Annotated in this window: 225 protein-coding genes, 5 tRNA genes, 1 other RNA gene and 8 pseudogenes (2 of these 239 running past the window's edge); 103 read left to right on the forward strand and 136 right to left on the reverse strand. The window is 60.1% G+C overall.

Translation table 11 applies throughout. From position 1 onward, the window contains the following. The 4 genes from secD to WDB86_RS03265 all read right to left on the reverse strand — a co-directional run. A protein-coding gene (gene secD, locus WDB86_RS03250; protein ID WP_339107256.1) for a protein translocase subunit SecD crosses the window boundary here: on the reverse strand, positions 1-1,265 show its 5' portion. Its footprint begins 400 nt before the window's first position; the window shows 1,265 of its 1,665 coding nt (coding positions 1-1,265); its start codon is at positions 1,263-1,265; its stop codon lies off the left edge, out of view. 17 nt (positions 1,266-1,282) lie between these two features. Then, a complete protein-coding gene (gene yajC, locus WDB86_RS03255) occupies positions 1,283-1,624 on the reverse strand; it encodes a preprotein translocase subunit YajC (RefSeq protein ID WP_339107255.1) in 342 nt (113 codons plus the stop codon). A 357-nt stretch (positions 1,625-1,981) separates the two neighbouring features. Continuing rightward, complete coding sequence (locus WDB86_RS03260; RefSeq protein ID WP_339107254.1) at positions 1,982-2,503, reverse strand: hypothetical protein; 522 nt, start codon at positions 2,501-2,503, stop codon at positions 1,982-1,984. Positions 2,504-3,035: 532 nt separating this feature from the next. Next, positions 3,036-3,509: a hypothetical protein gene (locus tag WDB86_RS03265; protein WP_406736578.1), complete on the reverse strand. Its 474-nt coding sequence runs from the start codon at positions 3,507-3,509 to the stop codon at positions 3,036-3,038. Between the two features lie 349 nt (positions 3,510-3,858). Between WDB86_RS03265 and mazG the strand changes: the two genes are divergently transcribed. Then, entirely contained in the window at positions 3,859-4,704 is an 846-nt protein-coding gene (gene mazG, locus WDB86_RS03270) for a nucleoside triphosphate pyrophosphohydrolase (protein ID WP_406736579.1), read from the forward strand. 23 nt (positions 4,705-4,727) lie between these two features. Here the strand turns inward: mazG and WDB86_RS03275 are convergent, their stop codons facing one another. Both WDB86_RS03275 and dusA read right to left on the reverse strand, forming a co-directional pair. Then, on the reverse strand, positions 4,728-5,546 hold the full coding sequence (locus tag WDB86_RS03275; RefSeq protein ID WP_406736580.1) for a sulfite exporter TauE/SafE family protein: 819 nt from the start codon (positions 5,544-5,546) through the stop codon (positions 4,728-4,730). 37 nt (positions 5,547-5,583) lie between these two features. After that, entirely contained in the window at positions 5,584-6,585 is a 1,002-nt protein-coding gene (gene dusA, locus WDB86_RS03280; protein ID WP_406736581.1) for a tRNA dihydrouridine(20/20a) synthase DusA, read from the reverse strand. A gap of 147 nt (positions 6,586-6,732) precedes the next feature. Here dusA and WDB86_RS03285 point away from each other — a divergent pair, with 147 nt between their 5' ends. Then, entirely contained in the window at positions 6,733-7,803 is a 1,071-nt protein-coding gene (locus WDB86_RS03285; protein ID WP_406736582.1) for a tyrosine-type recombinase/integrase, read from the forward strand. An 88-nt stretch (positions 7,804-7,891) separates the two neighbouring features. On the opposite strand, the pseudogene WDB86_RS03290 reads toward WDB86_RS03285, so the two are convergent. The 11 genes and pseudogenes from WDB86_RS03290 to aroE all read right to left on the reverse strand — a co-directional run. Further along, a pseudogene (locus WDB86_RS03290) lies at positions 7,892-8,041 on the reverse strand (IS5/IS1182 family transposase); the annotation flags it as partial. A gap of 360 nt (positions 8,042-8,401) precedes the next feature. Continuing rightward, complete coding sequence (locus tag WDB86_RS03295) at positions 8,402-8,983, reverse strand: flavin reductase family protein (RefSeq protein ID WP_406736583.1); 582 nt, start codon at positions 8,981-8,983, stop codon at positions 8,402-8,404. Further along, positions 8,976-10,610, reverse strand: coding sequence for a GMC family oxidoreductase (locus WDB86_RS03300; RefSeq protein WP_406736584.1), 1,635 nt, complete (start codon positions 10,608-10,610; stop codon positions 8,976-8,978). The genes WDB86_RS03295 and WDB86_RS03300 overlap by 8 nt, the downstream gene beginning before the upstream one ends. A 14-nt stretch (positions 10,611-10,624) precedes the next feature. Next, complete coding sequence (locus WDB86_RS03305) at positions 10,625-12,157, reverse strand: c-type cytochrome (protein ID WP_406736585.1); 1,533 nt, start codon at positions 12,155-12,157, stop codon at positions 10,625-10,627. Positions 12,158-12,160: 3 nt separating this feature from the next. Next, positions 12,161-12,727: a sugar dehydrogenase complex small subunit gene (locus WDB86_RS03310; protein ID WP_406736586.1), complete on the reverse strand. Its 567-nt coding sequence runs from the start codon at positions 12,725-12,727 to the stop codon at positions 12,161-12,163. Next, entirely contained in the window at positions 12,724-13,764 is a 1,041-nt protein-coding gene (locus WDB86_RS03315; protein WP_406736587.1) for a zinc-binding dehydrogenase, read from the reverse strand. The genes WDB86_RS03310 and WDB86_RS03315 overlap by 4 nt, the downstream gene beginning before the upstream one ends. Continuing rightward, entirely contained in the window at positions 13,761-15,041 is a 1,281-nt protein-coding gene (locus WDB86_RS03320; protein WP_406736588.1) for a class I SAM-dependent methyltransferase, read from the reverse strand. Before WDB86_RS03320 ends, WDB86_RS03315 begins: the two co-directional genes overlap by 4 nt. Before the next feature lie 93 nt (positions 15,042-15,134). Continuing rightward, entirely contained in the window at positions 15,135-15,980 is an 846-nt protein-coding gene (locus WDB86_RS03325; RefSeq protein WP_406736589.1) for an aldo/keto reductase, read from the reverse strand. Positions 15,981-16,005: 25 nt separating this feature from the next. Then, entirely contained in the window at positions 16,006-17,013 is a 1,008-nt protein-coding gene (locus WDB86_RS03330; RefSeq protein WP_406736590.1) for an LLM class oxidoreductase, read from the reverse strand. A gap of 10 nt (positions 17,014-17,023) precedes the next feature. After that, positions 17,024-18,211: an MFS transporter gene (locus WDB86_RS03335; protein ID WP_406736591.1), complete on the reverse strand. Its 1,188-nt coding sequence runs from the start codon at positions 18,209-18,211 to the stop codon at positions 17,024-17,026. Between the two features lie 207 nt (positions 18,212-18,418). Next, positions 18,419-19,273, reverse strand: a complete 855-nt coding sequence (gene aroE, locus WDB86_RS03340; RefSeq protein WP_406736592.1) for a shikimate dehydrogenase — start codon at positions 19,271-19,273, stop codon at positions 18,419-18,421. A 169-nt stretch (positions 19,274-19,442) separates the two neighbouring features. Between aroE and WDB86_RS03345 the strand changes: the two genes are divergently transcribed. The 3 genes and pseudogenes from WDB86_RS03345 to WDB86_RS03355 all read left to right on the forward strand — a co-directional run. Next, the gene (locus WDB86_RS03345) at positions 19,443-20,318 is read left to right on the forward strand and encodes a LysR family transcriptional regulator (protein ID WP_406736593.1); all 876 of its coding nucleotides are present in this window, start codon (positions 19,443-19,445) and stop codon (positions 20,316-20,318) included. A 159-nt stretch (positions 20,319-20,477) separates the two neighbouring features. After that, positions 20,478-20,586: pseudogene (locus tag WDB86_RS03350) on the forward strand (transposase); the annotation flags it as partial. Beyond that, positions 20,587-20,819 (forward strand): annotated as a pseudogene (locus WDB86_RS03355) (IS3 family transposase); the annotation flags it as partial. It lies immediately after the preceding pseudogene. A 541-nt stretch (positions 20,820-21,360) separates the two neighbouring features. Here the strand turns inward: WDB86_RS03355 and WDB86_RS03360 are convergent. Further along, a complete protein-coding gene (locus tag WDB86_RS03360) occupies positions 21,361-21,765 on the reverse strand; it encodes a helix-turn-helix domain-containing protein (RefSeq protein ID WP_406736594.1) in 405 nt (134 codons plus the stop codon). 307 nt (positions 21,766-22,072) lie between these two features. Between WDB86_RS03360 and WDB86_RS03365 the strand changes: the two genes are divergently transcribed. Together WDB86_RS03365 and WDB86_RS03370 are read left to right on the forward strand one after the other, a co-directional pair. Further along, positions 22,073-22,804, forward strand: a complete 732-nt coding sequence (locus WDB86_RS03365; protein ID WP_406736595.1) for an IclR family transcriptional regulator — start codon at positions 22,073-22,075, stop codon at positions 22,802-22,804. Further along, positions 22,801-23,118, forward strand: a complete 318-nt coding sequence (locus WDB86_RS03370; RefSeq protein ID WP_406737009.1) for a putative quinol monooxygenase — start codon at positions 22,801-22,803, stop codon at positions 23,116-23,118. Before WDB86_RS03365 ends, WDB86_RS03370 begins: the two co-directional genes overlap by 4 nt. 277 nt (positions 23,119-23,395) lie before the next feature. Here the strand turns inward: WDB86_RS03370 and WDB86_RS03375 are convergent, their stop codons facing one another. Further along, positions 23,396-23,713, reverse strand: coding sequence for a hypothetical protein (locus WDB86_RS03375; protein ID WP_406736596.1), 318 nt, complete (start codon positions 23,711-23,713; stop codon positions 23,396-23,398). 109 nt (positions 23,714-23,822) lie between these two features. Here WDB86_RS03375 and WDB86_RS03380 point away from each other — a divergent pair, with 109 nt between their 5' ends. The 3 genes from WDB86_RS03380 to WDB86_RS03390 are packed head-to-tail and all read left to right on the forward strand — an operon-like array spanning position 23,823 to position 26,585. Continuing rightward, positions 23,823-24,323, forward strand: a complete 501-nt coding sequence (locus WDB86_RS03380; protein WP_406736597.1) for a GlcG/HbpS family heme-binding protein — start codon at positions 23,823-23,825, stop codon at positions 24,321-24,323. A gap of 14 nt (positions 24,324-24,337) precedes the next feature. Next, positions 24,338-25,510 carry an MFS transporter gene (locus WDB86_RS03385; protein ID WP_406736598.1) on the forward strand — a complete coding sequence of 391 codons (1,173 nt, stop codon included), beginning with the start codon at positions 24,338-24,340 and terminating at the stop codon, positions 25,508-25,510. A 7-nt stretch (positions 25,511-25,517) separates the two neighbouring features. After that, the gene (locus WDB86_RS03390) at positions 25,518-26,585 is read left to right on the forward strand and encodes a LysR substrate-binding domain-containing protein (protein WP_406736599.1); all 1,068 of its coding nucleotides are present in this window, start codon (positions 25,518-25,520) and stop codon (positions 26,583-26,585) included. On the opposite strand, the pseudogene WDB86_RS03395 reads toward WDB86_RS03390, so the two are convergent. The 3 genes and pseudogenes from WDB86_RS03395 to WDB86_RS03405 form a co-directional block, all read right to left on the reverse strand. Further along, a pseudogene (locus WDB86_RS03395) lies at positions 26,548-26,625 on the reverse strand (DUF2274 domain-containing protein); the annotation flags it as partial. The gene WDB86_RS03390 and the pseudogene WDB86_RS03395 sit on opposite strands and share 38 nt — an antisense overlap. Before the next feature lie 458 nt (positions 26,626-27,083). Beyond that, on the reverse strand, positions 27,084-27,239 hold the full coding sequence (locus WDB86_RS03400; protein WP_406736600.1) for a hypothetical protein: 156 nt from the start codon (positions 27,237-27,239) through the stop codon (positions 27,084-27,086). A 9-nt stretch (positions 27,240-27,248) separates the two neighbouring features. Next, a complete protein-coding gene (locus WDB86_RS03405) occupies positions 27,249-27,377 on the reverse strand; it encodes a hypothetical protein (protein WP_406737010.1) in 129 nt (42 codons plus the stop codon). A 298-nt stretch (positions 27,378-27,675) separates the two neighbouring features. On the opposite strand from WDB86_RS03405, the gene WDB86_RS03410 reads away from it, so the two are divergent. Genes WDB86_RS03410 through WDB86_RS03425 form a run of 4 tightly spaced genes read left to right on the forward strand, consistent with a single transcriptional unit; the run spans position 27,676 to position 29,867 of the window. After that, a complete protein-coding gene (locus tag WDB86_RS03410; RefSeq protein ID WP_406737011.1) occupies positions 27,676-28,083 on the forward strand; it encodes a MerR family transcriptional regulator in 408 nt (135 codons plus the stop codon). Continuing rightward, positions 28,034-28,453 (forward strand): carboxymuconolactone decarboxylase family protein, encoded by a 420-nt coding sequence (locus WDB86_RS03415; protein WP_406736601.1) that lies wholly within the window; start codon positions 28,034-28,036, stop codon positions 28,451-28,453. The genes WDB86_RS03410 and WDB86_RS03415 overlap by 50 nt, the downstream gene beginning before the upstream one ends. Further along, positions 28,450-29,289: an NHL repeat-containing protein gene (locus WDB86_RS03420; RefSeq protein ID WP_406736602.1), complete on the forward strand. Its 840-nt coding sequence runs from the start codon at positions 28,450-28,452 to the stop codon at positions 29,287-29,289. The genes WDB86_RS03415 and WDB86_RS03420 overlap by 4 nt, the downstream gene beginning before the upstream one ends. Before the next feature lie 32 nt (positions 29,290-29,321). Further along, entirely contained in the window at positions 29,322-29,867 is a 546-nt protein-coding gene (locus tag WDB86_RS03425) for a hypothetical protein (RefSeq protein ID WP_406737071.1), read from the forward strand. Here the strand turns inward: WDB86_RS03425 and WDB86_RS03430 are convergent. From WDB86_RS03430 to WDB86_RS03485, 12 genes are all read right to left on the reverse strand, one after another. Beyond that, positions 29,800-30,039 (reverse strand): DUF2274 domain-containing protein, encoded by a 240-nt coding sequence (locus WDB86_RS03430; protein WP_406736603.1) that lies wholly within the window; start codon positions 30,037-30,039, stop codon positions 29,800-29,802. The genes WDB86_RS03425 and WDB86_RS03430 overlap by 68 nt on opposite strands. A gap of 2 nt (positions 30,040-30,041) precedes the next feature. Next, the gene (locus WDB86_RS03435) at positions 30,042-31,163 is read right to left on the reverse strand and encodes a TrbI/VirB10 family protein (protein ID WP_406736604.1); all 1,122 of its coding nucleotides are present in this window, start codon (positions 31,161-31,163) and stop codon (positions 30,042-30,044) included. Beyond that, positions 31,160-32,188 (reverse strand): P-type conjugative transfer protein TrbG, encoded by a 1,029-nt coding sequence (gene trbG, locus WDB86_RS03440; protein ID WP_406736605.1) that lies wholly within the window; start codon positions 32,186-32,188, stop codon positions 31,160-31,162. Before trbG ends, WDB86_RS03435 begins: the two co-directional genes overlap by 4 nt. Continuing rightward, positions 32,185-32,874, reverse strand: coding sequence for a conjugal transfer protein TrbF (gene trbF / locus WDB86_RS03445; protein WP_406736606.1), 690 nt, complete (start codon positions 32,872-32,874; stop codon positions 32,185-32,187). Before trbF ends, trbG begins: the two co-directional genes overlap by 4 nt. Then, positions 32,871-34,220 (reverse strand): P-type conjugative transfer protein TrbL, encoded by a 1,350-nt coding sequence (trbL, locus tag WDB86_RS03450; protein ID WP_406736607.1) that lies wholly within the window; start codon positions 34,218-34,220, stop codon positions 32,871-32,873. Before trbL ends, trbF begins: the two co-directional genes overlap by 4 nt. Positions 34,221-34,223: 3 nt before the next feature. Beyond that, complete coding sequence (gene trbK-alt / locus WDB86_RS03455; protein WP_406736608.1) at positions 34,224-34,511, reverse strand: putative entry exclusion protein TrbK-alt; 288 nt, start codon at positions 34,509-34,511, stop codon at positions 34,224-34,226. An 18-nt stretch (positions 34,512-34,529) separates the two neighbouring features. Next, on the reverse strand, positions 34,530-35,312 hold the full coding sequence (gene trbJ / locus WDB86_RS03460; protein ID WP_406736609.1) for a P-type conjugative transfer protein TrbJ: 783 nt from the start codon (positions 35,310-35,312) through the stop codon (positions 34,530-34,532). Continuing rightward, on the reverse strand, positions 35,309-37,819 hold the full coding sequence (gene trbE / locus WDB86_RS03465; RefSeq protein WP_406736610.1) for a conjugal transfer protein TrbE: 2,511 nt from the start codon (positions 37,817-37,819) through the stop codon (positions 35,309-35,311). The genes trbJ and trbE overlap by 4 nt, the downstream gene beginning before the upstream one ends. A 6-nt stretch (positions 37,820-37,825) precedes the next feature. Further along, positions 37,826-38,107 (reverse strand): VirB3 family type IV secretion system protein, encoded by a 282-nt coding sequence (locus tag WDB86_RS03470; protein ID WP_406736611.1) that lies wholly within the window; start codon positions 38,105-38,107, stop codon positions 37,826-37,828. Continuing rightward, positions 38,107-38,439, reverse strand: a complete 333-nt coding sequence (locus tag WDB86_RS03475; RefSeq protein ID WP_406736612.1) for a TrbC/VirB2 family protein — start codon at positions 38,437-38,439, stop codon at positions 38,107-38,109. Before WDB86_RS03475 ends, WDB86_RS03470 begins: the two co-directional genes overlap by 1 nt. After that, positions 38,436-39,431, reverse strand: a complete 996-nt coding sequence (gene trbB, locus WDB86_RS03480) for a P-type conjugative transfer ATPase TrbB (RefSeq protein WP_406736613.1) — start codon at positions 39,429-39,431, stop codon at positions 38,436-38,438. The genes WDB86_RS03475 and trbB overlap by 4 nt, the downstream gene beginning before the upstream one ends. Before the next feature lie 386 nt (positions 39,432-39,817). Further along, positions 39,818-40,300 carry a MarR family winged helix-turn-helix transcriptional regulator gene (locus tag WDB86_RS03485; protein ID WP_406736614.1) on the reverse strand — a complete coding sequence of 161 codons (483 nt, stop codon included), beginning with the start codon at positions 40,298-40,300 and terminating at the stop codon, positions 39,818-39,820. A gap of 66 nt (positions 40,301-40,366) precedes the next feature. Between WDB86_RS03485 and WDB86_RS03490 the strand changes: the two genes are divergently transcribed. From WDB86_RS03490 to WDB86_RS03500, 3 genes are all read left to right on the forward strand, one after another. Beyond that, positions 40,367-41,899 (forward strand): FAD-dependent oxidoreductase, encoded by a 1,533-nt coding sequence (locus WDB86_RS03490; protein ID WP_406736615.1) that lies wholly within the window; start codon positions 40,367-40,369, stop codon positions 41,897-41,899. 33 nt (positions 41,900-41,932) lie between these two features. Continuing rightward, a complete protein-coding gene (locus WDB86_RS03495) occupies positions 41,933-42,109 on the forward strand; it encodes a hypothetical protein (protein ID WP_406736616.1) in 177 nt (58 codons plus the stop codon). An 84-nt stretch (positions 42,110-42,193) separates the two neighbouring features. Beyond that, positions 42,194-43,168, forward strand: coding sequence for an SDR family NAD(P)-dependent oxidoreductase (locus tag WDB86_RS03500; RefSeq protein WP_406736617.1), 975 nt, complete (start codon positions 42,194-42,196; stop codon positions 43,166-43,168). 389 nt (positions 43,169-43,557) lie between these two features. Here WDB86_RS03500 and WDB86_RS03505 read toward each other — a convergent pair whose 3' ends face one another. Continuing rightward, entirely contained in the window at positions 43,558-44,631 is a 1,074-nt protein-coding gene (locus tag WDB86_RS03505; protein ID WP_406737012.1) for an FAD-dependent oxidoreductase, read from the reverse strand. Positions 44,632-44,727: 96 nt separating this feature from the next. On the opposite strand from WDB86_RS03505, the gene WDB86_RS03510 reads away from it, so the two are divergent. Both WDB86_RS03510 and WDB86_RS03515 read left to right on the forward strand, forming a co-directional pair. Further along, complete coding sequence (locus WDB86_RS03510) at positions 44,728-45,150, forward strand: winged helix-turn-helix transcriptional regulator (RefSeq protein WP_406736618.1); 423 nt, start codon at positions 44,728-44,730, stop codon at positions 45,148-45,150. Positions 45,151-45,555: 405 nt separating this feature from the next. Then, positions 45,556-45,891, forward strand: a pseudogene (locus tag WDB86_RS03515) (IS110 family transposase); the annotation flags it as partial. Between the two features lie 181 nt (positions 45,892-46,072). Here the strand turns inward: WDB86_RS03515 and WDB86_RS03520 are convergent. The 4 genes from WDB86_RS03520 to WDB86_RS03535 all read right to left on the reverse strand — a co-directional run bounded on the left by WDB86_RS03520 (position 46,073) and on the right by WDB86_RS03535 (position 47,623). Beyond that, entirely contained in the window at positions 46,073-46,381 is a 309-nt protein-coding gene (locus tag WDB86_RS03520; protein ID WP_406736619.1) for a transcriptional regulator domain-containing protein, read from the reverse strand. Positions 46,382-46,487: 106 nt separating this feature from the next. Then, positions 46,488-46,757: a DNA -binding domain-containing protein gene (locus WDB86_RS03525; protein ID WP_406736620.1), complete on the reverse strand. Its 270-nt coding sequence runs from the start codon at positions 46,755-46,757 to the stop codon at positions 46,488-46,490. A 99-nt stretch (positions 46,758-46,856) separates the two neighbouring features. Further along, complete coding sequence (locus tag WDB86_RS03530; RefSeq protein ID WP_320177630.1) at positions 46,857-47,105, reverse strand: helix-turn-helix transcriptional regulator; 249 nt, start codon at positions 47,103-47,105, stop codon at positions 46,857-46,859. Positions 47,106-47,299: 194 nt separating this feature from the next. Further along, a complete protein-coding gene (locus WDB86_RS03535) occupies positions 47,300-47,623 on the reverse strand; it encodes a DUF736 domain-containing protein (RefSeq protein ID WP_009573768.1) in 324 nt (107 codons plus the stop codon). A gap of 581 nt (positions 47,624-48,204) precedes the next feature. Between WDB86_RS03535 and WDB86_RS03540 the strand changes: the two genes are divergently transcribed. After that, positions 48,205-48,768, forward strand: a complete 564-nt coding sequence (locus WDB86_RS03540; RefSeq protein WP_406736621.1) for a LysR substrate-binding domain-containing protein — start codon at positions 48,205-48,207, stop codon at positions 48,766-48,768. Positions 48,769-48,877: 109 nt separating this feature from the next. Here the strand turns inward: WDB86_RS03540 and WDB86_RS03545 are convergent, their stop codons facing one another. After that, positions 48,878-49,660 (reverse strand): alpha/beta fold hydrolase, encoded by a 783-nt coding sequence (locus WDB86_RS03545; protein ID WP_406736622.1) that lies wholly within the window; start codon positions 49,658-49,660, stop codon positions 48,878-48,880. Between the two features lie 86 nt (positions 49,661-49,746). Between WDB86_RS03545 and WDB86_RS03550 the strand changes: the two genes are divergently transcribed. Further along, a complete protein-coding gene (locus WDB86_RS03550) occupies positions 49,747-50,121 on the forward strand; it encodes a MerR family transcriptional regulator (protein ID WP_406736623.1) in 375 nt (124 codons plus the stop codon). A 13-nt stretch (positions 50,122-50,134) separates the two neighbouring features. On the opposite strand, the gene WDB86_RS03555 is transcribed toward WDB86_RS03550, so the two are convergent. Continuing rightward, positions 50,135-50,602: a LysR substrate-binding domain-containing protein gene (locus WDB86_RS03555; RefSeq protein ID WP_406736624.1), complete on the reverse strand. Its 468-nt coding sequence runs from the start codon at positions 50,600-50,602 to the stop codon at positions 50,135-50,137. Between WDB86_RS03555 and WDB86_RS03560 the strand changes: the two genes are divergently transcribed. After that, the gene (locus WDB86_RS03560) at positions 50,592-51,185 is read left to right on the forward strand and encodes an IclR family transcriptional regulator (RefSeq protein ID WP_406736625.1); all 594 of its coding nucleotides are present in this window, start codon (positions 50,592-50,594) and stop codon (positions 51,183-51,185) included. The genes WDB86_RS03555 and WDB86_RS03560 overlap by 11 nt on opposite strands. Positions 51,186-51,414: 229 nt before the next feature. Here WDB86_RS03560 and WDB86_RS03565 read toward each other — a convergent pair whose 3' ends face one another. Together WDB86_RS03565 and WDB86_RS03570 are read right to left on the reverse strand one after the other, a co-directional pair. Further along, entirely contained in the window at positions 51,415-51,780 is a 366-nt protein-coding gene (locus WDB86_RS03565; protein ID WP_406736626.1) for a carboxymuconolactone decarboxylase family protein, read from the reverse strand. Then, positions 51,777-52,538 carry an SDR family NAD(P)-dependent oxidoreductase gene (locus WDB86_RS03570; protein WP_406736627.1) on the reverse strand — a complete coding sequence of 254 codons (762 nt, stop codon included), beginning with the start codon at positions 52,536-52,538 and terminating at the stop codon, positions 51,777-51,779. Before WDB86_RS03570 ends, WDB86_RS03565 begins: the two co-directional genes overlap by 4 nt. A gap of 96 nt (positions 52,539-52,634) precedes the next feature. Between WDB86_RS03570 and WDB86_RS03575 the strand changes: the two genes are divergently transcribed. Continuing rightward, complete coding sequence (locus WDB86_RS03575; protein ID WP_406736628.1) at positions 52,635-53,540, forward strand: LysR family transcriptional regulator; 906 nt, start codon at positions 52,635-52,637, stop codon at positions 53,538-53,540. A 242-nt stretch (positions 53,541-53,782) separates the two neighbouring features. Here the strand turns inward: WDB86_RS03575 and WDB86_RS03580 are convergent, their stop codons facing one another. From WDB86_RS03580 to WDB86_RS03595, 4 genes are all read right to left on the reverse strand, one after another. Next, entirely contained in the window at positions 53,783-54,379 is a 597-nt protein-coding gene (locus WDB86_RS03580; protein ID WP_406736629.1) for a LysE family translocator, read from the reverse strand. After that, positions 54,379-54,780 (reverse strand): DUF2000 domain-containing protein, encoded by a 402-nt coding sequence (locus WDB86_RS03585; protein WP_406736630.1) that lies wholly within the window; start codon positions 54,778-54,780, stop codon positions 54,379-54,381. The genes WDB86_RS03580 and WDB86_RS03585 overlap by 1 nt, the downstream gene beginning before the upstream one ends. Positions 54,781-54,847: 67 nt before the next feature. Further along, positions 54,848-55,654: an AraC family ligand binding domain-containing protein gene (locus tag WDB86_RS03590; RefSeq protein ID WP_406736631.1), complete on the reverse strand. Its 807-nt coding sequence runs from the start codon at positions 55,652-55,654 to the stop codon at positions 54,848-54,850. 370 nt (positions 55,655-56,024) lie between these two features. Continuing rightward, complete coding sequence (locus WDB86_RS03595) at positions 56,025-57,092, reverse strand: SDR family oxidoreductase (RefSeq protein WP_406736632.1); 1,068 nt, start codon at positions 57,090-57,092, stop codon at positions 56,025-56,027. Between the two features lie 107 nt (positions 57,093-57,199). Here WDB86_RS03595 and WDB86_RS03600 point away from each other — a divergent pair, with 107 nt between their 5' ends. Next, positions 57,200-58,096, forward strand: coding sequence for a LysR family transcriptional regulator (locus tag WDB86_RS03600; RefSeq protein ID WP_406736633.1), 897 nt, complete (start codon positions 57,200-57,202; stop codon positions 58,094-58,096). Here the strand turns inward: WDB86_RS03600 and WDB86_RS03605 are convergent. Then, positions 58,009-58,635 carry a hypothetical protein gene (locus WDB86_RS03605; RefSeq protein ID WP_406736634.1) on the reverse strand — a complete coding sequence of 209 codons (627 nt, stop codon included), beginning with the start codon at positions 58,633-58,635 and terminating at the stop codon, positions 58,009-58,011. The two genes, WDB86_RS03600 and WDB86_RS03605, sit on opposite strands and share 88 nt — an antisense overlap. 127 nt (positions 58,636-58,762) lie before the next feature. On the opposite strand from WDB86_RS03605, the gene WDB86_RS03610 reads away from it, so the two are divergent. Further along, positions 58,763-60,208 (forward strand): PLP-dependent aminotransferase family protein, encoded by a 1,446-nt coding sequence (locus tag WDB86_RS03610; protein WP_406736635.1) that lies wholly within the window; start codon positions 58,763-58,765, stop codon positions 60,206-60,208. Positions 60,209-60,273: 65 nt separating this feature from the next. On the opposite strand, the gene WDB86_RS03615 is transcribed toward WDB86_RS03610, so the two are convergent. The 6 genes and pseudogenes from WDB86_RS03615 to WDB86_RS03640 all read right to left on the reverse strand — a co-directional run bounded on the left by WDB86_RS03615 (position 60,274) and on the right by WDB86_RS03640 (position 66,847). Further along, positions 60,274-61,200: a DUF2493 domain-containing protein gene (locus WDB86_RS03615; protein ID WP_406736636.1), complete on the reverse strand. Its 927-nt coding sequence runs from the start codon at positions 61,198-61,200 to the stop codon at positions 60,274-60,276. A gap of 306 nt (positions 61,201-61,506) precedes the next feature. Beyond that, positions 61,507-62,553 carry a toprim domain-containing protein gene (locus WDB86_RS03620; protein WP_406736637.1) on the reverse strand — a complete coding sequence of 349 codons (1,047 nt, stop codon included), beginning with the start codon at positions 62,551-62,553 and terminating at the stop codon, positions 61,507-61,509. Next, positions 62,553-62,930 (reverse strand): annotated as a pseudogene (locus tag WDB86_RS03625) (hypothetical protein); the annotation flags it as partial. The pseudogene WDB86_RS03625 and the gene WDB86_RS03620, both read right to left, overlap by 1 nt. A 322-nt stretch (positions 62,931-63,252) precedes the next feature. Continuing rightward, on the reverse strand, positions 63,253-65,367 hold the full coding sequence (locus tag WDB86_RS03630; RefSeq protein WP_406736638.1) for a ParB/RepB/Spo0J family partition protein: 2,115 nt from the start codon (positions 65,365-65,367) through the stop codon (positions 63,253-63,255). 164 nt (positions 65,368-65,531) lie between these two features. Next, complete coding sequence (locus WDB86_RS03635; protein ID WP_406736639.1) at positions 65,532-65,888, reverse strand: DUF2958 domain-containing protein; 357 nt, start codon at positions 65,886-65,888, stop codon at positions 65,532-65,534. After that, a complete protein-coding gene (locus WDB86_RS03640; protein ID WP_406736640.1) occupies positions 65,885-66,847 on the reverse strand; it encodes an ArdC family protein in 963 nt (320 codons plus the stop codon). The genes WDB86_RS03635 and WDB86_RS03640 overlap by 4 nt, the downstream gene beginning before the upstream one ends. 275 nt (positions 66,848-67,122) lie before the next feature. Between WDB86_RS03640 and WDB86_RS03645 the strand changes: the two genes are divergently transcribed. The 11 genes from WDB86_RS03645 to WDB86_RS03695 all read left to right on the forward strand — a co-directional run bounded on the left by WDB86_RS03645 (position 67,123) and on the right by WDB86_RS03695 (position 83,109). Next, positions 67,123-68,517 (forward strand): hypothetical protein, encoded by a 1,395-nt coding sequence (locus WDB86_RS03645; protein ID WP_406736641.1) that lies wholly within the window; start codon positions 67,123-67,125, stop codon positions 68,515-68,517. Between the two features lie 237 nt (positions 68,518-68,754). Continuing rightward, positions 68,755-69,018, forward strand: coding sequence for a pyocin activator PrtN family protein (locus WDB86_RS03650; RefSeq protein WP_020043354.1), 264 nt, complete (start codon positions 68,755-68,757; stop codon positions 69,016-69,018). A 135-nt stretch (positions 69,019-69,153) separates the two neighbouring features. Further along, positions 69,154-69,747, forward strand: coding sequence for a DUF6088 family protein (locus WDB86_RS03655; protein ID WP_406736642.1), 594 nt, complete (start codon positions 69,154-69,156; stop codon positions 69,745-69,747). After that, positions 69,740-70,774, forward strand: coding sequence for a nucleotidyl transferase AbiEii/AbiGii toxin family protein (locus tag WDB86_RS03660; RefSeq protein ID WP_406736643.1), 1,035 nt, complete (start codon positions 69,740-69,742; stop codon positions 70,772-70,774). Before WDB86_RS03655 ends, WDB86_RS03660 begins: the two co-directional genes overlap by 8 nt. 128 nt (positions 70,775-70,902) lie before the next feature. Then, the gene (locus WDB86_RS03665) at positions 70,903-71,568 is read left to right on the forward strand and encodes a hypothetical protein (RefSeq protein WP_406736644.1); all 666 of its coding nucleotides are present in this window, start codon (positions 70,903-70,905) and stop codon (positions 71,566-71,568) included. Between the two features lie 284 nt (positions 71,569-71,852). Next, positions 71,853-73,088: an exonuclease SbcCD subunit D gene (locus WDB86_RS03670; RefSeq protein ID WP_406736645.1), complete on the forward strand. Its 1,236-nt coding sequence runs from the start codon at positions 71,853-71,855 to the stop codon at positions 73,086-73,088. Then, complete coding sequence (locus WDB86_RS03675; RefSeq protein ID WP_406736646.1) at positions 73,088-76,525, forward strand: AAA family ATPase; 3,438 nt, start codon at positions 73,088-73,090, stop codon at positions 76,523-76,525. Before WDB86_RS03670 ends, WDB86_RS03675 begins: the two co-directional genes overlap by 1 nt. A gap of 24 nt (positions 76,526-76,549) precedes the next feature. Continuing rightward, positions 76,550-77,890, forward strand: coding sequence for an anti-phage deoxyguanosine triphosphatase (locus tag WDB86_RS03680; RefSeq protein ID WP_406736647.1), 1,341 nt, complete (start codon positions 76,550-76,552; stop codon positions 77,888-77,890). Between the two features lie 423 nt (positions 77,891-78,313). Continuing rightward, positions 78,314-79,456 carry a hypothetical protein gene (locus WDB86_RS03685; protein WP_406736648.1) on the forward strand — a complete coding sequence of 381 codons (1,143 nt, stop codon included), beginning with the start codon at positions 78,314-78,316 and terminating at the stop codon, positions 79,454-79,456. A 762-nt stretch (positions 79,457-80,218) separates the two neighbouring features. Beyond that, positions 80,219-81,433 (forward strand): DUF4297 family anti-phage-associated protein, encoded by a 1,215-nt coding sequence (locus tag WDB86_RS03690; protein ID WP_406736649.1) that lies wholly within the window; start codon positions 80,219-80,221, stop codon positions 81,431-81,433. An 8-nt stretch (positions 81,434-81,441) separates the two neighbouring features. After that, positions 81,442-83,109, forward strand: a complete 1,668-nt coding sequence (locus WDB86_RS03695; protein ID WP_406736650.1) for an ATP-binding protein — start codon at positions 81,442-81,444, stop codon at positions 83,107-83,109. A 372-nt stretch (positions 83,110-83,481) separates the two neighbouring features. Here the strand turns inward: WDB86_RS03695 and WDB86_RS03700 are convergent, their stop codons facing one another. From WDB86_RS03700 to WDB86_RS03710, 3 genes are read right to left on the reverse strand one after another with little or no spacing between them, the layout of a single operon-like run. Further along, complete coding sequence (locus WDB86_RS03700; RefSeq protein ID WP_406736651.1) at positions 83,482-85,665, reverse strand: DEAD/DEAH box helicase; 2,184 nt, start codon at positions 85,663-85,665, stop codon at positions 83,482-83,484. 5 nt (positions 85,666-85,670) lie between these two features. Beyond that, positions 85,671-86,978: an ATP-binding protein gene (locus WDB86_RS03705; RefSeq protein WP_406736652.1), complete on the reverse strand. Its 1,308-nt coding sequence runs from the start codon at positions 86,976-86,978 to the stop codon at positions 85,671-85,673. Beyond that, positions 86,956-89,616 (reverse strand): TerB N-terminal domain-containing protein, encoded by a 2,661-nt coding sequence (locus WDB86_RS03710; RefSeq protein WP_406736653.1) that lies wholly within the window; start codon positions 89,614-89,616, stop codon positions 86,956-86,958. Before WDB86_RS03710 ends, WDB86_RS03705 begins: the two co-directional genes overlap by 23 nt. Positions 89,617-90,040: 424 nt before the next feature. Here WDB86_RS03710 and WDB86_RS03715 point away from each other — a divergent pair. The 4 genes and pseudogenes from WDB86_RS03715 to WDB86_RS03730 all read left to right on the forward strand — a co-directional run. After that, a pseudogene (locus WDB86_RS03715) lies at positions 90,041-90,198 on the forward strand (IS5/IS1182 family transposase); the annotation flags it as partial. Positions 90,199-90,591: 393 nt separating this feature from the next. Beyond that, positions 90,592-91,671 carry a tyrosine-type recombinase/integrase gene (locus WDB86_RS03720; RefSeq protein ID WP_406736654.1) on the forward strand — a complete coding sequence of 360 codons (1,080 nt, stop codon included), beginning with the start codon at positions 90,592-90,594 and terminating at the stop codon, positions 91,669-91,671. A gap of 333 nt (positions 91,672-92,004) precedes the next feature. Beyond that, complete coding sequence (locus WDB86_RS03725) at positions 92,005-92,700, forward strand: hypothetical protein (protein WP_406736655.1); 696 nt, start codon at positions 92,005-92,007, stop codon at positions 92,698-92,700. A gap of 100 nt (positions 92,701-92,800) precedes the next feature. Next, positions 92,801-93,430 carry a hypothetical protein gene (locus tag WDB86_RS03730; protein ID WP_406736656.1) on the forward strand — a complete coding sequence of 210 codons (630 nt, stop codon included), beginning with the start codon at positions 92,801-92,803 and terminating at the stop codon, positions 93,428-93,430. 7 nt (positions 93,431-93,437) lie between these two features. On the opposite strand, the gene WDB86_RS03735 is transcribed toward WDB86_RS03730, so the two are convergent. Then, positions 93,438-94,721 (reverse strand): hypothetical protein, encoded by a 1,284-nt coding sequence (locus WDB86_RS03735; RefSeq protein ID WP_406736657.1) that lies wholly within the window; start codon positions 94,719-94,721, stop codon positions 93,438-93,440. Between the two features lie 346 nt (positions 94,722-95,067). Between WDB86_RS03735 and WDB86_RS03740 the strand changes: the two genes are divergently transcribed. Further along, positions 95,068-96,453: an IS1182 family transposase gene (locus WDB86_RS03740; protein WP_406736658.1), complete on the forward strand. Its 1,386-nt coding sequence runs from the start codon at positions 95,068-95,070 to the stop codon at positions 96,451-96,453. 315 nt (positions 96,454-96,768) lie between these two features. Here WDB86_RS03740 and WDB86_RS03745 read toward each other — a convergent pair whose 3' ends face one another. Continuing rightward, positions 96,769-97,491 (reverse strand): hypothetical protein, encoded by a 723-nt coding sequence (locus tag WDB86_RS03745; RefSeq protein ID WP_406736659.1) that lies wholly within the window; start codon positions 97,489-97,491, stop codon positions 96,769-96,771. A 266-nt stretch (positions 97,492-97,757) separates the two neighbouring features. On the opposite strand from WDB86_RS03745, the gene WDB86_RS03750 reads away from it, so the two are divergent. Beyond that, entirely contained in the window at positions 97,758-98,666 is a 909-nt protein-coding gene (locus tag WDB86_RS03750) for an adenylate/guanylate cyclase domain-containing protein (protein WP_406736660.1), read from the forward strand. Between the two features lie 29 nt (positions 98,667-98,695). Next, the gene (locus tag WDB86_RS03755) at positions 98,696-99,220 is read left to right on the forward strand and encodes a Pycsar system effector family protein (protein ID WP_406736661.1); all 525 of its coding nucleotides are present in this window, start codon (positions 98,696-98,698) and stop codon (positions 99,218-99,220) included. Between the two features lie 282 nt (positions 99,221-99,502). Here the strand turns inward: WDB86_RS03755 and WDB86_RS03760 are convergent, their stop codons facing one another. The 9 genes from WDB86_RS03760 to WDB86_RS03800 form a co-directional block, all read right to left on the reverse strand. Then, positions 99,503-99,877: a hypothetical protein gene (locus WDB86_RS03760; protein ID WP_406736662.1), complete on the reverse strand. Its 375-nt coding sequence runs from the start codon at positions 99,875-99,877 to the stop codon at positions 99,503-99,505. Further along, the gene (locus WDB86_RS03765) at positions 99,859-100,575 is read right to left on the reverse strand and encodes a lysozyme (RefSeq protein WP_406736663.1); all 717 of its coding nucleotides are present in this window, start codon (positions 100,573-100,575) and stop codon (positions 99,859-99,861) included. Before WDB86_RS03765 ends, WDB86_RS03760 begins: the two co-directional genes overlap by 19 nt. Positions 100,576-100,641: 66 nt before the next feature. Further along, positions 100,642-101,469, reverse strand: coding sequence for a hypothetical protein (locus WDB86_RS03770; protein ID WP_406736664.1), 828 nt, complete (start codon positions 101,467-101,469; stop codon positions 100,642-100,644). 111 nt (positions 101,470-101,580) lie between these two features. Next, the gene (locus WDB86_RS03775) at positions 101,581-102,072 is read right to left on the reverse strand and encodes a hypothetical protein (protein WP_406736665.1); all 492 of its coding nucleotides are present in this window, start codon (positions 102,070-102,072) and stop codon (positions 101,581-101,583) included. After that, entirely contained in the window at positions 102,069-102,365 is a 297-nt protein-coding gene (locus WDB86_RS03780) for a hypothetical protein (protein WP_406736666.1), read from the reverse strand. The genes WDB86_RS03775 and WDB86_RS03780 overlap by 4 nt, the downstream gene beginning before the upstream one ends. Before the next feature lie 44 nt (positions 102,366-102,409). Continuing rightward, complete coding sequence (locus tag WDB86_RS03785) at positions 102,410-102,922, reverse strand: hypothetical protein (RefSeq protein ID WP_406736667.1); 513 nt, start codon at positions 102,920-102,922, stop codon at positions 102,410-102,412. A 4-nt stretch (positions 102,923-102,926) separates the two neighbouring features. Next, a complete protein-coding gene (locus tag WDB86_RS03790; RefSeq protein WP_406736668.1) occupies positions 102,927-106,523 on the reverse strand; it encodes a terminase gpA endonuclease subunit in 3,597 nt (1,198 codons plus the stop codon). A 2-nt stretch (positions 106,524-106,525) separates the two neighbouring features. After that, on the reverse strand, positions 106,526-107,191 hold the full coding sequence (locus WDB86_RS03795; RefSeq protein ID WP_406736669.1) for a DUF1441 family protein: 666 nt from the start codon (positions 107,189-107,191) through the stop codon (positions 106,526-106,528). Positions 107,192-107,380: 189 nt separating this feature from the next. After that, complete coding sequence (locus WDB86_RS03800; protein ID WP_406736670.1) at positions 107,381-108,085, reverse strand: hypothetical protein; 705 nt, start codon at positions 108,083-108,085, stop codon at positions 107,381-107,383. A gap of 107 nt (positions 108,086-108,192) precedes the next feature. Between WDB86_RS03800 and WDB86_RS03805 the strand changes: the two genes are divergently transcribed. Beyond that, a complete protein-coding gene (locus WDB86_RS03805; protein ID WP_406736671.1) occupies positions 108,193-108,441 on the forward strand; it encodes a hypothetical protein in 249 nt (82 codons plus the stop codon). A 117-nt stretch (positions 108,442-108,558) separates the two neighbouring features. Here WDB86_RS03805 and WDB86_RS03810 read toward each other — a convergent pair whose 3' ends face one another. The 4 genes from WDB86_RS03810 to WDB86_RS03825 form a co-directional block, all read right to left on the reverse strand. Next, complete coding sequence (locus WDB86_RS03810) at positions 108,559-109,233, reverse strand: hypothetical protein (protein ID WP_406736672.1); 675 nt, start codon at positions 109,231-109,233, stop codon at positions 108,559-108,561. Further along, on the reverse strand, positions 109,230-109,808 hold the full coding sequence (locus tag WDB86_RS03815; RefSeq protein WP_406736673.1) for a hypothetical protein: 579 nt from the start codon (positions 109,806-109,808) through the stop codon (positions 109,230-109,232). Before WDB86_RS03815 ends, WDB86_RS03810 begins: the two co-directional genes overlap by 4 nt. Before the next feature lie 147 nt (positions 109,809-109,955). Then, complete coding sequence (locus tag WDB86_RS03820; protein WP_406736674.1) at positions 109,956-110,666, reverse strand: hypothetical protein; 711 nt, start codon at positions 110,664-110,666, stop codon at positions 109,956-109,958. Continuing rightward, the gene (locus tag WDB86_RS03825) at positions 110,666-111,124 is read right to left on the reverse strand and encodes a DUF1937 family protein (RefSeq protein WP_406736675.1); all 459 of its coding nucleotides are present in this window, start codon (positions 111,122-111,124) and stop codon (positions 110,666-110,668) included. The genes WDB86_RS03820 and WDB86_RS03825 overlap by 1 nt, the downstream gene beginning before the upstream one ends. Before the next feature lie 320 nt (positions 111,125-111,444). Here WDB86_RS03825 and WDB86_RS03830 point away from each other — a divergent pair, with 320 nt between their 5' ends. Continuing rightward, positions 111,445-111,678, forward strand: a complete 234-nt coding sequence (locus tag WDB86_RS03830; RefSeq protein WP_406736676.1) for a hypothetical protein — start codon at positions 111,445-111,447, stop codon at positions 111,676-111,678. 53 nt (positions 111,679-111,731) lie between these two features. On the opposite strand, the gene WDB86_RS03835 is transcribed toward WDB86_RS03830, so the two are convergent. From WDB86_RS03835 to WDB86_RS03850, 4 genes are read right to left on the reverse strand one after another with little or no spacing between them, the layout of a single operon-like run. Next, positions 111,732-111,965 carry a hypothetical protein gene (locus tag WDB86_RS03835; RefSeq protein ID WP_339112798.1) on the reverse strand — a complete coding sequence of 78 codons (234 nt, stop codon included), beginning with the start codon at positions 111,963-111,965 and terminating at the stop codon, positions 111,732-111,734. Further along, entirely contained in the window at positions 111,965-112,894 is a 930-nt protein-coding gene (locus WDB86_RS03840) for a hypothetical protein (protein WP_406736677.1), read from the reverse strand. Before WDB86_RS03840 ends, WDB86_RS03835 begins: the two co-directional genes overlap by 1 nt. Continuing rightward, positions 112,894-113,088: a hypothetical protein gene (locus tag WDB86_RS03845; protein ID WP_406736678.1), complete on the reverse strand. Its 195-nt coding sequence runs from the start codon at positions 113,086-113,088 to the stop codon at positions 112,894-112,896. Before WDB86_RS03845 ends, WDB86_RS03840 begins: the two co-directional genes overlap by 1 nt. A 5-nt stretch (positions 113,089-113,093) precedes the next feature. Next, positions 113,094-113,447, reverse strand: a complete 354-nt coding sequence (locus WDB86_RS03850) for a hypothetical protein (RefSeq protein ID WP_406736679.1) — start codon at positions 113,445-113,447, stop codon at positions 113,094-113,096. Positions 113,448-113,798: 351 nt separating this feature from the next. On the opposite strand from WDB86_RS03850, the gene WDB86_RS03855 reads away from it, so the two are divergent. The 9 genes from WDB86_RS03855 to WDB86_RS03895 all read left to right on the forward strand — a co-directional run bounded on the left by WDB86_RS03855 (position 113,799) and on the right by WDB86_RS03895 (position 118,025). Next, a complete protein-coding gene (locus WDB86_RS03855; protein ID WP_339112921.1) occupies positions 113,799-114,443 on the forward strand; it encodes a S24 family peptidase in 645 nt (214 codons plus the stop codon). Between the two features lie 387 nt (positions 114,444-114,830). Then, the gene (locus tag WDB86_RS03860) at positions 114,831-115,016 is read left to right on the forward strand and encodes a hypothetical protein (protein ID WP_339112922.1); all 186 of its coding nucleotides are present in this window, start codon (positions 114,831-114,833) and stop codon (positions 115,014-115,016) included. Between the two features lie 180 nt (positions 115,017-115,196). Next, positions 115,197-115,346, forward strand: coding sequence for a hypothetical protein (locus WDB86_RS03865; RefSeq protein WP_406736680.1), 150 nt, complete (start codon positions 115,197-115,199; stop codon positions 115,344-115,346). Positions 115,347-115,535: 189 nt separating this feature from the next. Next, the gene (locus tag WDB86_RS03870; RefSeq protein WP_406737013.1) at positions 115,536-115,811 is read left to right on the forward strand and encodes a DUF2312 domain-containing protein; all 276 of its coding nucleotides are present in this window, start codon (positions 115,536-115,538) and stop codon (positions 115,809-115,811) included. Between the two features lie 132 nt (positions 115,812-115,943). Next, positions 115,944-116,279 carry a hypothetical protein gene (locus WDB86_RS03875; RefSeq protein ID WP_406736681.1) on the forward strand — a complete coding sequence of 112 codons (336 nt, stop codon included), beginning with the start codon at positions 115,944-115,946 and terminating at the stop codon, positions 116,277-116,279. After that, on the forward strand, positions 116,276-116,593 hold the full coding sequence (locus WDB86_RS03880; RefSeq protein ID WP_406736682.1) for a hypothetical protein: 318 nt from the start codon (positions 116,276-116,278) through the stop codon (positions 116,591-116,593). The genes WDB86_RS03875 and WDB86_RS03880 overlap by 4 nt, the downstream gene beginning before the upstream one ends. A 27-nt stretch (positions 116,594-116,620) precedes the next feature. After that, a complete protein-coding gene (locus tag WDB86_RS03885; RefSeq protein ID WP_406736683.1) occupies positions 116,621-116,896 on the forward strand; it encodes a pyocin activator PrtN family protein in 276 nt (91 codons plus the stop codon). A gap of 707 nt (positions 116,897-117,603) precedes the next feature. Beyond that, positions 117,604-117,810, forward strand: a complete 207-nt coding sequence (locus WDB86_RS03890) for a cold-shock protein (RefSeq protein WP_339109504.1) — start codon at positions 117,604-117,606, stop codon at positions 117,808-117,810. Further along, positions 117,807-118,025: a hypothetical protein gene (locus tag WDB86_RS03895; RefSeq protein WP_339107249.1), complete on the forward strand. Its 219-nt coding sequence runs from the start codon at positions 117,807-117,809 to the stop codon at positions 118,023-118,025. The genes WDB86_RS03890 and WDB86_RS03895 overlap by 4 nt, the downstream gene beginning before the upstream one ends. A 268-nt stretch (positions 118,026-118,293) precedes the next feature. On the opposite strand, the gene WDB86_RS03900 is transcribed toward WDB86_RS03895, so the two are convergent. Then, positions 118,294-119,229 (reverse strand): AEC family transporter, encoded by a 936-nt coding sequence (locus WDB86_RS03900; RefSeq protein ID WP_339107248.1) that lies wholly within the window; start codon positions 119,227-119,229, stop codon positions 118,294-118,296. 93 nt (positions 119,230-119,322) lie between these two features. On the opposite strand from WDB86_RS03900, the gene WDB86_RS03905 reads away from it, so the two are divergent. Beyond that, positions 119,323-120,201: a LysR family transcriptional regulator gene (locus tag WDB86_RS03905; protein WP_406736684.1), complete on the forward strand. Its 879-nt coding sequence runs from the start codon at positions 119,323-119,325 to the stop codon at positions 120,199-120,201. A 193-nt stretch (positions 120,202-120,394) separates the two neighbouring features. Here WDB86_RS03905 and WDB86_RS03910 read toward each other — a convergent pair whose 3' ends face one another. Beyond that, positions 120,395-120,877, reverse strand: a complete 483-nt coding sequence (locus WDB86_RS03910) for a MarR family winged helix-turn-helix transcriptional regulator (RefSeq protein ID WP_406736685.1) — start codon at positions 120,875-120,877, stop codon at positions 120,395-120,397. A 76-nt stretch (positions 120,878-120,953) separates the two neighbouring features. On the opposite strand from WDB86_RS03910, the gene WDB86_RS03915 reads away from it, so the two are divergent. Continuing rightward, complete coding sequence (locus tag WDB86_RS03915) at positions 120,954-121,919, forward strand: zinc-binding alcohol dehydrogenase family protein (RefSeq protein WP_406736686.1); 966 nt, start codon at positions 120,954-120,956, stop codon at positions 121,917-121,919. A 115-nt stretch (positions 121,920-122,034) separates the two neighbouring features. Here WDB86_RS03915 and WDB86_RS03920 read toward each other — a convergent pair whose 3' ends face one another. From WDB86_RS03920 to WDB86_RS03930, 3 genes are read right to left on the reverse strand one after another with little or no spacing between them, the layout of a single operon-like run. Then, entirely contained in the window at positions 122,035-124,272 is a 2,238-nt protein-coding gene (locus WDB86_RS03920) for a PAS-domain containing protein (protein WP_406720691.1), read from the reverse strand. Continuing rightward, positions 124,269-125,471, reverse strand: a complete 1,203-nt coding sequence (locus WDB86_RS03925) for an FIST N-terminal domain-containing protein (protein ID WP_406736687.1) — start codon at positions 125,469-125,471, stop codon at positions 124,269-124,271. Before WDB86_RS03925 ends, WDB86_RS03920 begins: the two co-directional genes overlap by 4 nt. A 22-nt stretch (positions 125,472-125,493) precedes the next feature. Then, on the reverse strand, positions 125,494-126,177 hold the full coding sequence (locus WDB86_RS03930; protein WP_339107242.1) for a response regulator transcription factor: 684 nt from the start codon (positions 126,175-126,177) through the stop codon (positions 125,494-125,496). Between the two features lie 470 nt (positions 126,178-126,647). Here WDB86_RS03930 and WDB86_RS03935 point away from each other — a divergent pair, with 470 nt between their 5' ends. Further along, the gene (locus WDB86_RS03935) at positions 126,648-127,766 is read left to right on the forward strand and encodes an RNA ligase RtcB family protein (protein ID WP_406736688.1); all 1,119 of its coding nucleotides are present in this window, start codon (positions 126,648-126,650) and stop codon (positions 127,764-127,766) included. After that, positions 127,763-128,395, forward strand: coding sequence for a peptide chain release factor-like protein (locus tag WDB86_RS03940; RefSeq protein ID WP_339107240.1), 633 nt, complete (start codon positions 127,763-127,765; stop codon positions 128,393-128,395). Before WDB86_RS03935 ends, WDB86_RS03940 begins: the two co-directional genes overlap by 4 nt. 112 nt (positions 128,396-128,507) lie before the next feature. Here the strand turns inward: WDB86_RS03940 and WDB86_RS03945 are convergent, their stop codons facing one another. The 3 genes from WDB86_RS03945 to WDB86_RS03955 form a co-directional block, all read right to left on the reverse strand. Continuing rightward, entirely contained in the window at positions 128,508-129,746 is a 1,239-nt protein-coding gene (locus WDB86_RS03945) for an aminopeptidase (protein ID WP_406720688.1), read from the reverse strand. A 119-nt stretch (positions 129,747-129,865) separates the two neighbouring features. After that, complete coding sequence (locus tag WDB86_RS03950) at positions 129,866-131,491, reverse strand: alpha-D-glucose phosphate-specific phosphoglucomutase (protein WP_406736689.1); 1,626 nt, start codon at positions 131,489-131,491, stop codon at positions 129,866-129,868. Between the two features lie 260 nt (positions 131,492-131,751). Further along, a complete protein-coding gene (locus WDB86_RS03955; RefSeq protein WP_406736690.1) occupies positions 131,752-132,807 on the reverse strand; it encodes a sensor histidine kinase in 1,056 nt (351 codons plus the stop codon). Between the two features lie 170 nt (positions 132,808-132,977). On the opposite strand from WDB86_RS03955, the gene WDB86_RS03960 reads away from it, so the two are divergent. Continuing rightward, positions 132,978-133,397, forward strand: a complete 420-nt coding sequence (locus WDB86_RS03960) for a hypothetical protein (RefSeq protein ID WP_339107236.1) — start codon at positions 132,978-132,980, stop codon at positions 133,395-133,397. Between the two features lie 17 nt (positions 133,398-133,414). On the opposite strand, the gene WDB86_RS03965 is transcribed toward WDB86_RS03960, so the two are convergent. Further along, positions 133,415-133,933 (reverse strand): gamma carbonic anhydrase family protein, encoded by a 519-nt coding sequence (locus WDB86_RS03965; protein ID WP_406736691.1) that lies wholly within the window; start codon positions 133,931-133,933, stop codon positions 133,415-133,417. Further along, on the reverse strand, positions 133,930-134,568 hold the full coding sequence (gene gmk / locus WDB86_RS03970) for a guanylate kinase (protein WP_339107234.1): 639 nt from the start codon (positions 134,566-134,568) through the stop codon (positions 133,930-133,932). Before gmk ends, WDB86_RS03965 begins: the two co-directional genes overlap by 4 nt. Before the next feature lie 972 nt (positions 134,569-135,540). Here gmk and WDB86_RS03975 point away from each other — a divergent pair. Then, entirely contained in the window at positions 135,541-136,266 is a 726-nt protein-coding gene (locus WDB86_RS03975) for a PAS domain-containing protein (protein ID WP_406720684.1), read from the forward strand. 187 nt (positions 136,267-136,453) lie between these two features. Here the strand turns inward: WDB86_RS03975 and WDB86_RS03980 are convergent, their stop codons facing one another. Continuing rightward, positions 136,454-137,827 (reverse strand): class II 3-deoxy-7-phosphoheptulonate synthase, encoded by a 1,374-nt coding sequence (locus tag WDB86_RS03980; protein WP_339107232.1) that lies wholly within the window; start codon positions 137,825-137,827, stop codon positions 136,454-136,456. A 217-nt stretch (positions 137,828-138,044) separates the two neighbouring features. Between WDB86_RS03980 and WDB86_RS03985 the strand changes: the two are divergent. From WDB86_RS03985 to WDB86_RS04015, 7 genes and pseudogenes are all read left to right on the forward strand, one after another. Then, positions 138,045-139,079 (forward strand): annotated as a pseudogene (locus WDB86_RS03985) (GlxA family transcriptional regulator); the annotation flags it as partial. Between the two features lie 340 nt (positions 139,080-139,419). Beyond that, on the forward strand, positions 139,420-140,604 hold the full coding sequence (locus WDB86_RS03990) for an ABC transporter substrate-binding protein (RefSeq protein ID WP_339107231.1): 1,185 nt from the start codon (positions 139,420-139,422) through the stop codon (positions 140,602-140,604). 109 nt (positions 140,605-140,713) lie between these two features. Next, a complete protein-coding gene (locus WDB86_RS03995) occupies positions 140,714-141,505 on the forward strand; it encodes an ABC transporter ATP-binding protein (protein ID WP_339107230.1) in 792 nt (263 codons plus the stop codon). Continuing rightward, positions 141,502-142,206 (forward strand): ABC transporter ATP-binding protein, encoded by a 705-nt coding sequence (locus WDB86_RS04000; RefSeq protein WP_406736692.1) that lies wholly within the window; start codon positions 141,502-141,504, stop codon positions 142,204-142,206. The genes WDB86_RS03995 and WDB86_RS04000 overlap by 4 nt, the downstream gene beginning before the upstream one ends. A 1-nt stretch (position 142,207) precedes the next feature. Further along, complete coding sequence (locus WDB86_RS04005; protein WP_406736693.1) at positions 142,208-142,570, forward strand: hypothetical protein; 363 nt, start codon at positions 142,208-142,210, stop codon at positions 142,568-142,570. After that, positions 142,570-143,622: a branched-chain amino acid ABC transporter permease gene (locus WDB86_RS04010; protein ID WP_339107227.1), complete on the forward strand. Its 1,053-nt coding sequence runs from the start codon at positions 142,570-142,572 to the stop codon at positions 143,620-143,622. The genes WDB86_RS04005 and WDB86_RS04010 overlap by 1 nt, the downstream gene beginning before the upstream one ends. Continuing rightward, positions 143,619-144,950 (forward strand): branched-chain amino acid ABC transporter permease, encoded by a 1,332-nt coding sequence (locus WDB86_RS04015; protein ID WP_406736694.1) that lies wholly within the window; start codon positions 143,619-143,621, stop codon positions 144,948-144,950. Before WDB86_RS04010 ends, WDB86_RS04015 begins: the two co-directional genes overlap by 4 nt. Before the next feature lie 36 nt (positions 144,951-144,986). Here WDB86_RS04015 and WDB86_RS04020 read toward each other — a convergent pair whose 3' ends face one another. From WDB86_RS04020 to WDB86_RS04040, 5 genes are all read right to left on the reverse strand, one after another. Next, on the reverse strand, positions 144,987-145,262 hold the full coding sequence (locus WDB86_RS04020; protein ID WP_406720680.1) for a putative quinol monooxygenase: 276 nt from the start codon (positions 145,260-145,262) through the stop codon (positions 144,987-144,989). Next, a complete protein-coding gene (locus WDB86_RS04025) occupies positions 145,235-145,864 on the reverse strand; it encodes a hypothetical protein (RefSeq protein ID WP_406736695.1) in 630 nt (209 codons plus the stop codon). Before WDB86_RS04025 ends, WDB86_RS04020 begins: the two co-directional genes overlap by 28 nt. 353 nt (positions 145,865-146,217) lie before the next feature. Beyond that, positions 146,218-147,780 (reverse strand): glutamine-hydrolyzing GMP synthase, encoded by a 1,563-nt coding sequence (gene guaA / locus WDB86_RS04030; protein ID WP_406736696.1) that lies wholly within the window; start codon positions 147,778-147,780, stop codon positions 146,218-146,220. Between the two features lie 151 nt (positions 147,781-147,931). After that, a complete protein-coding gene (gene aroB, locus WDB86_RS04035; RefSeq protein ID WP_406736697.1) occupies positions 147,932-149,041 on the reverse strand; it encodes a 3-dehydroquinate synthase in 1,110 nt (369 codons plus the stop codon). Next, on the reverse strand, positions 149,034-149,591 hold the full coding sequence (locus WDB86_RS04040; protein WP_339109503.1) for a shikimate kinase: 558 nt from the start codon (positions 149,589-149,591) through the stop codon (positions 149,034-149,036). The genes aroB and WDB86_RS04040 overlap by 8 nt, the downstream gene beginning before the upstream one ends. A gap of 45 nt (positions 149,592-149,636) precedes the next feature. On the opposite strand from WDB86_RS04040, the gene WDB86_RS04045 reads away from it, so the two are divergent. From WDB86_RS04045 to WDB86_RS04060, 4 genes are read left to right on the forward strand one after another with little or no spacing between them, the layout of a single operon-like run. Then, positions 149,637-150,023, forward strand: a complete 387-nt coding sequence (locus WDB86_RS04045) for a hypothetical protein (protein ID WP_406736698.1) — start codon at positions 149,637-149,639, stop codon at positions 150,021-150,023. Positions 150,024-150,036: 13 nt separating this feature from the next. Continuing rightward, positions 150,037-151,653 (forward strand): hypothetical protein, encoded by a 1,617-nt coding sequence (locus WDB86_RS04050; RefSeq protein ID WP_406736699.1) that lies wholly within the window; start codon positions 150,037-150,039, stop codon positions 151,651-151,653. Continuing rightward, a complete protein-coding gene (locus tag WDB86_RS04055) occupies positions 151,650-152,597 on the forward strand; it encodes a site-specific tyrosine recombinase XerD (protein WP_406736700.1) in 948 nt (315 codons plus the stop codon). Before WDB86_RS04050 ends, WDB86_RS04055 begins: the two co-directional genes overlap by 4 nt. Positions 152,598-152,627: 30 nt before the next feature. Further along, positions 152,628-153,953, forward strand: coding sequence for an HlyC/CorC family transporter (locus WDB86_RS04060; RefSeq protein WP_339107218.1), 1,326 nt, complete (start codon positions 152,628-152,630; stop codon positions 153,951-153,953). A gap of 60 nt (positions 153,954-154,013) precedes the next feature. Here WDB86_RS04060 and WDB86_RS04065 read toward each other — a convergent pair whose 3' ends face one another. Beyond that, on the reverse strand, positions 154,014-155,492 hold the full coding sequence (locus WDB86_RS04065) for a trimethylamine methyltransferase family protein (protein ID WP_406736701.1): 1,479 nt from the start codon (positions 155,490-155,492) through the stop codon (positions 154,014-154,016). Between the two features lie 75 nt (positions 155,493-155,567). Then, the gene (locus WDB86_RS04070; protein ID WP_406736702.1) at positions 155,568-157,202 is read right to left on the reverse strand and encodes an alpha-glucosidase; all 1,635 of its coding nucleotides are present in this window, start codon (positions 157,200-157,202) and stop codon (positions 155,568-155,570) included. Between the two features lie 251 nt (positions 157,203-157,453). Here WDB86_RS04070 and WDB86_RS04075 point away from each other — a divergent pair, with 251 nt between their 5' ends. The 9 genes from WDB86_RS04075 to WDB86_RS04115 all read left to right on the forward strand — a co-directional run bounded on the left by WDB86_RS04075 (position 157,454) and on the right by WDB86_RS04115 (position 164,632). Continuing rightward, positions 157,454-158,479: a LacI family DNA-binding transcriptional regulator gene (locus WDB86_RS04075; RefSeq protein WP_339107215.1), complete on the forward strand. Its 1,026-nt coding sequence runs from the start codon at positions 157,454-157,456 to the stop codon at positions 158,477-158,479. A gap of 111 nt (positions 158,480-158,590) precedes the next feature. Continuing rightward, positions 158,591-159,574 carry an ROK family protein gene (locus tag WDB86_RS04080; protein ID WP_339107214.1) on the forward strand — a complete coding sequence of 328 codons (984 nt, stop codon included), beginning with the start codon at positions 158,591-158,593 and terminating at the stop codon, positions 159,572-159,574. 122 nt (positions 159,575-159,696) lie between these two features. After that, positions 159,697-159,972 (forward strand): STAS domain-containing protein, encoded by a 276-nt coding sequence (locus WDB86_RS04085; protein ID WP_339107213.1) that lies wholly within the window; start codon positions 159,697-159,699, stop codon positions 159,970-159,972. Then, on the forward strand, positions 159,969-160,334 hold the full coding sequence (locus WDB86_RS04090) for a response regulator (RefSeq protein WP_339107212.1): 366 nt from the start codon (positions 159,969-159,971) through the stop codon (positions 160,332-160,334). The genes WDB86_RS04085 and WDB86_RS04090 overlap by 4 nt, the downstream gene beginning before the upstream one ends. An 11-nt stretch (positions 160,335-160,345) precedes the next feature. Then, on the forward strand, positions 160,346-162,529 hold the full coding sequence (locus WDB86_RS04095; RefSeq protein WP_406736703.1) for a chemotaxis protein CheA: 2,184 nt from the start codon (positions 160,346-160,348) through the stop codon (positions 162,527-162,529). Positions 162,530-162,534: 5 nt separating this feature from the next. After that, positions 162,535-163,002, forward strand: coding sequence for a chemotaxis protein CheW (locus WDB86_RS04100; RefSeq protein WP_339107210.1), 468 nt, complete (start codon positions 162,535-162,537; stop codon positions 163,000-163,002). Then, positions 162,999-163,841, forward strand: coding sequence for a protein-glutamate O-methyltransferase (locus WDB86_RS04105; RefSeq protein ID WP_339107209.1), 843 nt, complete (start codon positions 162,999-163,001; stop codon positions 163,839-163,841). Before WDB86_RS04100 ends, WDB86_RS04105 begins: the two co-directional genes overlap by 4 nt. Before the next feature lie 15 nt (positions 163,842-163,856). Then, positions 163,857-164,243 carry a response regulator gene (locus WDB86_RS04110; protein ID WP_339107208.1) on the forward strand — a complete coding sequence of 129 codons (387 nt, stop codon included), beginning with the start codon at positions 163,857-163,859 and terminating at the stop codon, positions 164,241-164,243. After that, entirely contained in the window at positions 164,240-164,632 is a 393-nt protein-coding gene (locus WDB86_RS04115; RefSeq protein WP_339107207.1) for a hypothetical protein, read from the forward strand. The genes WDB86_RS04110 and WDB86_RS04115 overlap by 4 nt, the downstream gene beginning before the upstream one ends. 31 nt (positions 164,633-164,663) lie before the next feature. Here WDB86_RS04115 and WDB86_RS04120 read toward each other — a convergent pair whose 3' ends face one another. The 5 genes from WDB86_RS04120 to speB all read right to left on the reverse strand — a co-directional run bounded on the left by WDB86_RS04120 (position 164,664) and on the right by speB (position 171,688). Further along, positions 164,664-166,976: a Tex family protein gene (locus tag WDB86_RS04120; RefSeq protein ID WP_406736704.1), complete on the reverse strand. Its 2,313-nt coding sequence runs from the start codon at positions 166,974-166,976 to the stop codon at positions 164,664-164,666. A gap of 122 nt (positions 166,977-167,098) precedes the next feature. Continuing rightward, positions 167,099-167,494, reverse strand: a complete 396-nt coding sequence (locus WDB86_RS04125) for a VOC family protein (protein WP_339107205.1) — start codon at positions 167,492-167,494, stop codon at positions 167,099-167,101. 59 nt (positions 167,495-167,553) lie between these two features. Then, complete coding sequence (locus tag WDB86_RS04130; RefSeq protein ID WP_406720670.1) at positions 167,554-168,783, reverse strand: MFS transporter; 1,230 nt, start codon at positions 168,781-168,783, stop codon at positions 167,554-167,556. A 230-nt stretch (positions 168,784-169,013) separates the two neighbouring features. Continuing rightward, positions 169,014-170,630: an FMN-binding glutamate synthase family protein gene (locus WDB86_RS04135; RefSeq protein WP_339107203.1), complete on the reverse strand. Its 1,617-nt coding sequence runs from the start codon at positions 170,628-170,630 to the stop codon at positions 169,014-169,016. Positions 170,631-170,716: 86 nt separating this feature from the next. Further along, positions 170,717-171,688 carry an agmatinase gene (speB, locus tag WDB86_RS04140; RefSeq protein ID WP_406736705.1) on the reverse strand — a complete coding sequence of 324 codons (972 nt, stop codon included), beginning with the start codon at positions 171,686-171,688 and terminating at the stop codon, positions 170,717-170,719. Positions 171,689-171,870: 182 nt separating this feature from the next. Here speB and WDB86_RS04145 point away from each other — a divergent pair, with 182 nt between their 5' ends. After that, on the forward strand, positions 171,871-172,356 hold the full coding sequence (locus tag WDB86_RS04145; RefSeq protein ID WP_339107201.1) for an Rrf2 family transcriptional regulator: 486 nt from the start codon (positions 171,871-171,873) through the stop codon (positions 172,354-172,356). Positions 172,357-172,500: 144 nt separating this feature from the next. On the opposite strand, the gene ndk is transcribed toward WDB86_RS04145, so the two are convergent. After that, on the reverse strand, positions 172,501-172,923 hold the full coding sequence (gene ndk, locus WDB86_RS04150; protein WP_339107200.1) for a nucleoside-diphosphate kinase: 423 nt from the start codon (positions 172,921-172,923) through the stop codon (positions 172,501-172,503). Between the two features lie 166 nt (positions 172,924-173,089). Here ndk and ssrA point away from each other — a divergent pair. The 6 genes from ssrA to WDB86_RS04180 all read left to right on the forward strand — a co-directional run bounded on the left by ssrA (position 173,090) and on the right by WDB86_RS04180 (position 177,231). Then, positions 173,090-173,445, forward strand: a transfer-messenger RNA (tmRNA) gene (gene ssrA, locus WDB86_RS04155). 203 nt (positions 173,446-173,648) lie between these two features. Beyond that, a complete protein-coding gene (locus WDB86_RS04160) occupies positions 173,649-174,077 on the forward strand; it encodes an ester cyclase (protein ID WP_339107199.1) in 429 nt (142 codons plus the stop codon). A gap of 104 nt (positions 174,078-174,181) precedes the next feature. Further along, on the forward strand, positions 174,182-174,643 hold the full coding sequence (locus tag WDB86_RS04165) for an SspB family protein (protein WP_406736706.1): 462 nt from the start codon (positions 174,182-174,184) through the stop codon (positions 174,641-174,643). Positions 174,644-174,831: 188 nt separating this feature from the next. Further along, positions 174,832-176,226, forward strand: coding sequence for a class II fumarate hydratase (fumC, locus tag WDB86_RS04170; RefSeq protein ID WP_339107197.1), 1,395 nt, complete (start codon positions 174,832-174,834; stop codon positions 176,224-176,226). Positions 176,227-176,305: 79 nt separating this feature from the next. Continuing rightward, complete coding sequence (locus tag WDB86_RS04175; protein WP_406736707.1) at positions 176,306-176,938, forward strand: murein L,D-transpeptidase family protein; 633 nt, start codon at positions 176,306-176,308, stop codon at positions 176,936-176,938. After that, on the forward strand, positions 176,935-177,231 hold the full coding sequence (locus WDB86_RS04180) for a hypothetical protein (protein ID WP_406736708.1): 297 nt from the start codon (positions 176,935-176,937) through the stop codon (positions 177,229-177,231). The genes WDB86_RS04175 and WDB86_RS04180 overlap by 4 nt, the downstream gene beginning before the upstream one ends. Positions 177,232-177,444: 213 nt before the next feature. On the opposite strand, the gene cydX is transcribed toward WDB86_RS04180, so the two are convergent. The 5 genes from cydX to cydD form a co-directional block, all read right to left on the reverse strand. Then, positions 177,445-177,555: a cytochrome bd-I oxidase subunit CydX gene (gene cydX / locus WDB86_RS04185; protein WP_339107194.1), complete on the reverse strand. Its 111-nt coding sequence runs from the start codon at positions 177,553-177,555 to the stop codon at positions 177,445-177,447. 16 nt (positions 177,556-177,571) lie between these two features. Then, positions 177,572-178,732: a cytochrome d ubiquinol oxidase subunit II gene (gene cydB, locus WDB86_RS04190; RefSeq protein WP_339107193.1), complete on the reverse strand. Its 1,161-nt coding sequence runs from the start codon at positions 178,730-178,732 to the stop codon at positions 177,572-177,574. Between the two features lie 6 nt (positions 178,733-178,738). Next, a complete protein-coding gene (locus WDB86_RS04195; protein WP_339107192.1) occupies positions 178,739-180,349 on the reverse strand; it encodes a cytochrome ubiquinol oxidase subunit I in 1,611 nt (536 codons plus the stop codon). A 108-nt stretch (positions 180,350-180,457) separates the two neighbouring features. After that, positions 180,458-182,125, reverse strand: coding sequence for an amino acid ABC transporter ATP-binding/permease protein (locus tag WDB86_RS04200; RefSeq protein ID WP_406736709.1), 1,668 nt, complete (start codon positions 182,123-182,125; stop codon positions 180,458-180,460). Then, positions 182,122-183,867 carry a thiol reductant ABC exporter subunit CydD gene (gene cydD, locus WDB86_RS04205; protein WP_406736710.1) on the reverse strand — a complete coding sequence of 582 codons (1,746 nt, stop codon included), beginning with the start codon at positions 183,865-183,867 and terminating at the stop codon, positions 182,122-182,124. Before cydD ends, WDB86_RS04200 begins: the two co-directional genes overlap by 4 nt. 188 nt (positions 183,868-184,055) lie before the next feature. Between cydD and WDB86_RS04210 the strand changes: the two genes are divergently transcribed. Together WDB86_RS04210 and WDB86_RS04215 are read left to right on the forward strand one after the other, a co-directional pair. Further along, positions 184,056-184,253 carry a DUF4169 family protein gene (locus WDB86_RS04210; protein ID WP_339107189.1) on the forward strand — a complete coding sequence of 66 codons (198 nt, stop codon included), beginning with the start codon at positions 184,056-184,058 and terminating at the stop codon, positions 184,251-184,253. Beyond that, positions 184,250-184,507 carry a ribbon-helix-helix domain-containing protein gene (locus tag WDB86_RS04215; RefSeq protein ID WP_339107188.1) on the forward strand — a complete coding sequence of 86 codons (258 nt, stop codon included), beginning with the start codon at positions 184,250-184,252 and terminating at the stop codon, positions 184,505-184,507. Before WDB86_RS04210 ends, WDB86_RS04215 begins: the two co-directional genes overlap by 4 nt. On the opposite strand, the gene WDB86_RS04220 is transcribed toward WDB86_RS04215, so the two are convergent. The 3 genes from WDB86_RS04220 to WDB86_RS04230 form a co-directional block, all read right to left on the reverse strand. Beyond that, positions 184,496-185,326, reverse strand: a complete 831-nt coding sequence (locus WDB86_RS04220) for a lysophospholipid acyltransferase family protein (RefSeq protein WP_406736711.1) — start codon at positions 185,324-185,326, stop codon at positions 184,496-184,498. The genes WDB86_RS04215 and WDB86_RS04220 overlap by 12 nt on opposite strands. After that, the gene (locus WDB86_RS04225) at positions 185,323-186,099 is read right to left on the reverse strand and encodes a GNAT family N-acetyltransferase (RefSeq protein ID WP_406736712.1); all 777 of its coding nucleotides are present in this window, start codon (positions 186,097-186,099) and stop codon (positions 185,323-185,325) included. Before WDB86_RS04225 ends, WDB86_RS04220 begins: the two co-directional genes overlap by 4 nt. A 142-nt stretch (positions 186,100-186,241) precedes the next feature. After that, the gene (locus WDB86_RS04230; protein WP_339107186.1) at positions 186,242-186,415 is read right to left on the reverse strand and encodes a DUF3553 domain-containing protein; all 174 of its coding nucleotides are present in this window, start codon (positions 186,413-186,415) and stop codon (positions 186,242-186,244) included. Here WDB86_RS04230 and WDB86_RS04235 point away from each other — a divergent pair. Beyond that, entirely contained in the window at positions 186,414-187,052 is a 639-nt protein-coding gene (locus WDB86_RS04235; protein ID WP_406736713.1) for a histidine phosphotransferase family protein, read from the forward strand. The two genes, WDB86_RS04230 and WDB86_RS04235, sit on opposite strands and share 2 nt — an antisense overlap. On the opposite strand, the gene WDB86_RS04240 is transcribed toward WDB86_RS04235, so the two are convergent. From WDB86_RS04240 to WDB86_RS04275, 8 genes are all read right to left on the reverse strand, one after another. After that, positions 187,053-187,496 (reverse strand): hypothetical protein, encoded by a 444-nt coding sequence (locus WDB86_RS04240; RefSeq protein WP_406736714.1) that lies wholly within the window; start codon positions 187,494-187,496, stop codon positions 187,053-187,055. A gap of 194 nt (positions 187,497-187,690) precedes the next feature. Then, positions 187,691-188,956, reverse strand: coding sequence for a glutamate-5-semialdehyde dehydrogenase (locus WDB86_RS04245; RefSeq protein ID WP_406720656.1), 1,266 nt, complete (start codon positions 188,954-188,956; stop codon positions 187,691-187,693). A gap of 105 nt (positions 188,957-189,061) precedes the next feature. Next, positions 189,062-189,138: transfer RNA gene (locus WDB86_RS04250), tRNA-Asp, on the reverse strand. A gap of 31 nt (positions 189,139-189,169) precedes the next feature. Continuing rightward, positions 189,170-189,246 (reverse strand) — tRNA-Asp (locus tag WDB86_RS04255). Between the two features lie 38 nt (positions 189,247-189,284). Beyond that, positions 189,285-189,361, reverse strand: a tRNA-Asp gene (locus WDB86_RS04260). Between the two features lie 253 nt (positions 189,362-189,614). Further along, positions 189,615-190,553 carry a pirin family protein gene (locus tag WDB86_RS04265; protein ID WP_339107182.1) on the reverse strand — a complete coding sequence of 313 codons (939 nt, stop codon included), beginning with the start codon at positions 190,551-190,553 and terminating at the stop codon, positions 189,615-189,617. 179 nt (positions 190,554-190,732) lie between these two features. Further along, positions 190,733-191,404, reverse strand: a complete 672-nt coding sequence (locus WDB86_RS04270) for a class I SAM-dependent methyltransferase (protein WP_406736715.1) — start codon at positions 191,402-191,404, stop codon at positions 190,733-190,735. A 181-nt stretch (positions 191,405-191,585) separates the two neighbouring features. After that, a complete protein-coding gene (locus tag WDB86_RS04275) occupies positions 191,586-191,819 on the reverse strand; it encodes a hypothetical protein (protein WP_406736716.1) in 234 nt (77 codons plus the stop codon). A gap of 602 nt (positions 191,820-192,421) precedes the next feature. On the opposite strand from WDB86_RS04275, the gene WDB86_RS04280 reads away from it, so the two are divergent. Then, on the forward strand, positions 192,422-193,006 hold the full coding sequence (locus tag WDB86_RS04280) for a TetR/AcrR family transcriptional regulator (RefSeq protein WP_406736717.1): 585 nt from the start codon (positions 192,422-192,424) through the stop codon (positions 193,004-193,006). A gap of 1 nt (position 193,007) precedes the next feature. Beyond that, entirely contained in the window at positions 193,008-193,931 is a 924-nt protein-coding gene (locus WDB86_RS04285) for a DMT family transporter (RefSeq protein WP_406736718.1), read from the forward strand. A 416-nt stretch (positions 193,932-194,347) separates the two neighbouring features. Here WDB86_RS04285 and WDB86_RS04290 read toward each other — a convergent pair. From WDB86_RS04290 to WDB86_RS04340, 11 genes are all read right to left on the reverse strand, one after another. Beyond that, positions 194,348-194,424: transfer RNA gene (locus WDB86_RS04290), tRNA-Arg, on the reverse strand. Between the two features lie 75 nt (positions 194,425-194,499). Beyond that, the gene (locus WDB86_RS04295) at positions 194,500-195,720 is read right to left on the reverse strand and encodes a cysteine desulfurase (RefSeq protein WP_406736719.1); all 1,221 of its coding nucleotides are present in this window, start codon (positions 195,718-195,720) and stop codon (positions 194,500-194,502) included. Positions 195,721-195,790: 70 nt separating this feature from the next. Next, entirely contained in the window at positions 195,791-196,375 is a 585-nt protein-coding gene (locus tag WDB86_RS04300; protein WP_339107176.1) for a YIP1 family protein, read from the reverse strand. Between the two features lie 2 nt (positions 196,376-196,377). Continuing rightward, complete coding sequence (locus WDB86_RS04305; protein ID WP_339107175.1) at positions 196,378-196,875, reverse strand: YIP1 family protein; 498 nt, start codon at positions 196,873-196,875, stop codon at positions 196,378-196,380. A gap of 9 nt (positions 196,876-196,884) precedes the next feature. Then, positions 196,885-198,195 (reverse strand): SufD family Fe-S cluster assembly protein, encoded by a 1,311-nt coding sequence (locus tag WDB86_RS04310; protein WP_339107174.1) that lies wholly within the window; start codon positions 198,193-198,195, stop codon positions 196,885-196,887. After that, on the reverse strand, positions 198,195-198,968 hold the full coding sequence (gene sufC / locus WDB86_RS04315) for a Fe-S cluster assembly ATPase SufC (protein ID WP_339107173.1): 774 nt from the start codon (positions 198,966-198,968) through the stop codon (positions 198,195-198,197). The genes WDB86_RS04310 and sufC overlap by 1 nt, the downstream gene beginning before the upstream one ends. 14 nt (positions 198,969-198,982) lie before the next feature. After that, complete coding sequence (locus tag WDB86_RS04320) at positions 198,983-199,297, reverse strand: heavy metal-binding domain-containing protein (protein WP_339107172.1); 315 nt, start codon at positions 199,295-199,297, stop codon at positions 198,983-198,985. 10 nt (positions 199,298-199,307) lie between these two features. Beyond that, entirely contained in the window at positions 199,308-199,646 is a 339-nt protein-coding gene (locus tag WDB86_RS04325; RefSeq protein ID WP_406720650.1) for a DMT family protein, read from the reverse strand. A gap of 15 nt (positions 199,647-199,661) precedes the next feature. Beyond that, positions 199,662-201,176: a Fe-S cluster assembly protein SufB gene (gene sufB, locus WDB86_RS04330; RefSeq protein ID WP_339107170.1), complete on the reverse strand. Its 1,515-nt coding sequence runs from the start codon at positions 201,174-201,176 to the stop codon at positions 199,662-199,664. An 80-nt stretch (positions 201,177-201,256) separates the two neighbouring features. Then, entirely contained in the window at positions 201,257-202,345 is a 1,089-nt protein-coding gene (locus WDB86_RS04335; RefSeq protein ID WP_406736720.1) for a cysteine desulfurase family protein, read from the reverse strand. A gap of 125 nt (positions 202,346-202,470) precedes the next feature. Continuing rightward, positions 202,471-202,929 (reverse strand): Rrf2 family transcriptional regulator, encoded by a 459-nt coding sequence (locus WDB86_RS04340; RefSeq protein ID WP_339107168.1) that lies wholly within the window; start codon positions 202,927-202,929, stop codon positions 202,471-202,473. 300 nt (positions 202,930-203,229) lie between these two features. Between WDB86_RS04340 and WDB86_RS04345 the strand changes: the two genes are divergently transcribed. The 4 genes from WDB86_RS04345 to WDB86_RS04360 all read left to right on the forward strand — a co-directional run bounded on the left by WDB86_RS04345 (position 203,230) and on the right by WDB86_RS04360 (position 206,464). Beyond that, entirely contained in the window at positions 203,230-203,889 is a 660-nt protein-coding gene (locus WDB86_RS04345; protein WP_339107167.1) for an alpha/beta hydrolase, read from the forward strand. Further along, entirely contained in the window at positions 203,889-204,119 is a 231-nt protein-coding gene (locus tag WDB86_RS04350; protein WP_339107166.1) for a hypothetical protein, read from the forward strand. Before WDB86_RS04345 ends, WDB86_RS04350 begins: the two co-directional genes overlap by 1 nt. Positions 204,120-204,337: 218 nt before the next feature. Beyond that, complete coding sequence (locus WDB86_RS04355; protein ID WP_339107165.1) at positions 204,338-204,958, forward strand: HD domain-containing protein; 621 nt, start codon at positions 204,338-204,340, stop codon at positions 204,956-204,958. Positions 204,959-205,255: 297 nt separating this feature from the next. Next, complete coding sequence (locus WDB86_RS04360; protein ID WP_406720647.1) at positions 205,256-206,464, forward strand: NADP-dependent isocitrate dehydrogenase; 1,209 nt, start codon at positions 205,256-205,258, stop codon at positions 206,462-206,464. A gap of 59 nt (positions 206,465-206,523) precedes the next feature. Here WDB86_RS04360 and WDB86_RS04365 read toward each other — a convergent pair whose 3' ends face one another. Continuing rightward, on the reverse strand, positions 206,524-206,844 hold the full coding sequence (locus WDB86_RS04365) for a hypothetical protein (RefSeq protein WP_339107163.1): 321 nt from the start codon (positions 206,842-206,844) through the stop codon (positions 206,524-206,526). A gap of 231 nt (positions 206,845-207,075) precedes the next feature. Here WDB86_RS04365 and WDB86_RS04370 point away from each other — a divergent pair, with 231 nt between their 5' ends. The 4 genes from WDB86_RS04370 to typA all read left to right on the forward strand — a co-directional run bounded on the left by WDB86_RS04370 (position 207,076) and on the right by typA (position 210,756). Further along, entirely contained in the window at positions 207,076-207,684 is a 609-nt protein-coding gene (locus WDB86_RS04370) for a YitT family protein (protein WP_406736721.1), read from the forward strand. Between the two features lie 85 nt (positions 207,685-207,769). Further along, on the forward strand, positions 207,770-208,477 hold the full coding sequence (locus WDB86_RS04375) for a YitT family protein (RefSeq protein ID WP_406736722.1): 708 nt from the start codon (positions 207,770-207,772) through the stop codon (positions 208,475-208,477). 56 nt (positions 208,478-208,533) lie between these two features. After that, complete coding sequence (locus WDB86_RS04380) at positions 208,534-208,866, forward strand: SMR family transporter (protein ID WP_339107160.1); 333 nt, start codon at positions 208,534-208,536, stop codon at positions 208,864-208,866. Positions 208,867-208,938: 72 nt separating this feature from the next. After that, a complete protein-coding gene (gene typA / locus WDB86_RS04385; protein ID WP_339107159.1) occupies positions 208,939-210,756 on the forward strand; it encodes a translational GTPase TypA in 1,818 nt (605 codons plus the stop codon). A gap of 159 nt (positions 210,757-210,915) precedes the next feature. Here typA and WDB86_RS04390 read toward each other — a convergent pair whose 3' ends face one another. The 4 genes from WDB86_RS04390 to WDB86_RS04405 form a co-directional block, all read right to left on the reverse strand. Beyond that, positions 210,916-211,989, reverse strand: coding sequence for an ABC transporter ATP-binding protein (locus WDB86_RS04390; RefSeq protein WP_406737014.1), 1,074 nt, complete (start codon positions 211,987-211,989; stop codon positions 210,916-210,918). Between the two features lie 26 nt (positions 211,990-212,015). Next, the gene (locus WDB86_RS04395; protein WP_339107158.1) at positions 212,016-212,822 is read right to left on the reverse strand and encodes an ABC transporter permease; all 807 of its coding nucleotides are present in this window, start codon (positions 212,820-212,822) and stop codon (positions 212,016-212,018) included. Then, positions 212,819-213,709 carry an ABC transporter permease gene (locus WDB86_RS04400; protein ID WP_339107157.1) on the reverse strand — a complete coding sequence of 297 codons (891 nt, stop codon included), beginning with the start codon at positions 213,707-213,709 and terminating at the stop codon, positions 212,819-212,821. The genes WDB86_RS04395 and WDB86_RS04400 overlap by 4 nt, the downstream gene beginning before the upstream one ends. 139 nt (positions 213,710-213,848) lie before the next feature. Continuing rightward, on the reverse strand, positions 213,849-215,276 hold the full coding sequence (locus tag WDB86_RS04405) for a PLP-dependent aminotransferase family protein (protein ID WP_406736723.1): 1,428 nt from the start codon (positions 215,274-215,276) through the stop codon (positions 213,849-213,851). Positions 215,277-215,448: 172 nt separating this feature from the next. Here WDB86_RS04405 and WDB86_RS04410 point away from each other — a divergent pair, with 172 nt between their 5' ends. Further along, positions 215,449-215,586 carry a DUF1127 domain-containing protein gene (locus WDB86_RS04410; protein ID WP_339107155.1) on the forward strand — a complete coding sequence of 46 codons (138 nt, stop codon included), beginning with the start codon at positions 215,449-215,451 and terminating at the stop codon, positions 215,584-215,586. A 115-nt stretch (positions 215,587-215,701) separates the two neighbouring features. Here the strand turns inward: WDB86_RS04410 and WDB86_RS04415 are convergent, their stop codons facing one another. The 4 genes from WDB86_RS04415 to WDB86_RS04430 all read right to left on the reverse strand — a co-directional run bounded on the left by WDB86_RS04415 (position 215,702) and on the right by WDB86_RS04430 (position 223,733). Further along, the gene (locus WDB86_RS04415; RefSeq protein WP_406736724.1) at positions 215,702-216,388 is read right to left on the reverse strand and encodes a Hint domain-containing protein; all 687 of its coding nucleotides are present in this window, start codon (positions 216,386-216,388) and stop codon (positions 215,702-215,704) included. Between the two features lie 125 nt (positions 216,389-216,513). Further along, positions 216,514-217,665 (reverse strand): Hint domain-containing protein, encoded by a 1,152-nt coding sequence (locus tag WDB86_RS04420; protein ID WP_406736725.1) that lies wholly within the window; start codon positions 217,663-217,665, stop codon positions 216,514-216,516. A 245-nt stretch (positions 217,666-217,910) separates the two neighbouring features. Continuing rightward, entirely contained in the window at positions 217,911-222,863 is a 4,953-nt protein-coding gene (locus WDB86_RS04425; protein WP_406736726.1) for a Hint domain-containing protein, read from the reverse strand. A 786-nt stretch (positions 222,864-223,649) separates the two neighbouring features. Next, positions 223,650-223,733 (reverse strand) — tRNA-Leu (locus tag WDB86_RS04430). Positions 223,734-223,948: 215 nt separating this feature from the next. Between WDB86_RS04430 and WDB86_RS04435 the strand changes: the two genes are divergently transcribed. Together WDB86_RS04435 and WDB86_RS04440 are read left to right on the forward strand one after the other, a co-directional pair. Next, on the forward strand, positions 223,949-224,527 hold the full coding sequence (locus WDB86_RS04435) for a YqaA family protein (protein WP_339107119.1): 579 nt from the start codon (positions 223,949-223,951) through the stop codon (positions 224,525-224,527). Beyond that, a protein-coding gene (locus WDB86_RS04440; protein ID WP_339107118.1) for a disulfide bond formation protein B crosses the window boundary here: on the forward strand, positions 224,524-224,678 show its start. 316 nt of this gene lie beyond the right edge of the window; the window shows 155 of its 471 coding nt (coding positions 1-155); the start codon lies at positions 224,524-224,526; the stop codon falls past the right edge of the window. The genes WDB86_RS04435 and WDB86_RS04440 overlap by 4 nt, the downstream gene beginning before the upstream one ends.

The raw sequence follows: 224,678 nt of genomic DNA on the forward strand, positions 1-224,678 counted from the left end.
GCAATCGCCGCGAACGTCCCGAACAGCCCGTAGCTGGCAATCATATAGGCAATCACGAGGAACAGTCCGACCACGGCGGCAATCGCTCCGGCACGGATGGAATCCGCGCCCAGCTCCGGCCCGATCGTGCGTTCTTCAAGGAAGTCCAGCTTGGCCGGAAGCGCGCCCGAACGCAGCAGAAGGGCCAGATCGGTGGATTCCTGAATGGAGAAATTGCCGGTGATAATGCCCGAACCGCCCGCGATATGGCTCTGGATGGTGGGGGCCGAGATCACCTCGTTATCCAGCACGATGGCGAAGGGTTCGCCGATATGCGAGGCGGTGAAATCCCCGAACTGGCGCGCGCCGGTCGTATTGAAACGGAAGCTGACCGCCGGATAGCCGTTCTGGTCGGTGGCGGCTTTCGCATCGGTCAGGGCATCCCCCGACACAACCGGCACATCCCCCAGAATGTAGTAAAGGCCCTTGCGGTTGGCATCGGGGACCAGCACGTTGCCCGCGCCGGGATTGGCGTTCTCGTCCTGCGTGCTGCCATTCACCTGCATGAAGTTCAGCTGCGCGGTCGTGCCGATCAGATCCTTCAGCTCCTGAGCCGAGCCGATGCCGGGAACCTCGATCAGGATCCGGTCCGAGCCCTGACGGGCAATCGTCGGCTCGCGGGTGCCTGCGGCATCGATCCGGCGGCGCACGATTTCAAGCGATTGCTGCATGGTACGGTCGTCAGTGGCCTGTTTTTCCGCATCCGACAGCTTGATGGTGATGGTATCGCCCTGCCCCGTGATCTGCAGATCATCCTGACCGACGCCAGTCAGCGTCACAATCGGCGAAGCGAGCGTTTTGGCAATTTCGACCGCCTTCTGGATCTGGTCGGCATTGCCGATCTGGATCCGCAGCTCGTCCTCGGGCGAAGAGACGCGGCGGATCGCACCGATGGTGGAACGCTCTTTGGCCAGCGCGCTGCGCATTTCCGGCCAGAGCGATTTCATCCGCGCAGCATAGACATCCGAAAGCTGGACTTCGGCCAGAAGATGGGCGCCGCCCCGCAGGTCGAGCCCGAGATTGACCAGCCCGTTGGGCAGCCAAGCGGGCCAGGCGTCCAGCGCAGCTTGCTGTTCGGTCGTCAGGGTCTTGGTTTTGGCGAAAGTCGAGGCGGCATCATTATGCCCCTCGACCTTGGCGTAAAAGATATTTGGCGCGGCCATTGCCAGCCCGATAACACAGAGGGCGATAATGAGAATACGCTTCCAAAGCGGGATATGCAGCATGGCCGACGCTTTCGTTCTTATTTGGATTCAGCAGCAGGTTCGGTTTTCGAAACCACCTGACCGATGGTCGATTTCACCACGCGCACTTTGACGCCCTGAGCGATTTCCACTTCGACCATGCCATCTTCGCGCACATTGGTCACTTTCCCCAGAATGCCGCCTTGGGTGACAACCTCGTCACCGCGACGCAGGGCTTCCACCATCTGGCGATGCTGTTTCGCCTTTTTCTGCTGCGGACGGATCAGCAGGAAATACATGATGATGAAGATCAGGATCAGCGGCAAGAACTGGCCGAGAGCGGCCATACCACCGGGTGCTGCTGCACCGGCTGCCTGAGCATATGCGGGGGTCACGAACATTGACTTTGGGTCCTTTCCTGAGGGCCAGAGAGCGCAAAAACGCCTTGAATTCGGCGCGCACCCTATATGGGCCTTGGGACGATGGCAAGTTTCTGCCGCCCTAGTAACGAACAGAACGCCGGAATACACGACGCATCCGACGGTCACACGAAAATGTCAGGAAATTCTGGGGATCTGCCCCCGTTCTGGGGCATCGGCCGTGATCCTGTCCGGGAGGGGTGAGACCGGGGGAGCTGCTCCCCGGTCGGGGTGACCCGGACAGGATCATTGGCGAAAGACGTGCGATCGCCCGCAAGGCTGCGGAAGATCACGTGGCAGGAAGGTGGCCACAGGGGAGTTGACCACCTGCGGGAGGGATCACAGGGTCTGGGCGTCGATCAGCGTTTGCAGCTTGGCGCGTTCTGCGCCGACCATATCCTGCGCGCTCATCTCGGCGATATCGGTGCATTCCTCGATCATGAAGGCAAAGAAATCGCTTTCGAATTCGACACCATCCACCACAAGGCGGGCGATGAAGCGCAGCTTGGCAAGAGCTTCTTTCAGGTTCGACGGCTCGGTTTCGTAAATGACGCTCTCAAGCGTGTTGAGCTGGTAGCGGTAGATGCGGACCTCGGTCTCGAGTTCTTCGATCTCGGCGGTCTCGCGGGTATGGACGGGAGGACGTTCCGGAATGTCGGTGGTGCCACGCAGAGCCTGCTTGATACGCTCTTCGCTGATCATCTGGTGATAGCGCGACATCTTGGCCTGCTGTTCGGTCAGTACGCGATCGCACAGCCCTTCGATATAGTCATAACGACGGATCAGTTCGATCAAGGTCTTGCTGTCTGCACGCTCTGCTTTGGGAGCACCGATGGTTTGGAATTCAACTGCGTTCTGCATTGTGTTCGTCCTTCTGTTCGCCTTGGGCAGTCAGCCCTGTCTGCTGCCGATGAACACATAATTGCGAGTAGGCTTGACCAAATGAGGGAGGAACCAAGGCATTGTTTCCCACTTGGTTACCAATTCCTTAACGAAGGCGGGAAGATGGTTAAATTTGGTTAACACGATGGCATAGAAGATTTTTTGTTATTTTTCATAAACTTGTAAGGTTAGGTTTGAAGGCGAAAATAAGGCAGAAAATCTGGCGCGTCGGGGCGCCGTGAATCTTTACCCTTTATTTACCAATCAGGCAGGCTTTGCCCTATTTCACAGGCGATCAGGGCAGATTTGGACAGTGGTTCGATCTTGGCAACAATCGTGATTTGCCGGTGATTCCCCGTCGGAGCAGAATCACTCCCTGCATCGTGGCAGCCAAGCGCATGACAGGGCGGATAACGGGCCGATACACCGCAGGCAGATGAAAGGCGCCCGAAAGCGCCTTTCGTCAGACACGACCCCGGCCCTGCGGCCGAGGGGGCCACTAATGATGGCGCTAATGATGGAACGCCATCAGACTCTCGCAGCCCTGAACCGCGCCATGATCCAGAAGCTCGGAACATTCTTCCATGACATTCGCGAAATAGTCGGGAGAGAATTCATAGCCATCCTGCATCTGCCCCGAGAGGAAGCGCAGTTTGGCCAGAGCCTCTGCCGGATCGCGCGGAGGCGTCTCGAAGATCACATCCTCGATCAGTTCCATCTGGTATCCGAGAATGCGGATCTCCTGTTCCAGCTCGTCAATCTCGGCAAGAAGCTTATCGGCAAGCGCAGACAGTTCTACAGGCATCGCATCGGGCGCAAAACGACCCTGCCCTGCCGATACGGTGCGCGCCAGCGCATCCTGTTCCCCGATCATCTTGTCGCTAAGATCGCGAAGATAGCTGTGGCGGGCCACGAGCTCTGTCATCGGTAGCCGTCCTGCGGGGCTACTGCCCGATCCGGTCTCGGTCTTCACTTCTGCAAACATCACCCGTCATCCCTTCTTGGTGCGCAATCGTTTCCGGCTTTCGCCATAGAGCCCCGAAATACGGCAGCCCGAAACACCACGGCCCGAGCACGCCCCGTTCGAGGACATCCGGACAACTGCGCCAAGCGAAGAGACGGCAATTTTTGCCGCACATATTCCACAAGCTCCTGCTTGCAGCCCCGCCTGGCTGGCGCGGTCTTCACGGTTGACGTTAGTGCAGCACGCTTAACGCAAGGTGAATTTGTTCGCCTTTTGATCACTTTTCTCCGCCACCCGCTCTGGACTTTGGGGCGGCGCGGTTTGATAAAGACCCCCATATGGGCGCACAGACTGCAGGAAGGGTTCAGACATGACATCTCCCGATGATCCGATCATCTTCGACGACCAGCCCGAGGCCGGCCACCAGTTCCAGCGCCTGCTGGCGATCATGTCCAATCTGCGCAACCCGGATACGGGCTGCCCGTGGGATATCGAACAGGATTTCGGCACCATTGCGCCCTATACTCTGGAAGAGGCGCATGAGGTGGCCGATGCGATCGAGCGCGCGGCATGGGACGAGCTGCCTGCCGAACTGGGCGATCTCGCATTGCAGGTGGTGTTCCATGCGCAGATCGCCAAGGATCGCGGCCTGTTCGACGTGACGGATGTGCTGCGCGCGATCAATAACAAGATGGTGCATCGCCATCCCCATGTCTTCGGCACGGAAAATCGTGACAAAACGGCGCAACAGCAGAGCGCGGACTGGGAAAAGATCAAGGCCGCAGAGCGCGCGACCAAGGGAAAACGCGAGACGCCGACGGGCGTGCTGGACGATGTGGCTCTGGCCCTGCCCGCGCTCACCCGCGCCCTCAAGCTGCAGAAGCGTGCCGCGCGGGTCGGGTTCGACTGGACCGATATCGGGGATGTTCTGGCCAAGATCTCGGAGGAATCCGAAGAGCTGGTCGAGGCGCGCGCCATGCTGGGCGCAGACGAGATTGCCGAAGAATATGGCGATCTGCTGTTTGTCATGGTGAATCTGGGGCGGCATCTGGATCTTGACCCCGAAGCCTGCCTACGGGCGACCAATAGCAAGTTTACCCGCCGGTTCGCCTATATCGAAGACGCCCTGCGCAAACGGGGCAAAACGCCAGATCAAAGCGATTTGGAGGAAATGGATGCGCTTTGGAACGCGGCAAAAGCGGCAGGGATCAAATAATCCCTGCCTTATCGGTCCGAGCCTTAAAAGAAGACCTTCCGCGCCATATTCAGCGCGACCAGCGCCAGAAAGAGCGCAAAAACGCGTTTGAGCACTTTCGGATCCAGCTTATGCGCCAGCGTGGCGCCTATGGGTGCGGTCAGCATGGTGGTGGCGATCACGATCAGGAAGGCCGGAATATTCACCGCCCCGATAGTGTAAGGCGGCGGATTACTGACCGAAGTCAGCAAGAATCCGATAGCGGAAGGCACCGCGATAATCACCCCGAAGCCCGAGGCCGTCGCGACCGCGCGATGGATCGGAACGCCATGCAGGGTCATCAGCGGCGTTCCGATGGACCCTCCCCCGATCCCCAGAAGCACGGACACCAACCCCGTCAGCGGCGCATAGATCGCCCGCCGCGCAAGACCGGGCATCGTTTCGGCCAGCCGCCAAGTGGGTTTTCCAAACAGCATATACATTGCAATCACAAACACCATCACCGCAAAAAATGCCTGCAATATCGTGGTGCTGAGATGGTGGACCACCAAAACCCCTGCCAGCGCGCCAATGGCAATGAACACCGCCCATGACCGCAGGATCGACCAGTCGACCGCGCCGCGCTTGTTATGCGCCAGCAGCGAGCGGCAGGAGGTTACGATGATCGTGGCAAGCGAGGTTGCCACGCAGATCTGCATCAGATCATCGGACGCATAGCCCAGAGCCGAGAACAGGTAGAGGAACGCGGGCACAAGCACGATGCCGCCCCCAACACCCAAAAGCCCTGCCAGAACACCCGCAACGGCACCGGTTGCAATCAGGATAAGAATAAGCGGCCCTAAAGTGGCAGCGTCAGTCGTCATACGGACATCCCCGAAAATGTGGAGAGCCCGCAAGGGCTCATGGATCTTGCTCTGCCTGCGCCGCCATCGCCTCGGATACGGCGGCAACCGCCTGACGGAACAGCGAAACCCCAGCCCCGGAGCGCGTCGCCCCTTCGGACAGGATCTGCCGGTATCGCCGCGCTCCCGGACGGGCATGGAACAGGCCGAGCATGTGACGGGTAATCTGGTGCAAGCGCCCGCCCTGAGCAAGATGTGACTCGATATAGGCGATCATATTTTCGGCAATTTCAAAGGGATCGCGCGGGCTCCCCTCTTGCCAGATCCGCAGATCGGCCTCTCCAAGGATCGCCATCGGTTCATGATAGGCCGCCCGCCCGATCATCGCCCCGTCCAACCCGCGCGATAAAGCGGCCTCGGCAGCAGCCAGATCCGCCAGCCCGCCATTCAGCGACAGGTTCAGATGCGGGAACTCCAGCTTCATCCGATCCACGAGTTCGTAATCCAGCGGCGGGATCTCGCGATTGTCTTTAGGCGAAAGCCCCTGCAACCAAGCCTTGCGCGCATGGATGGTAAAGCGGTTCACCCCTGCCGCCGAAACGGTTTCCAGAAAGCGCGGCAGCACCTCCTGCGGGTCCTGATCATCCACCCCGATCCGGCATTTCACGGTAACCTCCGCCGTGCTGACCGCGCCCATCTCTGACACGCATTCCGCCACCAGCTCGGGCGTTTTCATCAACACCGCCCCGAACGCCCCCGATTGCACCCGATCAGACGGACAGCCGCAATTCAGGTTGATCTCGTCATACCCCCAGTCATTGGCAATCGCGCTTGCCGCACGCAATTCCGCCGGATCGGAGCCGCCAAGTTGCAAAGCCACGGGGTGCTCGGGGACGTTATATTCCAGAAGCTTGCGCCGGTCCCCATGCACAATCGCCGGAGCCGTCACCATCTCGGTATAGAGCAAGGCGTGACGGGAGATCTGGCGATGAAAGAAACGACAATGCCGGTCCGTCCAATCCATCATCGGCGCAACGGACAGGCGGGAAGCCGTTGACAAATCTTGTTTTTTAATTTTATCAGCCACTTATATTCGTCTCACCTTCGTCTCGTTCCTGACCGTTCTGTACCAAAGACGCCAATTTCGACGCTGGACTTGGCACAATGTACCAAATAGGATTCCCATGTACCAAGCCGGGAGGTCATCATGGGCTCGATTACCACGCGCAAACGTAAAGATGGCAGTAGCAGCTACCTAGCACGTGTGCGTGTAATGCGAGAGGGCTCTACTTATCATGAGACGAAAACCTTTGACAGACGCCCCGCGGCGACCGCCTGGATAAAGAAGCGTGAGAACGAGCTTGCCAAGCCCGGAGTGCTAGAAGAACTGAACGTATCCGACCCTCCACTGTCCAAAGTGATCGAGCGCTACACCGAAGAAACGGTGAAGGACATCGGTCGCACAAAGGCGCAAGTCCTCAGGACCATCGCCACCTACCCGATCGCCGATCTGCCATGTTCCACCATCAAGTCGAAGGATATCATCGAGTTTCTTCAGTCTCTGCCCGGACAACCGCAAACCGTCGGGAACTACGCGAGCCATCTCGCCTCCATATTCGCCATAGCACGACCGATGTGGGACTTCCGGCTGGATGACCGAGAGATGAGAGACGCGATCACCGTCGCGCGCCGCATGGGGATCATCTCCCGTTCCGCGCAGCGGAACCGCAGACCCACCCTCGATGAACTCGACCGGCTGCTGGCCCACTTCATTGATCGGCGCCAGAGAACACCTCAGGCCATGCCCATGCACAAGGTGATTGTGTTCGCTCTCTTCTCGACGCGCCGACAGGCAGAGATCACCCGCCTCACCTGGGATGATTTTCAGAAGGAGCACAAGCGCATTCTGGTCCGTGACATGAAGCACCCCGGCGAAAAGCTCGGAAACGATACCTGGGTCGATCTGCCTGAGGAGGCAATTCGGATCGTCGACAGTATGCGCAAGAGCAAAGCTGAGATCTTCCCCTACTCCCCCGACGCGATCACGGCCAACTTTACTCGCGCTTGCAAGCTGCTCGGGATCGAGGATCTTCATTTCCACGATCTACGCCATGAAGGCATCTCGCGCCTGTTTGAGATGGGTTGGAACATTCCCCATGTCGCAGCGGTCAGTGGACACAGGTCTTGGGTGAGCCTAAAACGCTATACGCACATCCGAGAAACAGGCGATAAGTTAGCAGGGTGGCCCGGCCTGCAACTTGCGATCGACAGAGACTGAGCCGGCCAGCCTTGCCGAAGGTGGAGCTCCCCCGGTTTCGTGGACACCCTTTGTCCTGCAGTGCTTCTTTGAACCAGTCAGCATCTTAGCCCCGTTCCCCGAGCAGCCATTTGACGTTTGGCAGGCCGCTAAGCAGGGCCGTTGCGCCGATGTAATCGCTGTCCTGTCCAGCTGTGATGAACAGGTCGATCGGTCTTCCCTGGCTGTCACAGATTGCGTGCAGCTTGGTGTTCATGCCGCACTCCCTCTGCCTTTATCCCGACGTAGAACGCACGCCGAATATTGACCACGGTAGCTTGCGCTCCGTCGCCGACGGCATTCACAACCCAACGCATACGAAATTGTATTAGGCGGCGCAGGAGCGCGGATGCAATTCAGTCGATGGGCTGGGAATGCTCGTCGGCTAGGGGGTGATTGGATTAAAGCGCTGGACTGGCGTCGATGCGGATCAGGCTGTCATGCACCAAGCGCTGCTGGACCTAGACCTCTGAAGACGGGATAACCCAAGCGGCCTGAAAAACTGAAAAGGGGAACTCACGTTTAAAACGTGAATTCGTCATAATCATCTCGAAGACACCCGGGGGCTTGGACCCTAAGTTCACGTCCGGGAGAACGAGACAGAGTGATATTCGCGATCATACCAGAGTAGCGGGCGTTTATCCCGTGCCCAATCTGCCCCGATGACTTGCCCTATGAAAAGGGTATGATCATTCATCGGCATCACCTTCTCCAGAACACAATCGAACGCGGCAACAGCACCCAGAAGGTGCGGCTGACCAGACGGCCATTGTGTCCAGTCCCCCTCTGCATATCTGTCGTGCACTTCTCCCTTGCCGGCGAAGGCATCAGCGATCTTCTCCTGTCCCTCAGCCAGCATGGCGAGCGAAAATCTTCCGGCGGCGCCGATCACATCAGCCAATCGGCTGCGAAATTTTATCGAGATCATCACTGTCGAATGATCGGCGGAAAGCGGAAACATCGCGGTGACCGTCCGGCCAGGACTTTCACGCGCTCCATCAGCATTTACGACCCAAACGGAAGAGGCTATCCGCGCCATCGCTTCGACGAATTGCGTCCGCGCAACAGCGCGTTTCACCGTCGTGTCGAAGGCATTTGAAGTCGTGCAGCCATCCTCCGCCACGCCCCAAAGCGATTGTCCCTCCAGCCTGGCATTATCCATGACGCATATCCTCCAGAATGGCGTCGCCCGCACGCAGGGCCAGCGCGGCCATGGTCAATGTGGAATTCACCGTTCCTGCCGCTGCCATTGCGCCCCCTGTGGCGAGGAACAGATTCTCGTGATCGTGGGTTCGACACCAGCCATCGACGACGGAGTCGGCGGGATCATCGCCCATGATCGTCCCGCCGGTGATGTGGTTGTTAGGCGTGAAGTATGAGGTCGTCTCGATCTCTGTCGCCCCCATCGCCTCTGCGATCCGATTCAGGTGTTCTCTGGATTTCACCGCCGCCTTGCGGACGTAGTCGCCGACATCATAAGTCACTTCGGGATGCGGAATGCCCAGGGCATCGCGGCGGTCTTTCGACAGGCGCAGCCGGTTGTCGGGATGGGCAAGTGTTTCGTGATTGACATAGATGTCGACACCATGCGCAGAGCGGCGGCGGATTTCCTCGTCAAGCTTGCGTCCCACCAGCCCCATCGACAGTGCCTTCATCCCCGCACGCGATGTCTGAGCGGTATTGTTGTACCCGATCTGGATCGCTGAATAGTCCGAACGGAACGGACCATCGCGGAAGTTGGTGATCGAACTCATCTGAACCGAACCGCCGCCAGCCCAGACCGGCTCGGCCGATTGGAAGCTCATCGCGATACCGGGATGGTCCATCATGTTGCGACCGACCTGGTCGGAAGAGTTGGCGATGCCGCCCGGATTGCGGTCGTTCGCGGCGAGCAGCAAGAGCTTCGGTGTCTCGATGCCATTGGCGGCAATGACGAAGGTCTTGGCGGTCACACGATGGGACTGCCTGTCCGGATCGTAGAAATTCAGTGCGACGATGCGGTTTTTCTCATCCGTCTCGATCCCGTAGACGACAGCGTTTTCGACAACCCTCGCACCGAGTGCTTCAGCTTTGTGAATCGAGAGGATGCCACTGTACATCGCTCCGATCGGGCAAATCGGCATACAGTTGTTGTTGCCAACACATTGTGGGCGCCCGTCGTAAGGCCGGCTGTTGCGCGCTTGTGGGACAGGTGTGTTCTCATATCCAAGCGGCTTGACGATCTCAGTGAACTTTCGGTCGCCCGCGCCGTAAGGCATTGAATCCATCGGCCAAGGTTGCTTGCGCGGCGCGGAGGGCACGATCTCCATGCCATTGGGGCCCTTCACGCCCATCTCCAGCTCGGCCTCGTAGTAGTAGGCTTCGAGATCATCATAGGAGACGGCATAGTCACGCCCCACCCCATAGGTGGATTGCAGCTTGAAGTCGTTCGGCAGATACCGCCAGCTTGAAGCCGCCCAATGCCAGGTAGTTCCGCCGACGCCCTTGATGATCCCCTGCTTATAGGCAGACGCATCCGGCCCCTTGGCGATCAGGTAGCCATTGTCGAGAAAGAAATTGGTATGGGGTGCCCAGGGCGCTATGGGATATGGGGTCGCATAGTCATAGTCGGCTTTGTTGGCCGGTGGCATGTGACGCCAGTTTTCAACGATCTGCGCCCGATCGTAGCGCGGCCCTGCATCTAGGACCAACACATCCAGGCCCTGCTTTGCCAGCTTGTGTGCAAGCAGTCCGCCGCAGACACCGGCTCCGACGATTGCCACGTCGGCCGTGAGAAATTTGCCAACCATTGTGTATCTACCTTTCAGATATTTTGTGAGCGAGGGCGCAAACGCCGCAAAACGACCGCCACCAAAGCAATTGCAATCACGAGGAACAGCGCGGTGGCGCCGTAAAGAATGCTCGGTGCGGCGAGCCGGGCGATCACAGGCCGGGCTCCACCGCTGCGGACTTGCCCGACCTGGGCACCGGTCACACGGGTCTGCCCCACTCCAAAGCGGGCGACGACATAAGTCGAAATGGCCGCGACCTGTTCGTCACTGAGCCTCTGGACCGGGGAATCCGTCCCAAATCCCGGCATCAGAATCTCGCGGCCCTGTGTTTCACGGTCGACCCCATACAAGATCGTTGCGACCAGGTTCGTCGGGTTCGATGAAGTGACCGTGCCAATACCAACGAGCGGCGGATAATAGCCATCGGGCGTGCCGCTGCCGTCCGGCTGATGACAACTGGCACAGACGGCGTTGTAAAGAAGGGCTCCATCGGCGATGCCTGCGATTTCGGTCTGATCGCGGCGCCCATTCACCAAGTTCAGATCGAATGCGGCTGGTACAGGCTTCGCACCTGTCTTGCTCTCGGCGTCCACCGCCTCACTCTGAGCTGAAGTGGGGACGCTTCGCAGATAGTTGACGATCGAGGTGATATCGGTGTGGGTAAGATGCTGGAAGCTATGTTCGATCGCTTCGGCCATCGGACCTGCAGCGCGGTCCTGCGGCGCTATGCCCGTTTTCAGATAGGCCTCAAGGTCGTCGTCAGACCAGCCCCCAATACCTTGCGAAGAGTTGGTGATATCCGGTGCATACCAGGGACCGACTGCCCCGCCCCGAAGGTAGCGGGAGGGATCGGTTCCAAGTGTAAGCGTGCGCGGGGAATGGCATTCCGCACAATGCGCGAGCCCATCGACAAGATACCGTCCGCGTTCGAGTGACTCGTCCTCTGGTGTCCCGGTTTGCGAAACTGGCTCGGCGTTCAGGTTGAGGGTTTTCCACGGGCCAAGCGCCGCCCTCATGGAAAAAGGAAACGGCAGATGCGTTTCCGGCGCGCTCCGATCCACCGGGGCAACGGTTTGCATGAGATAATCGTAGAGGTCTGAGATGTCCTGATCCGACAGGCGCGCGTAGGACGTGTATGGCATGGCAGGGTAAAGGTTCGCGCCATCCTGGCGCACGCCTTCGCGCAGCGACCGGGCAAACTCCGCGCGTGAATAGCTCCCGATCCCATGACTGAGCGAGGGCGTGATATTGGTCGAATAGATCGGCCCAAAGGGTGACGGCACGGGATAGCCACCCGCGAAGGGCATCCCTTCCCGGCCGTTCGTGTGGCAGGCCGCGCAATCGGCCGCGAGGGCAAGGTAGCGACCACGCGCAATCGAGCTGTCCGCGGCGTCTACGCTCGCGGAAACATCGGGAGTTTCGGCAATTGACACGGCGGGGCTCAAGAGCGCAAAGGCCAAGAAAAGAAGTCCGATGGCGTGGGAATACTGTGTGTGTTTTTGTTGTTTTGGAGCCATCACAGGGCCACTTCGCGATAGAATTTGGAAAGCGGAAATACGTCGCATTGCTCAGAACTCGGGCATATGTGCGAGCGGCGGTGGCGCGGCTGTCCAGTAATTCGGACCGCTCCGCGCAAAGGTCGGGATGATCACACCGTCGCGGGCGGGCTGATACATCAGCGCCTTTTCATAGGCATAGACCGGGGCGTTGCTTCCCTCCTCGGTCACGCCGGAATACCAGGCGCGCACGACGCTCAGCAGCGTGTCATGCAGCACGGTCCCTCTGAGATGCTCTTCCATGGCATCAACATCAGGGAGAGAGCCGTCTTCGACCATGCCGCCTAGCACTGCAAGATTGTCGAGGAATGCCGGATCCCGCTCGGCAAGAGCCGAAAACAAGGCGTTCCCGACATCGCCATCGAGGCTCACGTGGCCTGTGGCGAATTTCGAGAACGCCATGAAGCTGTTCAGGGTTTGAGGGGCCGCCACGGTTTCCGCGCGCGCCGCGAGGCTGGAGCCCCCAGTTCGCCCCAATATTGCTGTCGCGAATACCGAAACGCTCGAGAGTAGAAGGAGCCGACGCCGACTGACGGCCGGCCCGCAGGTGAGGGTCACTGAATGCGTTTCGTCTGTCATTTACTGGGCTCCACTGCTGAAACATGATTTTGGTTGGAGGAAGGGAAATCCATAGTCGCGACGACCTTTCCGGGATTTAGCTGGCGTCGTTTCAACCGGTCGAGCGAACGGGGGATATCGGCAAAGCTGATCATGTCGGAAATCGTCACCGCGACCTCCCCTCGATCGACCATGGCAAATAGGCTAGCCAACATTGATCCAAGGTCTGCCAGGTCCGTCTTATCCCCGTAGCGGTAGGCGGCGCCGAGCGCGATTTCATGGAGGCTGATACCGCGTTCAAACCAGCGAAGCCGCGAGAAATCCGGGAAAGCGACAATGCTCGCCAAGCCACCATTAAAAGCAATCAGATCAAGGACATCATTCGGGTTATCCGGGCCGATCGTGTCGATGACAAAATCGGCCCGATGTCCATTTGTTGAAGCCTTGAGCTGTGCGAGTAGATCGGGCCCCGGCGCGAGGACCGTGTGGGCGCCAAGTGCACGCGCCATATCCGCGCGATCAGCCCGCGCAACGGCGATCACGTGATGCCCTGCAGCCTTCGCTATCTGAACGGCGAGTCCCCCGACACCGCCACTCACCCCGAAAATCAGCACAATCTGGGGTCGCTCAGGGAGCTTGCGATGCAGGATTTGATAGGCCGTCAACCCCGCAGTTGGCAGGGCAGCAGCACTCTCGAAACTCATGCCATCTGGAATGGCTGCCAGGGTCTCTACTCTTGCGATCGCAAGTTGGGCAAACCCACCGCGTCGCCAGGGATCCCCGAAAAATGCGACCCGTTGTCCCGGCCTCCACTTGCTCACGGCCTCGCCAACTGCCTCGACAGTACCAGCGACATCGACTCCCAAAACATGAGGCCAGACCGCGATGCCGTCTCCGGCCTCAGCGAATTTGTAATCGACCGGATTGAGACCCGCGGCCTGAACCCGAACCAGAACCTCTCCCGGCGCAGGGTGCGGAATGGGCAGCGTACCAAATCGCAACGTTTCCAATGGCCCTGGGCGGTCGAGCAAGATCGCCTGCATCGTCGTGTCGCTCATGCGGCACCCTCCGAATTTGTGTAGATGAAGTCGCGGCGAAACGGATAATCGGACTGGCTACCGCGCAGCTCAGTGTGATCCGGATCGCCACTGGGGCGCGTCGCGAGGATTTGGTGAATCGAGATCCAGTTTTGCTCGAAAGCCAACGCGCACCCTGCCAGATAGAGCCGATAAGCCCTCAAGATTGCCGGTCCCTTTTCCGGGCCGGCCGTCTCCGTCAGAATCCGTTCAGCCTCGGGGAGCCGGGCTTCGAGCGCATCCGACCAATCCCAGAGCGTCCGCGCATAGTGTGGGCGCAGGTTCTCCACATCGACGGGCTCCAGTCCCGCCGTGCTTGCCTCGCGCACCGCCGCACTGACATGCACCAACTCACCGCCCGGGAAGATGTAGCGCTCGATGAAGTCACCGAGCCCGCCGCCAATCTGCGCCCCATCCAGTCCGGAAGAGGTGATCCCATGATTGAGCAAGAGACCGCCGGGTCTCAGCAGGCGCTGCAATGTTCCAAAATAGGTTGGCATATTGGCCGTGCCGACATGCTCAAACATCCCCACCGATGCGATCTTGTCGAAAGGCCTTTGAGATGTGAGATCGCGATAGTCCAGAAGATCCATCCGGACGCGGTGCCCAAGCCCCTTTTCGGCGATCAACCGGTTGACATATGCATGCTGGTTTCGAGACAGCGTGATCCCCTGTGCCTCGACGCCATAATTCTCTGCGGCCCAAAGCAACAACCCACCCCATCCCGCGCCTATGTCCAGAAAGCGCTCTTCACGTTGAAGGTCGAGCTTGCGGCAAATGAGGTCGAGCTTGGCCTCCTGTGCCTTGTCCAGTTGTGTTGAAGCCGACGGATAATATGCGCAGGAATAGACCCGGCGCGGATCGAGCCAGAGCGCGTAGAAGTCATCGGAAACATCATAGTGAAAGGCGATTTGCGCAGCGTCTCGCCTCCGGCTGTGACGCAAACGTGAGGATATCCGCGCCAATCCCCTGTGCCACCACGATGGAGGCGCACCGATGTTCTGCGACGGAAGAAGACCTACGACAGCCGCCATCATATCGCGCATCGATCCCTCGACAACGGCACGCCCTTCGACCACTGCCTCTCCAATGACCCCAAGTTGGCCAGCGGCCAGGGCTGCCAGATCGCGGCTGCTCTGCAGCTTGAGTTGGATTGGCGCAGTCTTGTCGCCCAGCAGGGTGCCGGAGGGGAGAACAAGTGACACCGGCTGTGCCAGTGCATCGAGCTTTCGTTGGATATGTGCCGCAGCAGGTGTCATGTCTTAGCCATCAAACTTGATCAATCGTGGGTCGCGCGGGTCCGGCAGGACCAATTGGTCCCGGCCGCCTGCAAGGCGGCCAGGCACGTGCTGTCAGTCCCAGTCGGGGGCCAGGCCCTCGGGGCTGACGAGACGTCCGTCGGAAACCGCGCGCGCGGAAATCACCGCCATGTCATCTGCGCTCAACGAAAAATCGAAGATTGCGAAGTTCTCGGCGGCGCGTTTCTCACTGACGGTCTTGGACAGCGCGACGATGCCATCCTGCTGAACAAGCCATCGCAGCACGACCTGAGCCACTGATCTGTTATGCCGCGCCGCGATATCCTTCAGGACCTCGTCCTCGAACACCTTGCCGTCCGCCATGCCGTAATAGGCGGTCACGCTGAGCCCGGCCTCGCAGGCAGCTTCGATGACCTTCGTTTGATTCAGATATGGGTGGTACTCGATCTGATTTGTCACCAGCGGCGTATCGGATAGCCTGATCGCTTCTGCCATGAGCGCGGTGTTGAAGTTCGACACACCGATATTGCGTGCCTTCCCCGCCTGTCGCACTTCATTGAGTGCGTCGATCTGCTCTGCCAGCGGCACGGCCTGGTTTGGCCAGTGCAGAAGGAGCAGATCGACATAGTCCGTTTTCAGCTTCTTCAGACTTTCGTCCACCGAAGCGATGAAAGCATCATGCGGATAGTTTTCGACCCAGACCTTCGTGGTGAGGAAGATTTCACCGCGGGCGACACCCGATGCAGCGAGGCCCTCACCGACCTCGGCCTCGTTGCCATAGATCTGGGCGGTATCGATATGGCGGTAGCCGAGGTCGAGCACATGTTTGACCATGCGCCGGGTGTCAGGTCCCGACATGCGAAAGGTGCCAAACCCAAGGGCCGGAATACTGGCACCATTTGCGCTAACGTTCTGATAGGAGGGAGATGTTTGTGTCATAAGTCAGTCTTTCAATCGATTTTCTTCAGGCAGCTCTGGTCTTGGTGTCCGTGCTGCGAAGCTGCGGCAGCACATCAAGGGCAAGCTCCTCAATGACCTCCGGCAACGGGCGGCGGGACGGTCGCAACAAGACGGCCAAGTGATCGACACCCACGTCCTGAAGGCGCGCCATATGGTCGATGAAACTGTTGCGGCCCAGACGCGCCCCGAAGCGGCGCGGCGTTGCGACCTCGTCGGGATCGTCGGCAAGGTCGAGATGGAAGGCGCTGATGAATGCCCCCCTGTCATGCCCCGCCGCAGCGCGTCGGGATCGGAAGTCTGCGGCCTGCGACGCCATTCGGTTCAAATCGCCAGGATAGACGAAGCGCCCGTTCATGTTCCCGGCGATCCAGTCATTTGATTGCTGGCCGTTCCCCGCGATCACCATCGGGATGCGATTGCCGGTTGGCTTTGGTAAAAGGTCGTACTCAGACACGCTCCTGCCATCTCCAAGAGGCAGGCCGCCGTTCTTCCAGGCCGCGCGCAAATAGTCGACACCTTTGCGGAAGGTCTCGCCACGCGCCTCGAAATCGAGGCCAAGCAAAGGATACTCAACAGGCCGGTCGCCCGATGCGAGCCCGAGGATCAGGCGACCGCCGGACAATTGTTCCACCGAAGCCGCCGCCTTTGCCACCATCATCGGGTGGCGCAGCGGCAGCACGATGGCTGCAGTGCCCAGAGCCACATTCTTCGTCGCAGCGGCAAGATAGCCGAGATTCACGAAGGGATCGTAGACCGAACCGGCATCGCCGAAGTTGCGCGGATCGAAGACCGGGACATCACGCATCCAGAGTGCTGCGAACCGGGCATCGTCGATCTGACGGACAAGTTCGGGGTAGCGTGTGAGGTCCGGGACGCCGTAAGGACGCCCCTCCTCCCGCCGGCGGGCATCTCCCGCCGGTGACCAGTCGTTGTCGAGGGGAAGTTCAATGCCGAGGGTAATCTCGCCTGGCCTGGCAATCAGGTCCATCGCGGATTTCTGTGTATTGGACATCGTTGTTTCCTTATTCGAAATGCGCCGTGGCATATTTGGTGCGGCTGTCGAGAACACCGCTCCAGTAGGTCAGGACCAGGGCACCGGCGACCATGATCGCGCCGACCCAAGGGGTTGCATCGAGACCGAAACCGGGAGCTTCGACGACCACGCCTCCGATCCAGGCCCCGGCAGCGATGCCGAGATTGAAAGCCGCAATGTTGAGTGCGGATGCCGTATCGACGGCACCGGGACGGTGCTCTTTGGCGAGTTGCACCACATAGAGCTGAAGTCCGGGAACATTGGCGAACTGGAGGAAGCCGAGCAGCGCGAGGGTCACCAGCGCAGCGATCGGATTGACTGCGGTAAAGGTGAAGACCACGAGGACAATGGCCTGAGCCAGGAACAATCCGGTCAAAGCCTTTACGGGGTTCTTGTTGGCGATCTTGCCGCCAGAAAGGTTCCCAAGCGCGATCGCAGCACCGTAGAGCACCAGGATCAGGCTGACGGACGAGGCCGAGAAGCCGGTAATTTGTTCCAGGATGGGCGACAGATAGGTGAAGGTCACGAAGGTACCGCCATAGCCGAGTGCGGTCATCGCAAAGACGAGCAGCAGGCGACCGGAGCCCAGAACGCGGATCTGATCCATGATCGAAGCCGGCGGTGCCTTGGCGATCTTGTTGGGCAGGAGTGCTGCAATGCCAAGAAGGGCAACGGCACCGAGGATGGTGACAGCCCAGAAGGTCGCACGCCAGTCAAAGATCTGGCCGATCCAGGTTCCAAGCGGCACGCCGGTCACAATGGCCACGGTCAGCCCCATGAACATCAATGCAATTGCGGAGGCACGCCGGTCTTCTGGCACAAGGTCAGCCGCAATTGTCGAGCCCACCGAGAAGAAGACCCCGTGTGCAAAGGCCGCAAGCACGCGTCCGGCCAGAAGAAGGCCAAAGGTTGCGCTCATGGCGGACAGAACATTCCCCGCGATGAAGAGCAGCATGAGGATAATGAGGAGCGGTTTGCGCTCCATACGACCGGTGAGCGCGGTGAGGATCGGCGCGCCAAACGTCACACCAAGCGCATAGATGGAAACGATCAGCCCGGCGACGGGCAAGGAAACAGAGAAATCGTCAGCAATGATCGGCAAGAGGCCGACACTGACGAACTCCGTCGTCCCGATCGCATAGGCAGCGATCGTCAAGGCAAAGAGGGCAATGGGCATAGGGCATCCTTTCTCCGGCGACATGAATGTCCTTGGCCGGATTGAAACGGGTCAGGGTGGAGTTCTTACTGACCGCAGGATGCGTCAACGCGACTTTTGAATGAATACGCCCATTTATACAAATGCCTATGAACAAATTTCACATATAGTGATCGTTCTTGCTTCGTGGCCCGCCGCAATCGTCCTGACAGGCCTGACGCGGGCCGCTCAGACCGCAAAGATGTCCGAAAGGGCCGCGCGCATCGGAGCGGCGTCAATCTGCATTCCAGTCCAGAACGCAATGCCGGCGATCCCCTGGTTGACCAGCATCCCAAGCCCATCAAGCGTTCGACATCCCCGCACCCCGGCCGATTTCAGAAAGGCGGTCCGGGGTGGATTGGGAATGACATCCGCAACCACCGTTGAGGCGGAAAGGCTCTGAAAGTCGAACGCAGGGCATGCGTCGACGTCGGGATAAAGACCGACTGGCGTGGCATTGACGACAATATCGGTGCCATCAGGAGCCCAGACATCGCCGAACCATTGCAAAAATTCGGCGCTGGCAGGAGTCTTCGCGTCAACATGTTCTGCAAGTTTGGCGCCGCGATCATTGCGATTTGCGACGGTGATGTGGGCGGCTCCGGCCAACGCGAGCTCGATCGCAATCGCTCGGGCAGCCCCTCCAGCGCCCAGGACGAGGACTTTCTTTCCAACCGGGTCCGTGACGGTCTGGAGTGACGCGAGGAAGCCTTTCCCATCGGTATTTTCACCAATCAACTCGCCCTCCCGGATCGCCACACAGTTGACAGCGCCGATCAGACGGGCGGCATCAGTCAACTGATCGAGATGCTCTATGACCGCGACCTTGTGCGGGATCGAACAATTGAACCCGATCCATCCCATCGCCCTCGCACCGTGCACAGCCTCGCGAAGATCTTCGGGCTGGACCTCACAATTGATGTAGCGTGCTGCGATAGCGTGGTGGCGGTAGGCGGCTTCGATCATTGCCACGGTCGGGTTCTCGGCGGCGGGCGTTGAAAACGACCCGGTCAATTGGTCAAGAAACATGTTGGACGCTGACATGGGGAACTCCTTAAGTCTTTTGCCGGGATATCGGAACTGTGGAAACGCCCATCTCGGCGCCCACAAGGGCATACCACCGCAACTTGACTTGAGAATATTATGACGCAATAACCTTGTCTATGATGAAGAATTTTCACAGGATGCGATGATGGATCATAGAAGCGGAGAAATGAACGTCTTCGTGGCCGTCGCGGAGACTGGCAGCTTCTCCGCCGCCGGACGCAAGGTCGGCCTGACGCCCTCGGCCGTCAGCAAGCTGATCGGTCGGGTCGAGGACCGTCTCGGCGTAGCACTTTTCGCCCGTTCGACGCGGATGCTGCAATTGACCCCCGAGGGAATGCTCTATCTCGAGCGGATCAGACCCATCCTTGCCGACATCGATGAGGCGGAGCGGCTCATTTCGAACGGCGCTGGAGCCGTCCCCAAGGGACGGTTAAGGATCAGCGCATCGGTCGCCTTCGGAGAATGTTGTATTCTGCCGTTGGCCCCGCAATTTCTCGCGCTCTACCCGCAGGTCGAACTGGACATCTCGCTGACCGATGCCGTTGTGGATCTCGTCGACGACCGCACCGATATCGCCCTACGCTCGGGGCCGTTGCGGGACTCCGCCCTCAAGGCGAGGAAACTGCTGGAATCCGGTCGCGTGATTGTTGCGTCGCCCGACTATCTCAAACGTGTCGGCGCCCCGACGACGCCACACGATCTGGCCGCGCATAATTGTCTTCGCTTCAACTTTCGTCGCAGCCTGGACGAATGGCCGTTTCGGGATCCGACCAGCGGAGAGCCCTACAGCCTTGCCGTGACCGGCAATGCACATGGCAACAACGGCGTCATCTTGCGCCAGCTCGCACTACAAGGTGTTGGCTTGGCGCGCTTGGGGTGTTTTCATGTAGCCGACGACATTGCCGCCGGACGTTTGGTTCCAGTACTAGAGAGCTACAATCCTGGTGACATCGAAATGATACACGCCGTCTATGTCGGACATGAAAACCTTGCGGTGCGGATACGTGCCTTTATCGATTTCCTGGCAGACGCCGTGGGCTAACACGAGGCGTGGACGCGGCGGTCATATGAATGCAACCGATGAAGACCAAAGCAAGGCTGCCCAACGCAACTTCAGCCTTGGAGGTTCCCTGAGTACAGCTATGTGAATAGCCGTGTATATCGTGGACGTCTTCTTCGCTAATTTTGAGGCAAGGAGGCTATGATGAGCAGCAGTAAGTTCAGCGACGACTTTAAGAGAGACGCCGTTGCGCAGATCAACGAGAGGGCTGCACCCGGTCAGGGAGGTGGCCGAGCGCCTAGGCGTGAGCCAAGGCTTCGCTTACCTCGCGGTGGCGATCGATCCGTTTTCACGCCGTGTGGTCGGATGGTCCATGCAGTCGCGCCAGACGACCTACGTCGTGCTCCAGGATCTGCTTATGGCCACATGTCGGAGGAACCCGGGCGAGACGTGTTCGACTACATCGAGATATTCCGCAATCCGAAACACAAGCACGCGCGGAACGGAATGCAGTGCCCCCTCGAGTTCGAGCGGCTGCAAAAATCTCCCCCTCTCCCCCACCCTTGGGCAGTTTCGTTTGCAAGGTGGGTTGTCCGCATTTGTCGACCACAGCGTACTGCAATGTCTGGCATGGAGGCCCGACGTTGTGGTAATCACCGGAAGAACGGTCTGGCAAAGCAGGCAAGCACCGGACCTTCGAGATTTTCTTCGGGCCAGCCGAGCAGACAGTTCGACCGTTGCGCTAATCTGTGGCGGAACGCTTGCGCGAGCCGGACTGTTCGACACGGTTCTGCACACGTCAAACAATGCCGACTTCATGCGCGAAAATGCGGCGGGCTACTGTGAGAGCGCGTTCTATCAAGACGGTCCTGCAGGCGTCGCCGCCAACGGCATCATAATTGCTCCAGGCTCAACGCCGGTCAGTTTTTCCTGCGCCGCGTTCGCAAGTGCCGGAATACCTCCGAAAACTGTTTCGCAGTTTCAACCGATGTTGGTCGCGGAGCGTCACTGATAGGCGAACCGAGCACTGTCGATCGGGCCAAAGCAAGGATATTGTGATCCTGACGTCATCGAACAAGCCTGATCACGTCGCAAGTGATTTCGCGAGGTTCAAGAGAGCTGTTTTGCGATCAGCTGACAGGTCTAGGAAGATCCCTACGAGCTGCACACACTCCTTTGAATCGCGCCATGCGAACGCTTCGTCGCTATCGTCTTCTGCCGCACCGGGCTCGAAGAAGCGGTGGATGTCGAGACCGAGCGCTTGCGACATCATCCAAAGCCGCGAAGCACTTACCCGGTTGGCACCAGTTTCGTATTTCTGAACCTGCTGAAACCGAACACCGATCTGATCAGCCAGTTGCCTCTGGGTCATCCCCAACAACCACCGCTGTCGGCGGATCTGCCTGCCGACCCGCAGGTCGACTGGGTGCGTGGCCGAATCTGTTCTTTCGGTCGCGATCTGGAAGTCGTGCTCGCTTTGAGCGTCCATTCAGCACCCTCCTTTTATGTACTTTCTCCCGGCATTGAATGTCGCCATCACTAGCGGATGAAGTCGAACGGATAGCGAATACAATCGACTGCTATCGACAATTATTCACTATTGTTGAACTTCTACCGATGCTCGCGTGTGACAACTGGCCCAACTGGAGCCCCCATTCGTCACAGTCGAAGACGTGGACCTTTTCAAAGCACACCGAAAATCGAATAAGTTCATCATTACTGAACTAAGAGCTAATTGCCCTCTTCAAAGCGCTGTAAATCTGCTATGTATGGCGTCAATTTAGACGGAGGCACCCTTGTTGGATAAAGGAGAGGATGGAAAGCGCTTGATCCAATCCATCGAACGCGCCGTCGCCATCCTCGAAATCATCGCACGCGAAGGTGGCGCGGCCTCACTCAAGCACATCTCCGAGCAAGCTCGTCTCGGCAAGACGACCGCTCATAATATCCTCAAGACATTGGATGAACTAGGCTATGTTCGCCGACGCGTCAGCGATACCCGGTATCATCTTGGTGGCCGCATCCTGAATCTTGCTCGGATCGCTGGCGACGACGGTGCGTTGCGAACTCGGCTGCGTCCGGTGCTGGAAGCCATCGCGCGAAAAACCGGGGAGACAGTCTATCTTGCCGTGCCGAGTGGGGACGAGACCTACTACCTTGATGCCATAGAATCCGACCAGATGCTGAAGACCGCCTGTCCGGTCGAGGTCAGAGAGAGGTTGGAGGGATCGGCGATCGGTCTGGTCTTCCTCGCGTTCATGCCTGGCCTCGGCAAGCGGGTGTTATCCACCAGGGCGGAAGCACTTGGGGAGGATATCCGCTCCCAGATTGATATTGTCGAAAAGACCGGCTTTGCGCTTGATCTGGAAAACTACCAACCAGGACTACACTGCGTTGCCGTGCCTTGGCGTGAGAACGGTGAAGTGCGCGCGGCGATCGGCTTGAGTGGTCCAATGACACGGCTGACAAAAGACAAGCTGAAAGAGGCCGCGTGGATGATGATGAAGGAAGCCGAGAAGATCCGATGACGCAGCAAGACCTATCCAGCAGATCCGAAATCAGGCTTGTCGCCATTGTCCAAGCGAAAGCAGGCCATGAACAAGCCGTTGCCGACATCTTAAAGGCGGCCGTCGAACCGAGCAGAAACGAGGCCGGATGCCTTGAATACGCGCTCCATCAGGATCGGGAAGTCGGCGGCCGCTTTGTGTTCATCGAATGCTGGGCCGATGCCGACGCCTTGGCGTCGCATGATCGGACGCCCCACTTCCTGCGCCTTGGAGACCTTTTGCCTCCCCATGTCGTGGGCGAAGCGAAAATCCTGCGTCTGCGGCGCCTCGACTGACCCGTATCGAAGCACCGAAAGAGCGAGGTCATCGCCGACGTTCTGCTTCGGCATTCATGCCTGCCGGTCAGATGGCAGCATCTGCTGTACTACCAACCTTTAATAGACGGTTATCTGACAATGTGCATTCTGTGGTCGGATATTTGGAAACAGGAAGTCGAGAGAGGAGCCATTCTGGTGGCGGGTTTCGACACAACCGGAGTTGTATATGAAATCGAAACAAAAAGTTGCATTATATCAATTGATAAGCCTGGAGCAAAAGTTGTGATGCGCAGGTTTACTCTGCGCGCTTCTTCTCTCTCTCGCCACATCCATTATTTTTCCTGCATACGCAGCACATCGCAGCGCCGTCCGTGATGCGCGGAGCATCGAGCTCCTTCTCATCGACGCAGCAGATCTGATTTCGGGTGCACACGCACCATCCAATCTTGTCATGTCGCTTTGTGGAGCCGCAGGTCACTTGATCGCTTCGTCGAAGGCTGCCGCACATGATGAAGTCAGCAAAAGCGCCTGCCTGATCCTCGTCGACATCGATCATTTTAAATAGATTAACGACACGCACGGCCATCCGGCGGATGACGAGGGTCTTTACCAATGCGCACAACTCCTTCAATCCACGGTGCGCCTCGATCCGCCGATCAAACGGTCCGAAGCGGCAAGACGCGGCTTGAGCCCCACGATAGTAAAGGATCACCCAAAAGTTCATGACTATTGAACATATACCGATTCAAGAAATCCATTGTTCCGTTTTGGATTTTCCTGAATATTGTTCTGGCTTCCTTCAACTCAACGAGAGGAAGCTCCTCATGACCTCCGAAATCGCTCAAACAGTGATCGCAACCGCGCAGGCCAAAGCCGCCGAAGGCGGGTTTGCCGTCTCTATCACGGTTCTCGACACGACCGCGCATCTCGTCGCGTTCCATCGTATGGACGGTGCCATGCTCGGCCCCATCGACGTCAGCCAGAAAAAGGCCCGGACCGCAGCGCTATTCCAGACCGACAGTCTTCAGCTCGGGCAGGCTGCGCAGCCGGGTGGCGCAATCTATACGTTGGAAAACACCAATGGCGGGCTGATCAGCTTCGGCGGCGGCGTCGTTCTGCGTGACAAGAATGGCGCGTTCGTCGGCGCCGTCGGTGTGGCCGGTGCAACGGTCGAGGCCGATGAAGACATCGCTCAGGCGGCCGCTGCCGCACTCAAAGCATAAGGAGGAGGGCTGACATGCCACTTGGTCTCCTTGCATTGGCGGTGTCGGCCTTCGCCATCGGCACCACCGAATTCGTCATCGTCGGCCTGATCCCGGAAATGGCCCGAGATCTCGCCGTCTCCATTCCCACCGCAGGGTTGCTCGTCAGCCTCTATGCCCTCGCCATCACGCTCGGCGCGCCGACGGTGACGGCACTCACCGGCAATATTCCGCGCCGGGCGCTGGCTATCGGATTGATGGTGATCTTCACGATCGGTAACCTCATCGCCGCCTTCGCCCCGGGCTATGAGGTGCTGTTGGCTGGCCGGATCGTGACCGGTGTTGCCCATGGCGTCTTCTTCTCGATTGGCGCGACGGTCGCGACATCGCTGGTAGACAAGTCCAAGGGCGCACGCGCCGTGTCGCTCATGTTCGCAGGCCTCACGGTCGCGATGGTGGTCGGCGTGCCGTTCGGCGCCTTTGTCGGTCAGCATCTGGGCTGGCGTGCGCCTTTCCTCGCGGTGTCAGCGCTCGGGGTGATCAGCGTGCTTGGTCTGGTTACACTCCTGCCAAAAGACATTCGCCACACCGCGCCCGAAGGTTTACTGTCTCAATTGAAGCTGCTCGGACGGCCACGCCTGCTTGCGATGTATCTTGTCACCACCTTCGGCTTCGGTGCTTCCTTTGTGGTCTTCACCTATCTGACGCCGTTGATGACGGAGGTCACGGGCGTCAGCGAAACGACGGTCAGCCTAGCGCTGGTTGCGTTCGGCGTCGCGACTTTCCTGGGTAACCTTCTGGGCGGCTGGACGTCCGACACGCTCGGCACGGAACGCGCGCTGACCATCAAGATTACCGGCCTGATCGTCTCCCTGATCGCCCTGCCCTTCACCGCTCCGGTGCCTGTGCTGATGTTCATCAACCTCTTCGTCTGGGGAATATTTACCTTCGCGATCTCGCCCATCGTCCAGTCAGGTGTCGTGACAATCGCGGAAGAGGAAGCACCTAATGCCGTCGGTACAGCTTCCGGGTTCAATATTGCCGCATTCAACCTCGGCATTTCGGGGGCGTCTTTCCTCGGAGGCCTCATTATCGAGAAAGCCGGCGTGCTGGCAACTCCATGGGCCGCGGTCGGATCGGCCGTCATCGCCATGGTCATCGTCTTTTGGCTGCACCGGCACAAACGTCTCAATGTGCAGCAAGCATGACTGCCCTATGGAACTGCCGGACCCCGGCGGTGAAAAAAGAAGCCGGGAAGCAACGAAAGTTGCTTTCCGGTCAAGAGGCGTTCAAACGTCAGACACGGCATCCAAATCAGATTTGTTGGAGTTACGCCACCTTCGCTACTTTGTGGCGGCAACCGAGCATGGAAGCTTCCGAAAGGCCGCGATCGCGCTTGGGATCAAGCAGTCGACCGTTAGTCGATGCATTCGGGATCTTGAAGACCGACTAGGCGCCTCGCTTTTTCACCGACGGACCACGGGCGTCACCTTGACCCAGGCGGGAGGGCAGTTCTTGCGTCGCGCACAGATGGCCCTGCAAAATGTCAGCGATGGCGCCTGCGCTGTTGCGGCCTTAGGTAGATCGGAGAAAGGCCGGGTCAGGATTGGAATTTTCTCTTCGCTGGCCTCTGGTTTTCTCCGTGACCTTCTCGATGCCTTTGACCGAGCGCATTCCGGCGTCTCCATCGAGTTGGTGAATGGCAACCCAGCAGAACATATTGCCTCCGTTCGTCAGCTCCAACTCGACGTTGCCTTCATTACCGGGACCTCGGCATGGGCCGGATGTGATACCGCCCATCTGTGGACCGAGCGCGTATTCCTAGCGCTCCCCTCCGGGCATTCGCTGGCGCAGATCGATGAGATCGAGTGGGCACAGGTTGTAGGAGAGCGTTTCATCGTCAGCGCTTCCGCTCCCGGACCAGAAATTCACGACTATCTCGTGCAACGCCTCGCGGATCTCGGTCGTCACCCGGAGATTGAGGCCCAGACCATTGGCCGGGACGATCTCATGACGTTGGTCGCGATTGGTCGAGGTCTCACCATCACCAGCGAAGCAACCACCGCCGCACAGTTTCCAGATGTGGTCTTTCGACCAATCCACGGCGAAGTTCTCCCCTTCAGTGCAGTCTGGTCGCCGCAAAACGACAATCCTGCCTGGCGTCGCCTGCTCAGCATCGCACGTACGATGTCAAATTCCAGTCAAGCATCAGGCCTCAGGCCAGCCGTGCACTCCTCGTCGTTCTCCGACGCGCCTTCGCAAAGCCACGGTCGGTCGCAATGAACCTTCCGAGCATCGGCACAATCAACCTGACAGGATCGGCGGGCACTGTCGCTCGTTTCGGGCTCGTCCCTGTCCATCGGACATTCCTACTGAAAATGGCAGCCGCCATCACCTGATGCGGATCAGCATCGCCACGCCTGCATTAACAATGATCGGAGGTGCTGTCTTTGGGGCGGCATACGTGATGCTCGCAGGCGTCTACCTTGTTTCGGGCGTACGCGCCTTACCCGAACGCTCTGCGACAGGGTAGATGATCGGGTTCCTGACGATCGCCGCCAGCCAAACCACCGGCGCCAGCACCTCGGACTGCTTCTTGGCAATGCCGGTGCGGGCACCGCGACATTAATCTTCGCAACATTCACGTATCTGGCCGGGTGGGCCCCGCGCTTTGCCACCAGATCAGGAATTGCGGCGCACGACAGTTGCTCCTGACCGGGTCACGAGAAGCGACGGCGGAGGCGAATTGCTGAGCTCCACCGTCGCGGCAACGGCACGGTGTCACGAGATGATTGCGATGACATCGATTTCTATCCTCATGGTCGACAGACCCAAAACTTCGACCCCGACCGGTGTCCAAACCGGAGCGTGATCGGGCATGTTCTGGATGTATAGCCGGACGATCGTGTCATTCAGATAGGCGACCAGCATGGCCAACACGTAGCGTCATTCTGCCGCCATCACGCGAAAATCGAGCGACATACCTACAGCGAGGAAGCACCGCCCCATGAGCAGGCCCCGAAAAGGTTCGACATCTGCCTCTACCTGACGGCGATAGCTGGAATTCGGAAGCATCAGACCGGCCAAGAACGCCCCATCGCCATCGACAGCCCCCCGGCATTCATCAGCAGCGCTGCGCAGAGCACGAGCAGCAGCGCACTGGCTAACAGCACCTCTCGGGCCTGAAGCTTTGCCAGTAGGTCAGGGTGTTCCCCCACTTGCAGACCGAGGGGTACTGTGGGCGCTTTGGAATTCGGTGGTATTTCACTCTGAAACCATGTCCCAAATATACTATCGTTTTACCTATTGACTTAGAGTGCGCTCTAAGCCGTAGATCTTCCTGCGTCGTGACGAAAGAAGGGTTCTCAGGAAGATTGGCGAACTAGCTAAGCGTTCGGGTTTGTCAGCTCACACCATCCGTTACTATGAGCGGATCGGGCTGCTTCCTTATGCCGGTAGGGACCAATCGGGCCAACGTGACTACGACGCATCGATCCTGATCTGGATAGAGTTTCTCAACCGCCTCAAAACGACCGGGATGCCTATTCGGGAAATGCTGCACTACGCGGCATTACGGGAGCGCGGCGTTGGCACGGAGGCGGAGCGAAGAGCGTTGCTCGAACAGCACCGCGAGCGTGTCCGTGCCCACGTGGCTGAGCTGCAAGCCTGCCTTCTCGTCCTCGACACCAAAATTGCCGGATATGCCAGCAAGGAACAGAGGATGAAAGACTATGACGCATCAATCCCCGAACGTCGGCGAAAGCCGGCTGGAACGCGGTAAGCGCGCGCTCGCTGAAATCGACGGTGAAGCCGGAAACAAAGTTGTTGCCGCCCTGGCAGACATTGCCCCTGATTTCGCGAAATACCTGTTCGAGTTTCCGTTTGGCGACATCTACTGCCGACCCGGCCTGGATCTGCGCTCACGAGAAATCGCCACCATAGCTGCACTCACCGCGATGGGGACTGCGACGCCGCAGTTGAAGGTCCACATCGAAGCCGGGCTGAACGTTGGGGTGACCAAGGAAGAGATCACCGAGGTCATCATGCAGATGGCGGTCTATGCCGGCTTTCCTGCAGCGCTCAATGGCCTCTTCGCGGCCAAGGACGTCTTCAATGCCCGGTTCCCCAACCAGACGGAGGATGCGGCATGATGAACTCGTTTCGGACTTTGACGGCCGCTGGCGCACTTGCCCTAGCCGTGGTCCCGGCATTCCCGATCTTGGGGCCAACTTCCGCATATGCGAATCCGGTCACCCCGGAGAAACTATGGGGCGATTTCAACTCGCCGGTCGGCATGGCCTTCGACTCGACCGGAAATCTGTTCATCGCCGAATGGAGTCCGGGGCGTGTCTCTCGCATCGACCCGGCCGGAAACCGCAGCATATTCGCGGATGGGCTCTCCGGTCCGTCGGGTCTGGCAATCGGCGCTGACGGTACAATCTACGTGGCATCCTATTCCCGCGATGAAGTCCATCGTTTTACACCGGAAGGCCAGGCCAGCCTGCACGTGTCGGGACTCGCGACACCAGCCGGCCTGAGCATCGACAGTTCCGGTCGCTTGCTGATAGCCAATCGCCGCACCAACCAAATCCTGGCTTTAGCAGCGGACGGAAGTCTAGAGCCGGTGATCAGCGACTTGAGAACTCCGGTTGGCGCTGTCCAGCCCCCGGATGGCGGGTACGTCGTCTCCAACATTGGTGGCGGCGTCACGATACTCCGCCCAGATGGAACACGCATCGAGGCCGGTAAGGCGTTCGGCGCCCCCGGCCCCGGTGTGGCGATGACGAGCGATGGCCGCGTATTCGTGGTTGATTACGGGGGAACTACCGTTCGGGAGATCCTGCCAAACGGCAGTTCCCGGATTGTCGCTGACGGGCTGCGGAGTCCGGTCGGCCTGGTGGTCGCGCCGGACGGGATGTCGCTTCTAACAGCTGCATGGGGCGACGGAGCCGTCTATCGAATCCCACTCGTCGCCGATGAACAGTAGAGGCACCATGTACCGGGCTTCAGAAGCACCGAATGATCGCCTATGGCTTGTGCCGGGTACACTTGGCACGTTCCAGCCATGGCAGGGAAGCGGATTGCAACGAGGCACATTTTTGGTCGGAGCGCATTCTTGAGGTCCGGCTCGCGGACAATCCCCTGGCTGCCTGTGAAGAATTGGCCTGGCACGATTTGGTGGTGCAAGATTTTATCGTCAGCGATGCTTCCCTCGGCCGCGAAGTCCACGAACACATTTTTCGGAAAGCTTCCCGCCTCAGAAGCCATACAGGGATCCAAACGCAGTTTGTGGGTCGCGACAACTTATTATCGCTCGTGGCGATCGGCCAAGGCCTGACACTGATAAGCGAAGCGATGGCCGTGACACGGTTTCCCGGTACCGCTTACCGCCCGATTTCAGGCGAGACCCTCCTGTTCTCGACGGTATGGTCGCCCCGGAATGATACCCCCGCCCTCAGGAGTCGCCTTTCCATGGCAAGGAAAGCAGCCCAGATTCTCACGTTGTCGACGTCGAGCTCTTCTTTGCTCGCCGAGCCTTCGCAAACGCTCGATCCGTTGCCATGAACCGCTCTAGCATCGGCACGACCAGCCGGATAGGATCGGCAACAGGCTGCCCCGTTTCCCGCCCCAGCACCTCAGCATAGGCGACTAGATCGCGATGAACGGACGCCGACAGTTCCACCGTCACCTTAACCGGCTTGTCATCGGGCAAGTGCCCAAGCTTGAGTTTCGACACGATCAACCTCCTGCGGTTTCGAATACCAAATCGCGGGTGACGATGATCCTGACCGGGAGCCCCGGACGGATGGTCAGCGTCGGCGCGACCTGCAGCTGACGCTGGACAATCTGCTGACCGGCCTGGTTGATCGTGTCCACCGCTCCATCGCGGATCGCCTGGACCAGGCGGTCTTCGTCATCGGTGGCGAGGTCCGCGCCTATCACGAGTAGCGTGGACAGACCCGCCGCGCGCGTCAGATCCCACCAGTGATAGTCGACGCCATCTTCGAGTCCAGCATAGCCGCTCGCATCCGCCCCAGGCAAACGTTCGAGAACAATGGATCGACCGCCAGGCAGGATCAGACGGTTCCAGACCAGCAGGACGCGGCGTTGGCCGAAGGTCACACCGTCATCGTATTGGCCGATGATGCGGGTTCCTTGTGGGATCAACAGCAGTGATCCGGTCGGGCTGTCATAGACATTCTCGGTGACCTGCGCGGTGATCTGCCCCGGGAGATCTGAGCGAATGCCGGTGATGAGCGCGGCCGGGATCACCGCTCCCGCCTGAAGGATGTACGGAGAGGCTGGCGGTTGAATGCGATCCGATGCGACGGTCTCCCGGTCCACCGGACCGTTGAGAAAAGCGGTATGCCGGCTCCCCTCAGGTTGCTCGGCACCACCCAGGCCCGGAAGGTTCACGCCGACCCCGGCCGTCGTTGCCCTGCCAGACGCCGTCTGGAAGAAGACACCGCTCACACGCGCAGCTTCCCCCTCTGCCCTGCGGCGCTCCGCTTCCGGATCGACGGTCGGGCCCGCAATCGACGGAGGGTTCACGGGTAAGCCCCGCTCCTGTGCGTCGAGGATGGGCCGCCCGAGGTCACCGGGCAGCGCAGGTCCGAGAACCGGTCCGGCATAGTCGGATGGCAGACCTTCCAGGCCGTCCGCTGCCGGTCGGTTGTCGATGGAATAGAGTTCTCCACCTCCCGGCCCAGCCTCACGGGTCTGAAGCGCATAGATCAGCGCACCACCGATGCCGAACAGGACGACCGCCCCGACACCGGCCAGAACCTTGCGCGACAGCCTGGTCACGCTCGGCGGATCGGGGCGCAGACGCATCGGAGCCGCTGTATCGGTGTCACTCATGATGCTCCTCCCCTTCGCGCATCACCCTCCGTCCGCGCATCCGCCTCGCGCTCCTCCATGCGCACGATCCGAACCACCTGCTGGCGGTCTCCTGCGCCCAGCCGGAGCTCCGCCGCACCGAAGAGGCGATCCACGATCAGCACGTTCCGATGGATGCGGCTGTTGACGATCTGCGGCTCTCCGTCGGCGCCGAGCACGAAGAGCGGCGGCATCTCGCCCTGGGCGATGCCAGCAGGGAAGACGACATAGACGCGACGGCCGTCGTCGAAGACCGAAACCGGGCGCCAGGGCGGCCTCTCACCCTGAATCTGCAAGCCGTAACGATGATTGCGTGCCGATGGTGCCGGGATGGTCGGCGCGGTTGCCACAGCCTGCCGCCCACCGCGGGGTGCTGCCGGATAGGCCCAGGCGACCGAGGGCATGTAGAGCTCCTCGCGCGCACGCAGCTCGATCGTGTACACCCGCCTGTCAGTGCTTATCACCAGATTGGTCGAGATGTCGTCCCGCGTCGGTTTGACGAGGATGTGGACGCGGGCGGTAGATCCGGTCCCGCTCTCCGTGTCGCCGATGATCCAGCGCGTGGTATCCCCCGCAGCGATCGGACCCGCGCCGGTCAGACGTTCGCCCGGCTCGAGTGCGATGTTGGTGATCTGACCCGGCGCGGCATAGACCTGATAGAGTGCACCTTCCGACCAGGGATAGATCTGGATCGCATTGTAATAGCCCTCGCGGCGCGGCTCGACCCGGGCGGCGGCGTTGGCGTTTTCGATACGTCCGGTCGGTGTGCCTGCCACCGCTCCGCCATGCGCCACTGTCCAGACCGGCGGCGTGTGCAACGGCCGAGGGTGTTCCTCGGCAGCCGAGGCGGGCGGAGTGGGCAGCGGCGGCACGGACTCGTCATAGCTGAATTCCGGCACCGGGTTTCTGGCACATCCCGCCAGTACGGATGCGGATAGCAGCAAGGCCACCAACACCGGCGTCCTGACGCCCGGAGACCTGGTTGCATGAAGATGCTGTTCAGTCATTGGCTCATCTCCCGCGACCAGGAGATCGCATTGACATAGATTCCGAGAGGATTGGCGCGCAGGCGCTCGGCGCTGCGCGGAGCCTGGATCACGACGGTCAGGATCGCGGTCCAGCGCTCGGTCGTGGAAAGCTGGCCGTTCTCGTAGTGGCGTTCGGTCCAGGCGACGCGGAACGATCCTGGTGAGGCCCGGATAACGGAGGACACCTCGACGGCGATCTGTTGGCGCCCGACGCGGGTGAACGGGTCGTTGGCGCGGGCGAAGTCGTTCAGCGCAGCCGCGCCACGGTCCGTGGTGAACTCATAGGCGCGCAGCCAGTTTTGCCGCACGATAATCGGGTCGGCGGGGATGGAACGAACCTGTTCAATGAAACGACCCAAATGGAAGGCGATCTGCGGATCGGTCGGCTCGTAGTCGGCGGAGGCCGGAGCGACGGTCTGGGCCTCGCCAAGCGCATCGACCTGAACGACCCAGGGCACGACGGTACCACGCGCAGATTGCCAGACCAGGGCGCCGGCAAAACCCGCCGCCAAGATCAGGCTGGCGAAGGCCATGTAGCGCCAGTTGCGGGCCTGAACGCGGGCGGAGCCGATACGCTCGTCCCAGACCTGCGCTGCCCTCTGGTAAGGCGTTTCTGGTTGAGGTGTCTTGCCATAATGCGTGGCGGAACGCCTGAAGAGGTTCATGAGCGATCCCTTTCGGAGAGATTGACGGAGGAGCCCGAGCCATGGCTGTCGCCCGACCGGACGGCATGGGCGGCAGCGCGCACACCATGGCTCATCGCCTGGCTATGGCGCATGCGCTTCGCCCAGGCTGGCGGGCCATCGGAGGCGGACGGACCGGAAGAAGGCTCGGGCGCCCCTCCGCCGACCGTGCCCATCGAGGTGGTTCCGCCCGTCGCCGCAACACCGCCCTTGACGCCCTCGGCGTAGCTGGACTGGATGCCGCCAGCCGCGCGAGAGGACGCCTTCTTGAGCGGTGATGCCGCAGCGGCGGCCCCGGCGCGCGCGACACCAGCCATCCCGCCGGCGAGACCTCCTCCGCCCATCGAGCCGAGCGTGTAAGCGCTCGAGGCAGCGCCCGCCGCGGCCGCGCCGCCACGTGCGAGGGCGGCGCCTCCGGAGAGTGCAGATCCGGCTCCGCGCGCTGCGAGCATGGTCGCCCCTCCGGCGCCGATCGCAGCACCACCAACGGCAAGGCCGGTGCCTATGGCCGCCCCCGCGCTGAGTTGGGGCCCGCCGGACACCAGACCCGAGGCGATGCCCGGGCCGAAGATACCGAGGCCCAGCAGAGACAGGGCGGCCAGCACAATCGCCATGGCGTCATCGATGGTCGGCGTCACACCGCCGAAACCCGCGGTAAACTGGCCGAAGAGCGTCGAGCCAATGCCGATGATCACGGCGAGGACCAGGACCTTGATGCCGGACGAGATGACGTTGCCAAGCACGCGCTCGGCCATGAAGGCGGTCTTGCCGAAGAGGCCGAAGGGGATCAGAACGAAACCCGCGAGGGTCGTGAGCTTGAACTCGATCAGGGTGACGAAGAGCTGTACCGCGAGGATGAAGAAGGCGAGGATCACCAGCGCCCAGGCGAAGAACAGGCAGAGAATCTGGACGAGGTTCTCAAAGACCGCGACCCAGCCCATCAGATCGGAGATGCTCTCGAGCAGCGGCCGTCCGGCCTCGAGCCCGGTCTGGGCGACGCGGCCGGGGCGCAGAAGATCGGCGGCGGAAAACCCGGTGCCCGAGGCCATCAGACCAAGGCCCGCGAAGCTCTCGAAGACGATCCGGGCGAGGTTGTTCCAGTTGGAGATGATATAGGCGAAGACCCCGACAAAGAGCGTCTTCTTCACCAGTCTGGCAATGATGTCGTCATCGGCGCCCCAGGCCCAGAACAGCGCCGCCAGCGTCACGTCAATGACGATCAGCGTGGTGGCGATGAAGGCCACCTCGCCGCCGAGCAGCCCAAACCCGCTGTCGATGTAGCTGGTGAAGATGCCCAGGAAATTATCGATGACGCCGGTTCCGCCCATGGCTTACTGATCTCCCGACCGCTGTGGCGCTTCGGGAGCCGGCGTCCGACCGAGGAACCGGTCGCGGTTCTCTGCCCAGGCGGCGAGGCAATCGGCATCGCTGGAAGCGGCCTCGCCAAGCTGCTGGCACCGGCGCAGCGTCGCGCGGAGAGGATCGGCAGACGGCTGGAGCGCGGGCGCGGTGCTGGCCGGCACGGGAGCTTCCTCGCGTGTCATTTCGATCACCGTGGCTGTGATCGCGATCGCCACGAACACGATGGCCGCGATCCGGGCCAGCACCTTCCCCTCCATCGTCTCCCCCTCCCGGCCTCAGTTGAACATCTGCGCGTTGCCGGGCTGGTAGCCCGAGCCCGGCGTCAGGAAGCGCTCGCGCTGGATGCGGCCCTGTTCTGCAGCGGTGGCGCGCTCGGCCTCGGACAGCGCGTTGGCGCGACCGTTTGCCGAGATCACCGCGATCAGATCCGAGAGCTGCTGCGATTGCAGTGCGAGGAGCTGGTTGCCGGCCTGAGTGGCCTGCAGTGCACCGACCGCGTTCTGGCTCTGCCCCACGAGCGCGGACATCTCTGCGCGGTTGGCATCGATGTTGCCGACGACACCGGCCTGCACGCGCATCGCATCCTGCAGGCCACCGACGGTAATCTCCCAACGGGACCGGGCCTCGGCGATCAGTTGCTGGTCGGTCGCCGTCAGGGAAAGGTTGCCATAGTCCTGCTGGAACATCTGGTCGATGCTCTGCACGTCGAAGGCGATGTTCTGCGCCTGGGCCAGGAGCTGCTGTGTGCGGCTGACGTTCTGCTGGATCTGCTGGAGCGCGGAATACGGCAGGTTGGCGAGATTGCGCGCCTGATTGATCAGCATCTGCGCTTCGTTCTGGAGCTGTGCGATCTGGTTGTTGATCTGCTCCAGAGCGCGCGCCGCGGTCAGGAGATTTTCGGCGTGGTTGGTCGGATCGTAGACGATGAAAGGCCCCCCGCCGATGCCGAAGAGCGCCTGCGCGGGCGGCGCTGCGATGGGCGACATGGCCATGGGCATCGCCAGCGCGAGGGCGAGCAGCGACGTGCCCGCGGACCGAAACGTAATCTTGCGTGTCATGGTGTGACTTCCTCTTCTTCAAGGTCGATGTCGGCGTCCTCAACAACAGCGGAGGCCGGAGATGCCCCCTCTGCGTCGATGGCGAGATTGGTGAGGTCGGGGATCAGGTCGGCGGCCCAATCGAGGCCATGCGCCTTCAGCCAGGCGGCGAGGAAGCCGTCTTTGCCGTGCCCGGCGCAGATCTCGGCAATCAGCGCCTGATCCGATTTGGACGATGCCGCGCAGAGTGCGAGCCCGACATCGCTGAGACCCAGCTCGAACAGCCGGTTGCCACGCCGCGACTGACAGTAGTAGTCGCGCTTGGGCGTGGCCCGCGCGAGGATCTCGATCTGCCGGTCATTGAGGCCGAAGCGACGATAGATGGCGGTGATCTGGGGCTCGATGGCCCGCTCGTTCGGCAGCAGGAGCCGCGTCGGGCAGCTTTCGATGATCGCAGGCGCGATGACGCTGCCATCAATGTCGCTGAGGCTCTGCGTCGCGAAGATCACCGAGGCGTTCTTCTTCCTCAGCGTCTTCAGCCATTCGCGGAGTTGCTCGGCGAAAGCATCGTCATCGAGCGCGAGCCAGCCCTCGTCGATGATGAGCAGCGTGGGCCGTCCGTCGAGCCGATCTCCGATCCGGTGGAACAGGTAAGAGAGGACGGCGGGCGCCGCACCGGTTCCCACCAGCCCCTCGATCTCGAAGGCCTGCACATCCGCCGATCCCAGCTGTTCGGTCTCGGCGTCGAGAAGCCGGCCATAGGGTCCACCGACGCAATAGGCACGCAGCGCCTGCTTCAAATCGTTGGATTGCAGCAGGACCGCGAGGCCGGTCATGGTACGCTCGCCCACAGGGGCCGAGGCCAGCGAGGTCAGCGCCGTCCAGATATGCTCCTTCACATCCGGGGTGATCCGGATGTTCTCGCGCGTCAGGATGGCGACGATCCAGTCAGCCGCCCAGGCGCGCTCTGACGTCTCGTGAATGCGGGCCAGCGGCTGTAGCGACACGGAACTGTCGGCCGCGTCGGTCAGCTCTCCGCCAAGATCATGCCAGTCGCCGCCCATGGCGAGCGAAGCGGCGCGGATCGAGCCTCCGAAGTCGAAGGCGAAGATCTGGCTGCGCTGGTACCGCCGGAACTGCAGCGCCATCAGTGCCAGCAGCACGGACTTGCCTGCGCCGGTCGGGCCGACGACGAGCGTGTGCCCGACATCCCCGACATGCAGAGAAAACCGGAACGGAGTGGAGCCTTCGGTCCTGGCGTAGAGCAACGGAGCGCCGCCGAAATGCTCATCCTGCGCCTCGCCCGCCCAGACCGCCGAGAGCGGGATCATATGGGCGAGATTCAATGTGCTGATCGGAGGCTGCCGGACATTGGCATAGGCATGCCCGGGCAGACTTCCGAACCAGGCATCGACGGCGTTGACCGTCTCGGCCATGACGCTGAAATCGCGGGACTGGACGATCTTCTCGACCAGCCGCAGCTTCTCGTCAGCGCGGCGGACCTCCTCGTCCCAGACCGTGATCGTGGCCGTGACATAGGCCATCCCGGCCACATCAGCGCCGAGTTCCTGCAAGGCCATATCCGCATCAGCGGCCTTGTTCGCCGCATCGGTATCGACCAGCGCGGATTGCTCGTTGGTCATCACCTCCTTGAGGATCGCGGCGATGCTCTTGCGTTTGGCAAACCACTGGCGACGTATCCGGGTCAGCAGCTTGGTTGCATCCAGCTTGTCCATGAGGATGGCCCGGGTCGACCAGCGATAGGGAAAGGCCAGCCGGTTCAGCTCGTCGAGCAGGCCCGGGGTCGTGACGCCAGGAAAGCCGGTGATCGTCAGGACGCGGAGGTGATGATTGCCCAGGCGCGGCTCCAGCCCGCCGGCCAGCGGCTGGTCGGGCAAGAGCGCGTCGAGATAGACCGACACCTCGGGCACGCGCACGCGGTGCCGGTTGGTCGAAATCGTCGAATGCAGGTAGGTCAGCGTAGCGGCGTCATCGAGCCAGTGGCAGTCCGGCATGAAGCCGTCGAGCAGCGCCAACACGCGATCGGTACGGTCGATGAAGCCGCGCACCTGTTCCCAGGGGTTCACACCCGAGGTTTCGCGGCCCTCGTAGAGCCAGGATTCTGAGCGCGCCGCGTCCTCGGCAGGCGGAAGCCAGAGGAGGGTCAGGAAGTAGCCGGATACGAAATGGCTCCCCTTCTCCTCGAAATCGGCCTTGCGCTCGGCATCGACCAGCGCCGATGCCACATCCGGGAAGATGCTTGCCGGATAGGTGGCAGCCTCAGAGCGCTGTGCTTCAACAAAAATCGCCCACCCGGAACCGAGCCGGCGGAAGGCGTTGTTCAGCCGTCCCGCCACCGCGACCAGTTCGGCCGCGACGGCGCTGTCGAGATCGGGACCCCGAAACTTCGCTGTCCTCTGAAACGAGCCGTCCTTGTTGAGGACCACGCCCTCCCCGACCAGCGCCACCCAGGGCAGGTAGTCGGCGAGGCGCGAGGCGGTGCGGCGGTATTCTGCGAGATTCATCATGGGGATTCACACCGAGAGATGACCGGGGATTCGCAGATGGCGGCGGGCGACCTCAACGAAGAGCGGATCGCGCCTGGCCGCCCAGACGGCGGCGATGTGGCCGACGGCCCAAATCAGGATCCCGACCAGCCAGAGCTGAAGCCCGAGGCCGACCGCACCGGCGAGCGTGCCATTCAGAATGGCGACTGAACGCGGTGCGCCGCCGAGGAGGATCGGTTCGGTCAGCGCACGGTGGACTGGCACGCTGAACCCCGGCACCGCGTCGAGGGACTCGAAACTCACCGCCATCAGATCAGCGCTCCGCCACCAAAGCTGAAGAAGCTCAGGAAGAAGGACGAGGCCGCAAAGGCGATGGAGATGCCGAACACGATCTGGATCAGGCGCCGGAATCCGCCGCCGGTATCGCCGAAGGCCAGCGTCAGACCGGTGACGATGATGATGATCACCGCCACGATCTTGGCCACCGGCCCCTCGACGGAGTCGAGGATCGATTGCAGAGGCGCTTCCCAGGGCATGGAAGAACCGGAGGCATGAGCGGCCGGGGCGATGAACAGGCTGACATAGGTGGCCGTGACCGCGGTGGCGATCTGGCGGCGAATGCGCAGGGCGTGACGGATCATTCGAGGTCTCCTGGTTCGTGAGTGGTGGATTCTGAAATGACAGGTGAAATCCGGTAGTCGCCGTCCGGCCCGAGGCCCTTGACGCGGGCGAGTGCGACCAGACGGCGTGCGGAGCCGCGCCCGGCCAGGACGGCCACGAGGTCGATGGTCTCCGCGATCATGGCGCGGGGCACGGTAACGACGGCTTCCTGGATGAGTTGCTCGAGACGGCGCAAAGCGCCGATCCCGGTACCGGCATGGATGGTGCCGATGCCGCCGGGATGTCCCGTGCCCCAGGCCTTGAGAAGGTCCAGCGCCTCGGCGCCACGCACCTCACCGATCGGAATACGATCGGGGCGCAGACGCAGCGAGGAGCGCACCAGGTCGGACAGGCTGGCAACACCGTCCTTGGTGCGCATCGCCACGAGGTTCGGCGCGGCGCATTGCAGTTCCCGCGTGTCCTCGATGATCACGACGCGATCAGAGGTCTTGGCCACCTCGGCGAGCAGCGCATTGGTCAGAGTGGTCTTGCCGGTGGACGTGCCGCCCGCCACGAGGATATTGGAACGTCCCGCAACCGCCTGCCGCAGCGCCTCGGCCTGCGTCGGGGTCATGATCCCGGCGGCGACGTAGTCGTCGAGCGTGAACACAGCGACAGCGGGCTTGCGGATGGCGAAGGCCGGGGCTGCGACGACGGGCGGCAAGAGCCCCTCGAAGCGCTCGCCGGTTTCCGGGAATTCCGCAGAGACGCGAGGGGACAGTCCATGAACTTCGACCCCAACATGGTGCGCGACTAGTCGAACGATGCGCTCGCCGTCTGCTGCGCTCAGCGTCTTGCCGCTGTCGGTCAGCCCCTCAGAAAGTCGGTCGACCCAGAGCCGCCCATCGGGGTTGAGCATCACCTCGACGGTCATAGGGTCGTCCAGAAACCCGGCGATCGCCGGCCCGAGCGCGGTGCGCAGCATCCGCGCGCTTCTCCGGATCACCTCTGGTCTCTGATCGGTCTTCGCCATGCCGGCCCCGTTCCCTTACGGGCGCCTCCAACAGGCCGCCCTGGATCGGGGTCGATTAAGAAAGCCGCAAAAGCCTAAGGCTCAACAGGTTTCCGAGGCGCGTCGTAGCGTGGCGTGGAAAGACAGGAAAACGGCGGACCGGACCCTACCCCATCCCCACGGGGAAAACGTCATGGCAACTATCGCTAGAACATGGTGTTGCGGGCAGAGAGCGGCCGGTCGAGGCGAGAGGCCCCGCTGGCAGCCCAGGGCGGGAAGCGGAAGTTCGCTGCGCGTCTCATCAAGGTTCCGTGTGCGGGGCTTTCCCGACCTTCGGACGATTTCCCGAAACTGGCAGAACGGTTCGGTTGCAGAGGAAGTCCGCTTAATGATCTCAATCGTCTACGCTATGGCGTGACAAACGGTGTCGAGCCGGTCACTTCGCGCATTCCTTTCGCCAGCTTTTGCACGAGATGAACGAGCTCCCCAACCTCTTCCTCGTCCCAGGACTCGAATATTTCCCCGGCCATTCTGGCGCGGGCCGCATCGACGGCGTCGGTCATCAACTGCCCATTAGGCGTGATGCAGGCTTCGCGGACGCGGCGGTCGTGTGCACTGCCGCGCCTTTCGACAAGGCCGAGGTCGTCAAGCTTGGCCACCTGGCGGCTGACGGTCGTGTAGTCACGACCGACGCGCTCTGCCAGGTCCACGACCCCCAGGGGACCGAACCTCTCGACACTGACGAGCAGCGCGAAGAGGGCGCGGTCGAGGTTGAGCCCGGATGCTCGAACCATCTCCTCGTCAACCTGCGGGTTGTTCATCACGGCCATGATGTCGAGCAGCGCGATATGCAGTTGGCGCGTAAGTGTCGAGATGTGTGTATTTTGCATATTTATCCTTGGCAGAATTGATCGACTCAACTATGTGTATTTTGCACATATAACGGAGACCTGCAAATGTCTGAAGACCTCGACGTTCTGATCGTCGGCGCGGGACCGGCGGGGTCGACCCTTGCCGTCGACCTTGCACGGCGCGGCGTGAGCACCCGCATCATCGACAAGAGTCCGCACGGATTTCCCGGATCGCGCGCCAAGGGCATCCAGCCCCGGTCGCTCGAAGTGTTCGAAGACCTCGGCGCGCTGGACGACATCCTCGCTGCCGGGTCTCCCTACCCACCTCTGGGCATCCATCTGGGTCCGGTCAGAATCCCCAAGCGGATGTCCAAGCCGGCGCCCGAAAGCGACGCTACTCCCTACCGCGACACCTGGTTGATCCCGCAGTTGAGCACCGACTCGATTATTCAGAAGCAGCTCGCGCCGTTTAGGGTCCAGGTCGAATACGGCACGGAACTTCTCGGGCTCGAGCAGGATGACAACGGCGTGACGGCGCGGATCGCCGGCCCCTCCGGCCCCGAAGAGCTGCGCGCCCGCTATGTCGTGGGGGCCGATGGTGGCGCAAGTCTTGTACGCAAGAGCGTTGGCATCGCCTTCGAGGGGCAGACCGACGAAGCCGACCGGATGATCATCCTCGACGGCCGGATCGAAGGCTTGGGGCGCGATCACTGGCACGTCTGGCCCGGCCTCAGGGGCCGGTTTGCCGGGGCCTGCCCGCTGCCGCATGGCGACCTGTTTCAGGTGATGATCCGCCTGCAGCCCGGCGAGGAGCCCGACTTGTCCGATGCCGCGTTGAACGAGCGGTTCAGGACGCAGACCCGCTCCGGCAAGCTGCGGCTGAGCGACATACAGTGGAAGACTGTCTTCCGTCCCAATATCCGGCTGGCGGCGCGTTACCGTGAAGGCCGGGTATTCCTGGCAGGCGACGCGGCGCATGTGCACACGCCCATGGGGGCCCAGGGGCTGAACACCGGCATCCAGGATGCCTATAACCTCGGCTGGAAGCTCGGCCAGGTCTTGGCCGGCGCCCCCGAGGCGCTGCTTGACAGCTACGAGGCCGAGCGGCAACCGATCGCCGCGCGGGTGCTCGGCCTGTCGACCCAGAAATACGAGGCCCTCAATCGACTCGATCCTGCCAGTATCAAGCGGGGCGCGGATGAGAAGCAGCTCGGCATCACCTACAAGGGCGGCCCGCTGGCCAGCTCCGATAGCGAGGCAACCACGACTCTGCAGTCGGGTGACCGTGCCCCCGACGCGACGCTCGCGGGCCAGGACGGCACACCCCTGCGCCTGTTCGATGTGACCCGCGGCCCGGCCTTCACGCTGATCGCTGTCGGACAGGAAGCACGGGCGGAACTCGCGGCCGTCACTTGGCCCGAGAACGGCGCCGGACTGACCCGCGTAGCCATCGACGGAACGGCCGGGGAAGCGCTTTCGCTGAGCGATCCGCAGGGCTCGTTCCGGTCCATCTACGGCATCGCGGGAGACACGCTGATCCTGATCCGACCGGACGGCTACATCGGTGAAATTGCAACCCATGACCGTGTCGCGGCGATCGACAGCTTCGCATCCCTCGTGGCGCCAATCGCCGCCTGACCCTTTCCAACTTTTTCGCGATGGAAACCGACCATGAAGGTTCTTGTTGTCTTCAATCAACCCTACGAGGGCAGCTATAGTGCCGCCATTCTGGAGGGCATCCAGACCAGCCTTGCCGACTGTAGCCATGAGCTCGACCTTATTCACCTTGATCGGGATGACTTCGATCCCGTCATGCACGGTACGGACCTGAGGGCCATTGCTGCGTGACCATACTGAACCGCATCAATTCTGGAGCGGTATAGCCGGATCAGCCAACCAAGCGGATTGGGAATAGCGATAAGGAGAATAACCATGGAAAGACCCCTCCAAGGAAAAGTTGCTATCGTAACAGGATCGGGTCAGGGGATCGGTCGAGACATCGCGCTATGTTTGGCGCGAGAAGGTGCGGCGGTCATCACCAACAACCGCAAACCCGGCTCATCCCTGAATGCATTCGAAAAAACCGACATCCCGTTCACCGAAGCCGAACGCGCCGCCTTGGAAGCCATTTCGGGCGACGCAAAAACAACCGCTGACGAGATTGTTCGGCGCGGTGGACAAGCCCTCCCGGTGTTTGGGGATGTCAGCGATTTCGGCACTGCTGGCACCATGGTAGACGCCGCCCGAGATACCTTTGGCCGCATCGACATCGTCATTCATAATGCGTCGTCCAACTGGGTGGGCAACATCATGGACATGGACGAAACGCTCTGGGACATCAGCATCAACTCCAAGCTCAAAGGCGCCTTCAACTTGATGCACCACGCACTGCCCCACATGAAGGAGCAGGGCTTTGGACGGATATTGAATTCCTCGTCGGATGCGTACCTCGGGGTCGAAGGGTATGCCGCCTACGGCGCCGCCAACGCTGGCATAGTCGCACTGACCAAAGCGGCTGCATCTGACGTTCGAGGTCTCGGGATCACAATGAATGCCTATACGCCTTTGGCGCGCACGCGCGCCTGGGTCAACGCGGCCGCCGCCTATCGGCTGCAAGGTGTGCCCAGCGAGGCGATCGAAGCGGGAGCACCGGACGCAATGAAACGCACGGCCGAAGGCATGGTCCCTTTCCTGGCATATCTTGCCTCAGACGATGCCTCCGATATTTCGGGCCACCTGTTCCGGCTGGCAGCAGACGGCGAAATTGGAGTGTGGTCGACCCCCGAGGTGTTCAAGTCGATCCATGCAGAGGACGGCATCTGGACAATGAAAGACCTGCAAACACGGATTCCGAACGAATTGATGGCAGGTGTGGAAGCCATGCAGAGCGCGATCCGCGCGGACTGAGGGAACTGGGCGACGCGTGCAGGAGGGCCCTTGCCCACTCGCCGGACTGCGGCCCGAAGGGTCGCCCCTGGTTTCGTGTTGCAGTCGCAAAATACTCCTGCAACGCGCCAGAAAGCCCCCCAAATGGAAGAGGAAATGACCGAAATTTAGAATAACGTCGTTCTGATCACCCGCTGCTCCAGCGGGCTTGGCAAACGACAAGCTGACGTAGCCCCTGAAACCGGCCCGCGCGGGTGTTAATGATCCGTCCGAGAAAAGGATAGATCATGAAGCGCAGATTTTCTGATGAACAGATCATTGGAATGATTGAGGAGTACGCGGCCGAGAGCTGGGGCCGCCCACCTCTTCATCACAGACGGGAACTTTCGGTGTGAAAGGTTCTCCAGGGCTCAGCGATAGCCCAGTTCTTTGCGGGTGCTGGTCAAGAACAGGTCCTTTCCCTTGATCCTCTGTGTGAGCCACGATCCGACCAGCCACCCCGACCGACTGAGTGGAAGAACGCTTGAGCCTTGATCCAGACCAACCGGAACCAGAAGCAATGGTTTCGTCGTCCTGGCGTATTGCGGTTGACGGTCGACCGGGGTCCCCGCGATCAGCTTTTTGATCGTCTTGATCAGCCACCCGGTTTGCTGCCGGACCGACCAGATTGTCATCGGGTCTCCATTCTCAGCCGCATCGCCAAGCGCGAAGATTTTCTCATACCCATGCGGCCGCATCCAACCATCCACGTCCAGGCGCCGGGACGGCGTTGCTTGCGCATTCTTGATGGGAGGGAGAACAGGTCTCGCACCGAAAACGGGGAAGACCACATCTGCCTCAATTGTCGCACCCGCGACTTTCACGGTCCCGGCAAAAGGCGCGTCGGTTCGCTGTAGATCCTCGACAGTGGTGCCGAGCGTCAGATCGATCCCCATTGCCGAAATCTGCGGCTTCAGCGCCTTTGACAGTTTGGCGGAAATGCCGGGAACGACACTGTCCGAGCTTGCCAGGATCGAGATCCGCTTGTCGGGATGCGCGTGCTTGATCTCCGCGGCCAGTTCCACACCGACCGGCCCCGCCCCGACGATGACGATCTTCTGGGCGTTCTGGACTTGCGCATGCGCGGCAGCCTGATCCGCTTTGAAATCGGCGACCGTATCGGACCGGGGCTTGAACGGTTGGGCATACCCGGACCCCGTCGCGGTGATGACGATCCCTGCGTTCAGCACATCCCCATTGTCGAGAACGACTTCCCCATCCGAGATGTCCACAGCGCGCGCGCGGATCACTTTGCCGTGCTTCAGCAGGCGGTTGTAGGGAATGATCAGGCGGTCGAGAAGCCCCGGCTCTACGACAGCGCGGATCGCAGCGACACTGTGAAAGAATGCTTCACGTGGCTCGACAAGAGTTACATCGGCCAGCCCATCCAAGGCATGCGCCATTATGGTTCCTGCGTAACCTCCTCCAACAATGACAATTTTCATCTTCACATTCGCTCCTGCATGATGTTTGGCGCAGAGTTGCCTCAAACAGCCGACGTCGGTATACTTTATATCCTTAGTATAGATTGAGAACCTGAAATGTCACAAGAAGGCACATCCGTGATACCGTCCAATCCGTCGGGTGATGACATACACGCAGTGCTTGGGACGCAGTCTTGCGAGGAAATCGCCGCGACATTCGCGCTGATCGGCGACAAGTGGTCAATGATGATCGTCATTTGCCTCGCCGCAGGACCATGCCGATTCAACAATCTGAAGCGACAGATCGGTGGCATCACGCAGCGGATGCTGACACTTACCTTACGGAAATTGGAGCGCCATGGGCTCGTCAGTCGTACCGTACACTCGACCGTTCCGCCGACTGTTGAATATGCGTTGACCCCTCTCGGGGCCTCGCTGCAACAGCCCATTCAATCGCTAGGGCTCTGGGTTTTGGAAAACCTTCAAGACATGAAGAGAGCCCAGAACGACTTTGATGCGGGCATTCCGAAATCCACATAGCAATAGATCGCTGTGCAGATTTTGCGGGTCTTCCCTGGAACTCTGAAACGTGACCAAAAAACGACCAACATCGCAATAATCCCATAGACGGCGAATCCTCGCTCTCATCTGAGAACAAACGCAACCCTACGGCCGAGACACTGGAGCGCTTTCACGACGTTCGTTTTTCGGCGACGGAACGCCATCATGGACACTTCTCTCAGGGCAGCATAGTTCACTTACGTCCTGCGGTCCTGTCGTGAAGCCGATTACACACTGCGCGAGCACAGCGAAAGGCCGGTACGGTGAAGCCGCACCGCGGCGCGACCAGAGGCACTGAAAGTCCGGTAATGGGATGTGCCGGCTGCTTCCCCCACCGTCGGGTTATCCTGGACCGGGATCATCCGTGCCAAAGGAGAAGCAGCCATGTGTGCGAAGAAGACAGGAAGCATTGAGGACCTGGCAGTTGTCGGCATCGACATCGGCAAGGATACGTTCCACTTGGTCGGTTTCGACCGCTCCGGTCAGGTGGTTCTGCGCAAGCAGATCAAGCGGCTCGCCTTGAATTCCACGTTCGACAAGCTGCCGCAATGTGTTGTCGGGATGGAGGCCTGCCTGAGTGACCATTTCGTCAGCCGGACGCTGCGCGGCATGGGGTTCGACACGCGGATCATCCCGGCGGTTTACGTGAAGCCGTTCAACAAGGGACAGACGGGTGTCGCGGGGGATCGATCGACGGCGGTGCTGGTCCGCCAGGAGCCGCTGGATTGCTTCGATGCGGTCGAGCCCCTCAGGGCCGAGAGGAACGGTGGCCACAAGCCTGTGGCGGGCCCCCGAAGGTGCGACAAGATGCAGGTACGTTCCGTCCGGCAGCCTGTGGCGCAGGTGCTCTCCCATGGGGGACGGTCTGCCCGTCGAGGCGACGATGTCCTCGCCAAGACGATCAGCCTCCCCGCCAAGTGCCGCGGGGGCGGCAACGAGCACCACGGCACTCGTGTCGACCGCTGGACACCAGAACACCTCCGCAACGGAAGCGGGCAGCCCAGGTCGGATCGGGAAAGCACAACCCCCATCGACGGCTGACCTGATCCATCAGATCAACCCTCTCCGGGGGTTCTCCTGTGAGCTTCGCGTAATCATGCTGATATTCGGGATTGCGGCGCAGGCATTCCCAGCCGAGTTCCGGCGCGGCCAGATCATCGAGATAGTCGTAGGCGGCCTGGTCACGCCAATTCGAGCGATCAGGTTGCATGGCATCGCCTCTCCCCTGGGTTGATCACGAGAAAGGATTTCAAGAGATCAATCACTTGGGAAGCCCGCCCCAAGGCATCAGGTGATGCGCGCGGCGCATCACCTTCTCATCCGGTTCGCCCCGCCGCCAACTGCCGATACCCTTCCGAGCTCAACCAACGCGCGCGTTCAAGATGAGCGTCATGGACCAGGCGCGCCCGCTCAGGCTCTTGCTGCGTATCGAGCCCCAGGATGATCTGGGCGGCCTCCTGCCAGCTCGCACCCTCGCCTGCAGCATCGAGTAAACGCATATACTGCGTCATGTGACGACGGTCATATTCCGTCACCACGTCCCCCTGCGGTGGCACATCCTGCAAGCTGCTGATCGTCACACGCATCCCCACGGCGTTTGCTGCACATCCCTAGCACAGCCAGTTGACAGTTTCGTGAGCACGGCAATAGCGCAATTCTGTTCACGGCGAAACCTGCCGGAATAGTCAGCCCTTAGCGACGGCCTTCGCCTGAACATGCATCACTCCAATCCCCTGGTCGGAGTTCAGGAGCAGAATGCCATTCGCTTCGAACGCCCGTCGAACCTGATCGCGCGTGGTCTCATAAACCTCGAGCCCGCTTTCGGACTCGAGGCGCTTGAGCGCGGTCAAAGATACCCGGGCCTCATCCGCAAGCTGCTCCTGTGTCCATCCAAGAAGCGCCCGCGCGGCCCGCGATTGTCGGGCGGTGATCATGCAGATCACCTCCCATCCGGCCCGGCGCAAACGCCAGAACTACGACCATTATAGTCGTATCATAGAAATTCACCACCAAAATTCTTAAGTGTTTACATCGCATTTCGACTTTGGCGCCGCAAATTTCGGGAACTGATTCGGTTGCTCGTTTTGGTAGTCGGCCCCGACCTTTCGACCGAGGCCTCGCGACGGCGTTATTCGCCGCGGCGACCGTTGGGGCGGGACCAGATCAGAGCGTAGCTCTCGCCGTCCTCGTCGTCGAAGAGGTTGGCGTAGATCGGGGCGGTGAAGCTCGGATCGTCGAGCTTGAGGCCCAGATAGTCGCGGCCTTCCCCGGAGCGTTTGGACCAGGCGGCGCCGATCTCGGCGCGGCCGACCAGGACCCGGTGGCTGGGGGCATTCTCGCCGGTGGCGCGGGTGTCGGGAACGATGCGCACGCCCTGGACCTGAACGCTGAGGGTGACGATTTCGCCGGTGAATTCATTGCCGGTCTTCTTGAAGGTGCCGATGGTTGCCATTTTAAGTCTCCGTTTTCCGTTTCCGGGTCCGCACCATTGCGGCCCGATGGCGATCGACAGGCCGGAGACGACCGGCGGTGCACCACCGCTTTGCCGGGGGTTGGACAGCAAAGGCAGAACTTTCTTGTTGCGCGCGGAATGGGCGCAGCCCAGGGGAAGAAAGTTATGGCGGCGCTGTTGCGCCAAACCGGTCGAGGCGTAGCCGATCTTCGGCCAGATCAGGCCATTGAAAGGGCCGTATGGAGCGGACATGGGACGGGCAAGGAGCGGAGACGATGGCAACCGCGGATGCTCATAAGCCTGACCGACCCTTCCACCGGCGGGTTTGCTCACCCGCGACAGGCCATGCGCCTCACGCTCCAGGCACCCCACCCGACGTACCGCCCCCGATCACAGGTGCGGTCCGCCGCTCGAACGCTCCGCCATTCCCTCCGCACGGCCACGGGCAGCGACGCGGGCCTCAAGCCGATCCGCACACCGCCCCATACCGGTATCCTGACGATCGCGGTGGCAGTCCAACGCATTTCGGATCCTGCTTCATCGGTTCGTCCGAAGTGTCAGGCGCCTAAGGGAAGGAGCGCGTGAAGATCTCAGCTCCGCCGGTCCATGCGCGCTTCCGCCTGATCGGCCCGTTGCTGAAGCTGGGTCACGCATTTCCTGAGCTAAAGCCCCAGATCATCGGTCGGATCGGCTTCGCCTCTCTACATCGGGGCGAGGGAGACATCGCGATCCGGCTATCGCGGCCCGACGAAGGCGATCTGGCGATTTCCAAAATCGGGAAGGCCCCCTTCAGACTATACGGCCACCGCGACTACCTTGCTGGCACACCGGAAAATCAATGGCGCTATATCGGCCAAGGAGACGTCCCGGATGCGATGCCACAGCAGGTCCTTCTCAACCGGATCGCAGGCGGACACTTCGCCTGCTATGCGGAGGGCCTCGACCTGCAGCTTGCAGGTGTTCTGGCACAGGGCGGGATTGCGGCGTTGCCCGACTTCCTCGTCACGAACCGAGAGGAATTGACGACGGTGGGATCCGGCGACCCTCTCCTTGTCCGTGACATCTGGTCCGTCGTTCATAGCTCGCAACGCGGACAGGAACGGATACGACGCACCATCGATGTTCTGAAAGCTGCTTTGAAATAACGCGGACCCAAAGCTGGCAGCGACGACCCGCAGCAGTCCACCCTTTCGGCACCATCGCCGCTTAGACAAACTGCCGCCACGCCTGTACGCGGCGGCAGAAAATACGAGGTTACATCGCCTGCATCACGAGCTGCGCGACAGCCTTTGGATCTTCGATGAGGGCGAGGTGCGGCCCCTCGACCCATTCGAGGCGCGCACAATTGATGCCTTCGGCAAGGGCGCGTGATGCCTTGGGATCCACCATCTGATCATGCTGGTTGCCCACCACCAGCGTAGGAGCGCGAACCTGAGCAAGATCGCCGGAAACATCGACCTGCAGATCCAGCTCTGCCTGCCGGGCGATGCCCGCCCAGTTGCTGTGCGCGACCATGTCGGCGATCACCCCTTCGATGTCACCTATCCTGCTGAGGAACCCATGGCTGAAGCCCGTCAGCAGCATGAGGCGCGCCAGAGATGCAGGATCCTGCCTTGCAAGCTGCGCCCAGTGTCGGAACTGCAACTGCGCCCGTGGATCATGGCTAGAGACAAAGCCACCGACCAGAACCAGCTGTTCGACCCTGCCCGGATGCCGCGCGGCCAGCCGCGTGGCGACCGCTGCGCCCAGCGAAAACCCCAAAAGAGCGAACGTCCCGGCGCCGGCATGGTCCACCGCAGCAAGCACCTGATCCACCAGCCTGTCGAGGCTTAGAACCTCGGTTGGATCATCGGTCAGGCCAGACCCGGCATAGTCAGGCCGGATCACCCTTCGGTCGGAAAGATACGGCATTAGACCAGCAAAATTCGCCTCGCCGTCACCGCCAGTTCCATGGATCAGCACGATCGGCCGCCCCTTCCCATCATCACGGTATCCGATGCGGGCACCGTCATGGTGCAGGTATTCGATCTTCGACATAATTTTACTCTCCGACTTGATGTGTCGGTATCCGTCCTGCACCCTGACAACGCTGTCAGGGTCAAACGGAAAATGAGGATCGAACGATGCAGATCGGAGAAATTGCCCAGCGGAGCGGGATCAGCGTCCGGATGTTGCGGTTCTACGAGGCGGAGGGCCTGATCCAGCCACATCGCACAGACAACGGGTATCGCGACTATTCTGACGCCGACCTCGAAGAGGCGAAGCGGATAAGGCAGCTCGCAGACGCTGGGCTGACGATCGAGGCGATGCACGACCTCTTGCCTTGCATTATCAGCCCGCAACCGACTTTTCACCCTTGCGACCGCCTGCGAGCGCGGCTGGAGGGAGAGGTGGCGAAGCTCGATCAGAAGTTGGCCGACATGGAGCGGTCCCGATCCCAGATCGCAGGCTATCTTGCCGCCCTGCCGGCGGCCCCTGTGCCAGCCTCCCGGGACTGAGGTACGGGCGGCGTTAGCCAGGGCTCATCTTTCGCAAAGTGCTGACCACCGCTTCCGCCAGCGTGCCTCCATCATACGCCACCCGAACCTGCGTGCGCGGCAAGACCGGAAGCCCACGACCATCGGGAACTCCCTGCAAATCGTGCCCTAGCATCGATTTTGGGAGTACAGCGACAGCCAGGTCCGCACGCAGGGCAGCCACCTGCCCCATCGAGGTGTCACTGGCATAGGCCACGCGGTACGTGATCCCCGCCTGCGCGAGCGCTTGGAGGGCCGCATCCCGCCAGGCACAACCGACCTCTGCCACCGCAAGCGGCAAAGGCTGCTGTTCAGAGGCCACGCCACCCCGCGCTTCGGCCCAGACAAGTGGCTCCTCGGTCAGCGCTTCCACAGCAAGTGTCGCAGGCCCCACATCGTTGAAAAGTGCCACGGCACTCTGCCCAGTGGTGAAGCTCTCGATGACCTGATCCGTGGCAGCCATCCGCCGTCGCCCCGGCGACATGCGCTATCACCTGGGCGATCGGATCTTGAACCTGGCCCGCGTGGTGGGCGACGATGATGTCCTGCGCCGCCGCTTGCGACCCGCGCTCGAGGAGATGTCGGCGCGCACCTCCGAGACCGTTTTCCTCGCCGTGCCTTCTGGTGACGAAGTCTACTTTCTCGACGCGATCGAGAGCCCGCGCACGCTTCGGGCCTCAAGCCAGCGCGGTGAGCGCCTTCCGATGGCTGGTTCAGCCATCGGTCTTCTTTTCCTCGCGTTCCTCCCGGCCCTTCGCCGCCGAATGTTCGAGGTCCACGCACACCGTATCGGTCCCGGGATCGAAGCCGAGATCGACGCCATAGCCGAACGCGGCCACGCCCTCGACCGTGAGAACTGGTCTCCCGGCCTCAATTGCGTCGCCGTCCCTTGGCGCGACGACGGCGAAGTCCGCGCGGGCTTCGGTCTCGCAGGACCGAGCAGCCGCCTGACTACCAAGCGTCTGGATGAGATGGCGCAGATCATGCGCGAGCTCGCCTCGGATGCGGGTCGTGGCAGTCAGGGCGAAGGATATTGCATCTCGTAGAAGGGATCGAAGCGGTCGTTCCGCGACCTGCCAGGCTCCTCGCCTGGGTGAGCTAGGTCCTCCAGCCGTGGACGACCCACACCGGTCATTGGGCAAGATCGCCATTGCCGCAGCGCGGTTTCCCCATACCGGACCTTCATGCACCGCGCAGCATGGTCCAGGGCCCCGAGGTCAGCAGTGCGGGACAAAGTGAACCTTCACTGCTCGTCACGCCAATGTCCGCTCAGTGTCAGTTGTCGCCGCCGATTGCCCTGAGTGTATTCAGGGCATTGATTGCGGCGGGCAGGCCACCATAGAGCGCCATTTGCCAAATCGTTTCGGCGATCTCCGTTTCCGTCAGGCCGACTTTCAGCCCCGCCTGGATATTGATCCGAAGTTGTGGCGCAGTTTGACCGCCCATTGCCGTCAGGGCTGCAATCGTCGCGATATAGCGGCTTTTGAGATCAAGCCCGGGGCGGGCGTAGAACCGGTCATAGGCCATATCGATGACCGTATCCGCCATGCCCGGCAAGAGATGCCCATACCGCTCTTCCAAAACCTCCCGGACACCCGGATTGAGGCTGTCGGCAAGTCGTGCTCCGTCCGCCTCTGTCATCGCAGTGCTCCGCCCAGGGTGAACCCGCCATCCACGACAATATCCTGCCCCGTTACGAAAGTGGCATCATCTGACAAGAGCCATGCGGCAGTGCCTGCCACATCTTCCGGGCGGCCGTTTCGCCGAAGCGGAGTGTGGCCGGAGAGCCGGCTGGAAATCTCCGTGTCCAGCACCTCATCCGCCATCGGGGTCAGGATAATTCCGGGGCTGATCGCATTGACGCGATTGCCACGCGGCCCCTCTTCCACCGCCCAAACCCGCATCATCGCTAGCAATCCGGCTTTTGTTGCCGCGTAGGCGCCCGTTCCCGGCATGACCGCCCCGGCCGTCCAGGAGGCGTTTATCAGCACCGCGCCATGGTCCATATGGGGCAGGCATTGCGCGACCGTTTGCTGTGTCCCGACCAGGTTGGTCTGGACGAGGTCGCTGAAATCGGCGGCCTGTGTTTCACGTAAAGGCTTGAAATCGCCCAGATACCCGGCATTTGCGAAGAGGGCATCGATCTTGCCGAATTGCGAAAGGGTGGCCTCGATACCGGCCGCCACGTCCTTGGGATCGGAGATGTCGCAGGTGTAAACAAACGCCATGCCGCTGGACGCACGGATGTCTTGCGCCACGGCTTCAAGAGGCGCCGCCCGCCGCCCCCAAAGCGCAACGGCCGCGCCTTCACGAGCCAGTCGAAGGGCAACGGCGCGCCCCATCCCGGTCCCGGCGCCGGTCACCAGCACTGCGCGGTTTTCAAATCGGTTTTCCATCATGTCTTCTCGTCGTGGATTGATGGAATGAGATGTATATGAAAAATAATCTATGATAATTTCGATAATACTTGTCGCTTACAAAAGGATTACTTTGTAATGGATCTCTTCATCGCCATGCGCACCTTCGTCGAAGTCGTGCAAGCGGGGTCAATGAATGCCGCGGCACAGAAACTCAACGTCACAAGCGCCTTGGTCGGGCAACGGATCGGAGCCCTGGAGAACCATCTTCAGGTTCGCCTGCTCAACCGGACAACGCGCAAACATAGCCTTACGGACTTTGGCGAAAGCTATCTCGAACAATGCCGGGACATTCTGGAGTTGGTTGCGCAGTCCGAGGGCAAGGCCAGTGACCAGCTCGCCCAGCCGCAAGGACGCCTCCGCATCGCAGCGCCGCTCACTTTCGGGAGCGAAGCCCTGATGCCCGCGCTGAAGAGCTTCACCGACATGAGCCCGGGCATTGAGGTTGACTTGGTCCTGTCTGACACCAACGAGGATTTGATCGCAGGCGGATTTGACGCGGCTTTTCGCATTGGGAAACTGGAAGACAGCACGCTCCTGCAGACCCGGCTCGCGCCTTATAGAATGATGGTCTGCGCATCGGCCGACTTTCTGAAGACACACGGTGTGCCCCGCACACCATTGGATCTGGAACGATTTCGGGCTGTTCTGTTTTCAAGGACCGGACGCAGAGCGTGGCGCTTCGTCAGGGATGCCGAGACGCAAAACTGGACTCCGAAGGCGACGATCACCGTGAACTCCAGCCAGGCCGTGCGTGTTGCCGCCAAAGCGGGCATGGGCATTGCAATGCTCCCTGAATGTCTCGTCGCCCAGGATGTCGCGGCTGATGAGCTTGTCCAGGTTTTGGCCGACTGGAAATTGCCTGAGCAGCCCATGGCGCTCATCTATCATCGCGACCGATATAGGCCGCAAAGGCTGGCGTCGTTCATCGATTTCGCGCGCTCGACCTTTGGAAGTCGTCCGACGAACAGTTGGGGTGAGTAGCTGCCACAGTAGAGCAGACGTTTAACTGTGACTCACCCGTGACAACTTTGGGCTCTGAGCGGACTTGCGGCGGCGTAGTGTGCTGGCCGCCGAGGTGAGTTTGGCTGCCCGGGAGAGATGCCCCTCTCCGGACCTTCATCGGGCCAGCCTACGCGGCGATGCAGTTCACCGAACCGGCCGTTCGCAGCGCTGTGCAGCATGACCCGGCGGCCCGATGTAGGTAGAGCGGACAAAGCGGACAGTTAGGGTACGGCTTGCACCAGCATCCACGTAACCGACAAAGCGAGGATCAGTGCCATGATGCCGTTGAACACACGCATCTGGCTTTGTCCGATCCGAGCTCCGCCCCATGCCCAACCTGCGAGGGACAACCAGCAGATCGCACCATACAGGATCGTGAAAACGGCCATTCCGCTGGTGCGGTCCTCTAAAGGCAACACGAAGGTTGAGAGTGATGAGAACACCGCAAGCCAGGCTTTCGGGTTAAGCCCCTGCACCATGACCCCGGACCAGAAGCCGGGAATCCTGGGGTCACTGTCCGCAGGGTTTCCGCCACCGCCTCGAAGCAGCCCGCATGCCATCCACAAGAGATAGGCGGAACCAGCAAGGGTCATCGGCCATGCGAGTGCCAAGACCCACTCGGTTCCGATCAGCATCCCGCTTCCGACAATCACGAGCAGCGCGAGGAAGCTGGCGGTCGCACCGCTTACGAAGCGCAGAGCCCGTGGCGCTCCATGCCTCGCGCCCGTCATTGCGCCGATGATATTGACCGGCCCCGGCGTCGCCGAGGACGCCAGCGCAAAGCCGCACATGGCCAACAGCGTCTCCAGCGGCGGCATCAGCGCAACAAAGGCAGGCTACTACAGATCCGGTCCACAGCCTTTCGAGGCCCGGCCAGCAGGATTGCCTGCGGCGTGTGACCCGCGAGCGGCGCAGCAGCGATGCGCGCGGAATAATCCGCATAGTCGTGGGCCTCGAATGCCGCGCGCATGTAAGCCAGACGCAGCGGAAGGTCAGATGCAGCGGCAAACAGCGTCGGCAGGTCGGCCGCCGAGGCACCGAGCACCGGGAGCGCAACCGTCGTGATCCCGCCCAGCACCTGACCGTCCCTCGTGGTTGTGTTGGCACCGACCAGCTCGGGGCGCAGTTGCCCCAGGCTCATGCCCAGGACGGCGGCAAAATTGGCCTTTAGGCCGGTGGGCAGGGTTTCGTCCAAAATGAGAACAGGTTTCTGTGACATAGCTGTATCCTTTTTGGGACCTGCCATGTCACACCGGTTGCCAGGTGGGATTGGACGAAATTGACCTTCAGTGCCGGATCAGAGCGCCCGGCGTCACACCGTAGTGGCGACGGAACTGCCGGATCAGATGCGCTTGATCGCAGAAGCCGGCAGCAATGGCTGCCTCGGCGGCAGGCGTGCCGTCCAGCAGCAGGCGGCGTGCCAGATCGACGCGCGCCCGCAGCACATGGCCATGCGGTGTCAGGCCCGTGGCTCGGGTGGTGCTGCGGATCAGGTACGACGGATTTAATCCAACCTGCTCGGCCAGATCGGACAGGCTCAGGCTCTCGCCGTCCGCGACACCGGCCTCGATCCGCTCCAGCAAGGCGCGAATGGCGGCGGGTTCGCGACCCGACTGCCGCAATTCGGCACCGCCGTAATGCGCGAAAGCCTGTGCCAGCACCGCATGCACAGCCTCTTCAGCCTCCAGTCGGCCAGCATATTCTGTCGGATTGTTGAGGCTCCGCGCCAACCGCGCCAGCGCCCTCGTCAGCCTCAACCCTCGATCCTGCGGAGCGATCTCGCCAAAGCCCCGCAAGTCGCGCAGACCGAGCACCGCGCGCACCGCCGTCTCCGGAGCATAAAGCATATTGTATCGCACACTACCTGCCGCTGCGCGGCCGGTATGGGGTTCATCGGGGTTCATTAGCGACAGCGACCCGGCGGGCAGCACCATGCTTTCACCCCGGCATTGGTATCCACCCGCGCCATCTCCGATCGCACCGATGGCAAAGCCTTCATGAGCGTGGCGGGCGAAAGTCTGATTGCTGAATGAGGCTTCAAAAAGTTCGATGCCGTGAAACCAGCCCAGATGGTGATAGCGATTGCGCTGCATAGAGACGCTATATAGTCGGTCCAACTCACCGTGAAAGGCCTCTTGGGCTCGGAGCGGCCATGCGGCAGCGCGGCGACCGCCTCGTCCAGGTAAGCTGGCTCACCTGCAAGAGCGGCCCGGAGCTGCCGCTCAGCCCCTGCATGAACGCTGCGGTGCAGCTTCACCAGACCGGCCATTCGTCCATCGCGCAGCATTTTCAGAGGATGAAGCTCGGCAGAGCGAACGGCAATGCACAGAGAGCGGACGTGCCCCAAGGACAGTTTCCGCGAGATACGCTTGGTGCCTTGGCCTCATATCGGTATTCTGACAGCACACCGTCCGAGCGCTCTGTCCCCTTGATCACGTTTGCCCAGGCGGCTCGGGATAACCGCTATCTTGCGGACGGTATGATCCCGCGCGTTCGAAGGGTGTCGAAGACCGAAAGGAACATCGCTTCAGTGTCGACGAATTCGTGGAAGCCGTAGCGCCGTGCTTTCGAGCCGTCAGAAAAGAAGTCGTAGTTCCAGCCGAACACCCCATCTGCAAACTCCCATGAAGAGACCTGCTTGTAGGAGGAAACGGCCAAGTCGTAACGGGATACCAGGCTCTCCCAGAGCGGACTCTTGTCTGCCATGATCGTGGACAGGGACATGGGCAGAGGCGGCGCAACCTCCAGGTCGAAGTATCTTGCGATCTTCGGCCACATCTCGGACCAGCGGAACATGTCGCCGTTTGTGATGTTGAACGCCTGGTTGGCACAGGCTGGTGTGGTCGCGGCCCAGACTGTCGCATGGGCCAGGAGCGCGGCATCCGTCATCTCCAGCAGGCTGTCATAGGCACCCGGTCTACCTGGAAACCGCAGGGGCAGCCCTAGTTCCTTGGACATCGAGGCGTAAACAGCTATTGCGATGGCGAGGTTCATCGGATTTCCCAGGCCGAAGCCGATCACGACCGAGGGACGCAGAGCCGACCAGGACCAGTCTTTGCCGGCCTGACGACGCTGGAGAAAGGCCTGCTGGTCGATGTTAAACTCCGGCGGCATATGGTCGGGGTCGTCCTCTCGTGCCGGTGTCTTGAACGGGCCGAGATGTGCCCCGTAGACCTTGTATCCCTGCATCAGGCTGACATGCCCCAGCCGCGGTGCCACCGGTTCGATCGCATCGACCACATTGGTCAGCATGGCCAGGTTGGGGGGCACCAGTTCAGCCCAACTCGGGCGATCCTGATAGGCCGCGTAGAAGATATGTGTAACCTCGGTGAGCCCCGAGAGCTTTGCGCTGGTGTCCTGTGCATCCAACAGATCGACGCTGATGTAGCGGATGCGTTCGGTGGACTGTCCGCCGCGGCGCGACAGCCCGATGATCTGCCAGTCATCCAGCGTTGACAGATAGTCGATCAGGTTGCCGCCGATCACGCCGTTTGCCCCGACCACAAGCGCCACTCTTGGTACTGTTTCCATTGTTCTTCTCCATCTTGCTTTGCGATGGACAAGGCTTCACACATAAGTCATGACGCGAGAAGTTGGCCAGATCTTCTAAGATCTATTAGATAAGCGAATGAATTTCGATGGATATGCTGCGCGCAATGATGATCTTCCTTCGTGTCTCGAATACCGGCAGCCTTACGGCAGCGGGACGGGACCTGGGCCTGTCCCAGTCAGCTGTCAGCCAGCAGATTGCAGCGCTGGAGCGGCATCTCAGCGTCCGACTGATCCAGCGAACGACCCGGCAATTGACACTGACCGATGCCGGAGAGGAGTTTCGCAGACGATCCCTGAGCATTTTGGATGCGGTTCAGGAAGCGACCGAGATGGCGTCCGATGGCGAGGCTGCGCTCAGGGGGGCGCTCCGGGTACATGCGCCGGTCGGGCTTGGGCAGAGCCATATCGCGGATGCTGCGGTCAGGTTTCACCAGCTCCACCCGGATCTGGAACTGGATCTGGTGCTGGACGACCGTATTGCAGACCTCACCGCTGAAGGCGTCGACGTCGCGATCCGCCTCGGGACCTTGCCTTCCTCGGGCCTTGTGGCGCGGCGCCTAGGCGAAGTGCGTCGGATTCTGGTGGCCTCTCCCGCTTATATGGCGGCAAATGGGATACCGGAGAGCATCGTGGATCTGAAACAGCATGTCCAAGTGCGCTTCAACGCTACCCCTAACGGCGATGCCATGCCCTTGATCGGCCCGGCTGGCCTTGAAGACTGTCCAGTAAGAACCGTCTTCAAAGCCAATAACGCCTACGCGCTGACGAGGGCTTTGGTGGCAGGGCTTGGTTTAGGCGCCGCGCAAATGCCATTGATCCGCCGCGAGTTGGAAGATGGGCGTTTGCAACGTGTTCTCCCTGACTATGAATATGCTCCACTGGAAGTCCACGCGGTCTATCCCTCTGCGCATTTCATTCCCGTGCGCGTACGGGCTTTCGTGGAGTTCCTGCAGACGGAAACCGCAAGTCTCTTGCATTCATAGAACGTTATGAAATGCAGGCCGGAAACATCAAGAGGAAGGGCAGTTTCGGGCTGAGAGCGGCCCAATGCCGTTGCCGCAAAGCCTTGGCACGGACGCGGGAGTTTGGGGTTCGGAGCCGACCTGCGGCGGAACCAATACGCCCGGACCGCATCATCGACGAGCCGGGACAGGGCCATTGGTGCTGCAAGGTAAAACGCGCCCCAGCCACACCCGAGCGCGAACCCTCCGGCAGAACCCAGAACGTCCGCGCTTTCAGACAGTGCAATAAGCGCAAAGGCCAAGGCGACGAGGCCAACACCAACAGCGGCACAGCGCGCCGGTCCGAAAGAGGTCGCAAAGGTTCCGGTTATCGGCAGGCTCAAAAACGTGCCGGCCACCGCTACGGCGAGCACTGTGCCCGTGTCGATCTCGGAGCCTCCGAACGCGATGAAATGGCGCGTCAGGATGAAGGTTGCGCCATAGCCTGCTGCGGCGAGCAAAGCGCCCCAGAACAGGGCGAAGACCCACGGAATATGGCGAAAGGATTCTGTTTGCATCATGATATGCGGCCTTGACGTAGGAGCGGCGCCAAACAGCACGGACGCGGCAGGCGTGGCACGAGGAGGATTGACATGAGGCATTAGTAGTAGCTCAACTGGACCAAACAAATGTCCAGTTAGATCGATAATGCGTAGTCCAGTTTGGTTGACATCCGTCTGCCACCTCTCCGAAGAGCGCCCTGAACCGCTGCCGACACAGCTCTATCTCGATCTTGTGCGTGCGGTCCGTGAGGGCCGCATAGGCAATGGCGACAAGCTGCCGTCGAGCCGAAGTGCCGCGCAGGCGCTTGGTGTTTCGCGTATGACAGTCACTTCCGCGTATGAGTTGCTGGCCGCCGAGGGGATCATCACGGTGCGACAGGGGACCGCGCCGCGCGTGGTCACGCCGGAGCCATGTGTGCAAGAACAGACAAGTAGCCAGGGCCCGGTCCCGTCACAGAGAGGGGAAGCTCTGGGTGTGGATCATCGTCGAGACGTCTTGCCCCTCTCCGGTGAGGCGCTGGCGCCCGGGGAGCCGGATGAAACCATGTTTCCGGCTGATGAATGGGCGCGCCTCCTGCGGCGCGTGTCTCGGAGGCAGCGTGGTGCATCTGCGCTCTACGGTTCCGCATATGGTGCAAAGGAACTGCGAATGGCCTTGCAGGATCGTCTCGCCGCCGACAGGGGCGTTCATGTTACGGCAGAGCAAATTGTCATTGTACCGGGAAGCCAGGCCGCCATGGCGTTGCTCGCGCAGGTCCTCGCGGATCCCGGTGATCTCGCTGCAGTGGAAGACCCCGGTTGGCTCGGTGCCCGCGCCGCATTTCTCGGGGCGGGGCTACGGATCTCTCCGCTTCGGGTTGATCCGGGTGGGGCGGATCCGGCGAGCCTCCCCACAGGGGCCCGGCTGGCCTATCTCACGCCGTCGAACCAATACCCGCTGGGTGCGCGGCTTTCGCTTTCGCGGAGGCTGGGTTTCATTGCCCGCGCCAAGGCGTCGGGCGCGGTTTTGATCGAAGACGACTACGACAGCGATTTTCATTGGTCGGGCCGGACAATCCCGGCACTGGCGGCCCAGGATCATGGCGGGCATGTCGTGCTGATCGGCTCCGCGTCGAAAGCGCTGCTGCCCGCCCTGCGGATCGGCTGGATCGTGGTGCCACCCGGCCTGATCGGCCCGGTCCGCAGGGCGCAGCGCAACCTTGGGATGTTGGCGAACCTTCATGCACAGCTCGCACTGGCTGAACTGATGCGATCCGGCCGCTATCGTGCCCAAATCCGGCGGATCGCGCGGGCCTATCACGGGCGGGTCCGCACGCTGGTGGAAGCGCTGGCCACCCTCCCCGATGTGACGGTTCATCCGCCCGACGGGGGCGTACAGGTCACCCTACAGTTCAGACGTGGTCTGGACGAGCAGTCTGTCCTCGCGCAATTGGCACATCATGGTCTGCATCCGGGGTGCCTCTCCGGCTATTGTCAGAGAGGTGACCTGCGCGGGCTGGTGATCGGTCTGGGCAGCGCTACACCTGAGCGCATCGCTAGGTTGCGCGACGAGCTGAGAAATCAGTTCAATCAGGACACGAAGCATGTGTGAATACTGGCAAGGCATTCAGGTCGAAATAGCCAAACCTAACCGGCCGTTCGTCCAGAACGCAGCGCTCACGCGCTGCCCTCCTCCAGGCGGTAGACCGGGATGCGCATCTTGCGGGCCTTGTCGGCGAGGTTTTCCTGGATGCCGGTACCGGGGAAGACTATGACCCCGATCGGCATGGTATCTAGCATCCGGTCGTTGCGCTTGAATGGCGCCGCCTTGGCGTGTCTCGTCCAGTCGGGCTTGAAGGCAACCTGCGGCACCTTGCGATTGTCGGCCCAACTGGCCGCAATGCGTTCTGCGCCTTTCGGTGATCCACCGTGCAGGAGGATCATATCCGGATGCTTGGCATGGACCTGATCGAGTCTGTCCCAGATCATCCGGTGATCGGTGGTCTCCCCGCCCGAGAAGGCAATCTTCGGCCCAGCGGGCAAGAGCACCTCATTGTCGGCCCGTCGCTTGGCGGCAAGGAAATCGCGGCTGTCGATCACGGCCGAGGTCATCTGGCGATGGTTGACCCGTGATCCGGAGCGCGGCGACCAAGGTGTGCCGGTGGTGCGCAGGAAGAGGTCGGCGGCAGTGTCGCGGAAGGTCTCCATGCTGTCGCGGCGCTCGATCAGGTTTTGTCCGATGCCGATCAGGGTCTCCAACTGAACGGATTTCACCTCGCTTCCGTCCTGTTCGCGCTGAAGGCGCTTCTGGGTCTGCTCGTTATCGTCGAGTTTGCGTTCGATCCGCTCGACAGCGCGGTGGAAGGTACTGACGGTGGACCACATGATCTCGTCGAGGTCGAAATCGAGGCTGGTGTCGGCCATGGTGGAGATCAGGGCGTCGAAGATATCGGCAACCGCGCCCTGGATGGCGGTGTCCTCGGGCGTAATCCGGGGATCGGCCTCACCCTCGGCGGGACGGTAGCCATAGAGTTCGAGCTCTTCGATGACATGGCCGGTGGAAGACGTGCTGTGATCGGGTTCGAATTCGTCATGGGCATACATGAGTTGTGTCCTTCGGCTGGACCGCGACCGTCGCGGCCTTCATGGCGACGACAAGCCCACGGGCGCTCCGGTCTGACAGCCCGAGCTCTTTGCGAGGGCCTTGATGGCAAAGCCCGGCTGATTTGTTTCGCGCTGTAAAGGCGGCTCCGCCGCCGACGGAAATCAGTCGGGCGCCGCCATTGCCGGGCCGGAGCGTTTGTGGGCCGCTCGCCCGCTCAAGAAGGCCAAGGCCCGGTCCCCTTGCCGAGGTGCCGCAACCCCTTACCCATGGCGGGAACGGTTGTCCCCGATCATGGCCCTCTCTGGCTATGGTGCGCGCGACATGAAACGGCTGACGTCCTCAGGGGCAATCTGCACCCGGATTTGAGCCCGAAGCGCCTCCAGTCCGAAGCTGACGAGATCGTCGTTGAAATCTCCCAGCATGGGGGAAAGCGTGATGGCCTCGATCCCGGCCTCGATGGCCCGGTCCACCAGGCTGTCCCGTGCGGCGTCGCCTGCCGGATCGTTGTCGCGAACGATATAGAGCCTGCGCAGATGCGGGGAGAACTGGATGGCGGAGAGATGTCCGGATGAAAGTGCAGAAGCCATAGGAATCTTGGGCAATGCCTCCCGCAGCGAGAGAATCGTTTCGATCCCCTCGCCCGCTGCCATGACATGCTGCGCCTTTCCAAACCGGACAGCGTTTCCGAGCAGGTCTCCCATCGCCTTTCTCGGCGGATCGAGCGGCGCCTTGCCAGAGCCGTCGCGAAGGAGCCAGGTGCGATGCGCGCCGGTGATTTTTCCATCGAGGTCGGTCACGGCAGCGATCATGGCGGGCCATGTCTCTGTCGGCCCATCGCCCACGGACCGCCAGTAGCAGCTCGGATGGAAACGCAGATTTGCGGTCCCGTGTAAATCCGCAATGCCGCGTTGTCGTAAGTACGTCTCTGCGAGACTGCCGGTGAGCGGGTCCGTGATGCGCCAGAGGCGGCGGGCCGCTTCGGACGATCCGGATTGTACTGGCGGTTTTCGGGACTTGCGGGACTGCGGCTCAGGCTTGGGGTGCGGCATGCTGAGAAAGCGGCGCGCTTCTTCGGCAATTTCTGCGAAGTCGATAAGGCCAAGGGTTTCGCCGATCACGTCGAGCAGATCCCCATGCTCGCCGCTCTGGGCATCGGTCCATTTTCCAGCCGCCCCCTTACCGGTCTCTGGCCCTGTCAAACGGACGAACATGGAGCGGCCTGGCCTGTTCCGTACATCCCCGACCTGCCAGTATTTGCCCTGCTTGCGCCCGTTTGACAGATAGTGGCGGCACACCGCCTCCGCCTCTCGGCCGAGACGCTGCGCCAGTTCGGAAGCGTTGAGACGTGCCATTACGCGGCCTCCCGCTCGGAAATGCGCTCGATCGGGAAGCGGTCGAGCAGTTTGCCGATGATCTCCGGCCCCGATGCGTCCACCGGCACGAACAAGCGCAGCTTCCAGGAGATGATCTCGCTGAAGAGACCATAGGTTCGCAGCCGATCGCGCATGGTATTGGTGAAGCCGGTGAGTTCGATCCGGTTCGCGGCCATGAGGCGGGACCGGCGCAGTTGCAGCCCTTCGGCGAGATCGAAGACCGTTCGGCCCTCGATCAGCGCGGCATAGGCCTCATCGGGCGTGATGCTGGTCACACCCCCGCTGGTGGCGGCATTCGCCGCCCATGCGGCCGAGACGCAGAGACCGATGACGCGTTCGCCCTCGTCGGTCTGGATGTAACCGTAGAACCACGCGCTCCCGCCGTTCGTGGTCCAATCGGAGTAGCGGCAGTATTGCCGCTTTTCGAGCCGAAAGACACGCATGTCTTCGGCCCAATGCGGTTTCGGCTGCACCACCAACGTGATGCCGTCGCGGGTTGCCTCCCAGGGCAGCGTGCGCTTCGAAGGCAGGTTGGCGCGGTCCTCGCAGAAGATCTGGTCAATTTCGAGATGTGGGGACATCGGATTTCTCCAAAGAAAAAGCCCGGTCACGAGGACCGGGCAAGTTGCGGAAACGGAAGAGATGAGGCGGGGCAGCGAACGCCGCCCCACCTGAAGATCATTCGGCGGCGACCCTTGGCTGCTCCTCGTCCTCCGTGGCGTCTTCATCCTCGCCATCGCCGGCAAGGAATTCAGGCAGATCATCCGCCTCGGTGTCGCCCCCGGCTTCGGCATCGCGATCGACCATGCGCAGCGGCTCCGGCAACCAGCCGGTTTCGGCCAGCAGGCGCTCGGCCTCCACCGCCAATTCACCCTTCTTCAGGTGATCGATGAGCTGGGCGGCCCGTTCGCCGGCGCCCTCGCGCACTGCCTCGATGATCCGGGGCTTTGTCACACGGCCGAGATAGTTGGCGACGGTCGGCCGCCAGCCCACGGCCACCATGTCGAGGTCCGTCGCCCGGGCCAGCCTGTCGGCCTGGGTCAGGCGCACGTCGAGCCCGTTCTGGCTGACGCCCATACCGCCATAGGGGCTGGGCTTCTCGTGCAAGGCGTTGACGCCAAAACTGACGCAATGGGCGAGCAACTCCATCCGGGTGTCATCGTCCTGATCGACCAGCCAGTCCCAGAGCGCCGCATCGTCGGCCGGAATGTGATCGCCCCAGCGTTCGTGGCGATAGGCGATGGCGCGTGCCGAGGCGCTTTCGCCCAGGTCGTCGGCCTGTGCCGGGAAATGAACTTCCCTGACATGGGCCTCGAGGCACCCCCTGGTGGAATGAGGCAGGAAGCAATCGGTGACCAACCGATGCAGGAGCGCCGTCATCGCCACATCCGGGTTCGTCGCCACGGCATCGCGGAGCGCCAGCGTGCGATGTGCGGTCAGCTCGCTGACGAGGCGATCCGGCAGCGGTCGGATGGTCTCAAGCTCTTCGTCCTCCTCGGGTTCGGTCGCCGTACCGCCCAATGTGATGACAGCGCGCTGCATACCACCGGACTCGCCGCCCTCGGGAGAACACCCATCGGCCCCCTGCCCTTCCTGACCTTCCACCACCTCGTCCTCGGGGCGGACATAGCCGCGCTCGACGGCGAGTTGGCCGTCGTGGCGAATGCTGACATAGACACCGGCCCTCCCCATCTGGTCCGCGTCATAGCGCATCGGCCGGCTTTCGAAGGCCTCCAGTGCCTCCTCGATCTCGCCGAGACGGACATCCACCGCGTCGGGGAACTCGTCGGCCTGAGCATATTCCGCCTCCAGCGCCTCGAACTCGTCCCGCAGCTTTTCACGCTCGGCACGTTCCTCGTCGGTCAGGTCGATGGTGGTGCCGGTCAGGCGACGCAGGCCGCTGGTATGGCCATAGGGGAAATCCGCCGCGACCTCGATCCACTTCCAGCCTTCGGCGGCCATGGTTTCTGCCTCGGCCTTAAGCTTGTTGCCGACCAGCCGGTCGAGCAGCACCGGATCCTGAAGCCAGCCACCATCGTCCTGCTGGAAGAGATCGCGCAGCACATAGCCGCCCGCCGCCTCATATGTCTCGATGCCGACGAAGAGCGCCCGCTTGTCGGAGGCCCGCACCGTGGTCTCGGTCAACATGCGACGGATGGTGTAGGACTCCTTCTGCCAGCTATGCTTGATCGCTTCCCAGACCTGTTCTTGCCGCGCGTGATCCTCCGAGACGGTGAAGGCCATGAGCTGCTCCAGGGTCATGCCGTCCTCGGCATAGGTCTCGAGCAGCGCCGGCGAGACCGAGACCAGACGCAGACGCTGCTTCACCACCTTGGCGTCGACGAAAAAGACGGCGGCGATTTCCTCCTCACTCATGCCCTTCTCACGAAGGACCTGGAATGCGCGGAACTGGTCGAGCGGATGCAGCGGCGCGCGCTCAATGTTCTCGGCCAGCGACACCTCGTCGATCAGGATGTCGTCTCCGGCCTCCGAGACGATACAGGGCACCGGCGTGGTCTTGTTGAGGCGCTTCTGCTTGACCAGAAATTCCAGCGCACGATAGCGGCGGCCGCCAGCCGGCACCTCGAAGAGGCCGGTTTCCTGCCCCTCGGCGTCGAGCTCGGGCCGGACATGCAGCGATTGGATCAGCCCGCGACGGGCGATGGACTCGGCCAGTTCCTCGACCGAGATGCCGGCCTTCACGCGCCGGACGTTGGACTGGCTGAGCACCAGCTTGTTGAAGGGGATGTCGCGCGAGGACGACAGGGTGATTTTCTGCGTGGCAGTGGCCATGTCAGTGTCTCCATGACGGACGCCGGGGAGCCTCTCTCTCCGGCTACAAGCCCGTCACGAAGCGAAGCGCCGCCCTCTTCCTCTGAAGAGAGCGACGCCGAACCCGCAGAACCACAAACCCAGCAATCAGGAATGCCGGATCTGCGTATCGGAGAGGATCCCGGTCAACCGAAGCCAGAGCGATAGAGCATACACTCGGCATCGCGAATACTGCCGGTTTCGCGGGCGGTCTCGGCCCAGACCGAGATCGGGAAATCCCCGGTGAACAGCAGATCCCGCTCGATGCCAATGCCGAAGGGCAGCCGGATCGAGCGCAGTTCGTTGAGGCTCCAGGAGCCAAGCTCGGGGTAGCCAATGTCGGCCAGGCCAAACATGATGTCGCCGTCCTCGTCGAGCTCGGTCGCAAGCCAGACACCGGCGCCGAAGGGATTGAAGAACTTCACGACCGGAATGTCGTCGGTATCAGCCTGGCGACCATTGGCCAAAAGCTGCGCGCGTTGTGACGCCGTCAGAAGGATCATGCCGCAGCCCTCCCTTCCGTCGGGGTCTGCCGCTCAACATCGGTGCTGTCGTCGGGCAGATGGGCCAGCAGCCAGTCGGCCGCCTTGCTGGCAAGCGAGGCGGCACGCACGATGGCGCGGGAATCCTCGCGCATCACCTCCAGCCACGCGCCCACGTAATCGGCGTGGCGCACAGTCGGCACGATGCCGAGCGAGGCGCAGCAGAACGCGCTCGAAATCTCGGCGATCAGTTCCTCAAAGGCGTATGTCTTCGTACCGAAACCGCCTGAGAAGTCCCGCCCCAACCGTGAGGCATGTCCTGTCGCGTGCCCCATCTCGTGCAGGGCGGTCCTATGCCAGTTGATCGGCTCTAAATAGGCCTGCGGAGGTGGCACCTGCACATAATCGAGCGCGGGGACATAGAAGGCGCGGTTGCCACCGATCCGGAAGTCGATACCGGCCGCCGCGATCAATGCCTCGACCCGCCGCTCGATCAGCCCGGGCGGCGGTGGCGGTGCATCGATGGCGATGTCGTCGGGCAGACCCTCGCATTGCGCCGCATTGAACACGGTAAAGCGCTTCAGGAACGGGATGCTGTTTGCGTCTTCCCCGGCCTCCCGGGCGCGGCGCTTCTCGTCTTCAGGCGTGAAACGATCGGCATAGACGACGGTTGTGCCCCGCTCGCCCTTGCGGACATTGCCGCCGAGCGACAGCGCCTGGCGGAAGGTCAGCCAGTGCTGGGTTGGATAGCCCTGCTGGATCACGGCGCCCCAGAGGATCAGGACATTGATCCCGGAATATTGCCGCCCTGTACTGGCGTTGCGCGGCATGGCAAGCGGCGCCTGCGCCGCCGCCGTCCCCCAGGGCTGGACCCACGGCAGCCGGCCTTCCTCCAGCTCGGCGATGATCTTGTCGGTGATGTCTTCATAAAGGTTCGTGCGCGGACCGCTCTTGCTGGCCGCGCGATGCTCTCTGGTCATCGGGATGATCTCCGCGACGGGCGCCGGAGGCCTCTCCTCCAGCCCTCAACCCGTCACGGGAAACCCGCCCGCACTTTCACTCTCAGGGGGCGTTGCGGGGTCTCCCCGCTGATGGGGGTGCGTCGGCAACGCCAGTGCCGACCAAGGGGAAGGCTTTCCCCTCACGGCTATTCACCAGGGGTTTTAAAGACTAGAACTGGATATCTCTGGACATCGTGGGAGTACACTTGAAACGCTCGATCGGCGCCCCCCAATTGAATTGACGGAACGAAGTTTTGAGAGCGCTACCGCAATGGGAATTCAGCATCTATGCGCTATCCCTCCCCAGGGGGCATGGGTTCGGAAATCGGCCCCCTGTCGGCGCCTGGCTCAGCGAAGACGGTCTCTCATTTGGCATTCTCAGGCGTGATCTGAACGATCGCTCCTATGGGGTGCTGGTCATGCGGAGGCGAACCGACCAAGTCTGGACGGTGACGGCCGAGCGTGAAGGCTATGCCGCTGAAAAGGAAGCCCTCGCCCAGTTGCCGCCTCTCCTGAAAGACGGAGAGCCTCCGGAACCTGTTCCTTCGGGCGTCATGCAGCGGCCCGCGCTCTATGATCTGGAGGGAAGGACGGCGAGCGACGTGTTCGCGACGTTGACGCTGCCGTCCCATCGCCCCGCGGCATGGACGCTCAACCAGCTCTATCTCGCGCTTCCAAAGCCAGATCGAAACTGGGCAGGAGATTGCCAGACGAACAACTTTCACACGCGGTTGTGGGAGGCGCAGCTGCTGGCGACGTTTCGTGAGCAGGGATTGCTCGTGACCCAACCATATGAGTCCCCGGATTTCCGCATCGAGAACAGGCTTGGCGGTTCGGCATGGGTAGAAGCTGTGACAGCTAATCCGGCAGATCCTTACAACCATGTGAACGCGCCTCCGAGCGCCTTGCCAGCCGACCGGGAAGAGGCGTTTTTCGGCGCCGGAGCTTTGCGCTTTGCCAAAACGATCGGCAACAAGCTTGCTCGCAACTATGATCAGTTGCCGCATGTAAAGGGTCAGCCCTTCGCCCTGGCAATTGCGGACTTTCAGGCACCGGCATCGATGATCTGGAGCCGGGAAGGACTGATTGGATATCTCTATGGCGAGGGCGCGGAAGAGGTTGAAATCGACGGGCGCATGTTTGCGCGTCCGACGAAAGCAACCCACCTCAAGGGCAAGGCCAGATTTCCCGCCGGCCTGTTTGCCGATGCGGGCCATGCCGAGCTCTCCGCAGTTATCTTTTCGAACGCGTGTTCGATGGCCAAGCTCAACCGCGTTGCGGTATCGGGTCAGGGCGCACCGAGTGGATTGCGATACACTCGGATTGGCAACTTCTTTGACAGGACGCCGGGCGCTCTCAAGGGCATCCCTTTCTGCCTGGATGTGACCAGCGATGAATATCGCAACCTTTGGCCGATCGGGAGTGAGCCGTGGTCGGCTGAAATCGAGGTCTTTCACAATCCGTTCGCGCACCATCCCTTGCCATTTGAACTTCTGCCGGAGGCAACACACTGGTTCGACCAGGACGGCGAGACGGTGTGTCGGAGTTTCTACGAAACCTCGATCCTATGGTCCCAGACACTGATCCAAAACGACACGGACCCACCGCCGACCCTAGAGCAACTGATGTCGAAGAGTCCAAAAGCGTGAAAGGCATCATGCCGAATGCACCGAAGGTGCTCGCATTCGATCACCCGAGGATATTTGCGGCCCGAGGTACGCCTTATGCACGACCACCTAGGCACGGATTCCCTACCCCTTCAGACGCTTCAGATAATCTCCCCGATCCAACGCCCCCGTCCGATTTGCGCGCCATGCTATCCGCTTCCCCGCCAACCCGCTGCGCGCCCTTCTCCCAGCGATGCCATCGTGCTTCATTCCGGGATCATGAACACGGCGTTTCTCTTGATAGCAATGTATTCCGGGCGACCGATCATTCCCGCTGAGGATGTCGCCAGGGATTTTTTCGGTCTGAGTACCGACAAGTTCATCCGCAAAGTCTCGGCTGGTTCCATCGCCCTCCCCCTCGTCCGCATGGAAGCATCCCAGAAATGCGCCAAAGGCGTCCACATCGACGATCTCGCCGAGTACCTGGACAAGAGGCGGGCTGCAGCCGTCAAGGAATGCCTGCAACTGCAGGGCCTTCGGTAAGCGTGTTCCCATCTGAAAATCGCCGAAGGCCAGCCTGCTACCCATGGCACAAAGCCACCACCCTGCTCACCTCGCCCGACAGCGCGGATTGAATTCTGTCAGAAAATTGCGTATATTTCTGACAGGAGAAAGATCATGCAGCACCTTGCAGAACAGATATTGACCCATGCAGAGGGACTTCCGGAAGGAGCGCCACTTGCCGCAAAGGGCCTGCTGCACCTCGGCAGCCGTGCCGGTGTGGATCAGGCCTTGTCGCGCCTTGCCGAGCGCGGCCAGTTGATCCGTGCCGGGCGCGGCGTTTACCTGCGACCGATCAAAAGCCGGTTTGGAACGCGTGCTCCGTCCGTGGAACAGGCCGTCGAGGCCCTCGCGGCGCAACGTGGCGAAGTCATCGTTCCAACCGGCGCCGCCGAAGCGAATGCACTCGGCCTGACCACGCAAGTGCCTGTTCGCTCCGTGTACCTGACCTCGGGTCGCAGCCGCACGCTCTCATTGGGCAAACAACTCGTGGAACTGCGCCATGCCCCCCGATGGCAACTCGCCCTCGGGAAGAGGCCGGCTGGCAGTGCTGTTCGCGCCCTGGCCTGGCTCGGGCCGGAACAGGCAGAGACAGCTCTTAGATCGCTGAAGCGGAAACTGCCCGCAGCGGCGTTTGACGAATTGGTAACCGCTGCACCGCAGTTCCCGACCTGGCTTGCACGCAGTGTCGTAAAGGCGGCGCATGTCTGAACCCTTCCTGTCGTTGTCGTCTGTAGACCGCAAGGAGGCTCTGGCCGTCGTTGCAGATCGCTCCGGGCGACCCGCGCACCTGCTCGAAAAGGACGTCTGGGTTGTCTGGGCCCTTCAGACCCTCTTCAGTTCCGAGCTTGGTGAGCACCTCGTTTTCAAGGGCGGAACCTCCCTTTCCAAGGCCTATGGGGTGATCCAGCGCTTTTCTGAAGATGTCGATCTGACCTATGACATACGGGCAATCGCACCTGATCTGGTGGGAGAACGCGCCGAAGCCCTGCCAACCACACGCAGTGAGGAAAAGCGCTGGTCGAAAGCTGTTCGGGATCGATTGCCAAAATGGGTCGTCGAAACGACGCAGCCCTTGATCCAGGACGCCATTGCAGCGCAAGGGCTATCGGCCTCGACACGGGCAGATGGCGACAAGCTTTTCATCGATTACGAGGCCGGCTCTTCTGGCTCCGGTTACGTCGCCCCCAGCGTCATGCTGGAATTCGGCGCGAGGTCGACGGGCGAACCGGCGAGCCTGCGTGACGTCGCCTGCGACGCAAACGGGCTGATCGAGGGCGTGACCTTTCCGACCGCGACACCGCGCGTGATGCATGCCGAACGAACCTTTTGGGAGAAGGCCACGGCGATCCATGTCTTCTGCGTACAGGGACGGCTCCGCGGGGAGCGCTTCGCGCGCCATTGGCATGACCTGGTACGCCTCGACGATGCAGGCATCGCGGATGTGGCTATTTCAGACCGAGACATCGCCTCAGCAGTGGCGCGGCACAAGCGTATGTTCTTCCCGGAGAAGACGGCCGACGGGACGCCCGTGGACTATGAAACCGCGGTTCACGGCAATCTGCAACTGGTCCCAAACGGAGAGGCTCGCGCCGCGCTCGCGGCCGACTACGCGCATATGGTCGACGACGGCCTCCTGCTTGAAGACGCTGAGCGTTTCGACGACCTCATCGAACGTTGCGCATCCATTGCCGAGCGCGCAAAGCTCGAAGCAAAAAATCACCACGTCCGCACCTGAGCGGGTGGGCATACAGATTTCACGCCAGATAGCGGAGATCCGATGATCTTGGCAATGTCACGTCTTGACGCAATGCCAAGGGTCGTTTTGACTTCAAATCTGTATTTCATCCTGCATCCGAGGCGCGCGTGCGACGAACGTCAAAGACCGAATTTCTCAGAGGGTTAGGCGAATATAATCCCGGCGCGCATGGGCCTTCGGGAACATCCTCGGAGCGGCAAAGACTAAAAGAAAAAATCGCCGCATATGATGCTCAACGCGGTGGCGTTTGGAACTACGAGGATCTCTATCATATCCTGACTATGATCTTGAAAGGATACCCCGCAGATAAGGCGCGCGACACGATTGCGGCCTTGGATGGGCCTGGGGAAGCCGCTGCAAAACTAGGAATCTTTGACGGAATCTGTGGATATATTCCAATTGGAAAGGCGAATTTCATCGAACGTGAGCGGCGGACTATCGCCTTCGGAAAGCATGAAGTCGACATTTCACCTGATTTTAGCTTCAAGGCAAATCAGGAAATTTTCGAAGTCTTTATTTATCCCTATAAGTCACCTCCACTCAAGCAGCAACAGAGACATGCGATCGTTAACGCCATTGCCGCAACTGAGAGGCAAGTCCCGCATTTCTTAATATTGGTAGAGTACCCGGAATTGTCCGGGATACGAAAATTCAGAGCAGAAACCTTTGATTTTCGTTACAGAGTTACTGAAGAGGGCTTCATAAAACACATGGAAACCTTCTATGATCTCCTCGATGAACGATCCAAAACAGGAGATTTGTTCGGAGGATAGCGTATGGGCAACGATCGTGGCTACCGCATTTACCGACCCCCACCGCATAACCTGTCGCCTCAGAATTTTAGCAGCAAAGTCGTTGACGCACCCCAGTCACTTCATGAAGCCATAGGCCATTGTCGCATAATTTCGATGGAGGATGGCAGGGGGGCCCGCAGGAAGAAACGTGTCGCATAAACATCACTATCGAGCAACCTCTCGCGCCCGGAGCCCAATGAAATTCCCCTTCCTGTTCAATACGCAAGCGCTAGGCTCACGTGATCAATGTCAGGGGTTCGATCTTGATTAAAATTCTTCACACTGCTGACGTCCATTTGGACTCTCCCCTCAGGTCACTGGCCTTGCGCAACTCGGACCTTCGCGACGCGGTTGCGGCAGCCTCCCGGTCCGCTTTCCGCAGACTGGTCGATTTCGCCATCTCCGAACAGCTCTCCGCAGTCCTGATTTCCGGCGATCTGTTCGATGGAAAAGAGCGCAGCGCAAGAACGGGCGCCTTCCTGATGGCCGAACTCGACCGCCTTGGCGATGCGGGGATCAGAGTTTTCTACATCAAAGGCAATCATGATGCCGAGAACCCGATCACCGGAACGCTCGATCTGCCTGCCCACCTTCACGCTTTCGATGCACGCGGCGGCATGGAACCGCTGACAGACGACATCGTGATCCACGGTGTCAGCTTCGTGGACCGTCACGCGCCCGACAGCCTTCTGCCGCGCTTCAAGCCGCCGGTTCCGGGCGCGGTAAATATCGCCATGCTGCACAGCTCGCTGGGCGGTGCGGTGGGCCATGATATCTATGCCCCCTGCAGCCTCGCCGATCTGGCCGGCATGGGGTTCGATTATTGGGCGCTCGGCCATATCCACAAACGGCAGGTCCATTCGACCGCTCCCTGGATTGTAATGCCCGGCACCCCACAGGGGCGCGATATAGGCGAGGCCGGCCCAAAATCCGCAACGCTGCTGACCATCGATCAGGGCCGGATCGACATTAGCGAAGTGCCCAGTTCCGTCGTTGAATTCGCCCAAAGCGAACTGGATGTAACAGAAACCGAGAGCGACGAGGCCCTGCGCGCGCTGCTGAAGTCCCACCTGAATGCGCTGCGCAACCAGATCGCGGCGCCGATCGGCGTGATCCGACTGATCTTGACCGGAACGCCAAAGCGCCACTGGCAAATCCTACGGGATCGCGATGTCTGGATCGAACAGGTGAACGAGCTTGCCCAGGCCACCGGGGATCTCTGGATCGACAAGCTCCTGTTCGACCTGCCGCCGCCGGACGCAACCGAAGGCGCAAGCGGCGCCGCCGACGAACTGGCGACGATCATGGCAACGATCCGCGGCGAGCCCGGCTTTGCCGCCCTCGCCCGCGACGAGGTCGAGACCGTCCTGCAGGAACTGCCCGTTACCCTGCGCGACCGCTTGCTGCCGGATGAGGCCGCGCGCGATGCGATGGTGGATAAATTGACCAAGTCCGGCGCCGACGTCGTCCTGGCCCAGATGAAGGGGGCCGGACACTGATGCGGCTCCAGCGCCTCTCCCTTGATCGTTTCGGCCATTTCACCGACCGGCACTTCGACTTTGGCTCGGCCTCCGATGGCCATGATTTCCACATCATCTATGGCCCGAACGAAGCCGGAAAAACCACCACGATGGAAGCCGTCCTACGGCTATTCTACGGCTTCCCGCTGCGCGAGGGCTATGCGTTCAAGCATCCGCGCAACAACCTCCAAGTCTCGGCCAGGCTGGATATCGACGGTGTCTTACGTGATTTCACGCGGCTGCCGACGCGCAGCGGATCGCTGGTCGACGCGACCGGCACCGCGCTGCCCGAGGCTGCCCTCTCCGCCCATCTCGCGGGATTGTCCGAAGAGGATTACCGCCGCCTGCTCTGCCTTGACGACGAGACGATCGAACGCGGCGGCGAAGAGATCGCAAATGCCGAAGGGGATATCGGGCGCCTGCTCTTTTCCGCTGCAGCGGGCGTGGCCGACCTGAGCACCGTTCTGGATCACGTCCGCGAGCGGGCCGACGCGCTCTGGAAAAAACGCGGACGCACCACCCGCATGGCCGAGTTGAAACGCGCCTTGGCCAATGTGGAAAAGGAGATCAAGGACCGCGACGTGACCGCCAGCGCCTGGAAGGCCCTCAAGAAAGATTTGCGCAAGGCAAAAGAAGCCGAGCGGGAGGGGCGCAAGACGCGGGATGCGCTGAATCTGACGAAGGCGCGCATGGAGGCGCAGCGGCGTGCCCTGCCCCTGATGGGCGAGATCCGGGACCTGGAACAGGCGATTGCCCCTTTCGCGAGTTATCCCGATCATCTGGATTTCGATCCGGAACGGCTGATCGAGCTAAACAGAGACCGTGGGCTGACCACACAGAATATCGCACGCCTGACCGAAGAGATCGCGAGCCTCAGGGAAACTCGCGACGCCGTCGCCTTGGATCCGAAGCGTCTTGAGCTTTCGACCGCGCTGGCAGCGCTGGAGGATCTCGCCGCGCGGGATCGAACCGCAAAGCTCGACCTTGACAGGCGCGAGGACGAACGGCAGGCCGCGGAGGCATCGATGCAGCAGGCTGCATGGGATCTTGGGGTCACCTCGCCGGACGTCGATCTGCAAGGGCTGGTCCTGTCGGGCGCCGATATTGCGTCTCTGGAGAGCGCCAGGGAAGCTTTGCGCGAGGCGATTTCCCAAGAAAAGATCGAGGCGCGCGAAACCGCCGAATTGAAAGAGCGGGTGATCGCCGCGACCGAAGCCATGCAGGATGGCGCGCCCGCGGATGAGGAACGCCCACAGGTAGCAGATATTCTGCTGCGCTTCGATGCGGAGACCCTCGCCCCTGCCTACGCCGCAGCGCAACAGGCAATCGGGGATATGAAGATCAAGGCGCGGCGCTCCCTGGCTGCGCTCTCATTCGCAGGCGTCACTTTCGATCATCTGCCTGCCTGCCCGACCTCCCGCCACCAAGCAACCAGTTGGGCCGAGCGCCACCAGGACTTGCTTCACGACCTGCGCATGACGACAGAGAAGCGCGACGAGCATCTGGAGGATGCGGAGGCCCGCGGGGCTCAGGCCAAATCACTGGCCCGAGACGCGAAGCTCATCTCGGATGCCGATGCTGAGGATCTGCGCGCGCGGCGCGATGCACGCTGGGCGGAGCATCTTGCCGCCTTGGACAGACAGACCGCCGCCGACTTCCACGAGGCGATGCAAGGGCATGATTTCGCTGCCCAAGCGCGATTGGCGCAGTCCCGCGAACTGGCACAGCTCCGCGAAATCGGCCAGGCCGAAGCCCAGGCGCGCGCCCGTGCGGTTCAGGCCGACAAACGGCTACAAACCCTTCGCGAAGACCGCAGCACTATCGAGGCAGCTGTCAGCGCAGCGGCAGCTCAGGTCGGCCTTCCAGACAGCATCACACCCGCCGAATGGTTGGACTGGAGCCTAAGTCACGACGCGGCCAGCGAAGATGCCCAGGCCCTGCGCGACACGGAAGAGGCCAATCAATCCACCCTCCAACGCGCCGAGGCCCTGCTGGCCGAGCTGGCCCGGACCCTGCCCTTTCCCCAGGCAGACCTGACCGGCGCCCTGGCGGCGGCCCGGCGTCAGGCCGAGGACGACCGCAAGCAAACCGACGCCCATACAACGGCCGAGGCAACCCTGCGACAGGCGCAGCGGGATCTTGCCCGGCGCGAAGAGCGTTACGCAAAAGCGTTTAAGGCAAGGGAGGATACGAAGAAGACTTGGCGCGCACTGGTCCACGACCTCCTCGGAGCGGCATTGCCCCCCGAACGGCTGGAGGCATCGCTGGAGCCCCTGCGCGCTTTGCGCGAACACGAAAACACACGGGCCGCGGCCGGGCGGCGGATCACAACCATGCAGGCGGACCAAAAGCAGTTCGCCCAGGAGATCGATAGCTTGGCACGCGCCCATGGGCAGGAGCCTCACGCAATGGCGGCAAAGACATTCGCCGCCCTCAAAACCTTGGCGGAAAAAGCGCGCTCGGCCACTGAGACGGGCCGAAAACTCGACTCCGCGATCGAGACGGCCGAGGCCGAGCTTGTCGAACACAAGGATCGGCAAAACGCCATCGACCAAGAGGTCGCGACCATCGCCATGCTTTTCCCCGATACGACCACCCCGGGCGATATCGGCGCCCTGCGCGAGGCCGCAATTCGCACGCAGAAAGCAATCGACAACCGCGCCGCGCTGGCGAAAATCACCCGCCAGGTCCTGGCCGAACTGGGCACGACCGACATCGAGACAGCCCGCGCCCAGCTTGCAGAGACCTCAGTTGCCGCATTGGAGGGCGAACTCGACAGCAACCGATCCGATCTTGCCCATGCCGAGGAAGAGCTGACCCTCGCCATTCAAAACCGCACAGCCGCCGAATATGCCCTAGCCGAGGTGAAGGGAGACGACACGGTTGCGGAATTGGTCGAGCAGAAAGCGACGCTGGAACTGCAGCTCGAAGAGGCTGCCTTGGAGCATCTCGAACTTTCCCTGGGCCATCACCTCGCCTCCGACGCCATCCGGCGCTATCGCGACAGCCATCGCAGCGGCATGTTGACGGCCACGGAAGACTGCTTCGCCAGTCTCACGCAAGGCGCCTATCCGACGCTGAGTACCCAGATCGACAAGGAGTCCGAGATTTTGCTCGCCGTCGATGGCAATGGGGTCAGCAAGCGTGCGGCCGAAATGTCCAAGGGCACGCGCTTTCAGCTATACTTAGCTCTGCGGGCAGCGGCCCACGAACAACTTGTCGCGCAGGGCACGAGGCTTCCGTTCTTTTGCGACGACATCTTCGAAACCTTCGACGAGGCGCGCACCAGCGCCGCCTGCCGCGTCATGGAAGCCATCGGCGCGCGCGGCCAAGCGATCTACCTGACCCACCACCGCCACGTGGTCGAGATCGCAAAGAGCGTTTGCGTAACGCCTCCGGTCATTCATGAACTTTAAGACATCGCGCCGAGGAGAGTTGATTTGAGTACTTGGAATGCTCGCCGAGAGGCCTGGAACCCGCAGAAGGAAGACGCCCGGAATATCGGGGATGTCGACTATGGCCGGGTGATCCATTCGGCATCATTCAGAAGATTGCAGGGCAAGACCCAGATCCTGAATCTCGGCGACAGTGACTTCTATCGCACGCGCTTGACGCATTCCTTGGAAGTTGCTCAGATCGCGGGAGGGCTCGCAGTCCAGCTCGCGCGCAGTTTCCCCGATCACTCGGCAACGGCAAGTCTCCCGGACCGCAGCCAAATCCATGCGATCGCCTGCTCCCACGACCTGGGCCACCCACCATTCGGCCATGGCGGTGAAGTCGCACTGAACTACTGCATGCGCGATGCGGAAGGGTTCGAGGGCAACGGCCAGACCCTGCGTCTCCTGGCACGGCTCGAAAACTTCTCTGCCGCTGCGGGGGCCAACCTGTCACGTCGTTCCATGCTTGGCGTCTTGAAATACCCTGTTGCACTCTCAAGGTTGCGCAACCCCGAATTGCGCCCGCGGTTGCAGGCGGGCCCTTCGGTTCTGCAAACCATCGACTTGAAAGCCTCGACTCCGCCAAAGGGATATCTCGACAGCGAAACCGACGTCGTCGACTGGATTCTCGAGCCGCTCGGCAATGCCGATCGGGATGCCTTCACGTCGATCGAAAAGCGCGAAGGCAAGCATGCCCGCACTCTCCACAAGTCTCTCGATTGCAGCATCATGGATCTCGCGGACGATATCGCCTACGGGGTCCATGATTTGGAGGATGCCATTGCACTTCGGCTCGTCACAGAGCGCCAGTTCCGCGACCTCGTTCCCGAGGAATCCTGCAAGATCTTTGTCGAAGAAAGGCGGCTGAAGGGCCCCACCGAGAGCAACGCCCCATACGAGGCCATGGTCGACGGGCTGTTTGGCGACAGCAACACGCGCAAGCGCTGGATCAGCCGGTGGGTCAATCATCTGATTACACCCGTCCGTTTCATCGAATGTCCCGAATTCCAAGACCCCTTGCTCCGCTGGCGCGTCGAGATTCCAGAAGGTCAGGCCCGCTTCCTCAAGGCCCTAAAAGAGCTCGTGATGCAGGTGGTTATTCGCAGTCCGGGCGTGCAACATCTCGAATTCAAGGGGCAATCCATGGTTGTCTCGGTCTTTGAAGCCATGCAATCAGATCCAGAACGTTTGCTCCCGCGCGATGCGCAAGCGAAATTCGACGCAGCAGATGGCGACCTCCGGCACATCAGCGATTTCGTGGCCGGTATGACAGACACCTATCTGCTCAAGACCTATGAAAGGCTGTTCGAGCCGAGGATGGGCTCAGTGTTCGACAAGCTTTAGTGAGCACTGTCCCTAGGGCGATGCTCAACCGCTCTAGCGGCCGCGTCGAAGTTCAAGCGCAATGGCCTGCTTAAAAGCGCGAGGCCCGCGGGGAGCTACACAAGTTGCCGGGACATCATCTGGGTATCTCCCGCGACAGGCGCCGGGAACCACTCTCCCAGGCCTCAACCCGTCGCCATGAAACCGGTCAAACTGGTACTCTTTCTGGCAAACGATGCTTAGTTGTTGGACGCCCACGCCTGTAATTCATCGGTGTTGACCTGCGCTCGAAAATGGCAGATGTTGATCTCGGCCTTTCTCGCAGGCCGGTGTGCCCGCCATGCGAAGCTTTGCAGCGACCTTGACTTCGAACAGCAGACTTCATGCCATCGGCGGGTCTGATTAGCAGCGGGCACCTAGTCGGATCCAGCTTGGACATGGATCATGACAGAGAACGACAAGCTTAAAACATTGAAGCTCTTGGCAAAGCGTTGCGCCAGAGCGATGGGGCAACCGCAACATGTGGCACTCGACTTTGTTGCCAATCGTTTGGGCTTTCCTCATTGGAACGCATTGACAGGAAGCGCCAATAGAGAGTGGACCCCATCCGAAGCACAAGTCGCCTCAATCAAGGCGTTTGTGGAACGCATTACTTCCTACGAAGGCGCGGCCTTTGACCATGTATTCGGAGGGCCCAATGCAATTACTCGGGGAGATGTAAGGGGGCATCCATACGAGTTGAAGACAATGCTCGGCGACGTTTATATGGAAGGTGAGGGCTGGCGAATAGTGCTGCCAGAAAACCCCTCGGCGGCCCCTAATGTCGAGATCGACATCAGCCACGCCCAGAACAGCCCGATAAATGATCGAGTGCTGCTTGCAGAGGCGATCGGAATTGCCAAGGAGTTGATGAAGAGCGTCAAGGCACGACGATTTTCTGATTGGCCACGGCGCGCCACAAAACCGGATGCAGAGGGAACGGTCCGCCATCCGTTCTTGGAGATGGAGAAATCAAACCTCTGGTACTGCCTTCACTGCGACGCAGAGATCACCGGTCCACAGATCGCTGGAAACCAATGGCACTGCCCCGGCTGCGGCGCTTCACCGATCAACATCTTTCCAGAAGCCTTCTGGCTGGGACGGAACGATGAAAAGCCAGCGCCAGTCCAATCCCGCGCCGAAGAGCAAGAGATTGAACCCATCGTGTCAGTTGTTGATCCGCGGCCTAGGCTTGATCTCAACAAGAACCAGGTGACCCATCTGATCCGATCAGCCCTGTTCGAGGATGCCGCGAGTGCCAGCGAGCGAATGGGAGCGAGTCTGGCCGAGATCTGGGTTGATGACGATCTCGAGGTGATTGTTTCCCTCGAGGATCACTACTGGCCCGAGGACAAAGAGCCGACCGCTGCGATCAAAGTGGCCGCACTGCTTGGGATCGAAATTGAGTTGGAAGTTACTTGGTCGGATCCGTTGTTCGCATGGCCAGGTTTGGGCACTCTGACCCGGAGCACGGCCGAATATACGCGCATGATGCTTGATGCCTACCGCAGTAAAGGCATCGTGGAAGAAAGGGGTGGAAACCGATAGCTCCTTAGCCTGCGCGGCTTCGACAACCAACTCGCCGGGCACCGGCAGGCGCGAAACGCCTTCAGTCTGGCGGGTTTCTCCGCTGGGTCTGAGGGGAGACCCGTTCCTCAGAACTGGATCTCATCATCGCGGTCGACCAACTCGGGATGTTCGCTCTCGGCCGAGGCTGTGTGGAAACTCGATCGAACATTGCCTGCCCCGGAATGATATTCTTGGACAGGCGCACCTGTGTAAGTTTGCTCCAATGCGGGCCGCCACAGGCAGGCCAGCAAGGAAACCATTCTTCACGAATTCGGGAAATAAGAGCTTCCATGCAGCCTCGGCCCTCAAGAGACATTCGAGCCAGGAGCAACGGATGACCGGTCTCAGCCCCGCTCAAGACATTCGTGTTAAGCGCTGCATGCGACCGAGCGCTGACACCGAGGGCGGGGAATTGCCTTTCGCGGTAGCACCGACCAACGACCGTTTTGGGGTCGTCTTCTGTCTGTTCGCTTGGCGGTCCCCCGATTGAGATGGCCGTCATTCCCGACATCTGATCACCAGAGCCAGTCGCTTACATCAGTGACCATGGATTTCCGCTCCCTGGCCAACCTGCCGAGGCGCACTTTCAGACATGCCGCTGGAAATCGGATCGTGTTGCGACCATGATGTCATCAATCTCCGATATGCGAGCGTAGAAAAGAAGGAATGATCGAAAATGAGTATTTCTATGGCGAACAAGGGCAGACGTGACGTCCGCGCCGCGGATCTCCACAGGGGGTAATGATGACCGATCGGAGCGCGGTTTCCACGATTACTGGCTATTTCTATCAGTTCGACCGCTCTATACTCAGCATCCTCGCGCTAACCGGAGATAATGACTCTGTGGCGATCGAATGCATCGAGGACATTGACGTCCAAACGGCCACGGAAACAACCGCCGTCCAGTGTAAATATTATGAGAAATCCGAGTACAACCATTCTGTTATCAAGCCCGCGATCCTTTTCATGCTCGAACACTACAAATCGGGCCTCACCGCCGGTCGGCCAGAGATCCAGTATCAGCTTAGCGGGCATTTTGCGTCTGGGCAGAACAAGCTCGCGCTCCCTTTCGATATCGGATTCCTCAAGTCGAATTTTCTCACCACTACATCGAAGGGGAAAACGATCAGAAAGCATGAAGAGCTGGGTGTCAGTGACGCCGAGCTTGAAGGCTTCTTGAAACTTCTATCCATCGACGTGAACGCGGCGAAATTCGACGATCAGTTTCGGAGTATCATCGAGAGTCTGGCAGAAGAATTTGAGTGCTCGCTGTTCGTGGCTGAGTTCTTTTATTATAACAGCGCCCTGCGGGTTATCAAAGAACTGGCCACCGAATCGGAGGAGGCTCGGCGGGTCATAACAAGAAAAGCCTTTGTAAAGCGAATAGACACATCATCGTATCTCTTTGATGAGTGGTTTATCGCTAAGCTCGGTATGGATAAATACTATCTTGAGTTGCGCAAAGAGTTCTTCGCAAGTGGTGTCAACGTCTCCCCTGTGGAACGGCTTTTCATCATCCATCTGGCTGGTAGAAGCTATAGCCGAAGCACGGTTAAAATGCTTCTGAAGACCATATCCCGGAAATATTCCAAGCTGTCCAAGCGCGACGCGAAGCCCTTCTCGCCTTACGTTCTGCTCGTCGGTATCGGCGAAAGCGAACTTGTCGGTCTAAAACAGGAGCTACACAACGAAGACGTTCGCTTCGTCGATGGCTACGATTTCAAGGGGGCCCAGTTCGACGCCGGGTCTATCTCCCGCCGCGCGTCCGTTGCCGGCCCGGCACTGAGGCTATTCTGCAATCTAACAGAGGCGCGGCAGACCTTTCTGTCATTCCGTCGCTCACGCGAGATATACGAATTCTATAGCAGTGAGCCGGTTGAAGACTTTGGTGATGTCGCCATCAACCATACCCGGTTCCAGGTTCCAAAATACGAAGATATCAATAAGATAATTTAGGAGATGACATGAGTGATGTAAAAGCGGAAGTAGTCGCGGTCTTTCCAAACAAGGTCAAGATTGTTGTCGATGACCTCGAGAATTTCAGAATCGCTGAAGAGTCTCTCCGCGTCGGATCTTACTTGAAGATCGCCGACAATGAGAACGCGGTTCTGGTCGCTATCATTGAGAATTTCCAGATTCAGGCGCGCGATGACGGCAGCCAAGACTACGTGATCGAGGCCTTCCCGCTCGGCGTTCTGCGCGATCAGAAGTTTGAGCGCGGGGGCGACGCCCTCGCCATCCCACCAAAGACAGTCCAACCGGCGACGATCGACGACATCCGACTGATTTATGGAAGTTCGCTAGCCGTGAAGGATCGCTTCTGCTTTTCGAACCTCGCGACGAACAATGAGGTCGAGGTTCCTGTCGACGGGAATAAATTCTTCAACAAGCATATCGCAGTGGTCGGTTCTACGGGCTCTGGCAAGTCGCACACCGTCGCGAAGATCATTCAGAAGGCGGTTGGCGCCAAGGGCGACTATACGCTCAACAACTCTCACGTGATCATATTCGATATCCATTCGGAATATCGTGCGGCTTTTCCGGAGGCGAACTTCATCGACAGCACCAGCTTGGTTCTCCCCTACTGGATGCTGAGCGGCGAGGAGTTGGAAGAGTTCTTTCTCGACACCGAGGCGAATGACCACAATCAGCGCAACGTGTTCAAGGATGCCGTGATCCAAAGCCGTAAGGCTGAGTTTACGGGAAATGACGACGAAAGGAACCGGATCCATCTGGACACCCCGCTCCCGTTCGACATTCGCTACGTTTTGGATCATGCCAACCATCTCAACACCGAGATGGTCGACACCGGCGAGGTGTATGCTGCTAGTAACAAGGCGAAGGCCGGACAACCGAAACTCACGCAGGGTAGCCTTCATGGGCGGCTGACCAACTTTGTGAATCGTCTCGAGAACAAGATTAATGATCGGCGCCTCGACTTCTTCCTTGGCGAGAAATCTAAATCGATCTCTTTTGAGGAAACGCTCCGATCCATTCTCGGCTATAGCGCTGACAAGCATAACAACGTTACGGTCATCGATCTGAGCGGCGTCCCGTTCGAGGTCCTGAGCATCACGGTCTCCCTGATTTCGCGGCTGATTTTCGAGCATGGCTATTTCTATAAGCGGCTGCGTTGTGCCGCCAATCCGAAGGAAGAGATCAACAACGATGCACCGATCCTCCTTGTTTACGAGGAAGCGCACAAATACGTGCCGACTAGCGAACTTTCAAAGTTCCGAGCGTCGAAAATGTCGATCGAGCGCATTGCCAAGGAGGGTCGTAAATATGGTGTCACCCTGCTCCTAGCGAGTCAGAGGCCCTCAGAGATTTCGGAGACGATCTTTTCACAATGCAACAATTTCATCGCAATGCGCCTGACCAATCCGGTCGACCAAGGCTACGTTCGCAAGTTGCTGCCAGACTCGCTGGGAACGCTTATCGACAAGATGCCCGGGTTTAAGCAGGGCGAAGCGCTGCTCGTCGGAGAGGCTGTCGCCCTACCGTCTGTAGTCCAAATCGAGAAATGCACGGTGGCTCCAGCATCGACTGATATTCCTTACTGGGACCTCTGGCAGCAAGAGTGGAAGGATCTTGCGATCGACAAGATCCGCGACGAGTGGTTGCGCCGCTAGTCAGGCGATGGGGAGCAGCCGGAAAGTCATTGTCGACCGTTCTGCGAACTATTTTGCAGCTTGGCCAGTGATGTTGGAACGCGCCTGACATCGGCCTTAGGCGACAGGTCTTAGGAGAAGAGCACCGGACGCTAGAAGGACTGAGATTGGGCGCAAAGCGGACGTTGCTCATGAGGAGATCAATCGGCGGTTAGGTCCGGGACTGTCGGTCGCTGTGGCAGCGGAGCCGCCCGAACTGCATATCCGCTTCAGCACCAGAGCCGCCGTTCGTTCAGGTCGCAGCGAACGGCAGCTGTCCGCCCTTTGCGTCAAATCCTTGGGGCAGATAGGGCCTTACTAGTGAAGACAGCAGATGTGGGGCGGACGTAGCGTTCAATTTAAGGATCCTTTTCGAACAATAGCTGCGACCACATCCGGAAGCGCCTGCACCGACAACCTTGAGGATTCCGCGTCCAGAACTAGAAGCGCGCTAGACAGATATGGATGAAACTTCTCCGACATCAGGTTTCCTGCTCCCGCGAACAAATCGACAGGTTCGCCGGATCGAATATCGGCCAGGAGTGCTCGAAGATCAGGTGTTTCATCGCCGACCTCCACCAGCAGAAACCCGTCATGCTGCTCGACTGAAAATCCCTCACTTCTAAGTGCGAGCGCCAGGGTTGACGTCTTAACCGTCCCCACTCGCGTTGCGATGATCGATGTACGCTCGCTGAGAGCCTGGATATTTGTGGCTCGAAACCCAAGTTGGTCATAATGTGCACGCGCTTCGTCTAGCATCTTTAGAGAAACCGCGTCCATGTATGCCGGTTGGGTGCCTCCTTCGAGCACTGCGAACATTCGATCAATCACCTTGTCATGAATGTCACCAGGATCACCGCCAAAGACAGGAGGCACGCCCGCCTTCGCGGGTTTGACCACGATCACCTTCTCGCGGTCATGGATTTCCTGAACCACCCACCGCCGCCCAGAGAAAATCAGAAGCATCCCTGGGGCAAGAACATTGTCAATCGGCAGGGTGCCAAGATCCCTCCCGTCTGCGACCAAGCGGAATTCCTCAGGCGTCTGAAACACTGCGTAGAAGCTGTAGTGTTCGACCAGCTTTTCGCCTGCAGGTCCCAAGAGTAGCAGTCCGCTTCCGGACTGTTCGATCAAACCGGTTTCGGTATGACCGATCGAACGCAACACATCCGCGAAAACTTCGGTTGTGACCTTGCGGAAGGGGCCCTCGCGACACAGGATTCTGTAGACCACACTGGCAGAAGCACCTCCGCGTTGTGCAATGACAGACAGTATCTGATGGACGAGCGTCGAAAGATGAAGCGCCTGCGGTCTTGGCGGTTCGCACCACCCCTCAAGTAACAGGTCTATCATCGCGATAGACCGGATCAAACCAAGGCGAAGACGATCAACGAAGCTGCTTTCTGGCGTCAACTGAGTCTCGACGGCATACTGCCGCAAGACGGCTGGTTGTCCCTCGCGTCGGCCGGACCGGCCGAGACGTTGTCGCAACGCGGCGACGCTGAATGGCGCGCCGATTTGGGCCACGCAGGTCACATCACCGATGTCGATTCCAAGCTCGAGCGTCGACGTGCAGACGGCAGTTGTCGGCTTTGCGGCGTCCTTTAAGCGGCGTTCCACGAAGTCTCGGTGTTCGCGGGAGAGGCTAGCGTGGTGAGGATAGAATTCCTGCGGCAGATGTTCCCTCTCGCAGAGTTCCCGCAGCCGATCTGCATAGATCTCGACTCGTTGCCTCGCCCCAGCGAAGACGAGGTTGTCGCTGCCTCGAAGGTGCTTGAACAGATGGGCTGCGATGGCATCCGTTGCGGATGGGCTGTTTTCATCCTCATCGCCTGATACGTAGCCGCGAAGCTGGAGCCTCAATTCAGCCTCGCCGCCATCTGCTTCTATGAGCTGGACAGCGTTTGCAGCGTCAGGGCGAAGATAGGCCTTGGCGAGGTCCATGTCGCCCAGCGTAGCTGACAGACCTATCCGACGGAGTGGGCGCTTTATCGTGAGCTCGAGCCTTGTGAGCAACGAACGGAGCTGGACACCGCGTTCGCTATCTAGAACCGTGTGCAACTCATCGATAACGACCGCGCGCGTGGCCCCAAACAGGCGGCTAATTTCCAAACCGCGACGAATGAACAGTGCCTCAAGGGACTCTGGAGTTATCAGCAGGATCCCTTTTGGAGATTTCAGCGCGCGCGTCTTGATCGATTGAGAAACATCCCCGTGCCATGGAACAACCGGCAGCTCTGATTCCTGGCAGATGCCCTCCAGCCGCATGGCCTGGTCCGTGATCAAGGCTTTCAGCGGACCGATATAAAGCAGGTCGAAGCCGATCCCGCCGAACGGCTCGTCAAGCACCTGTGAAATCAACGGCAGGAACGCCGCCTCGGTCTTTCCGCCCGCCGTGGAAGCCGCAACGATCAAATCGGCATCGGTCTCGCAGATCGTCCGGATGGATCGCGCCTGGATGTCGCGAAGCTCGCGCCATCCTTGCTGGCGTATCCATTTCTGCACAGGCCTCGCCAGCTTGTCGAACGCACTGCTCATCGGCGTCAGAGCTTGAAGCTGATCAGGTCATCATCACCGGGGTCTTGGGCACCAGTCGACTCGTCGACCTCGGTCATGTCTTCGCCGCGGTCTTCGTATACCACGATCTTTTCGATTAGGTCGCTCCACTCGACACCGGGGTTTTGCTCGAGCACGGAAAGCAGGTTCACGAAGGCCGTCACCGTATTGCGCGGGGTGCGGAAGTAAGCTTCACCGATCCGGTCCGAGCAATGCGCCATGAAGGCCTCGAGCGCATCGTCTGGCAGAGCACCGGCGTCGTCCTGCATGATCCGCCGGACATTGGCCAGAAGAACGAAGAGGTCCTCAGGGGTCAGGCTGGCCAGCCGGACAACAGGTCCTGAAAGGTCAACCAACCCGTCTCGCGCGAAGGTGTTCTCGGCCAAACGCGACTGGAGGGCCTCGTAGCTGTAAAGCCCTCGACGGGTGTTCATCAGGAATTCCGGTGTGCCGCCCATGAGAAATCCGAGGTTCTCGGCACTGCCCTGCAGCACATCATTCAGGATCCGGAGGATCTGTTCGTAGTTTGCATTGCGAGCCTGCGACGAGGTCAGCTTGTAGAGGTTCACCATCTCGTCGAGGCCGACGAGCAAGCCTTTGTAACCGGCTTCACACACGAATGCCGACATCAGCTTCAGATGGTCATAGACACTGGCATCGTCGATGATCGTTCGCACTCCAAGCGCCTTGCGCGCGTCGGTGCGTGTGGCGAATTCACCACGCAGCCATCTCAAGGCAGCGGATTTCAACTCGTCGTCGCCGGTCTCATGGCCTTCCCAATATCGCCGGATCACCTCTGCGAATTCAAACCCCCCGGTGAGCTCTTCGAAGTGACCAAGGCGTTCACGAATGACAGACCCCGTGGGCGCATCGCGTTCCTCAGCATCGCGGTGTGCTTGGCTGACGAAACGCTCCACCACGCTGGCCAAGGCCCCGCCATCTGGCTTTGTCCGTGTCGACAGGTTTCGGGCCATCTCTGCATAGAGGCCTCGAGCTTGACCACCAGTCGCGTGAATGCGCCGGTCGGGCGCCAGGTCCGCGAACATCACCACCAGCCCCTTTTCAAGCGCGACAAGACGGATCAGATTCATGAAGAACGTCTTTCCCGATCCGTATTCTCCGATGATGAACCGGATCGCCGATCCGCCATCGGATATCCGGTCCATGTCCTTGACGAGCTCTTCAATCTCGCGGACGCGGCCGACTTGGATGTGACGCAGGCCGAGCTTGGGCACGACCCCTGCCCGAAGCGCCTGCACGATTGCATCGCGTTCACGTGGTTTCAACTTCGACATCCCTGCCCTCCGCACTCATCTTTTCTTTTACCGCCTCCGCAATCTCAGGAGACACGTCATATCCATCATACTCGTCGAGAAGCGCTTCATCGTAGGTCTCAAAAGCCCATTCATTCACGACTTCCAAAGCCCCGGATACCATCAAACCATGCGAGGCGCAGATCTTCTCGAACTCGGTCTCAGACCAATGCTCGCGAGTAAGTACTTCGAGGACAAGGGCGCCGTGTTTCGGGTCAAGCCCTGCCACCTGGCATTCGTAGTCAGGCGTGGAGGCACCGCTTTCTTCCTCTTCGACATCGAAAATCTGACCGAGGACGGACGACACGCGCTCGGTGTCCGAACGGATTGCTGCGATCCGCGAAGCGTCGAGCTTGGGTCCGCTGGCTTTCACAAGATCGGGTATCGCTTCGCCCGGACGACCCGGTTTCGAGGCACGAACAGTGCGAGGACCATCCGCAACTTCGCCAGCATGCAGGTCTGAGTAGGCAAGCGCAGGATCTAGACCCAAAGCCTTGTAGATTTTCTCGATGCTTGCAACTTCGTCGGAGTGAATAATGCCATCGGCATGTGCTGCACCAACCAACGCTGCCCGCATAGCGGCCTGGCTGTCTTGGCCCACTTCCTTCAGTTTGCGGCGCAAGAGCGTCATGTCCGGTGGCACGGCCAGGAACCATTCAAGGTTTGCGCGCAGCCTGCGGCCTTCCTGATCGCTTAGGTCCGCGGCGGAGACCTGATCCTCCAGCGCCTTGCGCTCAGGCTCCGCGATGCGACCATCCGCATGAGCAACGAACGACCCAAGTGCCAATTCAATCAGGGCGCTTCGATAGCTGTCGGAAACTTCCTCCAGTCTTTCGATCGGTTCGCCCAGGCTGAACAGTACCACAGGCTCCTCCGCCTTGGGCGACCGGAGCGCAAACCGAGGGTCGGGCGCCAGACCGAAACCGAGACGGGCGAGCGCGTCGGCCGCTCCTGTCATCTGCCGTTTCCCGATCTTCTCGCTCGTTTCTCCCTCCAGACGTCCGATCACCTCCTCAAGCGGCACCAATCCCCCCCGATCGACGATAGTGCTTGCCCAAGATTTCAAGCGGTCCATTTCCTCGGATGGGAAGGCATCCCACAGTTCAGAAGGCAGCAATGCATGCGCTTCCACGCTTCCGCGACCGTCAGGGTTTCGGCCCAGGAAGCGACTGAGCTTGTCGAGATCGTTCATAGCCTCATCGGCCAATTCTTGTGCGATCTCGACCGGCTTACGCAGGCCAGAAATATCCGGCACCGGCTTTCCTTCAACAGTTGGGTTTGCTGAGCCCTCAAACTCGCTGGAAGCAGCCCTATAGGATACCTTGAGCGTTTTCCGGGGTTTGGCAACCTTGAGCCCGTCAGGAAACCGCTGGTCAAACCGGATACGGAAAAGAGCGATGAACTCATCCCGGCATCGCGTCGCCGGAGTTCTCAGATATGTTTCAGGGTGACAAATGAACCAACTCAACAACCATTCGGCAGTCAAGTTTTCGCCCTTGTAAATCCGAGCCCCGATTGCGTACTTCAGTGAAAACGGGAGTTCCCAGCCCTGCTTCTCAAAAATGGGCTCGATCGCGTCGAAGTCGATTTCGACAAGAGTCGCGATGTCGAGGAACTCCCCCAGGTAGCGCCGGACGGAGTGACTATCGGGGTACAGCGACTGCAACCTTCGAACTTCCTGGACGATATCCTTAGCGTCATCCTGGGACTGATCGACGAAGAAACGACGCTCCAACCCGTAAAAATACAGGAACATGTATCCTGCATCAAACCATGCATCTTTTCGACCGCCGGCAAGCCAATCGAGATAGGTCGCCCTGCAGTCCGGCGAGATTTCCGAGTAGTTCGGCCAATACGGCAGCCCGCTTCCAGCAACGTCCGTGCCCCGCTTTGCCACTGGCAAAGCGGGATCGATATAGCCTCGGCACTTTGAACGATAGCCGTTGGTGTTCAGCGAAGGAGGGGTTCCGACGTAAACCATCCCGCCGATGTTGCGGCCCGCGACGCTCGTCGTTTCGTCAGATCGGATCCACCCGATTTTTGGTGATCTCCAAGACAGGGTAGCTGGCGCTGGTTGCTTTCTTTCAGCCGCTGCAGCTAGAGCTGGCGCCGCGGACTTTCCGGCACGGACGATCGCGGCGTAGTCCTGCTTCGGATGAACGTAGGCCTTGGTGGCCGCCTCTGTCGCTTGCGAAGGCTGCGCTTGTTCGGCCGCGGTCAATGAGTCTGGCATGGAAGACCGTCCCGCACGGGCGATTGCGGCGTTGTCCTGCGTAGGTGGGGAGTAGGCTCGAATGGCAGCCGGTGCTTGGGACGCAATGGCTTCGCGAGTTCGTTCGCGCTCACGCTCGATACGTTTGTCGTAGGCACTTGGTTGGGCTGCCAGCTCAGGTCCGAGTGTTCGGGTTTCGGAACTTCCCACGGCTTGCGCTTTTGCAGCGACTTTCCGCGATCTCCGCTTTTCTTGCCACCAGACCAAAATGATAGGAGCACCAAATGCAAACAACATTTGGCCACCCACCGGCCACCCCTGGAGGACTGTGACCACCACGATCATGCAAAAGATGAAGTAGACAAAAAGAAAGAATGTAATTCGGAAAAACTTGAGTAATGAAGACACTATCGCCCCTCCCCCTTCAGTCACACTATTTTACACGAACATCATTTCAATCATTAAAGCGGAGCCTGAACAGTTTTCCGGCCAGCGTCCACTGCCCAATGAGGTGACAGCGGTCATGCCCCAAGCACTTGGGGCCTTCAGCGCCCCCCTGATCTGAACTCGCCACCACGGAGATGATCACTGAGGGAGTGGGTGGCATTGGGGATAACGCATTCATCTCGCGCGTTGACTGGCACCAGCGCCACTGAAGCTGCACATCAACCTCAGACTGCCCTCCCGCCGCAGATGGGAGCCCGATCGCCCTGCATTGCCCTCGGATGCGGCGATCCAGTTCGTTTGACCACCAAGGTCCTGCTTAAGCTGCCGCCCCGGCAAGCGACTGAGATAGTGGCCAGCCCGTTGAAGATGGCGGACTTAGACTGGACGGAGGCGTATCGAGCCAAAGATGCGTTGCCTGAAATCCTTCGAAAACACTTTGCCGCTAGAAACCCCGGCTGCCAATCCGCCGAGATCAAGATGCGTGCTGCACTGATGAACCGTTTCTCGGCCCTCGGCACCGCCGTGATCGTCTGCACCGCCTGACAAAGACCGATAAAGGGGCCATCACGCCTCAAGCCATCGTTCCGCAACAATGCCGCGGCGGCCTTGAAGGTGCAGCAGGCCAAACTTGGACTAGCCCTAACATGTCGTCGCCGCGATCTTCACAAAAGGCATCCGCGAAAAATTTGGTACTTGGTACACAAGATCACCGCTTACTGTATTGATTATATGAATGTATTCTGGATCAATCCGTCCAATCCATCATAGGAGCCACGGAAAGCCTAAAGCTATTGTTTTTATTAATAAAATTGGCTTTTTTGTCGCTTTGTTCCGTCATGGTGGGCCGTTAGATTTCCGTTTGTTTACAGTGGTTCTTGTTGGTATCCGTTTCACAGTTGCTAAATTTTAGCAAATTGCAGCACGGGGTTTTAGCAAATGGGCACCATCTCAGAAAGACGCCGCCAAGATGGCTCGGCGGTCTATACCGCACAAGTCCGAGTAATGCGAGATGGCAAGAGCGTGTCCACATCTTCCAGCTTTGATAGGCGCTCCGCAGCGGAGGCTTGGCTACGCCGGAAAGAAGCAGAACTGCTACGCCCGAACGGCTTCGAGAAGTTAAGCCGTACTAAGCGCAATACAGCAACTCTGGCAGACGCAATCGACAAATACCTAGCACAGTCCGAGCAACAAATCGGCCGCACCAAGGCCCAGGTTCTCGATGCGATCAAACGCTACGCGATCGCTGACATGATCTGCGAAGATATCCATTCAAAGGATATCGTTGAGTTTGCACAGGAGCTTCTCGCCGGAGGGCGGCAGCCGCAAACGGTAGCGAATTACCTATCCCATCTGTCGGCAATCTTCCAGATCGCGGGCCCCGCTTGGAAGATGCCGCTCGATCCCAACGAGATGAAAGCCGCTATGATCGTGTCAAAGCGGCTCGGGATGACGCAAAAATCCGCAAAGCGAGATCGCCGCCCGACAATCGCCGAAATGGACGCCCTGATGCAGCACTTCGCGGAGCGGTCGAAGCGTGCCAACGCCATGCCTATGCATCGCATTTGCGCCTTCGCGCTGTTCTCCACCCGCCGCCAGGATGAAATCACGCGCATCAAATGGGAACATCTCGAACCAGGACGTATTCTGGTCGAAGACATGAAACACCCCGGCCAAAAGTGGGGCAATGACGTATGGGTCGATCTTCCGCCCGAGGCCGAGGCGATCATTCGCAGCATGCCGCAGACAGCCGCGCAGATCTTTCCGTACAAAGCCACCGCCATCACCGCAGCATTCACCCGTGCCTGCAAGTTTCTCGGGATCGAGGATCTCCATTTCCATGATCTGCGGCATGAAGGGGTATCGCGCCAGTTCGAAATGGGGAAAACCATACCTCAGGCCGCCAGCGTTTCCGGTCACCGGTCATGGTCAAGCCTGCAGCGATACGCGCACCTAAGACAAACGGGGGATCGCTGGGCGGCTTGGAAGTGGACGCAGAATACTGCGGCCCCTTCCTAATGAAGACGTTACGGTTTTAAATCCCTCCGGGCCTACCAGTTGGATTTTTGCGCGAAATGATTTCAATGTGTTGCGCGTAAAGTGTCCCACGAAAAAAAGTGGAATGGGACACTTTTTCTAAAATCGAACGAACGGCCCTGAACCGACATTCAACGCATTAACTCGATGCTGCTTTCGCAGCCCACATTGCGGACATCCGCCACCGTCGCGCAACTTGCCCCTGGCCAGCTGAAATTGGCCAGTATGCCTTATTGCTTGCACTTGGCCGCAACATCCGCAAGTTGGGCCTGTCCCAGTGGTATTTAGAACAGCCCAATCCTCACAGGAACATCAATGACTAGTCCAAACGATACCAATGAAAACTGCTTTCTTTGCGATGCCTGGGCCTATCTCAGTTCGGACGATATGGTGCTGAATCTGACATCGGAGATGATAGGAATTATTGCCACCCTCGTCCTGATAACGATGCTTGGAGGCTGGTTTGTCCGACGGGCGCCAGAAAAATCATTTGATCGCAAGTGGGCGGCTTTTCGTACTGACACTGCAGCTTCCATATTAGAAAGCCAGAGGCAGTTGGACGACGACTATTTCTATTTGGGGCAGGAGATGCTCCGAATTTCCGAGAAACCTACAGAAGAAATCAACACGGAAGATCTCGAAACGTTTCGGCGAAAACGGGCAGCTTGTCTGTCCCGAGGCGGTGAGCTTGCATCAATATTTGAACGAGCTCATTTCGCACTCAGAGAATCTGACGTCGCCCCGGCTACAGAATTTATCTCAGCGTTGCGAGCGGAAATTCTAGAAAAACTGGCAGATGGATTCTCTGACTTCGAGCAGTTTGACACACGTTTAGCTATGCATCTCCAAGGATTGGCGCCGCTTCACGATTTTTTAGGGGAAAAGGCTGGGCCTACCTATCGCGATGTTTTGCTAAGCGCAGCAAGAGGGGCTGAGAAGGCTATCGCAGGTATGGATAGAGCACGAGTGCTCCACTTGGGGAGAACCCTGGCTGAGCAGCTTGAAAGCTAGCTCGGCCCATTTCCGACGTTCGTTGGGGTTTTGGCCACTGCATTGCAGATTGCCTATTCCTGACACTCGTGAACCTAGTTTAGTTTCGAAAGGCACCAGAATGGAAAAGCGTTTAGTACAAAGCCTGATCATTCGAAATGATCTTGAAGAGACCAAATCTGAGATAAACCGCAAGGGCCTCATCCTTTCGATTGCTCACGTCAAAATAGCCTTCTTGGCATTCCACAATCTGTGCGAATTTGAGAAGTCCATACGATCCATGTATGCTGACCATCGGGAATTAAGCAGGTTATTCGGCGACTGTCGCGCCAACGCAGAGTTCTTTTCGTATCTGCGAAACAAGTTCACTGGCCATATCACCGACGATTTAATCGACAAGGCCTTAGAATGGAAACCCGAACTTCCTCTGACTTTGGATCGGGATCATGATGCAGACATCATTCTGATGTACAACTACTGGCTGCTCGAGACCGCTATCAACACCTATGTTGACTCACAAGGTAACCACAAGTTTTTCGACTCTGAAACCGACCTCATGTACCCGCCGGATTTCAAGCGTTTCGAAGACACGCTGATCACGAGCATTGATCAAGCGACCAAATTTCTTTCTGCCGTGGAGGCCATTTTCAAACCGACTATTTCATCGCCAGCTTCAGAAGAAGAGAAAATGGAGCTGTTTATGAAGGCAGGCCTTACCGACTTTTCCTTTTTAACGAAAAAAGGTCGTTGAAAGCGATCTAGGTGCCGATTGTTCGGATGCGAGGCACAATCCTCTCAGGCACATTGTATGCCTGCACGGTTATCGAGATTTCTCGATTGGCGTCGTCCTTGTGTCCGAACAGATATGTCCAACTGCTTTCGTTTCGTTTCTTAACCAGCTTTTTGCAGTTGGAGTGCTTGTGCGTGCCTTCCTCGATCTTTTCGAGGACGCCGGTGAAATCCTTGTTTCGGCTGAAAATCAAAACAGCCGCCTTGGTGTCACGCCAGCTAAGGTACGAAAGCACCTGATCGAGCGTCTCGAGATAGCCCTTTTCGCCCGTCCAAAACTTGCATTCTCCGATGAAGATGTTTCGCCCATCTACTTTGATAAGAATGTCAGTCTTGCCTTCGTAGTTGAAGGTTTCTCCTGTCGCATCGCCAGAAAAGTGTCCGTTCAATTGCATCAGGAAGTGCGTCCGCAGGCTTTCCTCATCGATCTCGCGAAACGCTCCGGGGCTCTGCTCCATGACTCTGACCATATTTGCCAAGACGGACAATATATGCTCGTAGTCATCGCCTGTAAGGATTGGTTCTGGGTTGTATGCAACTCTGGATGCGGTTGGCTTTGGTGTCCGTGGCCGTATGTTTCTTCGGACCTTTGGCGCTGCAAACGTTTCCTTAGCACCCGGACGTTCTTTCATTTTGAAACCAAGCCCAGCAACTAGCGACTTGTCTTTCAGTAGTTTTTCCTTGCGCCGCTCGATTGTCTGTGTGGCAAGGTTTTCCAATCCGGCGTTGTAGCCTTTGGCATCGTTGGCAAGCCAACCGAGATGCGTATTGATTGAGTCGAGTACTCGTTGAATTTCTTCTTTCACCCGTTCTGCTGACAGATCGGTCCCAGTAACCGAGAACTCGATGATCCCCTCGCGGACCCTAGCCCTCGGATTGTTGAAGTTTAGTGTGGAGGGCTGAATGTCAAAACCAACCTTATTACCAGTGAACGGCACTTCGACATCTATCGTTGTCCCGGTGATATGGAACGGCCGCGAACGATCATGAAACATGCGGTCACGGTCTTGGCTCACGTCAATTTTGGTTTCTCTTTGATCCACAACCAATTCATCGGCGTGGATGACTGGCACCTCGAATGTGTACTCGTCGACATAGTAACGCGCCAAATCCGTTGTCGAAATATTCAGAAGCTCGTCGCCATTCATCGCCCCAATCTTGGTAACGAGTTCATTCCTCCAGGCTTCTTGCGTGGCGTGCCAGTCTCCTTTGTGGAATAGGTAGTCTTCTGGCGTGGAACGATAGCCGCGCATACTCATCTCTTATGTGGTTAGGTGCTGTACGTGTACTATATATGGTGGTGCGCTGAAAGCCAATGAAGGTCGAAGTTTGAAACCACAAGCGCCACGAGTTCTTTGTTGTACCCGATCACGCGCCCACCTCCTCGACTGCTCACGTCAAAGCAGCTTTTCATCTTCCGTTGGGCGTTTTATTCTGCTCGAAGCGCCGACATTGAACGGCTGCTCTTCAACCGAAGCGGCGACCACTTCGCACATGCAGAGAAGGTCCGGTTTCCGCCGATGCTGTTGAAAAAGTCTTTGTTGCGCTGCGGCAAGTCTTTCGATTCAATCGACTATGAGGGGATTGGAGGATTTCGGCATGATGGGCAGGCAAGAAGCACCGGCGCAGCTGTTTTACGACTTCGATCTGGAGCGGCATGTCCCCGCCCATCACATGCTGCGCGAGATTGACCTGTTCCTGAATGGCGGCTCCCTGCGCGAGGCACTGCGTCCCTTCTACAGCCACCTTGGTCGGCCTTCGATCGACCCCGAACTGATCATCCGGATGCTGGTGATTGGATATGTCATGGGGATCCGTTCGGAGCGCCGGCTCTGTGACGAGGTTCATCTGAACTTGGCCTACCGCTGGTTCTGTCGGTTGGGTCTGGAAGGCAATGTTCCCGACCACTCGACTTTCTCCCGCTATCGCCATGGCAAGTTCAGGGAAAGCGGCCTGCTGCGTCAGGTCTTCGAGACAACCGTTGAACGCTGCCTGAAAGAAAATCTGGTGTCGGGCGAAGGTTTCGCGGTCGATGCGAGCCTGATCTCGGCGGATGCCAACAAGATCCGCTCCATCGCGGCGGAAGACTGGAGCCCCGAGGCCGCGCGGGACGCTGGCAACAGGGCGGCACGAGAATATCTGGAGACACTGGATGACGCCGCCTTCGGGGCCGCATCGCCTGTCCAGCCCAAGTTCGTGGCCAAGTCCGATCCGGCAGCGCAATGGACCCGTGCCGAGGAAAGCCGCCCCTATTTTGCCTATGCCACCAACTACCTGATCGACACCAAGAGTTCGGTGATCATGGATGTTGAAGCGACAAGAGCCATCCGCCAAGCCGAAGTTGGAGCTGCGCGCACGATGCTGGACAGGACCGAAAAACGCTTTGGCATCAAGCCGGACTGGCTGGCCGCCGATACGGCCTACGGCAATGCCGAGAACCTGGGCTGGCTGGTCGAGAAACGCAGCATCATCCCCTTCATACCGGTGATCGACAAGTCGGAACGGGCCGACGGCACGTTCTCCCGCTCAGACTTCCAGTGGGACGAGACGAATGATCAGTATATCTGCCCTGAAGGCCATGCCCTCAAACAGTTCAGACGCAACTATTCCGATCCGAACCGGGGTCGGGATACTGGTGGGCGAAAGAAATACCGCTGCTTGAAGGCTATCTGCCACGCCTGTCCATCCAAGGAGATCTGCTGCCCGAAAGCCGATGCCCGGTATGTCACGCGTGAGCCCCATGAAGAGGCGCGCGAGTTCGCCAGAGAGTGCCGCAAGACCAAGGCCTACAAAGTGTCGCGCGACAAACGGAAGAAGGTCGAGATGCTCTTCGCGCACCTCAAGCGTATTCTTGGCCTAACACGGTTGCGGCTCCGTGGTCCAAACGGCGCCAAGGACGAATTTCTGCTCGCCGCCATCGCACAGAATCTCCGAAAACTCGCGAAGCTCCGCCCGCGAAGCGTCCGACAGGAGGCCGCAGCATGAGCTGAGCGGCCATATTACCGCCTTGAGGCGGGGCGACGGGCGATCGCCCGAATGCAATAGCCTTGCCCGGCGGCGGCGAGCCTCAAAATCGGCGATTTCGGCCGACTTTTTCAACAACATCCGCCCAATATTCTCGCATGGGCCCGATCCGCAGTGCAGTTCGAAGAGGGCGGCGGGCTACCGGCGCAGCGCTTTTTACTTTTGTTTTCAACGTTAACTTGTCCATTAAAATAGAAAATTCATATCAAATGAAAACAATAAGTTAAAAGCAGCATGTCCCACGATATGAAACCTATCGATCTTGAGGACAGGCCCTTAATTACTTGCGTTGACGACGCGAAGATTGGCGTCGACCAAAGAAAGCCGCATCGTCTTCCATTGCTCATACTTATCGAGTGGTAGAGGGAAACCATCGCTGCCGCAGCGAGTGATTGCGCGCCGAACAACTTCATAAGCCTGCTTCGCCTCATCAGGCGTTCCGCCATGCCGATCAACGAGATGGATGCTACTCAGAACAGGCACAGCATTTCGGTCCAGATCCATTCCGACCACGACCTTAACTCGAAGCGCCGAAATTGACATCGCACCGAGGTTTAAACATTGCTTTATGTCGATCAGAAAAGCATCGTATGCATTCTGCGAAATGGGTTCAGCATCGTCATATTCAAACTCATCACTATCCCAATCACCTTTCGCCACATACTTGGCGGTGGCCTCGAGCCTGAAACTAAGTTTCCGATTGACAGCGGATTGCGGTATTGATGGGAATTTGAGAGTCACGTCTACTGTTTCTCCTGGCTCAATGCCTCCAGCAATCCATTCAACGCCCGAGCTTTCACCCCACGGAACAGATCGACCAACTTCGCCGGCTATCAAACGAAAATTGATAGCCGCGATCGGTTTTGACGCCAGATTTTCGACAGCGCATATCACAACCTGTTCCGACGAACGACAAGACTTCACATCGAGATCTTCCTCCGCATGGGCCAAATTTGCCCAAAACCCATATAGCAGAATGATCGCAATTAAAGCCTTCATGTCGTGACCCATTATCGTAAAGAAGAATTAGGATGCTTTCGTCTGCGAGCAGCTTTACCCACAATAATCTCGATTCCAATAGATCGACGCTTGGCTCAAAAGAACCGGTAATCCCCTCCGACGCTATGAGGCATTGTCAAATCCAATTAGCGAATGGGCGCTTATTATCTACATGATTGAAATGTAAGAATGCATACTTGCTTCAGCCCAATTAGTCGGCAACACTTTCCCAAATCGGGGCACTTTCTTTAGTTGCAGGAGATTAAGTGAGCGAACAATTTAGAACTGATTTCATTCAAAGGATCGAGAGCCTTGACCCAAAGACTGGTGAAGGCACGATTAGCTTGGAACCTGACCCTAGAAGATATATCAAGCTGGAGGATGACACCGGGATTTTCTACATAGATAAATATCTGAAAGTTCGGTTTTCATTAGATGATCTGTTTAGACACTTCCAAGGAAGTGTACCGATATACGCACTCGCGCCGAGCGTAAAATCGGTGCGCCAATATGCGCAAAGTCGAACCAAAGCCCTCAATCACGAGTTTCTCTCAGGAAAATATACCGCACCCAAGGAAGCCGCAAAACGTCAGCCATCGCTTATAGAAACCAACAAAAGCACTGATCTGGGGTTCTTGTCATTGGATATATGCGGCTCAACAACATTAAGAAGAATCGATCCAGTTGCCTTTGATAAGGCATTCGGCGTGTTAATCCGAGAACTGGGATCTTTAGTCGGCCACTTCAATGGATCAATCTTGAAGACTACCGGAGACGGGTTCGTCGCTTACATAGATCATCCTTCATATACCAATCTTTGTGACTCTCTTGTCGAGTTAGGGCTCAGCTGTTTGAATTTGATGAAATGTAGCATCAATCCAGCGCTCAAAAAGCACGGCCTTCCTGAATTTAATGTTAGGATTGGTGCTAACCATGGAAGCGCCGTGGTTCGAAAAGTCGCCATTCCAACAACCGGATTTTCAAGCATTGATATTTATAGCGATGCTTTTAATCGTGCCAAGAAAATCGAAGAGAGTTGTGATCAAAATGAATTTAGAATTGGCTTCGATCTATATAAGCTAATTCATGTTCAGTGGCTCGAAAGATGCGTTGAGGTTACCAGCCTCGAAGCCGGCTCTTTATGCGAAAAAGATAGAGTATTTATAGTCTCCTAAATCGGGCGTAGTAAATCCAAGAGATGATAATGACCCAGAAAGATAAAGTAACGATCCGAGAAGATGTCGATCGCTTCATGCGCTACTCTGATAGTGAAGAGGCGTATATCCGGCACTACATTGGTTTAGCAGATACTAAGGCAACCTTTCTATTTTCTGCTTATGTAATCATCATAGGTGGTCTTCTATCGGATCGAAAAATTCTTCGGGGCATTATTGACGCTGAATCATGTATAACGTCTGCAGTAATTATACTTGCTCTTTTTCTATCCATTACAGGTGCTGCTATATCATTCTGGGTTGTGGCACCACGCCTTTACACCTCGAGCAGCAAAGGGTTCATTTTTTTCAACGCTATCTCAGCATTTGAAAATAGTACGCATTACACTGCAGAGGTTATGAAATTGACCGACATTAATGTGTTGAGGGAAAAGCTCGCGCATTGCTATGACACGGCAAAGGTGTGCAGCAAAAAGTATAATCGATTACGCTTAGCCATTTGGATTTTTCCCATCGCACTGTTATTTGCTTTTTTCGCTAAATTTTGGATTTAACTTATAAGATTCTATCGTATTTTTGCGCACAGAACGTTAAGTTCTCATGAAATCTGCAGCAAACTCGCAGTTTGCCCCGAACTCACCGCCATTCAATCAGCTACCCGATCAAACGCCTCTACCGCCAACCGCCGCCGCCCCTCACAAGCGATCAGCTCATCCCCAAGCCGCGTGATGCTCACCGCGTCGTCTGCCAGCGTCCCGCCTGTCGCTAGCAGGGATGCCGGAGAGGCGCAGGGGATGCGGGCGGCCGCGGGCAGGACCACCTGCGGCCGCGGTGCCTCATCGGCCACCACCAGCCCAGTGCTCGCGGATTGACTGCAGGCGGCCAGCAGGAATGCCGGGGCCAGACAGATCGGGATCTGTTTCAAACTCATCGATAAGCCTCCTTCGGGCTGTGTCACGCTCGCCCTGCGCGATCGTCAGGGCGCGTTCTGCCTCTGCCAGCGCCGCGTTTGCGGCGTTGGTCTTCTCGATTGCCTCGGCGGTGCGCTGGCGCCCTGCCAGCAGGGCTGCGGATTTCTCCGCGTCCCATGCCGCCTGCTTGGCCGCGAGCTGTGCGCCTAACCGCCAGCCCTGCACGGACCACCCTGCCCCGAAGCTCGCCGCCATCATCAGCAGGAAGGCGGCGCCCGCGATCAGAGACCGGACAGACATAGATCACGCTCCGCCTTGCGCCGGTTGGTCAGGCCGCGCACCACGCGGCCGCCTGCCTTGTTCCACATGAGAAGCGCATCGCAGGCCCCGCGCAGATCGCCACTCAGAGCGCGGCGCGACATGCTCGAGCGGCAGAAGCCATGTGACCCGATATTATAGGCCGCACTGATGAAGGCCGCGCGGGTCCGTGCTGGCAGGCTCGCGGGCAAACAGGGCCGGATCTCGGCCTCGAACTGCGCCACCCGCTTGGCCAGCTGCGTCCGACACTCGGCCTCGGTCGCCACATCGCCCATCTTCACGCCTTCGGTCTCGCCAAAGCAGATCGTCGGGATGCCCACGATATCGCGATAGGCGCGCAGCTCCCTGCCCTCCCAAGGCGCGATCGTGGTAATCGCCAGCGCGATGGCGGCCGTCACACCGGCCACGCCCGCCGCATGGCGCTTGCGCAGCGCCCCGCTTTCGTCACGGGCGAGATCCTCGGACCAGATGCCCGCTTGCTGGACCAGCCGCGCGATCGTGGCCGCGATCGAGATGAGGCCCGCCAATGCGGCAAACGCCCCAGGCGGCATGCCGAGAAGATCGGCATCGAGGAGCGAGACCACGACCTCGAGGCCGGAGAGCACCGCCGTCAGCAGGATCAGACGGATCGACCAGGCGCGCAGCAGCACCTCGCGCCAGTCGGGCAAGAGTTTGAACATTCCATTTCTCCATGAAAAAGCCCCGCTCGATGGCGGGGCTGTCGAATTGAATAGCGATGTAGTGGCTTATGGATCGTCGAACCTAGTTCTAGCCCCTGCAGCTGATGGATAGCGTTCGCGTATATAGCGCGCAAAATTTAGGCCAAGATCGGTCAATTGAAAAACCTCACCTGTTAGCTCCCTAAACAAACCTTCCTTGATGAGACGGTTGATACGCATATGAACACTCGGAGCATCCCCCGGGCCCATTCGGTTTTGATAATCTCCCGAGCTTATGAAGGTCGCATCCAAGGTGTTATGAACTTGCAAAGTACGGCCTCCCGAATTGCTAGCAGCTATAACAAACTCCCTTGCCAAAGTTCCTATTTCTTCGGCAAATTTATCCCAGTCTCGATCGGGGGCAGCTATAAATAACCGCTCTTTCGCTAGATTTTCCTTTGCCGCAGCCTTTTGATCGCCGGGAAGGGCTTCAATAGCGGCGTCTGCTTTAGCACTACTGATAACAGCATCCTCACGAACGCGAAGACGCTCCGCTTTTTCAGCTTCAACTCGACCAACCGCGAGGTGCCTCGATATTTCAGTATGCTCCCATCTTTTGTCTTTCTGAGTCACGATTTCATCTTCGATTCTGCCCGTCACCCAACGAAATGAGTACAGAACGAACGGCGAACCGACAGCATATAAAATAGCTAATAGTACAGGCAGCCCTATTAGCGACCACCAACTTGTTTGTGCGTCAAAATACTTAAATCGATTGGTCAGTGCTGTGTCTGAAAAAGCGACGTATACAAGTGGCTTCCAATTCACCAGGAAACTGAAAAGAAAAACATTTCCATAGACCGGGCTTACGGTCCTGCTTCTGACCGCATCGAAGAAGTCCTTACCAATTTCCAACTTCCTGCCTCTAAATTCAGATCTCCAGTGCATACATTACTGGCAAAGCAAATCGAGTCTGACCAGTCCCGTATTTCAGATTTAGCATCAGACTCGATAGCGGAGGCGTCCTTACCGCCCTTCCCATTTCCCCGCTGCAAACAGATTCGTCTGCACTGTCTTCTCGCTCGGGCATTGATGATAGGCCCATAGCTCGAAGCTCTCTGGAATTGCCTTCTCCGTCGACCACTTAATTTTCCACGGCCCCCAAGGCTGGGCGCGGCTGTTGGGCGGGCGCGAGCCCGGCGGCCGTAGCTCCTCCTCGGCCGAGGTATCGACAACCGTGCGGTAGCTTGTGCCCCCGATCACCACATAGGCCGCGAGCCCGCGATACTCGCAGCGGCGCTTGATCATATCGCCCATCAACTGCAGCCCCTCGGGCGTCACGTTCTGCGCCGTCACCGTCACTGCCACAAAGGGCGTCTGGCCGGTGAAGTCGCGCCAGGGCCGCGAGGATTGCGCCTGCCGGATCCACGGCTCGGCCACAGCCAGGACCACGATCGCAGCAAGCACATAAATCGGCAGGCGGTTGGCGCGGATCGCGCTTTTGATGTAATTGCTCATTTGCCACCCCCCAGTTTCTTGCGGATCATGTCCTTGAGAAAATCGCGGTCCTGCACGAGTGCGGTAACCACATCGAGGGCGATCAGGCCGAGAGACATGATCGCCACAGCCGCCAGCACCTCGGAGCCGCGCACATAGGGCGCAACCGAGGGCGAGAGGCCCACGGTTAGAAAGGCACTGGCAGCGGTCTTGGCGAGGCGCTTGATCAACGGCTCGCGCTCGGCGTCACGGGTGGCGACATAGATCACCATGCCCACCAGCACCGCCCAGTATTCGATAGGTTTGGAGAACATGCGCCCCTCGTTTGCTCATAAAAAAAGCCCGCCTCGGGGGCGGGTTATCCAATCCGACGGGTGTCATACATTGGATGCTCGGGATCTTCGGGCGCGACCACCGTGCCGAGGGCGCGGATCAGCACCGTGCCCGATCCGGTGCCAGCCAGCGTGACATAAAGATGCGGCGCCTCCCGGATCGCGTCTTCGAGTGGAGAAACTCGGATCAGGCCATGCCGCTCGGACAGCGCCGCCAGAGGCTGTGCATCGACCAGCGTCACGCCGCCGCCCCGTGCCGCATCCAGCGTGGCAATGGTGATCGTGATGTCGCCTGGATCGCCACGCAGATCATGCAGCACGATCTCATCGAGGACATAGCGCCCCTGTGCCTGCATGTGCAGGACCAGATCTGCGGGATCGGTCGCTTCGAGATCGAGAAGCATGCCACCAAGCGGTGCGACATGCAGAAGGTGCCGCCCCTCGATGACACGGAGCGGCCCAGAGCTGGTCAGCGGCAACCCTGCTTGGGCTCCACCGCCCGTAACAGACTCTTCGTAAAGGTCAGTAATGAAGCCCATGGTTTTACTCCGGGTCAAAGCGATAGATTGTCAGGCCAGCATCATCGAGACGCTGGCGCACGGGCGCATAGGGGATAAGCGCGGGATCTGTGCCCGCATCCAGCGCGGCGACGGCCACATGGCCGCAAGCCTCACCAACGGCAGCCAAGAACGGCTCCAGCCGGATCGCGGAATAGGCGACCTCAGTCGCACTGATCCCCCAAGCCACGATCAGGTTGTCGCAGACGCCCACCGGCGGCACGACCGCGCGCAGAGGCACGCCGAAGATCTTGTAAGTATCGGCGCGGATCTCGTAGCCATTGGCGTCATAGAAGGGCTGCACGTCATAATGCCCCTCGAACTCGGTCCCGCCATAGGGCGTGGCGAATTGCGACTTGGCCTTGCTGTCCATGAAGTAGCTGCCCACCGCGATCTGATCGGGCCAGTTCGTCTGATAGGCGTTGCTCCACATGTCCATGGTCGCCTGACCGACAAGGCGACGCCCGTGGCGCTGATAGACTTCGGGCGGCCAGCCCGGCACGAGCGTATAATTCTCCTGCCATTCGTCCGCACAAAGCCCCCACGGCGCGAAGAGATCGCGGGTGGCCTGCGGCACCTCGCTATCATTCTGCAGCGTGTGGAGGCGACCCAGCTCGCGATAGGCAAGCTGCTCGCGGATCTTCTGCCGCCGCGCCTCGGAGGCCAACCCGTATTCCCACGCCAGCGGCCCGCGAATGTCGGAGCCATTGGTCGAGAACTTGCCCGGTACCGCCATCAGGTTGGCAAGTACAGCCGGATCACCCGACTGGGCAAAATCCGAGCGCAGCCAACGCGCCTCACGGTCCTTCTGAACAAGATCGGCAAAGCCCGTGATGTATTGCTCGGCCAAGGCCGCATCATAGGTCACGCGGTAGATCGGGTCATAGCCGTGCTCGCGATCCATAAAGCCCATGGTCCCCGCCTTGGCCCGCTCGATCACATCGAGAAAATCGGTGCGGTCATAACCGGGCGGCGCGGGGAAGCCGAGATTGTTCGCGCCTGCGACATTGGTCACCATGTTGCGGAAGCCCATTGCCATCGAGCGGCGGTCGGCTTGGTTCTCGACCTCGATCGGCTTCCACCCGCCATAGGGCGTGAGATCGCCGCGCGCATCGACCACATCATAGCTGCGCGTGGTCGTGTGCAGTTCGGCCAGCACCCCGCCATAAGGCTCGCGGCGATAGGCCCCGCCCTCGCGCCCGATCAGTGTCTGCACGCCCCCCATCTTCATCAGAGCACCGTCATAGCTGGCGTCAATGAAGACAGACGCGAAATAGGCATCGCCCGAGGTCGAGATGAAGTCGATCGCATCACCGCGCGCATCAAGCGCGCTGGCCATCATACCCTCGGCATAGGCGGCCTGCCGCCCGCCGGTCGCCAGCAGCGTCTCGCCGAGGCGCAACGTGATGTTCGGCTCTGCCGCCACCATCTCCTCGATGACCGCCTTCGCATCCGAGGCTTGGAAACACCACTGATAGGGCGCGAAGGTGAAGCCGGTGCGGGCGATCAGCTTCTCGGTGAACTCCTCGATGATGCCGCCCGCCCAGTTCTTGAAGGACAGCCGCGCCTTGCCCGGTTCATCCGTGGCGGTCCCCTCCATCCGGATCGAGGGGGCGATCCCCTCGCCCACCACATTGGCCACCACCACATCGCGACCACGCGCCGCATAGGGGCGGTTACGCTCGGCCACCAGCTCATTGCGGTGATCCTCTTCCAGCCAGTCGGGCGTGTGCTGGGCGCCAGAGCCGCGCTCGAACCGCCCCATCGCCGCCATGACCGAGTCTTTCAACCGGTCGGTGGCCATGTTCAGCAGCTTGATCGACCGGGCTTTCTTGCCTTTCGATCCCCGCTCGGGCGAGGCGTACCAGACCCGGTCCGACTGGTGGAAACCACCACGTCCGACCGACAGAAACCACAGATCCCCATCATTGGCCGAACGGCGCTTGCGCCAGAACTTCTCGGCATTATCCGACCAGCCAGCAGGCCCGTTGAAGTCGATGGCAATGGCACAGGACGTCAGCCCCCAAGGCTGACCTTCCAAGGGATAGACGCGGCCCGCCAGAGCCATGAGCGCATCCGCATCCTCGGCATAACGACCGGGATCAACGGCGCGATACTGGCCGTCCTCGTTGCGCGCTTTGGGCGCGTGATCCGGCGGCTGCGAGATCGCGAAACGGTCTATGATGATCCGCTCGCCCTGCGCCCCCCATGCCATGACCAGCACCTCGAAACGGTTGCCCTGCACATCGACCGAGGTGGTGATGAAGCGGGCCCAGCCCGGTGCAACGCGCTTATCGAGACGCACGGCATTTTCCGAAAGCATCGTCGCCGTCAGCTCGCCCTCGATCTGGGTGCCCTTCGGCAGATAAGGTTCACCGCGCTCGGTGAAGTAGACGCGGCTAAGTTCGGTATAATCGCCGAACTGTTCGACCTGCCGGAGTGCCAGCTCGTAAGAGGTCACCAGCCCCTCCCAACTGGCAAATGCCGCCGCTGCCCCGTTGAGCGAATAGCTCGCCACATCGGTCGCGCGCAGATCCGGATCATCGATCGTCACCAGCGCCCGCCTGCCATCCGCGCCAATGGTCGCGCCCTCATGCAGCCAACCGCCGCGGCCCTTGAGGATCTGGCGGTTCATCTCGTTCTTGTGCCGATGGCTGTAGAGGCTACCGCAATGCGGGCAGCCCATCTCTGCCTTGGCGCCGGCCACAGCCGGTTCGAGCGTCTCATCATATTTGAGGAGCTTGAAATGCGGCTCGAAGAGATCGCCGCACTCGCGGCACTCCCAATAGAACCGCCCCCGCGTGCCCTCATTATAGATCCGCACGATCCCCCCTGAGACGGGCGGCAGCTCATGCGGGTTCTGCGGCCCCGCCTTCCATGTCTCGTCAGTCACCGGAAAGGCCGGAGTGCTTTCCAAAAGCACGCAGCCGCGCGACATGAAGGACCGAATCCGCTGACGTGCCATCCCGTAGGGACTGCCCTCGGGCGCGTCTTTCGGGCCCAACACCTGCGGCATGTGATCGTAATCGGTCAGCAGCACCAGCCGCTGCGAGCGCGAGGACAGCTGGCGCGCCACCGGGTAGCCGATGGTCAGTCGCATCCCCTTGAAGCGTTTGCGCGAGAAGGTGCTGTCATCGCGGGCGCGGCCAAGACGATCCCGAACGTCCCGGCTGTTATCGATCATCGGATCGAGCTTTTCCTCTACCCAGGCATCGGCATCGGGCTTCGACATATGGATGATCTGCACCGGTGCCGGTGCGCACATCACCGAATGCACCGCCACCGTGATCAGCATCGTGGTCTTGGCCGATTGCGAAGGCCCCACGAAACAGACCGATTTGAACTTGCGCGACTGGGTGATATCGGCAGGCTCGACCATATAGGGCGCAACCGAGCGGTCAAAGCGCGACCAGTCGGTCCCGATCGGCACCTGCATGAACTTCTCGGCCGCATCGGTCACCGAGATCCGCGAGGGAGGATCCAGAAGCGGCAGCGCATCGGCCAAGAGCTCGCGCGGCTGGATCCATGCCGGAAGCGGCGGGATGCTCAGCACCGAGGCCCCGCGATCCATCATCTCGACCATACTTAAAGCCCCATGTCCTGCTGTTCGCTGTAATCCGCGAAGCTTGTCACCTGCCCCGTGCCCATGATCGAGAGATCGATCATGTTGCGCATTTTCATCACTACCTGATCGCAGCGGGCCTCGACCTTCGAGACCTCCTCGACCCCTAGCCCGAGATCGCGCTCGAGATGGTCGGGCATCGTGCCGAGCGCTGTGGCCACCACGCCGATCAGATCTTCCAAGAGCTCGGAGACTTTGACCGCCCGCACCAGCTCGCCCCGCTGCTCGGCCACGCGGTTGCGGTGATACTCGGCTTCCGACCATTCGCGCAGCTGCTTGGCGGTCAGCCCGCCCTCTTCCTCTTCCTGCTCGCTGTCGAGGTTACGGAAGGCGAGCGAGGCCTGCATCGCATGCGCATCGCGCGAGGCTTTGGTCGCGCGGCTCTGTTCGTCCCGCGCCATCCGCCAGGCATAGCAATGCGAGAGCTGGAACTCGTAAGACACCCCGTTCTGACCGGCGGTCAGCACCGGCATGCCTTGGCCGACCCATTTAGTAACCGAGTTCTCCGAGACATTGAAAGCAATGGCGAGCTGTGCGCGGTTCATCACCCCATCCGACAGCCCGTCGGGCAGCGGATAGAGCGCGGTATCGAGCACGCTCCCATCCGTCAGCGTGACAAGCGTATCCATCGGACACTCCCTCCAACCTCAAGAATAACAACAACAACCCCAACCCCACCTCTCCGAAACCCAGAAACAGGTGGATGTAACGGGGCGCGAATTACCCGCATGCGTAAAAATCGCCGGAAGGACCCATGCCATGGGCCATTTTTGTCGGGGCCGACTATTGCCACCCGACCCGATGGTCAGGCCGGAGTTTCACCTGCGCGTGGCCATCGCCTTCGCGAATGCCACGCGGAAGTTCTCGGCAAAGCGGGCGTCGAACACTTCCTGCGCCCCATCATAGAACCCGAGACGCTTGTCATAGTGCGGCATCGCATCGACGAAGGTCAGGACCGGCGCGATCTCGCCCGAGCGATCGCGGCGCCAAACGCCAGGACTGAGCCCGCCATTCTTCGGCACGAAATAGCTGGCCCGCTTGGAGCCCTTGCGTTTGCGCGACCGATCCGTCTCGTTCGACCGGCTATCGCGCTGCGCCATCAACTGCGACAGAACTTGGTTCCGCTCGCCCCGTGACCAGTTTCCATAGCTATCGAGCTTGGCCCCAGAGGCTGGCAGCGCCGCCGCGATCAACCCGTCATAGGCCAGCCGCCCAGCGAGCAGTTTCTCGACGCCGGTCTGGCCACGCGCTCCGCCTGTCTCCTGCCGCTTCAGATAATGCCGGGAGCCGACCGAAGGCCGCTCCTGAACGGCGGCGCTCATATTGCTCTTCGTCGCCCGCCAGACCTGAAACGCATTCTTCGTGAACTTGGTCGGACGGTCGAAGACCACGTCCATCCGATCCTGCACATGCTTGAGCACGTCGCTCGCGGTCTCGTTAAGCGCCAGCATCGTGGCGTAGGGTACCTGTTCCTTTTCGACCGAGAGCAGACCCCGTTCAAGATCCTTCTGATCATAGGACATGTTGAACACTTGCGCGCCCTCACTTCAGAAAATCTCGATACATCTAGGGCTTGAAGCTCACGGCTGCGTGAGGATAGCCTCTGATTGTTTAAACTCGGAGATTCTCTATGAAAAAACTCGTCCTCGCTTTGCCGCTTTTTACCGCTGCCTGTGTACCCGCGACTCCGGTTGTGTCCGACTACAATGGCGCGAGCGTAAAGATCCAAGTTTCCCAACTAGCAAACCAGCAAGAAGCTTCAACAGCAGCTCTTGCAGAGGCACAGCGTATTTGTGCAAAAACTGGGAAGAAAGCTGAGCCCGCTTCCACTCGAACCGTCGCAGATTATACAAGCGAACTCATGTTCATGTGCCTGTAATTTCCTTGGCTTCGGTGCAGGGACTTATTTGAGATCCACAAAAACAAAGCGCCCGAGGTCTTTCAACCTTCGGGCGCTCGTGTGGTGCTGGCAGATTGTCAAAGTTTACTTATGCAGTCAATAACCAATTTTCCACGGAGAGAGCACAGGCAGTGTCGAGGTGACTTGGATCGTGTCCAAATAGCCCGGAAGACGCAACTGCATCGACACCTCTAGAAGGGCACCATACCAATCAAGATAGGCCCTACGGCGCGCGGCGGTGTCAGCTCCACCGCCAATATAAGAAACAGGGCAGAACTTGGAGCGCACCTTCAAGCGGTTACGGCAGGTCGGATGGCGATAGGCCCAAACTTCCCCCTTCTGCACCGATGCTGTCTGGTTCCCATCTTCGTCGAAATCCCAACCAACCGGCACCACATGACGGCGCGCCGATCCCCGCCAATCCGGCGCAGTCCCTGCCCGCGCATGCGTGGCCACCAGCACCGCCATGTCGCGCCCGAACATCGGGTTCAGCTCCAGCGCCTCGACCGCTGCCGCGATCATCGCCGCGTCGGGATGCACATGCGGCGCAGGGCAAGCGCCACCCCCATCGACGCGGCAGCCGAGCTTGGCCTGCTGCATCATCCGCCATTCGGGCGAGACACCCACGCGATCGAACTCATGCGCCCCGCTATGGTCGAAATCCATCCGCGCATTCTCCGGCCCGAAGGCCCATTCCAGTGCCGAGCGCACACTCATCACCCGAGGCCCCGCCGCTACGATCCGGTCCCGCCGCACATCCGTCATCATCATTGCTCTGCCCCTGCCAGCTTCGCGATTTTCTCGCATTGGTTCATCGCCACCTGCCGCCGGTGGCGGAAGGCCATGTCGTCATCGGAGACCTGCCGGCCCGCGGCCATATTCTCCTCGATCAGCATCAGGCGGCGCAGGTTCTCCCGCGCCTTCTCGCGCAGCTGACTGGCGGCGAACGCATTGGGCCAGCGGCGGGTATCCTTGACCGCGCGGCGCAGCTCGGGCGCCCAGCCATCGCGCAGCGCCTCGCGCCCCATGCCGCTGGCAAAGACCGCGCGCATCAACGGGCTACCGGTCTCTTCGGGCGGATCGATCTCGGCGGCCTTCTTCAGGATCTGCGGCCCTGCCCAGATCCGGTCCTCACGGGTGCCGCCCGGATGCGCGACGATCTCTTCCTTGAGCGCGTCGAGATTGATCTCGGACATGTAGGCGAGCTTGCCGCTCACTTCCTCGATCATCTCCTCAAAACCTGCCTTGGTTACGGTCGAAGGCCGCCCAAGCCCCAGCCGCAAGAGCGGCTCGAAAAGCACCATCCGCACACGCTTCTCACCGGCTGCCTGTTCTGCACTGTCCATGTCGCCTCTCCTTTCTCTCACCATTCCCCGCTCGGGCACTTTCGACTGTCACGGGGGTAAGGGGGTTCTGATCTGATCTTCTCTATTCAGGCCGGAAAAAAGCGTGACAGTTTTCGGGCAAAAAAAAGCGAACCAGAACAGGTCCAATCAATATCTTGTGGAATTCACCGCATCGGACACAAACGGACTGTCCGAACTCTGTCCACGGACTGTCCCGTGACTGTCCCGTGACTGTCCGGAAAGTGTCACGCGTGACAGTTTGTGACTGTCCACGGACTGTCCGTTTGTGTCCGCGGACAGTTTCCGGACAGGACCGATGATCCCCGCGCGCGAGGCAGCATCATGGACAAGCCGAAGCTCGAGACGGTCATCGCCAAGCTCGGCCAGAACCATGTCTTGCACATCACGATTGGCAGCACCGTCCTGCGACAGGCCACATTTGACAAGCTGCTCGCCCAGCCGCTGCCGCCGCTTGCGCAGGGCGTCCTTCGAGGCCTTGCCCTTACGCCGCCCCCATGCTGCTTCGATCAGGGGAACGCAGCGCGCCCAGTAACGGCGGCCATCGCTATGCACCGGCCAGAGCGCCAGCGCTTCTGCGATATCATCGCCGCGATCGAGGCCCGCCACCAAGCGGCAGATCTGATCAGGGCAGCCGGGCAACGACCCCGCAGTAGGTTGCCGGATCGAGGCGCTATAAAGCCGGAACATGATACCGAGGGCGGCATGCGACAGCCCGAGCGCCCATTCTTCCGAGAGCCAGTCGATCGGCATCTCAATCTGCTCGAAGGTATTCAGCGACACATGCGCCTCAATCGGTGGCTCGGGCAGATAACCCTCTTCGTTCCAAAGGTCAGTCATCACATCACCCCTTTCGCTTCGACCATGACGGGCACCCCATGAGAGGCAGCCCATTGCACATCGGCCCAGATTTGCGGGCAGCTTGCCCAGCCAGGACAGGCAGGCACCCAGATTGCGCCCGCCGCATTGCGGAGACCGGCGACCTGTTTGGCCCAACCGACCGGCTCATTGATTTTGAGATGCATATCGACCTCAAGCATCGCGGCCCCAAGGACCACAGGCGAGATCGCCCAGACGCCCATGCGCGACAGCTCGGCGCAGGCTCGCGCGGCAACCAGCACCATATATTCCGGCACCTGGCAAAGACACAGCCGCAGCGGCGAGGCCACATAGACCGGCCTCCCGCCCGCATGGCCCACCACATCCGCAGGCCCGACCCCGAAGACAATCGGGCCGGACCAATCCAGCGGCATGGCCGAACGCGACAGAGCGGCCCAGTCATCAAACGGGGCGCTCATGCTGTCACCTCTAGAAATTGCAAGACAGAAAGCGAATCGCAAAACGAGCGAAATTCTTTATAATGTGTCAATATGCAGAAGCAGACACAATATGTAGGCTTGCACGAAGCGGTATTTACCAGAGCCACTACTCTGCGCAAAGCGAACATTGAAGTTGACGAAAGCGACTTTTGAGACGATCCAAAAGTTATGCGGGACGGTTTGCTCCAACAAACCGTCCCATAGCGCTGCCCGACCGCGCTTAGTAGCCGGGAAACACTTGCACGACACCCACCACTCAAAAGAGGTGCCGCGCGCTTTGCCACGAGGTTTGAGAACACATGACAAAACCTAAGGAAACGCCTTATGGCGTTCCGCTGAACGATATCAACTACAAACGCCCCTACCTGACACGAGCCGAGCGAAATACCGCGCGGAAGCTTCGTGCCGAGGGACATTTCATCCACCATATCGCCGCAATGTTGGGCACAAATACTGCCCGCGTGTCTTCTGCGATCAAAGCCATGAACACGAAGAATCGGGCCAGCAACGACGGTCAGGGTTCGCTGTTCTGACACCATCAGCCTCGCCCCAACATGGGCGGGGCTATCTACAACCAGCATTTCCATCACTCATCCCCCACGAATTCGAGGATATTGCGGGCGATCAAACGCGCCTGCGGAACGCTCAGCGCAGCGAAGGCCTCGGGCTTTCCATCGCCCTCGATCACCCGCACCACGAACCCGCGCTGCGACATCGACACTTCGACCTCGGCGCCAGTGGTGTGATCGAAGACTTTGGCGGAAACCGTGGTGCGCGCTTCCTGCGGGCGGCGCGGCGCGGCGACTGTTCTCTCGACCATCACGCCACCTCAAGATCTGCGCGATATTGCAGCGCCTCGATCAGGGCCTCGGTTGCCATCTTACCCGTCCCGATAGCCGATCCGCAGATCAGCCGAAAACGCTTCATCATGGCCTTGCCATCGACGCCCAGGTCGGCGGCGACCATGTTCTGTTGCTGGCCGTCCAACAGCGCCTTGCACATCGCCAACTCGGTCACCGCGTCAAAGGCAGGATCGGCCTTGAGCCCTTTCAGCTTGCCCAGATAAGACAACGCCTCAGGCGAGAGGACCGGCTCGGGCTCGGCCACGACGGGCGCTGGAGCCGGTGCGGCCTCGCGATTTGCCAGCTGGCCATTCGAGAGCATGTATTTGATCTTCGAACCAACCGACTGATTGCGACGACCCAGCACCTTGGCAATCTCCGGTACCGTCTTGCCCGCACCATAGAGCTGGGTCAACTTTTCCAGCTCGCCATCCGTGTAGGGGCCAGTCCGGTAATCCTCGGCATCGACTGGAATCGGTTCGACCGCAGGCACGGGCGCAGCCACCTCCGCCAAAACCTTCGTATCATCATCGGCAGGCACTTCGGTAGGAAGACTGACAATCTCCGGCCCGCGCTGGCCAATGACATCCGGCCCGCCCGGAACGTGCTCGCCTCCCCCATGCAGCTCAGCGATCTTAGCAATTGTTGAAAACAGAAACGCCTTGCTGAAGTTGTTCGCCGCGTCTTCCGGTGACGGCTGCACCGCCTCTGGCGCATCCTCGCGCGGCCCGTCAAACGCCACATGGATCGAGGCCCCCGTAACACTCGAAAGCTGGAACGCCACGTCCCAACCCTCTTTCAACATCGTCTCGCCAATGCTGATCAGCGAGGTCATATTGCCCAAGATCTTGCGCTGCGCCTCAACGCTGCGGGTAAGCTCTTCCAGCGTCATCATTCCGTCGCCCATCACTTGGCCCCTTTCATAACGGCAGCTTGTTTGAGAATTGGCGCGGGGGCTTTCCGGCCACCACTGGCCCCCGCAACAGTGTTCACAACCGCTTCCAGCGGTTCCACGCGCTGAAACAGCGTGGCCGGATTTTGCGCGATCATCGCCGCGCATCCGCGCCGCAGAGAGGTATCTGTGAATATGGCGCGGCTCATGTTCATTACTCCGCAGCCATCAGCCGGGCGAAGTCTTCGGGCCACGCCAGCGCCGCCAGCGCCACATGATCACCATAAGGACGGTTCAGACCGTCCCACCAGTTGCACGCCGTGCCAAAGGTCACGCCGAACGCCGCCGCCACATCCTCGCGCGACTGGAACATCTCGCGCAGGAAGACCGACCACCGCATGGCAAATGCCGCGCGATAAGGCACGGGGTCGAAATGCCAGCAATGCGCGCGGCGCAATGCGGCACGGCCCCGCCCTCGCCCGCCTGATGACGGCAAAACTTTGGAATGGGACTTTTCAGCGGGCACCGGCCCAGACTGCGACGAGATCAATTGAATGGAAGAAGACATGTCAGGCGACATCCTTACGTTGCGGTTGCGAAAGATCAGACACCGGATTGGCGCGCATATAGGCAAGCACACGCTCAGCGCGCTCGAAGCCCGGATAGGAACGACTGGCACACCAATCTTCCCAAGTCCCCCATGTGGCCCTGATCGCTTTGCGCAAGACGTTTTGAGGAGTCTGCCCGATGCCATCAGCGTAAACGCGCACCTCCGCAATGAATGCGGCAGTAAGCTCTACAGGCAGCGGGTGATTGTCTGGGGTCTGATCCATAAATCGCAATATGATCATTTTTGATCACATCAGCAAGATCATTTTTGCTCATCGCAGTAATCTACGTTTTCGCGGAGAATGCATGCATGCATGAAGATCCATTCGCGGCAGGGCTCCGCGCATACTTTGATCAGCACCCGGACGTGTATCCGGCCACGGTCAGCGCCGCAGCTGGACTGAATAAGTCCGCCATTCGAAAAATCATCAGCGGAGAGGTAAAGTCCCCTCGACGCGCGAATGCGGAAAGCATCGCTTTACAGCTTGGCCTCTCCGTCGAGCGCATCATCGCCCAGGATTTCTCCGATAGCGCCAAGAGCATCAGTATTGTGGGTGAGGTCGGTGCAGGGGCGCACGTCGACCTTTTTGACGAGGTTGAAAACGGTAGCCATAGAGAAGAGATCGGCGTACCCGAAAACCTCAAAGATGAAGAGATCGCCGCTGTGCGCGTCGTCGGGGACAGCATGGAGCCGGTCTATTCGGAGGGCGACATTCTGTTCTTCACGCGGCAGACGCATGAAGGCGTGCCAGTCGAGGCCATCAACCGCAAATGCATCGTGGCCACGCCCGATGGCAAGGCGTGGGTAAAGCACCTAAAATACGGCTCTGAGGAAGGCAAGTTCCACCTCACCTCGATCAACCCCACCGGCGAGAACCGGCATAATACCGACGTGCTCTGGGCAACGCCTGTTCGGCTCCACCTACCCGCAGAGTTCGTGAAAAGACAACGCTGATCCCGTTGCGCCTATCTTTCCCGCACGCTCAAACCTGAGCTTGAGAACGTTACGCAATACATCCTAAAGCTCTTCGTCCTTGCATTTGGCCTCCATGAGGCGCCACGCCCCAGCAGAAACAATATCGGCCAAGAGCGGGTTATGGAGCTTCACCTTACCCCACTCAATTAACGTCGCGCCTTCCAGCCCCGCCCCATGCGGGGCTTTTTCGTCTGCCTTCGCATGATCTCCGCGGTCAAATATGCTCCCCAGCAGCGCTGATCAATGCGGCCACCATGCCGATTCGCAAACGGCGCGTCAAAATAAATGATCATAAATGCTCACTGATGCTTGACGTGATCATTTTTGCCCATCATATTCAACTCATCACAACCGATGGAGTTGACCATGAAATCCCTATCCTCCCGCTGGGCCGTGGCCCTTATCACCGATCCCGTTCGCGCCAGCCGCGCCACGCCCCTTGCCCGCCGCCGTGCTTGGGCCCTGATGAAAGCTGATCGCGGCCAGAGCTGCGCCTTCAGCCTTCACACGATGCCTGCCCCCACACAGCAAGGCCCGCAAGACGCCGCCTGACACCGGTGCTTCCTGCCGCACACCGCGGCGTTCCACAGGAAGCCCTGCCCTCATTCGGTTGCCTGATCACTGCTCGCAACCCACCTGCCGGGCGGCGCGCTGCTCGCCACCGCCCGGCCTTTCTTTCACCCCATCGGCAGCGACACATGATCCTGCCGCCCCACAGGATGGAGCCGCGCTATGCAGACGTTTTACCAAGCCAAACACTCACGGAAGCCCCTCGCGGGCATCGTCTGCGCCTGCGCGGCTCTCCTGATCCTGCTGACCTACCTCGACCCCATCGCGCAGACCACCTGCGCCCGATGGCAGGCCGAGAACTCCGCTTTCTGAGATCGGTTGCCTGTTTCACTGCTCGCAACCCAACTGCCGGGCGGTGCGCTGCTCGCCACCGCCCGGCCTTTTTCATCCGGAGCCCCCGCCGTGAACGCCATGACGCCAATCCCCCAAGACACCGAGACTCCCGACTTCCTCGCCCGCTCGGCCCATAACATCAGCCGCGCGAACGCAGGCAAGCCACCCATGAAAGCCGATGCCGATTTTAAAACGGCAGAGGACAAGGCCTATCAGGTGACCGGCGACGAGCTGCGCCAGTTCATCGAGCAATTCGAGAGTCTCGAGGCCGAGAAGAAGGATATCGCCGAGCAGCAGAAGGACGTGATGGCCGAGGCCAAAGCCCGCGGCTACGACACCAAGGTCATCAAGAAGATCATCGCTCTGCGCAAGCGCGACAAGAACGACATCGCCGAGGAAGAGGCGATCATGGACATCTACAAGCAAGCGCTCGGGATGGACTGACAGCATCCGGCCCCACCCCCTTTCCTCCCGGGGCCCGATACGGGGCGGTGCTTAATACCCACCAGCGCCGCCCTAAGATCCCGAGCTTCGGCCAGCGCCTATCAGGCTCTGCCCCAAGTTCAGGAATTCGGCGTGTCCCACGCGCGCCGGACAGGCGGACGCAGCTACCAGTTCGGAGGCCCGCTGCGTCCGCCGACCATCATGAAAGGAAACGCGATGACCGCATCCACCAGACGCAAGCTCGCGGCGGCAGCAGACGACTATCACGAGCAGATCAGCAAGAACCGCCCTTTCTTCATCATGGGCCACCCGAGCGAGGCCGATCGTATCGGGGCGCTCCGCGCAGCGGCCCGAGCCCATGATCTGACGATGGAAGAGCTTTGCCCGCAGGTCGGGCTCTGTGGTGGCCGCTGCAAGGGCCATACCGCCGCCGGTCGCGCGGCCCTCAGCCAGAAAGGAGCCGCATGATGCGCAGCACCGAGAAGCGGATCGTCACTATCCCCGACGGGCTTGGCAAAGTCGATTTCAGCCGCCGCGATGTCAGCCTTCCCCGTGCCCCTTGGGATGCCACTCGCAGCACTCTGTCTGAGCGCCCCGAAACCGCACCGCACCAGCCCATCATCATCACCGCAACGCCCCGCAGGCCGACGAAAGGCGTCGCCCTTGGCGCGGCTATGGTCAGCCTGATCGCCGAAGAACTCCGCCGCCCGCGCGCGATTGACGTGATCCGAGCTTTGTCAGGCGAGATCGAGGTATTGAGCCGGAAGCGGCTGGAGCGGTAAGAAGATTATCGGGAACTGGAGAGATAGATGGGAAAGCAAGGCCTAAGCACCGTATGGCTCCTGATGGCACAATACGAAGGCAAAGCGATGATCTCGGCAGAAACGGTGTGCAAGGATTTCTTTGCGCCACTCACTCTGCCGGCATTTCTCCGCAAGGTTGGAAGCGGCGATATCGAGCTCCCTTTGGTTCGAATGGAAAGCAGCCAAAAGGGCGCCAAGATGGTTCATCTTACCGATCTGGCAGCTTACATTGACGACAAGGCTGAAGCCGCAAGACGGGAGGCAAAGGCCCTCGCACGGTGATTTCGTTTGCTAAATTTTGCTAAAATAAGAAAGCCAGATCGCAAGTGGCTGATCTGGCTTCTTAATTCAGATACGCCGTCCAATCCATCATCGGTGCCACAGAGAGCCTAAAGCTACTGTTTTTATGAATAAAATCAGGTTTGTTCAGGCCTTGTTCTGTCATATCATCCCGCAAGATTTTCGTTTATTTACAGTAGGTCTTGTTGATATCCGTTTTGCATCTGCTGAATTTCAGCAAATTGCAGCACGGGGTTTCAGCAAATGGCCCCCATTCACAACGGCGCTGCCGCGATGGGTCAGCGGTCTATACCGCACAAGTCCGAATAATGCGAGACGGCAAGAGTGTTGCGTTTCTTTCGGTTTTGAACGGCCAAAGCCGCGTAAAGGGCCTCGGCAAAACACGACCATTTCTTGAAAACATGGGAAATTCTTCCTGCAAGGCCGGAACCGCCGACACTGTCGCAATGCGCCCCTGCCATATGGCAAAACATGGACAGGCGCGAACATGTCAAACCCGTGCCAATTTCGCACGCCATCAAAAATTTTACTTGCCAATTCCAATCGCGCGCTTCATGTTTGGGCGGCTATTGCTTTTCTCTTCGAAATTCTGCCCCCGCGGTCTCGCGGTCTCGGCTGATCGACTTGGATCGACTTTCGCCGAGTTGCCGCATATCGCGGGCAGCATTTTAAAATTGGAGACTACGGATATGGCCAACGGCACCGTAAAATGGTTCAACAGCACTAAAGGTTTCGGTTTCATCGAGCCCGAAGGTGGCGCGAAAGACGTTTTCGTGCATATCTCGGCAGTAGAGCGCTCGGGTCTGCAAGGCCTGAAAGACGGTCAGAAAGTGACCTTCGAACTGCAAGCCGGTCGCGACGGTCGCGAATCTGCTGTTAATCTTGAACTCGTTTGAGTCGCACTGACGATCTCTTCAAGAAAATCTCTGATGCAACAGACGCGGCATCGGTGCAAAAGCCACTTTCAGGCGATGCTTCACGCAAGCCTGTGAGCGCTTTGGACAAGACCGATGCAGCGTTCCGCAGCATCATGGATGAAGAGACGTTAGAACGTATCGAGAAGACGGCGCGGCTCAAGGCCGCCCGCCTTACCCGTGATAGCCAGAATTAATTCTGTTCATCATCGGCCTCTGGCGAGGGTGTTTGCCCCCCCCCCCCTCCCCGTCCTCCCTTCGATATCATATACCTCCCACCGCAAACGTCCTGTTATTGCGGTTTTCTGCTATGGCAGCTTGCATATCGGGCTGGCACGCGCACCACCGGCAACAAGGGAGAAGCTCCCTACAACGCTTGGGTCACGCCTTGCCAAAGCGCTTTTTGCAGCAAAAAGGCCCGATTGATGCGGGCCTCTGTGCCTTCCCTGCGTGGGAGGTGACAAATCAGAACAATGCGAGACAGGCCGAGAGGGTTACGATGGATAGCACCGTAGAGATCAAGACCACACGGCCGGTCAATAGCGCTTCGCGGCCATAGAATTCCGCCAGCATGAACGGGCCGGTTCCGGTGGGTAAAGCCGCCAGAATCACAGCGGCAGATGCCATAGGGAGCGGCAAATGCAGCAACGGCACCGCGATAATCCATGTGACCAAAGGCTGGCTTACCAGTTTCAGCAGCACCAGCGTCATCTGCATCGGCTTTCCGGCCTTGGGGGCACGCCCCGCATTCTCGGCCAGAAACAGGCCCAAAGCGATCAGTGCACAGGGTGAGGCCGCGCCTCCCATCAGCTTGAGATAGGTATCAAGCGCATGAGGCATCGGCAGATGCCCCGCCATAAAGACCAACCCCAGAACCGGCGCGATAAGAAGCGGGTTTTTCACCAGTTTCAAAACGGTTTGGAACACAATTTGCGACGGGCGCGCCGCCTCCATCGTGCTCACCTCGATCAGCACGATCGCAATCGCGAATAACACGCAGGCAGTGATGATCGTCGCCACCAGTGTCACCCCAAGAGCGTCTTGCCCGATCACGGCGGCGATCAGGGGAAATCCGATAAATCCGGTATTGGCATAACCGGCATTCAGCCCGTCAATCGCGGCATCGGCCAGAGCGGTGCCCTGCCACTTGCGCAACAAAACGGTCCCAGCAAACACCACAAGACAGCCCGCGCCAAAGGCGAGGATAAACCCAGGCTGCCAGATCTGCGCCGGATCCGCCTTGGCCATAATATCGAAAAGCAGGGCGGGCAGCGCGAGATAGACCACCACGCGATTGACCTCGCGCGTGGCATTCGGCCCCAATGCCCCGCTCCTGCGCGCGACCCATCCGGTGAGGATCAGGGCAAAGATAGGCAACACGATAAGAAGGTTCGCCAACATGATTGGGCTCCGTTACTAAAAACGGGTTCTTTTTAGAAAGGCTGACCGATATAATCCAATCCATATCAAATACGCTCAGGATACCAAAAAGGTATGGACACACGGCATATGCGGCTTTTCGTGGCCCTTGGTGAAACCCTGAATTTCGGGCAGGCGGCCGCGCGGATGAACATGACGCAGCCGCCATTCAGCCGACAGATTGCCAATCTCGAACGGGATATCGGCACTGTGTTGGTGGATCGCAGCGCCCGTCAGACCCGCCTGACCGCGGCGGGACAACGTTTTCTGGAAGATGCCCGTAAGGTTCTGGCAAGTTTCGAGGATGCCTGCCGCGATGCCCGCCTTGTCGGCGAAGGGCTGAAGGGAGAGTTGCGTCTGGGCTTCATGATGCATGCTGCGCACCGGCTTGTGCCGAACCTGCTGCGCGCCTATACCGCGCTCCGCCCCGATGTGCGTGTGCGACTGGAAGAAACAACGCCCGGCGAGATCGAAAATCTGCTGCTTTCAGGAGTTCTGGATGCGGGGATTACCTTCGCCGGTCGCACGACGCCCGCGCTGCACGAAGTGGAGGTGATGCGTGACACGCTCAGCTTCGTGTGTTGCCCCACGCATCCGCTGGCCAAGCGCGCGATCATCCATCCCGAAGACCTCAAGGCGCAGCCGCTGATTGCGGCCCCCGACCAGACGGTGGCCGTTTTGCGTCACGCAATCACCGAATTTCTGGCTCGCGCAGGACTTCCAACGCATTTTACGCTGGAGCCAAAGCTGCAAAACACCGTCTTGCGCCTGATCGCTGCCGATCTGGGGGTGGCGCTGGTGCCCTCCTCCATCTGCGACCAGCTAGGGGCGGAGGTTGTGATGCGCCCGCTTTTCCAGCCTCCACATCTGTCCGTCGTGCTCAAGACCCGTCGCGATGCGGACAATGCCGCTCTAGCGCCGCTTATCACACTTGCACAAAACATAAACATTTAATTCCAATGCGTTGTGCAGAAAATATTCTGGCGCAACGCGGGAAACACGACCCGCAGCACGGGCCCTCAAAGCGCTTTGAGGACCATGTGAAACGGCGATCAAGCCCGCACTCCCGCATGCTTCAACAATGCGCCTTTGTGGATCGCGGCCCATACCGCAGAACCGGCATGAAAGCCCCCCAGCAAAACCGTCCCTAGTCCTGCGGATCGGCGAGCCGCGCACTTTGTTCCAGCATCGCATCCGCATAACGACGGGTCAACGTCACCAATGCCGCCACCTCCTCCCCAGACCACCCCGTCAACGTGCGGCGCATGATGGCCTCGCGGGCCGCATCGATACGGTCCGTCATCTGCCGTCCCGCGTCGGTAATGACCGCCGCGCGTACCCGCCGGTCATCGCGCGAAGCCTGACGCTGGATCAGCCCCAGTGCCTCCAGCTTGGCGGCCTGACGGCTGATTGTCGTATGGTCACGCCCGACCCTGTCCGCCAGTTCGCCCAAGGCAATCGGCCCCAGCCTCTCGACCAGAACCAGCAAAGGAAACAATGCCCGATCCAGCTTGATCCCTGCGGCCTCGACCATTTTTCCATCATGCTGCGGGCGGTTCATCACCGCCACGATATCCAGAACCGCCCCGTGAAGCTGCCGCATTTCTGCCGACATATGTGTATTATGCACGTTTCTCATTGACACTCTCAGGCCGCGTGAATTACCTGCATAATACACATATATTCATCTATCGAAAGAGAGATTCATGAAAGCCGCCATTGTCACCCAACTGGGCCAGCCACCTGAAGCCTCGACGTTTGACGCTCCTTCCTGCAAGGACGGCGAAGTTCTGGTACATGTCCGCGCGGCGGCCATCAGCCAGCTTGTGCGCGCCCGTGCATCCGGCACGCATTACTCTTTCGATGGGCATTACCCGTTTATTCCCGGTGTCGACGGGGTCGGCACCCTGCCAGATGGCACGCGGGTCTATTTTGCCTTTCCCGCCGCGCCGTTCGGGGCAATGGCCGAACAGGTGGCCGTGCCCCGCCTGCAATGTGTCACACTGCCCGACGGGCTTGACGATATCAGCGCCGCGGCGCTCGCCAATCCGGGTATGTCGTCCTGGATCGCGCTCAAGGAACGTGCGGGCCTGCATGCGGGCGAAAGCGTGCTGATCAACGGGGCCACCGGCGCATCGGGGATGCTTGCGGTGCAGATTGCCAAACATCTCGGGGCCAGCCACATCATCGCGACAGGGCGCAATGCCCAGAAACTGGCCCATCTCAAAACGCTTGGGGCGGATGAGACGATACAGCTGACCGAAGATGCCGCTACGATGCAGAAGACCTTCTCGGCGGCGCTCGATACGGGGGCGGATGTCATTCTGGATTATCTCTGGGGCCCGTCGGCGCGCGCGCTCCTTGAGGCGGCAAGCCATGCGCTCCCTCATGAGAAGCGCCGGCGCTTCGTACAGATCGGTTCGCAAAGCGGGGCCGAAATCAGCCTTCCCGGCGGCTGGCTGCGCTCTTGCGCGATCGAGCTGATGGGCAGCGGCCTTGGCAGCGTGCCGACCCCGAAAATCATCGCCGCCATCGGCGAGATGCTACAGCTTGCCGCAGACACGGGGATCCGTATACCGACACAGGCCCATCCCCTGAGCGCGTTGCGCAAAGCATGGGCCGATACCGGTTCGGATATGCGGCAGGTCATCACATTCCCGGAAACGGTGTAAGCCGACCGATCCAATATCGCACAGGGCCTGCTTCCTGCGGGCCCTGGCACCATACCCCGCCTCGCTTGGCGCCGTGCCTTGGCAGGAGATGACGGGGCACGCCCCTCACGGGCCCCTAGCGCCCTTGCTCCAACCCCGAGAAAAACACCGACAAAGCGGCAGGGACAATCGGCTTGGGCAGAATCGTGATCTTCTCGGCCTCGGCCTGCTTCATCAGTTCCAAGGAACGATTGGCCGTCACCAGCCGCACCTTGATATCCCCCTGCTGCTGACGCAGCATGCGGATCAGCTCGACCCCGTTCATACCTTCGCCAAGCTGATAATCCACCAGCCAGAAATCCGGCTCTACACCCGTATCGGCGATCAGCTCCAACGCCTCTTCGGCGCTTGACACATCAAGCACATTGATGCCCCATTTTTCAAGCAGTTGCACCATCGCCCGCGACAGTTCCGCGTCATTCTCGACCAGCAGGACGGTCTGTTCCCGGCTATCCGGTTCGCTGGCATGATAGGCCAGAAGATCGGCCGCCGGTTTGGGCAGGCTGTCCTTGCGGGCCAGAGGAATCTCGACGCTGAACGTCGCACCACATCCCAACTGCGAACGCAGGGTCAGCGGATGGCTCAGCAAGGCCGCGGCCCGCTCGACAATCGCAAGCCCGAGCCCCATCCCCTCCGAGGCAGAGGCCTTGGCATTGACCCGATGGAATTCGCGGAAGATCAGCTCCTGTTCGTCATCGGGAATGCCGGGCCCGCTATCGCGCACCTCCACCCGCACCGCGCCACGCCGGTGACGGGCGCGGACCAGAACCCGTCCCTTGGGCGTATAGCGGATCGCATTGGAGATCAGGTTTTGCAGGATACGGCGCAGATAGGTGTTGTCGGACACCACAACCGCATCCGTGTCGCGGATCAAAAGCTGCAAACCTTTCATCTCGGCAATGGGCGTAAATTCGTCGCGCAGCGCGCGGAACATCGGGGCCAGCGGGATCGGACCGGGATGCACAGCCGCCTTACCGGCCTCGAGCCGTGAAATATCCAGCAGCGCTGAAAGAATTCCCTCGACCGATAGCAGCGCATTCTGCGCCTTTTCCAGCGTTGTTGCCGCGAGCGGGGACATGGTCTCGTCGCTGAGCGAGGCCATATAAAGCTTTGCGGCGGAGAGCGGCTGCAAAAGATCATGGCTGGCGGCGGCAACAAACCGTGCGCGCGAGGCATTGGCCCGTTCCGCCCGTGACAGCGCGTCTTCAAGCTCGAGCGTCCGCTCCATCACCCGCGCCTCAAGCGTATCCTTGGCGCGGCTCAACTCGCTGATGGCCTGCCGCTCGGCGGTGATATCGGTCAGTGACATCACGAAGCCACCATCGGGAAGTTCCTGCGCGTAAAGGTCATAGACCTGCCCGCCCTCGCGCGTCAGCTCCATCTGGAAATTGTCGCGCCGCCGCGCGCGCCGCACCCAATCCGCCAGCCGGTAAGCCGACAGACCATGCGGAAAAACGAACTGGTCGCGCACCTGTTCCAGCAAAAGATCGAACTGCATCCCGCGCCGCAACCGATTGCGCGGCAACAGCAAAAGCTCTGCCAGCCGTTCATTCCACCCCAACAGACGCAACCGCGCGTCAAAGATACAGGCACCCAGCTTCAGATGTTCCAGCGTGGCTTGCAAGATCCGTGTCTGGTCATCCAGAAGCCGCCCGCGCTCTTCGCGTTCGCGGCGGATCAGATCGGTCACCTCGGTCTGCAAAATCACCGTACCACCATCGCGGGTCCGGTGTTCGCTGACCTGGATCCAGCGATCATCGCCCATCTCCTGATTGAAGATGAAGTGATGTTCGTCATGGCGCTTGCGGCGCATCGCCACCCAGTCCGCCCGCGTCATGCCTGCCGGCAAATGCAGATGCGACGAGGCCGACACCAGATCGAGATAGTCGAGAAAGCCGAGGCCGGGCTTGAGATCGGCACGAATATCGATCAGCAGCGCGTTGAAACGGGTATTGCACATCACCAGTTGTTCATGCGCATCGAACAGGGCAAACCCCTCCTGCACCGTCTCGATGGCCGAGGCCAGATTCTGGCGGGCAGATTCGGTTTCGCGATTGGCCTCGGCCAGCCGCGCATTCGACATGTTCAGCAGATCCAGCGCCTTTTCTAGATCCCGCGTGCGTTCGCGCACCTGATCTTCCAGAAGGGCCGCGCGTTCGAACTGCGCATATCCTGCCTCGCTGTCACCACGAGACGATTCCGCATGGCGGATCAATGCCGAGGCAATCGCCAGCAGCTTCTCGTTCTGTCGCAGAATGTCATCACCGGGCCCAAGCAGGGATGCTGCAAGCTGGTCCGGCATCCGGTCCGTCATACTCTCTCCTCTTCCTCCCCTTGGCCCCGAGGCCCGCGCCCCAAGGGAGAGTAAAACGCGATGCCGGTGAAAGTCTGATTAACATGCATCGCTCCGAACTGCTCGCCATAGGTGGAGAACCCCTGCACATTATAGCGCCGCAACAAATCGGATACGGGCTGCATAATCTGCCGTCCCTCGACCTCTATACGTCTGAAAATACAATCGAAGGCCAAAATCAGACCGGGTGCGGCGGGCTGACTGAGACGCTCCAGTTCATCTTCCAGATGACGCACCATATTCTGCGGACGCGCAAGCGTTAACACCAATCCGCGATCAATCGCCGAGAAAAACACCAGCCCGCCATCCTCGCTGCATTCACGGATAGAGCGCACGTAATAGCGCCCGCCCACACGCACCTGCACAGGGTTGATTGAAAAAAGAAACTGGCACAGATCTTTCTCGGCAACCCCGAGCAGTCGGGCATATTCGGCAGCGGCAGGTTCGTCATTGATCCGCAGCACGGCGCGGCGGGCAGGATCTGCCTGCGTAACCACCATGCGCCGCCCCGTGGGCACCAGATGGTCCACCGAAAACATCCGGAAGCTGGCATGGGCGCGCACCAGAAGCAGGATGGCCGCATCCTGATAGAGCCTGCCCGACAGGAACAGGCAGGTCTGCCCCGCCGCCCCCCCATCGCCCGCCGAGCCGCCGAAAACCGGCACCGGCCCCAGACCGCCGGACAGCGTGTTCAGCAGCGCATCCTCTTGGGCATTGGTCCCGTCGGCCAGCAAAAGAGCGAATTCATTCGGCCCCGCCCCCTCGCGCAGGGCCATCGCCTGCCGCCGGTTGGTGATCTGTTCGATGATCTGGCGCGCATCTTCGCGTGCCAGCGAGGACACCAACACCGGTTCGACCTCGAACCCCTCCTGCGGGAAGGCAAAAGCCAGAATCTGCCCCTCGCTATAGCCGTGGCGGGTCAGTTCTCCGCTTGTCGTGCAGCCCGCCACAACAGAGCCGGAAAACAGCCCCTCGGCCTCCGCGACGATCTTGCCGATCTGCGCCTGCGGGCTGCAAAACAGCAGCATCAGCGCGAAGGGCCCCGCGCCCAGTTCTTCGGACAGCGCCTGTAACGGGCGCGCTGCATCGGCACTCACAGAGGCGGTCAGCGGCATCAAAGCGCCTTCGATGCGCCTGTGTTCTATTGCAGCGGACAGCATGGGCGAACTCCGTCAGGCGGGATCAGCGCGGGGTCGCAGGATCGGGCGAGGACGAAAGCGAATGGGCTTCGCGCGCCAGAAGCACGGCCTGCGTGCGCGAATAGACCCCGAGCTTGCGCATGATCGCGGTGACATGCGCTTTCACCGTGGTCTCGGCAATCGACAGATCATAAGCGATCTGCTTGTTCATCTTGCCCTCGCAGATCTGGTCGAGAATGCGCGCCTGCTGGCGGGTCAACTGGCTGAGACGACGGATCGCCTCATCCTGCGACGACGCCTCGTCGGATTTGGTCAGATCGTCGCCCGAACATTCGGGGGCGAAGACCTCGCCTTGGGCGATCGCGCTGAAGGCGATGCGGAACAGTTCGCGCTTGGAATGTTTGGGCACAAAACCCGCCGCACCCGCCAGAAGCGCCTGCCGGATCACCCGCGGCTCATCCACCGAGGAAATCACCACGATCGGCAGTTGCGGTGCGGCAGCACGCAGCTTCATCAGGCCGTCAAGCCCCGTAACATCGGGCAGGTTGAGATCAAGCACGATCACATCGGGACTGGGCCTGCTTTCCAGAAATTCCAGCGCCAGACCGATCCGCTCCGCATGGCTGACCTCTTCGATCCCTGCGACCGTCTGCAAGGTCATCGCCAGCGCATCCCCGAAAAGCGGGTGATCCTCGACAATAAGGGCGGTGCGAAACTCTCGGCTCATAAGCATCTCCTGCAAGGCATCGCGTCTACTCGTTCACAAGGGAAGCAATCGTTTCACGCAAAAGCATCTGTAATAGGGTCTAGGGTAGCGGTGTCCCTAGCCTTTCTCATACTGGCAAAAAGTATAAGCCCGAATGGCGCAGGAAACGATAAAATGATCCCCGAAGGCCTTGCCCTCCCCGAAAGAGGAAAAAAGCCCCGCGCAAAGCGGGATATAAAAGCAACACACGCGATGCATAATTGGCACTATTTCTCAACGATCCCGCCCTCAGCTCTGGTGCTTTGCCGCATATCGGCCTATCCAGCCCCCCTCTGAAACCCCAGCCCGAGGAGAGCATGACATGACGACATTCATCACCACAGTCCTTTCTTCGGACATGGCGCGGTTCTGATCGGCCCAAAGCGTTCCTTTCCCCGTCTGTCCAGTCGCGATTCCAGATCGCTATTTCTTCTTGGAAAGACATACAGCCTATGGGCACTTCCTTTTCAGGCAGGACAGGCCGCGCGCCCGTCCGCCATTTCTACACGCGCGACAGCTGGATTGACGGCCGCGCGGAAGACCAGCTTGCGCAAGTGGCGGGCTGGTCCGGCATGCAATCGGTGGCGGGCTTTCCTGACCTCCATCCCGGAAAATTCGGGCCGGTGGGGGCGGCCTTTCTGGCCGACCGGATCTATCCGCAGCTTGTCGGCACCGATATCGGCTGCGGTATGGGGCTCTGGCGGCTGGACCTGCCACGCCGCAAACTGAAACTCGACAAAGCCGCGAAACGACTTGAGGTTCTGGAACGGGGGACCGATCCCGCGCAGGCCGCTGATGCCTTGGCAGCCGTAGGGCTGACGGGGCAGATCGGGGAGGCCGGTCTGGGCACCATCGGCGGCGGCAACCATTTTTGCGAGCTCCAGACCGTCGAGGAGACCGACGGGACTGCGGGGCTGCGCAAGGGTGATCTGTGCCTGCTGGTCCATTCGGGCTCTCGCGGTTACGGGGCGCAGATTTTCGACGGGCTGGAGGACAGCTGGAAGGCGGGGTTTGACCCGCAAAGCGCGGCGGGGAACGCCTATCTGGCCCTGCATGCACGGGCCGTGGCATGGGCGCGCCTCAATCGTCGCCTGATTGCCGAAACCGCCGCCGACGCTCTGGGCACGACCGTCACGCCTCTTTGCGACAGCGTCCATAATTCGGTGGCGGCGCATCAGGGGCACTGGCTGCATCGCAAGGGGGCCGCCGAGGCCGATCGTGGTCTGGTTCCGCTGGCCGGTTCACGCGAGGCACCAAGCTTCCTGCTGGCGTTGCCGGATACGGTGCCCGAATCCCTCTCCTCGGTGTCACATGGTGCAGGACGGCGCTACGACCGCGCCTCGATGCATGGGCGCATCCGCAAGGTCAGATCCGAACTGGAAGCGCTGACCCGCACCCGTTTCGGGGGCCGCGTGATCTGCCATGACCGCGACCTGCTGATTGAAGAGGCCGGCCCTGCCTATAAGGCCCCCGAAGCGGTGCTGGCGGATCTGACCGCTTTCGGGCTGGCCACGCCGCTGGCGCGCATGGTGCCGCTGATCACCTATAAAACGTCAGGAGGCCAAAGATGAGCCCACGCGAAACCCTGCTTGTCTCCTCGGGCAACGGACCGGCAGAATGCCGTCAGGCGGTCGCATATCTGCTGGAGGCACTGGCTGACGAGGCCGGGATCCTCGGGCTGGATATCGACATATCCGAACGTGCTGCCCTGCATGGCCCGTCTTCGGCTGTGGTCGTTCTGACCGGCTCGGGGGCGACGGATATGGCGCGCGACTGGGAAGGCACGGTGCTATGGCGCTGCGCCTCAAGGCTGCGCCCCGCACATCCGCGCAAGAACTGGTTTGCCCAGATCTTCCGCCTGCCCTCCCGCCCTGCCTGCCTGTCCATTGCCCCCGATGAGGTGGTGATGGACGGCCTGCGCGCCGGAGGTCCGGGTGGCCAGCACCAGAACAAGACCTCCAGCGCGATTCGGGCACGCTGGTGTGACCCGCAGGGCCGCCTCTGGTCGGTTGTGGTGCGCGAGAGCCGCTCGCAGCACCAGAACCGCAAGATCGCAATCGACCGGCTTTCGGCGCTGATCTCTGCCGATCGGGCCATGAACGAGGCGGCGGCGCGCATGGCGCTGCACGACCTGCACGGCCAGATCCAGCGCGGGAACCCGAGACGGGTGTTCGACGGGCCGAACTTCCGGCCCGCATGAAGCGTCCCGTTTCAAACCGGTTTGACGATCAATAACTTAAAAAACGGCCCCGTCCTGCGGGGCCGTTTGTTGTGTCAAGGATGCTCGCCAGCTTGGGCGAAGACCCTGCGGATCAGGCCCAATCGCCGTTGCGGAAAATCGCGACACGACTGCCATCGGCACGAATACCATCGATATCGGTCTGCGGCCCGCCAATCATCCAGTCGACATGGATCAGCGAGCTATTGCCCCCTTTGGCCGCAATCTCGTCGGGCTTCAGGCGTGCGCCGTCAAGGAAACACTTCGAATAGCACTGCCCCAAAGCGATGTGACAGGCGGCATTCTCGTCATAAAGCGTGTTGTAGAACAGAATACCGGATTCCGAGATAGGCGAATGGAAGGGCACCAACGCCACCTCGCCCAGACTGCACGCGCCATCGTCGGTCGCGACAAGCTCTTTCAGAACCGCCTCGCCCTTGCTCGCACGGACCTCGATGGCGCGGCCATCCTTGAACACCATCTCGATATTCTCGATCAGGCTGCCCTGATGCGACAGCGGCTTGGTCGCGCGCACGGTGCCATTGATGCGGTCCTTATGCGGCGTGGTGAAAACCTCTTCGGTCGGGATATTCGGATTGCAGACGATCCCGTTCTGCGCGGGCGAGGCCCCGCCATGCCATTCATGATCATCGGCCAGCCCCACCACCAGATCAGTGCCCGGCCCCGTGAAATGCAGCGCCGAAAACCGTTCTTCGTTGAGCCAGGCCGATTTTTTCGCAAGCGTCGCGTTATGGTCGGCCCAAGCCGAGACCGGATCAGCCCGATCCACACGGGAAGCCGCAAAAATCGCCTCGGCCAGTTTCGCCTGAGCCTCCCGATCCGAGAGATCGGGGAAAATACGCTTGGCCCACGCCACGGTCGGATAGCTGACAATCGACCAGTTGATTTCAAAATTCGAAATTTTCTCCAATGCGGGTTTATAGGCCTTGGCATTGGCCTTGCCCGCGCGCGACACTTTCGCCGGATCGCATTCCGAAAGCAGCATCGGGTCTTCGCCCACAATCGCCAGACGTGCCGCGCCATTGGCATAAGCCTTGGCCATACCTTCATAAAGCCAGCCCGCTGCGGTGTCGAAACTATCATCCGCAGCATAGTCATAGCGCGCCTTTGCCATCTCGCCATCCGACAGGATCGGCGTCACAAGGCCCGCGCCCGCCTTATAGGCCTCGGCCACGATACGACGCAGAAGCGGCAGTGCCTCGACCGGCGCGGTCACCACAAGATCCTGCCCCTTCCGCAGGTTCAAACCGGTTTGGACAGCCACTTTCGCCAAGCGGTCAAGGGCTTCAAGATCAAAGGGTAAATCAGCCATAAGGCCCTCCGTAATCGTCTTCGCCCCCACGTTCTGCCCTTCCCCACGCAAGGTCAAGCAAGTGGCAAAAGAAAAGGGGCGGAAAGACCCGCCCCTTCTGCCGTAAAACCTGACCAAGATCAGGTAATCACATCCGGCTGCTGCTTGCCGGTGGTCGCGGCAATGCCGACAATCTCTTCGGTCGCCTTGATGATCGGGGCCAAGGCCTCTTGCGGGTCCTGAGCCAGACCTTCGGGACCTGCGACATAGCGCTCCAGATAGACCCGCAGGGTTGCGCCCTCGGTGCCCGTGCCCGACAGGCGCAGCACAACACGCGACCCGCCCGCAAACAGGATACGGAAGCCCTGATGCTGCGAAACGGATTGGTCGACCGGATCGGTATAGGCGAATTCATCGGCATTGCCGACGACAAGCCCCTGATATTCCTTGCCGGGAAGGTCGGAAAGCTTGGCGCGCAAATCATCCAGCATGCCTTCCGCCAGCTCTTTCGGCAGCGCCTCGTAATCATGGCGCGAATAATAGTTGCGGCCAAAGCGCTTGAAGTGATCCGCAACGATCTCGCCGACCGACTGGCCACGCGCCGCGATGATGTTGAGCCACATCAGCACCGCCCAGAGGCCGTCCTTCTCGCGCACATGGTCGGAGCCTGTCCCGAAGCTTTCCTCGCCGCAGAGCGACACGCGCCCCGCATCCATCAGGTTGCCGAAAAACTTCCAACCGGTCGGGGTCTCGAAACAGGCCAGTCCCAGTGCCTCGGCCACACGGTCCACCGCCGCCGACGTCGGCATCGAGCGTGCCACACCCTTCAGCCCCTCGGCATAGGCCGGCACCAGTTTCGCATTGGCCGCGATCACCGCCAGACTATCGGAGGGCGAGACATAGGTGCCCGCGCCCAGAATCATGTTGCGGTCGCCATCGCCATCGGAAGCCGCGCCGAAATCGGGGGCATTCTCGCCCATCATCTCGGCCATCAGCTCATGCGCCCAGGTCGGATTCGGATCGGGATGCATGCCGCCGAAATCCTCCAGCGGCACCTCATGGACCACAGTACCTTTCGGCGCCCCCAGACGGTTCTCGAAGATCTCGACCGCGTAGGGACCGGTGATCGCGCACATCGAATCCATGCGCATCCGGAAGCCCTTGGCAAACAGCGCCTTCAACGCGGTAAAGTCGAAAATGCCTTCCATCATATCGGCATAGGCCGCCACAGGATCGAGCACCTCGACAACCATCTCCCCCAGCGTCTGCGTGCCGATATGGCCCAGATCCACGTCCGGCACGTCCAGTTTGAGATAGGAGGTGATGTTTTTCGTGCGCTCGAAGATCGCATCGGTGATCTTTTCCGGCGCTGGCCCCCCATTGGCCGCGTTATATTTAACGCCAAAATCCTCTTCGAGGCCGCCCGGATTGTGGCTGGCCGACAGGATGATCCCGCCATCGGTTTCAAGCGTGCGGATCAGATGAGAGGCCGCAGGCGTCGAAAGCCACGCACCCTGCCCCACAAACACTTTGGCCGCCCCATTGGCCGCCGCCATTTTCAGAATGATCTGCGCCGCTTCTTTGCCGAAATACCGTCCGTCACCGCCCAGAACCAGAATTTTACCATCCACACCGCCGATCGCGTCAAAGGTGGATTGAATAAAATTTTCCAAAAAGTGCTTTTGCATGAAAACCTTGGTTTTCTTGCGCAACCCCGAAGTGCCGGGCTTCTGGCCCTCGAACGGGGTGGTCTGAATCGTTGTCATGATCTCTCCTCATGGACAGTCGGTCGGCTAATGATTTGATCATATTGCGACTTCTTGCAAGTGCTTGGCGGGTTATGAGCGTGGAACTGCGCATCCGGTTCCGTTACGCGCGACCGCTGCGCCCCTCTCCGCGCCCCTTTCTCATCGCATAGTTAACGCGAGCGGATACATATTCCAGCCAGAGACGCGCGTCCTGAGAACGGCACGTCACAAATGCCACAACCTTAAGCTGAAGGTGAAAAAAGCATCAGCCGGACGCGTCATGCCAGCGGCAGATAGACGATAAACCGCGAGCCTTTGCCCTTTTCGCTTTCAACCTTCAGCCGCCCCCGATGGCGCGAAACGATATGTTTGACAATCGCCAAGCCCAGCCCCGTCCCCCCCTGTTCGCGCGAACGATGGGTATCGACGCGATAGAAACGTTCGGTCAGGCGCGGCAGGTGGATCGCCTCGATGCCGTCGCCCTGATCGGCCACCACCACCCGCAGCGCGGGGCCGCGCAGGGTAGGCTCATGTTCGACAGAGCCGAGCGTCACGCGCACCTGCGCATCGCGCGCCCCATATTTGATCGCATTCTCGATGAGATTCGAGAAAACCTGTGTCAACTGGTCCGGATCGCCCGAGACCCGTTTGGGTCCGGGTTCACCATCGCGCAGCAAGGTCACATTGCGCGCCTCGGCCACCGGAGCCAAAGCCTGTATCGCACCGTTCAGAACGGCAGAGATATCCACCTTTTCCGTCGGACGCCTGCGCTCTTCCGATTCGACGCGGCTAAGCGACAGAAGATCCCCCACCAGCCGGTTCATCCGCGCCGCTTCCCGCTCCATGATCGACAAAAACCGCGTCCGCGCGACCGGATCATCTTTCGCTGCATGCAGTAAAGTCTCGATAAATCCCGAAAGCGCGGTCAGAGGGGTGCGCAATTCATGGCTGACATTGGCCACAAAATCGCGGCGCTGCGCTTCCGCCTCTTCCAGAGCGGTAATATCCTCGATCACCACCAATGCGCCCCCATGCGGCAAGGTGCCCCCCGGCTCGGCCGGCATGGGCGAGACCGTCACCCGCACCGACATCTCGCGCGCGCCAAGCGAGAGGCGGTCGCGCACGCGCTCTTCCCGCTCCTGCCTGAGCGCCTCGTCAAGGGCGAAATTGATGGCGGGTTTACGGATCACGGTCACAAAGGTGCGTCCGGTAAGCCCCTCTCCGAACAATCCAAGCGCCGAGGGGTTGGCGTAGACGATTTTCTCGTCCTTTCCTACCAGCAGGATCGGAAAGGGAACCGCCCCCAAGGCCGCAATCGTCGAAGATTTATTCAAAACGGACTCCTTTTTCCTTTTTGCAGAATTGACCTAAATCAGATCACGGTAAACAGTTGATGACAGGAAATTTTCACATTTACCATTTGCTAACCACTAGCTGTTTTTGGGGTGTGACATTCCACCCGTTGGCGAGTTAACCTGATCATAACGAAAAGGATTGACGCTAAATGATCTCTCGTCTTGGACCCAATAACCCTCCATCAGAGGTCGAACGCAAATCAGCAGAGCTTGCCGACCGACGGATCTTGGTCATAGAACCGACAATGGAACTGCCGCATGCGCTGCGCGGCGTAACGGGCGCGGCCATCACTATTGCACGGCTGACAACTATAGATGCCGCTCTGATTGAAAGAACAGCACCAGATCTTGTGCTCTCGCCGCTGCTTTCCGAAGCGTTCGATATTCTGGATCTCGCGCGGGTGATGATCCGCTATGGCTATAACGGACCGTTGCGGGCCTATTCCCTGCCTCTGCCCAATGCAGACCTGATCCGGCGCGAAGTGCGCCAGATCTGGCCAAATGGTGATTTCGATATATTCGAAATCCCGAATCTCGCGCCCTCTCCAAACTTTTCACGCAGAAGGTAAACGCAAGACGCGGGAGATCAGAGCGCTTTGAGGCCCTTGCGATACCGCTCCGCATTGGCGCGGTAGCGATCAGCCCCCTTGCGCAGCATCGCACGATCCGCCTCTTGCAATTCACGCACGACCTTGCCCGGAGCCCCCAGAACCAGCGAATTATCGGGGATGACCTTGCCTTCGGTCACCAGCGCACCCGCACCAATCAGGCAGCCCTTCCCCACTTTCGCGCCATTCATGATCATTGCGCCCATCCCGACAAGCGTGCCCGCGCCGATTTCGCACCCATGCAGCAATGCGCGATGACCGATGGTGCAATCCGGCCCGACCACAAGCGGGAACCCCATATCGGTATGCATGACCACGCTTTCCTGCACATTGGACCCCGCGCCGATAAAGATTTCCTCGTTATCGCCGCGCAGGGTTGCGCCGAACCAGACCGAGGCCCCCTCTTCCAGCACCACGCGCCCGATCAGATTGGCATCTGCGGCAATCCAGACATTCTCCGCAAGACGCGGCTTGATCCCGTCAAGTTCATAGATCATCGGTTTTCGAACTCCTCATCCAAAGAACGAATGAACGCATTCAGCCCGGGCTGACGATCCCGCCTTGCCCGCTCGGCCATCAAAATGGTTTTCAGCTCGGCCTCGGCGACATCCAGATCGCGATTGACCAGCACATAGTCATATTCCGCCCAATGGCTGATCTCGGACATGGATTTCTCCATCCGCCCCGCAATCACCTCGTCACTATCTTGCGCGCGTGTACGCAACCGGCTTTCCAGTTCGGCAATCGAGGGAGGAAGAATGAAGATCGACACCACATCCTTGCCAAGCGCCGAATTGCGGATCTGCTGCCCGCCCTGCCAATCAATGTCGAACAGCGTGTCGCGGCCTGCCGCCATCGCGGCCTCGACCGGCGCTTTCGGTGTGCCATAGGAATTGCCGAAGACGCGCGCATGTTCGAGCATCTCATCCTGCGCCACCATATGATCGAACTCTTCATGGGTTTTGAAGAAATACTCGACCCCCTCCCGCTCGCCTGGTCGCGGTTCGCGGGTGGTTGCGGACACGCTGAAGCTCAGGGTCGGGTCCCAGCTCATCAACCGGCGCGCCAAAGTGGATTTTCCCGCCCCCGAGGGCGAGGAAAGAATAATCAGGATACCACGCCGATCGGCCATTCAGTCAGCACTCCACATTAGGGTCGTGTATGGGGAATCTGCCGCCGCGAACCAGCCGGACGATCCGGCTTTCGCACGAGAAACAGACATGTCCGCCCCGCCTAGCATCTTTAGCAATAAAAAGTCGAGCCACAGAGCCCGCTCGAGGCCGGTCACCTCCCGATCTGGCGCAAAGATCTGCCACAAGGCGGTTTTTTGGTGGCCCCACGCGCAGAAAACCGGCCCGTTTCCATGCCGCAGTCCCGCCACAAACCCCTCTTCGTTACGATTCGACGGGGCAATCCATTAAAATATCGGCGGGCTTTCTTACGATTGACGCTGAAAAAATCTGACGCGACTCAGGTCCAAATCGACAAGTCTTAACAAATCCTTTCCAAGGCCCAGAAATAAACCTCGGTTTCTTCAGAAATATTAACCATAAGACATTGATTTATTTACTTTAATCACCTGACCATTTGGACAGGTCTCAAGCCGGGATGCGTCAAAGCTTCAAATTGGTCATATATTTTTCTCAAATCATCTTAAAGATGCAAAATCTGATAATATGCAGGCCCTATGTATGAAATATATAACCTATAAATTTCAAAAACTTGCGTGCCATACTTAAGAATATTCCGCCCGTTGGCCCAAGGCATGACACATAGGGATTCAACCATATGTTCGCCGCTAACAGGCCTGCCGACATGTCCTGACCTAGGGGCAAACTTTCGCAAAACGGGCCCGAAATTCTGCCCCTCCTGCCGCAGAAAACCTGCTATAAATTTCCCAAGGGCAGGCAAGGCGCACAGGGCTACGGCCTTAACCATTTAACAAGTTAGTTCTCCATTCGACGAGAAAATGGCGTATTAAGAGTTCAGTAAGCAATTCGATCCCACGGCCTGCAAAATGGCCCATGCCGCAAAAGCGAGGGGACCACAACGCAATCAGACTGGCAGGCACGATACGCCGCCGCGGATGGTAGGAACGATAACGATGGAAAACGATACGAAGATTGTGCGCATGGACCTTAACGCTGGCAAAGCCCGTCAGGTGACCTCTGAACTCCGCGCCTATTGGGAAGCGCTTCGCATGGGCCGCACGGTTCCGGCGCGCTCGGATATCGACCCCCGTGGTATCGAACGTGCTCTGGAATATGCGTTCATCATCGAACGTGTCGCACCGGGCATGGGCCGTTTCCGTCTGGCCGGTATGCATCTCAATGACCTGATGGGAATGGAAGTGCGCGGCATGCCGATGACCGCCATGTTCGAACCCGCTGGCCGTAAAAAAGTGGCCGAAGCCACCGAAGCCTGCTTTACCGGCCCCGCGATTGCCGAGCTGGATCTGATCGCCGATGACGGGATCGGGCGCCCCGCCCTGAAAGCCAAGCTTCTGATTTTGCCGCTGAAATCCGATCTGGGCGATATCAACCGCGCGCTTGGTTGCCTTGTGGCCGAGGGCGAGTCGATCGGGCGCACGCCGCGCCGCTTTACCGTGACCGATGCGCGCATCACGCAGGTCCAACAAGGCAAGCCGACCCCTGCCGAGCTGCCCCAGCCCGTCCGCCCCGAGCTGGCCGGTTTTGCCGAGGACGCACCGGTCTTCGGCCATGCGCCGCGCAAACCGCGCCCCGCCGCACCGGAAATGCCTGCGGCCCCGCAGATGACCACCCCCGAGGAACGTCGCGCCATGTTCCGCGTGGTCAGCAACAACGACTAAACCATAAGGACGGCGCCTCCTTGCGGTTTTCCGCATCGGCGCATGGTCACTCAGAGCCTTCAGAAAGAAGTGAAGCCCCAACGCAAAACGCGGCGGGGCTTCGACCATTTGGGGGATATCACAGCCTCAAAGCCCTTTGGATATAAAAAAAGGGGGCCGTAGCCCCCCCTTTTCAAAGGTTTCCCGCTTACAGATTACTGACAGCGCGTTGCTGCGAGCGGCGGTTTTGCAACTCTTCTGCCACAAGGAAAGCCAGTTCCAGCGCCTGATTGGCGTTCAGACGCGGGTCGCAGGCGGTATGGTAGCGTGACGACAGATCTTCGTCGGACACGGCGCGCAGACCACCGGTGCATTCGGTCACATCCTTACCGGTCATCTCGAAATGCACCCCCCCGGGGATCGTGCCTTCGGCATTATGCACGGCGAAGAATTCCCGCACCTCTTGCAGCACCGCTTCAAACGGACGGGTTTTGTAACCACTGGCCGATTTGATGGTGTTGCCATGCATCGGGTCACAGGACCACACAACATTGGCCCCCTCTTCCTGCACGGCCTTGATCAGACGCGGCAGATGCTCGCCCACCTTGCCCGCGCCGAAGCGCGCGATCAAGGTCAGACGACCGGCCTCGTTTTTCGGGTTCAGCTTGGACATCAGAACCTTGAGGTCTTCCGCCGTGGTCGACGGGCCGCATTTGAGGCCGATCGGGTTTTGCACCCCGCGACAGAACTCGACATGCGCGCCATCGGGCTGACGGGTGCGATCGCCGATCCAGATCATATGACCCGATCCCGCAACCGGCAGACCCGTCGTGGTATCGGTCCGGCACAGCGCTTCTTCATATTCCAGAAGCAGCGCTTCATGCGAGGTGAAGAAATCGACCGTTTTCAGCTCGGGCGCGGTTTCCGATGTCACGCCAGCGGCGGCCATGAAATCCATCGCTTCGGTGATGCGATCTGCCAACACACGGTATTTCGCGGCTTTTTCCTCGTCGGTAAAGCTGGTGATCCAACCGTGCACGCGATGGATATCGGCGTAACCGCCGGTCGAGAACGCGCGCAGAAGGTTCAGCGAGGCCGCAGCCTGCGTATAGGCCTGCAACATCCGGTTCGGGTCCGGCACGCGCGCGGCTTCGGTGAAATCGAACCCGTTGATGATATCGCCACGATAGCTGGGCAGCTCGACGCCACCCACCACCTCGGTCGCCGACGAACGCGGCTTGGCGAACTGGCCTGCCATCCGGCCAACCTTGACCACGGGCACTTTCGCCCCCCAGGTCAGGACAATGGCCATTTGCAGCATTACCTTGAATGTATCACGGATATTATCCGCGCCGAATTCTGCAAAGCTTTCGGCGCAATCCCCCCCCTGAAGCAAGAACGCCTCGCCGCGGCAAGCCCGCGCCAACTCGTCACGCAAACTACGGGCCTCGCCCGCAAAAACCAGAGGAGGCATTCGCGAGAGCGACTGTTCAACGGCATTGAGCGCCGCCGCGTCGGGATAGTCGGGCATCTGTACCCGCGGTTTCGCGCGCCAGTCCGACTTTTTCCAACTCTGAGCCATCAGTTCCTCCATTCCGGCTTCTTATAATTAGGCCCGCGTTATAGACCGGACCTTCGCGGCAATAAACAATATTTTCCCCGACTGCATAAAGTTTAATCCATGATGACAGAAGTGGCAGTGAATTGCCTAGCCCGAGGGCATCGGGGCCGTGCTTTCTCTTGCGGGCGTCCATATTCGGTGATTGGGTCGAAGCCCATCAAAGAGTGATGTGTGTAGGATGCGCAAAACCACCCCCAAAAGACTCACGGCCAGGCCAGCCCCTTCCTATGGCTCCCAGCGCCTTCCGGTGCAGAACCGCGCCAAGCGTGTGGTCTTCCTGCTGCTGGACCGTTTCACATTGATGGCCTTTACCAGCGCGCTCGAACCGCTGCGGCTGGCCAACCAGATCTCGGGTCAGCCGCTATACGAATGGGCGCTGGCCGCCGAGGGGGGCACCAAGGTGCAAAGCTCCAGCCGTGTCGAGATCACGGTGGATATGGGGCTGGACGAGGTGCAGCGCGAGGACACGATCATTGTCTGTGGCGGGATCGATGTGATCGAGGCCACCACCAAGCCGGTGATCAGCTGGCTGCGGCGCGAGGCCCGAAAAGGGGGCGTGATCGGCGGGTTGTGCACGGGTGCATGGGCGCTGGCCGAAGCGGGGCTTCTTGATGAACGCCGCGCCACGATCCACTGGGAAAACCACGATGCCTTCACCGAAGAGTTCGACGAGGTGGATCTGGCGAAATCGGTCTATGTGATCGATGGCAACCGGATGAGCTCGGCAGGTGGCACGGCGGCCCTTGACCTGATGTTGCGCATCGTGGCACGCGATCATGGCGAGGCTCTTGCCAACACGGTTGCGGATCAGCTGATATACACTTCTATTCGCACGGAAAAAGACAGCCAGCGTCTTTCCATTCCCACACGGATCGGGGTGCGCCACCCCAAGCTTTCGCAAGTGATCGGGCGGATGGAGGCGAATATCGAAGAACCGATTTCCCCCGCCAAGCTGGCCACCGAAGTCGGCATGTCGACACGGCAGCTGGAACGGCTGTTCCGCCGCTATCTCGACCGCAGCCCGAAACGCTATTATATGGAATTACGGCTTCAGAAAGCGCGCGCGCTGCTGATGCAGACAGAGATGTCGGTGATCAATGTGGCACTGGCTTGTGGCTTTGCCTCCCCTTCGCATTTCTCCAAATGCTACCGCGCGCATTACCAGACCACCCCCTATCGCGAACGCGGTGCCTCGGGCGGGCATCCGGCTCCTGATCTGGTCGAGGAAGCCCTGCCGATGGTCGAGGAACTGCCCATCGACGCGCCTTGGGATATCGAGATCGCGCAGGACGATTTCGACGAGAACGAGGCCTTCGACGCAGACGATCCAGAAAATGGGCCAGAAAATGGACCAGAAGACGGAAATGCGCCAGCCCGCCGACCGCATGAGCGGAACTTCTAGGCGATCAACTCGCGCAAGGGGCGATTATTTTCTGTGCCACCAGCCCCTTCGCCGTATTTTCGTCCAGCACCTGCTGTGGCACACCTTCCCTTTGATGCGCATCCCTTTTATTCTGACTGGCAAGTCAAAACACGATCAGGGGAGATAACTGATGCGCAACCTTTTGCTGGTAACCACCGCTCTTGCCATGACCGGCACGGCGGCTCTTGCCGATGACGTGAAAATCGGCGTTCTGCTCGGGTTTACCGGCCCTCTTGAATCGCTGGCCCCCGGCATGGCCGAAGGTGCGGAACTGGCGATGAAAGAAGTCAGCGATAGCGGCAAGTTCATGGATGGCTCGACCGTGACGCCGGTTCGCGGAGATTCCACCTGCATCGATGCAGGTGCGGCAACCTCCACCGCAGAGCGCCTGATCACCAGCGATGGCGTGAAAGGCATCTTTGGTGCGATGTGTTCGGGCGCCACCAGCGCCGTTCTGCAAAACGTCGCTATGGCCAATGGTATGGTCATGATCTCGCCTTCCGCCACCTCTCCGGCCCTGTCGGATATGGAAGATGACGGGCTCTTCTTCCGCACCGCGCCCTCCGATGCGCGTCAGGGCGATGTCATGGCCGATATCATTCTGGAACATGGCATCAAATCGGTCGCCCTGACCTATACCAATAACGACTATGGCAAGGGGCTCGCGGATAGTTTCCAAAGCGCCTACGAGGCCAAGGGGGGCACAGTCACGATTTCGGCGTCGCATGAGGATGGCAAGGGCGATTACTCGGCCGAAGTCGGCGCGCTGGCCTCGGCGGGCGGCGATGCGCTGGTGGTTGCGGGCTATGTCGACCAGGGCGGTTCGGGCATTCTGCGCGGGGCGCTTGATACCGGTGCGTTCGACACCTTCGTTCTGCCCGATGGCATGATCGCCTCGGCGCTTGAAAACAACTTTGGCGACGAGCTCGACGGCTCTTTCGGCCAGATCCCCTCTTCGGAAGGCGAAGGCAAGGACAAATTCCTTGCACTGGCGCAAGCGGCAGGCTTCGACGGCAATCAGGTCTATTCCGGCGAATCCTACGATGCAGCGGCCCTGATCATGCTGGCGATGGCCGAGGCGAAATCCACCGATCCGAAGGTCTACAAGACCCATATCATGGATATTGCAAACGGTCCGGGCGAAAAGATCCTGCCCGGTCAACTGGGCCATGCGCTTGACCTGATCGCTGAAGGCAAAAAGATCGATTATGACGGCGCCTCTTCGGTCAATCTGATCAAGGGTGGCGAGTCCGCGGGCACTTTCCGCGAAGTCGAAATCAAGGATGGCAAGATCGAAACGGTTAAATACCGCTAAGCTCTCCGACATGAAGTGGACAGCCCGGGACCAATGCGCCCCGGGCTGTTTTCCGTAGCGCAAGGATCAGGGGTCAAGGGTCCGGCGCGGTCAACAGACGGGACAAAAAATGATAAGGGTTGAAAACCTAAAGAAACAATTCGGCGGCTTCCATGCTGTCGACGGGGTCACATTGGACATCGCCAAAGGCTCGATCACCGGCTTGATCGGCCCGAATGGCGCGGGAAAATCCACCCTGTTCAACGTCATCGCAGGCGTCCATAAACCGACCTCCGGTCAGGTCTTTCTGGATGGCGAGGACATCACCGGCCTTTCACCGGATTCCTTGTTTCACAAGGGCTTACTGCGCACTTTTCAGATTGCGCATGAATTCCCTTCGCTCACGGTGCGCGAAAACCTGATGATGGTGCCCGCAGGCCAGAGCGGCGAAACGCTCTGGTCGGCCTTGTTCCAGCGCAAGAAAATCCGCGAGGAAGAAGCACAGCTCCTGAAGAAAGCCGATGAGGTGCTTGATTTCCTTACGATTTCCCATCTGAAGGATGAAAAGGCCGGCAACCTGTCGGGCGGTCAAAAAAAGCTGCTGGAATTGGGACGCACGATGATGGTCGATGCGAAGATCGTCTTCCTTGACGAGGTCGGCGCCGGTGTCAACCGCACCCTGCTGAACACGATCGGCGATGCCATCGTACGGCTCAACAAAGAGCGCGGCTATACATTCTGCGTGATCGAACATGACATGGATTTTATCGGGCGGCTCTGCGATCCGGTCATCGTGATGGCCGAGGGCAAGATGCTGGCCACGGGGGCTCCCGATACGATCATGCAAAACGAAGCGGTCATCGAAGCCTATCTGGGCACCGGACTGAAGAACAAGGCCGTTGTGGCCACGGAGGCAGAATGAGCTTTCTCTCAGCATCCCAGATGACTGGCGGCTATGGCAAGGCGGATATCCTGCATGGCTGTACATTAACGGTCGAGAAAGGCCAGATTGCGGTGATCGTCGGCCCGAACGGGGCCGGAAAATCCACCGCGATGAAGGCCGTGTTCGGCATGTTGCCGCTGCGCAGCGGCTCGGTCACGCTGGATGGCGACGACATCACCTCCCTCACGCCGCAGGACCGTGTTGGCCGCGGAATGGGGTTTGTGCCGCAGGTCAACAATGTCTTCCCGACAATGAGCGTCGAGGAAAACCTTGAGATGGGCGCATTCACCCGCCGCGACGATTTCCGCGATACTATCGAGCAGGTCTACGAGCTTTTCCCGATCCTGCGCGAAAAACGTCGGCAGAATGCGGGCGAGTTGTCGGGCGGGCAGCGTCAGCAGGTGGCCGTGGGCCGTGCGCTGATGACGAAACCCAAGCTGCTGATGCTGGACGAGCCCACCGCAGGGGTCAGCCCGATTGTGATGGACGAGCTTTTCGACCGCATCATCGACGTGGCACGGACAGGGATCTCGATCCTGATGGTGGAACAGAACGCGCGCCAAGCCCTTGAAATCGCGGATGTCGGCTATGTTCTGGTGCAGGGCGCAAATGCCTATACCGATACCGGCCCCGCGCTTCTGGCTGATCCGGAAGTGCGCCGCACCTTTCTTGGGAGATAAGATGAAAAACATCCTATATCCCTTTGTTCTAATATCTCTTTTCGCGCAAGCTTGCGCTGCAGAAGGTCGCAAGGACACGCTTCTGACCTGTCACTTCGACAGCCGCGAGGTCATCCTTTCCCAGGATGGCGCCGACGGATTGCTCTGGACCGATAACCGCGACCATACCACCGGCGTCATGGCCGCATGGACGCGCAACGACACCAGCATACAGATCACAACGCCTCTGGTGATGGATCTTTCCGTCATGATCACCCTGCCGGCAATGGACCATATCCCCGCTGGCACGCCTGCAAAATTCACCCGTTCGGGACTGGGGCTGACGCCGACCACTCTCGACGGCACTTGTGAGGAACCGGTTTAATGGAAGCCCTCAACGCATTGGTGGCCTTCGCCAATTACGTCTTCATCCCCGCGCTGTCCTATGGCTCGCAACTGGCCCTTGGCGCGCTTGGAGTGACCCTTGTCTACTCGATCCTGCGCTTCTCGAATTTCGCGCATGGCGATATGATGGCCTTCGGCACGGGCGTGACAATTCTTGTGACATGGCTTTTGCAGGATGCCGGTCTGGGCCTTGGTCCCTTGCCCACGGCGCTTCTGGCGCTGCCGATCGGCATCGTCGTCACCGCAGCGCTGGCCTTGGTGACCGACCGCCTTGTCTATGCCCATTACCGCAAGATCCGTGCGACACCGGTGGTGCTGGTCATGGTCTCGGTCGGAGTGATGTTCGTGATGAACGCGCTGACGCGCATCATGATCTCCGTGCTCTCCGTGCCTGTTCTGGGCGCGAAGGAGGCGGTCTCGGGCGTCGACGAAATCCGCTTTGCCGATGGCGAACGCTTTCTGGTCTCGGCGCGCGCATTCAAGAACTGGAGCGGCCTGTCGGAGCCGCTGGCCATCCGCGCCAGCTCGGCCATCACCTTCGTCACCGCAATCCTCGTGATGATCGCGCTATTCTGGTTTCTGAACCGGACGCGGGCGGGCAAATCGATGCGCGCTTTCTCGGATAACGAGGATCTGGCGCTTTTGTCGGGGATCGACCCCAAACGTGTGGTGATGATCACATGGATCATCACCGCCGCCCTCGCCACCATCGCAGGCACGCTTTACGGGCTTGATAAATCCTTCAAGGCTTTCAACTACTTCCAGCTGCTTCTGCCGATTTTCGCCGCCACCATTCTGGGCGGGATCGGCAATCCGGTCGGGGCCATTGTCGGCGGCTATATCATCGCCTTCTCGGAGGTGGGTGTGACCTATGCGTGGAAGAAAATCGCGACCTATCTGATCCCCGGTTGGGAGCCCTCGGGCCTCGTGCAACTGCTCTCCACCGATTATAAATTCGCGGTCAGCTTCACCATCCTGATTGCCGTGCTGATCTTCCGTCCCACCGGTCTTTTCAAGGGGAAATCGATATGAGTTCTCGTCAAGCGGATGCCGCAGCGGGCGGCAAACTGCGCACCCCCATTCTGTTTCTTGCCTTGCTGGCGCTGTTCGCAATCGAGGCGGCGACATCAGGCTGGAATGCGGCTTTGGTGATTTTGAACATGGGCGTCATCAGCGCGATCATGGCGCTGGGGCTCAATCTGCAATGGGGCTATGCGGGCCTGTTCAACGCGGGCACTATGGGCTTTATCGCCTTGGGTGGCGTTGCGCCCGTGCTGATCTCCATGCCTGCCACCCAAGGCGCGATGAGCGCGGGTGGTTGGCGCATCCTGCTGGCGCTGGCCATCGCCATTGCGGTGCTGGCGATTGCGGTGCAACTGTGGAAACGGCTGCGTAAAGGGCTGCGCGGGCTGGCCACCTGCCTCGTGCTGGTGATCGGTTTCTTCCTGTTCCGCGGCGTCTTCGATCCCGGCGTCAGCGCGGTGGAGGCGATCAACCCCTCTGCACAAGGCTATCTGGGCGGGCTCGGATTGCCGGTGCTGTTGGCATGGCCGGTCGGGGCGCTGTTTGCCGCGCTGGCGGCATGGGCCATCGGCAAGGCCGCTTTGGGCCTGCGCTCGGACTATCTGGCGATTGCCACGCTTGGCATCGCGGAAATCATCGTGGCCATGCTGAAAAACGAGAACTGGCTGGATCGGGGGGTGATGAATGTCAACGGCATCCCGCGCCCCTTCTTCATCCCGCGCGAGATAGACCTGCAGGCCTCGGGCGAGTTCGTCGCCCATGCCGCGCAATTCGGCATGGATCCGGTGCTGGCCTCGACCGTATTCGTCAAACTCCTGTATCTTGTGCTTTTCTCGGTGGTGCTGGTGGTTTTCGTGATTGCTGCGCAACTGGCCCTGCATTCGCCCTGGGGCCGCATGATGCGCGCCATCCGCGAAAACGAGGTGGCAGCCGCGGCTATGGGCAAGAACGTGACCAAGCGCCATTTGCAGATCTTCATCATCGGTTCCGCCATCTGCGGTTTCGCAGGGGCCATGATGGTGACGCTGGACGGCCAGCTGACCCCTGCAACCTATAACCCGCTGCGCTTTACCTTCCTGATCATGGTGATGGTGATCCTTGGCGGGTCGGGCAATAACTGGGGCGCGGTTCTGGGCGGTATTCTGGTGTGGTTCCTGTGGATCAAGGCCGAGGCTTGGGGGCCGGATCTGCTGCAGCTTCTGACCGCAGGCATGGCACCGGGCGCGCTCAAGGACCATCTTCTGGAATCTGCGGCCCAGATGCGCTATCTGGCGATGGGGCTGGTCCTGCTGCTGGTGCTGCGCTTTGCGCCACGCGGGCTTCTGCCCGAGCGCTGATGATAACTGGCGTGTCCCGTGACAAACGGGATGCGCCTAACTCCGCGTGATGTCATAGTCGCGCTTGATCGCACGGGTCCTTTCGCCCCAGATCGAATGGGCAAGCCGCGATTGATGCGCCTCAAACGCCCGCCTGTCGATAAAGCTTTCGGTCACGCGCCAGACCAGCGGATCTTCGGTTTCCTCCACCTCGAATAGCAGGCATCCCGGCTCGGCCAGTGTCAGCGCACGGTGTTGCGGCAGATAGAGGCGGATAAGCTCGGCCTCCTCGCGGTTTTTACAAATCAGATGGCCAGAGACATGGACCGGCATAGCGTTTCTCCCGGACGACTGGATCTGAGAACCAGATTTGGAATCAGATGTGCTTGTTCCAAAAGTTTATCGTCAAACGCCGGAGCCACCAAGATACCCGTTTGCGGCGTGGTCAGACGCGACGCATCAAACAGGTTGCGATGCACATGGAACAGATCCGCATGGACCGCCCGCACCGGTTTGTAATACAGCAACACCCTCTGCCCTTCGGCATCCAGAAGCTGCATCCGTAGCCCCTGAAAGGCATCCATCACCAGAACCGGTGCCTGTCTGACGGTCATCTGGTCCAAAGAGCCGGCGGCATCACTTGCGGGCATATAGCGCGGCAGGTGATCCATCCTCACGCGCCCGTGCAGATAGCGGTCATAATAGTCCAGGCAGGCGCGCAGCTCGTTCAGACACCCGATCAACCCGCGATCCATATCCGCCGCGTTCTGACGGGCGATCTGCGCCCCGTGCTGCAAGGCCCGCCGCACCGACACCCCATCATCACGTAGAAAATGCGCCTCCAACGGGCCATAGGCCTCTTCCAAAGCGCGCAGCCCCAGAACCATACCGGAAAGATGCAAAGGCTTCCGGTTCAGGTCGACGAGCTTACTCATATCACCATCCATGCGATCCTCCTTGGGTTGAAATCCTAAAGGCACGATGGGCGGCGAATGGTTAACAGAGATTGAAATAAGGCAGAAAATCCTGAGGATGAAACAAAACCACAGGTTGCATACGGGCAAGACCCCGAAGGCCGATCATATTTTATGCAACATGCTTATAATAAAGCCTGCCAGAGTATGACGCCAATGCCTCAAAGCCCGCACGAGTGCAAAGAGACGCGGCAAAAAAGCGGCCCGATGCGAGGGAAACTTTTGGCGTCGCCTTCTGACGACGCATGGCAGGCACAAAAAAGCCCGCAAGAATGCGGGCTTGAATGCAGTTTCTCAGGAATCAACGCCCGAAATCATTCCCACTCGATCGTGCCCGGGGGCTTCGAGGTGATGTCATAGGTCACGCGGTTGATACCCTTGACTTCATTGATGATCCGCGTGGCTGTCTCGCCAAGGAAGTCGTGGGTGAAGGGGTAGTAATCCGCCGTCATCCCATCGACCGAGGTCACCGCGCGCAGCGCACAAGCGTAGTCATAGGTGCGACCGTCGCCCATCACGCCCACGGTCCGTACCGGAAGGATCGCCACGAAGGCCTGCCAGATTTCGTCATACAGGCCATGCTTGCGGATCTGGTCGATATAGACCGCATCCGCTTTGCGCAGGATCTCCAGCTTTTCGCGGGTGATCTCGCCGGGGCAGCGGATCGCCAGACCCGGTCCGGGGAACGGGTGACGGCCGATGAAGCTATCGGGCAGACCGAGTTCACGGCCAAGCTCGCGGACCTCGTCCTTGAAGAGCTCCCGAAGCGGTTCGACCAGCTTCAGACCCATCTTTTCGGGCAGGCCGCCAACATTGTGGTGCGACTTGATGGTGACCGAAGGACCGCCCGAGAAGGACACGGATTCGATCACATCGGGATAGAGCGTGCCTTGCGCCAAGAATTCGGCGCCTTCGATGTCATTGGCGTATTTCTGGAACACGTCGATGAAGAGTTTGCCGATAGTCTTACGCTTGACCTCGGGGTCCGAGACCCCTTCCAGTGCGCCGATGAACAGATCGGATTCATCTGCGGCGATCAGCTTGATATTATAGTTATCGCGGAACATGGCGACGACCTGCTCGGCCTCGTCTTGACGCAGAAGCCCGTGGTCGACGAAGACGCAGGTCAACTGCTCGCCGATGGCCTCATGCAGCAGGATCGCGGTGACCGAGCTGTCCACACCGCCGGAGAGGCCGCAGATGACCTGCTTGTCGCCAACCTGTTCGCGGATGGTCTTGATGGCTTCCTCGCGGTAGGCCGCCATGGTCCAGTCGCCGGTAAAGCCTGCTTTGCGCAGGAAGTTCTCGATCAGCGCCTTGCCGTTGGGCGTATGATGCACCTCGGGGTGGAACTGGACCGCGTAGAACTGGCGGCTTTCGTCTGCGGTGATTGCATAGGGCGCGTTCGGCGAGGTGCCGATGACCTCGAAGCCCGGAGCAAGCTGGGTCACGCGGTCACCGTGGCTCATCCAGACCTGCTCGCGGCCATCATTGAGGAAGAGACCGGCGAAGATACCGTCGAGCTTGTGGCCTTCGGCAGGTGTCACATAGGCGCGGCCATATTCGGCATGATGGCCTGCTTCGACTTTGCCGCCGAGCTGTTCCATCATGACTTGCTGACCGTAGCAGATGCCAAAGATCGGAAGGCCCATCTCGAACAGGGCCTGCGGCGCGCGGGGAGAGCCTTCGCGCGTCACGCTGTCAGGACCGCCCGAGAGGATCACGGCCAGAGGCGCGATCTCGCGGATCACCTCTTCGGTGACCGATTGATAGGGGCGGATTTCGCAATAGACATTCAGCTCGCGCAGGCGGCGCGCGATCAGCTGCGTCACCTGGGAACCGAAGTCGATGATAAGGAGGGTCTGATGCTGTGCCATATGCGAGCCTTTAAGGGGCGTTTTTCACAAAGGCAATAACTTTGCGAAAGCCGCGTGTGGATGGGGGAGAAGACGGGGGCTCTGCCCCCTCTGGCGCGGGATGCCCCGCGCCATTCACCCCCGGGATATTTCGGGCAGCTGGATGCAGGGGTTACCGCCGACGGCCGAGGGCTTCTTCCAGCACCGTCTTCAGGGTGTCGCGCGGGACGTCGGAGGTGACAAAGGCCTCGCCTATGCCGCGCGCCAGAATGAAGCGGAGCTTGCCATCGAGAACCTTCTTGTCCTGCGCCATCAGCGCGATGAGGCCTTCGGCATCGGGCAGCGGACCCTCGATATCGGCAAGGTCGGTTTTCATGCCCATCGCGCGCAGATGGGCGCGGACGCGCGAGGGGGCCTCCTGTGCGCAAAGGCCCAGTTTCTGACTGAGTTCAAAGGCCAGGGCACAGCCGATAGAGACGCCCTCGCCGTGAAGCAGGCGGCTGGAATAGCCGGTGGCTGATTCCAGCGCATGGCCGAAGGTATGGCCGAGATTCAGAAGGGCGCGGTCGCCTTCTTCGGTTTCGTCGCGCGCCACGATATCGGCCTTCATCTGCACCGAGCGACGCACGGCCTCCTGACGCAGCGCCGTATCGCCTTTGGCCAATGCGGGGCCGTTGGTTTCCAGCCAGTCGAAGAAATCTGCCGAGCCAAGCAGACCGTATTTCGCCACCTCGCCATAGCCTGCAAGGAAATCGCGCGGGGTGAGCGTGCCCAACAGGTCGATATCGGCCAGCACCAGGGAGGGTTGATGGAAGGCCCCGATCAGATTTTTGCCGCTGGGCGCATTGATCCCCGTCTTGCCGCCGACCGAGCTGTCCACCTGTGCCAGAAGCGTTGTCGGAATCTGCACGAAGCGCACACCGCGCCGCAGGACCGAAGCCGCAAAGCCCACGAGGTCACCGATCACGCCACCACCAAAGGCGATGACGATATCCTTGCGTTCGACCTTCTGTTCCAGCAGCCATTCCACCGTATGGGTGAAATGCGGCCAGCTTTTGGTGGATTCGCCTGCCGGAAGCGTCAGGGATACCATCTCCATATCCCCCAGCCCCGCGCGCAGCGCTGCCAGATGAAGTGCGCCCACGGTCTCGTCGGTGACGACCGCCACGCGGGGACGGCGCAAGAGCGGCGCGATCTCGGCCCCCGCACGGGCCAGAAGCCCTGCCCCGATCCGCACCTGATAGGCGCGCGCGCCCAGTTCCACCGATACGATATCAACCATTCTGTCGCTCCGTCTTGAATAGGTCCGGCACCTTATGCAGCGCCTCGAGCACCTTGGCTGTCATCGCGCTCACATCGGTTTGAGGACCGGCTTCCACATGTATCTGCGCTTGGGCATAGACCGGAAGGCGTGCCTCCAGCATGGCGCGCAGGGTGCCTTTCGGATCAGCGGTTTTCAGAAGCGGGCGCGTTGTCTTGAGCCGCACGCGATGCCACAGGGTCTCCAGATCGGCCTGAAGCCAGACCGACACACCGCGTTCGGCGATGACGCGTCGATTGGCTTCGGACAGAAACGCCCCGCCGCCGGTGGAAATCACCGCAGGGGCGCCGCGCAACAACCGTTCGAGGATCTCGGTTTCGCGCGCACGAAAGAACGGCTCGCCATCGCGGGCGAAGATCTCGGCGACACTCATCTGCGCAGCCTCTTCAATGGCCTCGTCGCTATCGAGAAAGGGCACATCGAGCGTCTGGGCCAAAGCCTGACCGATCGTGGTCTTGCCGCAGCCCATCATGCCCACCAACACGATGCTTCTTTCCAGCCGGTTTGTCACTCGTCCGCCCACGCGCCCCTCTTGTCTTGCCCTACAGTCGCCTCTGTGCACCACCGCACCAGAAATCGCAAAAAGGCCTGCAAGCCTCTTACTTGGCGCAATCGTGAAGATTTCCTTCCTCAATGGCGTGAACTTCCCCAAAATGCCAGTTATAATGTGCAGGGTTTTGTGATCGATGCGGCAGCGGGGGACGGTTATCCGCCTTGCACCTGCCGCATCAACGCCGTGAAATCGCAAGAGCAGAACGCGAAAAGACATAACAGACGAAAGACGTGGGGACAGATGGGGCGCATCTTCAAAGTAATCGTAATCCTGTTGATATTGGCCGTTCTGGCCGTCATCGGTTACGCCTATATCGGTGATATGGCGCCGCGGCAGGAAGAGACATCCGTGGACGTTACCTTGCCGGACCAACCGGCCGCGCAAGAATAACCGGAGATCAGGCGTGGCCACCCCTCCTCTTGCAGCTGCGGCGATTCTCTGGATTGGGACGGTCGGCTGGGCGCAGGCTCAGGAGGATGCGCCGATTTCGGCCATCGACTGGCTGTCCAACTCGATCGTGACACCGACCGCCATGCCCGCCAGCCCGACCTTTGGGGGCGCACAGCCCGCCACTCCCGGCGGAAGCCTATCGGTGATGCCACCGGTTCCGGGCGAGCCTCCCATCAGCAAAGGCGTGGGAACGGAAGATATTTCCGTTTTCACTCTGGGTGGACCCGATCCGAATATGATCGGGCTTCTGCCTGCGGCGCGCGCGGGCCTGCCCAAAACGCTTTGGGGCAAAACGCCAGAGACAGATCTGGTGGCGCTGGTGCGCAAGGAGCAGATCAATACCGCGCTGCCGGCCATCCAGTCGCTCTTGCAAAAACTGCTGCTGGCCGAGCTGGACCCGCCCGAGATTTCCAATCCCAATCGCGAAGACAGCCTGTTTCTGGCGCGGATCGACAAGCTGCTGGATCAAGGTGCTTTGGAACCGGCTTTAGCGATGCTCGAACAGGATACGACCGCCGATCCGGAAGTGTTCCGCCGCCGTTTCGATGTGGCGCTTTTGTTGGGCGAAGAAGACAGCGCCTGCAAGCTGATGGACACCACCCCCGATGTGGCACCGTCTTTCGGGGCGCGGATCTTCTGTCTGGCACGCAACGGGGATTGGGAAGCGGCGGCTGTGTCGTTGCAAAGCGGCGAGGCCTTGGGGCAGTTCGATCCGGAAACCGCGACTCTTATGGAGCGGTTTCTGGAACCCGAACTGACCGATGACAGCGAGGATCTGCCGCCGCCCACCCGCATCACCCCGCTGAATTTCCGCATGATGGAGGCCATCGGGCAATCCCTGCCCACCACCAGCCTGCCTTTGGCCTTTGCCCATGCCGATCTCCGCTCGAATAACGGCTGGAAAGCCCAGATCGAGGCGGCCGAACGGCTGGCACCGCATGGGGCGATCGACCCGAACCAGCTTCTGGGCCTTTATACCGAACGTCGGGCAGCGGCCTCCGGCAGCCTATGGGATCGAGTCTCGGCGGTATCGCAACTGGATAAGGCGGTGGAGGAAAACGATCTCGACAAAATCAACGAGATCCTGCCGCAAGCCTATAAAGCGATGGAGCAGGTCGAGCTGGAGCCTGTTCTGGCCCAGCTTTACGGGCCGCGACTGGCGGCGATGGATTTGCAGGGCGCGGCCAAGCAGATCGGTTTCCGGCTGGGCCTGCTGTCGGAAGATTACGAGAATGTCGCCAAGAATGCGGCGGATGACGATCCCGATGATGCGCTGCTGATCGCGCTTGCCTTGGGCAATACCGAAACCGTTCCCGCACAGGACCAGCTTGGCCTTGCGCTCAAGCGCGTGTTCGACGCCCCGCCCGAACAGGCCCCCGCGCCCTATCGTGGCCTCCTGCCCGACCAGCTTGGTGCGGCGGTGCTGGAAGCGGCGGATGACATCACTAATGGCGCCAGAGGCGATTACCCCCGTATGGTGAACGGCCTGACACTGCTGCGGCTGGTCGGGCTAGAGGATGTGGCGCGCCGCACCGCCTTGGAAATGATCATTCTGGAGCGCCGGGGATGAGTGATCGTGTCCCGACAGATCTCAACTGGCTGTCGATCTTTCTCGAGGCGCAGGCCGCCGAAGCGGGGGCTGCGCATAATACCGTGCTCAGCTACGGGCGCGATCTGAACGACTTTCTGGCCTTCACAAGCGCCAAGTCGCTGTCTTTCGGCACGCTTGCACAGGATGATATCGAAACCTATCTGATCCGCTGCGAGGCCGATGGTCTGGCCCAATCCACCCGCGCGCGCCGACTGTCGGCCATCCGGCAGCTTTTCCGTTTTGCCTATGAGGAAGGCTGGCGCAGCGACAACCCGTCTTTGCGGATCAGCGGCCCCGGCAAGGTGAAGGCATTGCCGAAAATCCTGTCGATAGAAGAGGTTGACCGCCTGCTTGTGGCGGCGCGCGATCATGGGCGCCATCCGATTGACCGCGCTCGCAATCGCTGCCTGATGGAAATGCTCTATGCCACCGGCATGCGTGTCAGCGAGCTGGTCACCCTGCCCGTTTCGGGCGCGCGCGGCAATCCGGCGATGCTGATGGTCAATGGCAAGGGCGGCAAGGACCGTATGGTTCCGCTGTCCGAACATGCGCGTCAGGCGCTGGCCGATTGGATCATATTGCGCGACGAAGCCGAAGATGACGCCCATCGCAAGGCCCGCAAGCCCTTGTCACGCTTTCTTTTTCCCTCTTCGGGCAAAGACGGGCATCTGACGCGGCAGGCTTTCCACCGGTTGTTGAAAGACTTTGCGGTCGAGGCGGGGATAAGCCCTGCCAAAGTCACGCCGCATGTGCTGCGCCACGCCTTTGCCACGCATCTGTTGCAAGGCGGCGCAGATTTACGGGCGATCCAGATGCTTTTGGGGCATGCGGATCTTTCCACGACAGAGATCTATACCCATGTGTTGGACGAGCGGCTGAAAACGCTGGTGATGCAGCATCATCCGCTGGCAAAACGATCTTGAAGCAGGGCAAAAGCAGTATAAAACTCGGCTATGGACACCAATTTTCTTGATGCCGCCTTCATTGGCTCGGCTGCAACCATCCTGATCCTTCTGGCCTTCTCGGCCTTTTTCTCGGGGTCCGAGACCGCATTGACCGGCGCGAGCCGCGCCAAATTGCGTGCACGTGCCGATAAGGGCGAGAAAGGCGCGGATGTGGCGCTGAATGTCACCGAAGACAGCGAAAAGCTGATCGGGGCCATTCTGCTGGGCAATAACGTCGTCAATATCCTGTCGACATCGCTGGCCACCGCCCTTCTGACACGGGTCTTCGGGGATTCCGGCGTGGCGCTGGCCACTTTAGCCATGACGGTGCTCGTGCTGATCTTTGCCGAGGTTCTGCCCAAGACCTATTCGATCAACAATCCCGAGACCGTGGCCACCAAGGTGGCCCGTCCGATCAAGCTGATCACCATCCTGCTTGCCCCCGTTGTCGCGATTGTCCGCCTTGTGGTGCGGGGGATCTTGCGGCTTTTCGGCCAGAGAACCAATGCCGATACGCATATGTTCTCGATCCATGAAGAGATTGCGGGCGCGCTGGCCTTGGGGCAATCCGAAGGCACCGTGGATAAGGAAGACCGCGACCGGCTTCTGGGCGCGCTGGATCTGGGCAACCGGACGGTCGAAGAGATCATGCTCCACCGCAGCCATATCGAGATGCTCGATGTGAATTCCGAACCGAGCGAGATCCTGACCGCTGTGTTGTCCTCGCCCTATACCCGTTTGCCGCTTTATGATGGCGAGCGGGAGAATGTCGTGGGGATCATCCACTCCAAAGACCTGCTGCGCGCGGTGGAGAAGCTCTTGCGCGAGGATGGGTCTACCTTGCAAAGCATCCGCCAGCTGGATGTGACGCAGGTGATGATGAAGCCCTATTTCATCCCCGAAACCTCGCCGCTGGATGAACAGATGCGCGAATTCCTCAAGCGCCGCACCCATTTCGCGCTGGTGGTGGATGAATATGGCGACCTTCGCGGCCTGCTGACGCTGGAGGATATTCTGGAAGAGATCGTGGGCGAGATCACCGACGAACACGACCCCACAGCGCCCTCGCGGCTGCTGCCCAATGCGGCTGGCGATTATATTGTCGATGGCGGCATGACCATCCGCGACCTCAATCGCGAAACAGACTGGTCCCTGCCCGATGACGAAGCCCATACGATTGCCGGTCTGGTGATCCACGAGGCCCAGACCATCCCGACGCCGGGTCAGGTGTTCAGCTTCCATAGCTTCCGCTTCGAGGTACTGGCCCGCAAGGATAACCGCATCACCCGCCTGAAGATACGCCCGCTCCTGCCCTCGGCGGCAGAAGAGGGCTAACATGGCAGCCTGACCCTGCGACCAAACCGGTTTGGACAAGATCCAAACCGGTTTTTTTGCCTAGCCGCGTTGTATTTCCGCTTTGCGGCGGGCCACGAAAGCCTCAAGCGCGGCGCGCCGTTCGGGGGCCAGAGCTGGCGGCTGGTAAGTCTGCAACAGCGCCGACACCCGCTGATGGGCATGCCAGACGGTATCGGGCCGCCCCGCGTGATCCCATGCGTCAAATGGCCGGTCCTCGACCACCTCGCTTTTCCAAAGCCGCGCCTGCCCCTCGGCAAGGGTTTCCTGCGCCCCCAGATAATGCCCGCCCGGCCCGACCTCGCGCAGGGCCGCAAGCGCGGCACCGCTTGGGGCCGCAATCCCGCCATACTGGCGCAGCATGGCCGAAAGCTGATCGGCATCCAGCACGAATTTCTCCGCCGAGGTCGCCAGACCGCTTTCCAGCCAGCCGCAGCCATGCAGCATGAAATCCACCCCTGCAAGCTGGCTGGCCCAAAGCGACCCTGCCGCCTCGTATCCGGCATGGGCATCGGACTGGAACGCCCCCGTCAGGCAGCCGCCCGCCCGATAAGGCACCCCCAACCGCCGCGCAAGCTGGCCTGCGGCAATGGTCAGCTGTGTGACTTCCGGAGAGGCGAAAATCGAGGCACCGGTCCTGAGATCCAGCGCACTGGCGTAAAGACCAAAGATCACGGGCGCGCCGGAGCGTATGAGTTGCGCATAGGCGATGCCGGCTATGACTTCGGCCAGAGCCTGCGCCAGCGCCCCTTCCACAGTGACCGGCGCGGTGGCCCCCATGATCGCATAGGCCGAGATCACCGTCGCCTGCCCCGCCTGCGCATAGAGTTCCAGACATCGGCTCATGGTCGCATCGAAGCTCAGCGGCGAACCGATATTGATCAATGCGCTCAGCAGCACCGGCAACTCTGTCCCTTCATATCCGAACAGGATCTTCGCGAAGGCGATGGAATCGCGGGCCCGTTCAGGGTCGGTTGAGGCCCCCATGAACGGCTTGTCCGACAATGTCGCATGTGCCAGCAACATATCCAGATGGCGGGTTTCCAGCGGCAGGTCCGTCGGTTCACACAGCGTGCCGCCCGCATGGGTAACGCTGTCGCACGCTTGCGCCAGACGCATCAGAAGCTGGAAATCGCCAAAACGCGCATCCCGTCGTCCAGCCACCGGATCTTGCACGAAAGGCGGGCCATAGACCGGCGCAGTCACCGGCCGCGCGCCGCCGATCTCGACATCGCGGGCCGGATTGGCGGCATGCTGCACAAAACGGGCGGGGGCGGTCTGGCACAATTTGCGGGCAAGACCACGCGGCAGATACACCCTTTCGCCCTGCACCTGCGCCCCGACAGCCTGCCAGCGGGCCAGTGCCTCGGGGTGATCGGCGAAATTGATCCCGATCTCGGCGAGAATCGTCTCGGCCTCGGCCTCGATCTCCGCCGCCTTGGCCTCGCTAAGCAGATCACAGGGCGGGATACGGCCCATCGGCTGCACGGCGCTATGTGGCGAGGAGGACGGCAGGGGCATTCGGGGTTCCGTTCATGGCAGACAGGTTCGGCCCCGATCTTGCCCCCGAACCCCGCCGGAGTTCAACCGCCCTGCTCAACTCTGTTGCAAAAGCAGAAGACTGGCCTGCCACGGGCCCAGATGCAGGCTGTGATCGGGATTGGGCCGGATCGATCCCAGCTCGCCCGCGATCGTCACCCAGTTGCCCGCAGGCACCGTCACACTGACCGGATGATCCGACAGGTTGAAAAAGCATTGCACCACCTCGTCCTCCAGCACGCGCTGGAAGGCCAGCACCTCGTCGCCTGCCCAAACATCGCGGATATCCCCCTTGCGCAAGGCCGGATGGTTGCGCCGGAACGCCAAGGCCCGACGGTAGTGATGCAGCAGGGCCGAAGGGTCCTTATCGGCAGCATCCACGGCAAGACGGGCATGGGCACGCGGCACCGGCAACCACGGTTTCGCCTGCGAGAAGCCCGCATAGGGGGCCTCCTCTTCCCAGACCATCGGCGTGCGCGCGCCGTCGCGCCCCTTGAACTCGGGCCAGAACTCGATGCCATAGGGGTCTTGCAGGTCTTCGTAATCCAGCTCCGCCTCGGGCAGGCCCAGCTCTTCGCCCTGATAGAGACAAAGGGAGCCGCGCAGACAGGACATCAGCGTGGTATAGAGGCGTGCCGCCTGCGGCGCGAGCCCCCAGCGCGTGATATGGCGCTCCACGTCATGGTTGGTAAAGGCCCAGCAGAGCCAGCCATCTGGCACCACTTCAGCCACCTTGTCGAACACCGCCTTGAAGCTGCTTGCAGGCAGGGGCGCGTGGCCCGAGAGGAACTCGAAAGCATAGGACATATGCACCTTGTCATTGCCCGACGTATATTCCCCCAGAAGCTCCAGCCCCCGCTGGGCATCTCCGACCTCGCCCACCGCCGCCGCATTATAGCCGTTCATCAAGGTGCGCAGCTTGCGCAGAAAATCGAGATTGCGCGGATGGTTCTTGTCGTAAAGATGGAGCTGATGATTATAGGGATTGACCTTGGGGGCGGTGGAATCATTGCGCTGTTCCGGCGGCAGGGGCGGATTGTCGCGCAGCTTCTCGTCATGCATGTAATAATTGACCACATCCAGACGGAACCCATCCACCCCGCGGTCCAGCCAGAATTTCGACACATCCAGCAATGCCTGCTGCACCTCGGCGCAGTGATGGTTGAGATCGGGCTGCTGGGTCAGGAAGTTATGCAGATAATATTGTTCGCGGCGGCTGTCCCAATGCCATGCCGAACCGCCGAACATCCCCAGCCAGTTATTGGGCACCGTGCCATCGGGTTTCGGCTCGGCCCAGACATACCAGTCGGATTTCGGATTATCGCGGCTGGAACGGCTTTCCTTGAACCAGGGATGCTGGTCGGAAGTATGCGAGAAGACAAGATCGATCAGCACCTTGATGCCCAGAGCATGGGCCGTCTCGATCACCTGATCGAAATCGGCCAGCGTGCCGAACATCGGATCGATATCGCAGTAATCGGCGACATCATACCCGAAATCCTTCATCGGAGAGGTGAAGAACGGCGAAATCCAGATCGCATCCGCCCCGAGCCGCGCGATATGCGGCAGGCGACGCACGATCCCCAGAAGATCGCCGATCCCGTCCCCGTTGCTGTCTTGGTAACTGCGCGGATAGATCTGGTAGATCACCGCACCACGCCACCAGTCGGGATCCTTGCGCATCACACTCATACCAACTGTCTCCTTTTGTCACTCTCCGGTCCTCGTCGCGTTCAAAGGATAGGAAGCCCTGCAAACGAGATGAACCCCTATGACAAAAAACTGAGGTGGAATATGTCGCGCGGGCCCATGCTGCGGCCCTGAAGCGACACCTGCATGCAACACCGCCCGTCTTTGACGAAAGAGACGGCAAAATCAGTTTGGAACCATTTCAAACCGTTTTAGCGTTTCCTTTCAAAGGACCAGATATCTCGGGGTTTGAAATGACGCTGAAAGACCTCGCCCGTCAACTCGGGCTTTCGCCCACGACTGTCAGCCGCGCGCTCAACGGGTTTCCCGAAGTGGCCGAGGCCACGCGCCTGCGCGTGTGCGAAGCCGCGCGCGAGAGCGGCTACCATCCCAATATGCAGGCCCGCCGCCTTGCCACGGGCCGCGCGATGGCCATTGGCCATATCCTGCCGATGGCACCCGAGCATGATCTGGTCAATCCGGTCTTTGCCGACTTCATCGCCGGAGCCGGCGAGATCTATGCGTTGCGCGGCTATGATCTGGTGATGACCCTCGTGCCCGCTCAGGACGAAGAGGCCGCCTATCGCGCGATGGCCGCCAAACATAATGTCGATGGGGTGATCCTGCACGGGGCGCGCCAGAATGACCCCCGCCCCGCGCTTTTGCGCAGTCTAGGCCTGCCGTTTGTCACGCATGGCCGACCGCCCGCATCGTCCGAGACCGATCTCTGGGTCGATGCCCATCATGAAGCCGCCTTCGAGCAGCTGACCGCTCTGCTGCTGGATCAGGGGCATAGGCAGATCGCCTTTATCAACAGCCCCGATCCCCTGCAAAGCTCGGCCTATCGCCGCACGGGGTTCGAGCGCGCCTTTCTGGCCCGCGGGCTGGAGGTACCACGGCTCTATATGGTCGCGGGGGAGGTTTCCGATGAAACCGGCCGCGACGCGGCGGCTGAAATGCTCAGTTGGGAACAGCGCCCCAGCGCCTTTGTGACCGCCTCGCTGATGGCCGCGATGGGGGTGCGGCGGGCCGTCGAGGATACGGGACATGTCTTGGGGCGCGATATTTCGGTGGTGACATGGGATGACGAGCTGTCCTTTGTCAGCAATCGTGGCCTGAACCCGCTTTATACCACGATGAAATCCCCGATCCGCGAGGCCGGACAGCGCGCCGCGCAGATGCTGATTGACCGGATCGAGACCCCCGAGATCGCCCAGTCGCCCCTGCTGATCGAGCCAGCCTTGCTGATGGGACATTCCATCGGCGCGTGGAACGGCTGACCGGCGCCGATCAGCCAAGGCGCGGGGGCGCCGCTGTTAGCGCCCAAACGCACCCTTGCTTGGCCCTGTCAGGGCCTCTATCAAAGGGCGAGGATCGCTGAGGAGACCGAGATGCACACAGCTACCGCCCCCCGTTACACGCTTCTGGCCGATATCGGCGGCACCAATACGCGGGTGGCCCTGGCGCAGGGCTCGACGCTGGTGCCCGCCTCGGTCGCGCGGTTTCCCAATAAAGGGCGGGCCGCTCTGGAAGAGATCCTGACAGAATATATGGTGGCCGAGCGGGTATCCAATCTGGCGGGCGTCTGTGTCGCGGTGGCCGGGCCGGTATCGGTTGATGGTCAGGACGCACGAATGACCAATCTGGACTGGACAATCCGCGCCAGTGCCCTGCAGGCCACGACAGGGGCCGCGCATGTGTCCATCCTGAACGATCTTCAAGCTCAGGGCCATGCGCTTTCGGGGCTGGCCCCCGAGGCGCTGCGGATGGTTCTGCCCGGTGCCCCCGCGCCCAAGGGGGCCGCGCAGCTTGTCGTGGGCATCGGCACCGGCTTCAATGCCGCGCCCGTGCATCACGCACCGCAGGGCTATGTCGTGGTGCCCGCGTCGGAATGCGGCCATATCACCCTGCCCCTGCGCAGCGAATTGCATATCGAGATCAAACGCTATTTCGAACGCAAGCACCGCTTTGCCAGTGTCGAACATGCCTGCGCCGGACGTGGTCTGGAACGAATCTACGCCTTCGTGACGGGACAGGAGGACGCCACGGTCGACGGAAAAGAGATTCTTTCCCTCATGCAAAGTGAAGACCGTGACGCCTTAAAGGCTGCCGAAATCTTCACGACTCTCCTTGGAGGTGTGCTGGGCGATCTCGCACTGACCCACCTGCCCTTTGGCGGCATTTATCTGATTGGCGGGGCCGCCCGCGCGATAGAACCCTGGCTGGAACGGTTCAATTTCCAGCAAGCCTTTAAAGACAAAGGATCTTTTTCAGACTACATGGAGCGGTTTTCGATCCATGTGGTGGAAGATGATTATGCCGCGCTGGCAGGCTGCGCAAATTATCTTGCCGCCCATAAGCTGGGATTGCTGTAAAGCGACGCCGACCCCTGTGTCGTCAAGTCTATGTTAACAGACCTGCGCTAAACCCATTTCATTACCGAATGAAAGGGGAACTAGGTGCAGTTTTCTCACTCAGACATCCCTGGGGGTCGCACATGACGACGCTTCCCCTGGACCCAAAGCTAGACCTGACCAAGGTCGCAGGACTAACGGATACACTTCGCTCTCATAAGGGGAGCGATCTGGTTATCGATGCCGCAGAGGTAAGCCATCTGGGGGCTTTGGGCCTGCAGGTTCTTGTTTCCGCCGCGAAGACCTGGCGTGACAGCGGTCACTCGCTGACAATTTCTCCCCGTTCCGAAGCCTTCGACGAAGCGCTTGGGATCTTTGGGGTTTCCCTTGATGATTTACAATCCACGGAGGCCGCATGAGCCTGACAGTTCTGGCCGTCGACGACAGCCGTACCATCCGCGACATGCTCAAACTCGCTTTGAAAGATGCGGGCATTGAACTTCACGTCGCCGAAGATGGCGTGCACGGGCTTGAGGTGCTTGAGGGCATCGAACCCGACGCGATCATCTCCGATATCAACATGCCGCGCCTCGACGGCTTTGGCTTCATCGAAGCCGTCCGCGGTCAGGAAAAGCATCGGGCAACCCCGATCCTCGTCCTCACGACAGAATCCGCCCCTGAACTGAAGGCACGTGCCCGTGCGGCAGGTGCAAGCGGCTGGATCGTGAAGCCTTTCGACCCGCCCAAGCTGGTTAAGGCACTTCAGATGGTGGCAGGCTAAGGGAGGGATCCATGTCTGATCCGATGGCAGAAATTCGGGCCAGTTTCTTTGTTGAATGCGAAGAACTGCTTGAAAGTCTTCAGGACGCACTCATCGAGATGGATGAAGGCGCCTATGATAACGAGACGATCAACGTCGTCTTCCGGGCCGTGCACTCCATCAAAGGTGGGGCTGGAGCCTTCGGACTGGACGCGCTCGTCGCATTCGCCCACCGGTATGAAACGGTGATGGATGAGGTACGCTCCGGCAAACTTCAGCTTTCGCCCGATGCCGTAAAGCATTTTTTCCAATGCGCCGATTTCCTGTCGGATCACGTCCGTGCAGCACAAGCTGGTGATCCTCCGCCACAAGGGGCCGAGGAAGCCCTGTGCGAGCTGGAATCCCTGATGGGCATGGCCCCTGGCGGGGCTGTCGAGGAAGAGGAAGTCTCCTCTGACGATTTCCAGCCGATGGGGTTGAGTTTTGATCTTGATCTGGGAGCAGCTGACGAGGTCAGCGAAACCCGGATCGAAGTGGACTTCGTGCCCAAGGCCGAATTGTTCACCTCGGGCAATGAGCCGCTGCATCTGTTCCGTGCCTTGCACGAGCTATGTCCGGAAATGGTGGCGACCCTTGATCTGGATGCCATCCCCGCGCTCGACGACCTCAATCCGGAGATCCCCTATCTGTCCTGGAATGTTGTTCTGACAGGCGATGTCAACGAGATGGATATCCGCGAAGTCTTCGATTTCGTGGAAGATGTCAGCACGCTTGAAATCAAACAGGATAACGGCGTCGAAAACAGTTTTCTCCCTTTTGCCAATGACGGCGCAGAAGCATCGACTGATGCCGTCATGGATGCAGAATTCATGGATGCCCCGTCATCACCTGCTCCGCAACCCGAGCCCACGGCAGTGATGCCCGCTCCTGTGGAGGCGACACCTGCGCCCGAACGGGCGGCTCCGAAAGAGACGGAGGCGGGGGCCGCTGCGGCGCAAGCGAAACATGGCAATGACCCGTCCCCCACCGTGCGTGTGGATCTGGACCGGATCGACCGTCTTGTGAACCTTGTCGGGGAGCTGGTCATCAACCAGGCAATGCTCGCACAAAGCGTGGCCGAGGCCGGTTTGCCACCGAATTCTGCCGTCATGACCGGGCTTGAAGCCTTCATGATGCTGACCCGGGATATTCAGGACTCGGTCATGATGATCCGGGCACAGCCCGTCAAACCGCTCTTCCAGCGGATGGGGCGGATTGTGCGCGAGGCGTCGGCCGCAGTTGGCAAGGATGTCCGGTTGAAGGTCGAAGGCGAAACGACCGAAGTCGACAAGACCGTCATCGAACGCCTTGCAGATCCTTTGACCCATATGATCCGGAACTCGGTCGACCACGGTCTCGAGACGCCCGATAAGCGTCGCGCGGCAGGAAAACCCGAAGAAGGCGTCATCACACTCTCGGCGCAGCATCGCTCGGGACGTGTGGTTATCGAAATCGAAGATGATGGTGCAGGGATCAACCGGCCGAAAGTCCTGGCAAAGGCCATCGAAAAAGGTCTTGTCGCGCCCGAGGCGCAACTGACGGATGCAGAGATCGACAACCTGCTGTTCTTGCCGGGTTTCTCTACAGCAGATCAGGTCTCGGCCTTGTCCGGTCGTGGTGTCGGTATGGATGTCGTGCGTAGCTCTATCCAGTCTCTGGGCGGGCGGATCACCATCCATTCAGAACCCGGCAAGGGAACGATCTTCTCGATCTCTCTGCCGCTCACCCTGGCCGTGCTGGATGGTATGGTCGTGAATGTCGCCGGAGAAACGCTGGTCGTGCCTTTGAACGCCATTCTGGAAACGCAGACCCTTACGGCGGAAGATCTGCGGAAACTGGGGCCGACGACCAATGTCATCCATGTCCGTGGCGAGTTCGTTCCCCTTTACGATCTTGGGGCCGAGCTTGGATATCGCGGCGCGAAAAGCAACTATGAGGGATGCATCGTCTTGCTCACCGCGCAGGAAGATGGCCGCCGGAATGCCCTGATTGTCGACCAGATCATGGAACAACGTCAGGTCGTGATCAAAGGTCTGCAGCAAGCCTACGGGCACATCCCCGGCATCGCCGCAGCCACTATTCTTGGCGATGGTCAGATCGCTCTGATCCTTGACCCCGCCGACCTTGTTCAAAACGCAACCGGCCACACCCGGTCCGACTTTGCCCTAGCAGGATGATTAAGATGACTGAAACAGCATCGAGCCAAACCTCGTCCGAGATCGAACTTCTGTCTTTCCGCTTGGCAGACGAAGAATATAGCGTCGATATCATGTCTGTGCGCGAGATCCGTGGATGGACGCGTGCAACCCCTCTGCCGCATGCCCCGCCGCATGTGCGTGGTGTCATCAACCTGCGCGGCACAGTGCTGCCGGTGGTGGATTTGTCCGTCCGTTTGGGCATGAGCCCGGTAGAAGGCGATGCGCGTAACGTGATCATTGTGGTCCAGTTCGGCAACCAGACCGCAGGGCTGCTTGTCCATGCCGTATCGGATATTCTCTCGATCCCGCGCGAAGAGCTGCAACCGCCGCCGGATCTTGCTGCAGATATGTCGCATAGCTTCATTTCGGCACTGACCATTGTGGAAGGACGTATGATCCGCGTCTTGGATCTCGCCACGGTTCTGCCCGAAGATACCGCGGAAGCCGCATGAACGCACTAACCCCCAATATTCCCCAGACGACCCCTAGCGAGAAAGAACTGGCAGAAATTGCCGCGATTCTTATGGCGCATGCGGGAATCGTCCTGGCACCGGGAAAGGGCTCGATGGTCCAATCTCGGCTACAGAAACGGCTTCGTGCTCTGGGGCTGAACTCCTACCGTAGCTATATCGACCTCGTCAGCAGTCAGGACGGCCTGAGCGAACGTCAGGAGATGATTTCTGCCCTGACCACGAATGTGACGAATTTCTTCCGAGAAAATCATCATTTCGAAACGTTGAAGACAACGGCTCTGCCTCAGTTGTTGGCCTCGCGCGGCAAAAGGCTCCGTATCTGGTCGGCGGGCTGCTCCAATGGTCAGGAAGCCTATTCGATCTTGATGACTGCGGCAGAATCCGTCCGAGATTTCGACCAGTCCGATATCCGGCTTCTGGCAACCGATATCGATCCGGTCATGATCCGACGTGGCACTGCGGGCGTCTATTCTGAGACTATTCTAGAAGCCGTTCCCGGCCCTCTTCAGAAAAAGTACTTTCAGAAGCACGGAGAAGATTTTCAGGTTCTAGACAGGTTGCGCAATCGCGCAGCCTTCCGCGAGCTAAATATCCATTCGGATTGGCCAATGAAAGGCCAGTTTGACATCATCTTCTGTCGGAACATGATGATCTATTTTTCTCCAGAAGCCCAAAACCTTCTGTGGAAACGTTTTGAAAAAATCCTTGCTCCGGGCGGCTGGCTTTTTGTTGGCCATTCCGAGCGGGTTCCGCTGGACACGGGCAGCAAACTCCTGCCGGCCGGAATCACCACTTATCGACTCCCCGAAACGGGTTAATGAAGGAGGCCACAAATGGCATTGCGAGACCAACTTAAAGTCATGGTGGTCGATGATATGTCCACAAGCCGCGGCCTGATCCTACAGGCGCTGGACGCTATGGGTATTCGCCAGGTGGGCTATGCAGTCGATGGCCCGGGCGCATTGAGCATTCTGGAGAAAACTCCGGTCCACCTTGTCATCTCGGACTATAACATGCCGGGAATGGACGGGCTGCAGCTGCTTCATGCGATCCGTAAAAATCCGAAGACCCAGCGTAGCGGCTTCATTCTGATCACGGGTCGTGCGGATAAAGAGATCATCGAGAACGGCAAGAAGCTTGGCATGAACAACTTCATCAAGAAGCCGTTCCAGCCGCAAGATCTTCGCAACTGCATCGAGGCCGTTGTGGGGCGCCTATGATCACCAGCACCGCACAGGAAACCATTCCGCCAAAGCATCAAGACCTGCCTCTTGATGCGTTGGCAGCCCGTGTTGGCGACGAGCTGGAAACTCTGGCACGTCTTTCCGCCGATGTTCAGAAAGCGATTTCGGAATGCGAATTTTCCGAACATACGCGGGCCGAGGCGATCCGGGGGATGCAAGGCATCGACCGGATCACACAATCGCTCGAAGATCTTGGTCGCCTGATGGCGGCGGTCTCGGGGGAAATGCCGGAGGGCGTGAAACTTCACGCCGTTCCGATCCTGTCCCGTCTGCGACTTCACGAGCTGATCACAAATCTCAATCCTTCCCAGGACCGGATCGTGCTCAGCCATGAAGAAGCCGATGGCGAAATCGAGTGGTTCTAAGCGGAGCAACCCGCTTAGAACGATCTCTGGATTATTTCCGTTTGCCAAACGCTTCGGCCAAGGCAGACCCTAAAGCCCCAGTGGAACCGGTTTTGGGAGAATCCCCGGTCCCTTTGCGGGATCGATATGCGTTCTGTTGATCGCGCGCAGGCTTGCCCTCTTTCGCGGCGGCGGCTTCCGGCTTGGCATCCCGACGCATACTCAACCCGATACGTTTACGGGCAATATCAACTTCGGTCACCATGACCTTGACCACATCACCCGCTTTCACCACTTCATGCGGGTCCTTAACGAACCGGTCTGCCAACTGGCTGACATGCACAAGCCCATCCTGATGAACGCCGATATCCACAAAGGCTCCGAAAGCGGCGACATTGGTCACGGTCCCCTCAAGGCGCATTCCGGGGCGCAGGTCCGAAATTTCTTCAATCCCGTCTGCAAAACTCGCGGTTTTGAAATCCGGACGCGGATCACGCCCCGGCTTTTGTAGCTCTGCCAGAATATCGTGGATAGTTGGAAGGCCGAACCCGTCACGCAGGAAATCTTCGGCCCGGATCATACGCAAAGCGGCCTCATTACCCATGACCGAACGCAGATCGCGCCCGCAGGCTTTTACGATATCGCGCGCGATGTCATAGGCTTCCGGGTGCACCGCCGAGGCATCCAGAGGTTCTTTCCCGTCGCGAATGCGCAAGAAACCGGCGGCTTGCTCGAAAGCGCGCGGCCCCAGTCGGGCGACTTTCAAAAGGTCTTTACGCGCGGAAAATGCCCCGTTTGTTTCCCTATGGGACACAATCGCCTCGGCCAAAGCGGGCCCGAGCCCCGACACATGCGACAAAAGCGCCGCCGACGCCGTGTTCAGGTCAACGCCCACCGCGTTCACGGCATCTTCCACGACCCCTTCCAGCGAGCGCCCCAAACGGTGCTGGTCCACATCATGCTGATACTGCCCGACGCCGATACTTTTGGGTTCGATCTTGACCAGCTCGGCCAGCGGATCCTGCAGGCGTCGCGCAATAGAAACTGCTCCCCGCAGGCTCACATCCAGATCCGGAAACTCCCGCGCAGCCAGTTCCGAGGCGGAATAGACGGAAGCGCCTGCCTCGGAGACAATAACCTTTGTCGGAACAGGCTGCCCCTTGGGCAGACGTTTGAGAACATCCAGCACCAACCGCTCGGTCTCGCGCGAGGCGGTGCCATTGCCAATCGCGATCAATTCGATCTTATGTTTCATCATCAGGGCCAAAAGCGCGGCTTCCGCCCCCCGCAGATCATTTTTCGGCTGGAACGGGTAAATCGTTGTGCTCTCGAGCAGTTTGCCGGTGGCATCGATAGCGGCCACTTTCACGCCTGTCCGAATCCCCGGGTCCAGCCCCAATGTCGCGCGCGCGCCAGCAGGAGCCGCCAGAAGCAGATCCTTGAGATTGCGGGCAAATACCGAGATCGCCTCCTCTTGCGCCCGCGTCCGCAAATCCCCCAGAAGGTCCAGCATCATCGACAGGGACAACTTGACCCGCCATGTCCATGCAGCGGCCTGACGCAACCAATGCGCCCCCGCGCCATGCCCCCGCAGATTGAGCGACGCGGCAATCATCTCTGCGGGCCGGTCGGCCACGGTTTCTTCGGGCAGGATATCAAGCGTGATCACCCCCTCATTCGAGGCCCGCAACATAGCCAGAGCGCGATGCGACGGCGCCGTCTGCCATTTCTCGCTGTGATCGAAATAATCCGAAAACTTCGCGCCCTTGTCGGCCTGCCCGTCCACAAGCTTCGCCCGCAAGACCGCATTCTGATGCATCCAGTCGCGCAACCGTCCCAGAAGCGCGGCATCCTCCGTCAGACGCTCGCCCAGAATGTCACGCGCGCCGGTCAAAGCCTCTTTGACAGTTGGCACAGCCTCGTTGAGATACGCGGCCGCCACTGTCTCGGGGTCCGCGCCATGGTCGGCCAAAATCGCATCAAGCAAGGGTTCAAGACCGTTCTCGCGCGCAATCATCGCCTTGGTGCGGCGTTTTTTCTTATAGGGGAGGTAAAGATCTTCCAGCTCTGCCTTGGTCTGGGCGCGCGCGATCTGCAGTGCCAGATCATCGCCAAGCTTCCCCTGTTCCGCGATGGATTTCACAATCGCCGCACGCCGCGTTTCCATATCGCGCAGGTAGATCAGCCGGTCGGAGAGCAGACGCAGCTGTGTATCATCCAGCCCCCCCGTCGCCTCTTTACGATACCGCGCGACAAAAGGCACGGTCGCGCCCTCGTCCAGCAGCTTGACCGCGGCCACCACCTGTTCGGGGCGGGCAGAAATATCACTGGCGATCTGGCGGGATATGCGGAGTTCGGGGTCCAAGGCTTCCTCCATGCGTCTTAGGCAGTCTTCTCGGAAGAAGGGGTCTATCCCCGATCCGGCCAGCCGCCAAGGGGGATTGCATCCGCGCAAGGCCGACCGGCTCGGTTTTGCCGATCACAGCCTCAGGCAAAGCGCCCCGAACGCGCCAGCACCTCGATCTGGTATCCATCGGGATCGGCCACAAAGAAGAACCGCGCAATCGACGTGCCCGCCGGTGCGAAATCAACGATGTTGCGGGGGGCAAAGCCTTCGGCCTCGAAACGCGCGTGTTCCGCATCGAGATCGGCCACCGTCACCGCCAGATGGCCATAGCCGGTCCCCAGATCATAGGGCGTGCCCTGCCCCTTGTTCACCGTCAATTCCAGTTCGAATTCCGTTTCGGAATTCGACAGATAGACCAGCGTGAATTCCGGAAACTCGAGCCGCTCCACCAGTTCAAGCCCGAAAGCCCGATGGTAGAAGTCACGCGATTTCCTCTCATCCGTCACGCGGATCATGGAGTGGACCAGTTTTGCCATTTCAAACCCTTTTGCTACGAGGTGGTTGCGCGCGCCGTCCCGCGTTCAGAGGCCGGCGTTCAGATATAGCCGAAGCGCGCGCGGCGACGCCAGTCGAAGACCGTGACACAGAACAGAAGCAGCCCGCCAAAACTCAGCGCAGCCCCCACATAGCCCGAAACCGGATAATCATAGCCCGCCGTCAAGGCTTTGGCGGCAAGAAACGGCCCCAGCGCATTGGCCAGATTGAAGGCCGCGTGATGGAGGGCCGCGGCAAGTTGCTGGGAGTCACGCGCCACATCCATCAGGCGGATCTGCAACGGCATAGAGACCCCGCTAAGAAGGCCCAACAGCAGCACACAGACCGCATAGCTGCCCAGATGGCTGGTGGCCGACGGATAGGCCAGCAACAGAAGCGTCCCCACCGTCAGGCTGAAAAAGGCGGTCGCGGTGTGGCTGCGGTCAGACGCCCAGCCATAGATCATCGTGAAAATCGTCATCCCGATCCCCGCCAGCGCCAGAATGAAGGGCACGTAAGTGGCCGGAAGATGCATGCTGTCCGTCGTGGTGGAGGCGAGATAGGTATAGACCGAGAAAAACCCTCCAAACCCGATAGCGCCGGTCGCCAATGTCAGCCAGACCTGCGTGTTTTTCAGCGCCCCCAACTCCTTGAGCGGGCTGGCATTCGGGTCCACGGGCACGCGCGGGGCCGCCAGAAAGACCGAGATCGCGGTCATCAACGAAATCGCGCCGACCAGCAGGAAGCTCCAGCGCCAGCCCACCGTCTGCCCCAATATATTGGCCATCGGCACGCCAAGCGTAGTGGCGATGGTCAGCCCCAGAAACATCTTGGACACAGCCGCCGCACGTTTTTCTTTGGGGACAGCCGCCGCGATCACCAGCGCGCCCACGCCGAAATAGGCCCCATGCGGAAGCCCTGACAGAAACCGCATCGCCATGAAGCTGCCGAAATTGGGAGCAAGGGCCGAGAGCATGTTGAACACCGCAAAAGCAACCATCAGCCATGTCAGCATCAGACGCCGCCGCACCTTGGCCCCGATCACTGCCAGCGTCGGCGCACCGATCACCACTCCCAGCGCATAGGCGCTGATGGCATCCGCCGCACGCGAGGCATTCACCCCGAGTTCCTTCGAGAAATAGGGCAGCAGCGCCATCGAGGCGAATTCCGTCGTACCAATGGCAAAGCCCCCGAGCGCCAAGGCCAGAATAATCAATCTCGGCGACGCCTTGAAGACGGGCGGTTCGGCCCCCTGCAGCGGGCCAGCCGTTGAAGAGTGTTCGATGCTCATGAGATGGGTCCTAGCATTGGAGGGAGAAGCCAGCGGGCCTTTATGTGCCTAGTATGGAGCATGTGGAAAAAGAACAAGCGACCGACATGATTTTATGTATGCGCTCATTGCAAGCCCGCTTGCAATCGGGCGCAAAGACGGGTTCGGCACAAAAAAACGGCGGTCCGGAAACCGCCGTTCTGCAAGGTCAGTTTGCAGCCCCCCAGTCAGGCAGGCCAGGACCTGCGAGATCACACACCGTCATCGATCGGGAAGAAACTATCGGAGCGCGCGCGGTGCCAGCGCGACAGATAGCCGAATTTATCCTCTTCCTCGCGCAGCAGGAAGCCTTCGGGCATATAAGGATACACCTCGCTGCCCACCACCATCTGCCGGTCCTTCTCGCGCATCATCAGGTGATGGGGCAGGAATTTCGACGGATGGTCCAGCCCCGCAGCGCCAGTCATTTCCTTGAGGGCTTTCATCGTGTTGCGATGGAAATTCGCGACCCGCGTCGCCTTATCTTCAACCACAAGCGCCTTCTGGCGACGGGCGTCCTGCGTGGCCACCCCGACCGGACAGCGGTTGGTATGGCAGGCCTGCGCCTGAATACAGCCAATCGCGAACATGAAGCCCCGTGCCGAGTTGCACCAATCCGCCCCGAGCGCCAGCGTGCGGGCAATATCAAAGCTGGAAATGATCTTGGCAGAGGCCCCGATCCGGATCTTGTCACGCAGCCCCGCACCACGCAGCGCGTTGTGGACAAATGTCAGCCCTTCGACAAGCGGCATGCCCAGACGGTTGGCAAATTCCAGCGGTGCCGCCCCGGTGCCGCCCTCCTTGCCATCGACCACGATGAAATCGGGGGTAATGCCGGTTTCGATCATCGCCTTGATCATGCACATGAATTCGCGGCGGTGACCAACACAGAGTTTGAAGCCCACAGGTTTTCCGCCCGAAAGATCGCGCAGCGTCTTGATAAATTCGCACAGCTCGATCGGCGTCGAGAACGCCGAATGCGAGGCAGGCGAGACACAATCCTGATCCATCGGGATATCACGTGCCTCGGCAATCTCGGGCGAGATTTTCGCCGCCGGCAACATCCCGCCATGACCGGGCTTGGCACCCTGGCTGAGCTTGATCTCGATCATCTTGACCTGCGGGTCCTGCGCGCGCTGCGCGAAGGTCTCGGGATTGAAGCTGCCATCATGATTGCGGCAACCGAAATAGCCCGAGCCGATCTCCCAGATCAGATCGCCGCCGCCCGCGCGGTGATAGCGCGAAATCGACCCCTCACCGGTGTCATGGGCAAAGCCCCCCAGCTTCGCACCGGTATTGAGCGCCTGAATGGCATTGGCAGACAGGGCCCCGAAAGACATGGCGGAGATATTGTAGATCGAGGACGAATAGGGCTGCGTGCAATCCGGCCCGCCGATTGTCACACGGAAATCATGGCTCTGGATATGGCGCGGCTGCACCGAGTGGGTGATCCACTGATAGCCGGAATCATAGACCCGCTGCTTGGTGCCGAAAGGCCGCGCATCTTCGACATTCTTGGAACGCTGATAGACAAGCGACCGTTCCTCGCGCGAAAAGGGTTCTTCGTCCTGATCCGCCTCGATCAGATATTGCCGGATCTCGGGACGGATACTTTCCAGCAGATAGCGCATATGCCCCATGATCGGGTAATTGCGCAGCACCGCATGGCGTGTCTGGCGCACGTCATAGCAGCCCACAAGGAAAAGCGCGCCGAAGATCACGAGGGGCAACCAGAAAATCCCGTGAAAAGGCACCCCGAACAGCGATAACAGCGCAAGGGCACCGCAAACAATCATCGGTGTAAAGCGGCTGACATCTCTCGAATGCATGGCTTGCTCTCCTGTAAAGCGCATTTCTTGGGGCTATAGCCGAGTTTAATATGGGAGTGTAACCGGAAACTTACCGACACAACGGATCACAAACTGGTTCCCGAAGGCACAAGCCCGCGCAAGGCAATCAGTTCGGTCAGGACATGGGCACCGGCAATCGCGGTGGCCCCCGTGGTGTCATAGGGGGGCGAGACCTCGACCACATCCCCGCCAACCAGCATCAGCCCGCGCAAGCCGCGCAGGATCTCGGCCGCCTGCCAGCTTGCCAGCCCGCCCCAGACCGGCGTCCCCGTCCCCGGTGCAAAGGCCGGATCAAAGCAGTCGATATCGAAGGTGATATAGCACGGACGCCTGCCCACGACCTGCTTGATCTTGGTGATTACCGCCTCCAGCCCTTTGCGATGCACGAAAGGCGCGTCAAGGATCGTCACCCCCAGCGTATCGGGATTGTCGGTGCGGATCCCGACAGAGACCGAAGCCTTCGGGTCCACCAGCTTTTCCTTGATCGCCTTATACAGAAACGTGCCGTGATCAATCCGTGCCGGATCGTCATCGACCCATGTGTCGCTATGCGCATCGAACTGGATCAGCGCAATCGGGCCATAGATCTCGGCCACGGCGCGCAGGATCGGCAGGGTCACATAATGGTCGCCGCCCATCGACAATGGCGTCACCCCCGCCGCAAGAATGCCGCGCAGATGCTCGGTGATCCGTGCAGGCGTCTGTGCGACATTGGCATAATCGAACGCCAGATCGCCATAATCGACTATACTCAGGGTAGAGAACGGGTCATAGCCCCAGCCATAGGGCGCATCGAAGGCCTGCAGCGTCGAGGCCTCGCGGATGGCCCGCGGCCCGAACCGCGCCCCCGGCCGATTGGTCACCGCCTGATCGAAGGGGATGCCGGTCACCGCCACATCGACCCCGACAAGATCCTTGCTATAGCGCCTGCGCAGAAAGCTGGTCGCGCCGCCAAAGGCGTTCTCATAGCTCAGGCCACGCCGCTTCTGTCTGGTAAAGGCCTCATCGACCTGTGTCTTGGCATCCTCTAGCGCCATCCGTGCCTCCCTGTTTCAACCACGCCTTCAAGGCGTGACGCCATGTCATGCACAGGTCAAGCCCCGTCCGGCCATAATCCGCACAGCCAAGCCCGTGCGTAAAGATGGGTTTCGGTTATATGATCTATGTCAAATCGCACAAATCAGAAACAGGTTAAGGTCCGCGCAACTTAGGAGGGAATATGCGACTTACAATCCGTACCAATCTGGCAATGCGCACTTTGATGTTCTGTGCCATCAATGCCGGTCGGACCGTGCGAAAATCGGAAATTGCGGAGAATTGCAACGCCTCCGAAAACCATCTCGCTCAAGTGATCAACACCTTGTCGCAGCGCGGCTTTATCGAGACGCGGCGCGGGCGTGCCGGCGGCATGCAGCTTGCGCGTCCGGCAGCCGAAATCTCGGTCGGCGAGGTCTTCCGCAGCTTCGAGGGCGGCCTGCCCTTTGCCGAATGTTTTGACGAAGGCTCGAACACCTGCCCGCTGCGCGACGGCTGCATGCTGCGCAACGCGCTGAGCAAGGCACTCGAAGCCTTCTTCGCCGAGCTGGATCGCTACAATCTGGCCGACCTTGTCGAAAACAACGACAAGCTTGAAAAGATCCTGCTGCTGCCCAATGCGATGCCCCATGTCACCGCCTGCAGCCCGCGGATCTCGGCGCTGCACTAAGCCTGTCTTGCGGAGCAGGCTCCCCCCCTGTTCCGCAGGCCCGCCCCGGCGGGTCCTTCGCGCATGTCCCTTGGCAGGGAGAGCCGGGCCCATAAAAAAAGCCGCCTCGACCGAGGCGGCTTTTTCATGTGATGGCGGAAGAAATCAGCCCACCAGCTCGAGGCCGGAGAAGAAGAACGAGATTTCTTGCGCTGCGGTTTCGGGCGCGTCCGAACCGTGCACCGAGTTCTCGCCGACCGACAGGGCGTATTCCTTACGGATAGTGCCTTCTGCCGCATCCGCGGGATTGGTTGCGCCCATGACTTCGCGGTTTTTCAGGATGGCACCTTCGCCTTCGAGAACCTGAACAACAACCGGCTCGGATGCCATGAATTCGCACAGTTCGCCGTAGAAGGGACGCTCTTTGTGGACTTCATAGAACTTGCCGGCTTGGTCCATCGACAGTTTGATGCGCTTTTGTGCGACGATGCGGAGACCCGCTTCTTCGAACTTGGCGTTGATTTTGCCGGTCAGGTTGCGGCGGGTTGCGTCGGGTTTGATGATCGACAGCGTGCGTTCGATAGCCATAGTCAGCTCTTTCCATTGCATCTTGCCCGCGCGGGGAGACCGGGGGCGATTGAGAATATCGCCTGCCTGCTATCATGGGCATCCGCGCTTGAAAAGCCCCGGCAACCGCTCTTGCCCCGCTTCCCGACCCGAAAACGTGACGTTTTCTGAAGACGGCGCATTACGGCGGCTTGAAACCCGCCAGACAGCGCCTTATATCGATCAATGTTCGGGGCTTGCTCCGGACTATGGACATAAACGCGCATGTAATACACGGCTCGGACCCGGGGGCGGTACCCGGCGGCTCCACCATATATCCTTTCGTTTGGGATCACGGGGCCGAAATAGGATCGACGAACGTCTAAAGATGTAGCTTTGTCTCGGTGAGATACCACCGTTATCGGTTCACAAAGTACAATTGCAAACGACAATCGTGCTCCGGTGGCTCTGGCTGCGTAAGCAGCTCGGGTACCGAAACCTAACTCCTTGCGTTTAGCGACGTAAGGCGGGGCCCGCAGGAGCCTGGCAACAGAATCCTGCACCTCTCCCCCAAAATCGCGTTTTGGCCCTGCCCTTCCTGCCATCGTCGCACATGGCATCATCACACATGGCATCGACGGTTTGTTTTGGACAACGCAGCCATAAATTGTAGGATGTAGCATATATTATGCTTGAGGGGTGTGTTGTTAACCCAGCTTCAAGTTGTAGCTGATGTAACTCTTTCCATAAGAACGTTTGGGGGAGATATGGCAGACAAACTCGATCTGTACCGGCAGTTTCTGGAAGAAGTCTGGGCGAACGGGCGCGTCGAGCGCCTGCCCGCCTTCGTGACGGATGCCACAGAATCACACGGCCTCATCACCGATGTCTGCATGACCCGCGACGATCTCGAGGATCTGGTGCCCGCCCTGCGCGCCCTGCTTGACGCGATCCAGCACGACATTCTGTACTCCTATGAAAACGGCCGTTTTTTACATGTGATGATGCGCGTCAGCGGGCTTTCGAAATCCTCCGGTGAGACGGTCGCCTTTACCGGCCAGTCCCTGATCGAATTCGACGGGGACAAGATTGCCGGATCACAGGATCACTACGATCTGATCGGGTTGTTCAGCCAACTCGGCTTCTTACCCAAGGACACTGTCGAACTCTGTCTCTCCAGCGAGAAGATTTCGTAAGATTTCTCGCGTCTAAAGCACCTTGGACGCAAGAGTGCCCCTTTCCAACGGTCGTAAAACCCCTATGGTGAGGGAACACCTGCCAAGGTATGGAAGGACAAGGAATGACCCGCAGCATCGATTATGGCAACCTGATGCATCGCGCAATGCGAAGCCTGATAAAGGAGGTGCTTTCGGATGTGGCCGAAAACGGCCTTCCGGGCGCGCACCATTTTTTCATCACCTTCGACACGCGGGCGGATGGCGTTGAAATGGCGGATTGGCTGCATTCGCGTTATCCTGAAGAAATGACCGTGGTCATCCAGCACTGGTTCGACAATCTCAATGTCGATGATGACGGTTTCGGCGTGACGCTGAATTTCGGCAACAATCCCGAGCCGCTCTATATTCCCTATGACGCGATCCAGACCTTCGTCGATCCCAGTGTCGAATTCGGCCTGAGATTCGAAACCCAGGACTCCGAGGAAGAGGACGCGCCGGAAGAGGATGGCGATGACGATCCGCCGCCCGCAGGCGACCGCCCCGAGGCCGAAGTTGTCAGCCTCGACAAGTTCCGCAAGTCCTGAGCGGACGCGGATCGGCATGACCGTCCGGCGCAGATCACAGGCCGCCCTTCAGGGGGCGGCTCTTTTGTTATGTTAGCGCCCGTATACTGGCGCATACCGTTTGCATTCCCCCGTTCCAGCCCTTAGACAAAACGGCGTTGACGGCTGGCCGGTTTCATGGCCAGAGCTGGTTATTACGGAGGCCCACTATGACCGCGACCCGTACCGAGACCGATAGCTTCGGTCCGCTGGAAGTTCCCGCAGATAAATACTGGGGCGCGCAGACGCAGCGCTCGATCATGAATTTCCCGATTGGCTGGGAAAAGCAGCCCGTGCCGATCATCCGCGCGCTTGGCGTGATCAAGAAAGCCTGCGCGATGGCCAATAAGGCCAATGGTTCGATGGATGCGAAAATCGCCGATGCGATCATCGCCGCCGCCAGCGAAGTGATTGACGGCAAGTTCGACGACAACTTCCCGCTGGTCGTCTGGCAGACCGGCTCGGGCACCCAGTCGAACATGAACGCCAACGAGGTCATCTCGAACCGCGCGATCGAGATGCTGGGCGGCGAGATGGGTTCGAAAAAGCCTGTCCACCCCAATGACCACTGCAACATGGGGCAATCCTCCAACGACACCTTCCCGACCGCGATGCATGTCGGTATCGCCATGTCGGCGCGTGATGTGCTGCTGCCCGGCCTGACGAAACTGGCCGAAGCGCTGGAGGCGAAATCCGCAGCCTTCAAGGATATCATCAAGATCGGCCGCACCCATACGCAGGATGCGACCCCTCTGACCCTTGGTCAGGAATTCTCGGGCTATGCGCATCAGGTCCGCAAGGGCATTGCACGTGTCGAGGCCTGCCTTGGTGACATCTACGAACTGGCGCAGGGCGGCACCGCTGTTGGCACCGGTCTGAACACCAAGAAAGGCTGGGGCGAAGCGGTTGCGGCGAATATGGCCGAGATCACCGGCCTGCCCTTCGTGACGGCTCCGAATAAATTCGAAGCTCTGGCAGCCCATGATGCGATGGTCATGTTCTCGGGCGCGCTCAACACGGTTGCGGCCTCGCTCTTCAAGATCGCCAATGACATCCGGCTTCTGGGCTCGGGCCCGCGTTGCGGTCTGGGCGAGCTGATCCTGCCGGAAAACGAGCCGGGTTCCTCGATCATGCCGGGCAAAGTGAACCCGACGCAGGCCGAAGCGCTGACCATGGTTTGCGCCCATGTCATGGGCAATAATGCCGCTGTTGGCTTTGCGGGCTCTCAGGGCCATTTCGAGCTGAACGTCTACAACCCGATGATGTCCTATAACGTGCTGCAATCCATGCAGCTTCTGGGCGACTCGGCCTCGGCCTTCACCGATAATATGGTGGCCGGTATCGAAGCCAACGAGCCGCGCATCGAGAAGCTCCTGCATGAATCGCTGATGCTGGTCACCGCGCTTGCGCCGACCATCGGTTATGACAACGCCACCAAAGTTGCCAAAACCGCGCATAAAAACGGCACCACGCTGAAGCACGAAGCCATCGCGCTTGGTTTCGTGGACGAGAAGACCTTTGACGAGGTTGTCCGTCCCGAGCTGATGATCGGCCCGCATGACTGATCGGCCACCGGCAGTCTGATCTTTGAAGGGCGGCTTTCGGGCCGCCCTTTTGCGTATTCCCTTTCCAATACTGATTTCCATGACCAAACCCCCGCCTGTTCCGGGACCTGTCCCGAGGCTTATCCCGAAGCTTGTCCCGAAGCTTGTCCTGGCGATAGGCTGTGCGATCACCCTGCCCGCCTATACGAAGATCATGGCCCGCATAGGCTCCGGCACCCCGCCCGCAATGGCCGCAACAGCGCAACAGGCCGATCTGGTGGTGGTCTCGAAGCCCGACCGGCAGATGGTGCTGATGCGACAGGGGCAGATCCTCAAACGCTATCCGGTCACCTTCGGCGCGCATTGGCAGGATGGCCCGAAACAGGTCGAGGGCGACGAGCGTACGCCCGAAGGCAGCTATCACATCGACTGGCGCAACTCTCAATCAATGGCCCATCTCAGCCTGCATATCTCTTATCCCGATGCGACAGATCGCGCGCGGGCGGCTGCGGCGGGCCATGATCCGGGCGGCAATATCATGATCCACGGGCTGCCCAATGGATGGGGCGCTTTGGGGCGGTTGCATAGGTTGTGGAACTGGACGGATGGCTGCGTTGCGGTGACCAATGCCCAGATGGAGGAGATCTGGTCCCTGGTGCCGAATGGCACGCGGGTCGTGCTATCGGATGCCGCGACAGATCGGATCGTGGCAGCGCACCGGCCACAGCCATGATCGCGCCACTGTTTCGCACATGGCGCTATCCGGCCTTCTGGGGGCTACTGTTTTTGGCGCAACTTCTCTGGGGGGCCGTCAGCTTTGCAGTCGCGGCTTACCAGAATATGGGCCAGAATATGGACCATATCACACTGCTTGCGGCTTTCATGGGCATGAACAGCGTCAGTGAGACCCTGATGGCACAGGCGATGCTCTGGCTGTGCCTGCGGCCCTTTTCCTGCTACCGGAACTCTGGCTCTATTATGCGCTGCGCCATTACTACCCCTCTTTCCGCAACCCGCGTGCGGTGACGGTGCTGGCCGGAACAGCGGGGTTTGTGATATGTGTGACGGTGCTGGCCCTGCGGCAAACTCCGCCACAGTCCCCCGCCTTCCTCCTTTTCAGATGCCTTTCCATCCTATGGCCAGCCCCCGCTTTGGCCTTCTGGATCTTTCCTGTCGGGCGACACTAAAAGAGGCGGCATTTCTGCCGCCTCTTCCAACCCTGTCTCCAGTGACCAGGGTTTACTTATTGTCGATCTGTTTCTGGTCTTCCTTCAGCTCCAGCCACATCGCATTCATGACGGCGAAAATGGCGGCCAGCGGCAGGCCCAAGATCCATGCGAAATACCACATCTGTCTGTTCCTTTTCTCAGTAGACCGAATGCGAGTTATTGGTGATCTCGTCTTCGGTGACCTTACCCCAGAGCACCTTATAGACCCAGCTCGTATAGGCGATGATGATCGGCACGAAGATCACCGCACAGACCAGCATGATGAAGAGGGTCAGATGCGAGGAGGACGAGTTCCACACCGCCAGCGACGAATTCAGCGCGCTGCTCGAGGGCATGATGAAGGGGAACATCGTCAGGCCGACCGAAGAGATCACGCCCAGCACCGACACGCCCGATAGCAGCATGGTCGACACCTCACGCCCCGCTTTCAGCCCCAGATAGGTGAGCAAGGCGCAAACGATCCCCAAAGCCGGTGCAATCACGATCCACGGACGCTCGCCATAGGCGGTCAGCCAGGTCGAGGAGCGTTCGACGGTGAAGTAGAGCGGATTGGACGGACCGTCGGTGACCACATCTCCGGCAAAGGTGAAGCCCGGAATGAAGGCCAGCCAGATACCGGCCAGCACATAGGCTGCCACAGCCACCAGCGCGGCTTTGGACCCGATGGCACGCGCACGGGCGGCCACATCGCCTTCGGCCTTGAGGTTCACCCATGCGCCGCCATGCATGATCAGCATGGACAGCGAGACCACCCCTGCCAGAAGCGAGAAGGGATCCAGCAGACCGATGAACTTGGTATACCACGCGCCTTCATAGACGGTGTGCAGGTCATCGGTCAGGTGGAACGGCACGCCCTGGATCACGTTGCCCACGGCCACACCGAAGAGCAGGGCCGGAACCGCACCCGAGATGCACAGCGCCCAGTCCCAGTTACGGCGCCATGTCACGCTGTCGCGTTTGGAGCGGTATTTGAAGGCCACGGGGCGCACGATGAAGGAGGCAAGCACCACGAACATCGCCAGATAGAAGCCCGAGAAGCTGACCGCATAAAGCGGCGGCCAAGCGGCGAAGATCGCGCCACCGCCCAGAATGAACCAGACCTGGTTGCCTTCCCAGACGGGGCCTACGGTGTTGATCACCACGCGGCGCTCGGTATCGGTGCGGGCGATGAAGGGGATCATCGCAGCCGTTCCCATATCGAACCCGTCAGTGGCCGCGAAGCCGATCAGCAAGATGCCCAGCAGCACCCACCAGATCACCCGCAAGATGTCATAGCTGATTAAATCATGAAGGATCATAGCAATTTACTCCGCAGGTTCCGCGATGGCATCGGCATGGCCTCTGCCGCTCAGACGTGCCCGATGGGCCTCCATCCAGCTTTCGGTTTCCGCGACATCCTCATGCGGGCCTTTGCGGATATATTTCAGCATCAGACCCATCTCGATGATGAACAGCACCGTGTAGAAAAGGATGAACCCGGCAATGGTCATCAGCAGTTCGGTGGCCGAAAGCGACGAGACCGAAAGCGCGGTGGGCAGGATACCGTCCACAGTCCACGGCTGACGCCCGAACTCGGCCACGAACCACCCCATTTCGGCGGCAATCCACGGCGCGGGGATCATCCAGACGGCGACATGCAGCATCGGGCGCGGATAGTTCATCCCCTTGAAGGACGCGCGGTAGAACATATAGGCCATCGTGCCGATGAACAGGAAGCCAAGCGCTGCCATCACACGGAAGGCCCAGAAAAGCGGCCAGACGGTGGGAACGGTATCATTGGCGGCCTGCTTGATCTGCGCGTCGGTCGCCTGACGCGGATCGTCGATATATTTCTTCAGCAGGAAGGCATAGCCCAGATCGGCGGAGTGATCCTCGAAGGTTTTCATCACCTCGGGCGCTGTGGCGGCGCGGTCCTGACGGACCGTCATCAGCGCATCATAGGCGATCAGACCGTTGCGGATGCGTTCTTCCGAGGTTTTCACCAGATCCGCGATACCGGGGATCGGCGTATTCAGCGAGCGTGTACCGATCAGGCCCATCACATAGGGAATATGGATGGCGTAATGGGTTTCGCGCGCAGTCTGGTCGGGGAAGCCGAAGGCGGTGAACGGTGCGGGTGCCGGTTCGGTTTCCCACATCCCCTCGATCGCGGCCAGTTTCATCCGCTGGGTATGGGTGGCGTTATAGCCCGACTCGTCGCCCAGAAGCACGACCGACAGCGCCGAAGCCAGACCGAAGGCCGCAGCCACGGTGATCGACCGACGGGCAAGCTCGGTATGGCGCCCGCGCAGCAGATACCATGCCGAGACACCGATCACGAAGACCGACGCCGTCACATAGCCCGCCGAAACGGTATGGACGAATTTCGCCTGAGCCACCTCGTTGAACAGCACCTCGAAGAAATTCACCATTTCCATACGCATGGTCATCGGATTGAATTCGGCACCCACGGGGTTCTGCATCCAGCCATTGGCGATCAGGATCCACAGCGCCGAGAAGTTCGACCCGATGGCGACAAGCCATGCCACGACGCAATGCGCGATCTTCGACATCTTGTTCCAGCCAAAGAAGAACAGGCCGACAAAAGTGGCTTCGAGGAAGAACGCCATCAGGCCTTCAATGGCCAGCGGGGCGCCGAAAATATCGCCCACATAATGGCTGTAATAGCTCCAGTTCATACCGAACTGGAATTCCATGGTGATGCCGGTGGCAACCCCAAGGGCAAAGTTGATCCCGAACAAAAGGCCCCAGAATTTGGTCATCTGGCGCCAGATCGGGCGGTTGGTCATCACATAGACCGTCTCCATGATCGCCACGAGGATCGACAGACCCAGCGTCAGCGGCACGAAGAGGAAGTGATACATCGCAGTCATGGCAAATTGAAACCGTGACAGCTCGACGATACCGAAATCCATATCCTCAGCTCCTAGCGGGAAAGATGAGTTTCCCATTCGCGTTTTTCGATATGAGCGACCTACGCCTGTTGCGGAGGGCGCTCCTTGATCTGCGTCAAAAAGTAGAAATCAAATGCCTGTTTCGATTTTTACGGTTTTATCGGCGAAAACAACCTCAGATTGCCTATGAGAAGCCATTATGATGGTAGAGTGTAAAAGGTAATCACGAATGCCTTTTAAAACCTCGGCGGCGGTCTTCTGGTCCAGCCCTTCGGTGGGTTCGTCCAGCAAGAGCACCTCCGGCCTGCGCAGAATCGCGCGGGCAAGCGCCACGCGCCGCGCCTCGCCCCCCGAAAGCCCCTCGCCCCGCGCCCCGATCCGCATCTGCAACCCGCCCCGCGCGACACTCACCCGCTCGAGCGCGCAGGCCCGCAGCGCGGCCTGCATATCCTCGGGGGTGATCGTCTCGCAGCCCAGCCGCAGATTGTCTTCCAGAGTGCCCGCAATCAGCGCGCTGCGCTGTGGCACCAGCACCACCGATGCCCGCAGCGCGGCCTCGTCCAATGTGGCAATCGCAGTGCCGTTCAGCCGCATCTCCCCCGACGCCACCGGCAACAAACCGGCCAGCGCAAGAAGGACGGTGCTCTTGCCGCCGCCGCTCGGAGCCGTCAGCGCCACCGTCTCGCCCTGCGCCGCCGTCAGGGAAAGGTCGCGAACCACCGGCAGACGGGTGCCCGGACGCGCGATCGACACCCGCTCCAGCACCACTCGCGGGCCGGTCCGTGCGACAGGCGCCCCCCCCGCAGGCCGCACCGGATCCGCCGCCGAAACGCCAATCTGGACACGCACCCGATGTGCAGCCATCCGCATCCGCCCCAGATCGGGGGCCAGACGACGCAGCGGGGCCAGAGTCTCGGCCAGTCCCAGCGCGGCGAAAAATCCAAGCGAGGCAAAGGCGGGCGCGAAGTCTCCGGCACTGACCGCCGCCACGCCCAGCCCCAGCGCCCCTGCCGCGATGCCCTGTGTCAGAAGGTTGAGCAGCACCCCGACCCGACGCTCTGCCGCATCCTGCCCCTGTGCGCCCGCCGCCTGACGGATCTCGGCCCCGCCAACGCGCGCGGCCTGTTCGGGCAACCGCCCATAGACCGCCAGATCGCGCCTTGCGCGGATCATATCGATCAGCGCGCTGCGAAAGTCCTGACTGGCCCTCTCGCGCGCGGTGCCCCCCTGCGCGGCCAGACGCGCCGCCACACTCAGGATCAGCCCGCCCCCCAGCACATAGCCCAGTGAAATCCATGCCGCGATCTGCCCGCCCAGCAGCCAGTGCAGCCCCAGATAGACCACCAGATGCGTCGCCAGCGCCGCCATGACCGGCAGGAACAGCCGCAACGATACCCCGTCCAGCGCATCGACATCCGCCGTCAGCCGGTTGAGCGCCTGCGCCCCCCTGATCCGCGTCATACGGCCAAAGGAGGCCCCCAGAAAGCTGCGCAGGATATCGGCCCGCAGATGCTCCAGCCCGCGCAGCGTCGCATCATGGGTCAGCAGCCGTTCCCCATAGCGCCCCGCCGCTCGTCCGAGAGCCAGAAACCGCACCAGTGCCGAAGGGCGGAACACGTCGAACATCGCCCCCATACCGGCAAGCCCTGCTGCTGCCGCCGCCACGATGAACCAGCCCGACAGACCCAATAGCGCCGCCCCCATGAACAGCACCACAAAGCTCAGCCCCCCCCCACGGATCATCGCCCAGCGATGCGCCCGCAACAGACGCCAGAAAATGGCCAAGAGATCTTTCATAGCCCATCCTCCAACCGGATGATCCGGTCCATACGCTGCGCAAGCGCCATATCATGGGTGGCCACCAGCACCCCCATCCCCCCGGCATGGGCGGCCAGAATCCCGTCGCTGACCAGTCGCGCCGTCTCTTCGTCAAGATCGGCGGTCGGCTCGTCGGCCAGAAGCAGATCGGGGGTGCGCGCCAATGCACGCGCCAGCATGATCCGCCGCGCCTCCCCGCCGGACAAACCGCCACCGGTTTCCCCCAGCGTGGTCTCGAGCCCTTCCGGCAGCGCGCGCACCACATGGGCCACGCCCGCCCGTTCCAGCGCCGGCCAAGGGTCGGCTCCTTCCGGTAGCATCAGGCTGTCGCGCAGGCTACCCGACAGGAAATGCGGAGTTTGCGGCATCCAGCCCAGCCGCGCCCGCCAGCCATCGGCCCGCTCGGGCACAAGGGCCTGTCCGGCCACATCGATCCGGCCTGCATCGGGCTGCAAGATCCCCGCCACCAGCCGCAGCAACGTGGTTTTTCCAGAACCGGACGGCCCCACCAGCGCCACACTCTCGCCCGGGGACAGGTGCAGATCGGGCAAGGCGCGCCCATGCACCACCAGCCCCGTCGCCGCAATCTGGCAGCGCCCCGCCACAGGGGTGGCCTGCCCCCCCGACCCGATCAGCGGGGCCGGACGGGCCTGCATCCAGTCCTCGATCTCGGCCCCGACCGCCTCGGCCGAGGCGCGGTCATGCCATGCCGCCGACAGGTCACGCAGCGGCTGGTAGAATTCGGGCGCAATCAACAGCAGAAAAATCCCCGCCTCGGGGCTCAGCGTTCGTCCCCATGTACCAAAGCCGATCTCGCCCAAAAGCGAGAAGCCGACAAACACCGCCACCATCGCCACACCGATCGCCGAGAAGAGTTCGAGCACGGTCGAGGACAGGAAGGCCACCCGCAGCACCGCCATCGTACGCTGGCGCAGGCGGCCTGTCTGGGCCTCGAACCCCGCCATCACCTGCTTTTGCGCCCCGAGCACGCGGATATCGAGCACCGCGCCCAGCCGTTCGACCAGCAGGTCGTTCAGGCTGCCGACCTCGTCGAGCTGGCGCATCGAGGCTTCCTTTGCAGCCATGCCTACCAGCGCCATGAACACCGGAATAAGCGGGCCCGAAATCGCAAAGATCACCGCCACCGCCCAAGAGGGCCACAGCGCCAGTGCCAGAAACAGCAAAGGCACCACGGCCACCCGAAACTGCGCGGGCATATAGCGGGTGATATAGGGCTTGAGCAGGTCCGTTTTCTCTGCCGCCAGCGCCGCAATCGCCCCCGCACCACCAAACGCGCTTTCTTCGCCGCAGGACGCTTCCTGCGCCACGATCTGCAGGCGCAACCGGTGCAGCACCTGATTGGCCGCCCGCTGCGCCATATGCTCGGCGGCCCATCCCAGCCCAGCACGCAGAGCCCCCAATGCCAGAAACACCAAAGCGGCGCGCAGCGGATCGGACGGCCTACCCAGCAGCAGCCCTCCCAGCACATGCGCCACAAGCAGCGCCTGAAGCGGCCAGACCAGCGCGGCCAACACCGACAGGCCGGACGCCGTCCGCAGCTGCCGCTGTTCCGGCATCATCAACGACCGCAGCAGCTTGCGCCCGCGCCGCGCACGGATCAGCGCCTCGTCCGCTGCGGGGGATGCCCCGCTTGCCTCGCCCGCCTCGCCCCTTGGTTCGCCCGTGAGCTCGCGCCCCGGTGCGCTCTGTGAGTGGCCCATCCTGTGCACCCCGTCCTCGCTTTGTTGCGTCCGGCTTTAACGGCAATCCGCAAAAGTCCATTTGATCTGCATCATTTCAACGGGAAAAAGCGCAGGCGCAATATATGTTTGCCCGCTGCAAGAGCGGCGGAAGCGGGCGCTATGGGTTGGGCCTTTTCAGCGCAGCCGAAGCATGGCAAAATCACCCCATGAGCAATGTCACCAATCTCAACCAGTTCCGCAAAGCCAAGGCCCGTGCCGGAAAGCGCGCACAGGCGGATGCCAATGCGGTGAAATTCGGGCGCAGCAAAGCCGAGCGCGCCCGTGACGAGGCCAGCGAAAGCGCCGCCTCGCGCCATCTGGATGGCCACAAGATCACACCGCCCAAGGCGGACCCCACCCCATGAGCCGCCCGCGCAAGCATTCGCTGACCCTGGGCCGACACCGCACATCGGTGACGCTGGAAGAAGAGTTCTGGCAGGCATTCCGCGACATTGCGCGCGACAGGGATCAGGGGATCAACGCGCTGGCCGCCGAGATTGATGTGGCCCGTGGCATGGAGATGGGGCTGGCCACCGCCATCCGGCTGTTCGTGCTGCGTCATTACCGTGCGCAGGCGGAGAACGCTGGGCCGAAGGCGGCTCCGGCCTCAGAGGGCTAGGCCGCCATGCCGCACGGCCTCCTCGCAGGCGGCCGCGAGGCTTTTGCGATTGGCCTGATCCCTGACGCGCAGCGCCGGATGGAAATCCAGCACGACCCGCCCGCCACGTTTTGCCACCAGCACTTTGCGCAGATGCGGCCCCAAGGGCATATCGCCCCACCAGCCATAAAACCGCGGATCTTCCCCCTCGGGGGCGATATAGCGCAGGGTCACGGGCTGAACCCACATGCGCTCTTTCAGATCCTCGGTAAAGAACGCCTGAAAAAGCGTTGATTTAAAAGGAAGAATTCGTTGTGTGTCGGTGGAAGTGCCTTCTGGGAAAAACAGTAGGCGATGGCCCGCGCGGATACGGTCTTCAAAAAGCTGCGCCTGCTGGGCCGCCTCGCGACGGTCGCGGCGGATAAAGACGGTGCCTGCCGCCCGCGCCAGTCCGCCAATGCCCGGCCAGCCCGCCACCTCGGCCTTTGCCACAAAGAACACATTCACCGCCGCATTCAGTGCCAGAATATCCAGCCATGATCCGTGATTGGCCACCACCGCGCCCGGATGGGTCATGGGCCGCCCTTCGACGTGATAGGCAATCCCCAGTATCGCCACCGCCGCCCGCGACACCAGACGCGGCACATGGGCTGACCAGCGCCTGTCGCGCCTGCCGCAGAGCCGCTCCGCCGCAGAAACCAGCCCCAGCACAAGCAGACCGGTCGCAAGGCACAGGCCCAAAGCCAGCAGCCGCCCGACCAGACGCCAGCGGTCTCCGGCCCGCGCGGGCGGCAATGCGGGCGGCGGTCCGCCCTCCCATGTCGGAGACGGCGGGCTCATAGAGGCGCCCTGCGGGTATAGAAGCTACGATGTTTCCCGCTCATGGCTTTGGTATCCATCATCACCAGCACATCGGTCGTATTGAACGCATGATCCACAAACGCCCCCTCGCCGACATAGCCGCCAAGCTTGAGATAGGATTTGATCAGATTGGGCATGGCCGTCATGGCCTGCCGCCGGTCAAGCGCGTCGGGCGGGACCAGATTCATAGGCTGGAAAGCCCGCTCCTGCGCCCGTGCCCGTAATCCGGCGGGCGCAAGGTGATGATGGTGCAACCACGCCAGAGGCATCCTGAGCGCCGCGATATCGGTGCCATGAAAAGACGCCACACCGAACAGGATCTCGATCCCATGCGTGAGCACATATTCCGCCAGACCGTTCCACAGCAGAAACATGGCCGCCCCCCCGCGGTGATCGGGATGCACGCAGGAGCGCCCCAGCTCCAGCATCGGCCGCCCCAAAGCCCTGAGCGGCGTCAGGTCGTATTCGGCATCGCAATAATAGCGCCCGAACGCCTCTGCCCGCTCCGACCGCAGCAGCCGGTAGACCCCCACCACATGCGCCAGACTGGCCGGATCCCTCTCGGGGTCCACCAAAAGCAAATGATCGTAAACGGGGTCGAAAGCATCGCATTCCAGCTGGCGGGCATGGTCCACCATCTCGCCCCCGCCCCCCAATTCGGTTACAAAGACCTGATAGCGTAGTCGTTGCGAAGCAAGAAGATCCTCCTGACTGGCCGCAAGACGGATCTCTAAACGACTGGTTTCCATCATGTTTTCTTCCGGTCACTTCTCAGAAGGGTCACGCCTTGCGCCTGTTGTGGCGAGCCACCCGCCAAAAGGCAAGTCCGGCAAGGACGGCTGGCAAAGAAAGAATACCCAAGCGGCCCCCTTTCACGTTAACCTTTCATCAACTTTAATCTTCAATAACGAGAGTCAAAGCAATGAAGCGCCCGTCAATCACCTGTTTACCCGCTTCGCGGAAATTGACAGTGATCTTGTCGCCTATGCGCGATTGCACCTGACCCACACCCCATTCCGGCGCTTTCGGGTTCCGGACCAACATCCCCGGCTCAAGGAATTCGTTCATGACTGCCCTGTCTTCTCCGTTGCTTCCCTCTGACGCCAGCGCCGAACCTTCCGAGGCCGATCTTGTGGCCCTTGTCGGGTCGCGCCTGTGTCATGACCTTATCAGCCCTTTGGGCGCAATCAGCAATGGGGTAGAATTGCTGGCCATGTCGGGCGGCGCGATGAGTCCGGAAATGCAACTGATCGCCGAAAGCGTCAGTGCTGCGAATGCGCGCGTGAAATTCTTCCGTGTGGCCTTCGGGCAGGCCAATACCGAACAGCGCGTCAGCCAGAACGAAATCCGCAGCCTTCTGTCCGAGATGTCAGCGACCGGACGCACGAAATTCGACTGGCAGGTTGACGGGGACCAACCGCGCCATCTGGTCAAAATGGCCTATCTGGCGATTCTGTGTATGGAAACCGCGCTGCCCTTCGGCGGGCGTCTGGTGATTACCGAACATAATGGCGAATGGCATCTGGTTGCGGAAACGCGGCGCACCAAACCCGATGACGCGCTCTGGCAGGCGCTTGCGGGCCACGCTCCGGCAGATCTGCGCCCTGCGCAGGTGCAGTTCATCCTGCTGCCGCGCGAAGCCGAGACATATGGCCGCCATATCGACTGGCAGATCAACGAGACCGGAGCACGGATGAGCTTCTGATCAGCCGCCCGAGCTACAGGGCGAGCTACAGGGCCGTGCCGTGCCGCGGCCCTGCGCAAACCACGTTCCCTGCCGCATTGGTGCCGGATCACGGCCTGTGAGGATCCACACCATATTGGACACCGCGCCGCAATCCCGCGCCTCCTGCCGGTTCAGCACCTCCTCCACCCGCGCCGGATCGCCCGACAGGATCAGGTCGATATGGTGATCCACAGTCACCTGCTGCGTCACGGGACGCATCTGGTAGAGGCTGTGCAAAAACGCCTGCAGAAAGATCCGCCGCTCGGGGTCCGCCTTCATTCGTGCGAAAGCCGCCTCCGAGATCGCAAACCTGAAGATCTTGTCGACATGCCCCGACGCCACGGGCAGTTCATAGACCAACCCTTCGGGACCGATTTCCACGATCCCGTCCCATAGATGGTCGAAGCGATATATCTCTCTCATGTCACCTGCCCGCAAGCGCGGCCTCCGGCTGCCGGTTCAGCACCGTAGGCGAGTGCTGCCATAAAAAAGGGGGGCATATCCGGCCGCACGATACCTGCCCCGTGCGACCCGCCTGCCCCGTGCGAGCCGAATGGCGCGGCGCATCCGTCGGGCGTTCTCCGATACCTGCCGTTTTCCCGGGGCAACCCCTTTGCCTAGGCGCGGATCGTGCCGTCGCCCGTCACAAGATACTTGAACGAGGTCAGCTGTTCGGCCCCCACAGGCCCGCGCGCATGCATCTTGCCGGTGGCAATCCCGATCTCGGCCCCCATCCCGAATTCGCCACCATCGGCAAACTGGGTCGAGGCATTATGCATCAGGATCGCGCTATCGAGCCGCTGGAAAAAGCGCGCGACGGGGGCCGGATCCTCGGCGATGATGGCCTCGGTATGGTTCGAGCCGTAGCGGCGGATATGGGCAATCGCGCCATCCACCCCGTCCACGATTTTCGCGGCGCAGATCATGTCAAGGAACTCGCGCCCGTAATCGTCATCGGCGGCTTCCACCACCCCCTCGGTCGCCAGAAGATCTCCCTGCCCACGCACTTCCACGCCTTTGGCCAGAAGATCGCGGATCAACACATCGCCATGTTTTGCCCAGAAACCCTGATCGATCAGCAGACATTCCATCGCGCCGCAGATACCGGTGCGGCGGGTCTTGGCATTGAGGACCACACGGCGGGCTTTCTCCAGATCAGCGCTGCCATCGACATAGATGTGGCAGATGCCCTCCAGATGCGCAAAAACCGGCACGCGCGCCTCGCGTTGCACCAGCCCCACCAGCCCCTTGCCGCCGCGCGGCACGATCACGTCGATATACTCGACCGCCTGCAGCATGGCGGCCACGGCGTCACGGTCGCGGGTGGGCACAAGCTGGATCGCGGCTTCGGGCAGGCCCGCGGCCTTCAGCCCCTCGACCAGACAGGCATGGATCGCGCGCGAGGAATGGAAGCTTTCGGACCCGCCACGCAAAATCACGGCATTGCCGGATTTGAGGCAGAGCGCGCCCGCATCGGCCGTCACATTGGGGCGCGATTCATAGATGACCCCGATCACCCCCAGAGGCGTGCGCACGCGCTGGATATGCAACCCTGTGGGGCGGTCCCATTCGGTGATCACGGCGCCCACAGGATCGTCCTGCGCGGCAATGGTGCGCAGGCCCTTGCAGATCCCCTCGATCCCCGCCTCGTCCAGCTTGAGGCGGTCCATCATGGCCGGCGTCAGACCTTTGGCCGCGCCATAGGCCAGATCCTCGGCATTGGCCGCGATGATCTCGGCGCGGCGTGCCCAGACAGTATCGGCGGCGGCTTCAAGGGCTTGGGTCTTCTGAGGCGCTGGTGCGAAGGCCAGCTCTCTTGCGGCCTCACGGGCAGCGGCACCGAGGGTGTCGATCAGCTGCTTTGCATCCAACGCATCTTTCATCCGTCTACTCCTTTTGTGACACTCCGCATATAGCGGCCCGTCCGGTGCAAAAGAAGCCTAAAACGACAAAGGCACCCCGAAGGGTGCCTGATGACGGGAAGATGGTGGCGCGGTTGACGGGGCTCGAACCCGCGACCCTCGGCGTGACAGGCCGATACTCTAACCAACTGAGCTACAACCGCACAGCATCTCCAAACTCCAATTCCGAAACAGTGGCGCGGTTGACGGGGCTCGAACCCGCGACCCTCGGCGTGACAGGCCGATACTCTAACCAACTGAGCTACAACCGCGCATATGTTTCGGCTTTGGGCGACCTGAGTGAGGATGATGGCGCGGTTGACGGGGCTCGAACCCGCGACCCTCGGCGTGACAGGCCGATACTCTAACCAACTGAGCTACAACCGCTCTCATCCTCTCCGGCATCGCCCGGAGCGTGGGGTGGGTAATACGGGCCAGTATCGCGCCCGTCAAGCACGGTTTCGCATTCTTTTCAAAAAAACACGAAATCCCCGCCGCGCGCCATTGGAAACCTTTGAAAACAACGCGTGTTCAAGGCGTTGCCGCCCCTTCATGCGGGCCAGCGCGGCACTGACCCTGCGGGAATCAGAAGAGATTTCCGCCAGAAATCCGTTCGGTGCCCGCCCCCTTCATAACCGGATCACTCCGGCAGCGGGATAAACTCGTCGCGATCCGTCGGCGGCAGGCGGAATCGCCCATGCATCCAGTCGCCCGCCCGCCAAGCCTCTTTGGCGGCCTCGATCCGTTCTTTCGAGGAGGCCACGAAATTCCACCAGATATAGCGCGGACCTTCCAGCGTCGCGCCCCCCAGCACCATAAGCCGCGCGCCCTGCGTCCCCGCCCGCAGCGAGATCCGGTCGCCGGGACGGAAAATCAGCATCCGCCCCGCCTCATAGGTCGCATCGCCCACGCGCACCTGCCCGCGCAGCACATAGACGCCGCGATCCTCGTGATTGTCGGGCAAGGGCAAGGCCGCCCCTGCGGCAAGCTCGGCATCGGCGTAAAACAGTTCCGACGGCATCTTCAGCGGCGCTTTCGCGCCCCAAGCCTCGCCCAGCACCAGCGTCACTCTCTTGCCTTCGGCCTCCAGCTCGGGCAGCGTCCCCGCCTCCGAATGCACGAATTCCGGCGCGTGATCCTCTGCATCCTTGGGAAGCGCGACCCAGGTCTGGATGCCGAACATCGTATCTCCGGTCACACGCAGGTCTTCATCTGTGCGTTCGGAATGGGTGATCCCGTGGCCCGCATTCATCCAGTTCACCGCACCGGGGGTAATCCACTGATCGGTCCCGAGGGAATCGCGATGATGCAGCCGCCCCTGCAGCAGATAGGTGACCGTGCCCAGACCGATATGCGGGTGCGGACGGATATCCACCCCCTTCTGCCCCGACAGGAATTCGACCGGCCCGATCTCGTCAAAGAAGATGAACGGTCCCACCATCTGCCGCTTGGCCGAAGGCAGCGCGCGCCGCACCTCGAAAGACCCAAGATCACGCGCCCGTGGCACGATCTCCATATCGACCAGATCCACGGCATCGCCAATCGGGATATCGGCATCGAGAATCGGGTTCCAGCTCATCTTGGCGCTCCATCATGGCATCATTTGCTGGGGAGAAATGTGGCAGCTTCGGGGGCAAATGAAACAGGCACAGGCGCGCAGACCCTGTGCAGGGGCCGCAGGGCGCCGCAACGGCGCGGGGCTGCGCCTTTCAACCAGCCCAGCCGTCCAGCCAGCCCGCTCTTTTAGCCAATACGACTTTAGCCAACACGACGGGCGTGAAACAGGATCTGCCCGCGCGGCAGCTTCTTCGGGTCCTCGCGCAGCGACCAGCCGGTGTCGCGGGCCATACCGTGAACGGTCCCGGCCCGCATGTCATGGGGAGCACGCGCCGCATGGGTCACCACCCCGTCCCGCTGACGATAGGGCAGCTCCGCCTCTATCTCGTCGGGGCGCAGAAATACCGTGAACATGAACAGTTCGAGCTGCGGGAGCCGCTGCAGATTGCGCAGGCATATGGCCAGATTTTCGGGCGGCAGATGCGGAAACACCCCGAAGGCGATCGCATGGGTGATGCGTTCGGGGATATCCGGAAATTCGAAACCGCTATCCTCGACCAGCTGCGCAGGGTCCAGACGCGCCGGATCGGCCAGTTCACGCCCATGCCCGACCAGCATCAGCGCGCGTGAGGCATCCGTTGCCCAGTAATGGCCGGGGTCGAGATACTCGACCACCTTGCAGCCCAGACGCAGCGGCCCCGCCCCGATATCCAGCAGGTGGTGATGCGGCAGCACTCCGGCCTCTTCGATAATCTCCATCTGCCGCTCGCCGGTCTCTTCCCAGCGCCCGCCGACGATATCGCGATGCATGCCTTTGGCCAGCATATCCGCGTAAAAGCCGGGGCGGGTATAGGGCGCGTGGGAATAGGACATTCGCTCTCTCGCAGAAAGGCGCGGCAAGGCGCGGGACAGTCAGGACATCCGGCGGACCATGCCGGAGGGCAGCGCCGTCTCATAACGGGGCATTCCCAAGCCGGCAAGCCCCTTCCCCGTTGGCGCGCGGCCTGCATGAAGCCCGCCCTCTCGCGACCGGTGCGGGATCGGCTGTGCGGTGCTAGACTGCCCTCCGGTCGCGGAAAATCTCGATGGTGGGCACGCGCTCGACAAGATAGGCCCCATCGGCCTTCTGGATAACCTTCGTGCCGTCTTCGAGCGTGTATTTGACCGGACCGCCCACACAGAGATCTCGGCCAGAGGGCAATGTCCGCATCACGCGCGCCCGCCATGCCTGAACCGTGTAGCGGTTCCCCGAGGCATCAAGACAAACAAATGTATATGCAACCTGCATGATGGCGCAGCTCCCTCCGAGACGCACAATATGGCATGCCCATTCTGTTCCAGAACCGGCAATAAAGATGCATATACAAAACATCAATCAAATAAATTGGCGCATTCAATCCAATTATTGATTTATATATTTCATCTGTATATTATAAGCGGGTAACGTGTTTTGCATAACGAGTATCGGGTGCGGCCCAGACCGCGCCTGCCCTTACCTTGTTTTCCTGCAAGATCTGACGGCTGATCTCCGGAAGGCCCATTCCGCAGCCGCTCTGCTTGCAGGCCATCAGGACCGGCTCCGAAACCTGGCACCAGCAAGGCCGCGCCAGGTTTCGGGGGGCTTGTGAAATCGACCAATGTCGCGATTGAAAGATCGCCGACCCCGGCCCATATTGATGATGTAACGAGTTTCGGGCGCGGGGTTCACACCGTCGTAACAGCCCCGCGCCCATTCACCCCCCTTCCTGACATCGCCTGATACACGGCCTGCCTACGGCCAAGCCCCTGTCTTGTGACAGGCGCCCCTTGTCGCAGGGGAAGGCTTTGCATCTTGCGGCGGACCGGAAGCAGGTATACCAATCGACCTACCTTCAAGGAGGTCGCCGCGTGATGCCCCACCCCCGAACCGGACACACCGCCCATGACCGCCTCCTGCAGGCGGCGATGGAGCTCTTTTACAGTCACGGCATCAACGGCACGGGGATCGACGCGATCATCACCCGCGCAGGCGTCGCAAAGAAAAGCCTCTACAACAACTTCGCCTCGAAAGCGGATCTTGTCGGCCAGTATATCGAGGCCCGCCACGCCGAATGGCTGGCCCTTTACGATCGGCGACTGGCGCAGGCCGTAGATCCGCGCGCGCGGGTTCTGGCCGTGTTCGAGGCCTATCAGGATCATGCCGAACAGGCCTATGAGCGCGGTTTTCGCGGCTGCGGATTGCTGAATGCCGCCGCCGAACTGGAGGCTGGCGACCCTGCACGGGACGCCGTGCGCCGCCATAAAGAACAGGTCGAAGCCATTCTGGCGCAGCATCTTCAGGCCATGCTGCCCGAAACGCCGGATCGGGCCGCCGCACTGACCGCCCATATCGCCTTTCTGCTGGAGGGCGCGATGATGCGGGCAGGCCTTGAAGGCAACAATGCGCAGATGATACGCGCCAAGGCCCTGATCACCGACCTGCTGGAGAGGCTGTGAGATGAGCGCAAGCTATGGCAAGGGCGTCGCGGCCATTCTCTTTGCGGCCTGTGTCTGGGGCACCACCGGCACCGCTGCAACCTTCGCCCCCGATGTCAGCGCCGCCGCAATCGGCGCGGCCGCAATGGGGATCGGCGGCATTGCACAAGCCCTTCTGGCCGTGCGCGGGATCAACCGCGCCGCCCCCGCCCTCTGGGCAGACCGGACCCTGCTTGTGGCAGGCGCTCTGGCGGTGGCCATCTATCCGCTGGCCTTTTACGGCGCGATGCGGCTTGCCGGTGTCACAGTGGGCACGGTGGTCACGATCGGCTCGGCCCCGCTGCTCTCCGCGCTGATCGAATATGCGTTCGACAAAACACGGCTGAGCCTGCGCTGGGGCATCAGCGCCGCGGTCGGATTGCTCGGCATGACGTTGATTTGTCTGGCAGAGCAACTGCCCGATACCCCGCTGGACAAAGGACATGACACAATCATCGGCATCCTGCTGGGCATCTTGGGGGGGCTGACTTACGGACTTTATGCCTGGAGCGCACGTCGTATGATGCTGCGGGGGCTGCCCTCCTCTGTCGCGATGGGTGCCACGTTCGGCTTGGGCGGGGTGCTTCTGATGCCGGTCCTTCTGGGCACGGGCGGCGCGTTTCTTATGTCTTGGTCGAATGCCGCTGTAGGGCTTTATATGGCCGCCGTGCCCATGTTTCTGGGCTATCTCTGCTTCGGCTACGGCCTCGCCCATGTCGAGGCCAGCACAGCCACGACCATCACCCTCCTCGAACCCGTCATCGCCGCCATTCTGGCCATTCTCGTCGTCGGCGAACACCTCCCTCCCTTGGGCTGGGTCGGCGTGGCACTGGTGGTGGGATGCCTCACCCTTCTCACCCTGCCACCCGGTTCCGCAGATCGAAAAGCAGAGCCACCCCCATCGTAAGCGCCCCGAATAAAGAGCATCCTCAACCCAAAGGCGTCCTTTGTGTCTGTCGGGGACCAGACGCGAAATGAGAAGCGAGCAAGGCCCAGCCCGCCTGCCCGCCGAGATCCGGCGCGCCTGTGAACTTGGCCAGAAGATGGCTTGGACCTGTGGAGTGCGGATCAACCTGTCTGACGGAACGCCTCCCCCCTGACATGCACGACAAGCACATGGACGCTGCAGTGCGGGGCAAGCGTCCGGGATGGGCTGGATATTTCGGGACGCGCGTCCAGACCATCGAGAAAACCTATGGGCATCACAGCCCGATGCACCAAGAATCGGCGGCCGCGGCAATGGATAAACGCGCCTAAATCGCGAATAACCGCACCATTTCCGCACCGAGCGAATAAGGCAAAAATCATAAGTGATTGAATTTATGGCGCACCCAAGAGGATTCGAACCTCTGGCCTCTGCCTTCGGAGGGCAGCGCTCTATCCAGCTGAGCTATGGGTGCGTGCTGTCGTCCGTATATCCGAGCCGGAAGACCTTCGCAACGGGCAAATCACCCTGCCCGCTGCATTAAATCGCCTCACCCCAGAAGATCGTGGCAAAGCTCAAGGGCCGAAACAAGCGCATCGGCCTCGGCTTTGGTGTTATACATCGCAAAGGACGCGCGCGCCGTCGCCGTGACCCCCAGATGCTGCATCAGCGGCATGGCACAATGGCTGCCCGCCCGCACAGCCACGCCGCGCTTGTCGAGAATCGTCGACATATCATGCGGATGGGCCGGACCGTTCAACGTCATCGAGAAAATGGCACCGCCCTCGGGGGGCACGCCTTGCAGGTTGAGCCAGTTCAACCCCTGCAGCTTCTCGGCGGTGTAGCGGCGCAGATCCTGCTCATGCGCCTCGATCGTCTTCATGCCGATCGACATCAGGTAGTCCAGCGCGACACCCAGCCCGTATTGCTGCACGATCCCCGGCGTCCCGGCCTCGAATTTCATCGGCGGTGCGTGATAGGTCACCGTATCGCGGGTCACCGTGTCGATCATGTCGCCTCCGCCAAGGAAGGGACGCATCTCGGCCTGACGGTCCTTCGCAATCCAGATCGCGCCAGACCCCGAGGGCCCGTAAAGCTTGTGCCCCGTGATCGCGTAGAAATCGCAGCCGATCGCCGCCACATCCACCGGCATATGCACCGCCGCCTGCGAGCCGTCGACCAGCACCGGCACGCCCTTCTCGCGCGCGCCTTTCGAAATGGCCGCCACATCGACCAGCGTGCCCAGCACATTCGACATATGGGTGACGGCAATCAGCTTGGTGCGCGGCCCCACGGCCTCCAGCACTTTCTCGGCAGGCAGCGAACCATCGGGTTCCGGCTCGACCCATTTCAGCACCACGCCCTGACGTTCGCGCAGGAAATGCCACGGCACGATATTGGCGTGATGTTCCAGAACCGACAGCACGATCTCGTCGCCCGCCTGAAGGCGCGGGGCGGCCCATGCATAAGAGACCAGATTGATCCCCTCGGTCGAGCCGGTGGTAAAGATGATCTCGTGCTCGTCAGGCGCGTTCAGGAAGCGGGCAATGATGCCACGAACGCCCTCGTATTTCTCGGTCGAAAGATTGGAAAGCGTATGCAAGCCACGGTGGACATTGGCATAGTCCTCCTCATACATCCGCGTCATCGCATCGATCACCACCCGCGGCTTCTGCGCCGAGGCACCGTTATCGAGATAGACCAGCGGTTTGCCGTTCACTTCACGCGACAGGATCGGAAAATCGGCGCGGATGGTTTGAACATCGAACATGGGAGCCCCCCTGACGGGATATAGAACAGATGGAACGGGCCCCAGCGGGACCCGTCCGGAACGATTTGGCTTATGGCGAGGGCGACGGCATGACCCCCAGCAGCATCAGGACCAGACCGGTCGCGAAGGCCGAGGCAAAGAACGTGACAATCGTGCCGATCGCAACCACAGCAAGGTTGCGGAACCCGTGCAAAGCCGCCACGAAATTGACGATGAAATAGAACATCAGCGTCAGCAGGATAACGGTTGTGGCCCCGAGGCCGGAGGGCAGGATCATGATCAGCGCAAGCTGCACCACCTGCAGGATGACCATGACAAATTCGGCCCATGTCATCAGCAAAAGCGCATCGCGGAAAGCACCGTGGCCATTGCCCATCCGCCCGACAAAGGTCATGGCCCCTGCCGCATAGATCAGGATCGCGGCCTGAATCAGGATCATCGGAATGGGGTTCAGGCTCAGCCGCTCGGTATCGGGGACCATTGTGCTGGCCAGCACCTGACCGAACAGGCCAAGACAGGCGGACAGCACCACCACAACCGCCAGCCCCAGCCAGCGCGCCTGCGTTGGCGGGTTCCAGTCAATCAGCGCCCGTGCGACGGATTGCGGCTGGGTAATCGTGCCTAAAATTGCCTGTCTGAAAGTAAACTGTTCCAAGATCATCCCCGCTTTGCGGTGGTCTCGAAGAAGGCGACGCGCATTCCCGAGATCCAGAATATGACGAACACGAGAAAGGTCGCGACCCCCACCATATTCGCCTGATGCCCTACGCCAATAAAGCCAGAGACCAGCCCGCGCAAGAGCAGCAGCGGCGAGGCCGCCAACAGCGCCCAGAAGAGCGCGATCCGTGCGCCATATCCGCTGCCCTTCCCGCCCAGAAGCTTTGCCACCCCCCTGGCGATCAGCGCCACCAGATAGAAAAGCGGCACGGCCACCAACAGCCCCAGCGCCTGTCCCAACATCAGGGCAGGCAAAGGGGTAGCGGGGTTTTCAAAGGCAAACCGGGACAGTCCCGGCCATTGCGCGATGTAAACCAGCACCAGCGCCGACAGCAGAAAGGTCAGCGCCCGAGGTTCGGACGGCGCGTGCGACAGGTGATCGCGCACCACCTGACGGGGTGCGCGATAGCTGCGAAGGATATCCGAAAGAGCCGACATCCGACAGGCTCAGGAGCGGTGACGGGCCAGCCAGCCCTCAAGACGCGACAGCACGTCTTCGCGCAGGGCCTCGTCCTCGATCTCCTCGACCGCATCGGCCACGAAGCTCAGGACCAGCAGATTGACCGCAACCGCCTTCGGCACGCCGCGCGAGCGCAGGTAGAAGAGCGCGGTCTCGTCAATCGCACCGGTGGTCGAGCCATGCGAACAGGCCACGTCATCGGCATAGATCTCAAGCTCGGGCTTGGCGAGGAACTGGCTGTCCTCGTCCAGAAGAAGCGACTGGCTGATCTGGTAGCCATCGGTCTTCTGCGCGCCCTCTTTCACCAGGATCTTGCCCTGGAAAATGCCATGCGCGCCGTTTTTCAGCACTTTCTTGAAGACCTGACGGCTTTCGCCGCGCAGAGCGCCATGCGTGATGAAGACGGTATCATCATGGTGGAACGGACCTTTGTGACCGTCGCCCAAAGCGGCCCCCGCCACATGTGCCACAGCATCGTCGCCCACCATATCGATCACGCATTCATTGCGCGTCAGCTGCCCGTTCGAGGTCATGGTGAAAGACTTGAAAAGCCCCTCTTCGGCCACGCGGGTGAAGATATGGGTATTGGCCAGACGCTCCTGCGAACGGCCCTGAATGCGCAGATGGTGGAACTTCGCGCCCTTGGCCACATCGACCTCGGTCACAATATTGAAACGCGCGCCCGCAGGACCGCTTTCCAGCAAGGTGATCTCGGAGCCTTCTTCCAGCTTGACGACATGGTGCAGCATCACGTCGGAGCCGTCATCCTCGTGCAGGTAGTCGATATGCACGGGTTTCGCCGCCTGCCCCGTGACCCTGATCAGCAGCCCGTCCTTGGCCGCAGCGGTATTGAGCGCGGCATAGGGACGGTCGACCGGCTTCTGGCCATCGGCTTCCAGCTTGCCATAAAGCGACTGCGCCCAATGGATATCGGCGGCATCCGCCTCGGCCAGACGCGAGATCTCGACACCGGCATTGATCAGGTCGTCCGACAGATCCTCGTTGAAGACGCCATCGACAAAGACCAGACGCACGCGCTCGAACGTGTCGAAATTCGCGGGCTCGTCCTTGGGGTTGAACAGCGCGGCTTTCGGTGCCTCCGGCGCGTTCAGCCCCGTCGGGTTGGTCCAGCGCCAGTATTCATCACGACGGCCCGGCAGGCCCATCGCGGTCAGCCGTTGCAGCGCATCGGCACGGGCGGCTGCGGTGAACCCGCCTTCGGGCAGATCCAGCGCGGCCAAGCGGGCGGTCAAGGCTTCGGCCTTGAGCGCCTGATTGCGGAGTTTTGCGCTTGCCATCAGGCCATCACCTCGCTGATCCCGTGTTCTTTCAGCAGGTCGGAATAGCCGTTCTTCTCGACTTCCAGTGCCAGCTCGGGGCCACCGGTCTTGATGATACGGCCTGCCGCCATGATATGCACGACATCGGGTTTGATATGGTCCAGCAGGCGCTGGTAGTGGGTGATCACAAGGAAGGATCGGCCTTCCGAGCGCAGCGCATTCACGCCGTCCGACACCAGTTTCATAGCGTCCACATCCAGCCCCGAGTCGGTCTCGTCGAGGATGCACATCTTCGGTTCCAGCATCGCCATCTGCAGGATCTCGTTGCGCTTTTTCTCACCGCCCGAGAAGCCCACATTGACCGGACGCTTCAGCATCTCGGCGTCGATCTTCAGCGATTTCGCCTTCTCGCGCACGATCTTCAGGAATTCGCCTGCGGAATATTCTTCCTCGCCGCGCGCTTTACGCTGGGCGTTCACGGCCGTGCGCAGGAAGGTCATATTGCCCACGCCCGGGATCTCGACCGGATACTGGAATGCAAGGAACAGACCTTCGGCGGCGCGCTCTTCGGGCTCCTGCTCCAGCAGGTTCTCGCCATCAAGCGTGGCCGAGCCTTCGGTCACGGCATAGCCATCACGGCCCGAAAGCACATAGGACAGCGTCGATTTCCCCGAACCGTTCGGCCCCATGATCGCATGGACCTTGCCGGTTTCGATGGTCAGATTCACACCCTTGAGGATCTTCTTGCCACCCTCTTCGAGTTCTGCGTGCAGGTTTTTGATCTCTAGCATAGTCTTTTTCCTGTTCAGTCGATGGTGACAGCCGTGCCGGATGCCGACACCATCAACATCGAATCCGCGACGACCTCGTAATCAAGATCGACGCCAACGATTGCGTTTGCGCCCTTGGCCCGGGCGCGCTCTTCCAGTTCTTTGAAGGCCACCTCGCGCGCATCGGCAAGTTTGGCCTCATAGGCGCCCGAACGGCCGCCCACGATATCGGTGATCTGCGCGAAAAAATCGCGCACGATATTGGCCCCCATGATCGCCTCGCCCACGACAATGCCGTGATAGGCGGTGATCTTGTGACCTTCGATCGTGGCTGTGGTGGTGACGATCATGACGCGCTCCTCATCCCTTGAAGACCAGCATGGCCCCCAACCCGATCAGCACAAATCCCGCGACGGTCGTCAGGCTGGGCGGCTCCTTCAGATAGAAGGTCGAAAACCCCACAAAGACCACCAGCGTGATGACCTCCTGGATCGTCTTGAGCTGCGCCGTCGAATAGACCTGATGGCCGATCCGGTTGGCCGGAACGGCCATCCAGTATTCGATAAAGGCAATCGACCAGCTGATGATCACCACGGCCCAAAGCGGTGCCGTGGAATATTTCAGGTGCCCGTACCACGCCACCGTCATGAAAACGTTGGACGCGATCAGCAGCACGACCGGAAGGAGATATGCGCTCATGAACGCCCAACGCCCCTAGCCCACAGAGCCTTCCAGCGAGATCGCCACCAGCGACTGCGCTTCCATCGCGAACTCCATCGGCAGCGCTTGCAGCACCTCGCGGCAGAAGCCGTTCACCACCAGAGCGACCGCCTCTTCCTCGTCCATGCCGCGGGCACGGCAGTAGAACAGCTGGTCGTCATCGACCTTCGAGGTGGTGGCCTCGTGTTCAACGCGGCTCGTGTTGTTCTTGACCTCGATATAGGGCACGGTATGCGCCCCGCATTCCGACCCGATCAGCAGGCTGTCACATTGCGTGTAGTTGCGCGAGTTGGACGCTTTCGGGTGCATCGAGACCAGCCCCCGATAGGTGTTCTGCGCCTTGCCCGCCGAGATCCCCTTGGACACGATCCGCGAGCGCGAATTCTTGCCCAGATGGACCATCTTGGTGCCGGTATCGGCCTGCTGGTAGTTATTGGCGATTGCGATCGAGTAAAACTCGCCCGAGGACTCCTCGCCGCGCAGGATGCAGGACGGGTATTTCCACGTGATGGCCGAGCCGGTTTCCACCTGCGTCCACATCACCTTGGCACGGTCGCCACGACAATCGGCGCGTTTGGTCACGAAGTTATAGATGCCGCCCTTGCCGTCCTCGTCACCGGGGAACCAGTTCTGAACGGTCGAATATTTGACCTCGGCATCTTCCTCGATGACGATCTCCACAACAGCCGCGTGCAGCTGGGCGGTGTCCCGTTTCGGCGCGGTGCAGCCTTCAAGATAGGACACATAGGCGCCCTTGTCGGCCACGATCAGCGTGCGCTCGAACTGCCCCGTATTTTCCGCGTTGATACGGAAATAGGTCGACAGCTCCATCGGGCAGCGGACCCCCGGCGGGATATAGACGAAAGACCCATCCGAGAAGACCGCAGAGTTCAGCGTGGCATAGTAGTTATCCGACTGCGGCACGACCGAGCCGATATATTTCTTGACCAGCTCGGGGTGTTCCTTGATCGCTTCCGAGATCGAGCAGAAGATCACACCCGCCTCGCGCAGCTTGTCCTTGAAGGTCGTGCCGACCGAGACCGAGTCGAACACCGCATCCACGGCGACCTGACGCTTGCTCGGGTCATAGTCTTCGGCACCTTCCACACCGGCAAGGATCATCTGTTCCTTCAGCGGGATGCCCAGTTTCTCATAGGTCGCCAAAAGCTTGGGATCGACCTCATCAAGCGATTTGGGCTTGGTTTCCATCGATTTCGGACGCGCATAGTAATACTGGTCCTGAAAATCGATTTCCGGCACGTTCAGCAGCGCCCAATCGGGCTCTTCCATCTCTTTCCAGCGCGCGAAAGCCTGAAGACGCCATTCGGTCATCCATTCCGGCTCTTCGTTCTTTTCAGAAATCAGGCGGACGATATCCTCGTTTACGCCCTTGGGGGCGTATTCCATCTCGATCTCGGTATTCCAGCCGTATTTATACGACCCCATATTCTGGACCGTTTCAACCGTCTCGCGGTCGACGCCCTCGCGGATTTGCAACTCGTCTGCCACGTGTCATTCCCTATCTTGCTGGTCGCGCTCATGGCCGACCGTTTCCCCAAATCCGCCGCGCCAAGCTCTGGCTTGCGGACCTATAACATACGCTCCCGAAGCTTGTCGCCATGCTTGCGCCGAGCTTTGGACCAAGCCTCCACGAAACGGTCGATCGCCTCGCGCGTGATGCCCGGCCCAAGCGAGACGCGCATCGCACATCCCGCAAGATCTTCGCCCCACCCCATAGCGCGCAACACGCCAGAGGCCCGAACCTTACCCGACGAGCAGGCCGATCCGGCAGAGACCGCAACCCCTGCAAGGTCCATCCGCATCACCTGCGTCTCGCCTTTCCAGCCGGGGCTGATCACCGACAATGTATTGGGCATAAGCGCAGGCGCTGCTGCCTGACCCTGCCCGTCTGCGGGTGCGTTCCATCCGGGAAAGTAAACGTCTTCGACAGCCTCTTCCAGTGCCTTTTTTAGAATATTTCTAAGTTCGGCCACTTCTTCCCAGACACCATTGGCCAGATCGCGCATCGCAGCCTCGGAAGCCGCAGCAAATCCGGCGATACCGATCAGATTTTCCGTTCCTGCGCGGCGCCCCATCTCTTGCCCGCCGCCCTTCAGGCCCGCTGCCAGATCGGTGCCCTGTTTCAGGATCACCGCCCCCACCCCTTTGGGCCCGCCCAGCTTATGGGCCGACACAAGACCACAGGTCGCGCCCATCCAGTTGAAGGCCAGAGGGATCTTGCCAAAGCCCTGCGTCAGGTCGGTCGACCACAGCCCCTCGGGCAGATCCTGAATCACACCGGTTTCCGAATTGGCAATCTGCAGACTGGAGCGCGCGGGGTCCGCTACGATCACACGACCATAGCCATCCACCGCAAGATCGGCCTCGCACCATGCTTTCACCGCGTCATGCTCGACCTCGGCGCAATGGATACCGCGCCCCGCATGCACCAGCGCCGATGCCTCGGTCGTGCCGGAGGTAAACACAACATCCTGACCATCGGCACCAATCGCATGGGCAATCTGCGCACGGCAACGTTCCATCAGCGATTTCGCGGCCCGCCCCTCGGCATGAACCGAAGACGGATTGCCCAGCAGGTCCATCGCCTCGACCATCGCCGCCTTCGCCTCTGCCCGCAGAGGCGTGGTTGCGTTCCAGTCGAGATAGAGCCGTTCCATGACACGATGTCCTTCTGCGCCCGTAACATGGGCCGTTATCTGGCTTTGGACATAGGCGCAGAACGGATAAAAGACAATAACCCGAGTCTATGACTCAGGTTAGCAAGGGGGTGTGCGCAAATCGCTTAATCATCCACCACCGAGAACAGCGACGGCACGGCCGGACAGGGTTTGAGCCCGTTGCCGATGACATCCTGCAGCGTGGTCTGGTGCAAAAAGACAAAGACCTGCGCCGAAAGGCTTTCCCACAGGCGGTTCGACAGAGACTGCGCCCGCGTGCCGGATTTCCCGCCCGAGGCTCCTGCCCCCACATGCATGGCCGAGACTTTCTCGTCCACCGCCTCGAACACCTCGCTCACGCGGATTTCGGCGGGCGGACGTGCCAGTTGGTACCCACCACCCGGACCGCGCACCGACTGCACCAGCCCCGCACGACGCAGCCGCACGAAGATCTGTTCGAGATAGGCCAGCGAAATATCCTCGCCTTCGGAAAGCTGCGATAATGAAACCCGGCCATTCGGTCCCGACAAGGCCAGGCTTGACAAGGCCACCATCGCGTAACGCCCTTTGGTCGATAGTTTCATACAGTATCCTCCGCTTAATCACCCGCGCCGAAAAGGACGGGCTATGACCTCCCCGAGAGGCGATCATGCCATGCCACCTCCGAATCGCGGCAAATTTACGCTAGAATGCCCCGATGTCGATCATCAATACAGAGAGAATGGCGCAAGAACCATTGACCTTGCGCGCTGGCCCCCTTAACTCGTTTCCACCCGTAGATCCGGCATTGTGCCGGGGATGGCCCTCCCTAGGGGGATGCAGACCCTGCGTCAAGCAACCCTGCACCCTTGGATCCGGGCCCATGCAAGAGCAGACGAGAACCGATGCCCGAAGTCATTTTTCCCGGTCCCGAAGGTCGCCTAGAAGGCCGCTATCACCCGCAAGCCGCCCCCGACGCGCCGATTGCCATCATCCTGCATCCCGATCCGCAATTCGGTGGCACGATGAACAACCGCGTCGTCTACAACCTGCATTACGCATTCCACAAGCTGGGCTTCACCGTGCTGCGCTTCAACTTCCGTGGTGTGGGCCGCAGCCAAGGGGAATATGATCAGGGGATCGGCGAATTGTCGGATGCCGCCTCGGCGCTGGATTACCTGCAATCGCAGAACCCCAATTCCAAACACTGCTGGGTTGCGGGGTTCAGCTTTGGCGCGTGGATCGGGATGCAGCTTCTGATGCGCCGCCCCGAGATCACCGGTTTCGTCTCGGTGGCTCCGCCGGCGAATATGTATGACTTCAGCTTCCTCGCGCCCTGCCCCTCGTCGGGTCTGATCATCAACGGCACCGCCGACCGCGTCGCGCCGCCGAAAGATACCGCCACGCTGGTCAGCAAGCTGGGCGAGCAGAAAGGGATCACCGTCACCCATGAAGAGATCAGCGGTGCCGATCACTTCTTCAAGGATGACGAGGCGCATATGAAGCCGATGATCGATACGGTCCAATCCTATGTGAAGCGCCGCCTGACGGAGAACACCCGCTAATGGCACTGCTCGAAGACCTGGCCGAAAAGCTGGCCTTCGACTGCATGCAAGCCCAAAAGGAGATCGGCCCTACGGCCGATCGCCTCTACCAAGACGTTGCCACCCATATCGGCACCGCCTCGCCCTCTCTCGAAGAGGCCTTTCTGACCGCCTGCCGCCTGCATATGGCCGCCCTGCGCGCCGAAGACTTCATGGCGCGGCGCATCTCTGCCCTGAAATCCGGCAAATAAAGCTGTGCAGCCCGTGACCGGCGGCTATGCGCATTTAGCTGGTATCTGGCACTGGCTCTGGGCGTGCAAACCCGTTAGGTCGGAAGCAGGCCTTTCGTCCGTCTCGCATGGCGCAAGGACCGCCGCACCTGCCCGCTCCGCTTGCGGGGCCGTGGGCTGATCCTGGCGCAGCGTTCAGGTGCCCGTCTTTTCCCGCCGGGGTGAAAAGGATAAGGCCCATGACCACCGCAGCAGACCCAGCCACCCAACGGCTTGATCGGCAACTGGCCTTTCTGGCCGAGGCCGAGAAGCTTAAAGGGGTCATCCGCGCGACCCCCGTCATGGACGATTCCCGCTTCGAGAATTCTGCCGAACATAGCTGGTCTCTGGCGCTTTGGGCGCTGGTACTGGCCGATCAGGCCGATCCTGCAGTCGATCCGGTGCGCGCGATCAAGATGCTGTTGCTGCATGATATGGTCGAAATCGATGTGGGCGATGTGCCGATCCATTCGAAGGGCGGTAAGGCGCATGACAGCGCCGAGACCTGTGCCGCCGAAGCCCGCGCGGCAGAGCGCATCTTCGGACTGCTCCCGACGGATATGGCGCAGGATTTCCTGAGCACATGGCAGGAATTCGAAGCCAACGAGACCCCGACCGCCATCTATGCCAAATCGCTCGACCGCGCGCAGCCGGTGATGCTGAACCTGCAATCGGGCGGCGGATCATGGCGCGAATACAAGGTGACGTGGGACCAGTTACAAGAGCGCGTGGGCTGCAAGATCAATCGCGGCCTTCCCGCGCTCTGGTCCGCGATCAAGGCGCGGATCTTTCCGTGGTTTGAAGACAACCGCCGCCTCTGAGCCGCCCCGCCCCCCATGCGGGCCCGACCGGCACCATTTTGACGCTGTACGGTGCGGGCCTGCGGCAAGCTGCGCCTATTTTTCAAGCAGGCTCATCTTCGCAACGATATCTTTGCAAACAGCCCCTACCTTTCGGCACAACCGGATTTCATGCTGCGCTAACATAAAACCGGACGAATATGTCGAATTGTAGAATACCGTCGTATACTACGGCATACAAACTCTGGCTATTCCCATAAGTTTGCGCTAAATGGGGTCTGTCCCGACTCATATATATAAGCCTAGGAAGGGGTTCATATGTCCAAGATCAAGGTGGAGAATCCGATCGTCGAACTCGACGGCGACGAGATGACCCGGATCATCTGGGATTTTATCAAGAAGAAACTGATCGAACCCTATCTGGATGTCGATCTGCTGTATTACGATCTCGGCATCGAAGAACGTGACCGCACCGATGACCAGATCACCATCGATGCCGCCAACAAGATCAAAGAGATCGGCGTTGGTGTGAAATGTGCGACCATCACCCCCGATGAAGCGCGCGTCGAGGAATTCGGCCTCAAGAAGATGTGGAAATCGCCCAACGGCACGATCCGCAATATTCTGGGCGGTGTGGTCTTCCGTCAGCCGATCATCTGCCGCAACGTGCCGCGCCTTGTGCCGGGCTGGACCGACCCCATCGTTGTGGGCCGCCACGCTTTCGGTGACCAATATAAAGCGACCGATTTCACCTTCCCGGGCAAAGGCCAGCTGACGATGAAATTCGTGGGCGATGATGGCACCGTAATCGAGAAGGTCGTCTATGATGCGCCCTCCGCAGGCGTCTATCAGGCGATGTATAACCTTGACAGCTCGATCTATGACTTCGCCCGCGCCTCGTTCAACTACGGTCTGTCGCTGAACTGGCCGGTCTATCTGTCGACCAAGAACACCATCCTGAAAGCCTATGACGGCCGCTTCAAGGATATCTTTGCCGAAGTTTACGCCAATGAATTCGAAGAAGAATTCAAGAAGCGCGGCATCTGGTACGAACACCGTCTGATCGACGATATGGTGGCCTCGGCCATGAAATGGTCGGGCAAATTCGTCTGGGCCTGCAAGAACTACGATGGCGATGTGCAATCGGATACAGTGGCACAGGGCTTCGGCTCGCTGGGCCTGATGACCTCGCAGCTGATGACGCCCGACGGGAAGATCGTCGAGGCCGAAGCCGCCCACGGCACCGTGACGCGCCACTACCGCCAGCACCAGCGCGGCGAACAGACCTCGACCAACTCGATCGCCTCGATCTACGCTTGGACCGGTGGCCTGAAGCACCGTGCGAAACTCGACAACAACAGCCAGCTGATGAATTTCGCGGAAACGCTGGAACGCGTGGTTGTCGAAACCGTGGAATCGGGCTTCATGACGAAGGATCTGGCCCTGCTGGTCGGCCCCGACCAGAAATGGCTCACCACGATGGGCTTCCTCGAAAAAGTCGACGAGAACCTCAACAAAGCGTTCTGAACATCCTAAAAAGGCCGGGCATCACGCCCGGCCTTTTTCATTGGCAAATCCTGCAACCTTCAGGCAGCGATAAGCTGCAGATCCTGCCAATAATGACGCATTTCGGTGAGGGCCGCGCGGTCCTGCCGACGGGCCAGAAGCTGTAGGTAAAGCTGGCCGGGGCCTTCGAAATAGATCACGAAGATCATGATCCGAAGCGCCTCGCGCATATCTTCGCTCAACGCCTCCCATTGCGGCACAGGCCCCCGCAAATTCACCCCTTGCTCTTCCAGCACGGTCAGAAGCGCGTAATGACGCAGGAAACGCTCCTCCTGCTCCATCTGGATGATCCCGTGCCGCTCATGCGCCCGCTGCGCCTGAGAAAATCGGAGCTTCGCCATGCGATCCACCAGCGCAAGGCGAAAATGAACAATTACCACCGCAACCGTCAGACAAGACAGCACGATCCCTAGGCAAAACACTGATAAGTCAGACATTAATTCCCCAGCCACTAGTTAACATTTTGTTCACTAAAGTTAACCCGTGGCGAAATTGTGGCGTGAAAATGGATTACACACGTCAAATGACACAACATCTTGCACTTGGCCCTGCCCGCGATAAATCATGGCCGCATGACACATCTTCTCCCCCCTTCCCACAGCACGCTCGATGATGCTCAGGGCATCGCCTATGGCGGCATCATCGCAGGGTTCGGCCTGCTGATCCTGACCTCGCTCGGTTTCGTCACCGGCCAGACCGCCGGAATGGCGGTGCTGATCTCCTATGCAACCGGATGGTCCTTCGGGGCCGTCTTCTTCGTGATCAATATCCCCTTCTACTGGCTGGGCTGGAAACGGATCGGCCCCGCCTTCGTGTGGAAATCTCTGGCCGCAGTCAGCCTGCTGTCACTGACCACCGCCATCCTTCCCCGCTACGTCCATTTCGACCTGCTGCATCCGGCAGCGGGGGCGGTGCTGTTCGGACTGATCACCGGCTCGGCGCTGCTGGCGCTGTTCCGGCACGGCTCCAGCCTTGGCGGAATCGGCATCGTCGCGCTTTACCTGCAGGACAAGACCGGCTTTCGCGCAGGCTGGACGCAGATGGGCTTTGACGTGGCCGTTTTCGTGCTGGCCCTGACCCTGCGCGACCTCGAGACCGTGGCATGGTCCTTCCTTGGCGCTGTCGTGATGAATATGGTGATCGGCATCAACCATCGGCGCGACCGCTATATCGCAACCTGAGTATTTATTAAGCATCCTTAGCTATTCTATCAGGGCCGCGTGCTGCGGCCCTTGATTTTTTGCCAGATCGGCGCATAATTAGGTCATGCGTGCTGACATTAATGCCGATCTCAAACTGCGCTGCCCCCCACCGACCGGACGCCGCAAACGTTTGGTTGCCAGACCTGGCCTGCGCCATCCTGATGACAAACATTATACCCGCCTCGAAGATGCCCAAGGGTTGCTGATTGCCTGTGCGCAGGCCGCGCTTGGTATCCACCTGTTGCGTGCGGCGGGTCTGATGACCGGAGGAACGGCGGGGCTTGCGCTTTTGCTGACCTATATTGCGCAAGATCACGGCATCCACCTGACCTTCGGGGGGATTTTCTTTGCCATCAATATCCCCTTCTATGCTTTCGCCTACAAAGCACGCGGGATCGGCTTCTGCCTGAAAAGCCTTGCCTCCGTGACGCTGGTCTCGCTGATGGCCGAGGCTCTCAAACCCTTCCTGCATGTCGACCAGATCCACCCCGCTGTCGCCGCCCTTCTGTTTGGGGTCAGTGCGGGGGTCGGGCTGCTGGGGCTATTCCGCCATTCGGGCAGTCTGGGCGGCGTGTCGATCGTCGCGCTGGTGCTGCAGGACCGCTTCGGCTTCAAGGCGGGCTGGACCCAGACGATCCATGATCTTGGCCTGTTCCTGATCGCTTTCTGGGTGCTGCCGCTTGGCAATGTAGGCTGGTCCCTTCTGGGCGCGGTTATCCTGAATGCGGTGATTGCCTTCAATCACCGACGGGACTGGTATGTTGTGACCTGATCTGGCAGGCTCGGCAGGACACCAAGCACAGCTGGCCCGATTGGAGTATCTCCCGCATGAAAACCTATCTGCTGCTGACGCTGGCTGTCCTGTTCGAGGTGTTCGGCACAAGCTGCCTGCAAGCCAGCCAGCAATTCAGCAGGCTCTGGCCCAGCCTCGGGGTTCTCGCCGGTTTTGCGGGGGCCTTCTATCTGTTCACACAGGTGCTCAAAACCTTACCGCTGGGCATTACCTATGCGCTCTGGTCGGGGATCGGGATCGTGCTTACGAGTCTGATCGGCCTTGTGATCTTCAAACAGAGGCTCGACTTTGCGGGGATTTGCGGCATTATCCTGATCCTTGCGGGCGTATTTGTGATCAATCTCTGGTCTAAATCCGCTGTTCATTGAGTTGAGGGCTAGAATGACCGGCCCAAATGCACTATGCGCTGGGGCAATCCTCCCTAGCAGGCAAGATTTCTCATGGAACTTCGCAATATCGCGATCATCGCGCACGTTGACCACGGCAAGACAACTCTGGTCGACCAGCTTCTGAAACAATCCGGTGCATTCCGCGAAAACCAGGCCGTTGCAGAACGCGCCATGGACAGCAACGACATCGAACGGGAACGCGGGATCACCATCCTTGCAAAATGTACCTCGGTCGAGTGGGAAGGCACCCGCATCAATATCGTCGACACCCCCGGCCACGCCGATTTCGGTGGCGAGGTGGAGCGCATCCTGTCGATGGTGGACGGCGTCTGCCTTCTGGTCGACGCGGCCGAAGGCCCGATGCCGCAAACCAAATTCGTGACCTCGAAGGCACTGGCGCTCGGCCTGAAGCCGATCGTGGTGCTCAACAAGGTCGACAAGCCGGCCGCCGATCCCGATCGCGCGCTGGACGAGGTGTTCGACCTCTTCGCCAACCTCGGCGCGACCGAAGAACAGCTTGATTTCCCGCATGTCTACGCTTCGGGCATCGGCGGCTGGGCCGATGACGAACTGGACGGGCCGCGCGAGGATCTGAGCGCGCTGTTCCGCCTGATCGTGAAGCATGTCGAGGCCCCGAAACAGGTCGAGAAAAAAGACGAGCCCTTCGCGATGCTGGCCACCACGCTGGCCGCCGATAACTTCATCGGCCGCATCCTGACCGGCCGTATCGAATCCGGCACCCTGAAAGTGGGCGATAGCCTCAAGGCACTGTCGCGCAAGGGCGACAAGATCGAGCAGTTCCGCTGCACCAAGATCCTCGCCTTCCGCGGCCTGAGCCAGCAGCCCATCGACGAAGCGCAGGCCGGTGATATCGTCACCGTAGCAGGCATGACCAAAGCCACCGTGGCCGACACGCTCTGCGCGTTGGAAGTCGAAGAGGCCATTCAGGCCAAACCGATCGACCCGCCGACCATCTCGGTGACCTTCGGCATCAATGACAGCCCGCTGGCGGGTAAAGACGGCTCCAAAGTCCAGTCGCGTGTCATCCGTGACCGCCTGATGAAAGAAGCCGAAACCAATGTGGCAATCCGTGTCGAGGATACGCCCGGCGGGGAAGCCTTCATCGTGTCGGGTCGGGGCGAACTCCAGATGGGTGTTCTCATTGAGAACATGCGCCGCGAAGGGTTCGAACTGTCGATCTCGCGCCCGAAAGTGATTTTCCGCGAGGAAGATGGCGTGCGCATGGAGCCGGTGGAAGAAGTCATCATCGATGTGGATGACGAATATTCCGGCGTCGTGATCGAGAAGCTTACCGGCTACCGCAAGGGCGAGCTGGTCGAGATGCGTCCGGCAGAAGGCGGCAAGACCCGCGTTGTGGCCCATGTGCCCTCGCGCGGCATGATCGGCTATCAGGGCGAGTTCCTGACCGACACCCGTGGCTCGGGCGTGCTGAACCGTCTGTTCCATAGCTGGACCCCCTATAAAGGCGCCATCGAAGGCCGCCGTCAGGGCGTTCTGATCTCGATGGAAAACGGCACCTCGGTCGCTTATGCCCTGTGGAACCTCGAAGAGCGCGGCAAGCTGTTCATCGGCGCGCAGGAAGCGGTCTATACCGGCATGATCATCGGCGAGCATTCGCGTGACAACGATCTGGAAGTGAACCCGCTCAAGGGCAAGAAGCTGACCAACGTCCGTGCCTCGGGCACCGATGAAGCCGTCCGCCTGACCCCGCCGGTGCGCATGTCGCTGGAAGAGGCGATCGCCTATATCGATGATGACGAGCTGGTGGAAGTGACCCCGAAAGCCATCCGTCTGCGCAAGGTCCATCTGGACCCCCACGAACGCAAGCGCGCCTCGCGCGAGGCCTGATTTCAGGCGTGGCACTGACGATCGAGGAAGGGGGGCTGTCTGCCCCCCTTTTTCGTCTGCGACGAAAAATTCCCCCCGAGGATATTTCCGGCAGCTGGATATGGAAACGGCGCGAAAGGCAGAGCTTCGCGCCGCTTTTCCTTGTGATAGGATGATGGTTCAGCGGAACAGGATCAGCGCGCCCTCGTTCCATGCGATACGGGTCCGCGCGCCCACATCCAGCACCGGCCGTCCGAAGACATTGCGCATCGACAGGCGCACGGTCTGTTCGACGCCATCGAGGCGGACATCGTAATAGGTCATGTCGCCATAATAGACGACTTCTTCGATGGTTGCGGGGGCTTCGCGGCCTGACGCGGGTTGATCGCCGAAGAGAATTGTCATGGTTTCGGGGCGGAACCCCACAGAGACCTGCCCGTCATGGGCATGCGAGACCTGATCGGGGCGCAGGTGACAGGCGCCAAGCCCTGCGACCATGACCCCGATCCAACCCTCCGTTTCGTCCTCGATATGGGCCGGAAGGAAGTTCATCGCGCCGATGAACTCGGCCACGCGGCGGGATTTGGGGCGGCGGTAGAGTTCTTCGGGATCGTCGAGCTGGGCGATCTCGCCTTCGAACATCACGGCAATCCGGTCCGACATCACCAGTGCTTCTTCCTGATCATGGGTCACGAGCACGAAGGTGATGCCCAATTCGCGCTGGAGTTTGATCAGCTCGACCTGCATCTGCTCGCGGATCTTGCGGTCGAGCGCCGACATGGGTTCATCCAGCAGCAGCACCTTGGGTTTGAGGATCAACGCGCGGGCCAGAGCCACACGTTGGCGCTGGCCGCCCGAAAGCGCATGGGCTGCGCGTTTGCCATAGCCGCCAAGCCCGACCATTTCGAGCGCCTCCTCAACGAGCTTGGCTTTTTCCAGCTTGGTCCGCGGATCACGGCGCAGACCGAAGGCCACATTTTCGGCCACGGTCAGATGCGGGAAAATGGCATAGGACTGGAACACCATATTGGTGGGGCGGCGGTTGGCCGGCACGGAGCCCATATCCTTGCGGTCAATCAGGACCACCCCCGAGGAAATATCCTCGAAGCCCGCAATGGTACGCAAAAGCGTGGTTTTGCCGCAGCCCGAGGGACCGAGCAGCGAGAAGAACTCGCCTTCGCGGATGGTGGCGTTGATGCCGCGCAGGGCATGGTAATCGCCATAGTATTTCTGCACATCGCGAAACTCGATCATCGGTTTCGCATCGGTTTTGACTTTGTTCACAGGAAACCTCCCTGATCCTTACCACCGGTCTTGGCGATCCCGCGGCGTCGGAAATATTCGGCAATGGTCAGCAGCACGATCGAGGCCGCCACAAGGCAGGTACCAAGGGCAAGGATTACCGGCACGGCCTTGGGGAAGCGCAGCTGCGAGAAGATATAAGTGGGCAATGTGGGTTCGTTGCCCGCGAGGAAGAAGGCGATGATGAATTCATCCATCGAGATGGTGAAGCTGATCAGCATCGAAGAGATGATCCCGGGCAGCACCAGAGGCAGGGTCACCAGACGAAAGGTCGACCATCTGGTTTCGCCAAGATCATAGGCGGCCTCTTCATAGGACGGATCGAGAGAGGCGAATGCCGTCGAGAGGATGGTGACCGCGTAGGGCGTGGCAATCAGCACATGGCCGAAGATCACCGTCAGGATCGAGAGCTTCACCCCCATCCCCAAAAGCACGATCAGAAGCGAGCCGCCAATCATGATCTCCGGAAGCACCAGAGGCAGCATGATGAAGCCCATCACCGGCCCCTTGCCTTTGAACTTGAACCGCGTGGTCGCGCGGGCCGCAAAGAGCCCCAGCACGGTCGACAGGATCGCGGTGGACAGGCCGATGACCAGTGAATTGCCCAAAGCACGGCGCAGGGTATCGTTTTCGGCCATTGCGGCGAACCATTGGGTGGTCCATCCCGTCAGCGGGAAAGCGACAATAGTGCCATTGTTGAACGCGAAGACCGGCAAAAGGATGATCGGCGCGTAGAGGAAGACCAGATAGAGAACCGTATAGAGTTTCAGACCCGAGAGTTTCATTTGGGGCCTCGCAGATATTTCCGGTTTGCCAGAACGAAGAGCGCCGCGATCAGCGCCACGACGGCCATAGCCGAGATGGTGATGGCAGATCCCATCGGCTTGTTATCCAGAGGCAGCATCTGTGCCTGAATGAGATTGGCGACCATCGGCATCTTGCCGCCGCCGATCAGTTCCGGCGCGACGTAATCGCCGATCACCGGAATGAAAACCACCAGGACGGCCCCGACCACCCCCGGCATGGCCAGCGGCAGAGTGATCCGGCGGAAACTGTTGAAATAGCTCTCGCCCAGATCCCGCCCTGCTTCCAGAAGCGAGCGGTCAATTTTTTCCAGCGCCACGAAGATCGGCAGAATGGCAAAGGGCGCATAGGCATGGGCCAGCGCTACCGCAATCGCCGGAACCGTGCCCATCATGCGGAACGGCTCTTCGAACAGATGGCCCGGCCCCATAAGACCCAGCATTTCAAGGCCCGAATTGATCACACCATTATAGCCGATGATCACCTTCCACGCGAAGATGCGGATCAGGTAGGACGTCCAGAACGGGATGGTGATGAGAAAAAGCCAGAAGCTCTTGCGCGAGGGGGCGACCTTGAACGAAATGAAATAGGCGATGGGGAAGGCCGTGCCCACGGTAAGCGCCGTGACGATCAGCGCCACAATGACCGAACGCAGGAGGATCGCGCGGAAGATCGGGTCTTTCCAGACGTCGATATAGTTCTGCAACGTGAATTCATGGATGATCGTCAGATACCCGTCTTTGAAGAAGGAATAGGCAAAGATGGTCAGCAACGGTGCAGCCAGCATCACCAGAGCATAGAGCAAAACCGGGCTGAGCGTAAAATATCCCTGGGCGGTCTCGCTCCGCCTCCACGAGGATGACGCCATATGAATCTCCCAAAATCTGACGCGCTTTCCTTGACGAAAGCATAGCGATTAAGCGGAGGAAAGCCCTAGCACAGTATTTTAAGCCCTATCTGACGGCAGACGCCTAAATATTAAACACAAACCCCTCTTTATCCGCCAATCATACCGGAAGATCGTTGGGCTGGTTCTGCAAAAGTACTGTCAATCGCGTCAAGGCCTGACACATCAGCTCTTCCGAAACGCCGCCCGAAAGCGCGATGCGCACTGCATTCGGGGCGTGACCGTCTTGCAGGACATATTCATCGGCCGAGCGCAGCAGCACGCCCTCGGCCTCGGCCATCCGCACGAATGTCGAGCTGCGCCAGCCCAGCGGCAGACGCATCCATAGGAAGGACAGCCCCTCCTGCCACGTGATCTCCTGTGCGCCCAATATATTGATCGCCATCTTCAGACGCCGGTCCATCTCGGCCTGCGCCGCAAATCGCAGGCGCATCGCATCACCGGAGGTGAACAGCCGCGTGACCATATCGGTCACCGGACGCGGCAGGCCAAAATAGCTATGCTGCGCTGTCAGACGCCCCGCCTCGCCCATGCCATCGGGAGCGACAACGATTCCGAAACGCATGCCCGCCGAAATCGTCTTGGAAAGCGAGGTCACATACCAAGACCGCTCGGGGGCAACCGTGCGCATCGCGGGCAGATTGGTCACCGGCGCGGTGTAACAGTCATCCTCGACGATCTGCAGATTATGCCGCCGCGCCACCTCGGCAATCGCGATACGACGCGCGGTGCCCATGCGCACGGCTGTCGGGTTCTGGGCATCCGGAGTGATGAAGACAAGTTGGCCATTATAGCGCCGCGCGGCATGGTCCAGTGCCTCGGGGATCATACCCTCGTCATCCAGTGCAATCGGCTGGATCTCCGCACGATGCAGGCGCGCCGCATGCCGGAAGCCCGGATAGGCAAGTTCTTCGGCAAAAACGACAGGACGATCCCCGCGCAGGCAACATTGCATGACAAGCGACAGCCCATTCTGCCCGCCGAGCGTCAGCACGACATCCTCGACCGTCACCAGAGACCGTAGACTGCATCCCGGCGGAAACCATTCCAGCACGGCCTCGCGGCAATAGGCATCGCGCCGCAGCCCCGGATATTTCAGGTACTGGTCATTCACTTCGCGCGCAGCTTCGGCCATCGCGCGCGACAATGCCGCCGCCTGCCCGACATCCGGCAGAATGGGCGAGCGGAAATCGACCACGCCGTCATTCTGCCCCTCTCTATATTCGTAGCTGCTATTGGAATAGAGCGGCTCTGTCGGGCCGAGTCGGGCAGATTGTATCGATACAAATGTGCCGCGCCCCACCTCGGCCTGAAGCAGGCCTTCCTGCGTCGCAATCTGATAGCCACGCGCCACGGTGCCAGGGGTCACCCCCAACCGCCAAGCGAGATCCCGAACCGTTGGTAACTTCTGCCCAGGCATCAGTTTTCCTTCGCGAATTCCTTCCCGCAAAGCCCTGACGAGCGCCAGATATTTCGGACCTTTCTGGTTGGAAAGCTGCGGCTTCCACTGCAGGGCCTGATCGGGCATGGGCACCTCTCTTGTATCGGGTACAATATTTCACTGGCTGACGGCAGCAGGTTCATTGTACCAGTATTTTACCGAAAGGATCGGATTGTATCAATACAAAATACTCAGGTGCCCCATGCAAAGCCTTTTCATCTTCAGACATCCCGCGCAGCACATTGCGAAACCGTCGATCATGAAAACGGTCATGCTCTGGATGTTCCGCGCCCGCAGCCGCCGCGCCTTGGCAGAGCTGCCCCCCTATATTCTGAAGGATATCGGTCTGTCGACATATGACGCCGAACGCGAGGCGGAACGCCCGTTCTGGCGCTAATCGCAGACCATAACGAACCCCAGTGAGAACCGTCTACCCCTGTCGGTTCTGCTGTACTGGCCGGGCAAATGCCCGGCCTTTTTTGGCTTACCTGTCTTCATCCGATAGATAAAGTTCAGCCCAGAAGATGCCGTTTATGAAACAGAATTTCCATCCGGTCATCCTCTGCCAACAGGCCGATATTCTGACGGGTCGGCACATAGCTTTCCAGCCAGACCCCCTCGACAAGCATTGCCTCGGTGTTCGCAAAAAGGATCTGCACATAGTTACAGGCGCTCACCGGCTCTAGCCCCGCCGAACGCGTGGCAAGATCTTTCCCACATATCTCGGACAGTGACGGATCGGCTACAATCCTTTGCATCGGCGCAAGGCTCAGATCTGCCTCTGGCAGGCCACCACCCAATGTCCCCGCCGCAATCCGGCTGGGTCGTAATTGCGGCGCAAGGCCCAGAACACGCCATTCCAAATGCCGGTGGCCAACCCAGAGAACCGGCTGCAACCCGTTCCGCGTCATCACCAGATCGCCATTCCGAAGCTCGTCACAGCGTCGTAGCCCGTCCGCCGTTAAAACACGGCAGCCCCCCTCGATCCCCGTCCCCAGCGCATAAAGCGCGTGGAGAGGGCCGGACCCCGCCGGTCCGTCCTCCGGGTCTGCAAAAGAAAACTCTCCCGCCTTCTCGTCATAATCGGAAAATGCGAAGCGCGCCTCTGTCGCCTGCTCGATCGTAGACAGAACAAGCAGATCGTCCGAACAAGGCTCGGCCCCGAGCGAAAGGGCGGAAAACGCGTTGAGGTTCGGCAAGCCCATCATCCCATCCAGATAGCGCCATTGATACAGCGGTTCGGGGATGACTATGCGGATGCAAGTTTAATAAAATCTAAAATTGCCCCGTTTCCTTGAACGGGGCAACCGATTGCGGGGATTACTCAGGCGTAAAGCAGCAGTGCCGCCTCGTGACGGCGCAAGCTCCGCCGCGCCGAGGTGAAGTTCGTCAGATTGGCCGCTGTCTGCAACTCGGGGAAAAGCGCAAAGATCTCTGTCTTTTGCGCCTCGCCCATCGTGGTCAGCGTCACCTCACCGGGCTGGAAGCTTTCGGTCCATGCCCCATCGACCAAGGCGATCTCGTGGCGCTCGCACATGAAGTGGATATAGCTCACCGACGGCACAACCGCGCTCACGATCCCGGGCAAGCCTACCAGATATTTTGCCGCCACAAGCACTTCATATTCTTCGAAATAAAGCTGGGCGCGTTCGCCGGTGACCAGCATACGGTGATTGGGCGACACAAACATGTCCCGCTCGGGCAGGCCATTGCCCAAAGCGCCCGCACCAATCATCACCGGCGCCTGCTCGGGCTTGCGCAGCAGCGTCTCGCGTCCCAAGTCGCAACGCCCGCTCCAGACAAGCTCCTGCACGCCATTGTCACGGGTCAGAATCTTGTCACCGGCTTTCAGCTCCTCAACGGGCACTTCCCCATAGGGCGTGGCCACCATTGATCCGGGCGTAAAGCAGGGCACGACATGTTCGATATCGCAGTAATGCACCGTGATATATTTTCCGGTGTCGCAATTATAGAATTTCAGAACACCGGATTGCCCCCAATTTCCGCAGAATTCGGGATAATGCCAATCCGTTTGCAACTCATAGCCTGCTTTCAGGATCTGCCCATATTGCAGCGTATCGCAATCCTTGCCGGTCCAACCGCCATCTACATAAATGTCGCCCGCCGAGTCTCCGGTGAGGATGAATGTGTCCGCGTCACGCTCTCCGAACAGCTTGTCGCCACCACTGCCGATGAGCGTGTCATTGCCGCTGCCGCCCAAAAGGGTGTCGCAGCCAGCGCCGCCATCCAGAAGGTCATCCCCGCCGAGCCCTTTAAGAAGGTCATTCCCGCCCAAGCCGTTGATCACATCGTCACAACCATCCGAGCCGACGAGCACGTCCGAGCGATTGGTGCCGGTGATGGGCCTGCAATGACCATCCTTGTCGCAACCGCTACGGTCATATCCGTCTTTATCATAGCCATCTTTATCGTAGCCGTCCGCGTCATACCACGCGCCGAGAAGACTCTCCGTCATCTTATTCCCCTCATTAACGAGAAAACGGCCAGGATTCTGCTCGGCCCGGCTCTGAACCATTAAAGAAACGTTACCCTAAGGTTAGCTTTGTTAAAAGTGAAGCTCTTACGACACAGCGATAAAACATAAAACTGCGCAAAAAAAGTGCTATTAGGCGCAGAACATCAATGGGATCGGGCGCAATACGACTGACCGAAGCCCGAAACGGGAAAGGCCGGCTCCCTTCAGGGGAACCGGCCTTTCTTTCATGCGCGTTTCAGAAGCTCTGCCTCGTGGCGCTTGAGCGATTTCCGCGCCGATTGATAGTCTTCAAGGCCTTTATGCGTTTTCAGTTCGGGGAAGATCTCGAAGATCTCGTCGCGCTGTGCATTGCCCATGCTGCCCAAGGTCTGATCCCCGGGCTGGAAGCTTTCGGTCCATGCCCCGTTGCCCAGAACCACCTCATGGCGGTCGAACATGAAGTGCAGATAGCTGGTGCCCAAGGTCTCGACCGTGGCCACCCCCTCCATCCCCGCCATATGCTTGGCCGAAACGAAGACCTCGTGCTCTTCGAAGAACAGGCTCGTTTTCGCATTGGCCACCAGCATACGGTGATTAGGCGACACCATCATATCCCGTTCGGGCAGGTTCGGCCCCAAGGCTCCGGCACGGATCAGAACCGGCTTGAGATGGACTGCTGCATCCAGTTCGGCTTTGGTCAGATCGCGACGCCCGACCCAACGGATTTCCTGAATGCCGTTGTCGCGGGTAATGACCTTGTCACCAACCACCAGCTCTTCCACCAGCTTTTCGCCACGCGGGGTCGCGATCAGCGTGCCGGGCGTGAAGCAGGGCACCAGTTCCTCGATGTCGTAGAAATTGACATTCGCATAGGAATGGGTGGTGGGGTTGTAGAAGGTGATCTGGCCATTAAAGCCCGGATTACCGTTATATTCCGGATTTTTGACGATGCTCTGGACTTCATAGCCCGCCGCGATCATCCCCGAATAATCGAGCGTATCCCAGTCGTCGCCATCCGAACCGCCATCGACGGTGATATTGTAGTTTCCGGTCGTGCTGATCGGGGTGATCTTGAACAGGTCGCGGCCCGCATTGCCCTGCAGCACATCATTATCGCCGCCGCCGATGATGGTGTCATTGCCATCACCGCCCGAAACCGTATCGGTGCCGGTGCCGCCTTCCAGCAGGTCATCGCCCGCGCCACCCTCCAGCAGATCATTGCCCTGACCGCCAATCAGCGTGTCATTGCCCTCATCGCCCTTGAGAGTGTCATCATCAACGCCGCCATCCAGATAATCATCCCCGATGCCGCCCTCGATCGAATCGTCGTCATCCTCGCCATAGATCACGTCATTGCCGGCACCGCCGATCAGCGTGTCCATGCCATTGTCGGTGACCTTGTCGCCTGCGGTGTCAGGCAGGTTGACATCCAGACCGCTGGTCGGACCGATGCCACCATAGATCGTGTCATCGCCATCGCCGCCCTCGACATAATCGCTGCCTTCGCCCGCAATGATGCTGTCATTGCCCGCACCACCCAGAACGGTGTCATCGTCATAGCCCGCATTGATGGAATCGTCGCCATCGCCGCCTTCGATATAGTCGTTATCGTCACCGGTGAAGATGGTGTCGTTTCCGGCCCCACCCAGAACGGTATCGCGATCATCATAGGGGTCGCTATCAGCAGACCAGAGCCCCTCATAGCCACGGTCGGGAAGCGCATCGACAAGCGGCTTGCCGGTATCGATATAATCATCCCCGTCGCCGCCTTCGACATAATCGCTGCCCTCATCGGCATAGATCGTGTCATTGCCCTCGCCGCCGAACAGGCGGTCATCGCCGGTGCCGCCATGCAATTCGTCATTGCCCGCATCACCATAAACGGTGTCATTGCCCGAATTGCCACGCAGCAGGTCGTCATCGGCCCCGCCATGCAACTCGTCATCACCGTCAGCGCCGTTCAGGCTGTCCTGACCGTCATCGCCCCAGAGCGTGTCATTGTCGATCCCGCCATTGAGCGAGTCATTACCGGCACCGCCATGCAATTCATCATCGCCATCGGCGCCTTGCAGGGTGTCATTGCCATCACCGCCCCAGAGCGTGTCATTTTCCGACCCGCCCACAAGACTGTCATCGCCCGTACCTCCTTCGAGAAGGTCGTTGCCCGCGCCACCTTTCAGCGTGTCATTGCCATCGCCGCCCAGCAGCGTGTCATCGCCCGCGCCGCCATCCAGAACGTCATTTCCGGACTCGCCATACAGCGCATCATCGCCCGCATTGCCCTGAAGGTTGTCATTGCCATCGCCGCCATACACCTCGTCATTGCCCGCACCAGCCTTGACCGTGTCATCGCCCGCGCCTGCCTTGACGATATCATCATCGCCGACCTCTCCGGGAAGCAGCGCATCGCCATGATCGATCATGTCGCCCTGCGGGTCGCCGGTATAGGCATAATCGATGGTGTCATTCCCATCGGTGCCCTGCACGATCCCGTCCTTGGGATTGGCCCCGACGGTGACCGTCAGGGTCGCGTCATCCAGCCCGCCCTGACCATCGCTGACCTGATAGGTCACGGTCGCTTCCCCCGAGAACCCCTCGTTGGGGGTGAAGGTCAGCGTGCCATCGCTATTGACGCTTACAGAGCCATCTTCCGAAACCGGCGTGCCCGAGATCGACAGCGTATCGCCATCGATATCGGTGTCATTGGCCAGCACATCGACCGTCACCGGAGTATTATAGCCCGTGCTTGCCGTATCATCCTGCGCAACCGGATCATCATTGACGGGCGTCACGCTGACAGCCACTTCGGCGCTGTCGGTGTTCCCGTTGCCGTCGTCGATCGTATAGGTGATCTTGTCGTCGCCGTTATAATCGGCATCCGGCGTGTAGGTCAGCGTGCCGTCATCATTCACCGTCACGCTGCCATGTTCGGCGCTGGCCGAGGTGACGGTCAGCGTATCGCCCTGCGGATCGCTGTCATTGCCCAGAACATCGATAATAACGCTGTCATCCTCGGCCACGGTGGCGGTGTCGTTTTCCGCATCCGGCGAGAGGTTGATGCCATCTCCCTTGATCTCTTCGATCTCGGTATAGTTCAGCGAGCCGGTGACATTGCCGTCATCATCCAGAAACTCGACGGTGCCATTGGTGCCGTTGCCGTTTTCGTCTTCGGTCACATCGGTCAGACGATAGGCACCCTGCCCTGTCAGATCCAGCGTATCCCAATCGTCGCCGCCCGCGCCCCCATCAACGGTATCGCCCGCGCCGCCCATGATCGTATCGCGGTCATCGCCGCCCGAGATGCTGTCGGCACCGTCGCCACCGCTCAGCAGGTCGTTGCCGCCATTTCCTTCGATGACATCATCACCGGCGCCACCCTCAATAGTGTCATCGCCTTCGGTCTCGTCCACGATCGTGGTGGCATTGATATCGCTCAGGTAGATCGCCTGATCGGAATCGCCGCCATTGTCGTAATCGATCACGATCTTGGCCACATTCCCGTCAACCGTCACCAGGGCAGAGCCCTGCGCGCTGCTGGCGTTCAGGCTACCCGTATCCTGCACCCCGCCCGAGACGGTATTGCCATCCACCGTGGCGCCGCCCGCGGGCGTGATGGTCACATCCAGCTCGTTGCCATCGGCGTCATAGGCATAAACCGTGACGATATCCTTGTGATATCCGGCCGTGTCATTGGCGTAATCGATATCATTGATACGGAAGCTGACATTGGTCACCGCATCGGCCACACCCTCGGCATCCGAGGAGAAATCGAGCGTGGTGGTCGAGGTATCCCCCGCCTTGCAATCGCCGCCAGCCCCGTAAAGCATCAACCCGCTATTCGCGTCCAGACCATCGCCGCTTTCGGTATATTCGCTGGTATTGGTCACTTTGGCATAGGCACCACGCTCCTGCGCGGTAAAGCCGAAGGTCACCTTCACATCGCCCATATCGAACGAGGAGCCAGAGGCCAGCATACAGCCCGCGCTGCCGAACTGCGTCCAGTCCACGCTCACATCGCTGCCCGAGGTCGTGCCGGTGCCGCCATCGCCGATCAGCGTGTCATTCCCGTCATCGCCGGTCAGGGAATCGTTGCCCGCATTCCCCTCGATATAGTCATTGCCCGCGCCACCGATCAGCGTGTCGTTATCGGCCCCGCCATAGAGCGAGTCATCCCCGCCCTTGCCATCAATCAGATCATCGCCGGCATTGCCATAAAAGACGTTGGTATAGCTGTCATCGCCCGCCGTGCTCTGCTGGTCGTAGCCGGTCAGCGTGTCATCATAGGCAGAGCCGAACGCGCCGTCGATCCCGTCATACTGGTCCCCCGCCGCATCGCCCGCGCTGCCGGTCATCGACACCAGATCGACATTCACCCCTGCGGAAGACGCCGAATAATCGACCATATCCAGCCCGGTGCCGCCCGAAAGCGTATCGACTTCGGCACCGCTGACCAGCGTGTCATCGCCCGCGCCGCCCGACAGGTAATCATTGCCCGCGCCGCCATCGAGGAAATCATCGCCATCGCCGCCCCAGACGGCGTCATCGCCCGCGCCCGAAAAGACCGTATCATCGCCCGCGCCCGCCACGACCACATCGGCGTCGCCGGTATACCCGTCAAGATGACCATCATTATTGTCGATCATGTCGCCGTCATTATCGCCGGTATAGGCGGTGTCGATCAGGTCATTGCCATCCGTGCCATAGACGACCCCGTCGCTCAGATCGGGGGCCTCGTCAGGATAGGTCGCCAGATCGCTGTAATGGACCGAAGGCGTCTCGTAGCTGCTGTTGCAGCTTTCATATTTGGTAATCGTATAGGTCTCGCCCGGCACCAGCGGTGCATCGGAAACCAGGCCGGATTCATCGGTTCCGCGACCGATATCGAAGACATAAACATTGATGCTGTTGCCGCTGCTATCGGTCACAACATAGCGGTATTCGGGCGTGATCGAAGAGGACGCGCTATAGGTGCTGCCTTCCAGCGTGGTGGTCTGGGTGATGTGCTGGTTGCTGTCATTATCGCTGAAGCGGTCATCGCAATCGCTCAGCGAGATCGACTGAACCCACGCGTCGGAGCTGATCGTGAACGACTGGCCGACCGCGCTTTTCGAACTGGTTTCGCTATCGGGGAACACACAGGACGAGGACGCAGCAATATCGGAAAGATCCCACGCTTGAAGTGTATAAGTATTTGTCACGTCTACTCAACCTTACCCAAAACCGGCCTTCACTCCGGTAGCAGCCAACCTATGGCGCATGCCTGCGCCTCTCAGCCCACCCCTGCAGGGGCAGATGGCGACATGAAAGCAGACCGAACCCGACCCTTTCGGGCCAGCAGGACCGGAAAACGGACTGAAGGCTGCGCCTCCTGATCCCCGCCACCGCGCGCTACCCCCATAGCTCGCCTTTCCGTCGCGTTATTGCCTGAAATAACGAAAGCTTGAGAATATAAAAAGCAATATTTTTATTCTCTTACGAAGTTCATAAGCGTCACTCACCACATTTACCACAATCTGGACGCGAACCATCTTATTGTTGCCAAAATCCCGTTTCCCTTAACGAAACAATACCCCGCCATGATTGCGGAAACCGTGGGTTTGCACCAATACACGCGCCCAATCTTCGCCACATTAGAAACAATTCAACATATCGGCGCACGGGCGAAATGCCGTCAAATCAACGCAAATAAGTCGCGATCGAAGTTAACGCATTCCCTCCAATCAGAAACAGTGCCGCTGAAAAAAGAGGATTGATCACGCGGCTCACGGCCCAAAGCGAATCGTGGATTTGGAAGCGGCCCCCTCGCCTGCGCTCCTCAGCGCCGGCCACGCCGGCCTCGCCCGGAAGCGACTGCCGAAAGCGGCCTACAAGCTTGCGGAACAGAACAGGGACGGCAGATGAAGGTGAGAACCGGATTGGGAACGGCGGGGAGCGAGGCGCTCGACCCTATTGCAAACCAACCTGTTTTTCATTGAATTTCAGATTGGTACGGGCGGCCGGACTTGAACCGGCACTCCTCTCGGAAGCGGATTTTGAATCCGCCGCGTCTACCATTCCACCACGCCCGCAATGCAATGTGCCTTGGTCTCTTACTGGGCTTCAAATCGCTAGTCAATGTCGCTACCGCATAAATCCCTGCGGTGCGGGCAAAATTGTGGAAAAACCGCGCATCCGCCAGAGACCTCACGGCAGACTGTCGCGACAGGGCCTGTTTTGAGGTTGAGGATGCTTGACCCTTCCTGCGGGTCAGGGCATCCCTTACAAACACAAAACAGGGGGCGACATGATCCGCCGACTCTATGACTGGACCATGCGTCTGGCGGGACATCGTCACGCCACTTGGGCGTTGGCGTTCATCGCATTTCTGGAAAGCTCGGTTTTCCCGATCCCGCCGGATGTCCTGATGATCCCGATGATCATCGCGGCACCGCACCGGGCCTTCCGGATCGCTTTTATCGCCACATTGGCCTCTGTCATCGGCGGCATCGTGGGATACGGCATCGGCTACGGGCTGATGGATAGCGTGGGCAAGCCCATTCTGGAATTCTACGGCAAATCCGACAAATTCGACGAGCTGGCCACCCGTTTCAACGAATACGGACCCTGGGCGGTGATCATCGCCGGCGTCACCCCCTTCCCGTTCAAGGTCATCACCATCTTCTCGGGGGTCACCCACCTTTCCCTGCCGATTTTTCTGGGATCCGCGGTCTTTGCACGGGCCTTGCGCTTTTTCGTAGTCGCCGCGCTTTTGTGGAAATTCGGCGCACCGATGCGTGATTTCATCGAGAAGCGGCTCGGGCTTGTGTTTACGCTTTTCGTCGCCTTACTGTTGGGCGGTCTTTATCTGGTGAAATATCTATGACCCAATCCCGCGCCTATATCCTTCTTGCAAGCGTCGGTTCGGCGACTCTTCTGGCCGCGGCCTTCCTGTTTCAGGCGGCGGGCTATGCGCCCTGCCATCTGTGCCTGTTGCAACGCTGGCCGCATCTGGTGGCGGTGATCATCGGTGCCGC

The organism is Thioclava sp. GXIMD4215, assembly GCF_045291555.1.
Lineage (GTDB): Bacteria > Pseudomonadota > Alphaproteobacteria > Rhodobacterales > Rhodobacteraceae > Thioclava > Thioclava litoralis.

Bases quoted from the DNA above. Each gene is read 5' to 3' on its own strand.
- yajC (WP_339107255.1), bottom strand. From the start codon at position 1,624: ATGTTCGTGACCCCCGCATATGCTCAGGCAGCCGGTGCAGCAGCACCC.
- WDB86_RS03260 (WP_339107254.1), bottom strand. From the start codon at position 2,503: ATGCAGAACGCAGTTGAATTCCAAACCATCGGTGCTCCCAAAGCAGAG.
- WDB86_RS03265 (WP_406736578.1), bottom strand. From the start codon at position 3,509: ATGTTTGCAGAAGTGAAGACCGAGACCGGATCGGGCAGTAGCCCCGCA.
- mazG (WP_406736579.1), top strand. From the start codon at position 3,859: ATGACATCTCCCGATGATCCGATCATCTTCGACGACCAGCCCGAGGCC.
- WDB86_RS03275 (WP_406736580.1), bottom strand. From the start codon at position 5,546: ATGACGACTGACGCTGCCACTTTAGGGCCGCTTATTCTTATCCTGATT.
- WDB86_RS03285 (WP_406736582.1), top strand. From the start codon at position 6,733: ATGGGCTCGATTACCACGCGCAAACGTAAAGATGGCAGTAGCAGCTAC.
- WDB86_RS03295 (WP_406736583.1), bottom strand. From the start codon at position 8,983: ATGGATAATGCCAGGCTGGAGGGACAATCGCTTTGGGGCGTGGCGGAG.
- WDB86_RS03300 (WP_406736584.1), bottom strand. From the start codon at position 10,610: ATGGTTGGCAAATTTCTCACGGCCGACGTGGCAATCGTCGGAGCCGGT.
- WDB86_RS03305 (WP_406736585.1), bottom strand. From the start codon at position 12,157: ATGCGACGTATTTCCGCTTTCCAAATTCTATCGCGAAGTGGCCCTGTG.
- WDB86_RS03310 (WP_406736586.1), bottom strand. From the start codon at position 12,727: ATGACAGACGAAACGCATTCAGTGACCCTCACCTGCGGGCCGGCCGTC.
- WDB86_RS03315 (WP_406736587.1), bottom strand. From the start codon at position 13,764: ATGAGCGACACGACGATGCAGGCGATCTTGCTCGACCGCCCAGGGCCA.
- WDB86_RS03320 (WP_406736588.1), bottom strand. From the start codon at position 15,041: ATGACACCTGCTGCGGCACATATCCAACGAAAGCTCGATGCACTGGCA.
- WDB86_RS03325 (WP_406736589.1), bottom strand. From the start codon at position 15,980: ATGACACAAACATCTCCCTCCTATCAGAACGTTAGCGCAAATGGTGCC.
- WDB86_RS03330 (WP_406736590.1), bottom strand. From the start codon at position 17,013: ATGTCCAATACACAGAAATCCGCGATGGACCTGATTGCCAGGCCAGGC.
- WDB86_RS03335 (WP_406736591.1), bottom strand. From the start codon at position 18,211: ATGCCCATTGCCCTCTTTGCCTTGACGATCGCTGCCTATGCGATCGGG.
- aroE (WP_406736592.1), bottom strand. From the start codon at position 19,273: ATGTCAGCGTCCAACATGTTTCTTGACCAATTGACCGGGTCGTTTTCA.
- WDB86_RS03345 (WP_406736593.1), top strand. From the start codon at position 19,443: ATGAACGTCTTCGTGGCCGTCGCGGAGACTGGCAGCTTCTCCGCCGCC.
- WDB86_RS03360 (WP_406736594.1), bottom strand. From the start codon at position 21,765: ATGGACGCTCAAAGCGAGCACGACTTCCAGATCGCGACCGAAAGAACA.
- WDB86_RS03370 (WP_406737009.1), top strand. From the start codon at position 22,801: ATGACGCAGCAAGACCTATCCAGCAGATCCGAAATCAGGCTTGTCGCC.
- WDB86_RS03380 (WP_406736597.1), top strand. From the start codon at position 23,823: ATGACTATTGAACATATACCGATTCAAGAAATCCATTGTTCCGTTTTG.
- WDB86_RS03385 (WP_406736598.1), top strand. From the start codon at position 24,338: ATGCCACTTGGTCTCCTTGCATTGGCGGTGTCGGCCTTCGCCATCGGC.
- WDB86_RS03390 (WP_406736599.1), top strand. From the start codon at position 25,518: ATGGAACTGCCGGACCCCGGCGGTGAAAAAAGAAGCCGGGAAGCAACG.
- WDB86_RS03405 (WP_406737010.1), bottom strand. From the start codon at position 27,377: ATGCTTCCGAATTCCAGCTATCGCCGTCAGGTAGAGGCAGATGTCGAA.
- WDB86_RS03415 (WP_406736601.1), top strand. From the start codon at position 28,034: ATGACGCATCAATCCCCGAACGTCGGCGAAAGCCGGCTGGAACGCGGT.
- WDB86_RS03420 (WP_406736602.1), top strand. From the start codon at position 28,450: ATGATGAACTCGTTTCGGACTTTGACGGCCGCTGGCGCACTTGCCCTA.
- WDB86_RS03425 (WP_406737071.1), top strand. From the start codon at position 29,322: ATGATCGCCTATGGCTTGTGCCGGGTACACTTGGCACGTTCCAGCCAT.
- WDB86_RS03435 (WP_406736604.1), bottom strand. From the start codon at position 31,163: ATGAGTGACACCGATACAGCGGCTCCGATGCGTCTGCGCCCCGATCCG.
- trbG (WP_406736605.1), bottom strand. From the start codon at position 32,188: ATGACTGAACAGCATCTTCATGCAACCAGGTCTCCGGGCGTCAGGACG.
- trbF (WP_406736606.1), bottom strand. From the start codon at position 32,874: ATGAACCTCTTCAGGCGTTCCGCCACGCATTATGGCAAGACACCTCAA.
- trbL (WP_406736607.1), bottom strand. From the start codon at position 34,220: ATGGGCGGAACCGGCGTCATCGATAATTTCCTGGGCATCTTCACCAGC.
- trbK-alt (WP_406736608.1), bottom strand. From the start codon at position 34,511: ATGGAGGGGAAGGTGCTGGCCCGGATCGCGGCCATCGTGTTCGTGGCG.
- trbJ (WP_406736609.1), bottom strand. From the start codon at position 35,312: ATGACACGCAAGATTACGTTTCGGTCCGCGGGCACGTCGCTGCTCGCC.
- trbE (WP_406736610.1), bottom strand. From the start codon at position 37,819: ATGATGAATCTCGCAGAATACCGCCGCACCGCCTCGCGCCTCGCCGAC.
- WDB86_RS03470 (WP_406736611.1), bottom strand. From the start codon at position 38,107: ATGGCGGTGAGTTTCGAGTCCCTCGACGCGGTGCCGGGGTTCAGCGTG.
- WDB86_RS03475 (WP_406736612.1), bottom strand. From the start codon at position 38,439: ATGATCCGTCACGCCCTGCGCATTCGCCGCCAGATCGCCACCGCGGTC.
- trbB (WP_406736613.1), bottom strand. From the start codon at position 39,431: ATGGCGAAGACCGATCAGAGACCAGAGGTGATCCGGAGAAGCGCGCGG.
- WDB86_RS03485 (WP_406736614.1), bottom strand. From the start codon at position 40,300: ATGCAAAATACACACATCTCGACACTTACGCGCCAACTGCATATCGCG.
- WDB86_RS03490 (WP_406736615.1), top strand. From the start codon at position 40,367: ATGTCTGAAGACCTCGACGTTCTGATCGTCGGCGCGGGACCGGCGGGG.
- WDB86_RS03495 (WP_406736616.1), top strand. From the start codon at position 41,933: ATGAAGGTTCTTGTTGTCTTCAATCAACCCTACGAGGGCAGCTATAGT.
- WDB86_RS03500 (WP_406736617.1), top strand. From the start codon at position 42,194: ATGGAAAGACCCCTCCAAGGAAAAGTTGCTATCGTAACAGGATCGGGT.
- WDB86_RS03505 (WP_406737012.1), bottom strand. From the start codon at position 44,631: ATGAAAATTGTCATTGTTGGAGGAGGTTACGCAGGAACCATAATGGCG.
- WDB86_RS03510 (WP_406736618.1), top strand. From the start codon at position 44,728: ATGTCACAAGAAGGCACATCCGTGATACCGTCCAATCCGTCGGGTGAT.
- WDB86_RS03520 (WP_406736619.1), bottom strand. From the start codon at position 46,381: ATGCAACCTGATCGCTCGAATTGGCGTGACCAGGCCGCCTACGACTAT.
- WDB86_RS03525 (WP_406736620.1), bottom strand. From the start codon at position 46,757: ATGCGTGTGACGATCAGCAGCTTGCAGGATGTGCCACCGCAGGGGGAC.
- WDB86_RS03530 (WP_320177630.1), bottom strand. From the start codon at position 47,105: ATGATCACCGCCCGACAATCGCGGGCCGCGCGGGCGCTTCTTGGATGG.
- WDB86_RS03535 (WP_009573768.1), bottom strand. From the start codon at position 47,623: ATGGCAACCATCGGCACCTTCAAGAAGACCGGCAATGAATTCACCGGC.
- WDB86_RS03545 (WP_406736622.1), bottom strand. From the start codon at position 49,660: ATGTCGAAGATCGAATACCTGCACCATGACGGTGCCCGCATCGGATAC.
- WDB86_RS03550 (WP_406736623.1), top strand. From the start codon at position 49,747: ATGCAGATCGGAGAAATTGCCCAGCGGAGCGGGATCAGCGTCCGGATG.
- WDB86_RS03555 (WP_406736624.1), bottom strand. From the start codon at position 50,602: ATGGCTGCCACGGATCAGGTCATCGAGAGCTTCACCACTGGGCAGAGT.
- WDB86_RS03565 (WP_406736626.1), bottom strand. From the start codon at position 51,780: ATGACAGAGGCGGACGGAGCACGACTTGCCGACAGCCTCAATCCGGGT.
- WDB86_RS03570 (WP_406736627.1), bottom strand. From the start codon at position 52,538: ATGATGGAAAACCGATTTGAAAACCGCGCAGTGCTGGTGACCGGCGCC.
- WDB86_RS03575 (WP_406736628.1), top strand. From the start codon at position 52,635: ATGGATCTCTTCATCGCCATGCGCACCTTCGTCGAAGTCGTGCAAGCG.
- WDB86_RS03580 (WP_406736629.1), bottom strand. From the start codon at position 54,379: ATGCCGCCGCTGGAGACGCTGTTGGCCATGTGCGGCTTTGCGCTGGCG.
- WDB86_RS03585 (WP_406736630.1), bottom strand. From the start codon at position 54,780: ATGTCACAGAAACCTGTTCTCATTTTGGACGAAACCCTGCCCACCGGC.
- WDB86_RS03590 (WP_406736631.1), bottom strand. From the start codon at position 55,654: ATGCAGCGCAATCGCTATCACCATCTGGGCTGGTTTCACGGCATCGAA.
- WDB86_RS03595 (WP_406736632.1), bottom strand. From the start codon at position 57,092: ATGGAAACAGTACCAAGAGTGGCGCTTGTGGTCGGGGCAAACGGCGTG.
- WDB86_RS03600 (WP_406736633.1), top strand. From the start codon at position 57,200: ATGGATATGCTGCGCGCAATGATGATCTTCCTTCGTGTCTCGAATACC.
- WDB86_RS03605 (WP_406736634.1), bottom strand. From the start codon at position 58,635: ATGATGCAAACAGAATCCTTTCGCCATATTCCGTGGGTCTTCGCCCTG.
- WDB86_RS03610 (WP_406736635.1), top strand. From the start codon at position 58,763: ATGCGTAGTCCAGTTTGGTTGACATCCGTCTGCCACCTCTCCGAAGAG.
- WDB86_RS03615 (WP_406736636.1), bottom strand. From the start codon at position 61,200: ATGTATGCCCATGACGAATTCGAACCCGATCACAGCACGTCTTCCACC.
- WDB86_RS03620 (WP_406736637.1), bottom strand. From the start codon at position 62,553: ATGGCACGTCTCAACGCTTCCGAACTGGCGCAGCGTCTCGGCCGAGAG.
- WDB86_RS03630 (WP_406736638.1), bottom strand. From the start codon at position 65,367: ATGGCCACTGCCACGCAGAAAATCACCCTGTCGTCCTCGCGCGACATC.
- WDB86_RS03635 (WP_406736639.1), bottom strand. From the start codon at position 65,888: ATGATCCTTCTGACGGCGTCACAACGCGCGCAGCTTTTGGCCAATGGT.
- WDB86_RS03640 (WP_406736640.1), bottom strand. From the start codon at position 66,847: ATGACCAGAGAGCATCGCGCGGCCAGCAAGAGCGGTCCGCGCACGAAC.
- WDB86_RS03650 (WP_020043354.1), top strand. From the start codon at position 68,755: ATGAACACGGCGTTTCTCTTGATAGCAATGTATTCCGGGCGACCGATC.
- WDB86_RS03655 (WP_406736642.1), top strand. From the start codon at position 69,154: ATGCAGCACCTTGCAGAACAGATATTGACCCATGCAGAGGGACTTCCG.
- WDB86_RS03660 (WP_406736643.1), top strand. From the start codon at position 69,740: ATGTCTGAACCCTTCCTGTCGTTGTCGTCTGTAGACCGCAAGGAGGCT.
- WDB86_RS03675 (WP_406736646.1), top strand. From the start codon at position 73,088: ATGCGGCTCCAGCGCCTCTCCCTTGATCGTTTCGGCCATTTCACCGAC.
- WDB86_RS03685 (WP_406736648.1), top strand. From the start codon at position 78,314: ATGACAGAGAACGACAAGCTTAAAACATTGAAGCTCTTGGCAAAGCGT.
- WDB86_RS03690 (WP_406736649.1), top strand. From the start codon at position 80,219: ATGATGACCGATCGGAGCGCGGTTTCCACGATTACTGGCTATTTCTAT.
- WDB86_RS03695 (WP_406736650.1), top strand. From the start codon at position 81,442: ATGAGTGATGTAAAAGCGGAAGTAGTCGCGGTCTTTCCAAACAAGGTC.
- WDB86_RS03700 (WP_406736651.1), bottom strand. From the start codon at position 85,665: ATGAGCAGTGCGTTCGACAAGCTGGCGAGGCCTGTGCAGAAATGGATA.
- WDB86_RS03705 (WP_406736652.1), bottom strand. From the start codon at position 86,978: ATGTCGAAGTTGAAACCACGTGAACGCGATGCAATCGTGCAGGCGCTT.
- WDB86_RS03720 (WP_406736654.1), top strand. From the start codon at position 90,592: ATGGGCACCATCTCAGAAAGACGCCGCCAAGATGGCTCGGCGGTCTAT.
- WDB86_RS03725 (WP_406736655.1), top strand. From the start codon at position 92,005: ATGACTAGTCCAAACGATACCAATGAAAACTGCTTTCTTTGCGATGCC.
- WDB86_RS03730 (WP_406736656.1), top strand. From the start codon at position 92,801: ATGGAAAAGCGTTTAGTACAAAGCCTGATCATTCGAAATGATCTTGAA.
- WDB86_RS03735 (WP_406736657.1), bottom strand. From the start codon at position 94,721: ATGCGCGGCTATCGTTCCACGCCAGAAGACTACCTATTCCACAAAGGA.
- WDB86_RS03740 (WP_406736658.1), top strand. From the start codon at position 95,068: ATGATGGGCAGGCAAGAAGCACCGGCGCAGCTGTTTTACGACTTCGAT.
- WDB86_RS03745 (WP_406736659.1), bottom strand. From the start codon at position 97,491: ATGAAGGCTTTAATTGCGATCATTCTGCTATATGGGTTTTGGGCAAAT.
- WDB86_RS03755 (WP_406736661.1), top strand. From the start codon at position 98,696: ATGACCCAGAAAGATAAAGTAACGATCCGAGAAGATGTCGATCGCTTC.
- WDB86_RS03760 (WP_406736662.1), bottom strand. From the start codon at position 99,877: ATGTCTGTCCGGTCTCTGATCGCGGGCGCCGCCTTCCTGCTGATGATG.
- WDB86_RS03765 (WP_406736663.1), bottom strand. From the start codon at position 100,575: ATGTTCAAACTCTTGCCCGACTGGCGCGAGGTGCTGCTGCGCGCCTGG.
- WDB86_RS03775 (WP_406736665.1), bottom strand. From the start codon at position 102,072: ATGAGCAATTACATCAAAAGCGCGATCCGCGCCAACCGCCTGCCGATT.
- WDB86_RS03780 (WP_406736666.1), bottom strand. From the start codon at position 102,365: ATGTTCTCCAAACCTATCGAATACTGGGCGGTGCTGGTGGGCATGGTG.
- WDB86_RS03785 (WP_406736667.1), bottom strand. From the start codon at position 102,922: ATGGGCTTCATTACTGACCTTTACGAAGAGTCTGTTACGGGCGGTGGA.
- WDB86_RS03790 (WP_406736668.1), bottom strand. From the start codon at position 106,523: ATGGTCGAGATGATGGATCGCGGGGCCTCGGTGCTGAGCATCCCGCCG.
- WDB86_RS03795 (WP_406736669.1), bottom strand. From the start codon at position 107,191: ATGGATACGCTTGTCACGCTGACGGATGGGAGCGTGCTCGATACCGCG.
- WDB86_RS03800 (WP_406736670.1), bottom strand. From the start codon at position 108,085: ATGTCCTATGATCAGAAGGATCTTGAACGGGGTCTGCTCTCGGTCGAA.
- WDB86_RS03805 (WP_406736671.1), top strand. From the start codon at position 108,193: ATGAAAAAACTCGTCCTCGCTTTGCCGCTTTTTACCGCTGCCTGTGTA.
- WDB86_RS03810 (WP_406736672.1), bottom strand. From the start codon at position 109,233: ATGATGATGACGGATGTGCGGCGGGACCGGATCGTAGCGGCGGGGCCT.
- WDB86_RS03815 (WP_406736673.1), bottom strand. From the start codon at position 109,808: ATGGACAGTGCAGAACAGGCAGCCGGTGAGAAGCGTGTGCGGATGGTG.
- WDB86_RS03820 (WP_406736674.1), bottom strand. From the start codon at position 110,666: ATGACTGACCTTTGGAACGAAGAGGGTTATCTGCCCGAGCCACCGATT.
- WDB86_RS03825 (WP_406736675.1), bottom strand. From the start codon at position 111,124: ATGAGCGCCCCGTTTGATGACTGGGCCGCTCTGTCGCGTTCGGCCATG.
- WDB86_RS03830 (WP_406736676.1), top strand. From the start codon at position 111,445: ATGACAAAACCTAAGGAAACGCCTTATGGCGTTCCGCTGAACGATATC.
- WDB86_RS03835 (WP_339112798.1), bottom strand. From the start codon at position 111,965: ATGGTCGAGAGAACAGTCGCCGCGCCGCGCCGCCCGCAGGAAGCGCGC.
- WDB86_RS03840 (WP_406736677.1), bottom strand. From the start codon at position 112,894: ATGGGCGACGGAATGATGACGCTGGAAGAGCTTACCCGCAGCGTTGAG.
- WDB86_RS03845 (WP_406736678.1), bottom strand. From the start codon at position 113,088: ATGAGCCGCGCCATATTCACAGATACCTCTCTGCGGCGCGGATGCGCG.
- WDB86_RS03850 (WP_406736679.1), bottom strand. From the start codon at position 113,447: ATGTCTTCTTCCATTCAATTGATCTCGTCGCAGTCTGGGCCGGTGCCC.
- WDB86_RS03855 (WP_339112921.1), top strand. From the start codon at position 113,799: ATGCATGAAGATCCATTCGCGGCAGGGCTCCGCGCATACTTTGATCAG.
- WDB86_RS03860 (WP_339112922.1), top strand. From the start codon at position 114,831: ATGAAATCCCTATCCTCCCGCTGGGCCGTGGCCCTTATCACCGATCCC.
- WDB86_RS03865 (WP_406736680.1), top strand. From the start codon at position 115,197: ATGCAGACGTTTTACCAAGCCAAACACTCACGGAAGCCCCTCGCGGGC.
- WDB86_RS03870 (WP_406737013.1), top strand. From the start codon at position 115,536: ATGAAAGCCGATGCCGATTTTAAAACGGCAGAGGACAAGGCCTATCAG.
- WDB86_RS03880 (WP_406736682.1), top strand. From the start codon at position 116,276: ATGATGCGCAGCACCGAGAAGCGGATCGTCACTATCCCCGACGGGCTT.
- WDB86_RS03885 (WP_406736683.1), top strand. From the start codon at position 116,621: ATGGGAAAGCAAGGCCTAAGCACCGTATGGCTCCTGATGGCACAATAC.
- WDB86_RS03890 (WP_339109504.1), top strand. From the start codon at position 117,604: ATGGCCAACGGCACCGTAAAATGGTTCAACAGCACTAAAGGTTTCGGT.
- WDB86_RS03900 (WP_339107248.1), bottom strand. From the start codon at position 119,229: ATGTTGGCGAACCTTCTTATCGTGTTGCCTATCTTTGCCCTGATCCTC.
- WDB86_RS03905 (WP_406736684.1), top strand. From the start codon at position 119,323: ATGGACACACGGCATATGCGGCTTTTCGTGGCCCTTGGTGAAACCCTG.
- WDB86_RS03915 (WP_406736686.1), top strand. From the start codon at position 120,954: ATGAAAGCCGCCATTGTCACCCAACTGGGCCAGCCACCTGAAGCCTCG.
- WDB86_RS03920 (WP_406720691.1), bottom strand. From the start codon at position 124,272: ATGACGGACCGGATGCCGGACCAGCTTGCAGCATCCCTGCTTGGGCCC.
- WDB86_RS03925 (WP_406736687.1), bottom strand. From the start codon at position 125,471: ATGCTGTCCGCTGCAATAGAACACAGGCGCATCGAAGGCGCTTTGATG.
- WDB86_RS03930 (WP_339107242.1), bottom strand. From the start codon at position 126,177: ATGAGCCGAGAGTTTCGCACCGCCCTTATTGTCGAGGATCACCCGCTT.
- WDB86_RS03935 (WP_406736688.1), top strand. From the start codon at position 126,648: ATGGGCACTTCCTTTTCAGGCAGGACAGGCCGCGCGCCCGTCCGCCAT.
- WDB86_RS03940 (WP_339107240.1), top strand. From the start codon at position 127,763: ATGAGCCCACGCGAAACCCTGCTTGTCTCCTCGGGCAACGGACCGGCA.
- WDB86_RS03945 (WP_406720688.1), bottom strand. From the start codon at position 129,746: ATGGCTGATTTACCCTTTGATCTTGAAGCCCTTGACCGCTTGGCGAAA.
- WDB86_RS03950 (WP_406736689.1), bottom strand. From the start codon at position 131,491: ATGACAACGATTCAGACCACCCCGTTCGAGGGCCAGAAGCCCGGCACT.
- WDB86_RS03960 (WP_339107236.1), top strand. From the start codon at position 132,978: ATGATCTCTCGTCTTGGACCCAATAACCCTCCATCAGAGGTCGAACGC.
- WDB86_RS03965 (WP_406736691.1), bottom strand. From the start codon at position 133,933: ATGATCTATGAACTTGACGGGATCAAGCCGCGTCTTGCGGAGAATGTC.
- gmk (WP_339107234.1), bottom strand. From the start codon at position 134,568: ATGGCCGATCGGCGTGGTATCCTGATTATTCTTTCCTCGCCCTCGGGG.
- WDB86_RS03975 (WP_406720684.1), top strand. From the start codon at position 135,541: ATGGAAAACGATACGAAGATTGTGCGCATGGACCTTAACGCTGGCAAA.
- WDB86_RS03980 (WP_339107232.1), bottom strand. From the start codon at position 137,827: ATGGCTCAGAGTTGGAAAAAGTCGGACTGGCGCGCGAAACCGCGGGTA.
- WDB86_RS03990 (WP_339107231.1), top strand. From the start codon at position 139,420: ATGCGCAACCTTTTGCTGGTAACCACCGCTCTTGCCATGACCGGCACG.
- WDB86_RS03995 (WP_339107230.1), top strand. From the start codon at position 140,714: ATGATAAGGGTTGAAAACCTAAAGAAACAATTCGGCGGCTTCCATGCT.
- WDB86_RS04000 (WP_406736692.1), top strand. From the start codon at position 141,502: ATGAGCTTTCTCTCAGCATCCCAGATGACTGGCGGCTATGGCAAGGCG.
- WDB86_RS04005 (WP_406736693.1), top strand. From the start codon at position 142,208: ATGAAAAACATCCTATATCCCTTTGTTCTAATATCTCTTTTCGCGCAA.
- WDB86_RS04010 (WP_339107227.1), top strand. From the start codon at position 142,570: ATGGAAGCCCTCAACGCATTGGTGGCCTTCGCCAATTACGTCTTCATC.
- WDB86_RS04015 (WP_406736694.1), top strand. From the start codon at position 143,619: ATGAGTTCTCGTCAAGCGGATGCCGCAGCGGGCGGCAAACTGCGCACC.
- WDB86_RS04020 (WP_406720680.1), bottom strand. From the start codon at position 145,262: ATGCCGGTCCATGTCTCTGGCCATCTGATTTGTAAAAACCGCGAGGAG.
- WDB86_RS04025 (WP_406736695.1), bottom strand. From the start codon at position 145,864: ATGAGTAAGCTCGTCGACCTGAACCGGAAGCCTTTGCATCTTTCCGGT.
- guaA (WP_406736696.1), bottom strand. From the start codon at position 147,780: ATGGCACAGCATCAGACCCTCCTTATCATCGACTTCGGTTCCCAGGTG.
- aroB (WP_406736697.1), bottom strand. From the start codon at position 149,041: ATGGTTGATATCGTATCGGTGGAACTGGGCGCGCGCGCCTATCAGGTG.
- WDB86_RS04055 (WP_406736700.1), top strand. From the start codon at position 151,650: ATGAGTGATCGTGTCCCGACAGATCTCAACTGGCTGTCGATCTTTCTC.
- WDB86_RS04060 (WP_339107218.1), top strand. From the start codon at position 152,628: ATGGACACCAATTTTCTTGATGCCGCCTTCATTGGCTCGGCTGCAACC.
- WDB86_RS04065 (WP_406736701.1), bottom strand. From the start codon at position 155,492: ATGCCCCTGCCGTCCTCCTCGCCACATAGCGCCGTGCAGCCGATGGGC.
- WDB86_RS04070 (WP_406736702.1), bottom strand. From the start codon at position 157,202: ATGAGTGTGATGCGCAAGGATCCCGACTGGTGGCGTGGTGCGGTGATC.
- WDB86_RS04075 (WP_339107215.1), top strand. From the start codon at position 157,454: ATGACGCTGAAAGACCTCGCCCGTCAACTCGGGCTTTCGCCCACGACT.
- WDB86_RS04080 (WP_339107214.1), top strand. From the start codon at position 158,591: ATGCACACAGCTACCGCCCCCCGTTACACGCTTCTGGCCGATATCGGC.
- WDB86_RS04085 (WP_339107213.1), top strand. From the start codon at position 159,697: ATGACGACGCTTCCCCTGGACCCAAAGCTAGACCTGACCAAGGTCGCA.
- WDB86_RS04090 (WP_339107212.1), top strand. From the start codon at position 159,969: ATGAGCCTGACAGTTCTGGCCGTCGACGACAGCCGTACCATCCGCGAC.
- WDB86_RS04095 (WP_406736703.1), top strand. From the start codon at position 160,346: ATGTCTGATCCGATGGCAGAAATTCGGGCCAGTTTCTTTGTTGAATGC.
- WDB86_RS04100 (WP_339107210.1), top strand. From the start codon at position 162,535: ATGACTGAAACAGCATCGAGCCAAACCTCGTCCGAGATCGAACTTCTG.
- WDB86_RS04105 (WP_339107209.1), top strand. From the start codon at position 162,999: ATGAACGCACTAACCCCCAATATTCCCCAGACGACCCCTAGCGAGAAA.
- WDB86_RS04110 (WP_339107208.1), top strand. From the start codon at position 163,857: ATGGCATTGCGAGACCAACTTAAAGTCATGGTGGTCGATGATATGTCC.
- WDB86_RS04115 (WP_339107207.1), top strand. From the start codon at position 164,240: ATGATCACCAGCACCGCACAGGAAACCATTCCGCCAAAGCATCAAGAC.
- WDB86_RS04125 (WP_339107205.1), bottom strand. From the start codon at position 167,494: ATGGCAAAACTGGTCCACTCCATGATCCGCGTGACGGATGAGAGGAAA.
- WDB86_RS04130 (WP_406720670.1), bottom strand. From the start codon at position 168,783: ATGAGCATCGAACACTCTTCAACGGCTGGCCCGCTGCAGGGGGCCGAA.
- WDB86_RS04135 (WP_339107203.1), bottom strand. From the start codon at position 170,630: ATGCATTCGAGAGATGTCAGCCGCTTTACACCGATGATTGTTTGCGGT.
- speB (WP_406736705.1), bottom strand. From the start codon at position 171,688: ATGGCGCTAGAGGATGCCAAGACACAGGTCGATGAGGCCTTTACCAGA.
- WDB86_RS04145 (WP_339107201.1), top strand. From the start codon at position 171,871: ATGCGACTTACAATCCGTACCAATCTGGCAATGCGCACTTTGATGTTC.
- ndk (WP_339107200.1), bottom strand. From the start codon at position 172,923: ATGGCTATCGAACGCACGCTGTCGATCATCAAACCCGACGCAACCCGC.
- WDB86_RS04160 (WP_339107199.1), top strand. From the start codon at position 173,649: ATGGCAGACAAACTCGATCTGTACCGGCAGTTTCTGGAAGAAGTCTGG.
- WDB86_RS04165 (WP_406736706.1), top strand. From the start codon at position 174,182: ATGACCCGCAGCATCGATTATGGCAACCTGATGCATCGCGCAATGCGA.
- fumC (WP_339107197.1), top strand. From the start codon at position 174,832: ATGACCGCGACCCGTACCGAGACCGATAGCTTCGGTCCGCTGGAAGTT.
- WDB86_RS04175 (WP_406736707.1), top strand. From the start codon at position 176,306: ATGACCAAACCCCCGCCTGTTCCGGGACCTGTCCCGAGGCTTATCCCG.
- WDB86_RS04180 (WP_406736708.1), top strand. From the start codon at position 176,935: ATGATCGCGCCACTGTTTCGCACATGGCGCTATCCGGCCTTCTGGGGG.
- cydX (WP_339107194.1), bottom strand. From the start codon at position 177,555: ATGTGGTATTTCGCATGGATCTTGGGCCTGCCGCTGGCCGCCATTTTC.
- cydB (WP_339107193.1), bottom strand. From the start codon at position 178,732: ATGATCCTTCATGATTTAATCAGCTATGACATCTTGCGGGTGATCTGG.
- WDB86_RS04195 (WP_339107192.1), bottom strand. From the start codon at position 180,349: ATGGATTTCGGTATCGTCGAGCTGTCACGGTTTCAATTTGCCATGACT.
- WDB86_RS04200 (WP_406736709.1), bottom strand. From the start codon at position 182,125: ATGAAAGATCTCTTGGCCATTTTCTGGCGTCTGTTGCGGGCGCATCGC.
- cydD (WP_406736710.1), bottom strand. From the start codon at position 183,867: ATGGGCCACTCACAGAGCGCACCGGGGCGCGAGCTCACGGGCGAACCA.
- WDB86_RS04210 (WP_339107189.1), top strand. From the start codon at position 184,056: ATGAGCAATGTCACCAATCTCAACCAGTTCCGCAAAGCCAAGGCCCGT.
- WDB86_RS04215 (WP_339107188.1), top strand. From the start codon at position 184,250: ATGAGCCGCCCGCGCAAGCATTCGCTGACCCTGGGCCGACACCGCACA.
- WDB86_RS04220 (WP_406736711.1), bottom strand. From the start codon at position 185,326: ATGAGCCCGCCGTCTCCGACATGGGAGGGCGGACCGCCGCCCGCATTG.
- WDB86_RS04225 (WP_406736712.1), bottom strand. From the start codon at position 186,099: ATGATGGAAACCAGTCGTTTAGAGATCCGTCTTGCGGCCAGTCAGGAG.
- WDB86_RS04235 (WP_406736713.1), top strand. From the start codon at position 186,414: ATGACTGCCCTGTCTTCTCCGTTGCTTCCCTCTGACGCCAGCGCCGAA.
- WDB86_RS04230 (WP_339107186.1), bottom strand. From the start codon at position 186,415: ATGAACGAATTCCTTGAGCCGGGGATGTTGGTCCGGAACCCGAAAGCG.
- WDB86_RS04240 (WP_406736714.1), bottom strand. From the start codon at position 187,496: ATGAGAGAGATATATCGCTTCGACCATCTATGGGACGGGATCGTGGAA.
- WDB86_RS04245 (WP_406720656.1), bottom strand. From the start codon at position 188,956: ATGAAAGATGCGTTGGATGCAAAGCAGCTGATCGACACCCTCGGTGCC.
- WDB86_RS04265 (WP_339107182.1), bottom strand. From the start codon at position 190,553: ATGAGCTGGAACCCGATTCTCGATGCCGATATCCCGATTGGCGATGCC.
- WDB86_RS04270 (WP_406736715.1), bottom strand. From the start codon at position 191,404: ATGTCCTATTCCCACGCGCCCTATACCCGCCCCGGCTTTTACGCGGAT.
- WDB86_RS04275 (WP_406736716.1), bottom strand. From the start codon at position 191,819: ATGCAGGTTGCATATACATTTGTTTGTCTTGATGCCTCGGGGAACCGC.
- WDB86_RS04280 (WP_406736717.1), top strand. From the start codon at position 192,422: ATGCCCCACCCCCGAACCGGACACACCGCCCATGACCGCCTCCTGCAG.
- WDB86_RS04285 (WP_406736718.1), top strand. From the start codon at position 193,008: ATGAGCGCAAGCTATGGCAAGGGCGTCGCGGCCATTCTCTTTGCGGCC.
- WDB86_RS04295 (WP_406736719.1), bottom strand. From the start codon at position 195,720: ATGTTCGATGTTCAAACCATCCGCGCCGATTTTCCGATCCTGTCGCGT.
- WDB86_RS04305 (WP_339107175.1), bottom strand. From the start codon at position 196,875: ATGTCGGCTCTTTCGGATATCCTTCGCAGCTATCGCGCACCCCGTCAG.
- WDB86_RS04310 (WP_339107174.1), bottom strand. From the start codon at position 198,195: ATGGCAAGCGCAAAACTCCGCAATCAGGCGCTCAAGGCCGAAGCCTTG.
- sufC (WP_339107173.1), bottom strand. From the start codon at position 198,968: ATGCTAGAGATCAAAAACCTGCACGCAGAACTCGAAGAGGGTGGCAAG.
- WDB86_RS04320 (WP_339107172.1), bottom strand. From the start codon at position 199,297: ATGATCGTCACCACCACAGCCACGATCGAAGGTCACAAGATCACCGCC.
- WDB86_RS04325 (WP_406720650.1), bottom strand. From the start codon at position 199,646: ATGAGCGCATATCTCCTTCCGGTCGTGCTGCTGATCGCGTCCAACGTT.
- WDB86_RS04335 (WP_406736720.1), bottom strand. From the start codon at position 202,345: ATGGAACGGCTCTATCTCGACTGGAACGCAACCACGCCTCTGCGGGCA.
- WDB86_RS04340 (WP_339107168.1), bottom strand. From the start codon at position 202,929: ATGAAACTATCGACCAAAGGGCGTTACGCGATGGTGGCCTTGTCAAGC.
- WDB86_RS04345 (WP_339107167.1), top strand. From the start codon at position 203,230: ATGCCCGAAGTCATTTTTCCCGGTCCCGAAGGTCGCCTAGAAGGCCGC.
- WDB86_RS04350 (WP_339107166.1), top strand. From the start codon at position 203,889: ATGGCACTGCTCGAAGACCTGGCCGAAAAGCTGGCCTTCGACTGCATG.
- WDB86_RS04355 (WP_339107165.1), top strand. From the start codon at position 204,338: ATGACCACCGCAGCAGACCCAGCCACCCAACGGCTTGATCGGCAACTG.
- WDB86_RS04360 (WP_406720647.1), top strand. From the start codon at position 205,256: ATGTCCAAGATCAAGGTGGAGAATCCGATCGTCGAACTCGACGGCGAC.
- WDB86_RS04365 (WP_339107163.1), bottom strand. From the start codon at position 206,844: ATGGCGAAGCTCCGATTTTCTCAGGCGCAGCGGGCGCATGAGCGGCAC.
- WDB86_RS04370 (WP_406736721.1), top strand. From the start codon at position 207,076: ATGACACATCTTCTCCCCCCTTCCCACAGCACGCTCGATGATGCTCAG.
- WDB86_RS04375 (WP_406736722.1), top strand. From the start codon at position 207,770: ATGCGTGCTGACATTAATGCCGATCTCAAACTGCGCTGCCCCCCACCG.
- WDB86_RS04380 (WP_339107160.1), top strand. From the start codon at position 208,534: ATGAAAACCTATCTGCTGCTGACGCTGGCTGTCCTGTTCGAGGTGTTC.
- typA (WP_339107159.1), top strand. From the start codon at position 208,939: ATGGAACTTCGCAATATCGCGATCATCGCGCACGTTGACCACGGCAAG.
- WDB86_RS04390 (WP_406737014.1), bottom strand. From the start codon at position 211,989: ATGATCGAGTTTCGCGATGTGCAGAAATACTATGGCGATTACCATGCC.
- WDB86_RS04395 (WP_339107158.1), bottom strand. From the start codon at position 212,822: ATGAAACTCTCGGGTCTGAAACTCTATACGGTTCTCTATCTGGTCTTC.
- WDB86_RS04400 (WP_339107157.1), bottom strand. From the start codon at position 213,709: ATGGCGTCATCCTCGTGGAGGCGGAGCGAGACCGCCCAGGGATATTTT.
- WDB86_RS04405 (WP_406736723.1), bottom strand. From the start codon at position 215,276: ATGCCCGATCAGGCCCTGCAGTGGAAGCCGCAGCTTTCCAACCAGAAA.
- WDB86_RS04410 (WP_339107155.1), top strand. From the start codon at position 215,449: ATGAAAACGGTCATGCTCTGGATGTTCCGCGCCCGCAGCCGCCGCGCC.
- WDB86_RS04420 (WP_406736725.1), bottom strand. From the start codon at position 217,665: ATGACGGAGAGTCTTCTCGGCGCGTGGTATGACGCGGACGGCTACGAT.
- WDB86_RS04435 (WP_339107119.1), top strand. From the start codon at position 223,949: ATGATCCGCCGACTCTATGACTGGACCATGCGTCTGGCGGGACATCGT.